We start from the raw sequence: 220455 nt of genomic DNA on the forward strand, positions 1-220455 counted from the left end.
GCGCTCGTCCTGCCTCGGCGCGCAAGCGGCGGGAAGGATCAGGAGCAGAAGGAGGAGCGAGGCGGCACGGTGCATCGTCGTCTCTCGGCTCTCGGGCGCCTGTCAGGTGGCGGCGGGCAGAGCGCCCGCAACCATGGCCCGGAGCGCGGCATGATCGAAGCGCGCGTCCGCCGCAAGGGGAATCCGCGCCGCCGCGGCAAGGAGCGTGGGATGGATCTCCGCCCCCTCGCGCGAGAGCGAGAACAGGCCACGCGCCCACGGCGCCGTCGCCATCACCTCGATGAGGGCGAGCAGCCGGAAGCAGACCGCCATCCCGTAGAGGCTCTCCAGGCCCAACATCCCGTCAACCGCCGCTGCCCAGCAACGCGCGTCCTCATCGGCGATCAGCACCTCGATGACGGCCCCGTCGGCGCGGCGGAACGCGACCGCCCTCGGCTGCCCCCAGGCCTCGGCGGCGGCCGCTTCCCTGGCGGCTTCCCAGGCCTGGATCAGGTCGCGCCCGGACACGCCCGGAAGCCGTTCGGGCGGCAGCGCAACCTCGTAGCGCAGAGTGCCCGCGGCATGGCTCGAGAGTCGGATCGCGTCCTTCATCCCACCCAGCATGGACCGTCCGGGCAGGGAGCGCCACACTGCACGCGCGAGCGAAACCATCGGGGAGCAGGTCATCGGCGAGGCGTGGCGGTTGACCGCGACGGAGGCACGGGCGGCGATGGCGTCGGGGCGCCTCACCCCCGTCGCGCTGATGGAGTCGTGCCTTGCGCGGATCGCCGAGCGCGAGGCGGAGGTGCGCGCCTTCGCCTGGATCGAGCCGGAGCGGGCGCTCGCCGCCGCCCGCCGGGCCGACCCATCGCTGCCGCTCGGCGGGCTGCCGATCGGCGTCAAGGACGTGATCGACACCGAGGACTATCCGACCCAGCACGGCAGCCCGATCTGGGCCGGCAACCGCCCGCGCGGCGATGCCGCCGCCGTTGCCTGGGCGCGCGCGGCCGGCGCGGTGGTCGCCGGGAAGACGGTCACCACCGAGTTCGCAACCCGCTTCCCCGGTCCGACCCGAAACCCCGCCAACCTCGCCCATACGCCCGGCGGCTCGTCCTCCGGCTCCGCGGCGGCGGTGGCGGACGGGATGGTGCCGCTCGCCTTCGGCACGCAGACGGCGGGCTCGATCATCCGCCCCGCCGCCTATTGCGGCATCGTCGGCTACAAGCCGAGCTTCGGCCTGATCAGCCGCATCGGCATGAAGATCATGTCCGACAGCCTCGACACGGTGGGCTGCCTCGCCCGCTCGGTCGCGGACGTGGCGCTGTTCGCGGGAACGCTTTCGGGGCGCGACCTCGGTTCCCCTGATGTCTCCCCGGGCCGCGCGCCGAGGATCGGGCTCTGCCGCTCGCCCGCGTGGCCGGCGGCGCTTCCCGAGACGGTGGCGCTGATGGAGCGGGCGGCGACGGCTCTCGCGCGTGCGGGCGCCTCCGTGCGCGACCAAGAGCTTCCCGCACGCTTCGCCGCTCTTGCCGAGGCGCACCCGGTGGTCATGAATGTCGAGAGCGCCCGCGCGATCGGCTGGGAGCTCACCACCCAGCGCCCTCTCGTCTCGACCGAGCTCCGCGAGCGGCTCGAGCCGGCGCTTGCCCTTCCCGTCGAGGCCTATGACCGCGCGCTCGCCATCATGCGGGACTGCATCGCCGGCTTCCCCGAGGCGACCGAGGGGCTCGACGTGCTCGTGACACCCTCGGCCCCCGGCGAGGCGCCCGAGGGGATCGGCTGGACCGGCGATCCGGTGTTCAACGCTCTCTGGACGGCGCTGCGCGTCCCCTGCGTGACCGTTCCCGCAGGCTTCGGGTCGAAGGGGCTTCCCTTGGGGATCCAGATCGTCGGGAGGATGGGCGAGGATCGTGCCGTGCTCGCCTGGGCGCGCTGGGTGCAGAGCGCGCTTGCCTGAGGCGGCAGGGGTCGGCGCCGTCGCGGGCGGCGAGCAGGTCCTCCCCGGCCGCGAGCAGGGCAAGCCGCCCCGAGAGGCCCAAGCCGCGCGGGGTGATGTGGTCGAGACCAGGGACGAGGTGCAGCACCGCGCGCGGCCCGAGCAGCGCGGCGAGCCGCGCGCTTTCGCTTGGCGGCACGATCGGGTCTGCCGCGCCGTGGACCAGGATCGCGCAGGGCGAGAAGCCGGCGAGACGCTCGGGCGTGAGCGTCAGGCTCTCGAGCGACTCCTGCATCCCGGGCGGCAGGGCCCTGATCTTCTCCGGGATCGCGTCGGGGTCGCGGGTGGTGGCGAGGGCAAGGAGAGCAGAGCCTGAGGGCGTGAGCCGTGCCTCGAGCGCGCGGGCGTCGGCGCCGGCGAGCCGCCGGCGGGCGATCTCGGCGAGGAGGGCACGGTCACCCTGGTCGGGCAGGCTCTCGGCATTGGCGAGGAGAAAGGCCCACACGGCGCCGCGCTGCGGCTCGCCACGACGCCAAGCCGTCTCTCCCGGCAGACGCCAGGCGCCGGCGGCGAGCCAGGTGATCACCGCCTCGGTGCTCTGATAGGCGCCGAGGGTGGCGACGAACGCAAGCCGCGCCCCCGTCTCGCGCTGCGCGGCGGCGAGGAAGGCAGGGCCGGCGGCATAGGAGATGGCCGCGAGCCCGGCAGGCCCAGGCCCGTCCGGCAGGGCGGCGACGGCGGCCGAAACGACCTCGGCGTCGGTGGCGTCGGCGGTGAGCCGGCGCGCGGCCGGAAGGTCGGGCACGAGCACGATGAACCGGGCGCGGGCGAGGCTCTGGGCGAGCAGTACAAGACGCGGGTCGCGCCGCCCGTCCTCCGAGAGGCCGGGCAGAAGCACAAGCCGCGCAAGCGCTGCCTCGCCCGGCAGCCACAGATCGGCGGCTTCGCCCGCGACGGTGACGGTCCGCACCGTCGGCGCGGGCGTGGCCGCCTTGAGCGCGCTCGGCCCCGCTCCTGATTCGATGTCCGACAAGAGCCGCCCCGCCTCGCCGCCGCACGCGGCGAGAGCAAGGCTCAGCGCGAGAAGGAGGCGACGCATTCGAGATGGGCCGACCACAGGAACTGGTCGATCGGCACGGCTCGGTCCAGCCGGAAGCCCGCCTGAGCAAGAAGACGCGCGTCGCGCGCAAGCGCTGCGGGGTTGCAGGAGACATAGACCACACGCCGCACCGGCCCCTCCGCCAGGGCGGCCGCTTGCGCGCGCGCCCCGTCACGCGGCGGGTCGAGCACCACTGCCTCGAGCCCGTCGAGCTCGCGGCCGGCGATCGGTCGCAGGGAGAGATCGCGCCGCTCGACCACGACGCGTCCCGAGAGCGCCGCGGCCTGAGCGGCGGAGCGGAGCGCCGCGGACGCAGCCCTGTCGCCCTCGACGGCGAGAACGCGAAACCGGCGCGCGAGCGGAAAGGTGAGGGTGCCCGAGCCGGCGTAGAGGTCGGCCACGCGCGCTCCCTCGGGAAGATCAGCCAGAGCCGCGAGAACGGCGGAGACGATCGCCCGTTCTCCGTCCTCGGTCGCCTGCAGGAAGCCGCCCGGCGGCAGACGGACGGGCACCCCGGCGAAGCTCACGGTCGGCGTCGCGAGCACGGCGACCGGGTCGGGGTCATGGCCCAGGAGCGACCAGGAGAGACGGGCGAGCCCTGCAACCCGGGCGAACTCGGCGAGCGCTGACCGCGCGGCGGCATCGGCGGCGCCATCGGTCGTAAGCCAAAGGTCCACCCCTTCGGCCGCGAGCGTGAGCCACACCTTGCCCTCGCGCTTCAGGACGCCCAAGCGCGGCAGGAAGGAGCGCAGGGAGGCGGCGATCGCGAGCAGGGCCGGGTGCAGCACGAGGCAGCCCGGGATGTCGACCACTTCGGCCGAGGCACGGCCGTGGAAGCCGACGATCACACGCCCGTCTGCCCGGCGCAGAGAGAGCTCCGCACGCCTGCGCGTGCCTGGCGCGCTGCGGGCGAGCGGGGCGAGGGGTGGGCTCGCGAAGCCCGCCCGCGCGAGAGCGGCCTCGGCGAGGCCGCGCTTCCACGCGGCATAAGCCGCGTCGGCGAGGTGCTGAAGCGTGCAGCCGCCGCAGGCGCCCGCGTGCGGGCAGGGCGGTGCGACGCGGTCAGGCGAGGCGCTCTCGATGGCGAGGAGCCTCGCGGAGAAGCCATCGCCACGCCTGTCGCCGATCCTGACCCGCACCTGCTCTCCCGGCAGCGCTCCGGGGACGTGGCAGGGCCGGCCGCAAGGGAGAGATGCGACCCCGTCCCCTGCCGCGCCGAGCCGCCGGATGGTGACGGTTGCGGCCCGATCGAGGGCGTGCGATAGCGCACCGGATGGTGCCCGAGCGTCTAAAGGCCGCCGTCCCTTGGTGGGCGAAGATCGCGCTGAAGCTCTGCCTTTCACGGCTGCCGCTTGGCTACGGGATCTGGTCGCGCCTCAACGTGTTCCGCCACGGGTCGATGGACGATCCGCGCACCGCTCTCGCGACCTATCGGGGTTACCACGAGGAGGCCACGGCGCACGCCGTCCTTCCCGACGGCTTCGCGGTGCTCGAGCTCGGCCCGGGCGATGCGCTGCTCGCCTCCGTCGCGGCCTGGGGTTTCGGGGCCGGGCGGATCGTGGCCGCCGACGTCGGGCCGTTTGCGACCACGACGCTTGCGATGCTCGAGGGGCTCGATCAGGCGCTTCGGGACGCCGGGCTTCGGCCGCTGCCGCTTGCGGGAGCGGCGACAGCCGAGGAGGTGCTCGCCCGGATCGGCGTGACCTACCAGACGAATGGGCTTGCGGGTCTCGCGTCCCTGCCCGGCGCGTCCTTCGATCTCATCTGGTCGAATGCCGTGCTGGAGCATGTGCGTCTCGCCGATTTCGCCCCGACCATCCGGGAGTGCGCGCGCCTGCTCACGCCCGGCGGGGTGATGGTGCATGGCATCGACTTCCGCGACCATCTCGCCCAGGCGCTCAACAATCTCCGGTTTTCGCCCGAGACCTGGGAGGGGCGTCTTTTCTCCGAGGCCGGATTCTATACGAACCGCCTCGCCCCCTCCGAGGTTCTCGCGCTCTTCCGCGACGCCGGGCTCGAGACGGTGGTGCTGTCGACCGATCGCTGGCCGACGATCCCGACGCCGCGGGAGAAGCTGCATCCGTCGTTCCGCCAGCGGAGCGAGGAGGATCTCACCATGCGCGGCATGAAACTGCTCGCCCGCCAGGCTGGCGTGGGGGCTCAGCGGGCCGCAGCCTGAACCGGCGCGCAGAGCGCGTGGGGCTCGGCCCTCAGGGCCCGCCGAAGGCAGCGATGCCCGTCTGCGCCCGCCCGAGGATCAGCGCGTGGATGTCGTGCGTTCCCTCGTAGGTGTTCACCGTCTCGAGGTTCATGAGGTGGCGGATGACGTGGTACTCGTCGACGATGCCGTTGCCGCCGTGCATGTCGCGGCTCATCCGCGCGATCTCGAGCGCCTTGCCACAGTTGTTCCGCTTCATCAGCGAGATCGCCTCAGGCGCGGCACGCCCCTCGTCGAGCAGCCGCCCGAGCCGGAGCGCACCCTGCAGCCCGAGCGCGATCTCCGTCTGCATGTCGGCGAGCTTCTTCTGGATGAGTTGGGTGGCGGCGAGCGGCCGGCCGAACATCTTCCGCTCGAGCGTGTAGGAGCGGGCGGCGTGCCAGCAGAACTCGGCCGCACCCATCACCCCCCACGCGATACCATACCGGGCATTGTTGAGGCAGGAGAAAGGACCCTTCAGCCCCTTCACATTGGGCAGCATGTTCTCCGCTGGCACGAACACATCCTGCATCATGATCATGCCGGTGACGGAGGCGCGCAGCGAGAACTTGCCCTCGATCTTCGGCGCGGTCAGCCCTGCCATGCCCTTCTCGAGCAGGAAGCCGCGGATCTCCCCCGCATCATCCTTTGCCCAGACGAGGAACAGGTCGGCGATCGGCGCGTTCGAGATCCAGGTCTTGGAGCCGTTGAGCACGAAGCCGCCCTCGACAGCCTTCGCGCGGGTGCGCATGCCAGCCGGGTCGGAGCCGGCGTCCGGTTCGGTCAGCCCGAAGCAGCCGACCCACTCTCCGGTGCGCAGCTTGGGCAGGTAGCGATCCTTCTGCGCCTCGGAGCCGAAGGCCCAGATCGGATACATCACGAGCGAGGACTGAACCGAGAACGCGCTGCGATAGCCGCTGTCGACGCGCTCGATCTCGCGCGCGATCAGACCATAGGCGACGTAGGAGATGCCGGCACAGCCATGGCTGTCGAGCGTGGCGCCGAGGAAGCCGAGCGCGCCAAACTCGTTCATGATCTCGCGGTCGAACCGCTCGTGGCGATTTGCTTCGAGCACGCGGGGGAAGAGCTTCTCCTGGCAGTAGGTGCGCGCCGCGTCGCGGATCATCCGCTCGTCCTCGGTCAGCTGATCCTCGAGGAGGAGCGGGTCGTCCCAGATGAATTTGGCCCAGCCGCGCTTGCGCGTGGCTTGAGCGATCGGCTGCACGACGTTCATGGCGGCGTCTCCCAACTGCGCGTCCCCTGATTAGGCCCGGCACCCAGGAAGGGCAAGGGCTGGGTGGCTTGCCGGAACACGCCTCCAGCCGCTCGTTCGACCGCCTGGCCGCGCGCCCAAGTCGCGCGCAGCGCTTGGGCGGCTGGGGTGGAGGAGCCAGCCCGTCATCCTTTCGAACCCGGCGCTGACGCCGATCGCTGGATCACCGCCTGCGGCGAGGTGGGGACAGGCTTGAGCGGCCCCGCGCCTGCCTCGCGTCGCTTCAGGATCGAGCTACTGGCGCGAACAGCCGGCCAGGGGCCGCCACGCCGACGGCCGGTGCGGAGCGGAGCCGGCGACGGGCGCCATCACATCAGCACGAATGTCCGCCGTCGCGCAGGAGGCGCAGAAGTGGCGAACGGGTGATCGTCCGCGTCGAACGTCACCGTGCCGACCATCGTCAAGTTCACCCCGCCGACCGTCGCGTTCGCGTTGTCAAGCAGTCTCCAAGCATAGGTTGGCGTAATCGAGAGCGCCCCGACATGGGTCGTCTGCATCTCGGCCAAGATGGTGTCCCGCTGCGCTACCGTGATACCGGTGTAAACGGCAAGTTCTGCAATCTTGCCTCGCATGTAGTTACCTGTCGGACTCTCCTCCCATCTTGTGAGCAGGCGAAGGTAAGACAGGTTGCTCGAAGGGAAATTCGAGGTCCCAGACATGTGCGCAACCGATACACCGTTCTGAAAAGAACGTTGCTCTTGAGAGGTTCCTGTCCAGCCGCCGAACCAGAGCGCGAGATGAACCCATGTATCGACGATCGTTGAGCCGCCTTGCCCGGTGGTTGACGTGACGAGCCAGTCGCGCGTCGTTGCGGACTGCTGGCCAATCACGCGCGGCTGGTCGTTAAGTGTCGCGTTGGTCGAAAAGTGCGTATGCCTGCTGAGGACGCTGGTATCTAGGTTGGCGCGCTTCGTCCATACCCCAACAAAGAAAGTCTGATTACACGGAATGTTGAGGCTCGTCGTCTGGAGATAGTTCGCTCCGTTGTTTCCGTTATGGACACTCATCTCACGACTCCTGCAGCTTGGTGTAGTCGACCACCCAGTTCACAAACACGTCACGGGTCGGCGTGAAGTATGGAGCCATGAACGTGTCTACTGCATTGCAGAAGGCCGCGTCATAGTCAGGATGACCCATGCCGCGCGCATATTGGACGGCCGCATGGGCAATGAGCAAGAAGTGGTCTGATGGTGGCATGAAGTATGGTGGATTGGGCCCAATCTGCGTTCGGTTGTAGCTTGGGGGTGCGATGAGAATGAGTGGCAGATTGCTCGATTGCACCACAGTCGATCCAATGGGAGAACCGCCAGGCGTTGAAGCCAGCCGGAACGTGTTGCCGCTCGTCTGCACAGTCCAGTAATCGACGCCAGCCTGAAACGGCGCAGGCGTCGGCTTGGGGTTTGCATAACCGTCGTGCGTCGTGAACTGCACACGCAGGCCGTCAACCAGGGTCTCTAGTCCTTGCAGCATACCATTCACAGTAAACAGCCCGTTGTCTATTGCGAAGCTAAATGCACCCGGATACCAATTGTCCGAGAAGACAATAGTCGGGTCGTCGCTTGGAGATACGCCAATTAGATTTGCACCCAAAAAGTAAAGGCCCTGCGCCAACATTTGCCGAATGAAGCGCGCATCGAGGAATGCGGACTCCTGGATGCCATTCATGCCGCGCGTGTTGACCGGCAGATGATCGCGCAGTGCAAGGTGCGCCATATATGCGGTCATGATCCGCATCCCGACCTGCCACTGCCCGGTCGCATAGGGACGGTGCATTCTGAGCAGGCCACGATTGTAGTGGGCAGGAGATACATAGTTCGCGCTTGTTGTCAGATAGTTCTCCACGTTCCGGATGACGTTGAGCACATAGGGCCGCTCGATGCTTCGGTCATCCGTCAGTATCCACTGGCGCCCGAGGAAGTTCAGGCTCCAAGCGAGCGCCCGATCCTCATTGCGTATGCCACTCGGCAGCGTTCCAAACCGGGTGGGGGGAGGATTGTAGCTTGTGCCTTGATAGTAAATCTGCGCATCATGCACGTATTCATTGAAGTGAAAATGCCAAAGATTGAAGTCAAGCGAGGACAGAGCAGCATCAGCTAAGTAGTGTTCTGCCTCAAGAAAGGCGATTGCTGTGCTGTAGTTCGTCGCGTGTGCGGAATCGTATCCGGAAAACGCGCCGGTCCCGCCGTGCGGGTCTACCCATGTCCACTGCGGATGCGGCGGAAACGGCGAAAACGAGTTGTTCCGTGAGCGCAATACGGTTGCACCGAGACCGGCGTAGCTCTGTGTCCCGCCCGTAATCTGGCGGAACGGTGCAGGGATAATTTTGCCGACGGAACCGCTGCGATGATCACGCAGATGTCCGTAGAACCCAAGGCCGCCTTGTGCGGAAACACGTGCAGCACGCCACGCGCCATCCGGATTGCGCCCAGAACCGCCTGGGCTGTGAGAGATGATTTTCGCCGAATCTTCGTCCCACACACCCCGGCCGAGATAGCCACCCCCAGACATAATGCTTGAGTTGTGCCCGTTGGTGCCAAGCGGGGTGTAGGTGCGAGAAACAGGCGCTCTGATCGGCGAATCACCCTGCGGAGGCGCAGCACCAGCGCGGATCATCTCACGCCAAACGGCATCCGAATACTGCACACGGATCGTCGGCATCGGCGCGCCCGACACATTGACCCAGTGCTTGCGCGCATGCTGCGGATCGTTGTCAGGACGGAGCGATGCCCATCGGCAGTGATAAGCGTGCGCAAGCCCTGTTCGCGAATCGACCACCGTTGATCCATACCGCACTGTTGCGTCGTAATTCTGACGCTCTCTCGGCTGCGACACACCGAATGGGTCATTGACCCACCAGTGTTGCGACATCACCGCCGTCCACTCAATGCCCTGCACATCACCGGAGGCATCAAGCCAGAAGTCGTGGTGGAACTCGCAGATGAGATGCTCTTCTCCGTCGAGCTTCTGCCATACCTTGGTGCGGACGAACTGCGCCGTGCGGTTGACGATCTCGCGGCGCGCCGTATTCGAAACAGCCGTCTTGAGGCTGAAGGTCAGATTGCTGCGCGCACCAGTAGATGAGCCCGTGCGGTTAGTAATCTCGACCGTGAAGTCGTTCGCATGCGCGCTGATCCATGCCCATGGATCGAACGTGCCCTCGGGCTGTGAACCAGGCGCAGCATAGACCTCATAGGTCCGCGATGCACCCGCTGCGAGAGGCGTTGTGTCATGAAGAACGACACCACCATCGGCAGTGGTATGCACGCTGCCATCGGTGTAGCTGTTGCGCCCCACAAGAGCCGCGAACGCAACATCATTGCCACCGGAGACGCGGATGCGAAGGCGATGCGTTGAAAGATAAAAACGCCCCTTCACCCAGGCCATGCCAAAGCGCGCCCGTGGCTCCACAGCCACGGTTCCATTGTTGTGCAGCGTGATGAGGCCGAGAGCGATCTCGCCGCTTGAGGAGCCCTGCCCCGAAGCGGAAAAGCGACCGCGACGCCCCACGCCGGACCGCAAAGTTGAGCGAAACATCAGGTCGTTCCCCTCACCGTCAGGGTCAGAACCGTGGGTGAACCAGTCGCGTTAGTGACGACGACCTGGAGCACACGGCCCGTCGTGCCACTCTTACCCATCGTGTTCGCTCCTGTCGCCGTCGCGCGCGCGCTTGCCGTGCTGACAGCGAGATCGGTCAGCCCCGAGATCGAGGCCGCTCCTGCAGGAGTCAGGTTCGAAGAGCTGGTGTGATTCGCGATCTGCAAGGTCGCTGTCAGGGTGCCCGTATTGCACCGATAGGTGACGCCCGTGATTGTTCCGAGGATCGTGTTGTCCTCAAGGATGACGTAGGTCCCGTTGCCCGAGATCGGGATGTGGTCGGTGAAGGCCACGGCGCGGCCGGAGAGATCGCGGATGTCGGAGACGGGAGCCGATTTTGGCCGCCCGCCTTCCGACGTGTCGGAGAAGACGATCCGATCATCCGGTGCCAGCGGTGCCGCCGGTTCAGAACCGACGTCGTAGGCACCGATAAGTCGCTGCAGCGACACCGCGCCGGACGCATCGGTATGCGCCTCGGTGTCGATGAAGAGAGAACCGCCATCAGGAATAGTGCGGGCCGGATCGACGCCGCTTGCGAGCGTGTAGCCGGAGAAGGAGGGCGTGCGGGCACCTCCGGAGGCCGTGAGCTCGTAACGGACGAAGTAGACGCTGTTGGGGGCAAGCCCCGTAAATGTCGGCGCGGTGATGGTGACGTTGCCGGTCAGCGTCAACTTGATGACCCGGTCTCCCGTCAGACCTGTCGCCTGATAAGTCGAGGCCGCCGAAGCAGTGATGATGCTGGGAGCCGCCGCGCCGCCGCTGCCCACCTCATCGTTGGCCGGTGCCCAGGCGCTGCCGTTCCACTTCAGCACCTGGCCTGCGGTCGCGCCCGACTGCGGGATGTTCGCGAGGGTGAAATTGAGCGCGATCGTCGGGTTGCCGGCGACACCATCGCCGTTGGTGACGGTGATACCGGACCCTGCGGTGATCGTCCGCGCCGCGCCCGTGCCGTTGCCGGTGCGTGCCCAGAGCCCGTTCGTGGTGTTCGCCGCAAGCGCGGTCAGGTCCGGGTCGATCGGCTGCTTCGCATCCAGGCTTGCCTGGAGGTTTGCGATCTCGGAGATGGCGTGCGTGTGCGTGGCGCTGGCAAGCCCCGCGCGCACCTGCCCCACCGTGACCCGACGGGTCGTCCCGCCCTGATTGGCGGCAAGCTGATCCGTATCCGCCGCGCTCGCAGCGGCGGCAAGTTCACTGATCTTCGGCATCTCTGATCACTCCATGGCGGTCGCGGCATCGCCGCGCGCGGCCGGGCCGCGACCGGTTCGCGACGGATCACGCCGCGCTGCCGCAGGGCGCCGACGGGCGGAGATGAGCCCCACGCCGCGCCGGCGGCCCGTGCTCGAGGCGGTCAGACGATCGCAGCGACCGTCACGGCGGTGCCGGTGTTGGCCGTCACATGCAGGATGGCGAAGCTGTCCGACGCGCGCGCGAGCAGCATGTCGCCGCGGCGGAGGAGGTGCGCGCTCTGGTCGAAGTAGCCGGCCGAGAGCATCGCGGCGCGGTCGTCGGAATCGTTCCGGTAGTGCCACAGCGTGAATCCGTTGGCGTAGGCGAGCACGCTGAGCTTCTGGACATCGAAGGGCATGTCGGTCGTTTCCTTGAGCTGGCTTGGGGGAAGGAGAGGCGCCGGAGTGCTGCCTCGGTCCTCGGCGACGCGCGCGACGCCGCGGTTCTCGGCCGGGTCAGGCGTGACCGGGCCGAAGCTGATGGCGACTGCCGCCTGTGGGCGGTGGTCGGCAAGCGCCCATGCGCGGTTGCCGTAGCGGCCCGGGCTCTGGCGTTATGTCTTGACCGCATCGTCCGCGGCGGCGGCCATGCCGGGCCTGACGGCAGACGGAAGGGCATCATTCGAGGCGCAGCGCTTCGCCCGCCTCGGTCAGGATCGGGGCGCCTGACTCGTCGAGGAGGGTGTCCGGCGGCGGCAGTGGCGGCTCGGGTGGCGGGCCGGCGGCGAGTTCGGCGGTCGTCACGCTGCCGCCGGAAACCGACAGGATTCGCAGGATGAGTCCCCGGTCGGGCGCGGAGACGAGCACGAGATCGTCCGGCCTCAGCATCGCGGCGACCGGATCGAAGTGCCCGGGCGCCGCGACAGACGACGCGTCGTCGGACGTGCTCCGGTACTGCCAGAGCGAGAACCCGGCGGCGTAGGCCAACACGCCGAGGTTCCGTGGATCGAACGCCATGCCGCTTGGGTCCTCGCAGAGGCGCGCGCCGCCCACCCCCTCCGGGCGCCGGAGGAGGAGGTGCGGAGCGCTGGGATTGGATGGAGCGGCGGGGCGGCCCAGGACGCACGCCTCCCGCTGACGGCCCGGACGATGCCGTTATTTGGGAATTCCGTCAAGGAAAATATTCAGGCGCCGGTCTGCGGGAGCGCCGCGCGCCTCTCGCGCGCCCGCCCGCCCGTGTTAGGGTCCGCTCCCGGTGCCGACCGACGAGGAGACACGCATGACACGCGCCGCCCCCCGCCGCTCGCTTGCGCTCGCTGCGGGCCTTGCCCTCGGCCTGTTCGCCCTGCCCTCACTCGCCCAGGAGCGCGTCGTCAACGTCTACAACTGGACCGACTACATCGACCCGGCGTTGCTCGAGCGTTTCACCGCCGAGACCGGGATCCGCGTCCGCTACGACACCTTCGACAGCCTCGAGACGCTCGAGGCGAAGCTGTCGGCGGGCCGGTCGGGCTATGACGTGATCGCGCCCACCAACGAGCCGACCTTCTCGCGGCTGATTGCGGCAGGAGCGCTGCAGCCGCTCGACCTCGCGCGGATCCCCTCCGCCGCCGGCCTTGACCCCACGCTGATGGAGCGGCTTCGCAGTTCCGACCCGGGCAACCGCCACGGAGTCATCTATCTCTGGGGAACGATCGGCCTCGGCCTCAATGTCGAGCGGATCCGGGCGCTGTCGCGGACCGTGCCGCTCGACAGCTGGGATCTCCTGTTCAAGCCGGAGCATGCGCGCGCGATTTCCCGCTGCGGCATCACGATCATGGACAGCCAGACCGACGTGATCCCGACCGTTCTGCGCTATCTCGGCCTCAACCAGGACAGCACGAGCAACGACGATCTGCGCCGCGTCGAGCAGACGCTGCTTGGCATCCGCCCCTTCGTTCGAAGCTTCGCCTCGGGCGGCGCGCTCGAGCAACTCGCAACCGGAGAGACCTGCCTCGCGATGACCTATTCGGGCGACGTGATCCAGGCGCAGGCGCGTGCGGCGGAGGCCAATCGCGGTGTGACGGTGGCTTACGTTGCGCCGAAGGAAGGCGCGCAGCTCTGGTTCGACGTGCTCGCCATCCCCCGTGATGCGCCGAACCCGGAGAACGCGCATGCCTTCATCAACTTCGTGCTCAAGCCAGAAAACATCGCCGCGATCACCAACGTCACGCGCTACCCCAACGCCGTACCGGCGTCCAAGCCGCTGATCGAGCCGGCGATCCTCGCCGACCGGAACGTCTATCCCGCCGAGGAGGACTTCGCCCGGTTCTTCACCGTGTCGGCGGTGCCGCAGACGGCGGACCGGGCGCGCAACCGCGTCTGGGCGCGCTTCAAGGCAGGGCGCTGACGCGGCCGGAGGCCACCGGAGGCGATGGTCGGGGCCGGTCCCGAGGCGCGGCCGGCAGCGCCCGAACCGTGGCGTGACCCCGACGCCGAGCCCTATCTCCGGCTGCGGGGCGTGACCCGACGCTTCGGCGAGGTCACCGCCGTCGCCGGAATCGATCTCGACATCTACCGGGGCGAGCTGTTCGCTCTCCTCGGTGGATCGGGGTCGGGCAAGACGACGCTTCTGCGCATGCTCGCGGGTTTCGAACGGCCCGACTCCGGCACGATCACCCTCGACGGCGAGGACCTCCTCGCCATGCCGCCCTACGAGCGGCCGGTGAACATGATGTTCCAGTCCTACGCCTTGTTCCCGCACATGACGGTTGCGGAGAACATCGCCTATGGGCTGAGGCGCGAAGGGCTGCCGAGGGCCGAGATCGCGGCGCGCGTTGCGGAGGCTCTCGAGCTCGTCCAGCTCGTCGGTCTCGAGCGACGGCGGCCCGCGGCGCTCTCGGGCGGCCAGCGACAGCGCGTCGCGCTCGCGCGCTGCCTCGTCAAGCGCCCCAAACTCCTTCTGCTCGATGAGCCGCTCGGCGCGCTCGACAAGTCGCTGCGCGAGGCGACGCAGTTCGAGCTCGTCAATATCCAGGAGCGCACCGGCACGACCTTCATCATGGTCACGCATGACCAGGAGGAGGCGATGACGATGGCGAGCCGGATCGCGGTGATGGCGGAGGGGCGGCTCGCCCAGGTCGGCACGCCGGCGGAGGTCTATGAATACCCCGCAAGCCGCTTCGTCGCTGCCTTCCTTGGCACCGCCAACATCTTCGAAGGGATCGTGAGGCGTGCCGAGGCCCCCGGCGCGCTCGTCGAGAGCACCGCTCTCGACGCCCTGTTCCGGAGCGACGCGGACTCCCCCAAGCCCGTCGGCGGGCGGGTCTTCGTCGCCGTCCGCCCCGAGAAGATGCGGATCGAGAAGGTGGCAGAAGCCGGGGGCAACGGCCCCAATCGCCTCGACGGCACGGTGCGCGACATCGCCTACTATGGCGACTTCGTGATGTACGTGGTGGCCTTGCCCGACGGCTCGGTCGTGCGTGTCAGCCGTCCCACCGAGACGCGGCTGACCGAACTTCCGATCACCTGGAACGATCCGGTGGCCGTGACGTGGCCCGATTTCGCCACCGTCCTGCTCGCGCAGTGAGGGGCGTGCGATGAGCGCGCCTGCCGCTGTCGCCTCCGTCAGGCTCGTGCGGCTTGCCGTGCTCGTGCTGCCCTACGCCTGGCTTTTCCTCTTCTTTCTCCTGCCCTTCCTGATCGTCGCGAAGATCGCGCTGTCCGAACCCGCGCTCGGCATCCCGCCCTATGCGCCGGTCCTGCGCTGGACCGAGGAGAAGGTGCTCACCCTCGTGCTCAACCTCGGCAATTTCGCGCTTCTTGCCGAGGACCGGTTCTATCTCGAGGCCTATCTCCGGTCGCTTCGCGTCGCCGCCGTCTCCGCTCTCCTCTGCCTCCTGATCGGCTATCCGATGGCTTATGCGATCGCGCGCGCGCCGGAGCGCCGGCGGCACCTCTTGCTCGTGCTCGTCATCCTGCCGTTCTGGACGAGCTTCCTCCTCCGTGTGATGGCCTGGATCGGCATCCTGCAGGAGCAGGGCGTTCTGAACGGGCTTCTCCTCTCGCTCGGCCTCGTGCGCGAACCGTTGCGCCTGCTCTACACGGAAGGGGCGGTCTATCTCGGCATCGTCTATTGCTACCTCCCCTTTATGGTTCTCCCGCTCTACGCCTCCCTCGCCAAGCTCGACCCCGTTCTGCTCGAGGCGGCGGCCGATCTCGGCGCCAGGCCCTTCCGCGCCTTCCTCACCGTCACGCTGCCGCTCTCCTTCCCTGGGATCGCCGCAGGCGTCATGCTCGTCTTCATTCCCGCCGTCGGCGAGTTCGTGATCCCTGAACTCCTCGGCGGCCCGTCGGCTCAGCTCGTCGGCCGCGTTCTTTGGGTCGAGTTTTTCCAGAACCGGGACTGGCCGATGGCCTCGGCGCTTGCCGTGGCGCTGTTGCTCCTGCTGGTGATCCCCATCGCCCTGTTCCAGCACCTCGCCGCGCAGCGGGCGCGGCGATGAGCCGGCGCCTTCCCTGGCTCGGCCTCGCGCTCGGCGTGGGCTACGCCTTCCTCTACCTGCCGCTCGCTCTCCTCGTCCTTCTCTCCTTCAACGACAGCCGGCTGGTGACGAGCTGGACCGGGTTCTCCTTCCGCTGGTATCTCGCGCTCTGGAACAACACCGCGCTCATCGACGCTGCCCTTCTCTCCCTGCGGATCGCTGCGGTGAGCGCCACCGGGGCGCTCGTGATCGGCACGCTCGCCGGCTTCGCTCTCGCGCGGCTCGGCGCCTTCCGCGGCCGGGCGCTGTTCGGCGCAATGGTCGCCGCCCCGCTGGTCATGCCGGAGGTGATCACCGGCCTCTCCCTGCTCCTGCTCTTCGTCGCGCTCGCCTCCGCCGTCGGCTGGCCAGGCGAACGCGGCGTGACCACGATCACCATCGCCCACATCACCTTCGCCACCGCCTATGTGGCGGTGGTGGTCCAGGCCCGCCTTGCCGATTTCGACGAGAGCCTCGAGGAGGCGGCGATGGACCTCGGCGCGCGACCCTGGACGGTGTTCGCCACCATCACGCTTCCGCTGATCGCGCCCGCGCTCGCCTCCGGCTGGCTGCTCGCCTTCACCCTCTCGCTCGACGATCTCGTCATCGCGTCCTTCACTTCCGGCCCGGGCGCCACCACCCTGCCGATGGTCGTGTTCTCGGCCATGCGGCTCGGGCTCACGCCCGAACTCTTCGCGCTGGCGACCATCATCATCGCCGTGGTCTCCGCAGCACTCCTGCTCGCCCTGCGCCTTGGCCGGGTTGCAACCAGCCTGACGCGCGTCTAGGAAGTCCGGCGATCGGCGAGGCTTCGGCCTCGGACCTCTCGCGGCCCTGCCGCGGGTGACGCGCGCGGAGACACTGCATGTCGCTGACAGCCGAGCGGCTCGACCGGATCAGCCCCTCGCAGACCATCGCCATCAGCCAGAAGGCGCGCGCGCTTGCCGCGGCCGGGCGGAACATCATCAGCCTCTCTGCCGGCGAGCCCGATTTCGACACGCCAGAGAACATCAAGCGCGCCGCGATCGCCGCCATCGAACGCGGCGAGACGAAGTACACCGATGTGGCCGGAACGCGCGCCCTGCGCGAGGCCGTCTGCCTCAAGTTCCGCCGCGACAACGGGCTCGACTACACCCCCGAGGAGATCATCGTCTCGACGGGCGGCAAGCAGGTGATCTTCAACGCCATGCTCGCCACCCTCAACCCGGGCGACGAGGTGATCATCCCCACCCCCTGCTGGGTGAGCTACCCCGACATCGTCCAGCTCGCGGAAGGCAGGCCGGTGTTCGTTCCCTGCCCGCAGAACAACGGCTTCAAGCTCCGGCCCGAGGACCTCGAGGCGGCGATCACGCCGAGGACGCGCTGGTTCATCCTCAACAACCCCTGCAACCCGACCGGGGCGGCCTATTCCGCCGCCGACCTCAAGCCGCTCACCGAGGTGCTCCTGCGCCACCCGCAGGTGTGGGTGTTCACCGACGACATCTACGAACACCTCGCCTATGACGGGTTCAAGCCGGCGACGATCGTTCAGGTCGAGCCGCGCCTGAAGGACCGCACGCTGACGATGAACGGCTGCTCCAAAGGCTATGCGATGACCGGCTGGCGGATCGGCTTCGCGGGCGGGCCGAAGCCGCTGATCCGGGCGATGGACAAGCTGCAAAGCCAGTCCACCTCCTCGACCTCCTCGATCAGCCAGGCCGCCGCGGTGGAGGCGCTCACCGGTCCGCAGGACAGCATCACGGTGATGGTCGCTGCCTACAAGGCGCGGCGCGATCTCGTGGTCGAGGCGCTGAATGCCTGCCCTGGCATCGTCTGCCGCAAGCCCGAAGGCGCGTTCTACGTCTTCGCCGGCATCCACGGCTGCCTTGGCAAGACCTCGCGCGGCGGCAGCAGGATCGAGACGGACGAGGACTTCGTCACCGCGCTCCTCGAGGAGGAGGGGGTCGCGGCCGTGCACGGGACGGCCTTCATCGCCCCAGGACACATGCGGATCAGCTACGCCACTGACACCGAGAGCCTGCGCGAGGCCTGCGCACGGATACGCCGCTTCTGCGAAGGGCTGCACTAGCCGAATCCGAGGCGGGCTCAAGGGGATATCGCTGGACGAGAGAGGATGGAGACCAACCTGACCGTGGCAGCACGCGCGCCCGCCCTTGCCCGACGCCTCGCGGATGTCGAGGTCGCCGCCTCGGTGGTGATGACTTCGAAGGCACGCGCTCTTGCCGCCGCCGGCCACCGGGTGATCAGCCTCGCGGTCGGCGAGCCCGATTTCGACACTCCGCCGCATGCCATCGAGGCGGCGCATGCGGCCGCTCTTGCGGGCGACACCCACTACCCGCCGCAGGACGGCACGCCCGCGCTGAAGGCTGCGGTGCAGCGGAAGTTCCGGCGCGATAACGGTCTTGAGTACGCGCTTGACGAGATCATGGTCGCCAACGGCGGCAAGCAGATCATCATCAATGCCTTCCTCGCCACCATCGACCCGGGCGACGAGGTGGTGATCCCAGCCCCCTACTGGATCAGCTATGCCGACCAGGCGAAGCTCGCGGGGGCGAGGCCCGTGTTCGTTCCCTGCCCGCAGAACAACGGCTTCAAGCTTCGTCCCGAAGACCTCGAGGCAGCGATCACGCCGCGCACCAAGTGGCTCGTGCTGAACAGCCCGAACAACCCCTCCGGCGCGGCGCTCTCGGCCGACGAGCTGCGCGGCCTCGGCGCCGTGCTCGCGCGGCACCCGCAGGTCTGGGTGCTGTCGGACGACATGTACGAGCACATGGTCTATGGCGACTTCGCCTTCGCCACCCTCGCCCAGGTCTGCCCCGACCTCAGGGACCGGGTGCTGACCGTGAACGGCGCCTCAAAGACCTATGCGATGACCGGCTGGCGCGTCGGGTTCTGCGGCGGGCCGAAGCATCTGATCAAGGCGATGGTCAACATGCAGGGCCAGCTCACCTCCGGCGTCTGCACCGTCGCGCAGGCGGCCGCCGCCGCAGCGCTTGATGGCCCGCAGGACCTTGTGCGCGAGCGCGCGGCGATCTACCGGGAGCGCCGCGACCTCGTGGTCGCGGAGCTGAACAAGGCACGGGGGATCGTCTGCCACCGCCCTGAGGGGGCGTTCTATGTCTATCCGAACATCGCCGGCTGCCTCGGCAAGACCTCCGCCTCGGGGCGCAGGATCGAGACCGACCTCGACTTCGTCCTCGCCCTGCTCGAGGAGCAGCACGTTGCCGCGGTGCACGGCGCCGCCTATGGTATGAGCCCGTATTTCCGAGTGTCCTACGCCACGTCGACGGATGATCTCCGTGAGGCCTGCCGCCGCATTCAAGCCTTCTGCGCCGCCCTTGCCTGACGCTGCATACGAGGGAAGCATACGCCCAGGACGTGACGCCGATGCAGCAGGCTACATCGCCCTGATCGGCGCCTGCTGGGGCGAATATCCGGGCTGCGTTCTCGACGTCGAGAACGAGGCGCCGGAGCTTCGCGCCCTTGCGAGCCACATCGCCGCGCGCGGCGGCGCTCTCTGGACCGCGGAGGTCGCGGGCGCCGTTGTCGGCATGGTCGGCACCGTGCCGCTGAACCACGACGATGCGTGGGAAATCACCCGCATGTACGTGGCCGCTACGCATCGCGGCACCGGGCTCGCGGCCGATCTCCTGCGCACGGCGGAGGGGCATGCGCGGTCGCGAGGCGCGAAGCGGATCGTGCTTTGGACCGACACGCGCTTCGAGGCCGCGCACCGTTTCTACGAGAAGCACTCCTATGTGCGCGCGGGCTCCATCCGCGTGCTCGATGACCGCTCGCGCTCGCTCGAGTTCCGCTACGCCAAGCCGATCTCTGGAACGGTCGTCGAGATCCTCGACCCGGCCGCGGCCGTCTCCGCCGAACGACGCCTCGCCGAGGTCCTGAAGGCCTGTGTCGATGACGGCGCGGTCGTCGGCTTCCTCGCGCCGCTGCCGATCGAGAAGGCGCGCGCCTTCTGGCGCGAGCGCGCCTCCGAGGTCGCCGCCGCGCGGCGCGTCATCCTCGCGGCTTGGGTCGATGGCGAGATCGCGGGCTGCCTGCAGCTCGATCTCGACGTGCCGGAGAACCAGACGCATCGCGCCGAGGTGCGCCAGCTCCTCGTCCACCCCGAGTTCCGTCGGCGCGGCGTCGGGCGGGAGCTGATGGCGCGGATCGACCGCGCGGCGACCGCCCACGGCCGGCGGCTGCTCGTGCTGCGCACCTGGCCGGGCGGGCCTGCGGAGACGATCGTCCGGTCCCTCGGCTGGCAGTTTGTCGGCGTGATCCCCGGTTACGCCATGCGCCCCACCGGCGAGCCGGTGGATGAGGGCTATTGGTGGAAGCGGGTCGAGTAGCCCTCAGCCGAAGAAGCGCCCGAACGCGTCGAGCACTGCCTCCGGCGCCTCCTCGGCGAGGTAGTGGCCGGACGGCACCGGCTCGGCGAGCCTGAGGTCTTCGGCGTAGAGGCGCCAGATCGCCGCGACATCGTACCAGCCGCCGACCTTCCCCTTCGCCCCCCACAGCACCGCCGCCGGAGCGGTGATTCGCCGGCCCGAGGCGCGGCTCTCCCGGTCATGCACGAGGTCGATCGTCGCCGCGGCGCGATAGTCCTCGCAGATCGCGTCGATCGTTCCGGGGAGCATGAGCGCGGCGAGATAGTCGTCGACGGCCTCAGGGGCGAAAAAAATCGGGTGGCATGCCGTGCCCGCCGCTGTGCGAGAGGAGCCAAAACCGCGGGTCCGCGCCGATCATCCGCTCCGGCAGCGGAGCGGGCTGGGCGAGGAAGAACCAGTGGTAGTAGCCCATGGCGAAGTCCATCCCCGCCCGCTCGAAGTGCTCGAGGGTGGGGATGATGTCGAGCAGAGCCATCTTCTCCACCGCCTCCGGGTGGTCGAGGCAGAGGCGATGGGCGACGCGCGCGCCGCGGTCATGCCCGGCGAGGAGGAAGCGGGAATGGCCGAGGTGTTGCATCAGCGCCACGATGTCGGCTGCCATCGCCCGCTTGGAGTGGGCCGAATGGTCCGCCGTGATCGGGGGCTTGGAGGAGAAGCCGTAGCCTCTGAGGTCAGGGCAGATGACGGTGAAATGGCGGGCGAGAGCGGGCGCGACCTTGTGCCACATCCAGTGCGTCTGCGGGTTGCCGTGCAACAGCACGAGCGGCCGCCCCGCCCCGCCGCGACGGACGCGCAAGGTCACGCCGGTCTCGACCGTGATCTCCTCGAGCGTGAAGCCCTCGAACGCCATGCCCCCTCCCGTCAGGCCAGGCGGCGAGTGTGACCGAAGGCCTCGGGCGCGCAACCCCTCCCGGCTCGCTCGCCGGGCGGGCCTGCGCCGCGCCCTCGTTCAGCCGACGGGGTCGCGTACCGCGGCGGCGTGGGGTGTCGGCTCGTCGCCCGGGCCGGCTCCGGCCCCGCCGAACGCCTCCGCGAAGGTCGCCATAAGAGCGGCATCGACCTCCGCCATCGTCGCGGCGACGCCTTCGCGCCTGAGGCTCGTCACGCCGTGCTCGCGCAGTCCGCAGGGCACAATCCCCTCGAAGTGCCCGAGCTCCGGATCGATGTTGATCGCAAACCCGTGCCAGGTGATCCAGCGCGTGACGCGCACGCCGATGGCGGCGATCTTGTTCTCCCCGCCGGTGCGCCTGTCCAGGACCCAGAGACCGACGCGGCCAGGGCGCCGCTCGGCGCCTATCCCGAGCCTCGCGAGCGCGGCGATGAGCCAGGCCTCGAGCCCGTGCACGAAGCCGCGTATGTCCTGCCCCCGCTGGCGGAGGTCGAGCATCACGTAGCCGACGCGCTGGCCGGGGCCGTGATAGGTCCACTGCCCCCCGCGTCCTGAGCGGAAGGTGGGCAGGCCGAGCGGGTTGAAGAGGTCCTCCGCGCGGGCGGAGGTGCCGGCGGTATAGAGGGGCGGGTGTTCGGTGAGCCAGATGCGCTCTCGCGCTTGGCCGCGCGCCATCGCCGCGACATGCGCCTCCATCGCTGCGACGGCTTCTGGGTAGGGAACGAGCGCGTCCGAGATGAGCCACTCCGGCCCGCCCTCGCCGATTGCCGGGTCGCGCGTCATGGGCTATACCCCGCGCCCTGGCTGGCGGCGCGGTCGTGGCGGAACTGGTAGACGCGCAAGCTTGAGGTGCTTGTGGGGGAAACCCCGTGGAAGTTCGAGTCTTCTCGACCGCACCAGCCTGATCCCCGAGAAAGCGCCGCCTCCTCTCATGTGGCCGACCGCGTCGCGTGCGCCAAGGCGGGGCGCGCACGCGAAAGGGGTGGGGGTTCGCCCCACCCCTCGTTGTCAGACGCTCTGGCGGCTGTCAGGCGCGGCGGCGACGCCGTGCGAGCGCAAGGCCCGCGAGGCCGAGGCCGAGGAGGGCGAGCGACGCCGGCTCGGGCACGGGTTGCGCGCCAGGCGCGGCCCAGCGGCTGCGCACGGAGATCGGGTTCTGCCCGCTGCCCCAGAATGCCCCTGCGTCCTCGGCCCAGGAGCCGGGGCCCGTGATCGTGAACGAGAATTCATAGCTTCCGTTCGCCGCCGGGTTGGTCGTGCTGTCGTTGACGAAGGTCCCGGAGATCGTGCCGGTGACGGAGATGGGCATCACGTTCCACTGCTCGTACCAGCCGGTCAGCGCATTGAAGACCGCCGGGGAGGCGAAGGTCGCGGTGAGGTCGAGCGTGAACGAGGTGAAGAACCCGGCCGTGTCGCCCGCAGGCCCGCCCGTCGTCACGGGCGCGTTCCAAAGTCGGGCGGCGTCGCTGTCATCGCCATTTCCGCCGGTGAGCTTGAGCTTGAACACCTGGTTGCCCGGCTGCCAGCCGCCCTCGACAGTGACGTCAGCGTTCCGGGGGAAGGTGTCGAGATACTGGAAGAACCCGTAATTGGTGTTGTTCGGGTTGCCCCAGCCGTTGGTCACGAAGGGCGTGATGTTCGTGAAGTACCACGCTGTGGAGATCTGGGCGTAATCCGGAGCGGTGCTGTTGTACGGCGTTGCCCCGCTGCGCACGGAGACGAGCCCGTCACGCGCGTTGGGACGTGTCTCGCGTGGGCCGTTTGTGGCCGTGCCGATGATGACCTCGGCCGAAGGCGCGACGACCGTGCCGCTGTAGGTGAAGTTGTCGAAGACGACGAACAGAGGCGAGGCGCTGGCTGTTGCGGCGGCGCCGATCATCGTTCCGGCAACCGCGAGGCGAAGAATGGTGTGGGTCACGTGATATCTCCCGTTTGATGAAGTTTCTGTTCACACGAGGCCTGACGCGTGACTCGCGCGCCGCCCCTTCGATTGGCCGTCCAACCTCCGCGGCCACGGCCGCGTGTTGTCATAACCGGAGCGCGCCGGCGCGTCATGATCCATGCGCCAGCGGACACCGAGTCACACCCAAGCAACCGACGTGCCTCGCTTGGGAGCCGCGACGGATCAAGGGCTTGCCCGCGTCTTTCTGGGTTCGCGAGGGCAGGTGTAAAATTTTCCGACAGGAAACTCGCCATCTCGCGTTGTGCCCGCGCGGGTGCTGCCCTGCTCCTGCCGCCGCGCTCTACCTGGGATGACCAAGGCGATGGACCGGCCGTATTCCCCAACCGCGGCGCTAGGTGACGAGCGCTTGCCCTTCCGGAGGCAGAGCCCTCGATAGCCCAGACGCGAACGGGGCGGGGTTTCTCCCGCCCCACGCACCCGACACATTCTCGGGAAGCTTCAGGCCGCGCGGCGGCGCAGGGCGAGACCGAGCCCAGCGAGCCCCAGCCCAAGCAGCGCGAGCGAGGCAGGCTCGGGCACCTGGATCGGCCGGAACACCACGTCAGCCGAGAACACGAGGCCGGACTGAACAACATGCCGGTCGGCGAAGAAGAGGTCGATCCTGTTCTCGCCAGGGGTGAGGCCCGTCACCGTGATGGGCGCGGGCGTCAGCGGCTTCACGCCACCGAGATCGACCACAAGCTGGCCGTTGATGAACACCCAGGCGTCATCGTCGGCGCCGAGCGTGAGCGTGATCGTGCCCCCCGCTCCGGCATCGAACGTGCCGAAGAAGTGGGCCGCCGTGTAGCCGTTCGGGTTGCCGTTGCTCGAGGCGCCGCCAGGGAAGAGGTTGGACGGCACGTTGAACGGGAGTGTCACCAGGTTAGGATAGAAGCTATCCACCGTCACTGTGCCAACGCCTGTGCGCGCCCCCGGCGTCCACCACAGGATCTCGCTCGTGAGAGAATCGACATCGACGATGTTGTTCGACGATGTGGCCAGGAAGGTCAGCGAAAACGGCGACCGGACCGGCAGGCCGTTCGGCCCCAGCGTCGAGAGCACGAGCCCGGGCGTGAAACCGTCGATCGACTTCTCTGTATCCGCGTGGCCCCAGGCGATCGTTTACCAATTGGCGTTCAGTTGGCTGAGCGATGCCTGGGCAGGCAAGGCTGCGACCATGCCTGCTGCGACCACGGCCGCAGTAAGTGTGTTCAGGAAGCGCTTCGTCATCGTCTTATCCTCACTCCAATCACGGGGGCGGTACCCGCTCCAGCCCCGCAGCCGCATCCCGAGCAAAATTCGCGCCCGATGAATGTCGCGTTTATTTTCATGGCCTTGCCAAAGGTTTGCGGAGCCCCGACCGCCCCTCTGTAAAATTCTCCGACACAACCGCCACGGCCGCCGGTTGCGCCCGTGCCCACCGCATGCATCCCTTCGCTTCCAACTGATCCGGGGAGGATGGAACCGATGGACCGGGAGGATTTCCGCAAGGCGGCGCTCGACTACCACCGACTGCCGCGCCCTGGAAAACTCTCCGTCGAGCCGACCAAGCGGCTGGCCACCAACCACGACCTCGCGCTCGCCTACTCGCCCGGTGTGGCCGCCGCCTGCGAGGCGATCGCGGCAGACCCGGCCGCCGCCTTCGACTACACCGGCCGCGGCAACCTCGTCGCCGTCATCTCCAACGGCACCGCCGTGCTTGGCCTCGGCGCCATCGGGCCGCTCGCCGGCAAGCCGGTTATGGAGGGCAAGGCGGTGCTGTTCAAGAAGTTCGCCGGCATTGACGTGTTCGACATCGAGGTCGATGCCACCGAGCCCGAGAAGTTCATCGAGGTCGTGGCCGCGCTCGAGCCGTCCTTCGGCGGGATCAATCTCGAGGACATACGCGCGCCGGACTGTTTCGTGATCGAGTCGGCGCTGCGCGAGCGGATGCGAATCCCGGTCTTCCATGACGACCAGCACGGCACCGCGATCATCGTCGCCGCCGCGATCCGCAACGCGCTGATGCTCCAGGGCAAGAGGCTCGAGGAGGTGCGCCTCGTCACCTCTGGCGCCGGTGCGGCCGCGCTCGCCTGCCTTGACCTGCTGGTCGCCATGGGCTTGCGGGCGGAGAACGTCATCGTCACCGACATCAAGGGCGTGGTGCATGAGGGGCGCACCGAGCTGATGGACCCGTGGAAGGCGAAGTGGGCGCGCGCAACGCCGGCGCGCACCCTCGCCGAAGCGCTCACGGGAGCCGACATCTTCCTCGGTCTCTCCGCCCCGCGGGTGCTCGACCCGGAGTGGCTGCCGGCGATGGCGCCGAACCCGCTGATCCTCGCTCTTGCCAACCCAGAGCCCGAGATCAGGCCCGAGCTCGCCAAGGCGGCGCGTCCGGACGCGATCGTCGCCACGGGCCGGAGCGACTACCCGAACCAGGTCAACAACGTCCTCTGCTTCCCTTTCATCTTCCGCGGCGCGCTCGATGTCGGCGCGACCGCGATCAACGACGCGATGAAGATCGCTGCCGCCGACGCGATCGCCGCTCTGGCGCGCGAGGAGCCGTCGGAGGTCGTGCAGGCGGCCTATGGCGGGCACGCGCCAAGCTTCGGGCCCGAAACGATCATCCCCAAGCCCTTCGACCCGAGGCTCATTCTCCGCATCGCCCCGGCGGTGGCGAAGGCGGCGATGGAGAGCGGGGTCGCCACCCGCCCGATCGCCGATTTCGAGGCCTATCGCGCGCGTCTGGCCGGCTTCTCCTACCGCTCGGGCCAGCTCATGCGCCCGGTCTTCGAGGCCGCACGCTCCCACCCCGTCCGCGTCGCCTATGCCGAGGGCGAGGACGAGCGCGTGCTTCGCGCCGCCCAGATCGCGGTCGACGAGGGAGTCGCGAAGCCGGTGGTGATCGGCCGACGCGCCGTGATCGAGGCACGTATCGCCGCTTTGGGGCTGAGGCTCCGCCCGGGGGAGCAGATCGAGATCCTCGACCCGGGCACCGACGACGCCGTGTTCGGCCCGATGGCCGAGGCCTATCACCGGCTCGTCGAGCGCAAGGGCGTTCCGCCTGAGACCGCGGCGAGCCGGGTGCGCACGCGCTCGACGGTGGCGGCGGCGATGCTGCTTGCTCAAGGCGCGGTCGAGGCGGCGATCGTCGGCGCGACGGGGCAGTGGATGCGGCAGTGGGAACTTGTGCGCGACATCATCCCCCGGCGCCGAGGCGTGACGCGCGCCTATGCGCTGTCGGCCCTGATCCTCCCCACCGGCACGCTTTTCATCGCCGATACGCATGTGACGCCGGAGCCGACGGCCGAGCAGGTGTGCGAGATGACGGGGCTTGCGGCCGAGGCGGTGCGTCGCTTCGGGGTCGAGCCGAAGATCGCGCTCGTGAGCCACTCGAATTTCGGCTCCTCTGGAACGCCCTCGGCGCGGCGCATGCGCGAGGCGCTCGGCCTGATCCGTGCCCGCTTCCCGGGCCTCGAGGTCGAGGGCGAGATGCACGCCGACGCCGCCCTCGTCGAGACGACGCGGTTGCGGCTCTTCCCGCGCTCGGCGCTGAAGGGCAGCGCCAACCTCCTGATCATGCCGAGCCTCGATGCCGCGAACATCTCTTTCGAGCTGCTGAAGGCCGCCGCCGACGGGCTCGCGGTCGGGCCGATCCTGCTCGGCCTCGAGCGGCCGGTGCACGTCGTCTCGCCCTCGATCACGGCGCGTGGGATCCTGAACCTCACCGCTCTTGCGGTGCTCGAGGCGGCGCAGCGCGACGGTGGTTGAGCGGGCGGTTCATGCCGTTTCCACGCCGGTCGTCATCGACTGCGACCCTGGCGTGGACGATTCGCTCGCGCTTCTGATGGCGCTCGCCGCGCCTACGCTGTCGGTGCGGCTCGTCACGGTGGTCGCGGGCAATGCGCCGGTCGCGCTGTGCGCGGCCAATGCACGTCGTGTGCTCGACCTCGCCGGCCGGCATGACATTCCGGTGATCATGGGCGCCGCCGGCCCGCTCGGGGGCGGCGCGGTCCCTGATGCTTTGGTGCACGGGGCGGATGGGCTCGCCGGGCTTGATCTGCCGACCCCCTCGCAGCCGCCGGACGGGTCGGACGCTCCCGCCGCCCTCGCCGCCGCGATGCCGGCAACCGTTCTGGCGCTCGGGCCGCTCACGAACCTCGCGGCGGCGATCGATGCCGGGCTCGAGCCTGAGCGGCTTCTCGTCATGGGCGGTGCGATCGGGCCGGGGAACATGCCCTCGGGGGCCGAGTTCAACGTCGGGGCGGACCCGATCGCCGCGCGCCGCGTCTTCGCCCGCCCGGTCACGCTCGTCCCCCTTGATGTCGCCCGCGCGGCGCTCGCCACACCGGAACGCATCGACGCCATCGCCGCCGCCGGCCGGGTGGGGCAGCGGATCGCGCCGATGCTCGCCGCCTACGCGGAGGCTGATGCGAAGGCCAACGGCCTCGCGGGCGGGATGTGGCCGGATGCGCATGCCGTGGCGGCGCTTCTCGACCCCTCCCTCTACGCCTGGCGCGATGCCGCGATCGAGGTTGACGGGTCCGGCCGTACGCGGTTCGACTGGGAGGGAAGGGGAGCGCGGGTGGCCGTCGCGGTCGATGCGGAGCGGTTCTTCGCCCTGGTCGCGCGGCTCGTCGCCGCGCTTTGAACGTCCGGGCAAACGCCCCACATGAGAGGCGATGAACGACAGGTCGGTTCCTGACAGGGCGAAACGGGCGGATGTGGCCGCCTTCCTGCGCAAGGTGGAATCGCTTCCCGCCGTGCGCGCGGGCAGCGGCCGCCGCGGCCGGCTCCTGTTTGCGATCGACGCCACCGCCTCGCGCCAGCCGACCTGGGACCGCGCCTGTTTCCTCACCGGCCACATGTTCGAGGCGACGCGCGGCTTGGGCGGGCTCTCGATGAGCCTCTGCTACTATCGCGGCTATGGCGAGTTCGCCGCGACCCCGTGGCTCTCCGACACCGACGAGCTGACGCGGCGCATGACGGGGGTCTCCTGCCTCGGCGGGCAGACGCAGATCGCCCGCGTGCTTCGCCATGCCGCCGCCGAGACGCGTAAGGAGCGGATCAACGCCCTCGTCTTCGTGGGCGATGCGGTGGAGGAGGACATCGACAGGCTCGCCCATCTCGCGGGCGAGCTCGGCATGCTCGGCTGCCCCGGCTTCTTCTTCCAGGAGGGCGGGGAGCCGCTGGCCGCACGAACCTTCCGCGAGCTCGCGCGGCTTTCGGGCGGTGCCTATGCACCGTTCGACCTCTCCTCCGCGGACATGCTGCGCGAGCTGCTCACAGCCGTCGCCGTCTATGCGGCGGGCGGGCGCGAGGCTCTGGCGCGGCTGCCCCCCTCGCGCGCGGGCGCGGCCGCCCTGCTCACGCACCAGCTGTCCGGCCGACGATAATGGTCCGCCACCAGAGGGGGTTCGGGTCGGGACGATGACGTGGCTTCTCGGTGGGCTTGCGGTTCTCGCACTCCTTCTGCTCGCTGCCTCCGCCTTCGCCACGGCGCGGATCGAGACGCTGAAGGCCGTGCTCAAATGGGCCGGGCTTGTGGTCGGCTCCGCCGTCGCCCTCTACCTGCTCGCCACGGGCAAGGGCGGGCAGGCGCTGATGCTCGCCGCCGTGCTCGGGCCGCTCGCGATCCGGTTCTGGAACCAGGCCAAGGCGGCGCGGACCTTTTCGCGCGGCGCCCCGGGCCAGGGCGCGGCGAGCGAGGTCACGACCGCCTGGCTCAGGATGCGGCTCGACCATGACACGGGCACGATGAGCGGCACCGTTCTTGCCGGCGAGTTCAAGGGGCGTGAGCTCGCCGAGCTCTCCCTGCCCGACCTGATCGGGCTGTGGCTCTCGCTCCGCGCCGAGGACCCGGAAAGCGTGCCGCTGCTCGAGGCGTGGATGGACCGGCGCTTCGGCGAAGCCTGGCGCGAAGCGGCCGCCGAGGCGGCAGGGGAGGGCGAGGCGCCGCGCCCGGCCGCAGGGCCGATGTCGCGCGCCGATGCGCTTGCCATCCTCGGTCTTCGCGAGGGAGCGACGCCCGAGGAGATCCGCGAGGCGCATCGGCGGCTGATGCGCGCCGCCCACCCCGACCGGGGCGGGTCGGACTGGCTCGCGGCGCGGATCAACGAGGCGCGGGACGTCCTGCTCGGCTGAGCCGGGGGCGTTGCCCTGAGGGGCGGTCGGGCTGTTCGTCCTCGGTTGCGGGGGCCCAGGGCCTGTGGCAATCACCCCCCTATCCTGATCGAGCCGCGCCCCCCGGCCGGCGACCGTCCCCGCCGCTGCGAGAAGGATCGCCCCTCCGATGAAGCCCTTGCGCAAGGCCGTGCTTCCGGTTGCCGGGCTCGGCACGCGGTTCCTGCCGGCGACCAAGGCGATGGCCAAGGAGATGCTCCCGGTCGTCGACAAGCCGCTGATCCAGTACGCGGTGGAAGAGGCGCGGGCAGCCGGAATCGAGCAGTTCTGCTTCGTCACCGGGCGGGGCAAGACCGCGCTTGTCGAACATTTCGACATCGCCTTCGAGCTCGAGGCGACTTTGCGCGAGCGCGGCAAGACGGAGGCGCTCGCCCAGCTCGAGGGTGCCTCCGCCGTGCCCGGCAGCATCGTCTCGGTGCGGCAGCAGGTGCCGCTCGGCTTGGGCCACGCGATCTGGTGTGCGCGCGCCTTCGTCGCCGACGACCCGTTCGCGATCCTCCTGCCCGATGACCTCGTGCTCGCCGACGTCTCCTGGGTCAAGCAGCTCGCCGACGTCTACCGCGAGACGGGGGGAAATGTGGTGGCGGTCGAGGAGGTACCGCGTGAGCACACCAACCGCTACGGGATCCTCAAGGTGGGCCGCGACGACGGACGGGTGGTCGAAGTCACCGGCCTCGTCGAGAAGCCGAAACCAGAGGAGGCGCCGTCGACGCTCTCGATCGTCGGCCGCTACGTGCTCCTGCCCGATGTGATCGGCGAGATCGCCCGCTTCGAGAAGGGGGCGGGCGGCGAGATCCAGCTCACCGACGCGATGGCGCGGCTGATCGGTCGGCAGCCCTTCCACGGTCTGCGCTGCGCGGGCAGGAGGTTCGACTGCGGCGACAAGGCGGGGTTTCTCGAGGCGCAGATCGCCTTCGCTCTCGCGAGGCCCGACCTCGCCGCGAAGGTGCGCGCCTTCCTTCCCCGCTACGCCTGAGGCAAGGCGATGCGGATCGCGATGATCGGCGGCGGATATGTCGGCCTCGTCTCGGGCGCCTGCTTCGCCGAGTTCGGTATCGAGGTGGCCGTGGTCGAGGCGGATCGGGCGAAGCTCGCCGCGCTCCAGGCCGGCCGGATGCCGATCTACGAGCCCGGGCTCGAGTCGCTCGTGGCGAGCAACGTCGCCGCCGGGCGGCTCTCCTTCGGGGACGACATCGATGCCGCCGTGGCCGGAGCCGAGGCGGTGTTCATAGCGGTCGGGACGCCGACGCGCCGCGGCGACGGCCATGCCGACCTCTCATACGTCTTCGCCGCCGCGGAACAGGTGGCGCGCGCGCTCGACCACTATGCCGTGATTGTGACGAAATCCACCGTCCCCGTCGGCACCGGGCGGAAAGTGGCCGAGATCGTGCGCGCAACCCGGCCAGACCTTGATTTCGACATCGCCTCGAACCCGGAATTTCTGCGCGAGGGCAGCGCGATCGGCGATTTCATGCGGCCCGACCGGGTGGTGATCGGCACCGACAGCGAGCGTGCCCGCGAGGTGCTGAGGCGACTCTACCGCCCGCTCTACCTGATCGAGACGCCGATTGTCTTTACCGGGCTCGAGACCGCCGAGCTCATCAAGTACGCGGCCAACGCCTTCCTTGCGATGAAGGTCACCTTCATCAACGAGATGGCCGATCTCGCTGAGGCCGTCGGGGCGGATGTGCATGACATCGCCCGCGGCATCGGCCTCGATGGGCGGATCGGGCGCAAGTTCCTCCACCCCGGCCCGGGCTTTGGCGGCTCCTGCTTCCCGAAGGATACGCTCGCGCTCGTGCGCACCGCCCAGGAGCACCACGCGCCGACACGGCTGATCGAGACCGTGGTGGCGGTGAACGAGGCGCGCAAGGCCTCGATGGCCTCGCGGATCATCTCGGCCTGCGGCGGGTCGGTGCGCGGCAAGCGCATCGCCGTGCTCGGCCTGACCTTCAAGCCCGAGACCGACGACATGCGCGATGCGCCCTCGCTCTCGATCGTGCCTCGCCTCGTGGAGAACGGCGCGATCGTGACCGCCTACGACCCGGAGGGCATGGAGCAGGCGAAGCCCCTTCTGCCCCCGTCCGTCGCTTACGCCGCCGACGCGCTCGCCGCCGCCCGAGGGGCTGACGCGCTCGTCCTGATCACGGAATGGAACGAGTTCCGCGCGATCTCGCCTGAGCGGCTGCGGGCCGCGATGGCGGGCGACGTCGTGGTCGACCTCCGCAATGTCTGGGATCCGGTGGCGATGCGCCGGGCCGGTTTCCGCTACTCCTCGATCGGCAGGCCCTGAAGGGAGCGCTCGCCATGGCCTTCAGCCACCGTTTCGACCCGACAAGCCTTCGCGAATACGACATCCGCGGCATCGTCGGCCGCACGCTCTCGGAGCGTGATGCGTTCGCGATCGGCCGATGCTTTGGAAGCCTCGTCGTCCGACGGGGCGGGTCGGTGGTCGCGGTCGGGCGTGACGGTCGGCTATCTGGCCCCGCGCTCGAGCAGGCTCTGGTGGACGGACTGAAGGCCTGCGGGCTTCGCGTGCTGCGCATGGGGGTGGGCCCGACCCCGATGCTCTACTTCCTCAACGTCGCGCGCGGCTGCGACGGCGCGATCCAGGTGACGGGAAGCCACAACCCCCCCGACCACAACGGCTTCAAGATGGTGCTCGGCGGCAAGCCCTTTTTCGGCGGAGAGATTGAGGAGATCGGCCGGATGGCGGCGTCGGGCGACGTCGTCCCGGAGGCCGCGGGCAGCGAGGAGCCGGTCGACATCGCGCCCGAGTATGTCGAGCGCATTCTGCGCGACTGGGACGGCGGCGACCGGGCGCTCACCGTGGTCTGGGACAACGGCAATGGCGCGGCCGGCGAGGTGCTCGCGCGCCTCGTCGCTGGGCTTCCCGGCCGGCACGAGATCCTCTTCCCCGAGATCGACGGCACCTTCCCCAACCACCACCCTGACCCGACCGTTCCGAAGAACCTCGAGGCGCTGATCGCGCGCGTCACCGCCACAGGCGCCGATCTTGGCATCGCCTTCGACGGGGACGCCGACCGGATCGGTGTGGTCGATGACAAGGGGCACATCCTGTTCGGCGACCAGCTTCTGATCGTGCTCGCCCGCGACGTGCTCTCCCGCAACCCGGGCGCCACCATCATTAGCGATGTCAAGGCCTCGCAGGTTCTGTTCGACGAGATCGCCCGCTCGGGCGGCAGGCCGCTGATGTGGAAGACCGGGCATTCGCTCGTGAAGGCGAAGATGGCGGAGACCGGGGCGCCGCTCGCGGGCGAGATGAGCGGGCATGTATTCTTCGCCGAGCGCTGGTACGGCTTCGACGATGCGCTCTACGCCGCCGTTCGGCTGCTTGGCGTGGTCGCGCGCCTCTCCGAGCCTCTCTCGGCCGTCCGCGCCGCCCTGCCGCAGGTGGTGAACACGCCCGAGCTTCGCCTGCCCTGCGACGACACGCGCAAATTCGACGTCGTGCGCGAGGTGGCGGCGCGCCTCAAGGCGGCCGGGGCACGCGTCTCCGATGTCGATGGCGTTCGGGTGACGACCGAGGATGGCTGGTGGCTGTTGCGCGCCTCCAACACCCAGGCGGTTCTCGTGGCGCGGGCTGAGTCGACCACTGGACCGGCCGGGCTCGAGCGTCTGAAGGCGGCGCTCGCCGACCAGCTCGCCGCCTCGGGGATCAGGCTCGATCTCGAGGCCGCCGCATCCGGCCACTGAGGCCGGCACCCGCGATGCGGGTGTTCCTCTACGGGACCCTGATGGACCCGGCGGTGTTCCAGCGCATCGCCGGAACGGCCGCGCCGCTCGAGGCGGCGCGTCCCGCCCTGCTCGAAGGCTGGCGTCGTGTCACGCTCCGCGCGGCGCCCTTCCCGACGCTCCTGCGTGACCCCTCTGGCCGCGTGGACGGGCTCCTCGCCACGATCCCCCTGGCCCTGCTTCCGCCCCTACACGCTTACGAGGGCCAGCTCTACCGTTTCGTCACCGTGCGGGTTCTCAGCGACGGGGCGATCCTCTCCGCCCGCGCCTGGGTGGCCCATCCAAGCCGGGCCGACCCGCGCCGCCCCTGGCCGCCTGCCTGAGCGACGGGCGCCGAGCGACTTTCCGATCACGATTTCGTGATCTTTCCTTGCATGGCCGATATGCGCCAACCTCATACTTATTTCGTCCAAGAACCGAACGAACGGGGAGGTTTCGAATGCGCATCGCTGCCGTGGCCGCGCTTGCGGCGATCGTCGCCGCAACACCAGGCGACGCCTCAGCGCAGGCGCGTTGGGAACCCTCCCGCCCGGTGCAGTTCCTCGTCCCGGCGGGAACCGGCGGCGGCGCCGACCAGATGGCCCGCGTGATCCAGGGCATCGTCTCCAAGCACAACCTGATGCGCCAGCCGATCGTGGTGGTAAACAAGGGCGGCGGCGCCGGTGCGGAGGCCTTCCTCGAGGCGAAGGGGGCTCGCGGCAACCCGCACCTCTTGATCATCACTCTCTCGAACCTGTTCACCACGCCGATCGCCACGGGTATCCCATTCAACTGGCGCGACCTCACGCCCGTGAAGATGCTCGCGCTCGACGAATTCGTCCTCTGGGTGAATGCAGACGCCCCCTATCGGACGGTTCCCGCCTTCCTCGAGGCGGCGCGCGCCAACCGTCTGCGGTTCGGCGGCACCGGCTCGCGCCAGGAGGACCAGATCATCGTCGCCGCCATCACCAAGGCCACCGGCATCCCCTTCACCTACATTCCTTACCAGGGTGGCGGCGCGGTGGCGGTGGCGCTCGTCGGCGGCCATCTCGAGGCGACGGTGAACAATCCGATCGAGGCGGTCAGCCACTGGCGCGCCGGCAAGGTCAGGCCGCTCTGCGTGTTCGACAGCAGGCGGCTTCCGGTCACCGAGAAGATGACCGAGACCGAAGCCTGGAGCGACATCCCAACCTGCCGCGAGAGCGGGCTCGATGTCGAATACCTGATGATGCGCGCGATCTTCATGCCCCCAGGCGTGACCCAGGCGCAGGTGAACTTCTACATCGACCTTCTCGAGAAGGTGCGGCAGACCGAAGAGTGGAAGGACCTGATGAAGCAGGGCGCCTTCAACCTCACGACGCTCACCGGCCAGCCCTTCGTCGAATGGCTCACCCGCGAGGAGGAGCGTCACCGCACGCTGATGACGGAAGCCGGCTTCGCGGCAGCACGCTGAACGCACGCGCGGATGCTGAGCCGCTTCCGGGGCATAAGCGCCCGCCACGCCGAGCTCGGGCTCGCGGCTCTGTTCGCGGTCGTAGCCGCGCTTGCGATCGCCGACTCGCTTAGGATCGGCGCCGGCTGGGGCGAGGACGGGCCGCGCTCCGGCTATTTCCCGTTCTGGGTCGGCGTCGTGCTACTCGCCGCGTCGCTCGCCCAGCTCGCCTCCGCTCTCGGCGTGCGGCCGCGCGACCTCTTCGCCACGCGCGAGGAGCTCGGCCGCGTGGCCTCGGTTCTCGTTCCCGCAGCGGTACAGGTGGCGCTGATGCCGCTCCTCGGCCTCTACCTCTCCTCCGCCCTGCTTGTGGCCTGGTTCATGGCGCGGATTGGCGGTTTCTCCTGGGGCCTTGCCGCCGCATCCGGGGCGGCGACCGCTCTTGTCGCCTTCGTGGTGTTCGAGATCTGGTTCCTCGTCGCCCTGCCGAAGGGGCCAATCGAAGAGCTGCTCGGCTTCTGATCGCGCGCAGGGCACCGGAGGAGGGAATGGACCAGTTCGGCCTCCTGCTGAACGGCTTCGCCGTCGCTCTCGACCCCAGGAACGTCGCGCTGATGCTGATCGGCATCGTGCTCGGCGTGGTGATCGGCGTTCTGCCGGGCCTTGGCGGCGCGAACGGGGTGGCGATCCTGTTGCCGCTCACCTTCAGCCTCCCGCCGGTGAGCGCGATCATCCTCCTCTCCTGCATCTACTGGGGGGCGCTGTTCGGCGGGGCGATCACCTCCATCCTGTTCAACATCCCGGGCGAGCCCTGGTCGGTCGCGACCACCTTCGACGGCTACCCGATGGCGCAGCAGGGCCGCGCGGCTGAGGCGCTGACGGCAGCCTTCACCTCCTCCTTCGTCGGCGCCTTCTTCGCGATCGTGATGATCACCTTCGTCGCCCCGCTCGTGGCCGGCTTCGCGCTCCGCTTCGGCCCTCCCGAGTTCTTCGCGGTGATGTTCCTCGCCTTCGCCTCCTTCATCGGCATGGGCTCCGGTTCGCCTCTGAAGACCCTGATCGTCACCATGGCCGGGTTCCTGCTCGCCTGCGTCGGGCTCGACAGCGTCACCGGCTCGCTCCGCCTCACCTTCGGCTCGACCGAACTGATGCGCGGCTTCGACTTCCTCGTCGCGGTGATCGGCCTGTTCGGGATCGGCGAGATCCTCACCTCGATTGAGGAGGGGCTCGCGTTCCGCGGCGCTGCGGCGGCGATCGACCTCTCTGTGGTGCGCCGCACCTGGGCGGAACTGCCGCGGCATTGGGCGCTGTCGCTCCGCTCCGCCCTGATCGGCTGCTGGATGGGTGTGACGCCTGCCGGAGCCACCCCTGCCTCCTTCATGAGCTACGGGGTGGCGCGGCGCATGGCGAGGCCCGGCGAGGTGCCGTTCGGCAAGGGCCGGATCGAGGGCGTGATCGCGCCTGAGACGGCGGCGCACGCGGCCGGCACCTCGGCGCTTCTGCCGATGCTCGCGCTTGGCGTGCCAGGCTCCCCAACCGCCGCGGTGCTCTTGGGCGGGCTGATGATGTGGGGCCTACAGCCCGGGCCGATGCTGTTCGTCGAGCAGGCGGATTTCGTCTGGGGCCTGATCGCCTCGATGTATCTCGGCAACCTCGTCGGCCTCCTGCTCGTGCTGTTCGCGGTGCCGTGGTTCGCGGCCATCCTGCGCGTTCCCTTCGCGGTGATCGCCGCCCTGATCCTCGTGATCTGCTCGATCGGCGCCTACACGGTGAACAACGCCTGGTTCGACGTCGTGGTGATGCTCGCCTTCGGCGTGCTCGGCTATGCGATGAAGAAGCTCGACTATCCGCTCGCGCCACTCGTGCTCGCGCTTGTGCTCGGCAACCGCACCGAGCAGGCCTTCCGACAGTCGATGCTGTCCTCGCAAGGCGACCTTGGCGTCTTCTTCTCCAACTGGCTCGTCGGCTCGATCATGACGGCCGGGCTCGTGCTTCTGTTCTGGCCACTGTTCAGCCGCCTGCGCGGGGCGGTGCAGGTGGCGCTCTCGCGTCGCGCGGGCTGAGCGGCACGAGGCGTCTCGGCAGCCAGGCTCGGGCATCCCGGTCGCAGGATCCCGGTGCACGACCGCGCGGGCGAAGCGACGCGTGCGAGGCCGGCGCCGGATCCGCATCGATCGAGGGGTGCAATGTCCGCCTCCGCAGGCCTGGGCGACCATCCTGCTCTCGCAAGGACGTTCTCAGCGGACTAGCCGGGGCAGCGGATGCGCGCGATGCTCGCGCCCGCCACGCCATCAGAGAGGCCGCCGATGCTGCAGACACCGCCCGCGCTTCCCGGCATGCCCGAAGACGAGATCGACACGCCTGCGCTGCTGCTCGACCTCGACGCCTTCGAGCGGAACCTCGACACCATGGCCGCCCTGCTCGCGCCGACCGGAGCGAGGCTCCGGGCCCATGCGAAGACCCACAAATCCGCCACGATCGCCCGGCTTCAGGCCGAGCGCGCCGGCGCGGTGGGGCAATGCGTTCAGAAGGTCGGCGAGGCCGAGGCGCTCATCTGGGGCGGCATCGGCGACGTCATCGTCACCAACGAGGTGGTCGGCCGGGAGAAGCTCGCGCGACTCTTCGGCCTCACGCGTCTTGCGCGCGTCTCCGTCTGCGTTGATGACCCGGTCCAGATCGCCCTGCTCGAGGGGGCGGCGGAAGCAACCGGCGGGCGGATCGAGGCGCTCGTCGAGATCGATGTCGGGATGGAGCGCTGCGGCATCGCGCCCGGGCCCCCTGCGGTCGCGCTCGCCGAGCGGATCGCCGGCTCGCGGCATCTCGTGTTCGGGGGGCTTCAGGCCTATCACGGCCGCGCGCAGCATCTGCGAAGGGCGGAAGAGCGTCAGGCGGCGATTGCAGAGGCAGCCGAGGCGACGCGCCGGACGGTGGAGCAGCTCCGCCAGCGCGGCCTCGTCTGCCGCGTTGTGGGCGGCGCCGGCACGGGAACCTTCGCGCTCGAGGCCGCTTCCGGCATCTGGAACGAGATCCAGGCCGGCTCGTTCTGCTTCATGGACGCCGACTACGCCCGAAACCTCGAGGCGGACGGTTCACCGGTCTCGACCTTCCGCCACGCCCTGTTCGTGCTCGCGACCGTGATCAGCACGCCGCGGCCTGGCCTTGCCGTGCTCGATGTCGGCCACAAGGGGGTCGCGGTCGATTGCGGCCTGCCGCTCGTGTGGCAGATGCCGGATGTGCGCTACGTCGGTGCCTCGGACGAGCATGGCAAACTCGTCTGGGAGGGCGGCGACCGCCGGCTCGCGATCGGGCAGAAGCTCCGCCTCATCCCCGGGCACTGCGACCCGACGGTCGATCGCTACGACTGGTATGTCGGCGTCAGGGGGGGGCGGGTGGAGAGCGTCTTTCCCGTCGATGCCCGCGGCGCGATGCGCTGACGGCAGGCGGGGCCGGCCTGTTCTGCTCCTCAGTCGCGTGGGCGTGGGCTCGACGCCACGCCAGCGGGGGGGATCGCCGTGCAGGCCTGCTTGCGGCGCGCGCGATCGGAACACGCGCGCTGCGCCTCTGCCGCCGTGAGGTTCGTCACCTGGGCGCGGAACAGCGTGCGGCCGGAGCGGGTCCGCACCGGCGTGACGGTGCTCTCGGCGCGCGCGATGCCGATCTGGCGCTCGGCGTTCCGGGCGGCCGAGAGCGCCTGGGCGCGCGTCGAGAAGGCGCCGACCTGCACCGCCCAGTCGGTCACGGGCCCCTGGCGGCCGCGCGTCGCCTGGCGTTCCGCCCTGTGCATCGCAGCACGCTCCGGTTGAGGTGTCGCGGCATTGGCGCGCGAGACCAGGGCGAAGGAGGTGTGGGAGGCGAACCGGGCCGTGCCGCCGAAGGCGTCGTCGAGCAGGCTTGCCACATGCCGGTCGCGCTCCTCCGCCGTCGCTCCGCCGAACACGGCGGCGACCACGCGACGGCCGTCACGCTCAGCCGAGACAAGGACGTTGAAGCCGCTCTCGCGGATGAAGCCGGTCTTGATCCCGTCCGTCCCCTCATAGCCGGTCAAGAGCCGAAGGTTGTGGTTGCGGTGCACTTTGCCGCGGAAGCGGAACTGTTCCGTCGCGAAGTAGCGATAGAAGCCCGGATGGTCGAGGATGATGCGTCGCCCAAGCGTGGCCATGTCCCGTGCGGTGGTGACCTGCTCGCGGTCGGGCAGGCCGGAGGCGTTCCGGAACACGGTCTCCCGCATGCCGATCGAGCGCGCCTTTAGCGTCATCAGCCGCGCGAAGGCCGGCTCCGATCCGGCGAAGTGCTCGGCGATCGCGACCGCGACGTCGTTCGCCGACTTGGTGATGATGGCAAGCAGGGCCTGCTCGAGCGTGATCCGCGTGCCGGGCGGCAGGCCGATCTTCGAGGGCGGGGCGGCGGCGGCGTTGGGCGAGATCACGAGGGTGTCGGACAAGCGGGCGCGGCCCTCCGCCACGGCATCGAACACGAGGAACGCCGTCATCACCTTGGCGAGCGAGGCGGGGCGGCGGGGTTCGTCCGGATCGACGGCCGAGAGCACCCGGCCGGACGCCGCGTCGATCACGATCGAGGCGTAGCGCCCGCTGCCGATCTGCGCGGTGGCCGGCGCGGCGGCTAAGGCGAGGAGGATCGCGGCGAGAACGGACCTGAGGAAGCCGCCGGCGCGCCGCAGGAGGGGGTGATCCATTCGTCCTCGCCCTTTTCGTTCTCGCCCGTCCTTTTCAGCCGGTGCACGCCGGCGCGATGCTCCGACCGTAGGTAGTTCCGCCGTGGCCTGTCCAGACGGAAGAAGCGTAAACGCAGACACTTAGCGGCGATTGTTGCAGGCAGGCCACGCTCCGCGCAGGACTCGGCCGTTGTGCAGTGCAACAAAGCGCTTGACCCGGAGCATCATGCACGCCATTTTCCGATCGTGCTGCAGCGCAGCAAAACGCGCTGCCATATGACCCCGATCGTAGGACCGCGGCGACCCCGCGCGTGAAAAGGAAGAGATAACCATGAGCAGCAGGACGAAAGCCGCCCCCGCGATGGACGCCGGTGTCGAGGCAGTGGACACCCTCGTGAAGCAGGGTGCGGAGATCGCGGAGAAGGGCTTCGAGCAGGCCCATAGCATCCTGAAGCAGAACATGGACGAGGCGCAGAAGCATGCGGCCGTCGCACAGCGCACGCTCGAGGAGGCGATCGCCTTCGGCCGCGGCAATCTCGAGGCGTTCGTGAAGTCCTCGACGATCCTCACCGAGGGCATGCAGGAGCTCGCGCGTGCGACGCTCGCCTTCGGCCAGGCCGCCTTCGCCGACGGGATCGAGAACGCCAAGGCGCTGGCCGCCGTGAAGTCGGTGCGCGAGGCGCTAGACCTCCAGGCTGCGTTCGCCAAGGCCTCGACGGAGAAGATGGTCGCGGAGACGACGAAGCTTACCGAGACCTCTGCGAAGCTCGCCGAGAAGGTGATGGCGCCGATGATCGAGCGCATGAACCAGGCGGTAAAGACCTTCGGCAAGCCGATCGCCGCCTGAGGGGAGCAATTCCGGGCGCGTGCTTCGCCCGGAGGCAGCGCTGCCGAATTTCCCGGCAGACCTTCTGTTGTGGCCCGGGTGGCTTGCCGCCCGGGCCATTCTCATGTCGCCCGCATCCGGTTCGCCCGGAGTTTACGGTGTCTCCACCGTCACGCGCGACGCTCGCCGGCATGGAGGCCGCGGCACACCCTTTCAACGCTCGGCCCCGATCCGATATCATCAGCAAGCTCCGGCAGGGCGCACGCCGCGCCGGATGGGTGGGTGCATCGCGACAGCGGAGTGTTGATACGGCACGCAGCCATGAGCGACACGGAGAGGCGGGGCAACCAGGGTGGCGACGCGCCGGGCACCGGCGTGGTGATCAAGACTCGGCCGAAAACGCGCAAGCCCTCGATGTACAAGGTGCTGATGCTGAACGACGACTACACGCCAATGGAGTTCGTCGTGCACGTTCTCGAGCGCTTCTTCAACAAGAGCCGGGAGGAGGCGACCCGGATCATGCTGCATGTGCACCGGCGCGGGGTCGGGGTGTGCGGCGTGTTCACCTACGAGGTCGCCGAGACCAAGGTGACGCAGGTGATGGACCTGGCGCGCCAGCACCAGCACCCGTTGCAGTGCACAATCGAGAAGGAGTGATCCTTCCCGGTGCGCGAAGGGGCACGATATCTGCATCATGCCCGGCGGGGGCGATCGGCGGAATGGCCGCCGGAGCCTCCAGGGCAGCGGCCCTGATGTGAGGCCGCGAGCGCAAGGAGAGCGTGCGCATGTTGTCCCGGACCCTTGAGCAGACACTCCACCGCGCGCTCAGTCTCGCCTCGGAACGCAAGCACGAATACGCCACACTCGAGCATCTGCTTCTGTCGCTCTTGGACGATCCCGACGCGGCCAACGTGCTGCGCGCCTGTGCGGTGGACAGTGAGCGGCTTCGCCGTGAGGTGACCGAGTTCCTTGACAAGGACCTCGCCGGCCTCGTCACCGACCGCGGCGGGGATCCAAAGCCGACCGCCGGATTCCAGCGCGTCGTGCAGCGCGCCGCCATCCATGTGCAGTCCTCCGGCCGCGACGAGGTCACAGGCGCCAACGTGCTCGTCGCGCTGTTCTCCGAACGAGAAAGCCATGCCGTCTACTTCCTGCAGCAGCAGGACATGACGCGCCTCGATGCCGTGAACTTCATCAGCCACGGCATCGCCAAGGTGCCTGGGCGGAGCGAGAAGCGCCCCGTGCAGGGAACGAACGAGGGCGAAGGAGGCGAGGGGCGCGAGGAGAAGCCGTCGCGCCGCAGCCAGGAGGCGCTCAGCACCTATTGCATCAACCTCAACAAGAAGGCGGCGGCCGGGAAGATCGACCCGCTCATTGGCCGCGAGCAGGAGGTCGAGCGCACCATCCAGATCCTCTGCCGCCGAACGAAGAACAACCCGCTCTATGTGGGCGACCCGGGCGTGGGCAAGACGGCGATCGCCGAGGGGCTCGCGAAGCGGATCATCGAGGGCGACGTGCCCGAGGTGCTCGCGAAATGCACCATCTACGCCCTCGACATGGGCGCCCTGCTCGCCGGCACGCGCTACCGCGGCGATTTCGAGGAGCGGCTGAAGGCGGTGGTGTCGGAGCTCGAGGCGCAGGGCGGCTCGGCCATCCTGTTCATCGACGAGATCCACACCGTTATCGGCGCGGGTGCCACCTCCGGCGGGGCGATGGATGCGTCGAACCTGCTCAAGCCCGCGCTTGCGTCCGGCACGCTGCGCTGCATCGGCTCCACCACCTACAAGGAGTATCGCAACTATTTCGAGAAGGACCGCGCGCTCGTCCGCCGCTTCCAGAAGATCGACGTGGCCGAGCCCTCGCTCGATGACGCGATCAAGATCCTCAAGGGGCTCAAGGCGAACTACGAGAAGCACCACAAGGTCCGCTACACCGACGACGCGATCAAGGCGGCGGTGGAGCTCTCCGCCCGCTACATCCATGACCGCAAGCTCCCCGACAAGGCGATCGACGTGATCGACGAGGTCGGCGCCTCGCGGATGCTCCTGCCCGAGAACAAGCGCCGCAAGACGGTGACGGTGAAGGATGTCGAGGACATCGTCGCCAAGATCGCGCGGATCCCGCCCAAGGCGGTCTCGACCGACGATCGCGAGACGCTGCGCAACCTCGAACGCGACCTCAAGGCGATGGTGTTCGGCCAGGACAAGGCGATCGAGGCGCTCGCCTCGGCCATCAAGCTCGCCCGCGCGGGCCTGCGCGACAGCGACAAGCCGATCGGCAACTACCTGTTCTCCGGCCCCACCGGCGTGGGCAAGACCGAGGTGGCGAAGCAGCTCGCGAAGCTCCTTGGCATCGAGCTGATACGCTTCGACATGTCGGAGTACATGGAGCGGCACTCGGTCAGCCGCCTGATCGGCGCGCCGCCTGGCTATGTCGGCTTCGACCAGGGCGGGCTCTTGACCGATGCGGTCGACCAGCACCCGCACTGCGTCCTCCTCCTCGATGAGATCGAGAAGGCGCATCCGGACCTCTACAACATCCTGTTGCAGGTGATGGACCACGGGAAGCTTACCGACCACAACGGCAAGCAGGTCGACTTCCGAAACGTGATCCTGATCATGACGACGAACGCGGGCGCCTCCGATCTCGCCAGGAACGCGATCGGCTTCGCACGCGAGGGGCGGGAGGGCGAGGACGAGGACGCGATCAAGCGCCTGTTCACCCCAGAGTTCCGCAACCGACTCGACGCGATCATCCCCTTCGCGAACCTCACGCCAGACATCGTCGGCCGTGTCGTCGACAAGTTCATTATGCAGCTCGAGGCCCAGCTCGCCGACCGCAACGTCACGATCGAGCTGACGGACGGAGCGCGCATGTGGCTCGCCGAGAAGGGTTACGACCGGCTCTATGGCGCCCGGCCGCTTGCCCGGGTGATCCAGGAGCATGTGAAGAAGCCGCTTGCCGAGGAGCTCCTCTTCGGCCGCCTGACCAAGGGCGGGGCGGTGCGTGTCGGCGTGGACGAGGAGGGCAAGTCGCTGTCCTTCGCCTTCGTCGAGGCACCGTTGGCTGCGCTGCCGAAGCCGGAGGGCGACGGCGGCGAGGGTGACGAGGAGAGGGCGCCGGAGGCGGTGGAGTAGCGGCGCCGCGCGAGCGCCTGCGCCTCCGCAGCGGCCGAGGTGGCCGCTCCGGAGAACGAGGCCACAGCCCGGGGCGGGGAGGGAAGCGCCGCGGCTCTGACGACTGAGCCTTTCCCCGCCCGGTGCCCTCCTCACGCCGGTCGCGTGCGCGTCCATCCGAGCTTCGCTAACGCCGCCGACGAGCAACGATCGCGGGGCACTGCGGGCGGGCAGGCGGCAAGCGGCCCGGGCTCGACTCCAGAGGCGACTCATCCTGCGCGCTTTCGGGCCCGCATCCGTTCCGTCTAGCGTCCCTGACACGTGTCAATTCCGCTCTGGCGCCGAGCTTCGGTTGCGCTACTCTGTGTTCACGACATGGAAGAAACCTGAATGAACAGGGGGATTTGCATGGCCTCGGCCGAGCCTCTTCGCGTCGTTGCTCAACGTCTCGGCTCCCTGCCCCCGCCCTGCGCCCATTGCGACGCCCGCGAACGGAACTTCTGCGCCGCCCTCGACCCGGCGGAGCTTGCCGAGCTCGCCAAGGTGATGACGGAGGCAACGCTTCCGCCTGGTGGCGTTCTGTTCCACGAAGGCGCTCCGGCAGACTACGTGATGAACGTCACCGATGGTGCGGTGAAGCTGTTCAAGCTGCTCGGCGACGGACGGCGGCAGATCCTCGGTTTCCGGTTCGCAGGCGACTTCATCGGCCTTTCCGCCGGCGCCGACTATTCCTACTCCGCCGAATCGCTCACGGAGGCGAAGCTCTGCCGGTTTCCGCGCCGCAAGCTCGATGCGGTCCGCGAACGTTTTCCCCAGCTCGACCGACGGCTTCTCTCGCTCTCGATCGACGAGCTGACGGCCGCTCAGGAGCAGCTTCTGCTGCTCGGGCGCAAGACCGCCGAGGAGCGACTCGTGTCGTTCCTCATCCTGCTCTCGCAGGGGCAGGTCCGCCGCGGCCAGACGGCCGACCCGGTCGTGCTCCCGATGACACGTTCCGACATCGCCGACTATTTGGGCCTGACCATCGAGACGGTCAGCCGCACCTTCTCGGCCTTGAAGAAGAAAGGGCTGATCGAACTCCAGGACACGACCCACATCCATCTGGTCGACCGCGACCGGCTTGAGGAGATGGCGTCCGGCCTCGCCTGAGATGGTGCCTTCCTGACCCATCGCCGGGATGCGACCGTGACGGTGACACGGGGTGCGACAAGGCCGCCGTCTCGCGTTGCGACCCGGAGCTTGTCCTGAGGCGGTAAACGGGTCGTGCGATGCGGCTCTGCCCCGCGTAGAGGCGCCGAGTGACGCCGCGCTTGGCGTGGCGGTTTCGCGTCATCGGGGTCTCGGCACGGTGCCTCGGTCGTTCAGGTGCCGCCTGCTCAAGCGCTGTGGCCCCCGGACACCTGCCGTCCCGAAGCCCCCGTGGGCGAGCATGATGACGGGGTTGCTTTTGCACCGTTCCCTCAGCGCGTCGTTGTTCGAGCGGTTGACCTTCCGCGGAGGGGCTGAGGCGGAGTGATGGGCAGGCGAGGGGGGTTGCCACGGCGGTGGAGCGTGACGCTGCCTGAGCACGTTCGAGCGTGCGGGCGCCAGCGCAGGCTGGAGCCCGGCCGCTCAGCCGAGCGCGTGCTCGTTGATGCAGGCCACGCGCCTGGCCGGGCCATGTGGCGCGAGAGGTGGCACTGTCTCGGCGCAATCCGCTCGGGCGTGCAGGCAACGCTTGCGGAAGACGCAGCCCGAGGGCGGATCGGACGGGCTCGGCGGCTCGCCCGACAGCAGGATGCGCCTGGTTCGCCGTGCAGGATCGAGCCGGGGTGTGGCCGAGAGCAGGGCGCGCGTGTACGGGTGCGCAGGGGCCTCGAACACCGCCCGCACCGGTCCCTCCTCCATCACCCGGCCGAGATACATCACCACCACGCGGTCGCAGAGGTGCCGCACCACGTGCAGGTCGTGGCTGATCAGCAGCAAGGTCAGCCCGAGCCGTGCCCGCAGCTCGTCGAGCAGTGTGAGGATCTGCGCCTGGATCGAGACGTCGAGCGCGCTCACCGGCTCGTCGGCGACCAGGAAGGCGGGTTGGACCGCAAGCGCGCGGGCGATGCCGATGCGCTGTCGCTGCCCGCCGGAGAACTCGTGCGGGAAACGCCGCGCATGGGCCGGTTCGAGCCCGACCTGGCGCAGCAGCGCATCGACCCGCGCGGCGCGCTCGGCAGCGGGAACGAGGCCGTGGATCGCAAGCCCGTCGGCGATCTGCGCGCCCACCCGCCGCCGCGGGTCGAGGCTGCCGAACGGGTCCTGGAACACGATCTGCAGGTGCCGGCGCAGCCGGCGCCACTCCGCGCGCGAGACGCCGGCGATCGGGCGCCCCTCGAACAGGATCCGCCCCTCGCTCGGCGGCGTCAGCCCGAGCAGCAGCCGCCCCAGCGTGCTCTTGCCGGAACCGGATTCGCCGACGACGCCCACCGCCGCGCCGCGCGGGATCGCGAGATCGACGCCGCGCACGGCGTGCACCGGCCGGCCGCGGCGGAACAGGCCACCGCCCCGGAAGGTCTTGGAGACCCCGACGGCCTCGATCAGTGGCCCGCTGGTCATGCCGACGCGGTCTCGCCCCGCATGACATCGAGGCGCACGCAGCGCACGTGCCGACCCTCCTGCGGCGCGAGCGGTGCAACCCCCGCCGCGCAGGCAGGAGCGGCATGCGGACAGCGCGGCGCGAAGCGGCAGCCGGGCGGCAGGGCATGCGGCGGCGGCACCGTGCCGGGAATGGCCTCGGGCTTTGCCTCACCCTCTGGCACAGCGGCGAGCAGCGCGCGCGTGTAGGGATGGAGGGGCCGCGCGAACACCGACGCCGTGTCGCCCTGCTCGACCACCTGGCCGGCATACATCACGACCACACGGTCGGCGATCTCGGCCACGAGGCCGAGATTGTGGGTAATGAAGACGACCGCCATGCCGGTCTCGCGCCGGAGATCGGCGAGCAGGTCCAGGATCTGCGCCTGCACCGTCACGTCGAGCGCCGTGGTGGGTTCGTCGGCGATCAACAGGCGCGGCTTGTTGGCGATCGCGATCGCGATCATCACGCGCTGGCGCATTCCGCCTGACATCTCGTGCGGGAAGGCCCGGCTCCGCCGCTCCGGGTCGGCGATGCCGACGCGTCGGAACAGTGCCACCGCCTCGCGGCGCGCCGCCGCCGCGGTGATCGGCCGATGCGCCAGGATCGCCTCCGCCACCTGGTCGCCGGTGCGGTGAACCGGGTTGAGGCTGCTCATCGGGTCCTGGAACACCATCGCGATGGCGTTGCCGCGCAACTGCCTGAGCGCCGTCTCGTGAAGACGCAGAAGGTCAACGCCGTCGAACCAGGCCGCACCGGCGGCGACGCGCGCGGCCGGCGGCAGGAGCCCCATCACGGCGGCCGCCGTCAGCGACTTGCCCGATCCCGACTCGCCGACGATCGCCACCGTCTCACCAGGGCCCACGGCCAGGGAGACGTCCTCGACCGGCCGGATCACCCCGGCCGGCGTATCGATCTCGACCGTCAGCCCCTCCACCTTCAGAACGGCGTCAGAGCGCGGAGGCGGCAGGAGGCCGGGCAGCACGCGGTCGATCGCGCGCAGCCGGACGGCCGCGGCGGTTCGGGGGTCAACCCAGTCCCGAAGCGCGTCGCACAGAAGGTTCATCGCAAGGATGGTGACGGTCAGCGCCGCGCAGGGCCAGAGCAGCAGGAGCGGGGCCTGCGCCATCGTCGCGCGCGCCCCGCGGATCATGAGCCCCCAGGAGGGTTCGGGCGGGACCACGCCGAGGCCGAGAAAGGAGAGCCCGCTCTCCAGCACCACCGCTGCCGCGACCGCGAGCGACAGCTGCACCAGGATCGGCCCGGCGACGTTCGGCAGCACCGTGACGAGGAGGATGCGCAAAGGACCCGCGCCGAGCGCGCGAACCGCCTCGACGTAGTCGTGGCTGCGTGCCGACAGGACCTCGGCGTAGGTCACCCGCACAAAGCCCGGCAGGAACAGGATCGACAGCACCAGGATCAGCGTGGCCGTCCCAGGCCCGAGCAGCGTGACGACGAGAAGCGCGAGCAGGATCGGCGGGAAGCAGAGCACGATGTCCATACTGCGCAGCGCGAGGAGCTCACCGAGACCGCGGAACCAGCCGCCCAGCAGCCCGAGCAGCGTGCCGAGCGCGCAGGCGATGCCGGCCGAGGCGAAGGCGACTGTGAGCGAGGCGCGCGCGCCCCAGATCAGGCGCGAGAGTACGTCGCGGCCGAACTCGTCGCGCCCGAGCGGGCTGCCCGGGCCGGGGCCGGAAAGGCGTCGGGCGACGTCCTGTCGCACCGGGTCGGGAAGGTCCAGGAGCGGCGCGGCAAGCGCGATCAGCACGATCGCCGCGACCAGCGCCCCCGGAACCGCAAGCCGCCTCACGCGTGCCGGATCCTCGGGTCGAGCGCGGCGTAGACCAGGTCCATCACCAGGTTGAGCGCGACGAACAGCACCGAGATGGTCAGCACGATGCCGATCACCATCGGGTAGTCGCGCGCCTCCACCGCCTTGAGCAGCGGCGTCGACAGGCCGGGCCAGTTGAACACGTATTCGACCAGCACCGTGCCGCCGAGCAGCGTGCCCATGTGCAGCGCGAGCACGGTCAGCACGGGGATGATGGCGTTGCGCACGACGTGGTGGACCAGGATGCGCGCGGGCGACAGCCCCTTGGCGCGCGCGGTACGCACGAAGTCGCGCGAGAGCGAATCGAGCACCGCCGCGCGCGTCATGCGGAACACCACCGCGACGAGGCCCTTGGCGATCGCGAGCGCAGGCATGGTCAGGAGCGTCAGGTGCTGCCACGGGTCCCGCGCCAGCGGCACGTAGCCGCCAGCGGGCATCCAGCGCAGCCACTGCGCGAACACCAGCACCAGCAGCGTGCCGACGACGAAGATCGGCACCGCGAGCAGAAGCGCGGCCGTGGCGCTGGTCGCGCGGTCGAACACCGTGCCGCGCCTCAGCGCCGCCTCCGTGCCGACGGGAATGCCGATCATGACCGCGAGAACGGCACCGGCCGCGATCAGCTCGAGCGTGCGCGGCAGGCGCAGCAACACCTCGTCCATGACCGGATGGTCGTCGATCATCGAGGTGCCGAGATCGCCGCGTGCGAGCCGGCCGAGGAAGTCGCCGTACTGCACGAGGAATGGGCGGTCGAGGCCGAGCCGCTCGCGCAGCTCGGCCACAGCCGCCGGATCGGGCGCCACCCCGCCTGAGCTGAGCAGGAGCTCGGCGGGATCGCCCGGAACCAGATGGATCACCGTGAACACCACGGTCGCGACGGTCCAGATCAGCACAAGGCTGACCACGACGCGCCGGGCCGCCCACAGTAGCATCGGCTGATCAGCCGATCGACGCCTCCTCGAGCGTGATGCCGGAGTAGAAGTTCAGCGCGCCGCCGAGCGCCTTGAACCCCTTCACCTCGGGCGTCATCGCGTAGCCCTGGCTGCGCCAGGCGAGGCCGACGATCGGCGCCTCGGCGAGCGCGATCCTCTGCAGCTCGGCGTAGATCGCGCGCCGCTTGCCTCCGTCGAACTCGGCACGACCCGCTGCGAGGAGCTCCTCGATTCGGGGCACGCGCAGCCCGAAACTGCGGACGAACGAGGGGGCGAGCGAGCCGTCGATCAGCGTGCTCAGCCCGTCCGGGTCGTTGTTCTCGGTCGTCGTGCCCATCACAGCGATGTCGTACTGGCCGCGGTTGCCGAGGGTGACGCGCGTCGCCCAGTCGGGCAGGCGGAGTTCGGCCTGGATCCCCACCGCGGCGAGGTTCTGCTGCACCACTTCGGCGGTGTCCTTGTGCATTCCGTATTGCGCCGTCGCGAGGATGCTGGTGGTGAACCCGTTGGGCACCCCCGCCTCGGCGAGCAGGGCGCGTGCGCGCGCGGGGTCATAGCGCCAGCCCGAAGCGAGCTCCGGGTCGTGGAAGGCGCTGCCCGGCATCAAGGGCAGCCCCTCGAGCGGCGAGCCGCGGCCGAAGAACGCTGCCTTGACGATCTCCTCGCGCTTGATCGCATGCGCGATCGCGCGGCGGATGCGCGCATCGCCGAGATGGGGCCGCGTCGCGTTGAACACGAGGTACATGAACGGGCCGTCGGTCGCGTCCAGCCTGAGCTTCGGATCGGCCTCGATCGAGGCCATGGCCTGCCAGGGCACGTACTCGATCAGGTCGACGTCGCCTGCCTGCAGGGCGGCCACGCGCAGGTTTTCGTCGGCATAGGCGACCATTCGGATGCCGCGCAGCCTCGGAAGGCCGGGTTTGTAGTAACGGTCGAACGCTTCGAGATCGAGCGAGACGCCGCGCTCCTGCCCCTTCAGCACGAAGGGGCCGGCACCGACCGGCAGGCTGCCTGCGCCGGTCGGCGAGCGCGGCGAGACCATCATCATGTGGTAGCTCGCGAACCAGAGCGGCAGCGTGACCATCGGCTCCGCCGTGACGATCCGCACGGTGCGCGCGTCGGGCGTCTCGATCCGTGCGATCCGCTGCGCCTGGGCCCGATGATAGGCGGTCGAGCGTTCCGATGCCATCTGCTCAAGGTTCCAGCGGATGTCCTCGGCGGTGACGCGGTCGCCGTTCTGGAACAGCGCGTTCTCGCGGAGCCGGAACGTCCAGCTGGTCGGGCTGTCGTTGCTCCAGGCCTCGGCGAGCTCGCCGCGCAACGAACCGTCCGGTGCGAAGGAGACGAGGCCGCGATGGATCAGAAGCTTCACGGTCGCCGCCGCTGTGCCGGTGTTCACCCAGGGCTGGATGCTCGGCGGAAAGGAGGAGAGGCCGAAACGCAGCACGCCGGTCTGGCGCTGCGCCCGCGCCGGCCATGCCCGCAAGAACGGCAGCGCCGCGCCGGCGGCAAGGAGTGAACGACGGGTCGGTGTCATGGTCGTCTCCCTTGGTGGTGTTCACGGGCCGGGCCGGCCGGGAGGCTAGCCGGCGCCGTAAATCGCCCGCGCCTCGGCCGCGCTGAGGCGGCCCTCGCGGATGTCGCGCTCGACCGCCGCCCGGTCGCGTCCCGCCGGCGGCCCGTAGCCGCCGCCTCCCGGGGTGATGATCTCCACCCATTGGCCCGGGCGCAATGTCCCGTTGCCGAAATGGAAGGGCTCGACGCCGGGGCCGAACACGAAGCGGCCCTTGCCACCCGGAAGGCCGCCCCGGAGGCCCCAGGGCGCCGAGCGTAGCCGCGCGCCGTCGAGCCGGAGCCGGCACTCTGCCTCGGCGCGATAGACGCGGCGCAGCCCCATCCCGCCGCGATGGGTGCCGGGCCCGCCCGAGCCCTCGACCAGCTCGTAGCGCAACACGGTCAGCGGATACTCGGTCTCCAGCGCCTCGACCGGCAGGTTGGACGTGTTGGTCGTGTGCACGTGCACGCCGTCGAGCCCGTCCTTGGTCGCGCGCGCGCCGAAGCCGCCGCCGATCGTCTCGAGATAGACCCAGGGCTCGCCCGTCCCGGGCTGGCGGCCGACGAAGCTCGCGACGAAGCAGGCACCGTTGTGCGCGGCCGTGACGCGCTCGGGCACGGCCTGGGCGAGCGCGCCGTGGATCAGGTCGACCACGCGCTGGCAGGTCGAGAGCCGAGCGTTCACCGCCGCCGGGTGGACGCAGTTCACAACGCTGCCTTCACGGGCGGTGACGATCAGCGGGCGGGCGAGGCCGGCATTCGGGAGGATGGTCGGATCGACCACCGTCTTGACGGCGTAATAGACGGTCGCGAGCAGGGCGGTGTAGGTCATGTTGATCCCGGCGCGCACCTGGTCCGGCCCGTCGAAATGCAGGCGCATCGTGTCGCCGTTGACTTCGAGCTCGATCGAGAGCGCGAGCTCCCCCTCGATTTCGGGGCTGTCGTGCACGTCCTCGAAGCGCCAGACGCCGTCGGGGATCGCGGCGATGCCGGCGCGCATCTTGCGTTCGGCGTAGTCGAGCAGCGCGGCGCCGGCCGCGAGAACCGTCTCGGTTCCGTACTTAGCGCACAGCGCCTGCATCCGGGCGACGCCGAGCCGGTTCGCCGCCATCTGCGCACGCAGGTCGGAGAGGCGCTCGCGCGGCACCTGGCAGTTCAGCAGGATCAGCTCCTGGATGTCCTCCTGCAGCCGGCCTTCACGGTAGAGCCGGATCGGCGGGATTCGAAGCCCTTCTTGATAGATGTGGGCGTGGCCGCGATCGGCGAAGTCGGCGTGATGCGCGAGATTGACGGCCCAGGCGACGAGGCGGCCAGCGACGAAGATCGGCTCGGCGAGCACGATGTCGGGCAGGTGCGTGCCGCCGCCCTCGTACGCGTCGTTGCCGACGAAGACGTCGCCGGGGCGGATCTGCTCGAGCGGGTGGCGCTTGAGGATTCGCTCGATCACGCCGATGAAGCTGCCCAGGTGGATCGGGATGTGCTCGGCCTGGCAGAGCGTGCGGCCCTCGATGTCGAACAGGGCGGTCGAGCAGTCGCGCCGCTCCTTGATGTTGGTCGAGTAGGAGGCGCGCACGAGGGTCTCGCCCATCTCCTCGACGATCGAGGAGAGTGCCGAGCCGATCACCTCGACCGTGATCGGATCGACCTTCGGACGGCCGATGTCGAGCGTCACGTTCATGCCGTGGCCTCCAGGATCAAGTTTTCGTAGCCGTCCACGCGCGCCGCCATGCCGGGCAGAACGAGCGTGGTCGAGTCCATCTGCTCGACGATCGCGGGGCCCGCGATCCGGTTGCCCGGGACCAGGCGGTCGCGGGCATAGACCGGGACCGAGACGAAGCCGCCCGCCTCCGGCAGCCAGACGTCGCGCACGCCCTCGCGTGCGGCGCCCGCATCCTCTGGCCCGGGCGGTCGCGCAGTGAACGAGGCCTTGCGCACCAGCCCCGTGGCCTCGATGCGGAAGGTGACGAGCTGCACCGGCTCGCCCTCGGCGACGAAGCCGTAGACCCGGCGGTGCTCGGCGGCGAACCCGTTCGCGAGGAAAGCGAGCGTCGAGGAATCGAAGGGCCCGTCCGGCAGCGCGACGGGCAGCTCGTAGTTCTGCCCGGCGTAGCGCATGTCGATGCTGCGCGCCACTCGGCGTGCCTCGGCGGGGATGCCTTCGAGGTCGAACCACGCGGCGGCCTGCGCGGCAAGCGTCTCGAACGCCTCGCGCATCGGCGCGAGCGCCTCCTTGTTGAGCGGGGTCAGCCGCGTGGCAGCGAAATCGGCGCGCAGATCGGTCAAGAGCAGCCCGATCGCGCACAGGATTCCCGGGTTGCGCGGCACCAGAACGCGACGGATCTCGAGCTCGCGTGCAAGCCGCGCCGCGTGCAACGGGCCCGCGCCGCCGAACGCCATCAGCGTGTAGTCGCGCGGATCGTGGCCGCGCTGCACGCTGATCACGCGGATCGCCTTCGCCATGTTGGCGGTGACGACCGAGAGGATGCCCTGCGCGGTCTCCATCGTCTCCATGCCAAGCCGCCTCGCCAGCCGCTCGATCGCGGCGATCGCGCGGTCGCGCCGGATCGGCATCCGCCCGCCGAGCAGATGCGTCGGATGCAGCGTGCCGAGCACCACATTCGCGTCCGTCACAGTCGGCGCGTCGTTGCCGCGATCGTAACAGACCGGCCCCGGATCGGCGCCGGCGCTGCGCGGGCCGACCTTCAGCAGGCCGCCGCTGTCCACATGGGCGATCGAGCCGCCGCCCGCGCCCACCGTGTGGATGTCGAGCGTCGGCGCCTTGATCGGATAGCCGTGGACGATGCTCTCGCTCGCGAGCCTCGGCTCGCCGCTCTTAAGCAGCGCGACATCGGTGCTGGTGCCGCCCATGTCGAAGGTGATCAGGTCGGGGAACCCCGCCATCCGCCCGATCGCCTGGGCGCCGACCACGCCGGTGGAGGGGCCCGAGAGCACCATGCGGACCGGCAGGTTCGCCGCCGCCTCGAGCCCCATCACGCCGCCGTTCGACTGCGTCAGGTGCGGCCTCGCCGTCATGCCGAGCGCGGCCAGACGGTCGGCGAGCCGGCGGATGTATCCCTGCATCACCGGGCCGAGATACGCGTTCACCACGGCCGTCGAGAGGCGCTCGAACTCGCGGAACTCGGGCGCGACCTCGTGGCTTACCGAGAGGAACGCCTCGGGGAATTCCTCGGCGAGGATGCGCCGCGCGGCCCGTTCGTGCTCGGGGCGGACGAAGGCGTAGAGGAAGCAGACCGCGACCGACGCGACACCGGCCCGCTTCAGCGCGCGCGCGGCCTCGCGCACCGCGATCTCGTCGAGCCGCGTCTCGACCGTGCCGTCGTGGCGCACCCGCTCAGGCACTTCGAGCCTGAGGTCGCGCGCGACCAGCACCGGCGGCTTGTCCACCTGCAGGTCGTAGAGATCGGGACGCTTCTGCCGGCCGATCTCGAGCAGGTCGCGGAAGCCCGCGGTGGTGACGAGCCCGGTCGGCACGCCGCGATGTTGGATCAGCGCATTGGTCGCGACCGTCGTGCCGTGCCCGAAATAGACGACGTCGCCCGGGACGCCGCCGACCCGGCGCATCCCCTCCTCCACGCCTTGGGCGATCGCGCGCGACGGATCATCCGGCGTTGAGGCGACCTTCCAGACCTCGATGCGGCCGCTCGTCTCGTCGAAGAGGCAGACATCCGTGAACGTGCCCCCGGAGTCGACGCCGACACGCCACGTCATGCCCAAGCTTCCCTTTGGTCGGTCGAGCATATCATGACGTATGCTAGCAAGGCCCCGGGGCGCGGCAAGACAGCGGGGCAAGACAGCGGGAGCGGAACGGCGTGATCGACGTAACGACACTTCATGCGCCCTGGGCGCTCCTGCCCGATGGCTGGGCGCGGGATGTTGCGGTCACGATCGCAGCGGACGGGACGATCGCCTCGGTCGAGACGGGCGTGCGCCCCGGCGGCGCCACGCCGCTTGCCGGGCCCGTGCTGCCCGGCATGACCAACCTCCACAGCCATGCGTTCCAATACGCTATGGCAGGGCTTGCGGAGAGCCGCAGCCCTTCGGGCGAGGACCACTTCTGGTCCTGGCGCGAGACCATGTACCGGTTCCTCGCCCGGCTCACGCCCGACGACGTCGAGGCGATCGCAGCACAGCTCTATGTCGCCTTGCTGAAGGGCGGCTTCACGAGCCTGGTCGAGTTTCACTATCTGCAGGCGGATCCCGCAGGCAGGCCCTATGCTGACCCGGCGGAGATGAGCTGGCGCGTCCTCGCCGCAGCGCGGCGGGCCGGGATCGCACGCACCCTCCTGCCGAGCCTCTATCGCCACGGCGGCTTCGGCCGGCCGCCCGGCGAGGGCCAGCGCCGTTTCCTGCTGCCGGCCGAGACCGTGCTCGATATCATTGCCGCGCTGCGCCGCGAGGCTCGATCCGATCCGCTGCTCCGGGTCGGCGCGGCGCCGCACAGCCTGCGCGCGGTGACGGTCGAGGAGCTCGGCGACTTCGCTGCGGCGGTCCGGCACGGTGATGCCGCCGCGCCGCTGCACATCCACGCCGCCGAGCAGCCGCGCGAGGTCGAGGAGTGCCTCGCCGCGACGGGGCAACGCCCGGTCGAGCGGATGCTTGCGACTCTCCCCCTCGATCGGTGCTGGTGCGTCGTTCACGCCACGCACATGGACGCAGCGGAGACGGCGGCGCTCGCCGCGACCGGCGCGCTGGCCGGGCTCTGTCCGACCACGGAGGGCAACCTCGGCGACGGGATCTTCCCCTTCCTCGCCTGGCGCGCTGCGGGCGGCGCCTTCGGCATCGGCACCGACAGCCACGTCGGCACCGATGCGGCGGGCGAGCTGCGCCTGCTCGAGTACGCGCAGCGGCTCACGCATCTGAGGCGCGCGGTCGGCGCGAGCGAGGCGGAGCCCTCCACCGGCACCGCCCTGTGGCAGCATGCGGCGGCGGCGGGCGCTCAAGCGGCGGCCCAGCCGGCCGGCGCGATCGCGCCGGGCTGGCGCGCCGATCTCGTCGTTCTCGACGGCGCCGATCCGCTGCTCGCAGGGCGCGGGGGCGGAGCGATCGCCGACACGCTCGTCTTCGGGCCCGCGCCCCGTCTCATTCGCGACGTCCATGTCGGCGGGAGGGCTGTGATCACGGCCGGCCGACATGCCGAAGAGGACGCGATCGCCGCACGCTTCGCCGCGACCATGCGGCGACTCTTGGGCTGAGGCTCAGCGCAGCGCCGTCTCGGCCGTGAGTGGCGGCGCGAGGTTCAACGAGCCTTCGAGCGCGTAGCCGAGTGCGAGGCGGCTGCTCCGAACCCAGACCTGGCGCAGGTCGTAGAGCGGCAGGGAGCACGCGGCCTCCATCACCTTCCGCTGCGCCTCCGCCCAGAGCGCCGCCTGCCTCGCGGGATCGGGCTCGCTGCGCGCCGCATCGATCTCCGCATCGGCCACGCTGCAATGGGCGAAGTTGAGCGCCATGGTCGGTGTGCCCGGAGCGGAGCGCGAGTGGTAGAACTGCGTCAGGTAGGTATCGGCGACCGGAAAGCGCGCCGCACCGTAGAACGTCACCTGCGAGAGGTCCTGGCGGATTCGGGCGTGGTAGGTGGCATGTTCGACCACGTCCATCTCGAGCGTGATCCCGGCGCGACGCAGCTGGGCCTGGATCACCTCCATGATCGGCAGCTGGGTGCTGACCGAAGAGACGACCGCCTTCAAGGTCACGCCCTGCGGATGCCCAGCTTCGGCAAGCAAGGCGCGCGCCCGGGCAACGTCATGGGGGTAGCGCGGAACATCGGTGGTGGCGCCGAGATAGCCGGGCGGCACCGGCGATGGCCAGAGCTGCGCCACGTCCGCCCCGACGAAGCGGACGATGGCCGGCACATCGATCGCATGGATCACCGCGCGCCGCACGCGCACGTCATCAAGCGGGGCGCTCTTGGTGTTCAGGAGCAGGGTGCGGAACTCGCCCGGGCCGAACACCTCGACCACGGTGTTCGGCAGCTGTTTAATCCTCTCTACCCAGCGCTGTTCACGCCGCCCGATGAAGAGATCGAGTTCCCCAGCGGTATAGGCGAGCTCCCTCGTCTGGTCGGAGGGGATGAAGCGCACCTGCACCGCGGCAAGCTTCGGCGTGCCGCGGAAATGTTGCTGGTGCGCGGTGAGCCTCAGCCCGCCCGGCTCGACCGACTCGAACTGGAACGGCCCCGTGCCGACCGGGCGACGCGCGAAATCGCCCTCCTCAGCCGCGCGCCGCGAGACGATCATGCCGCCGTGATAGTTGGCGAGCAGACCGAGCGCGCTCGGCACCGGCTGGCGGAACACCACGCGTACCGTGCGCGGATCGACGACCTCGACAGCGCTGAGATCACGATAATCGCCGGCGAAGGCCGAGCTCTCGGACGATGCGGCGCGGCGCAGCGAGAAGGCAACATCCTCGGCCGTCAGCGTGCCCATGCCGTGGTGGAACTGGACGCCCTCGCGCAGCGTGAACGTCCAGACGAGACCATCGCCGCTTCGCTCCCATCGCTCGGCGAGGTCGGGTTCTAGCCTGGCGGGATCGGCAGAGCCGGGCGGGAAACGCACGAGCCCATCGAACATCCAGCTCACCGGCCCTTTGTCGTGCGTGGCGGTGGCGCGATGCGGGTCGAGCGTCCCCGATTGCTGGCCGATCTGTCCTACCCTCAGTGTCTGTGCCGCTGCCGGGATGGCGGCGAGCAGAACGACGAGAACGAGCCGCAGCATGGGCTTTCCCCCCTCCGTCTCAGTCATGCGGAGAGACCTTGCCTTGCAGCGTAAGCCGCTTTGCCGGATACTTCAAACCATGGCGGATCGGTTCGATGTTGCGGTGATCGGCGGCGGCATGGTGGGCTCGGCCATCGCGGTGGGCTGCGCGAGGCTCGGTGCGCGCACCGTGCTCGTCGACGAAGGCGATGTCGCGCTGCGTGCCGCCCGCGGCAATTTCGGCCTGATCTGGAGCCAGGGCAAGGGCGACGGCATGCCGGCCTACGCCGCCTGGACGCGCGAGAGCCTCCGCCACTGGGACGCCTTCGCGGACGCGATGAGCCGTGCCGCCGGAACCGAGATCGGCTATCGCCGCAGCGGCGGCTTGATCTTCGCTGTTGGCGAGCAGGAGTGGGCGCAGCGCCGGGAGGACGTGCGGCGCCTGCACAACCAGGCCGGCGGGCCGTCCACGCCCGTGCGCCTGCTCGATCGGCACGAGCTCGAGGAGCTGCTTCCGTCCACACCGCTCGGCAGCAGTGTCGTCGGCGCCTCCTTCGCGCCCGAGGACGGGCACGTCAATCCGCTTCTGTTGCTGCGCGGCATGCATGCGGGTCTGCGGGCAGCGGGAGGAGAGCACCGCCCCGGAGCGCCGGTCGAGTCGGTGCGCCCCGGGTTCACGATCCATCGCGGCAACGAGACGATCGCGAGCGACCGGGTCGTGATCGCCGCAGGGCTTGGCACACCCCGTCTTGCCGCGATGCTTGGGATGCGCATCGCCGTCCATCCGGTGCGTGGCCAGAACATGGTCACCGAGCGCCTGCCGCCGCTCCTGCCGCTGCCAGCAAGCGCGATCCGCCAGACCGCCGAAGGTGTGGTGCAGATCGGCGTCAGCTACGAGGAGAACCACTGGGAGACGGCGACGACGGTGACCGAGCTCGCGCGGATGGCCGCTCGTGCCGTTGCGGTCCTGCCGCCGCTCGCCCACGCGCGGATGGTCCGCGCCTGGGGCGCCTTGCGGCCGATGACGCCGGATCGCTACCCGATCTACGCGCAGTCGCGCCTGTACCCCGGCGCCTATGTCGCGGTCTGCCACTCGGGCGTGACGCTTGCCGCCGCGCATGCGGGCCCGCTTGCCGCGGGCATCCTCGCTGGGCGTCTGCCGGATCTCGTCGCGGAGCTCGGACCAGACCGGTTCCATGCTGACGCGGCCTGACCCTGGTTCACTCACCCTTCTGTTCGAGGGGCGACCCATTCCCGCGCGCGAAGGAGAGAGTGTCGCATCCGCGCTGATCGCCGCCGGCATCCTCGCCTTCCGCACCACGCCGGTGTCCGGCGCCCCGCGCGGACCCTTCTGCATGATGGGGGCCTGCTTCGACTGCCTCGCCGTGGTCGACGGTGTGGGCAGCGTGCAGACCTGTCTCGTCCAGGTGCGAGACGGCATGCGAATCGAGCGCCAGCAGGGCGCGCGGGATATCGCCTCCGAGACAACGGGATGAGAGTGGATCTCGCGATCATCGGCGCGGGCCCTGCCGGCATCGCCGCCGCCACCGAGGCGCGCGCGCACGGGTTCTCCGTGCTGGTGCTCGACGAGAACCCCGGTCCCGGAGGCCGCGTCTGGCAGGCGATCGAAACCCGCCCGCTGCATGGCGATGACGACCGTGTAGCACTGGAAACGGTTCGCGCGTTTCGCGCCTCCGGCGCCGAGGCGCGATTCGGTGCCACCGTCTGGTGCGTCGAGCCGGAAGGCCGAGTGTATTGGAGCGAGGGGGGGCGCGCGCGGTCGGCTGACGCGGCATGGGTGCTGATCGCCACGGGCACGACCGAGAGGCCGCTGCCGATTCCGGGATGGACCTTGCCGGGCGTGCTCACGGTCGGTGCGGCGCAGATCGCCCTCAAGACGGCCGGGCTCGTGCCGTCCGGGGATGTCTGGCTTGCCGGGCAGGGACCGCTGCTTCTGCTCTATGCCGCGCAAGCACTCGCCGCCGGCGGGCGGATTGCCGGCGTCCTTGACCTTACCGACGGCGGTTCCCTCCGCCGCGCTCTGCCGCATCTGCCGCGCGCGCTGCGTGCCCCGTCGTATCTCGCGCGGGGCGTCGCTTGGCGGCTCGCGCTGCGCCGCGCCGGGGTGCCGTGGATCCGGGCATCGCAGCTTCGTGCCGAGGGCGAGGGGCGGCTCGAGCGAATTCGCTTCCTCGCCGACGGTACGGTCCAGGTGAGACCGGCCTCGCTCTTGCTTCTGCACGACGGCGTGATCCCCTCGGTGCAGATCACGCGCGCGCTCGGCTGCGCGCATGTGTGGGACGAGGTGCAGCACTGCTGGAAGCCGCTGACCGACATCTGGGGCCGAACGAGCCTCGAGAGGATTTCCGTCGCCGGCGACGGGGCCGGGATCGGCGGCGCCAGGGTGGCGGAGCTCTCCGGCCGAATCGCCGCCCTCGACATCGCCGCCGCGCTCGGACGGCTGAGCACGGCGGCGCGCGACCGGGCGGCGGCACCGCTGCTCGCGGCCAGGGAACGGCATCTTGCCGTACGGCCGTTCCTCGATGCCTTGTTCTCCCCCCTCCCGATCGACCCGGCGGACGAGACGATCCTCTGCCGCTGCGAAGAGGTCACGGCCGGACGGGTGCGCGAAGCCGTCTCGCTTGGCTGCCTCGGCGCGAACCAGGTCAAGGCCTTCACGCGCGCCGGCATGGGTGCGTGTCAGGGACGGATGTGCGGGCCTGTGGTCGCGGCGGTGATCGCTGCGGCGCGTGGCGTTGCCCCGCGCGATATCGAGCCCTATCGGTTGCGGTTCCCGACCAAGCCGCTCACCTTGGGCGAACTCGCCGCGCTGCATGCGCAGCCGACGGCGGTCGAGCCGCAGAGCTCATGACGCGATCCCAATGCTGGAACGCGCGATCGTCATCGGGGGCGGGCTGCACGGATTGTCGACAGCGCTGCATCTCGCGCGCAGCGGCTGGTCGGTGACGGTGCTCGAGCGCCGCCATGTGGGGCGGCATTCCTCGGGCATCAATGCAGGCGGCGTGCGTCGGCTCGGGCGCGACGTGCGCGAGATCGCCTTGGCTCAGGTGGCGCATGAGATGTGGCGGAACCTTCGGGCGCTGGTGGGCGACGATGGCGGCTTCCGCCCCTCGGGCCAGGTGAAGGTGGCCGAGAACGAAACGGAGCTCACCGCCCTCGAGCACCGCGCAACCGAGTTGCGAGCCCTCGGCTGGACGCATGAGGAGGTGGTCGACCGCGCCGAGACACGGCGGCTTCTGCCGGCGATCGCGCCGCATGTGGTCGGCGCCCTGGTCGTGCGCGACGACGGGGCGGCCGACCCGATGCGGACGGTGATGGCCTTCCGGCACGCTGCCCTCGCTTCCGGTGTGGCGATCGAGGAGGGGGCGAGTGTGCTCGCGCTCGAACGCACGGCAGGCGGGAACCTGCGCGTCGTCGCAGACCGCGGGTCGTGGGAGGCGACGAGGGTTGCCAACTGCGCCGGCGCTTGGGCGCCCGCGATCGCACGCTCGGTGGGGGAGACGATCCGCTGCGGCGTCAAGGCCTCCATGATGATCGTCACCGAGCGCCTGCCGCGCTTCGTCGAGCCGACGGTCAGCACCGTTGCCCGCCCGCTCTCTTTCAAACAAACGGCTGCCGGAACGGTCCTGATCGGTGGCGGCCACCAGGGCCGCGCCGACCCCGCGACGGAGACCGCGGTGGTGGACGTCCGCAACCTCGCCCGGGCGGCAGGAATCGCCACTGAGCTGTTTCCGCTCATGCGCGGCGTCCGAATCCTGCGCAGCTGGTGCGGCATCGAGGCGCGCACGCCTGACGATCTCCCGGTGATCGGCGAGAGCACGACCTGCCCCGGGCTCGTGCACTCCTTCGGCTATTCCGGGCATGGCTTCCAGCTCGCGCCGGCGGCCGGCGCCGCCGTCGCCGAGATCATGATGCGCGGGAGGACGAACCTTCCCGTCGCCCCCTTCGCTCCGGCGCGGCTGATCGAGAGGAGTGCGGCATGACGGTGCTCTCGGTCGAAGGGCTGCGCACCGAGTTCCGAATCGGCGGCGTTTGGTACCCAGCGGTGAAGGACGTCTCGTTCGCCTTGGCGCGCAACGAGACGCTCGCGCTCGTCGGGGAGTCGGGCTGCGGCAAGTCGATGACGGCGCTCTCGATCATGGGGCTGGTGCCGGCGCCGGCAGGTCGGATCGCCGCCGGAAGGATCGTGCTGGAGGGGCGCGAGATCACGGGCCTGCCGGAAGCGGAGCTGGAGAGGATCCGCGGCGATCGCGTCGCGATGATCTTCCAGGAGCCGATGACCAGCCTCAATCCGGTGATGACGGTGGGCGACCAGGTGGCGGAGCCGCTCATTCGCCATCGCGGCCTCTCGCGCAGGGAGGCGCTCAAGCAGGCGCTCGCGCTGCTTGAGGAGGTGAAGATCCCCTCGGCGGCGGCGCGTCTCTCCGAGTATCCACACCAGTTCTCCGGCGGGATGCGCCAGCGCGTGATGATCGCCATGGCGCTCGCCTGCGAGCCGGCCGTGCTGCTTGCCGACGAGCCCACCACCGCGCTCGACGTGACGATCCAGGCGCAGGTGCTTGGCTTGCTTGCCGATTTGCGCGCGCGCCACGGCACGGCCGTGCTGTTCATCACCCACAATCTCGGCGTGGTGGCGCAGATCGCCGACCGGGTCGCGGTGATGTACGCGGGCGAGATCGTCGAGGAGGGGCCGGTGGAGGCGATCTTCGCCGCACCCGGGCATCCCTATACGCGGGCGCTATTCGCCACCATTCCGCGCATGGACCGTGTCGGCCAGGACCTCGCCGCGATCCCCGGCCGCGTGCCCGCCCTCGATTCGATGCCGCAAGGCTGCCGCTTCGCTCCACGCTGCCCGCTCAGGCGCGACGGCTGCGAGCGCGACCAGGCGCTCGTGGCGGTGGACGAGGGGCATCGCGTGCGCTGCCATGTCACGACGGGAGCGTTGGCGGATGCTTGACGCAGAAGGCCGGGTGGTGATGGTGTCCGGCGCGGCGCGCGGGATCGGCCGGGCGGTCGTGCTCCAGCTGCTCGCGAGCGGCTTCAGCGTCTCTGCAGGCGTGCGCGACCGGCACGACCTCCCTCCCTCCAACCGGCTGTTCACGCACCGTTACGATGCCGAGGATCCGGCCTCCGCCGACGCCTGGGCCGACGCCACGGCGGATCGGTTCGGCCGTATCGACGCCGTGGTCGCCGCCGCCGGGATCAATCCCATGGCACGCCTGCTCGATCGCGATGACACCGCGCTCGACGCGCTCTGGGCCGTCAACGTCAAGGGGCCGAAGCACCTCGTTCGTGCCGCCTGGCCGCATCTTGTGGCCTCGGGCAGCGGCCGTGTCGCGATCCTCGCCTCGCTCTCCGGCAAGCGGGTGGCGAACGAGAACATGGGCTACGCGGCGAGCAAATTCGCCGCCGTGGCGCTCGCGCATGCGATCCGCCGCGAGGGCTGGGAGCACGGCATTCGCGCCACCGCGATCTGCCCTGGCTTCGTCGCGACCGACATGACGGCGCATGTCACGAGCCATCCGCGCGAGCAGATGACCCAACCTGAGGATCTCGCCGTGCTCATCGAGACCGTGCTTCGCCTTCCGGCGCACGCCGTGGCCGCGGAACTCCTGGTGAACTGCCGGCTGGAGCCGACGCTGTGAGGCTCGTGCGTCTTGCCGACACCGATCGGCCGCGTCTTGCCTTCACGCTCGACGGCGCGCCCGCCGAGGCGCTTGCGGGCGACACGCTTCTGACCGCCATCCTGACGAATGCCGGCCACGTGCGCGCGAGCGAGTTCGGCGACGGCACTCGCGCCGGGTTCTGTTGGATGGGCGTGTGCCAGGACTGTCTCGTCTGGGTGGACGGGCTTGGGCGCGTGCGCGCCTGCACGACGCCGCTTGTGCCCGGCATCGCGGTGCGGCGCACATGACGGGCCCGACGGTCGTGGTGGTCGGTGCCGGGCCTGCGGGGACGCGCGCGGTCGAGGTGCTCGTGCGTGCCGGGCTTCGCCCCGTCTGGATTGACGAGGCGCCGGCCAACGGGGGCCGCATCTACCAGCGGCCCGTCGCCGGGACGACGCGCAGCTCGCGCGATCTCTACGGCACCGAGGCGGCGAAGGCGGAGTCGATCCATGCCGGGGGCGAGCGGCTGTATGCGGCGTGCGACTGGCGCCCCGGAACGCTCGCGTGGAACATCCGTCCGGGCATGCTCGATACGTTCCACGCCGGGCGGCACGAGGCGGTCGCCTTCGACCGAGCGATCCTCTGCACCGGCGCGATGGAGCGGATCGTTCCGGTGCCGGGCTGGACGCTTCCTGGCGTGTTCACGCTGGGGGCGGCACAGATCGCCCTGAAGGCGCAAGGGGTGGCGATCGGCAGCCGTGTCGCCTTCATCGGCACAGGGCCATTGCTCTGGCTTACGGCCGCCCAGTACCTGAAGGCGGGTGCCACGGTCGCGCTGGTGCTGGACACCACGCCGTTGCGCACCAAGGCGCGCGCGGCCGCGGGCCTCTTCGCCGATCCCGTCACGTTTGCAAAGGGCCTCGCACTTGTGGCGCGGCTGCGTCTCGCCGGCGTGCGCGTGCTGGAGGGCGGAGTGCCCGTGGCGTTCGAGGGGACGGACGCGGTCGAGGCCGTGCGCGTTCGCGACCGGAGGGGGCGGGAGCAGCGCATCGCCTGCGACGCGGTCGGCCTCGGCTTCGGGCTGAAGCCGGAGAGCCAGCTCGCCGATCTCGCCGGCGTGCCGTTCCGCTTCGACGCGATCGAGCGCAACTGGATTCCGGAACGCGATTCGGCGGGCCGGACGCCCGTCCAGGGTGTCTATCTCGCCGGCGACGGCGCGGGGATTGGCGGGGCGGACGCGGCCGAGCTTGCCGGCGCGCGTGCGGCCTGGGCAGTCCTCGAGGACGCGGGGGTTGCCTCGGACGCCGCCGAGATCGCGCGGCTTGACCGCGCGCTCGCCCGCCTCCCGCACGTCCGCGCCGCGCTCGAACGCGCCTTTCCCTACCCGTCCGCGCTCGCTGCGCGCGTTCCCGACGCGACGATCGTCTGCCGGTGCGAGGCGATCACGGCAGGCGAGCTGCGCGCGGCGGCGCGCGCACGCCACGTCACGGGTGGCGCGGCGGAGGTCAACCGCGCCAAGGCGTTCACCCGCATCGGCATGGGACGCTGCCAGGGGCGAGTGTGCGGGCCGCCGGCCGCCGAGATCCTTGCCGATGCGCTCGGCTGCGACATCGCCGCCGTCGGCCGGCTGCGCGGCCAGCCGCCGGTCAAGCCGATCCCGATCCTCGCAGAGGCCGCGGAATGAGCGCCGCCTACGACGTGCTGATCCTTGGCGGCGGCGGTGCCGGCTGTTCGGCCGCGCTGCATCTCGCGCGGCGCGGCGCGCGCGTCGCGCTGTTCGAGCGCGGGCTCGTCGGCAGCCAGGCCTCGGGCGTGAACTATGGCGGCGTGCGACAGAACGGGCGGCACCCGGCGGAGCTGCCGATCGCCCGGCGCGCGCGCGAGATCTGGGCGCGCCTGCCCGAGCTGATCGGCACGGATTCCGAGTTCGAGGTGACCGGGCATCTGAAGCTCGCGCGCAGCGCCGAGGAGGAGGCCGAACTCGCCGCCTACATGGAGGTGGCGCGCGCGCATGACTTCCCGCTGGAACTGATCGGTGCCAACCGGCTGCGCGAGCGCTGGCCGTGGCTCGGCCAGCGCGTGGTCGCGGGCGCCTTCGCACCCGAGGACGGCGCGGCCAACCCGCGCCTGCTCGCTCCGGCCTTCGCGCAGGCTGCGCGCGCGGCAGGCGCCGAGATCAACGAGCGGACGCCGGTCGACGAGATCGCGCACGACGGCGCAGCTTTCGTCGTGACGCATGGCGGCCGCAGCTGGCGCGCTCCCGTCGCGCTCAACTGCATGGGCTACTGGGGCGGGGCGATCGCCGCACGCTTCGGCGAGCCGGTGCCGGTCGCGCCACTCGCGCCGAACATGCTGGTGAGCGAGCCGATCCCTTACTTCATCGAGCCGAACATGGGCGTGGTGGGCGGCGACATCTATCTGCGGCAGATACGCCGCGGCAACGTGATCTTCGGCGGCGGCCGCGGCGCGTGCGATCCCGACACGCCATGGGCGCGACCGCTGCCTGAGGCCACGCTCGCCGCCATGGCACGGGCGGTCGAACTCGTCCCTCGCCTCGCCGGCATCCACGTGATCCGCAGCTGGACCGGCATCGACGGCGAAATGCCGGACGGGCTGCCGGTGATCGGGCCGAGCCGCACCACGCCCGGGCTGATCCACGCCTTCGGCTTCTCAGGCCACGGCTTCATGCTCGGCCCCGGGATCGGCGCAATCCTCGCCGACCTCGTGCTCGACGGGCGCACCGACGTGCCGCTCGAGCCCTTCCGCATCGACCGTTTCGCCCTTGGCAGCGCCAGCTGATGCCGACATGATCGCGGACTGACGAGAACGATGGGGAGTGGAACGATGAGACTTCGTGCGGCACGGCTTGCGGGCGCAGCTGTGCTCGGCATCGCGGCGTTCGGCGCAACCGCGTCAGCGCAGCCGCGAACGACGCTCACTGTCGGCATGGCCGCCCAGGATGTCGGCCGGCTTGACCCGCATTTCGCGGTCTCGACGATCGACCGTGTGGCGGTCGCCTGGATGTTCAACGGCCTCGTGCGGTTCAAACCCGGCAGCATCAACCCGGCCGAGATCGAGCCTGACCTCGCCGAGCGCTGGGAGGCGAGCGCGGACGGCCGAACCTGGACCTTCTTCCTGCGTCGCGGCGTGCAGTTCCATGGCGGGTTCGGCGAGGTCACGGCCGAAGACGTGGCCTTCAGCCTGCGTAAGGCGGCGCAGCCCTCGACGTCAGCCTTCTCCGGCGATTTCCGTGCCTTCGAAGCGGTCGAGGTGGTCGACCCGTACACGGTGCGGATACGCCTGCGCGAGAACGTTCCGAGCCTGCTCGGGCTCGTGACCAACTATGCCGGCGGCTACATCGTCTCCAAGCGCGCGGTGGAGCAGAAGGGCGACGCCTTCGTGCGCGCGCCGGTCGGCTCCGGCCCCTTCGCCTTCGCCTCGGTGACGCCGAACCAGTCGCTCGAACTTGCGGCGCACGAGGGCTATTTCCGGGGCGCGCCGCAGATCAAGCGGATCTCGTACCGGTTCATTCCGTCCGACGCCTCGCGCGACCTCGCTTTCCAGAACCGCGAGCTCGACATCAACTACGGCCGCGCCCAGACGGCCTGGATCGAGCGCACGCAGCGTTTGCCGAACGTCATCGTCGACGTCTTCGAACCGGCGGAACTCGCCATCCTCAACATCAACACGCGCCAACCGCCGTTCGACGACATCCGCGTGCGCCGCGCGATCGCGCACGCGATCGACCGCTCAGAGCTCGTGCGCTGGCGCGGCGAGGCGGTCGCGCGCGAGGGGCAGTCGCTCGTGCCCCGCGGCTATCTCGGCTTCACCGCCGACGTCCCGCTTCCCGGCTTCGACCAGGCGCGGGCGCGGGCGCTGCTTGCCGAAGCCGGGCATCCGAACGGGTTCACGGTGCGCGTGATCCACACCCAGTTGCCGGAAATGCTGAGCGCGATGCAGGTGGTGCAGCAGCAGCTGCGCCGCGTCGGCATCACGCTCGACCTGCAGGTGGTCGAGCACGCGACGTTCCACCAGCAGATCCGCCAGGATCTGAGCCCGCTCGTCTACTATGCCGCGGCGCGCTTTCCGGTCGCCGACATCTATCTCACGCAGTTCTACCACGGCCGGTCGATCGTCAAGACGCCGACCGCCGTCACCAACTTCAGCCACTGCTCGATGGCCGACGCGGAGATCGACGCCGCGCGCATCGAGACCGATCCGCAGAAGCAGCTCGCCCTCTGGGCCGCCGCGCAGCGCAAGCTGGTCGAGGCGGTGTGCGGCGTGCCGCTGTTCGAGACCATGCTGGTGTTCGCGCGCCACGAGAGCGTCGATTACGGCTACGAGCTCAAGGGCTCGATGTCGCTCGGGCCGCTGATCACGGAGGCGACGCGATTCCGGTGAGCAAGGGCCGGCCGGCCGGGTCCGGCGGATGATCGGGTTCGTAGTGCGGCGGCTGGTCGCCGCAGTGCCGACCTTGATCGCCGTGCTGACGCTGGTGTTCGTGATCGTCCGCATCGTGCCGGGCGATCCGGCGCTCGTGATCCTCGGCGATCAGGCGACGCCGGAGGCGATCGCGGCCCTGCGCGCGCGTCTCGGCCTCGATCGTCCGCTGCACGAGCAATACCTCGACTTCCTGCTCGCGTCGCTGACCGGCGACTTCGGCACCTCGCTCGTCACCGGCCGGCCGATCCTCAGCGAGGTCGCGGGTGTGCTGCCGCACACGCTCGATCTCACCGCCGCGGCGATGCTGATCGGCGTGGTGATCGGCGTGCCGGTCGGGATCTGGGCGGCGTTGCACCGCAACCGCGCGATCGACGTCGCGGCGCGCATCCTCTCGCTGCTCGGCCTATCCTTTCCGGTGTTCGTCTCGGGGATCTTCCTGCTGCTTCTGTTCGCGCTCCACTGGAGGCTGTTCCCGGTGATCGGCAATGCCAATCTGTCCGATCCCGCCGACAGGCTGCATAAGCTCGTGCTGCCCGCGATCACGCTTGGACTCGTGATGGCAGCCTACATCACACGGGTGACGCGGAGCGCGATGCTGCAGGTGCTGTCGGAGGACTTCATCCGCACCGCGCGCGCCAAGGGCGTGCCTTGGCGTGCCGTGGTGTGGAAGCATGGCTTGCGCAACGCCCTCATTCCGGTGGTCACCGTGGTGGGGCTCTATGTCGGAATCCTGATCGGCAATTCGGTGCTGACCGAGATCGTCTTCAACCGTCCCGGCCTCGGCAAGATTATCGTCGGTGCCCTGAACCAGCGCGACTACTCCATGCTTCAGGGCCTGATGGTGATCTACTGCTTCCTGATCGTGGTCGTGAACCTGATCACCGACCTCACCTACGGGCTGATCGATCCGCGGGTGAAGCACGCATGACGACGAGGGCTGCTGCACCCGCCTTCATGCCTGTTGCGCCGCTGCGTCGCGCGGTCGCGCGGTTCCTCGCGAACCCGACCACAGGTATCGGCATCATCCTCTGCGTGCTGATCGCACTCTCGGCGATCCTCGCCCCGTGGCTTTCGCCGCACGATCCGATCGAGCAGGATGTGATCGCCCAGTTGAGCCCGCCGAGTGCCAGGCATCCGCTCGGAACGGACTATTTCGGTCGCGACGTGCTCTCGCGCATCCTCTGGGGCGGGCGGATCAGCTTGATCGTCTCGCTAACCGCAATCGCCGCGGCGATCGTGATCGGCGGCGCGATCGGCATGATCTCGGGATATGTCGGCGGCCGCTTCGACACCTTCGTCATGCAGGTGATGGACGTGCTCTTGTCCTTCCCGAGCCTCATCCTCGGCCTGGTCGTGGTGGCGCTGCTCGGGCCGGATCTCGTCAATCTGGTGGTCGCGATCGGGCTGACCGCGATTGCGCCCTTCGCGCGGATCGCCCGCGCGCCAGTTCTGGCGCTGAAGCAGCGCGCCTTCGTCGAGGCCGGCCGTGCGCTCGGCTACAGCCACGCGCGCATCCTGTTCGTGCACATCCTGCCAAACATCCTCTCGGAGGTGCTGGTGATGGGCAGCCTCTGGATGGCGACCGCGGTGCGCACCGAGGCGTCGCTCTCGTTCATCGGCCTCGGGGTGAAGCCGCCGACGCCGACCTGGGGCGGGATGATGCGCGACGGGTTCGAGAACATCCTCGACGCGCCGTGGCTCGCGATCTTCCCAGGAATCGCGATCCTGCTCCTGGTGCTCGGGCTGAACATGGTGGGGGATGGGCTTCGCGACGCCACCGATCCGAAGCTCCGCGCCGAATGACGCCGCTGCTCGAGGTCGACGGGCTCGTGAAGCATTTCACGGTGACCAAGGGCTTTCCCCGCCCTGTCACGACGACGGTGCGCGCGGTCGATGGCGTGTCGTTCAGCGTCCGCCGTGGCGAGGCCTACGGCCTCGTCGGCGAATCGGGCTGCGGCAAGTCCACGGTCGCGCGCGCGGTTCTGCGCCTGATCGAGCCGGATGCCGGGACGGTGCGGTTCGACGGCGCGGATGTTCGCGCCGCGCGCGGCGAGGCGCTCGCACGACTGAGGCAGCGCATGCAGATCATCTTCCAGGACCCCTACTCGTCGCTCAATCCGCGCCAGACGATCGGCCAGGCGCTGACCGAGCCGATGCGCGTGCACAGGCTCGCCTCGGGGCGCGCCGCGCGCGACCGTGCTGCCGCTCTGCTCGATGAGGTCGGCATGCCGCCCTCCGCGCTCGATCGCTACCCGCACGAGTTCTCGGGCGGCCAGCGCCAGCGCATCGGGATTGCGCGCGCGCTCACCGTCGAGCCCGAGCTCCTGATCGCCGACGAGCCGGTCTCGGCGCTCGACGTCTCGGTTCAGGCGCAGGTGCTGTTGCTGCTGCGCGACCTGCAGAAGCGGCGCAATCTCGCGTTCGTCTTCGTCAGCCACGATCTCGGCGTCGTGCGGTGGTTCTGCGACCGTGTTGCGGTGATGTATCTCGGCCGCATCGTCGAGGAAGGGGAGGTCAGTGCGGTCTTCACCGAGCCGCTTCACCCTTATGCGCGGATGCTGCGCGATGCCTCGCCTGTGCCCGACCCGGTCGGGCGTGGCGCCTTGCCTCGGATCGTCGGCGAGATCCCTTCGGCGGCCAACCCGCCTTCGGGGTGCCATTTCCACCCGCGCTGTCCGCATGTGCAGGATGCCTGCCGCGCCGCGTATCCGTCGTGGCGGCGTCGCGGCGAGCGCGGGGCCGCCTGCGTGCTGGTGTGATGGCAGAGGGCGGAGGCCGGGCCGCTCAACCGGCTGAGGCGAAGCCTCGGCTGAGGGGGGCGCCACGTCGTCCGGTCGTCGCGTGTCACCGCGACGAACGTCCTGTGCCCGAGGCAGACACGGGTGGAGGATCGTGACGGGCTGCTACCCTGGTTGACAGTCCGTCGTGCCGCACCGCCTGCGCCGCGGGCTGACCCGACCAGCCGTACGTCTCGCCACTTGGCACCGGGTATGGCGGTCCGAACCCTAGCGGATGAAGACCTGGACCTCGGTCGCGGCGATGTCGCGGCGGGTGGAAGCAGACAGGCTCAGCCGCTCCGATGGCAGGCCCATCTCGACGAGCGTCCGCGCCACGCCTTCCGCTTGGCGCCGCGCCTCCGACGCTGCCCTCGCCTGATCGGCCGGCTCGCCACGCGCCGGCGCGATGCCGACGAGTTCGAAGCTGATGCCGGGGTTGCGATCGAGCGCCGCCGCGACGGCCTCGTAGAGCGGCTGGCGATAGGCGACATCGGGCCGGTCGAACCGGATCGTCACGAGCGGCCGTCGCGTCGCCGCAACCGGCGCAGGCGGCGGCCGAAGCGCGGGGGAGGTGGCGATCCGCTGCGACAGCGGCGCGCCGAACATCCGCCCCGAGTTGATGGCGAGCGCGAGCGAGCCGAGCGACCGCCGTTCGGAGGCGAGCGCCGAGGACTGCCGGCTGATGTCGTCGGTGATGTCGCCGAGCAGGCGATCGATCACCACGAGCGTTCGGTTGGTGTCGTCCTCGAGCAGCCCGAGGTTGCGATGGTCCTGATCGACGCCGCCCGAGAGACGATAGGCGTTGCGGATCGAGCTCTGCAGGAAATTGGCCTGCGACGCATTCGCCGCGACGCGCGGCGACAGCGCCGAGAGCCGCGCGAGGTTCTGGTCAAGCTGGCCGAGCAAGGCCTGCGCCTCGTTCCACTGCGCGATCAGTTCCGGGTTCCCCGGGGTGGTGCCGACCTGGAGCCGGGCGGTCACGGTGCCGACGATCGCCTGGTAGCGCGCCGTCTGATCCACCATCGCCGCGCGGAGGAGCCGGGCCTCCTCGGCATTATCGATCACCGACGCCTTGAGGCCCGAGAGCTCGCCCGCGAGAAGCTGCACGCGGGCATCGACCACGGTTCCGGTGGGCACAAGCCGCGGCGCGCCCGGGGTGAGAGATGACGCATCCGCAGGCAGCGGCGCGGGCTGAAGCTGCGGCGACACGGCCGGCTGGCAGCCGGCGATCGCGAGCGCGGCAAGGGCCGGGAGAAGACGGGAGCGAGCGGAGCGTCGCGCAGGCATCGTCAGGGTCAGGTCCCCCTCGGCGGCGATGGGTCTGTCATGGCGATCAGGCGGCGGGCGTGCAACCAACGCGGTTCTCTAGCACCCTGCGCGCGCAAGGGTCGAGGGGGGAGGGGAGCGGATTGAAGCCGTTCCGGGGGCGGGGCCGACGAGGGCGCGACCGCTCGGGAGGAGGACGCACACGCGGGCGATCCGAGGTGGCGGACGCCCCCGCTCGGCGCTTCGGCTCGGGCGTTGTTCCGCCCGGCCCGCGGCCACACGGCGGCGGGTGCGCGCGCACGGGATTTTCTCCGCGGCCCTGCCGTGCTCGACTGGAGGATGAAACTGAGGAGGGGTGGATGACACGTCGCATCACCGTTGGCGCCGCGCAGCTCGGCGCGATCCAAAAGTCGGACAGCCGCAAGGTCGCGGTCGAGCGCATGCTGGCGCTGATGGCCGAAGGCCACCGTCGGGGGGTGGAGCTGATAGTCTTCCCCGAGCTCGCGCTCACCACCTTCTTCCCGCGACATTACGCCGAGCGGATCGAGGAGATGGACCACTGGTTCGAAACGGCGATGCCGTCGAACGAGACCGCGCCGCTGTTCGAGGCGGCGCGCCGCTACCGGATGGGCTTCCACCTCGGCTATGCCGAGCTCACGACGGAGGCGGACGAGACGGGAACGGTTCGGCCGCGCCGGTTCAACACCGCCATCCTCGTCAATCCCGACGGGCGGATCATCCTCAAATACCGGAAGGTGCACCTGCCGGGACATGCCGAGTTCGACCCGAACCGCCGCGTGCAGCACCTCGAGAAGCGCTATTTCGAGGTCGGCAATCTCGGCTTTCCCGTGGTCCGCTCGCCCATGGGGCGGGTGGAGGGCGGCATCAACATGGGTCTCCTGATCTGCAACGACCGGCGTTGGCCGGAGGCCTGGCGCGTGCTCGGGCTGCAATCGGTCGAGCTCGTGATGCTCGGCTACAACACCCCCTCCATCAACCAGGACGCCAAGGGCTGGGAGGCGCACCACCTCCGTGTGTTCCACTCGCACCTTTCCGTCCAGGCCGGCTGCTACCAGAACGCCACCTGGGGCGTGGCGGTGGCGAAAGCCGGGGTCGAGGACGGGGCGGAACTCTTCGGCCACTCGATCATCGTCAACCCGCAAGGGGAGATCGTGGCGATGGCCGACAGCTGGGAGGACCAGCTCGTCACCTATGACTGCGACCTCGAGATGTGCCGCCTCGGGCGGACGACCATCTTCAACTTCGCCGCCCATCGCCGTCCCGAGCACTATCAGCGGATCGTGTCGCAGGTCGGGGCGGTCGAGCCGCCGATGGTCTAGCCGCGCTCAGGCGACCGGCGACGCGCATCGCGCATCCGGGCCGGCCGGGCCTGTGCGGTGGGGGGCGGCCGGATGGCCGAGATCGAAGGGCCTCTCGGCAGGGCTTGCGCCAGCCGAGCGGGGCGCGGGCGGATCACCGACCGGCGAAGGCGCGGTCGAGCTCCTCGCGCTCTGGGCAGCCCGTAGGGCAGAGGCGCGCGAGCGCCGCGCGCTTCTCCTCCGCTTCGGCGCGCCGCCCCTCCTCGAGCAGCATTACCCCGTAATAGGCGAGCGCCCAGCGGTTCTCCGGGTCGAGCCGGAGCGCGAAGCGGTAATGCGCCGCCGCCTCGTCGCGTCGCCCGGCGTTGCGCAGCGCGAAGGCGAGATAGACGTGCAGGTCGGGCACCAACGGGTCGCGCTTCACCGCTTCGATCAGGAACGGGATGGAGAGCTCGAACCGTTGTTGCCGCACCAGCGCCTCGCCGGTGACCCGATCCTGGTCGATCCCGGGGCCTTCGGCCGGGGGCGGGGCGACCGCGGCGGCCGGCGCGGCCGCGAGCGCGAGGAGGAGGAGGGAGGGCGCCCTCATTCAGCCGCTCGCTCGATCGCTGCGCCTCGCCCAGGCAGGACACGGGCAAGCGCCGCCGCGGCCGCTGCCTGGGCGGGCTCGACCACGGGAAGGCCGACCGCCTGCTCGACCGCCTCCGCATGGTGCGCCATGCCCGCACAGCCGAGCACGATCGCCCCCGCCCCAGCGGCGGCGATCTCTCGCCCCGCCGCCACCATGCGGTCGCGCACCGCTACCGGGTCGAGCAGCGCCTCGAGGCTGACATCGAGCGGGATCTCGAGGACGAGCTGGCGCTCGGCCCCCATCTGGCGCAGGGCGAGCGCGTGCCGTGACACGGAGGGGCGCGCGAGCGCGATCACGCCGAACGAGCCGGCGAGCGCAAGCGCCTGGGCGACTGCCGAAGAAAACATGCCGAAGACAGGCCGCGTCGTTGCCTCCCGTGCCGCCGGAAGGGCGGGGTCTGAGGCGCAGGCGATCACGAAGGCGTCGGTCCTCGCCTCCTCGCGGGCGATGCAGGCGAGGATGGGGCCGGATGCGGCGAACCAGTCTGACCAGGAGCGGATCGCCGGCGGCCCCTCGGCGAGCGAAACGACCTCGAGCGCAGGCAGGCCGGGGGCGCGGAACGGCGCGAGCGCAGCGGCGATGCCGTTACCGCAGGCCGCGTTGCGATTCGGGTTGATGAAGAGGATTCGCCCGCCCATGCCGCCACTCTGCGCGAGGCCCCGGCCCTCCGCCAAGCGGAGCGCGAGGCCCTTGCACCATCGTCACCGAAGCATCACCATGGTGCATCGCAACACGACGGAAGCGCCAGAGTGATGACCCACCGGCAGCCGGGGATGCCCGAGGCCCCCGCCGCCCTGTTGCCTCGGCCGCCGCTCTGGACGGCCCTGGCTCGTGGCGCCCTCTGCCGCTGCCCCTCCTGCGGGGCCGGGCCGCTGTTCGCCGGCTTTCTCGCTCTCCGCCCACGCTGTGCGGCCTGCGGCATTCCGCTCGGCAGGATCAGGGCGGATGATGCGCCGCCCTATTTCACGATCTTCCTCGTCGGCCACATCGTGGTGCCGCTGATGCTTCTGGTCGAGCGCGCGAGCGCGCCGCCCTTGTGGCTGATGGCCGCGATCTTCCTGCCGCTGACGCTCGTCCTGTGCCTTCTCTGTCTCCGCCCGGTGAAGGGGGCGACGGTCGGGGTGATGCTCGCCTTCGGCATGACAGGGAGCGAGCAGGGGCCGGATCTGCCCGAACGCCCCGGCTGAGCCCATGCCGCAGAGCACCCGCATCGGCCAGGTGGTTCTGGAGGGCGAGGCGCTGACGCGGCTGAACGACGAACTCGAGGCCGACCGTGCGGCGGCGGTGGCCGACATCCTGCACGAGAACCGTTTCGTTCCCGCAGGGGCCCCGGACGGCCCCTACACGCTGCATCTCGGCCTGGTCGAGGGGCGGCTCGCCTTCGACATACGCCGCGCCGACGGCACGCCGATCACCGCCGTGGTGCTCGCGATGGGCCCGTTTCGCCGGCTGATCAAGGACTATCTGATGATGGTGCACGCCCATGCCGAGGCCGTGTCTGAAGGCCGTGAGGCGCGCATCCAGGCGATCGACATGGGCAGGCGAGGGGTGCACAACGAGGCGGCGGAACTGCTGCGCAAGCGGCTCGAAGGCAAGATCGAGGTGGATTTCGACACCGCGCGCCGGCTGTTCACGCTGATCTGCGTCCTGCACCAGAGGATCACCCACTGATGCGGCTCGGCGGCGAGACGACACGGAGCATACGCCCGCGCAGCGACGGAAGCGGCTTCGCCGTGCTCGATCAGACGCGCCTGCCCTGGGAGGTCGTGTGGACCGAGATCAAAACGGCCGCCGCGGCGGCGGAGGCGATCAGGACCATGCAGGTGCGCGGCGCGCCGCTGATCGGCGCCGTGGCCGCCTTTGGCTTCGCGCTTGCCATCGCCGCCGACCCCTCCGATCAAGGGCTCGACGCCGCTGCGACGATGCTCGCCGTGACACGGCCGACCGCCGTCAACCTCGCCTGGGCGCTTGCCCGCGTTCGCCGCGCCGTCTCGCCCCTGCCGCACGAGCGCCGCGCCGCGCGCGCCTGGGCGGAGGCGGTCGCGATCGCGGAGGAGGACGCGGCGATGTGCGAGGCGATCGGCCGCCACGGCCTGCCGCTGATCGCCGAGATCGCAAAGCGCAAGGGCGGGCGCGTGAACCTGCTCACCCACTGCAACGCGGGCTGGCTTGCGACGGTGGATTGGGGCACCGCGACGGCGCCGATCTACGCCGCGCACGATGCCGGGATCGACCTCCATGTCTGGGTGGACGAGACCCGCCCGCGCAATCAGGGCGCGGCGTTGACCGCCTTCGAGCTCGGCGCCCACGGCGTGCCGCACACCGTGGTGGCCGACAACGCGGGCGGGCACCTGATGCGGCGCGGGCTTGTCGATCTCGTCCTTGTCGGCACCGACCGGGTGGCGCGAAACGGCGATGTCGCCAACAAGATCGGCACCTATCTCAAGGCGCTCGCCGCCGCCGACAACGGCGTTCCGTTCTGGGTGGCCCTGCCCTCCTCGACGATCGACTGGTCCCTTCCTTCGGGTGACGACGTGCCGATCGAGGAACGATCCGCCGGCGAGGTGACGCACGTCACGGGCCTCGGGGAGGACGGCGCACTGCAGCGCATCCGCGTGGTCGCGCCCGGAAGCGGCGCGGCCAACCCGGCCTTCGACGTCACGCCGGCTCGGCTCGTCACGGGGCTGATCACCGAGCGCGGCCGCTGTGCCGCCTCCGAAGCCGGGCTGAGGAGCCTCTACCCGGAGGCCGCCTGAGGCCTTCCCCGCGCCGAGAGGTAGTTGACGGTGAGGATCGGCACGACGATCGCGGCGCCAAGGAGTGTGGGGGTGAGCCCGGGCGAGATCATCAGGAGGCTCGCGGCGAGCAGAGGGGCGCGTGCGAGCCACCCCATCGGCGCGAAGGCGTAGCCGGTGAGCGCGACGCCAAGCGCACAGACGCCGAGCGCGCAGGAGAGGGTGACGAGCAGAAAGTCGCCCACCGTGAAGCCGGGTGCGACGATCAGCATCGCCGGCGAGTAGGCGAACACGAACGGCACGAGCGCCTTCGCCGAGCCGAGCCGGAATGCGGTGAGCCCGGTTCGGAACGGGTTCGCGCCGGCGATTCCGGCAGCGGCATAGGCAGCGACGCACACGGGCGGCGTCAGATCGGCGAGCAGGCCATAGTAGAAGATGAAGAGATGCGCCGCGATCGGGGGCACGCCGAGCTGCTCCACCGCTGGCGCGGCGATCGCGGCGAGCACGATGTAGAGCGCCGTGGTCGGGATCCCCGCCCCCATCGCGATGCAGGTGAGGGCGACGAAGAGAAGCGTGAGAAACAGCGTGATCCCGTTGAGGCTTGCGAGCTCGACGGGCAGGAGGGCGAAGAACGGGTGGATCGTTGCGGCTAGGGTCCCCGCGGCCTGTGTGACCATGAAGGAGAGGCGGAAGGCCGCACCGGTGAGCGTGATCACGCCGACGACGATGCCCACGGCCGCGGCCGCGACGCCGACCGCGAGCGCGTATTTCGCTCCCGTCTCGAATGCGTCCCACAGCTCCCGAAGCGTCATCCGGTTCATCGGGTTGATCAGCCCGATGACGATGCAGGCGGTGATGCCGTTGAAGGCGGCGAGATAGGGCGTGTAGCCGCGGATGATGGTGCCGACGAGGATGATGAGCGGGAGCACCGTCGGCCAGCCGCGCCGGAGGGTCGGCCACAGTCTCGGCAGATCGCTCTCCTCCATGCCGCGTATGCCGCTGCGCTTGGCTTCGAGGTGCACCTGCACGAGCACGCCGAGATAGTGCATCGCCGCCGGAACGATCGCGGCGAGGATGATCGTCGTGTAGGGCACGCCGAGGAACTCGGTCATGATGAACGCCGCCGCGCCCATGATCGGCGGCGTGATCTGCCCGCCCGCCGAGGCCGCCGCCTCGACCGCTCCGGCGAAGCTTCCCCGGTAGCCGATCTTCATCATCGCCGGGATGGTCAGGCTTCCCGTCGTCACCGTATTGGCGATCGAGGAGCCCGAGATGCTGCCGAACAGGGCCGAGGACAGGACCGACACCTTCGCCGGCCCCCCGGGATATCGTCCGGCCGCAACGGTCGCGAGATCGATGAAGAACTGGCCCAGGCCCATCTTGGTCGCGATCACGCCGAACAGCACGAAGTGGAACACGAAGGTCGCGACCACCTTCAGCGGGATGCCGAAGATCCCCTCCTGCGTCATGTAGAGCTGGCTGATGAAGTTGCCGAAGCTCGCGCCGGGGTGGGCGAGCACGCCGGGCACCAGGTAGCCGAACAGACCGTAGAGGATGAACACAAGCACGATGATCGGCAGGACGATGCCCATCGACCGGCGCGTCGCCTCGAGGATGAGCAGGATGAGGATGGTGCCCGTCACGAGATCGGTCGTGTTCGGCACGCCGATCCGGAAGGTGAGCTGGTCGAAGTCGAGCGGGAGATAGGCGACCACCGCGACCGAGGCGGCGGCGAACAGCCAGTCAGTGAGCGGGATGCCGCCGAGGCGGGGGATGAGGCCTTGGCGATCGCTGCGCCCGGCGCCGAATAGGAGGAAGATCAGCGCGAGCACGGTGCCGAGATAGATGGCGTTGTGCCAGTGCTCCGGCGGCACGCCAAACCCGGCCGTCCAGTACTGGTAGAGCGAGAGCGAGACGAGGACGACCGAGACGGCGCGGCCGGCCCAGCCGTGCAGCGTGCGGAAGTTCAGTTCCTGGTCGTACTGACGCTCGAGCGCCTCGGCCTTCGTGTGGTCGAGCGTCGTGCTCACGGACTCTGTCTCAACGACAGGACGGCGGCGGATGACGGCGAACCGCCACCCGCCTGCCCGCCGCGCTGGCGCTGGCTCAGCGCAGCATACCCGCCTCGCGGTAGAACCGCTCGGCGCCTGGGTGGAACGGCACCTCGCCGCGGCCGAGCAGGGCGGTCTCGGCGACGATGTCGCGCGCCCGCACGTGGCCGCGCTGCAGGAGGCTCTTCGTCGTCTCGCTCCAGAGGCTCTTCGTGATCTCGTAGACGAGGGTCTCAGGCACCTGCGCGCCAACGAGCCACACCGCGCCGACCGAGAGGGTTGGGACGTCCTCCGTCACTCCCTCGTAGGTTCCCTTTGCGATCACGCCTCGGCTGTAGAACGGAGCGCGCTGGCTGACCGCCTGGATGACCGTGTCGGAGAACGGCAGGAGCCGGCAGCCCGCCCGCGAGCAGAACTCGGTGAAGGCGGCCGCAGGCGCGGCGACGACCTGAAGAACCGCATCGACGCCACGGTCCTGCATACGCTCGACGCCCTGGGCGGCGGAGAGGAACTCCGGGGTGTAGGCGCCGCGCAGGCCCGCCGCCTCGAGCACGAGCTCCGACCCGATCCGCGCACCAGACGCCTGCAGGCCCACGACGACACGCCTGCCGCGCAGGTCCTCAAGCCGCTGGATCGGGCTGTCGCGGCGGACCACGGCATGCAGTTGCTCGCCGAAGAGGTGCGCGATGAAGCGAAGACGGTCGAGCTTCGGGCGGCCCTCGAACAGACCCGTTCCCGTATACGCCCAGTGCGCGACGTCGGATTGCGAGAAGCCGCTTTCCGCCGCGCCGGACTGGATCAGGTTTACGTTCTGAACCGAGCCCTGCGTCGCCTGCGCGACCGCGACAAGCCCAGGCACGCCGGCGGTGCCGCCGGCCTCGCGGCAGGGCGCTCCCGGCGGGCAGGAGATCGCGTTCGCGATCATGCCGCCGACGGGATAGTAAGTGCCGCCCGCTGCCCCGGTGCCGATCCGGAAAAACTGCGGCGCCTGGGCAGAGGCCGGAGCGGCAAGGCCAAACCCTGCCGCCGCTGCGGCACCAAGCACAAGACGGCGCGGCATGCCACGCGTGAAGCTCGTCATCGGTTTTGCTTCCCCTCTTCGGCGACGATGCAGCACGCTATCGCCCCCGCGCGTCGCGATCAACGTGGCGAGGCGATTGCCGGCCGGCGCGAGCTGAGCGATGCTGAGCGCATCGGAGGTCAACCAGGGGGTCGATCCGAATGGCAACCATGCGCCTTACGCTCGCTTTCGCTGCCGCTGCGGTGCTCGCTACCGCGACGCCCGGTGCCGCTGAGGCGCCGCTCCGCTGCGCCGTCGATGGCACCTTCGCCCCCCACGCGATGCCGAAGCTCGGCGGCGGGGTCGAGGGCTTCAACGTCGATCTGTTCACCGAGGTGGCCCGTCGCATGGGCCGGCAGATCATCATCGAGAGCGCGAGCTTCGCGGGCCTGATCCCGGCGATGAACGCCGGCCGCTACGACTTCCTCTGCGCGCCGACCACGGCCACGCCTGAGCGGGCGCAGAACATGCTCTTCACCGAAGGCTACCTCTATACCGCCTATCAGTTCGGCATTCGCCGCGGCTCGGCGCCGCTCAAGAGCCTCGAGGACCTGCGCGGCAAGACGATCAGCGTCAACAAGGGCAGCATCTACGACACCTGGGCGCAGGCGAACGCCGCCCGCTACGGCTTCACGGTGCAGGCCTATGACACCAATACCGATGCCGTCCAGGCCGTGGTTTCGGGGCGCGCCTACGCCAACCTCGCCGGTACGACGGTGATCAAGTTCGCCGCTACACGCTCGCCGCAATTCGTCCCCGATCTGCTCCTCAAGGAGACGCGGGCGCACTGGGCGGCTCCCTTCCCGCTGCAGTCGGTTGCTCTGCGCAACGAGGTCGATCGCGTGCTCGAGTGCATGAAGAAGGATGGGACGATCGCGCGCCTGTCGGAGAAGTGGTTCGGCGTGAAGCCCGAGGCGGACGATGCCGAGAACATCGTCTTCCCCGGTTCCGGCGTTCCCGGCCTGCCGGGTTACGACCCCACGCCTCACACCGCCCCCTGCTGAGAGGGATGGCGGCCGAAGGAGGCAAGGCGGCGCCGATCCTCGAGGCGCGCGGGATCCACAAGCATTTCGGCGCCCTTCATGTGCTGAAGGGCGTGGATCTCGTGGTGGCGGAGCGCGAGCTCGTCTTCGTGATCGGCCCCTCGGGAAGCGGCAAATCGACGCTGTTGCGCTGCTGCAACCGGCTCGAGACGCCGTCTGCCGGGACGGTCGTCGTCGACGGCATCGACCTCTTGGATCGCCGCACCGACATCAACGCGGCGCGGCGTCGCATCGGCATGGTGTTCCAGCAGTTCAACCTCTACCCGCACATGACGGCGAAGGGGAACGTCATGCTCGCGCTCCGCAAGGTCGCGGGCAAGACGCGGGCGGAGGCGGAGGAGATCGCGCTCGAGGCGCTCGCCCGGGTCGGGCTTGCCGACAAGGCCGACGCCTATCCGCTCGAGCTGTCGGGCGGGCAGCAGCAACGGGTCGCGATCGCGCGCGCGATCGCTCTCGAGCCGCGGGTGATGCTGTTCGATGAGCCGACCTCGGCGCTCGACCCCGAGCTCGTGGGCAGCGTGCTTTCGGTGATGCGCTCGCTCCGCGAGGGGGGGATGACGATGGTCGTGGTGAGCCACGAGATGGGCTTCGCCCGTGCCGCGGCCGACCGGGTCGTGTTCATGGATCATGGCGTCGTTGTCGAGGAGGGGACGCCCGAGCAGATCTTTGGCGCGCCGCGCGAGGAGCGCACCCGCGCCTTCCTCCGCCAGCTCGACCATCACTGAGCGCACCCGGGCCACCCTGCGAACGATGAGCGCCTGGGAACGTTTCGTCTTCACCTTTTTCAACCGCGAGGTGATGGCGGCGTATCTGCCGAAGATCGTCGAGGGGTTCATCCTCACGGTCGAGCTCGCCCTGCTGATCGTCATCTCGGGGCTTGTGCTCGGCTTCCTGCTCGCGGTCGTGCGGAGCTTCGGCATCCGCCCGTTGAACTGGTTGATCGTGTTCTTCGTCGATCTGTTCCGGGCGCTGCCGCCGCTTGTGATCATCGTTCTGATCTATTTCGGCCTGCCGAGCTTCGGGCCGGCGCCGTCCGGCTTCGTTTCGACCTGGCTCAGCCTCACGTTGGTGCTCGCCGCCTTCGCCGAGGAGATCCTCTGGGGGGGAATCCTGGCGGTGCCGAAAGGACAGTGGGAGGCGGCGCGGTCGACCGGCTTGGGCTTCTCAGCAACGCTCACCCATGTCGTCCTGCCGCAGGCGCTCCGGCTCTCGATCCCGCCGCTGACGAACCGGACGATCGCGATCACGAAGGGGACGGCGCTCGGCTCCGTGGTGGCGGTCGCGGAGGTCCTCTCCGTCGCCTCCGGAGCGGTGGCCTTCTCCTCCAACCCTTCCCCGCTCACCCTCGGCGCGATCGCCTATCTCGTCCTGTTCCTTCCCGTGGTGGTGTTCGGGCGCTGGGTCGAGACCCGGTTCGCCTGGAAGCGCTAACGTCGATGCAGGAGTTTCTCGCGACCTTTTTCAACATCGAGGTCATGCGGGCGGCCGCGCCGATCCTGCTGCAGGGCCTTCGGATGACGGTGCTGCTCGTGCTCGTCGCCGTCCCCTTGGGCTTCGCGGGCGGGGTGGTGATCGCTCTCCTCTCGGTGATCCGCCACCCGCTCGTGCGCTGGCCGCTCGTGGCTTGGGTTGATTTCTTCCGCGCCTTTCCGCCGCTCGTGCTGCTCGTGTTCATCTATGCCGGCCTGCCCTTCGCCGGCATCGAGATCGGCGCTTTCACCTCCGTCGCGATCGGCTTCTTCCTCAACACCTCGTCCTACTACGGCGAGATCCTGCGCGCCGGCATCGAAAGCATCCCGCGCGGGCAGATGGAGGCAGCGCGTTCGACGGGGCTTTCCGCCGTGCAGGCGATGATCTGGGTGATCCTTCCGCAGGGGTTTCGGAACGTTTTGCCCGACCTCGTGTCGAACACGCTCGAGGTGGTGAAGCTCACCTCGATCGCCTCGGTCGTCGCGCTGCCCGAACTGCTGTTCCAGGCCCGCCAGGCGCAGAGCGTCACCTACAACCCCTCGCCGATCGTCGCGGCGGCACTCCTCTACTTCCTTTTGCTCTGGCCGGTGGTGCGGCTTCTGAGCCGCCTCGAGCACAAGGCGATCGCCCGGCACTGAAGGGCGGCGAGGCAAGCGTGGCGCGCGCCGCCACGGCTCGCGGAAGCCTGCTGCAGGGCGGGAGGCGCGCTGGTGCCGTCGGCCTAGCAGCCCGCAGCTCAAGCCACGCGCTCGTCCGCGGAGGAGACGCGCCGAGGCGTCAGCGCCGATCGGCCGCGGCGGCGTGCAGAGCGGCGAGCTCCTCGGCGGCAGCCGCGGCAACGCGCGCCTGGATGGCGCGGTAGCGGGCGAGCACCGCCTCGCCTTCCGGCGTCAGAACCGCACCGCCACCCGAAAGCCCGCCCTTGGTGGCCGAAACGAGCGGAGCGCGGAACATCCTGTTCAGCGTCTCAACCAGCGACCAGGCGCGCTTGTAGCTCATCCCGAGCCGTCGTCCGGCGGCGGCGATCGAGCCCGTCTCGGCGATTCCCTGCAGAAGATCGGCCTTGCCCGGGCCGAAGGAGACGCCGGGCACGAGATCGACTCGCACATGCAGGGCGGGGAGCGCTCCCTTGCCGCGCCGCTTCATCCTCACCTCATGTCTGTCTCCAGGGCAGGCCGGCGGCGATCCACCCTGCCCGGGTGCGGCGATGGCCGGCCTCGTCGAGCGGGCCCTCGAATCCGTCGATGATGTTCACCACGCGGGGATAGCCTGCGGCCATCGCGGCCCGGGCAGCGGCGAGGCTGCGCGCTCCCGACCGGCACAGGAAATAGAGCTCGTTCGCGGGCGTCAGCCCCGCCGCGGCGAGCTCCTCGACGAACCGCCCGTTCACCGTCATTGACGGGAAGATCTGCCAAGCGATCCGGTGCACCTTCTTGCCGATGGCGGAGAGGTCGGGCAGCCCGACATAGCTCCATTCCGCATCGGTGCGCACGTCGACGAGCGCTGCGGACGGATCGCTGCGCAAGGCCTCCCAGGTCTCGGTGACCGTGGCGTGCGGGATGTCGCTCATCTCTGCCTCGTGCGCGGCGGTGGGTTGCATCATCGCCGGCGAAGGGCTTGTGTAGCGCTCGCGGTTCATCCGGAAAAGCACGGAGACGGGGCGTGGCAAGAGGGTGGGGTGGCATCGCCGAAGGGCTTGTCGGGGCGATCGGCGGTACGCCGCTGATCAAGCTCAGACGTGCCTCCGAGGCGACGGGATGCACCATTCTCGGCAAGGCGGAATTCATGAACCCGGGCGGTTCGGTGAAGGACCGCGCCGCACTCGCCATCATCCTCGACGCCGAGGCGAAGGGGACGCTGCGTCCTGGCGGAACGATCGTCGAGGGCACCGCTGGCAACACAGGGATCGGGCTCACGCTCGTGGGCAATGCGCGCGGCTACCGAAGCGTGATCGTGATGCCCGAGACGCAGAGCCGGGAGAAGATCGAGTTCCTGCGCATGATCGGCGCCGAGCTCCGGCTCGTTCCGGCCGCGCCCTACAAGGACCCCGGAAATTATGTCCACGTCTCCCGCCGGCTTGCGGAGGAACTCGCGCGCACCGAGCCGAACGGGGCGATCTGGGCGAACCAGTTCGACAATCTCGCCAACCGCGAGGGCCATCGTGCGACCACCGGAGTTGAGATCTGGGAGCAGACGGACGGCCGCGTCGATGCCTTCACCTGCGCCTGCGGCACGGGCGGCACGCTCGCCGGTGTCGCGATGGCGCTGAAGGAGCGCAAGCCCACCGTGCGGATCACGCTCGCCGACCCGATGGGCAGCGCCCTCTATGCGTGGAAGATGCGCGGCGAGCTCACGCTCGAGGGGGCCTCGATCACCGAGGGCATCGGCCAGAGCCGGGTTCCTGGCAATCTCGAGGGCGCGCCGATCGACGATGCGATCCAGGTGACGGACGAGGAGGCGCTCGAGCAGGTGTTCGATCTCACCATCCACGAGGGTCTGTCGGTGGGCGGCAGCGCAGGGCTGAACGTCGCCGCCGCGATCCGCGTCGCGCGCTCGCTGGGCCCCGGCCATACCGTGGTGACGATCCTCTGCGACGGCGGTGCGCGCTACCAGAGCAAGCTGTTCAATCCCGAGTTCCTGCGCAGCAAGGGCCTTCCCGTGCCGCCCTGGATGGCCTGAGAGAGAGGGGAGAGAAGGCGGGAACCGTCATGGCAACGGATCGTTTCGAACGCCGTGTGGCGGTCGTCACCGGCGGGGCACGCGGCATCGGGCTTGCGGTGGCCGAACGCCTCGCGGCCGAGGGGGCACGCGTGGCTCTGTGGGATCTCGACGAGGCGGAGGCGGCGAAGGTCGCGGCGCGTCTGTCCGGACTCGCGCTCCGGGTCGAGGTCGCCGACGAGGCGTCGGTCGCGGCGGCTGTAGCGGCGACGGAGGCCGCCCTCGGGCCGATCGACATCCTCATCAACAATGCCGGGATCACCGGCCCGAACGGCCCGGTCGAGACCTATCCGTTCGATGCCTGGCGGCGCGTGATCGAGGTCGACCTGACCGGCGTGTTCCTCTGCTGCCGCGCCGTCGTGCCGGGGATGCGCGCGCGCAACCGCGGGCGGATCGTCAACGTCGCTTCCATCGCCGGCAAGGAGGGGAACCCCAATGCCTCGGCCTATTCCGCGGCGAAGGCTGGCGTGATCGCGCTCACCAAATCGCTGGGTAAGGAGCTCGCGGACACGGAGGTTCGCGTCAACTGCGTCACGCCCGCGGCGGTGAAGACCGACATCTTCGCGCAGATGACCGAGGAGCACATTGCCTGGATGCTCTCGAAGATCCCGCTCGGCCGCTTCGGGCGTGTGGAGGAAATCGCGGCGATGATCTGCTGGCTTGCTTCCGACGAGGCGTCGTTCTCCACTGGCGCGGTGTTCGACGTCTCGGGCGGGCGGGCGACGTACTGATCTCGCTCGCTTGCGCCAGAGGGGTCAGCACGCCGCATGAAGAGCGTCGCCGAACGCCTCGCGGCGTGGGCGGAAGGCGAGGAGGCACGCTTCCTCGGTCGCCTCGAGGACGAGGAGCCGTGCAACGGCTGGATCGCCGAATATTGGCGGATCGTCGGTGATGCCGCCGGGCGCCTGCACTACCGGCATGTGGATGGCCGGACGGTCGACGAGAACGGTGACCGCTGGGCTTGGTCGGCCGCTTTCGTCTCGGCGGGGGTGTGGGTCGCGACCGGCGGCGCGCCCTGGTTCGCCTACTGCGAGTGGCACAGCACCTATGTGCGCGATGCGATCCAACGCGCAAGCGAGGGGGAACCGCAGCCCTACCGCGCGTTCCCCATCGGCACGTTGCCGCTCCGGCGCGGGGACATTGTCGTTCAGTGGCGCGCAGGGATCGGCGACGGGGCACGGGATGCGCCGATCGGCTGGGAGGCGGCGCAACGCATCGCGCCTTTCACGAGCCACGGCGACATCGTCGTCTCGGCCGGCGCCGACAGGGCCGAGCTCATCGGCGGCAATCTCGCCGACACGGTGAAGCGTCGAACCTTGGTGCTCGACGGTGCCGGGCGCCTTGTCGACACAGGGCAGGAGCGCGGGCACTGGTTCGCCCTGATACGTTTCGCCGACGATCACATCTGACCGTTGCCGCAACGGCCTCTCTCGAGACGGTTGCCGCAAGCGGATGGGGAATGTGGCGGGCGCCAACCGCGACCGCCTCACGGAGGCCGCCGACACACCCAGCTTGCGCGGCACAGTCCGAAACGTGCCGCAAGGGAAGAGCGGATGGCGGACCCGGCGCGACTCGAACGCACGACCTCTGCCTTCGGAGGGCAGCGCTCTATCCAACTGAGCTACGGGTCCGTCCCTCCCTTGGTAGCGGAACCGGCCGCGTCTGGCAAACAGCGCGACGGCACCGGCCCGCTCAATCGTCGCGGTGGGTGCGCTCCATCCGCTCGTGGCGCTCCTGGGCCTCGATCGAGAGGGTCGCGATCGGTCTCGCTTCGAGTCGCCGGAGGCTGATCGGCTCGCCCGTCTCCTCGCAGTAGCCGTAGGTTCCGTTCTCGATCCGCTCCAGCGCCTGGTCGATCTTCGCGATCAGTTTGCGCGCCCGGTCACGGGTGCGGAGTTCGAGGGCCCGGTCGGTCTCGAGCGAGGCACGATCGGTCAGGTCGGGTTCCTGCATCCCGCCAGCCTGGAGGCTTGCGAGGGTCTCGTCGGCCTCCTTCAGAAGCTCGGCCCGCCACGCGAGCAGTTTGCGACGGAAATACTCGAGCTGCAGCGGGTTCATGAACTCTTCGGCCTCGGAGGGCCGATAGTCAGGCGGCAGCGTCACGATCATCTCACGTCCCCTGCGTCAGGGCCTCAGGCCCCTTGGCCCAACGCCCCGTTTCGCCACCCGGGGTCGAAGGGCGCGCGGACTATACTTGCGCTGCTTGGTGTCGCCAAGCCGCCAAATGCGGCGCCAAACCATTGAGACAGAACGGTTTCACCGCGGCCTTCCGCGGTGCAGCAGGGGCGTGCCGTCAGCCTCCGTTCGCCACCCCACCCGCGGCCGCGAGCTCGAGGCGTGCGAGCTCCACGCGCGCTCGGAGCGTGATCGCGCCGACGATCTCGGCGAGCCGCCCGTCAACCGCAACCGCCGGCTGGTCGGCGAGCGCGGCGAGCTCCCGAAGCCGTGCGGCAGAAAGCCGCCCGCCCAGGATGCCGCGCTGGAGTTCGGCGAGCTCCTCGAGCATCCGATCGGCGCGGGCGCGCGCCTCGCGATCGCGCTCGGCGGCGAGCATCGTCTCCTGAAGCGCGATCAGCGACGCGGCGATCGAGACCCCCTCGGCCGCGCCGGCGTCTCTCGCCTCGGACGCGGCCCCGGCGGCGCCGTTGCCCGGCAGGCGGAAACGCCCCTGCGCGGCCCCTGGCCTCGTCGCGCGGCCAGGGGTCGTGATCGGCCCATAGCCCGTGATCTTCATCGGCATGCTCCTCCGCAGCGGCCACCGGCCTTGCGCTGCGCGGCACTCTGCCGATCGGCAGCTTCGTCCGCAATCGGCAGGTTTTGCCGGGCCGTGCCGTGCCAGGCTGCGCCGGAGGCCGCGGTTTTCCTCGCGCCCGCCTTGGCACGGCGATTGCGGTCCACCCACCGAGACCACCGCGCGAACCGCATGTGAGCCAGATGCTGCGCCTTGCCGTGATGCTCGTCGCGATCGCCCTCTCCGCCGCGCCGGCCGACGCGCAGGTGCGCATCAAGGACATCGCCGATGTCGAAGGCGTGCGCGAGAACCAGCTCGTCGGCTACGGCCTCGTCGTCGGCCTCAACGGCACGGGCGACCGGCTGGCCGCCGCCCCGTTCACCCGCCAGAGCCTGATCGGCATGCTCGAGCGCCTCGGCGTCAACGTGCGCGACCAGGAGACACGCCTCGACACGAAGAACGTCGCCGCGGTGATGGTCACCGCAACCCTTCCCGGCTTCGCCCGAACCGGGACGCGGATCGACGTCCATGTCGCGGCGATGGGGGATGCGACCAACCTCACCGGCGGCACCCTGTTGGTGACACCCCTGCTTGGCGCCGACGGCGAGGTCTACGCGGTCGCCCAGGGCCAGATCGCGACCGGAGCGATCGCCGCGCGCGGCGCCGCCCAGAGCATCACCCGAGGCGTGCCGACCGCGGGGCGGATCGTCTCGGGCGCGACGATCGAACGCGAGGTGCCGTTCGCCTTCGGCAGGACCTCCTCGCTCCGGCTCAGCCTGCGCAACCCCGACTTCACCACCGCCCGCCGCGTCGCCGAGGCGATCAACCGCTTCGCTCGCGAGCCTGTCGCGGCGGCGATCGATCCGGCGACCGTCACGGTCAACATCAGCGCCGGGCGTGCGGCGCAGGACCCGGTGGGCTTCATCACCGAGATCGAGCAGCTCCGGATCACGCCCGACCAGACCGCCCGCGTGATCATCGACGAGGCGAACGGAATCATCGTGATGGGCGCGAATGTGCGGGTGAGCACGGTGGCGATCGCCCAGGGCAACCTGACGATCCGGATCACCGAAACGCCGCAGGTGAGCCAGCCCAACCCCTTCGGCCAGGGCGAGACGGTGGTCGTGCCGCGCACCGAGATCGAGGTGCAGGAGAACCAGAACCGGCGGCTCGGCATCGTTCCGGCGAACGTGACGCTAGAGGACCTCGTGCGCAGCCTCAACGCGCTCGGCGTCGGCCCGCGCGACATGATCCAGATCCTGCAGGCGATCAAGGCGGCCGGAGCGCTGCAGGCCGAGTTGGAGATCATGTAAGATGGAGCCTCGCGCCACCACGGCTGCCGATCTCGCCCTGCGGCCTGTGCCCGAGCTCCGCCGCGCGGGCAGCGACGTCGCGAGCCTGCGCAAGGCGGCGCAGGATTTCGAGGCGATGGCGCTCGGCGCCCTGTTCCAGCCGATGTTCGAGGGCATCGCCAAGGGCCGCGGCTTCGGCGGCGGCGGCAGGGGCGAAGCGGCGTGGGCGCCGCTTCTCGTCAACGAATATGCGCGGATCGCGGCGGCCAATGGCGGCCTCGGCATCGGCGAGGCGGTGTTCCGCCAGCTGCTCGCCGCCCAGGAGCGCGCCGGAGCCGGCACGAATGCGGCGACCGGCGCGGGAGGATGAACGGCAAGAGGGGAGGGAGACGACCATGTTCCAGGCCCTGATCGCCGCTGGGGTGCGGCTGTCCGACCTGCTCGTGGCGGAAAACCGCGCTCTCGCGGAGTTCGATCTCGCCACCGCGGCGATGCTCGCGCCCGAGAAGCGACGCGCGGTCGAAGCCTTCGCCGCGGCCGAGGCGGCGGTGCGCAAGGCAGGGGGCCGCGCCGAGGGGAGCGAGCGGGAGGCGCTCGCCGGGCTTTCGGCACGGCTTGCCGATCTCGCGGCGGCGAACCGGCGCATGCTCGAACGTGCGCTCGCCGCCCAGGACGCGGTCGTGCGCACGCTCGCCGCCGCCGCCGTGCCGAAACCGGCCCTGTACGGACCTGTCGCCCCCGCCGGGGGCCATGCCGTGCCGCCCGCGCCGGTGGGGTTCGCCGCCAACGCCTGAGCGGAGCGGCGCTGCGGGGCGCGGTCGTTCCGTCTCCGTCGCCCCGATTGCCAGGCCACAGCTGCCGGCGCATGGTCGGGGGTCCCGATGCGACCCCGACCGACAGAGCGGGCGCCGGCCGGCGCCACCCGATCAAGCCTCCTGGTCGTCGGGACCCTCACCGCCGCGAGCGGCCTCGCAACCTGGGCGATCAAGGGAGGCGAGGGTGTGGCGGAGGCGCTCGCCGTCGCGTGGGGCCTGCTCCTCACCCTTCTTCCGGTGCTCGGCGCTGCCCTTCTGCTCGCTGGCTTCGTCCAGGCGGGCGTGGCGAAGGAGACGATCGCGCGCTGGCTTGGTGCAGAGAGCGGGCTGCGGGGCCTTCTCATCGCCACCCTTGCCGGCGCGGCAACGCCAGGCGGGCCGATGGCCGCCTTCCCCCTCGTGTTTGCGCTCGCCGCCGGAGGGGCGGACCGCGGTGCCCTGATCGCCTACGTCACCGCCTGGTCGCTCAACGGGCTGCAGCGCATCCTCGTCTGGGAAATCCCGATCCTCGGGCCCGAGTTCGCCGCCCTCCGCTTCGTCGCCTCCCTGCCTCTGCCGATCCTCGCGGGCCTGATGGCGCGCCGGCTGCCGGGCTCGATCGCGTGAGCGCTGCGGGGATCGTCATCTGGCTTGCCGCTGCCGTTGCCGCTGTTCTCCTGTGGCGGCGCGATCGGAAGGCGGCGTTGGCGGGCGGGCGGTTCGCGTTCGCAACGCTGAAGGGCGTTCTGCCGCTGATGCTCCTCGCCCTGCCGATGGCGGGCTTCCTCGCCGTGCTCGTGCCCGAGCGCTTCGCGGCCCTTCTCCTGGGCCCAGAGACGGGGCTTCGGGGGCATCTCGTTGCGACCGTTGTCGGCGCCTTCATCCCTGGCGGCCCGTTCGTCTCCTTCCCGATCGTGCTCGCGCTCTGGTCGAGCGGGGCGGGGCCGGCGCAGATGGTGACGCTGATCTCGGCCTGGTCGGTGCTCGCGATCAACCGCGTGATCGTGTGGGAGGCACCGCTGATGGGCTGGCGCTTCGTCGCTCTTCGCCTCGCCACCGGCTTCTGGCTGCCGCTCGCCTCCGGCCTCGCGGCCGAGGCGCTCCTTGCTCTCCTTCCGCCCGGAACCATCGGGGGGTAGAAGCCGCGCATGGAACGGGGTCGAGAGGAGGCAGGCGCCGAGGCGATGTGGCGTGCCCTGCGCGCGCGGCGCTGCGGCGGCGACGCCCCTCTGCCCGAGCCGTCCGGCGAGGCGGCCGCCACGCTTGCCGCTTTGCTCGGGCCGCTCACCGGCCCGCCGGTCGCGCCTGACGGTGTGTGGGTGACAGCCCATCTCGCGCAGAGCCTCGACGGGCGGATCGCCACACGCTCTGGCGTCTCGCAGTGGATCAGCGACCGCGAGGACATCCTCCACACCCACCGGCTGCGTGCCCTGCACCAGGCGATCGTTGTCGGTGCCGCCACCGTCGCGGCCGATGATCCGCTTCTGACCACGCGCCTTGTTTCCGGCGAGAGCCCGGTGCGTGTCGTGCTCGATCGCGACCGTCGCCTTGATAAGGGACGGCGCGTGTTCTCCGGTGGCCCGCCCACCCTTCTCGTCTGCGCGGCCGACATGCCTGGACCCGATCGGCACGGCGAGGCGGAAGTGATGCGCCTGCCGCGCGACCCCTCGGGAGGGCTCGATCTCGCCATGCTTCTGCGGCGGCTACGCCTGCGCGGCATCACGCATGTGTTCGTCGAGGGAGGCGGCGTCACCGTGGGCCGCTTCCTCGCCGCCGGGCTGATCGACCGGTTGCACATCGCCGTCGCACCGCTTCTGCTCGGGTCGGGGCTGCCCGCCCTTGTGCTTCCAGAAGCGGCGCGGCCAGAGGAGGGATTGCGCGCGCCGGCGCTGACCTATCGTCTCGGCGCCGATACGCTGTTCGATCTCGCGATCGGCCGCGCGCGGCCAGCCTGCGCGCCATGAGGCAGGCGCGTGCCTTCTGGGTGGTGGCGCCCGGGCGCGGCGAGATACGCGCCGAGACGCTGCGCGCCCCGGCACCCGGCGAGGCTCTGGTCGAGACGCTCGCAAGCGGCATCTCGCGCGGCACGGAAAGCCTCGTCTTCTCCGGGCGGGTTCCTGCGAGCCAGCATGCGGCGATGCGCTGCCCGCTTCAGGAGGGCGCGTTCACCTTCCCCGTGAAATACGGCTACAGCGCCGTCGGCATCGTCAGGGACGGGCCCGAGGCCCTGATCGGGCGGCGTGTGTTCTGCCTCGCGCCGCACCAGACGCGGTTCCTCGCGCCCGCCGCCATGCTCGCCCCGGTGCCTGAGGCCGTGCCGACGCGCCGCGCCGTGCTCGCGGCCAACATGGAGACGGCGCTCAACATCTCCTGGGATGCCGCCGCCCTGCCGGGAGAGCGCGTGCTCGTGGTCGGGGCGGGCGTGGTCGGCCTGCTTGCCGCGCATCTGCTCGCGCGAATCCCCGGCGTGTCCCTCACGGTGATCGACCGCGATGGCGGCAAGCGGAAGGTTGCGGAGGCGCTCGGCCTTGCCTTCGCCACGCCGGAGGAGTCGCCCGGCGAGGCGGATCTCGTTGTGCATGCCTCCGGCACGCCGGAGGGGCTGCGCTTCGCTCTCGCCCACGCTGCCGTCGAGGCGCGGATCGTCGAAGCCTCCTGGTTCGGTGACCGAGAGGTGGCGCTTCCGCTCGGCGAGGCCTTCCACAGCCGCCGCCTGCGCCTCGTCTCCTCGCAGGTCGGCGAGGTCGGGGGAGCGATGCGCGGGCGAAGGAGCCGTGCCGAGCGCCTCGCCCTCGCCCTCTCCCTGCTCGACGATCCGCGTCTTGATTGCCTCCTCGACGGCCCTTCAGCCTTCGACGATCTTCCCGCCACCATGGCTCGGCTTGCCGCGAGCCCTGGCGTTCTCTGCCATGTCGTGCTCCACCACCCCGATGCGTGAGGACCTCTCGTGTTCAGCCTGACCGTCTGCGACCACGTGATGATCGCCCATTCCTTCAAGGGCGAGGTGTTCGGCCCGGCGCAGAAGCTTCATGGCGCGACCTACGCCGTCGAGGCCGAGTTCCGCGTGCCCTCGCTCGACGAGCACGGTCTCGTGGTCGACATCGGGCTCGCGCGCGCCGAACTGCGCCGCGCGCTCGACAGTTTCGACTACGAGAATCTCGACGTTCTGCCGCAATTCGCGGGGCGGAACACCACCACCGAGTTCATGGCCGCGCATGTGCATGGGCTTCTCGCCGCCGCGCTGCGCGAGGGCAGGCTCGGCGAAAGCGGCAAGCGGATCACGGGGCTGAAGGTGGTGCTGCGCGAGAGCCCCGTCGCCTGGGCCGCTTTCGAAGGGCCTGTGGGCTAGGGGGATGCGGCTCGCCCTGGTCGTTCCCGCACCGTTCAGCACGGTCAGCGGCGGCTATGCCTACGACCGGCGAATCGTCGCAGGCCTCGTCGCGCGCGGCCATGCGGTGCGTGTGGTCGAGTTGCCCGGGCGTTTCCCGCTCCCTGACGCTGCCGCAGAGGCGGCCGCCTGGCAGGCGCTTGCAGAGCGTCCGGAGGGCGAGCTCCTGCTGATCGACGGCCTTGCCCTTCCGGCCTTCGCGCGGTTCGCCGATGCGGTCGCATCAGCCGGGGCGGCTGGGCTGATCCACCATCCCACACCGCTCGAGACCGGCCTGCCCGAGGCCGAGGCGGCACTCCTGCGCGAGAAGGAGTCGGCGCTCCTTCCCGTCCTGTCGCGGCTGATCGCGACGAGCCGAACCACCGCGCGAGAGCTCGTCTGCCTCGGCGTGCCCGAGGCGCGTATTGCCGTCGTCGAGCCGGGAACGGACGAGGCGCCGCGTGCGGAAGGCAGCCGTGCTGCAGGCTGCGCCATCCTCTCGGTCGGCGCCTGTGTGCCGCGCAAGGGCCATGACCTTCTTCTGCGTGCTCTCGGGCGGCTCTCCGACCTCTCCTGGACGCTGACGATCGTCGGCTCTCTCGAGCGCGACCCAGTCCATGCGCGCTCTTTGGCGGCTCTTGCCGAGGAGCTCGGCATCGCCGGCCGCGTCACCTTCGCCGGCGAAGTGGACAATGCCGCCCTCGCCGCCCTCTGGTCGGGCACCGATCTCTTCGCCCTCGCCACCTGGTACGAGGGCTACGGCATGGCGGTGGCGGAAGCGCTGAAGCGCGGCATCCCGGTTGCCCTCACGGCAGGGGGTGCGGTGGCCGAGCTCGCTCCCCCCGAGGCCTCGGTGATCGTTCCGCCAGGCGACTGGGCCGCGCTCTCGCGCGCGATGCGCCGGCTCGTGTTCGATGGCGAGCTGCGTCGCCGCATGGCCGAGCACGCCTATGCCGCCGGCCGCAGGCTGCCGAGCTGGGAAGACCAGGCCGATGCCTTTGCCGCTGCGCTCGCTGAGACTCCGGCATGAGCGAGGGGTTCAGCGCCGAGTGGCTCGCCCGTCGCGAGCCTTTCGATGCGGTTGCCCGCTCCGCCGCCCTCGCCGCGCGCCTCGCCGACGCCCTGCCACAGCGGCCGCGTCTGCTCGAGCTCGGGGCGGGGGCAGGCTCCCTGTTCCGCTGGCTGGCCCCGAGGATCGGCCGCGCTCAGGTCTGGACCATGCTCGATGCAGACGGCGATCTGCTCGAGCACGGCTTCGCGCGCACCGCTGCCTGGGCGGAGACGCGTGGCTGGACCGTCACCACACCATCCGGCGCGCTGATCGTTCACGCCCCGGGCGGCGCATGGCGGATCGAGGCGCGGGTTGCCGATTTCGGCGCCGGGCCTGAGGCTCTCCCGCTCGCGGGCCATGATGCCGTGGTCTGCTCGGCCTTGATGGATCTCGTCTCGGCGTCCTGGGCGGCACGCTTCGTCGCGCGTCTCTCCGTTCCCTTTCTCGCCTGCCTGACCGTCGATGGCCGCGACCGGTGGCGTCCGCCCGCTCTCGGCGACAGGCTCGTGGCGAGGAGCTTCGCGCGGCACATGCGACGCGACAAGGGGTTCGGGCCGGCGATGGGGCAGGCCGCGCCTCAGATCCTCGTGCGGCTTCTGAGGGCACGCGGCTTCGAGGTCGCCACCGCGTCGAGCGACTGGCTCATTCCGAGGATCGCCCGCCATCTTCTCACCGACATGGTTGAGGGGCATGCCGCGGCGGCCGCCGAAGCCCTGCCGCGCGCCGCGGCACGGATCGCGACGTGGCGGGAGGCGAGGCTCTCCGCCATCGCCCGTGGAAGGCTCTCGCTCGTCATCGGCCATCGCGACCTGCTCGCGCTTCCGACAGAGGACTGACACCATGCCGATCCTGCTCGGCTCCGTCGCCGACGACGTCACTGGGGCGACCGACCTTGCCAACACGCTGGTGCGCGGCGGGATGCGTACCGTCCAGATGATCGGCGTGCCCGCTCCAGGCACTGCCGCGCCTGATGCGGATGCGGTCGTCGTCGCGCTCAAGTCGCGCACCGCACCGGTCGGGGAGGCGGTGGCGCAGAGCCTCGCCGCTCTCGCCTGGCTTCGCTCGTGCGGCGCTGCCCAGGTCCTCTTCAAGGTGTGCTCGACCTTCGACAGCACCGATGCCGGCAATATCGGGCCGGTGGCCGATGCCCTGCTCGCCGCGCTCGGCGCCCCCTTCGCGCCCGTCTGCCCCGCGTTTCCGGCGAACGGCCGCACGGTCTATCAGGGCCATCTCTTCGTCGGCAGCGCTCTTCTAAACGAGAGCGGCATGGAGAAGCACCCGCTGACGCCGATGACGGACGCAAATCTTGTGCGCGTTCTCGGGCGTCAGAGCACGGGCACGGTCGGCCTTGTCCCTTACGCGACCGTCGCGCAGGGCCCGGACGCGATCCGGCGTGCGTGCCTTGCGCTGCCCGAGCGCGGCCACCGCTACGCGATCGTCGATGCTCTGTCGGACGCTCATCTCGAGTCGCTCGGCGCCGCGTCGTCCGACCTGCCGCTGCTTGTCGGCGGTTCGGGGATCGCGATCGGGCTCCCCGAGAACTTCCGCCGCTCCGGCCGCCTCGCCGCATCGCAGAGCGCTGATCGCCTCGACGTGCCGGAGGGACACACGGCGGTGATCGCCGGCTCCTGTTCGCGCGCGACCCTTGGGCAGATCGGCCTCGCGCGCGACCACGTGCCGACGCTCGAGCTCGACCCGCTCGCCGAACCTGACGCCCTGGCGCTCGCGGCACGCGCTCTCGCCTGGGCGGAGGGCAGGCTTGGGGCGCGGCCGATCGTCATCGCCGCCTCCGCCACGCCCGATCGTGTCGCCCTGCTTCAAGAGCGTCTTGGCCGCGAGGCTGCCGGCGCTCTCGTCGAAACCGCTCTCTCCGAGATCGCCGCGGGCCTCGTCGCGCGCGGGGTGCGTCGTCTCATCGTGGCGGGTGGCGAAACCTCGGGCGCGGTGGTGCAGCGCCTTGGCATCACGCGGCTCAGGATCGGCCCTGAGATTGACCCGGGCGTTCCCTGGACGCGCGCCGAAGGCGGGGACGTGCCGCTGCTTCTGGCGCTGAAGAGCGGCAACTTCGGCGCCCGGGACTTCTTCCTCAAGGCGTTCGAGATGCTGGAGCAGGTGTCATGACGGCGGAGGAGGCGGCGGCGCGGGAGGAGATCGTCGCGCTCGCGGCATCACTGTTCGCGCGCGGGTTCTCCGTTGGCAGCGCGGGCAACATCTCGGTGCGCCTCGCTGACGGCTACCTGATCACGCCAACGAACTCCTGCCTCGGTCGTCTCGACCCGGAGCGCCTCTCGAAGCTTGATGCCGACTTCGTGCCTGTGGGCGGCGACAGGCCATCGAAGGAGGTGTTCATGCACCGCGCCTTCTATCGTGCGCGCGCCGATGCCGGAGCGGTGGTGCATCTGCATTCGACCTGGGCCACCGCCGTCTCCTGCCTTGCCGATGTCGATCCCGCGAACCCGATCCCGCCGCTCACGCCCTATTTCGTGATGCGCATCGGCAGAACGATGCCGCTCGTTCCGTATTTCCGGCCAGGCGACCCGGCGATGGAGCCGGCGATCGCGCAAGCGGCACAAACCGCCCGCGCGGTTCTGCTCGCGAACCACGGCCCTGTCGTGTCGGGTGCCACGCTCAAGGATGCGGTCTACGCGGCGGAGGAGCTCGAGGAGGCGGCAAAGCTCTTCCTGCTTCTCCCCCGCGAGCGGGCGCGCCTGCTTACCGCGCAGCAGGTGGACGACCTTCTGGCCACGTTCGGCTGAGGCGTCGGCCTCGCACACGAGACGCGAAACGCGCCGGCAGGGACGCTGCCGGCGCGTTCTTCGGTGGCGTCTCCGGCCCTGCTCCGGGCCGGAGAGCCCTCAGGTGGTCGGTGTCTCGGGCGCGGGCGCCTCTGGGGCAGGCTCCGCGACCTTGCGCGGGCGACGGGCCGCGGGCTTCTCCGCTGCCGTCGTCTTCCTCGCCGCGGGCTTCTTCGCCGCCGCGGCGCGCTTCGGAGCAGCTTTCTTGGCGGCCGGCTTCTTCGCTGCCGCGGTGCGCTTCGGCGCCGCCTTCTTCGCTGCCGCGGCGCGCTTCGGCGCGGCTTTCTTCGCCGCCGGCTTCTTCGCCGCCGTGGCGCGCTTCGGTGCGGCTTTCTTCGCCGCCGGCTTCTTCGCCGCCGCCGTCCGCCTCGGTGCCGCCTTCTTCGTAGCAGCCCGCATCGCCATCGGCTGTGCGCGGCCTTCGCCGGCATCTGACTCCTCTGCCGCACGGATGGCCTCGACCGCCGCCGGCACGACCTTGGTGATGGTCACGTGCATGAACTCCTTTCCGCTGAGGTCCTGAAGCGCCATGCCATTTCCCGCTGCACGGGTTCGCCGCGGCGGCGCCAGCGGGCCGCCTGGGCAGCGGGAAACCGGAACCGCCTCGCGCGTGGCTTGCCGCCCGCGATGCACGAGAGCATCACGGCCGGGAAACGAACTCCCGCCTCTGGCCTTTCCGGGGGTGTCGTCGCCGCGGTGGCGGCTTCGACAAGCATGCGGTCCATGGACCGTCCTTCCCTGCGCGGAGCACCATGATGCAGCGATCGCGCCTGCGAATCGGAATGCATCTGCTTCCGCAACATCACGCTATGCGTGTGGTGCGGAGGCGTGTCAACAAAAACGACATCGCGGCGACGAGATTCGTGCACGATCGCGCGTCCGGTGCGCGTCGTGCGGCGATGATGGTCGCCTCGTGGCGGAACGGCAGCGCGACGCGCGCTTCGTCGAGCGCCTCGCGCCCGCAGCCTCGCGCAGGCCACGGGCGATGCGGCGCGCGTCGACGGCGTCAGGCCGGGAACACGAAGGACGACCGTCGCAGCTTGCCTCTCAGTGCGGCGCGCAAGGTGACGTCGCAGAGGCGGCTCGGACCGGCTCGCCGGCGACAGAACCGCGACCGCGCCGCGCGCCTCACCCGCGGGCGCGGAGCGGCACCACCTTGCGCTCCGCCGCGCCGACATAGTGCGACAACGGGCGGATCAGCCGATTGTCCTGCATCTGCTCGAGCACGTGCGCTGACCAGCCGGTGATTCGGCTTGCGACGAAGAGCGGGGTGAAGAAATCGATCTCGAACCCCATCATGTAGTAGGTGGGGCCGGCCGGGAAATCGAGGTTGGGGTGGATCCCCTTCCGCGCGAGCATCTCCTCGGCGAGGATCCGGCTGATCTCGAGCCATTTCTCGCCGCCGCGAAGCCGCGCCACCTCGTCGCGGTATTTCGCCATCGTCGGCACGCGGCTGTCGCCGGAGCGGTAGACGCGATGGCCGAAGCCCATCACGAGCGCGCGATGCTCGAGCTTGTCGTCGATCCAGCCGCGCGCCCGCGCGGGCGTGCCCACCTGCTTCAGCATATGCATCACCGCCTCGTTGGCGCCGCCGTGCAGCGGCCCCTTCAGCGCGGCGATCGCTGCCGTCACCGCGGCGTGGATGTCGGCCTGGGTGCTCGTCACCGTCCGGGCGGTGAAGGTCGAGGCGTTGAAGCTGTGCTCGGCGTAGAGCGTCATCGAGGCGTCGAACGCCTTGACGATGGCCGGTTCCGGCACCTTGCCGAAGAACATGTGGAAGATGTTCTCGGCGAAGCCGAGCTCGGGCTTGGGGCGGATCGGGCGCAAGCCCTTGCGGAGACGCGCGATCGCGGCGATCGCGGTCGGGATCTTCGCATAGAGGCGAAGCGCCTTGCGCCGTGTGGCCTCCACCGAGGTGTCGCGCCCTTCCGGGTCCTCCATCCCCATGAACGACACCGCCGTACGGATGGCGTCCATCGGGTGGGCCTTGCGGGGGAACTCCTCGAGCACGCGGATGAGCGCGCGCGAGATGCCGCGCTCGGCGGCCTCCGCCTTCCGGAACGCGTTGAGCTGCCTCCGCGTCGGCAGCTCGCCTTCGAGCAGGAGGTAGGCGACTTCCTCGAACCGGCACTGGTCGGCCAGATCCTGAACCGGATAGCCGCGATAGGTCAGGGAGTTCGTCTCAGGCATCACCTTGGAGACGGCGGTTACGTCGGCCACCACGCCGACGAGGCCCTTGTGCACTCCTTGGGTCGCCACGTCGTTCATCGGTTCGTCCTCCCTTCGCCCCGCTCAGCGCGTCCCCTTCGCCGTCCGGCGCAACGCCGTCTTCGCGGCGCGGCCTTTCCTGCGCTCGAGCGTGCGGGTCTTCTGCGCCGCTGCGCGCAGCTGCCGCTTGGCGCGCGTCTCGGGCTTCGCCACCGGCGGAGCATCGAAGATCCCCTTGCCTGGCGCGAGCGTCAGCCCTTTCGGCGGCACGGCGATGTTGAGAACTGCAAGCCCCCCGGCCGGAATGGCGGCGAGGTCCTGAACATCGGCAAGGAAGCGGTTCGCCTCGCGCGTGGTGATGATGCCGTCCGTCAGTGTCCGGAACTTGCGGATGTAGTCGGGCCGCGTGAATGGGCGGGCACCGAGGCTGTGGGCGTTCGCGACCGCGAGCTCGTCGACGAGACGTGTGCCGTCCTTGAACAGGATCTCGACGCGCGCTCCGAAGGCCTTCTCCTTTGGATCATCGGAGTGGTAGCGGCGCGTCCACTCCGGATCCTCCCTCGTCTCGATCTTGTGCCAGAGCGCGACCGTGGAGGGGCGCCGCGCACGCCTCGGGGTGTAGGAGTCGATGTGGTGCCAGCGCCCGTCCTCGAGGGCGACGGCGAAGATGTACATGATCGAGTGGTCGAGCGTCTCGCGCGAGGCGTTCGGGTCCATCTTCTGCGGGTCGTTCGCCCCGGTGCCGATCACGTAGTGGGTGTGGTGCGAGGTGTGGATGATCACCTTCTCGATCGCGGAGAAGTCCTCGATCTTCTCGCGCATGCGGAAGGCGAGGTCGATCAGCGCCTGGCTCTGGTATTCGGCGCTGTGCTCCTTGGTATAGCTCTCGAGGATCGCGCGCTTCGGCTCTCCCGGCTCGGGCAGGGGCACGAGATACTCGTGCGAGCGGTCCTCGCGGCCGGCGAGCATCCAGGCGATCACGCTGTCCTCGCCTTCGTAGATCGGGTTCGGCGCGCCCTCGCCGCGCATCGCGCGATCCACCGCCTCGACCGCGAGCTTGCCCGCATGCGCCGGCGCGAAGGCCTTCCAGGAGGAGATCTCGCCCTTGCGGCTCTGGCGCGTGGTGAAGCTCACATGCACCGCCTGCTGCACGGCCTGGAAGATCACCTCCTGCCTGAGCCCGAGCAGTGCCCCGATTCCGGCCGCAGCGGCCGGGCAGAGATGGGCGATGTGGTCGATCTTATGCCGGTGCAGGCAGATCCCCTTCACGAGGTCGATGTGGATCTCGTAGGCGGTGGCAAGCCCACGGATGAGGTCACGGCCCGATCGGCCCATCGTCTGCGCCACCGCGAGGACGGGGGGGATGTTGTCTGCCGGGTGGGAATAATCCGCCGCGAGGAACGTGTCGTGGAAGTCTAGCTCCCGCACCGCGGTGCCGTTCGCCCAGGCCGCCCATTCGGGGCTGACCGTCGTCGCGGCAGGCATGCCGAACACGGTCGCCCCGCCCTTGCGCGGATGGGCGAGCGCCATCATCCGCGCCGATACCACGGGGCGGCGGTTGATCGCGGCGATGGCGACGGCGGCGTTGTCGATGATCCGGTTGATGATCATCTCCGCCACGTCCTTCGGCACCGGGGCACGGTCGGTCGCGACGCCGGCGATCTTCCACGCGAGCTGCTCCTCGCGCGGCAGAAGGTCCTTCGACGGATGGACGCGGACGGAATGGAGCTTCATCGGTGCCGTCTCTCCTCCTCGGGCGCACGCGGCGGGCGGATCCGCCCTTGATCGCCACGCTGTTGCGTTCTTGACTGGCGCGCCTTCCTAGACCCGAGCCGCGCAGAGGCGCAAGCGAACGACCTACAGCGAGGAGACCGAGCAGCGATGTCCGCACCGCACGATGCCACCTTCGACCGGATCGTTCGTGGCGATGTCGTCACGTCCGACACCGTGCTCGCCGACGGGTTCATCGCTATCCGGGAAGGCCGGATCGCCGCGATCGGACAGGGCGAGCCGCCCGCCGCGCGGGCGGTGTCGGATCATCGCGGCAAGCTCGTCTTCCCGGGCCTGGTCGACGGCCACATGCACACCTCCTCCGCGATGGGCTGGGCGGGGATCGAGCATGCGACCCGCACGGCCGCTGCGGGGGGCGTCACCACGGTCTGCGACATGCCCTACGACATCCCCCATCCGGTCACGGATGCCGCGATCTTCCGCGAGAAGGTCGCGGTGGTGAATGCGACCGCGCATGTCGATGTCGCGCTCTACGGCACCATCACCAAGCAGGGCGGCACAGGCGCGATCCTCGGCCTTGCCGAGGCCGGCGCCTCCGCCTTCAAGCTCTCGACTTACGAGTATGACGCGGTCCGCTTCCCGCGAATTGATCATATCGAGATGGAGAAGGCCTTCGCCTTCATCGCCGAGACGGGTCTGATGGTCGCCGTCCACAACGAGGACCAGGAGCTCGTCGAGCGGCTGACCGAAGGCGCGCTCGCCGCCGGCAGGACCGACCCGATCATGCACTGCCGCACCCGGCCGCCGCTCGCTGAGAACCTCGCCAATGTGACGATCTTCGAGCTCGGGCTCGCCACCGGCGCGCATGTGCACATCGCCCACTCCTCTCTCGCCTCGGGCTTCGACCTCGCCGCGATCTATCGCGACCGCGGCATGAAGGCCTCCGGCGAGGCGTGCATCCAGTATCTCTGCATGACGGAGGAGGACCTCGTCCGCCTCGGCGGCAAGGGAAAGTGCAACCCTCCCTTCCGCACCGCCGAGGAGGTCGAGCGCGTGTGGGACCGTTTGCTCAAAGGCACCGTCGCCTATGTCTCGACCGACCATGCGCCCTGGCCGATCGAGCGCAAGCGCCACACCGATATCTTCAAGTGCAGCGCCGGTCTGACGGGGCTTCAGAGTTTCGCGCCGCTGATGTTCACGCTTCTCGATGAGCGTCGGCTGCCAATCACCCTGATGGCGAAATACTGTGCCGAGGAGCCGGCGCGCTACCACGGCCTCCTGCCGAAGAAGGGGAGGATCGCCATCGGCGCCGATGCCGATCTCTGCGTGATCGAACGCGGGGTGTTCACTTTCGACGAGACGATGATCGTCGACCGGCCGGAGTGCCGCTGGAGCCCCTATCACGGCCGGGAGATGCGCGGCCGTGTCGCCGCCGCCTATCTCCGCGGCGAGATGATCTGGGACGGGCACCGGGTGCTGAACGCTCCGGGTGCGGGCCGGTTCGTGCCGCGCCAGAGGAGCTAGGGTGGATGGCACGAATCGTCCGCGTCGCCGCCTGCCAGATGGGGCCGGTGCAGCGCGCCGACCCCCGCGAGGCCACGCTCGCGCGTCTGATCGCACTGCTCGAGAAGGCCGCAGCTGAGGGGGCCCGGCTTGCCGTCTTCCCGGAACTCGCGTTGACGACCTTCTTCCCACGCTGGCCGATCGAGGACGAGGCGGAGCTCCTCTCCTATTTCGAGCCGGAGATGCCGAACCCGAATGTGCAGCCGCTGTTCGACCGGGCGAGGGCGCTCGGTGTCGGGTTCTATCTTGGCTACGCCGAGCTCGACCGGGGGGCCTTCGACGATGGCCCAGGTGGTGACGGCGCCGTGCGCCGCCGCGGCTACAACAGCGCCGTTCTCGTCGCCCCGGACGGAACGATCTTGGGCAAGTATCGGAAGGTTCATCTTCCCGGGTCGGAACGGGTCAGGCCCGGGCAGAGATGGCAGCAGCTCGAGAAGCGCTACTTCGCCTATGGCGATCTCGGCTTCCCCGCCTTCCGCACCGAAGCCCCGATCGGGCCGGGGATCATGGGCATGCTCATTTGCAACGACCGGCGCTGGCCGGAGGCCTGGCGCTGCCTAGGGCTGCAGGGCGCGGAGATGGTGCTCGTCGGCTACAACTCGGCCGCCTACGACCCGAATGGCGGCGAGGGCGAGAGTGCGGCGCTGCGCACCTTCCACTCGACGCTCGTTGCCCAAGCCAATGCCTACATGAATGCAACCTGGGCGGTCGCCGTTGCCAAGGCAGGGGAGGAGGACGGCGCGGGGCTGATCGGCGGCTCCTGCATCGTCGACCCGAACGGTCAGGTCGTCGCCCAAGCCACGACGCTCGGCGACGAGGTGCTGGTCGCCGACTGCGATCTCGACGCCACACGGCAGGGCAAGACGAAGATGTTCGACTTCGCCGCCCATCGACGCCCGCAGCACTACCGGCGGATCGTCGACCAGGTCGGGGTCGTGCCGCCGTCCTGAGCGTGGGCGGGGCGACCGCGATCAGCGCACGATGACGTTTCGGAACTGCCACGGATCCTCGAGATCGACGTCCTCGGGGAAGAGGCCGGGGCGGCCGGTCAGCGGCGTCCAGCTCGTATAGGCGCCGACCACCGGGCCAAGATAGGGCAGCTGCACCTCGAGGCAGCGACGCCAGTCGATCTCGTCGGCGTCGACCACACCGCTGCGCGGGTTCTCGATCGTCCACACCATACCCGCGAGCACGGCCGAGGTGACCTGAAGCCCGGTCGCGTTCTGGTAGGGGGCGAGCCGCCGCGCCTCGGCGATCGAGAGCTGGCTGCCGAACCAGTAGGCGTTCCGCGCATGGCCGTAGAGCAGAACGCCGAGCTCGTCGATTCCCTCGACGATCTCGTCGTTCATCAGCCGGGTGCGTGGCTGGCGCTCGAAGGCACGCCCTTGGAACTCGTGCAGCGAGAGCACCGTATCGTCGCAGGGGTGATAGGCGTAGTGGCAGGTGGGCCGGTAGACGACCTTGCCCCCCTCGCGCAGCGTCAGGTAGTCGGCGATCGAGATGCTCTCGTTGTGGGTGATCAGCCAGCCGATCTGCGGCCCTGCCGTCGGCACCCAGGTGCGCACGCGCGTCGCGCAGCCCGGGCGCGTCAGGTAAATGGCGGCGTCGCAGCCGAACTCGTGCCGGCGCCCCTCCGGCGGCAGCGCCTTCTCGTGCGTGCCGAACCCAAGCTCGGCGGGCTGCATGCCCTCGGAGAGAAACCCCTCGATCGACCAGGTGTTGACGAATTCACCCTGCTCCTTGGGCCGGTCGGAGCGCTGGGTGTCGCGCTCGGCGATGTGGATCCCCTTGACGCCGAGATCGCGGGCGAGCCGCGCCCAGCCCTCTTGCGTCGTCGGCGCCGTCGTGTCCTTCCCGAGCGCCTCGGCGAGGTTGACGAGCGCCTGCTTGACGAAGTGGCTCACCATGCCTGGGTTGGCGCCGTGCGCGATCAGAGCGGTTGGGTCGTCGTGGCCCGGGCGGCGCAGCGCGCGGGCGCTCTCGCGCAGAGCGTAGTTCGAACGCTGGCTCATGCTGAGCGACGGGTCGGTGTAGCCGCCCGGCCAGGGCTCGATGCAGGTATCGAGATAGAGAGCGTTCCACTGCCGGCAGAGCTCGATGAGCGCGACCGAGGACACCTCGACTGAGAGGTTCACCAGGAACCCGCCCCTGCCGAGCAGAGGCTCGAGCTCGCTGCGGAGGTTCTCGCGGGTGAGCGCGAGCTTGCGGAAGCGTATGCCTTCCTTCTCGGCGATCCAGCGGCCGCTGTCATCGGGGTCGATCACCACCATGCGCTCGCGCGGAGCGTCGATGTGGCGGAGGATCAGCGGCAGCGTGCCGCGGCCGATTGAACCGAAGCCGACCATGACGATCGGCCCGGGGAAACGGGCATGGGTTTTCCACTCGGCCATGGGGTCCTCGAGGACGGCGGGTTCAAGAGAAACGAGGAGGGGGAGGCTTGGCGCCGTGCCGCGCCATCGCCTCGAGCGGAGGTCAGGCGGCCTCGTCCTCCGCCTCCGCTGCGGTCGGGCGGGCGACGCGGCGCGGCGCGCGCATGAAGTCGGGGATGAAGTCGCCGAAGCCGAGGACGCGGTCGCCGTGTTCGGCCGGCTCACGCTGGGTCGGCGCGGTGCGCTTGGGCGCCTCGGCGGTGCGCTTCGGCGCCGCGGCCGGCTTCGGCTCGGCGCGCGTCTTTGCTGCGGTCGCTCCTCGGCCGCGACCGCGGCTGCGTGGTCGAGGCGTCTCGCCCATCACGTCGAGCGAGACCGGATCGAGCCCCTCGACCTGGATCCGAGGGATGGGCTTGCCGATCAGCTTCTCAATCGCGGCGAGCGCCTCGTCGTCCTCGACCGTCGCGAGCGTGAAGGCACGGCCGGGAAGGCCGGCGCGGCCGGTCCGGCCGATGCGGTGGACATAGTCCTCGGCATGGCGCGGCACGTCGAAGTTGAACACATGCGACAGCCCGCCGATGTCGATCCCGCGCGCGGCGACATCCGAGCAGACGAGGACGGTGATCTCGCCCGCCTTGAAGCGCTCGAGGGTCTCGGTGCGCTTGGGCTGGGTCATGTCGCCGTGCAGCTGGCCGGCGTTGAAGCCGTGGCGCAGCAGGCTGCGGCAGAGGATGTCGACATCGCGTTTGCGGTTGCAGAAGACGAGGGCGTTCTTCACCTGTTCCGACCGAAGCAGCCGCCGCAGCGCCTCGCGCTTGTCGTGCTCGCGCACGAGCGCGAGGTGCTGTGCGACGGTGGAGGCCACCGTCGCGGGCGGGGCGACGGTGATCACCTTCGGGTTCATCAGGAAGGAATCGGCAAGACGCCGTATCTCCGGCGGCATGGTGGCGGAGAAGAACAGCGTCTGGCGCATCCGCGGCAGCAGTGACACGATCCGCTCGACATCCGGGATGAACCCCATGTCGAGCATCCGATCTGCCTCGTCGATCACCAGCATGCGCACGTCCGAGAGGAGGAGGCCGCCGCGCTCGAACAGGTCGATCAACCGGCCCGGTGTCGCGATCAGCACATCGACGCCGCGGTTGAGCCGCGCGATCTGGTCTCCCATGCTCTCGCCGCCGATGAGCAGTGCGTAGTCGAAGCGGAGGTACTTGGCGTACTTCGCGAAGTTCTCGCCGACCTGGGCGGCAAGCTCGCGCGTCGGCTCGAGGATCAGAGCCCGCGGCATCCGCGCCCGCGCCCTGCCCGAGCGCATGATGTCGAGCATCGGCAGCGTGAAGGAGGCGGTCTTGCCGGTGCCGGTCTGGGCGCAGCCGAGCACGTCGCGCCCCATCAGGACGACCGGGATCGCCTGTTCCTGGATCGGGGTGGGGTGGAGGTAGCCGGCATCGGCGACCGCGCGCAGCACCTCCTCGGAGAGCCCGAGATCGGCGAAGGTCGTGCGGGGCTTGACTGCCGCAGGCGCGGCCGCGGGGTCATCGGCAGCGGTCACGGCCAGCTGCGTGAGCGGTTGTGTGCCGGGCGCGACTTGCGCGTCGTCGGCGCCGGAGGCGCCGTCAGAGGGAAGGCTTTCGGTCACGGAACGTCCAACTTGCCGCGGAGGGCGCGGAATGCGCGGCCCGCGAGGTTGGCGGCAGTTATCGGAACACGTGCGGCAAAGTCAAGGAAACCCGCGCGCTGCCGCTCTTGCGCCCGAGCGCGCGGAGCGGCAGCCTCGCGTGCATGCCAGCGCCGCTTCTCCTCTTGCCTGGGCTCCTCTGCGACCAGGCGTTGTGGGACCACCAGCTCCGGCATCTCGCCGATCTCGGCCCGATGAGCGTGGCCGACCTGACGCGTGACGACACGCTCGGCGCGATGGCGGAGCGGGTTCTTGAGGCGGCGCCGCCGCGCTTCGACCTCGCCGGGCTGTCGATGGGCGGGTATGTCGCTTTCGAGATCCTACGCCGCGCGCCGGAGCGCGTCGGCCGGCTCTGCCTGATCGACACCTCCGCCCGCCCCGACACGGAGGAGCAGGCGGCGCGGCGCCGCGGGCTGATGGAGCTTGCCGGCCGCGGCCAGTTCAAGGGCGTGACGCCGCGCCTTCTGCCGCTACTCGTGCACCCTGACCGGCTTGCCGATGCGCCGCTGACGGGCACGGTGATGGCGATGGCGGACCGGGTCGGCGCGGAGGCGTTCCTGCGGCAGCAGCGGGCGATCCTCGGCCGGCCGGACAGCCGCCCGGGGCTTGGCGCGATCGGGGCGCCGACGCTCGTGATCGTCGGCCGCGAGGATTCGCTCACCCCGCCTGAGGTCGCGGCGGAGATCACCGCCGCCATCCCGAAGGCACGCCTTGCCGTGATCGAGGACTGCGGTCATCTCGCCCCCCTTGAGCGCCCGCAGGCGGTCACTGCGCTGATGCGGCTCTGGCGCGAGGGCGCGCTGCCGAGCTGAGGAGGCCACAACGACCCCGGCGTGATTGCCGATCGTCTCCTATCTTGGGGCCGGAACGAGAACGACTGGCGTCTTGCCTCGCCCTTCGGCAGGCTGGTCGCTCGCGCGCGCTCGAGAACGCTGACGACAGGGCGTGACGGATCGTGCCGGCCGAACCTTTAGCACCTCATTAATTCGAGCCTTTCCATGAAGTATTTTTCAGTCTCATACTTTCTACCCCATCGATTGCGTGGGTGGCTGGCGGTTCAGCCGTTCTCGCCGCATTGATCTGGGGCAAGGACCTCTGGGCGAGGCTGACCAGCACGCCCCCTCCCAAGGAGGCCCGCGACAAAGCCAGGCCCAACTTGGACAGTCGTGCGGAACATATGAGGAACTCTTTGGCCTGACTTAGTGATCGGGCAGAGGGCGTCTCTGGTCGGCCGAAAGTTTTAGTGAAAACATTTTGCGTAGACGATCAGGAATAGCTTGCGAATCAGCTCTTCCCGCGCGCACAACAGGGCATGTTCGTCGTCGAAAAGGCAGCCCGCGGCCGTCGCTACCTGTACCTCGTCGAAACCGTCCGAGAACCAGGCGGACGCGTCCGCCAGCGCATCCTCCAGCCACTTGGGCGCAAGGACATTCTCAAACATTGAACCGGACCCGGTTCCTTGGACACTCGGTTGGGTTACGCGGCCATGGGCATGGCCGCAAGCTCGTGTTGGCGGCGTCGTGCGTGTGGGCTGAGGTTGCCGTTTTTCTCGATCAGCCATTGGGCGTTGTAGCGGGCGATGAAGGCTCGGACGGCGTCGCGGAGGTCTTCGAGGGTCTCGAAGACGCGGCCGTGGACGACCTGCTCCTTGAGTGTGCGGAAGAACCGCTCGACGACGCCGTTGGTCTGGGGCTCGCCTACGAAGGCGAAGCTCGGGGTCATGCCCCAGGCTCGTGTCTGGTTCTGGAAGTCCTCGGCCATGAAGCAGCTGCCGTGATCATGGCGCAGCTGGACGCCGCGGGCGGCGTCGCGGCCGAGATGGCCGAACTGCTGGCGCACGGCCATGCCCATGGCCTGCAGCGCCTCGCGGCGCGTGCCGCGCTTGCTGACGTGCCAGCCGAGCGCCTCCGCGTTCCAGTGTTCCACCGTGGCGAAGAGCCAGACCTTGCTGTTGCGCACCGTGGCGACCTGCGTGCCGTCGATGGCCCACATCACGTTCGGCGCGTCGGTGATGATCTTCCGGTCATGGTCGTCGGCGGGGCGTGGGCGGGCGCGGTGTGGCGACAGGAGGGCGTTCTCGCGCATCAGCCGCAGCACCCGCTTGCGCGCGATGCGCAAGCCCATCCCGGACGCGCAGCCGCGCCCAGACCTTGCGATGGCCCTCGCCCGACCAGGGCGAGCGGGCGAGGTCGGCCCGGATCGCCGCCCGCAGGGCGGTGTCCGGAACCGCGGGCTTCGGCCCGCGGCGGCCGGTCGGCCGCGCGGGGGCCAAGCCCTGCGCCGCCTGCCGGGCCAGGTAGAACGATGATCGCGGCACGCCCCAGACCGCGCACACCCGCGCCACGCCGTAGGCGCGGCCGGTGGCAGGAGAGACCGACCCGGCCATCACCGCCACCGCTTCCGGGCCAAAGGGCCGGGGGACTGGCCCATCTTCGCGCGCAGGAGGTCGACCTCCATGCTGAGCTCGCCGATCCGACGCAGCGCGGCGGCCAGCTCGGGGCCCTCGCCGTCGGCCTCGCGCTCCTTGAGCGCCCCTTCCAGCGCGGCCTCGGCTCGCTCGCGCCAGCGCTCGAGCTTGAACACCGGCACGCCGATCTCGCGCGACACAAGCTCCACCGGCTCGCCCGCGATCAGGCGCAGCACCACCGCGCGCTTGCGCGCCACGCTCCAGCGCTGCCCCGGAGCGAGCGGCCCCGCCGCCGGCGCGCCGCTCAGCCCCATCACCCCGCTCCGGGGTCTCTCGTCTCGGCATCTCGGAAGCAGCCATCCTCGGGCGTCCTTCGACAAATGGATGTCCAAGGAAAAAAGGGCCAGCTCACCACTTCACGCCGACCTCGGCCTCCTGGATCAACGCCGTCGAGGGCTTGTTCGCCACGCTGACAAAGCGTCGCCTGAACCGCGGCGTCTTCCGCTCCGTCATCGAGCTGAACCAGGCCATCCGCGCCTATCTCAATGCCCACAACGCCGACCCGAAGCCCTTCCGCCGGACCGCGCCCGCCAACACCATCATCGGCACGCACCAGCGCGGGAAACCTTCGCTGGAATCACTCCAATAGCCTGCGGCGGTGAAGTAGTTTGCGCACTCGGCTGGTTGGAAGAGGTCGAGGATGCGCCCGATGTCGTCCCAGAGGCCGCCGATGGTTCGCTCGGCAGCCTTTCGCTGCAGGGCGTTGAGCTTGGCGAAGGCGTTCTCGATGGGGTTGAAGTCGGGGCTGTAGGGCGGAAGGTAGCGCAGTTGGGCGCCCGCTGCCTCGATCATCTGGCGCACGCGCGGCCCCTTGTGGCTGGACAGGTTGTCCATGACGACGATGTCGCCAGGCCGCAGTTCCGGGATCAGCACCTTGGCCACATAGGTTTCGAAGGCGTCGCGGTTGATCGGCCCATCGAGCACCCAGGGGGCGATGAAGCCGCGCATGGTCAGTGCGCGGACGAAGGTGGTCGTCTTCCAATGACCATGCGGGACACCGACCCGAAGCCGCTCGCCGCGCCGGCAACGCCCGTGGCGGCGGGCCATGTTGGTCGAGGCCCATGTCTCGTCGATGAAGACCAGCCGGTCTGGATCGAGATCGAGCTGACCTTCGAACCACGCTTCGCGCCGGATCAGGACGTCGGGACGGTCCTGCTCGGTGGCGTGCGCGGTCTTCTTTACGCGTGATGGCGTGGCGCGCGAAGAAGCGCTGGATCGTGCCGAAGCCGAAGACGAGGCCCTGCTCCGCCAGGCTCGCGCGGACTTCCTCGATCGTGGCGTCCCTGCCTGGGCCGAGCGCGGCCATCACCGCATCGTGGCGCGCCTCGATCTGGCCCGAACGCCGGTCGCCACCAAGCCGCCCGGGGCGCGGATCGCCCTGTTCACGCTCCCGCTTGCGCCAGCGGCTGACGCTCGCCGCGCTCACTCCAAAACGTTCGGCGGCCTCGCGATGCGTCGCGCCTGCCGCCACAGCCCCCAGAACCCGAACCCGAAGATCGACCGACAGCGCTCTCGGCATCCCCTGCCGGCTTCATCCGGCAGACAGTCTGACTCACTCTTAGCGCCTGATCTGGGAATCCCTCCCGACTCAATCACGTCGGGTTCCGCTCTAGTGTCTGCGGATGTCTGCGGATCACTCACACCCGCATCAACGCTCGCACGTGCGCAGCCGCTGACTCGGCAAGCGCCGCGAGGTCGTACCCTCCTTCCAGGAGGCTCACCACGCGCCCCTCGCAGACCCTGTCGGCAAGCTCCACCAGCGCCCGGCTGAGCCAGGAAAAATCCGCCGTCGAGACGTTGAGCGAGGCGAGCGGATCGCGCCGATGCGCATCGAAGCCGGCCGAGATGATCAGAAGCTCCGGCCTGAACGCCTCGACGGCGGGGATGATCACGTCGCCCCAGGCCGCGCGGAACTCCGGACCCCCCGAGAACGGCTCGAGCGCGACATTCAGCACGTTGTTCGCGACCCCCCTCTCGTGCGGATGCCCGGTTCCGGGAAAGAGCGGCATCTCGTGGCTCGAAGCGAAGAAGAAATCCGGGTCGCGTTCGAGGATCGCCTGCGTCCCGTTGCCGTGATGCACGTCGAAATCCACCACCGCGACGCGCCGCGCTCCCCATTTCGCGCGTGCGCGGTGGGCGGCGAGGGCCGCGTTCGCGAACAGGCAGAAGCCCATCGGCCGTGCCGCCTCGGCGTGGTGGCCCGGCGGGCGCACGGCGCAGAAGGCGTTGCGCGCCCATCCCTCCATCACCGCATCGACCGCTGCGATCGCCGCTCCCGCAGAACGCAGGGCCGCGGCGCGGCTGCCGTGGCTCATCACGGTGTCGCCGTCGAGCATGATCCGCTGGTCCGGCTCTGGCCTGATCGAGAGGATGCCGTCAACATAGGCGCGCGGATGGGCAAGAGCGAGCACGTCTGGCTCTGCCTCCGGAGCATCCTCGCGCAACAGCGCCGCGAACTCCTCCGCCTCGAGGGCCTGCAGCACCGCCCTGATCCGGTCCGCCCGTTCGGGGTGGCCTGGGCCGGTGTCGTGGCCGAGGCAGGCGGGATGGGAGAACAGGACCGTGCTCACCGGTTCACGGCTCCGCCTTCCCGGGCGGGTCCGCCTTGCGCTGGATGACGAAGGTGAAGGTCTCCCTGTCCTGGCTCATCGCCACGAGAGCGTGGCCGGTCTGCTCGCAATAGGCATGGAAGTCCTTCACCGAGGCAGGGTCGGTCGCGAGCACGCGAAGCCGGGCGCCGGGAGCCAGTGACCGCAGCACCTTGTTGGCGCGCAAGACGGGAAGCGGGCAGGAAAGGCCCTTGAGGTCGAGGACGGTCTCGCTCATGGAGCGGAAGCTTGCTGCGCGCGCCTCGATTGAGCAAGCGCCCGGCTTCGGACACGATCCGCCCATGCGGATCGGCATCGACCTCGGCGGCACCAAGATCGAGATCATCGTGCTCGACGACACGGGCGGCGAACGCTTTCGCTGGCGCACCCGGACGCCAGGCGACTATGACGGTGTGGTGCGGGCGATCGCTGGCCTCGTCGCCGCCGCCGAGGCGGAGACGGGGGAGGGGGCGACCGTCGGCATCGGCATGCCGGGCTGCCTCTCGCCCGCAACGGGGCTCGTGAAAGGCTCGAACACCACCTTCCTCAACGGCAGGCCGCTCGACCGCGACATCGAGGCAGCGCTCGGCCGACCGGTGCGGATGGCGAACGATGCCAACTGCTTCGCTCTCTCCGAGGCGACCGATGGTGCAGGGGCGGGCAGGCGCGTGGTGTTCGGCGTGATCCTCGGCACCGGCTGCGGCGGCGGCGTGGTGGTCGATGGGCGGATCGTCGAGGGGCCGCATGGCATCGCCGGGGAATGGGGGCACACGCCTCTGCCCTGGCAGGCGCGGCACGAGAACCCCGGGCCACGCTGCTGGTGCGGGCGTATGGGCTGCCTCGAGCTCTGGATCTCGGGGACGGGCCTCGCGCGGGACTGCGATGGCCCGGGCGCGCGCGACGCCACACAGATCCCCGCCCGCGCTGCCGCGGGCGACCCGGTCGCCCGCGCCGCTCTTGCGCGGCATGTTGACCGTCTCGCGCGCGGGCTTGCGGGCGTGATCAACGTGCTCGACCCCGATGCGATCGTGCTCGGCGGCGGGCTCTCGAACCTCGAACATCTCTATGTCGAGGTGCCGCGGCGCCTCTCGCCCTACGTGTTCTCGGACGTTGTCAACACGCCCATCCTGAAGGCGAAGCACGGCGACAGTTCCGGCGTGCGCGGCGCCGCCTGGCTCTGGCCGCCGGGCCGGCGCGGCTGAGCAGCCGATGCCCGCCTTCTGCCGCGACTGCGAAAGGGTGGCGGAGGAGATGGCGACCGTCTGCGCCGCGTGCGGGTCGGCCCGGATCATCTCGCACCCGGAACTCTTTTCGCTCGCGATCGCGCATGTCGATTGCGACGCGTTCTACGCCTCGGTGGAGAAGCGTGACCGGCCGGAGCTTGCGGAGAGGCCGGTGATCGTCGGCGGCGGGCGCCGCGGCGTGGTCACCGCCGCCTGCTATGTCGCGCGCAGCTTCGGCGTGCGCAGCGCGATGCCGATGTTCAAGGCACTTCGCCTTTGCCCCGAGGCGGTGGTGATCCGCCCCGACATGGCGAAATACGCCGCTTCCGGCCGGATGGTGCGGGCGCTGATAGAGCGGCTTACCCCGCTCGTGCAGCCGCTTTCGATCGACGAGGCAGTGCTCGACCTCTCCGGAACGGAGGCCCTGCACCGCGCCCCTCCGGCGGTGGTGCTCGCGCGGCTTGCGCGGGAGGTGGAACGGACTGTTGGCGTCACGGTCTCGATCGGGCTAGCTCCGAACCGCATGCTCGCGAAGATGGCCGTAGAGCGGGGCAAGCCGCGCGGCTTCGCCGTGATCGGGCGCGGCGATGCCGCCTCCGTGCTCGCGCCGATGCCGGTCTCGGCGCTGCCCGGCATCGGGCCGAAGGCGGCAGCACGGCTCGCCGCTCGGGGCTTCACCACCCTCGGTGCTCTCGCCGCACTGTCCCCGGCGGAGGCGCTCTCGCGTCTGGGCGAGGACGGTCCGGCGCTTGCGGCGATGGCGCGCGGGGAGGACGGGCGGCCGGTCGAGCCGTCGCGCGCGTCGAAGTCGGTCAGCGCCGAGACCACCTTCGACGCCGATCTCTCCGCGCTGGCCGATCTCGAGCGGGCGCTCTGGCCGCTTGCCGAGCGGCTCTCGGTGCGGCTCAAGGCAAAGGCGCTCGCCGCCGCCGGCGTGACCCTCAAGCTCAAGACCGCCTCGTTCCAGACGCGCACGCGGCATGCGCGCCTCCCCGAGCCGACCCAGCTCGCTGAGACGCTGTTCTCCGCCGCGCGTGCGCTGCTCGCCCGGGAGGCCACCGGGGCGTCGTTCCGGCTGATCGGCATTGGAGCCGACCCGCTTGCCGATGCGGCGGAAGCGGACCGCGGCGACCTCGCAGACCCCGATGCGCCGAAGCGCCGAGCGGTGGAGCAGGCGATCGACCGGCTTCGCGACCGGTTCGGCCCGGGCGTGATCGGCAAAGGGAGGGGCCTCAGCATCCCCCCGGAATGATCTCAAGCTTCTCGAGCCGCCCCGCGACGACGAAGTCGCCGAAATCCATCTTGAGTTCGTCGGCGATGCCGTTTTCCCAGTAGCGCAGGCCGACCTCGTAGTCAGGGCTGCCGGTGGTGTTGGTCGGCTCGAAGAAGGCGATGCGGAACCGCCAGGACGGCAAGGCAGCGAGTGCCTCGAAGCGGGAGCGGTCGCCCGCAACGCTCCCGATGATGGCGGTGTTGCTGTCATTGGCGCCGTCCGCGGAGGTGCCGTCGAACAGCGGCGCTTCGAGGGTCCTCTGCCCTGCCCTGGCCGCGGCGAGGATCCTGAGCGTGTGGATCATCGGGAACAGCGTGCCGGGGGGAAGCGTGAGCTCCTGCTCCGACGGCTCGCGGTAGCGCACCATCCCCCCGGCGCCGCCGGCGTCGAGCCGCGCCTCGCCGACGATGGTCTGCGCCAGCGTGCCATCCACTGTCTGGCGGAGGCGGAACCGCATCGTGCGCCCGTCCTTCGCTTCCCAGGTCACGTAGTCCGACTGGCGTTCCGTCGTCGTGCCGTCCCGGGTCGTGACCGAGAGCGTGAACCGTTGCTGGGACGTCCAGGCCTCGCACTGGTCGACGAGCTCGTAGAGCATGGCGCCGGACGCGCTCTCCACACTTGCGCTCGGACGCGCGCTCTCGAGCGAGAGCCTGTAGGCGGCCCGGTGCGAGGCGAGCTCCGCGGCCGCGGCGGGCGCGCACAGAAGGCTGGCGGCGAAAAGGGCAGCGAGAGAGGGGCTGCGCATCGAGACCTCACGGTGGCGTCGCTCCAGCATAGAAGGACCGCCCTCGGCACGACAGGGGAGAGGCAGGCAAGGCCTGCCGGCCGCCAGCGACCGGCAGCGGCAGAGTCTGCCGCCGTCCCAGTCTCCTTACATACAGTCGCACCGTCGTTGTTCTGGCACGGCGGTTGCCTCCTCGCTCTCCAGGCCGCGCCTGCGGCCCTGCGAGAGGAGACTTCGATGCCGTTCGATGCGTCCGTGACCGACAGCCTCCACGAGCCGCTTCCGGCCGCCCTGCACGGCCTTCTTGCCGAAGTGTCGCGGTCGATCCCGGATATCGTTCAGCGCCAAGCTATCCTGGCCCGTGCGGAGGAGCTGACCAGGGCCGCCGACCGGACGATCCGAGCCCAGGCGGCGCGGATCCGTGCTCTCGAACACCTCGCCGAGACCGACCCGCTGACCGGGCTTCTCAACCGCCGCGGGTTCGCAAGCCGCCTCGCCGAGCGGCTGTCCGAGGCGCGCCGCCACAACGAGCCGGGCGTGGTGCTGTTCGTCGACATGGACGGCCTCAAGAAGATCAACGACCGCCTTGGCCACGCTGCCGGCGACGCCGCGATCCGCATGGTCGCCGAGGGGCTGCGGGCGGCGGTGCGCGCCCATGATGCGATCGGCCGGATCGGCGGCGACGAGTTCGCCGTGGTCATGAGCCGTGTGGGGCATGAGCGTGGGCTTGCCCTCGCCGCCCGGATCGGCAGCTCGATCGGCCGTCTCACCCTCGTCCATGACGGCGAGGCGGTGCCGCTTTCGGTCTCGATCGGGCTTGCGCCGTTCCTAGGGGCCGAGACGCCCGAGGAGCTGCTCGACCGTGCAGACGGCGCGATGTATCACAACAAGCGCGCAGCGGTTTCCTGACGCGTCCGCTCAGCCCCGCTTGGCCTCGGCGACCGTAGGCGTCGGAAGATCGAGCCGAATGTGCAGCTCCTTAAGCCGCTCGGGCGGTACGGGAGCCGGGGCGCCAAGCATCAGATCCTCGGCCTTCTGGTTCATCGGGAACAGCGTCACCTCGCGGATGTTCGGCTCGTCGGCGAGCAGCATCACAATCCGGTCGATCCCGGGCGCCGAGCCGCCATGCGGCGGCGCCCCGTAGCGGAAGGCGTTCAGCATGCCGCCGAAGCGCGCCTCGACCTCAGACGCCGGGTAGCCCGCGATCTCGAAGGCCCGGAGCATGATGTCGGGACGGTGGTTTCGGATTGCGCCTGACGAGAGTTCGACGCCGTTGCAGACGATGTCGTACTGGAACGCCTTGATCTCGAGCGGGTCCATCGTGTTCAGCGCCTCGAGCCCTCCCTGAGGCATCGAGAACGGGTTGTGGCTGAACTCTAGCGCGCCGGTCTCCTCGTTCCGCTCGTACATCGGGAAATCGGTGATCCAGCAGAAGCGGAATGCGTTCCGCTCGAGGAGATCGAGTTCGGCGCCGAGGCGTGTGCGCACGAGGCCGGCGAACTTCGCCGCCGCCGCCGGTTTGTCGCAGGCGAAGAACACAGCGTCGCCGTCGCCGAGGTCGAAGGCGGCGCGGATCCGCTCCGACCGCTCCGGCTCGAGGTTCTTTGCGATCGGGCCCTTCGCCTCGCCGCCCTCGAAGATGATGTAGCCGAGCCCGCCTGCCCCCTGCTCCCGCGCCCACTCGTTCAGCTTGTCGAAGAAGCTGCGCGGCCGCCCGCCCGCGCCCGGGGCGGGGATCGCCCGTACCACCGAGCCGCCAGCGATCGCGCGCGCGAACAGCCCGAACCCGCCGCCTGCGAAGATGTCGGTAACGTCCTTGATCCGCAGCGGGTTGCGCAGGTCGGGCTTGTCGGAGCCGAACTCGAGCATCGCCTGGTCGAACGGGATGCGCGGGAAGGGCGGCGGCGTCACTGCCCGGCCGTTGCCGAACTCCTCGAACACGCCCGCGAGCACCGGTTCGATGGTCGCGAACACGTCCTCCTGGGTGACGAAACTCATCTCGAAGTCGAGCTGGTAGAACTCGCCCGGGGAACGGTCCGCCCGGGAGGCCTCGTCACGGAAGCAGGGCGCGATCTGGAAATAACGGTCGAAGCCCGCGACCATCACGAGCTGCTTGAACTGCTGCGGTGCCTGCGGCAGGGCGTAGAACTTCCCCGGGTGTAGCCGTGCCGGCACAAGGAAGTCCCGTGCGCCTTCGGGCGAGGAGGCGGTGAGGATCGGCGTCTGGAACTCGGTGAAGCCCGCCTCGATCATCCGCCGCCGTATCGAGGCGATCACTTGGGCGCGCAGCATGATGTTCCGGTGCAGCCGCTCGCGCCGGAGATCGATGAAACGGTAGGTGAGGCGAAGGTCCTCCGGATATTCGGCGTCGCCCGCCACCTGCATCGGCAGGACCTCAGCGGGAGACTGCACCACGAGCTCACGCACCCGCACCTCGACCCTGCCGGTCGGCAGCTTCTGGTTCACCGTGTCATGGCTGCGCAGAACCACCTCGCCGGTGACGGTGATGACGCTCTCGGGGCGCAGCCGCTCGGCTTCGGCGAGATGGGGGTTGCCCTGGTCGAGCACGAGCTGGGTGATGCCGTAGTGGTCACGGAGGTCGATGAACAGCAGGCCGCCATGGTCACGCTTGCGATGGACCCAGCCGGAGAGCCGAACGGTCGCGCCGGCGTCGGCCTCGCGGAGCTCACCGCAGGTATGGGTGCGATAGGGGTGCATCGTCGCTCGGGCGCTCCGGGTCTGGGGGGGTGGCGCGGAAGGAACCGGCAGGGGGCAGGACTGTCAAGCAGGGGCGGCGAGGGGCTCACCCGGCGTGGTGCGCGGCCGCACCGCCGTGTACAAGGCCGAGGATGCATCGCCCGCCCGAGCCAGGATTCCCCCCTCCCGTCCTGATCGAGACCACGGAGGCGCTCGCAGCCTTCTGCGACGCCGTGGCGGGGACGGACTTCGTCACCGTGGATACCGAGTTCATGCGCGAACGCACCTATTGGCCGGAGCTCTGCGCGGTTCAGGTCGCCGGGCCTCACTCGGTGGCGGTCATCGACGCGCAAGCCCCCGGCCTCGACCTCGCGCCGCTCTACGCACTGTTCGACGACCCCCGGACGACCAAGGTTTTCCACGCCGCGCGGCAGGACATCGAAATCTTCGTGTTGCGCACCGGGCGCGTGCCGCAGCCGCTGTTCGACACCCAGATCGCCGCCATGGTCGCCGGGTTCGGCGACCAGGTTGGCTATGACGCGCTGGTCGGCGCGCTCACCGGGGCCTCGATCGACAAGGCGTTCCGGTTCAGCGACTGGTCAGCGCGGCCACTGACGCCGCAGCAGCTTGCCTACGCCGCGGCGGACGTGACGCATCTCCGCCGCGTCTATGAGAAGCTCCGCGCCAGGCTCGAGCGCGAGGGGCGGCTCGCCTGGGTGGCGGAGGAGATGGCGGCGCTCGCCGACCCGGCCACCTATCGGATCGACCCGGACGAGGCCTGGCTTCGGCTGAAGCCTCGTTCCGGGAACCGGCGCTTCCTCGCTATGCTGCGTGCTGCCGCCGCGTGGCGTGAGCGGGAGGCGCAGCGTCTCAACATCCCCCGGCAGCGGGTGGTGAAGGACGAGACCCTGCTTGAGGTCGCGGCCCAAGCGCCGCGGGACAGGGCGGGCCTGATGCGCGCCCGGGGCTTTCCCCGCGCTCTGGCCGAGGGCCGGTCGGGGGCGGCGCTGCTTGCCGCCCTGGCCGAGGCGCAGTCTCTTCCCGAGGCGGCGCTTCCCGACGCGCAGGCGCGCGGCAACAGCGGGGCGCGGGCCAGCCCGGCGTTGGTGGCGCTCTTGAAGGTTCTGCTCCAGGCCAAGTGCGACGAGCACGACGTGGCGCAGAAGCTGATCGCCTCGGCTGACGACCTCGAGCGGCTCGCGGCCGAGGACGAGCCCGACATTCCGGCGTTACACGGCTGGCGCCGCGCGGTGTTCGGCGAGGCGGCGCTCGCGCTCAAGGCCGGCCGCGTCGCCCTCGCCGCCGAGGGCAGGCGGATCAAGCTCGTGCCGCTCGGCGGCTGAAGGACGGCGGGGCCCGTCTCAGCGTGCGGGCGGGGTGCCAACGCCTGCGGGAGCGATGGCGTTCACGACCCGGAGCGCCTGGGTGATGGCGAGGTCGAAGAAGCGGAACACGACCTCGACCGAATAGCCTGCGAGGAAGGAGAGGGCGGCGATCGAGAGGCTGATCTCGCCGACTGGTGCGTCGACCTTCGTCCCCTCCGGCTGGAAGAACAGGCCGATGCAGCCACCAGGCAGGAAGGCCATGAAGATCCGGAGCAGGGCGTGACGCCAGTCGCGCGGGTGAAGCTCGCTCGACATGATCTTCTGGTTCAGCCGCCGCACGGCATAGACGGCCCCGCCGAGCACCCCGAAGATCACGGGCAGGTAGTAGATGCCGAGGGCGCTGAGCAGCGCCCAACCGACCTGCTCGGAGGTGTAGCTTGTGTGCTGGCGTATGTCGCGCACCGAGAGGCCGGGCAGCCAGCTGATCCAGGTCCAGCTCTCGATCCGAACGAGTTCGGCCTTTTCGCCCGGGGTGGCGCTCGGCCTCTCCTCGCTCGTCACGCCCGTGGTCGCGTCGATCCAGGTCGCGAGCTCCGATTTGGCGACGTCGTGGCGGAACGCCGCGTCCTGACGCCGCGCGCAGAGAAGCCAGTGGTCTGGCCCCTCGAAGCCGCGCAACAGCCGCTCCGGTTCTCCCGACAGTCCCGGAAGCAGCGACATGCGCTCACACAGCGGCGGCAGGATCGCCATCCAGACCCCCGGGCGGGGGGTGAAGCCTTCGAGCGCTGCCCGGTCGGCTGCCGCGATCTCCTGGTCGATCGCCGCGAGAGCGGCTGCCGTGACCCGCACCTGGTCGAGAACGGTCTTTCCGGGCATCGCGTGCACAGAGACCGCGACCGCGAGCAGCACCGAGAGCACGCCGGCGAGAACGAGCGCGCCGATCGCGACACGGCTCGTCCTTGCCTGACGGCGCATCTCGGCGAACTCCGGGCGCTGCTGCAGCAGGTCGAGCTCGGGCACGCCGCGGGTGTAGAAGCCGGTGAAGGCGATCGTGTAGGCATCGGGCGGCGCGGCCACGGCATTGAGCGTGTCGCGCGCGCCGAACAGGAAGGCGACGGCGGCGGCGTCCCGCGCCACGGCTTCCGGCCCAAGCCGCTCGATCTCGGCGAGCCGGCGCAGAAACTCCTCCTTGGTCGGCGTCTCAGCCGGCGGCTTGGCGGCGAAGGTGGGGTCGGTGAAGGCCCGCTGCAGCATCGCATCGTTCCGGCTCGAGACGAAGGTCCGGGGCAGGGCGATGTCGGCCAAGCCACGCTCGATCTGGACGAGCCGCAGCGCGTCCGACGGCCGTGCGCGTTCGGCCGAACCGGCTGGCGAGGCGATCGACCCCTGTCCGTCGGGCATTGGCTTCCCCGCTTCGGCTGAGCGGCATCCGTGCCGCCAGCGCATGTGCCACGTTCCGTCGTGCGGGACGCGAGCGTACGGCCGGGCGCCCTCGGAGCGGGCGCCCACCTGATTACCCTACACCTATTCGTGCCCGTTGCGAATCCACCACGTTTCAGGCCCTGTCAGGATGGCCGCCCCGTTCCGCCGGTCGCGACGTGGCATGCGCTGCTCCGCCGCTCACCGCCGCTCCTGCCTGACGACGAGGACGCCCGAGGCGATCAGCGCATCAATCTCCGCCGGCGTCATGCCGATTTCGGCGAGCACCTCGCGCCCGTCCGCGCCGATCGTCGGCGAGTCGCGCCTCAGCCCAAGCCGCTCGCCGTCCATCGCGAGCGGCAGGGCGGGAAGCCGTGTCGGCGTCCCGTCCGGCAGGGTGACGGGCAGAAGCCCTCCTGAGGCATTGAGGTGGGGATCGTCGAACAGCTCGTCGGGCCTGAGGATCGGGGCGAATGGCAGGCCGCAGGACTCGCAGGCGGCGGCGAGCGCGTCCCGCGTCATCGCCCCGAACCGCGCTTCGAGCGCGGGAATGAGACGGTCGCGGGCGCGCACCCGGTCGTTGTTCGTGCGGAATGCCGGATCTGCGAACAGATCGTCGAGGCCGAAGGCGCGACAGGCGGCTTCCCATTGCGTATCCGTCACGATCCCGATGAAGATCTGCTGCCCGTCCGCGGTCTTGAAGATGTCGTACACGCCCCAGGCCGGGGTGCGGACGGACATCGGGTTGAGCGGCTTGCGCGTCATCGCGTGCATGGCCATATGCTGGCCCATCAGAAACACCGTGTTCTCGTAGAGCGAGGACACGATATGCTTGCCGCGGCCCGTCCTCTCCCGCTCGATCACCGCCGCGAGCGCGCCGATCGCCCCGAACATCCCACCCATCACGTCGTTGAGCGAGGCGCCGGCGCGCAGCGGCTGGCCCGGCGGGCCGGTCATGTAGGCGAGCCCACCCATCATCTGCACCACTTCGTCGAGAGCGGTCCGGCCCGAATAGGGCCCATCCTGAAAGCCCTTGTGCGAGACATAGATCAGGCGCGGGTTGCGTGCCGACAGAGCCGCATAGCCGAAACCCATCCGGTCCATCGCTCCGGGGCGGAAGTTCTCGACGAAGACATCCGCATGATCGATGAGGCGGTAGAGCGCGTCTCGGCCGCGCGGGTCCTTGAGGTCGATCGCGAGGCTCCGCTTGTTGCGATTGTACATCGCGAAGAAACCCATGCCCGACCCGAGCAGGCGGCGCGTGTTGTCGCCGTCCGGCGCCGGCTCGACCTTCACCACATCGGCGCCGAGATCTGCAAGAACGAGGCCGCAGGTCGGGCCCATCACCATGTGGGTGAGTTCGACGACGCGCAGGTCCTTAAGCGGGGCGGTCATGATCGGGTTCTCCGCGCTGCTCCGCGTTTTGCCGAGGTCTGAAGCACGCCGTTCCCGGACGGATCGGCGGTGATCGCGCGCGAGGGCCCGGCCGGGGCCTTGCGGGCTCGGCCGCGGGAACGCTGTGGTGGGGCGCGCAAGGGATCGGGTGGTCGCATGCGGTTCCTCGTGCGCACGGCCATATTACGGCGCCTCAGCTAGCGGCGCAGGCCAAGTCGGGCAAGCGCCGCACGGGTTGCGGGAGCGGCGGTTGGGTCGGCCTCGAGCTGGGCGAGAAGGGAGGCGAGATCCGAAACCTGATCGACATCGTCCCAGGCCGGGGCGAGCGCGATCGGGATGCCGGCGCGCGACGCAGCGGCGGTCGTGTCGGCAAGCACGGTCGGACTTCCCCAGGGGATGTTCTCGAACAAGACGGACGCCGGCGCCGACAGCACGACGGTCCAGTATCCCCCGTCGCCGCTCGGGCCGAACACGGCGGAGCCCGGGTCGGCCGAAGCCAGCGCGAGCGCCCGCGCGATGTGCGCCTCCGGCAGGGCGGGCGTGTCGGCGCCGAGCAGCATCACGGGAGCGTGGCCGCGCGCGAACAGGGCTGCGAAGGTGGTGACGATGCGCGCGCCGAGATCGCCCCCGCCCTGCGGCAGCGCGGGGAGTCCTGTGAGAGCGGCGAGGTCGTCACAGGCAGAATCGGGTGTCGCGACAACGAACGCCTCGCCGCCAGCGCTCTGCGCGGCGCGTCGTGCCAGAGCCGCGCTGTCGATCAGAAAGGCGCGTGCGAGCAGCGCCGCACCTGCCTCGCCCAGTGTCGGAACCAGACGCGTCTTGGCCCGCCCGGGTTCCGGCGCCTTCGCCATGACCGCGACCGCAGGCCCCGCCATCGGCGGTTCAGCCGAGCGGCGCGAGCGTTGGCGCGGCGCACGCCTGTTCGATCACCCGTGCGGCGGCGAGAGCGAGATCGTCGCGGTAGAGCGCGGCGGCAACCTGCACGCCGCGCGGCCGCCCTGCGGCGTCAAGCCCGACCGGCACGGCGACCGCGGGCTGGCGCGAGAGGTTGAAGGTGAAGGTCCAGGGCGCCCAGCGCTGCCAGAGGTCCTCCTCGGGTGCGATGAGAGTCGCGTCCGCCGGGAGCGCCGGCTCCGGAACGGCAGGACAGAGCACCAGATCGTAACGACGATGGAACGCCGCCATCGCATGCGCAGTCTCGATCACCGCCGCCTGGACGGCGAGGAAGCTCTCGGCATCCATCGGCTCCGTGCGTTGCGCCATCGCGACGAGCGGAGGGTCAAGCAGGGCGCGTTTCTCTTCTGGAAAGGAGTCGACCAGACGCTTCAGCGCCTGGCCCCATACGGCGGTGAACAGGGCGCGCGTGTCGGGCAGCGACGGATCGGCCTCCGTCACGATCGCGCCGGCGTCCTCGAGCGCGCGGGCGGCACGCTCGACGGCAGCGAGCGCTCCTTCGTCCGCAGGCGGGTGGAACCCGAGGCGCCGCACCACCGCGACCTGGAGCCCCGCCACACCGTTCTGCCACCGATCCAGCCAGCCTGGCACCGGGTCGGGAAGGCAGAACGGGTCGCGCCAGTCGAAGCGGCTCATGACGGCAAGCATCAGGGCCGCGTCCTCGACCGTGCGCGTCATCGGGCCGGCCACCGCGACCTGGGCGAAGGCGCCGAGCGGCCATTGCGGCACCCTGCCGAAGCTCGGCTTGACCCCGACGATGCCGCACCACGAGGCCGGGATCCGGATCGAGCCGCCGGCATCCGTGCCGATATGCAACGGACCATAGCCTGCCGCTGCCGCCGCACCGGCTCCCGACGAGGAGCCTCCCGGTGTTAGGCGCGTGTTCCACGGGTTGCGCGTAATCCCGTGCAGCGGGCAATCGCCTGGGGATTTCCAGCCGAATTCGGTGGTCGTCGTCTTGCCGAGGATGACGACGCCTGCCGCCTTGAGGCCGACGACCGCCGGGCTGTCGTCCGCCACCGGCTGGGGATCGGTCGCGCGGCTGCCGCGTCGGGTCGGGTGGCCCGCGAGGTTCAGGAGGTCCTTCACCGTGGCGGGAACGCCGTCGAGCGGGGAGAGCGGCCTGCCTGCCCACCAGCGACGTTCGCTCTCCGCCGCCGCCCCCATCGCGCCCTCCGCGTCGACCACGGCCATCGCATTCAGCACCGGCTCGAGCCGGGCGATCCGGTCAAGGCAGGCGCGCGTGACCTCGCGTGGCGAGAGCGTTCCGCGCGCGTAGCGGGAGGCAAGGTCGGCGGCGCTGAGCGTTGCGGCGTCGCTCATGACGCCTCCACGGAGGAAGGATCGCGGGCGCGGGCGACGCCGATCATGCTGTCACGGCTCACGAGCAGGGCGAGGCGCTGGTCGCTCCAGCCCTCCGTGCCGGCGGGGCGCTCGGGGATCACGAGATAGCGGTTCTCGGCGGTGCTGTCATGCACCCTGACCTCGACCTCGTCCGGCAGCCTGAGGCCAAACTCGGCGAGGACGGCGCGGGGTTCGCGCACGGCGCGGGCGCGATAGGCGCGGCTCTTGTACCAGGCAGGCGGCCGGCCGAGCACGCTGCGCGGGTAGCACGAGCAGAGCATGCAGACGACGAGATGGTGCAGCCGCTCGGTGTTGAAGAGGGCTGCAAGCCGCGTTCCCGTGACCGGGATGCCGAGACCCTCCGCGGCGGCGTTTCCGTCACGCGCGAGCAGGGCTGCGAAGGCGGGGTCGGTCCAGGCGCGGGCGACGATCCGCGCGCCGAGATGCTCGCCGCGCCCGTCCATCCGCTCGATCTCGGCCGTGATCTCCTCGCGCGCGATGATCCCGTGCGCGACCAGCCGCTCGCGCACCGCGATCGCGCGCAGCCGGAGCGGCGAGAGCACAGTCTCGGCCGCGTCATGATCGGGCTGGTGCACGTGATCGTGGTCGTTGTCGTTGTCGTGATCCTGGTCATGAGGGTGCTCGGGAACGAGATGCGCTCCCGCCGCTACCAGACGTTCGGTCTCCTCGGCGATTTCCGCCTCGGTCAGCACCCCCTTCTCCACGAGCAGCGCCGAGAAGGCGGCGATCCAGCGCTCGTAGTAGGGCAGGCTCCAGTAGGTCGCGTCGTCGAGCTGTTCCTGAATGCGGCGCGTCTCGTCGGTGGTGAAGAAGCCGCGCTTGGCGTCGGCGAGAAGCATGCGGATCGCATCCGCCTCCTTCTCCCAGTGCGCGTAGTCGTGTTCGTCGCGCTCGATCGCGCCGCCGGCGAGACCGCCAATGTCGTGCGGGCCGCTGCGTTCGGGGAGGGGCTGCATCCTTCGGGGCTCCTTCGGCTCGGTCTCGACAGCGGCGCGGTGGGGCGGCAGTGTGCACGGGAACAATGTCGGGAAGGTCGGCGATGAAGGCAATCGGTCGGCGCGCGGTGCTTGCGATCATGGCAGGCGTCCTCGGTTCTGGAGCGGCCAGTGCCCAGGCCTGGCCGGAGCGTGACCTCAGGCTCGTGGTTCCCTTCCCGCCCGGAGGAACGACAGACGTGGTCGCGCGTCTGCTCGCCGAGGCGCTTCGGGCCGAGCTCGGCCGGGCGGTGGTGGTGGAGAACCAGCCGGGGGCTGGGGCGACGCTTGCGGCCGGCCGATTTGCGGCGCAGCCGGCGGACGGGCACAGCCTGTTCCTGAGCCAGATCGCCTCGCACGGCATCGGGCCGGCGCTTTATCGCAACCTTCCCTATGACGCCCGGGCGGATTTCCGCGCAGTCGCGCTGGTCGTGACCGTGCCGAACGTCTGGGTGGCGAACCCTCGCCGGCTCGCAGGCCGGGACGTCCGCGCCCTGCTGCGCGACGCGCGCGCGGCGGACGCCATCACCTTCGCTTCCGCCGGCAACGGCACGAGCACGCATCTGACGGGCGAGCTGATCAACCTGCTTGCGGGAACGCGCATGGTGCACGTTCCCTATCGCGGCGCTGGCCCCGGGATGACGGCCGTGATCAGCGGCGAGGTCGATACCTTCATCGACAACCTGCCCACCGCCCTGCCGCAGATCCGTGCCGGCACCGTCACCGCTCTCGCCGTGACGGCAGCGGAGCGCGTGCCGGAGCTGCCCGATGTGCCGACCCTTGCCGAGCTCGGGCCCGAATTCGGCCTCCAGGGCGTCGAGGCGGAAGCGTGGTTCGGCCTCTCGACGCACAAGGGAACGCCGGATTCGGTGGTGGCGGCGATGAACCGCGCGGTGAACGCTGCGCTCGCTCGCCCGGAGCTGCGCGCGGCGCTCGCCGAGCGCGGCACCGTCCCGCGCGGCGGCACGGCGGAGGCCTACGCCGCCCTGATCGATCGCGAGCTTGCGCGCTGGGCGCGCGTCGTCGCCGAGGCCAAGGTGACGGTGAACTGAACGACGGAGCGGGCCGATGACGGACAAGATCGCGCGGTGGCAGGGAACCATTCCGGAGGCAGACCTCGCCGCCTACCGCAAGGGCTCGTTCGGAAGGCGGATCGGGCTCGGTGACCGGCCGGCCCTGCTCAACGTCGACACGACCTATATGTTCGTCGATCCGGCCTACGACATGTGCGGCGGCCCGATGCCCGAGCTGATCGCCGCGGTGACGCGCATGACCGAGCTGTTCCGCCGGCTCGGCCTGCCGATCTACTACTCGCGGCGGGACGACCGCAGCCACCCCACCTATCGCGGCATCTGGAACCTCAAGCTCGGCAACGCCACCGAGTTCCAGTATGTCGCCGACCCGAGGGCCGACCAGTGGCCGGAGGCCTATGCCCCGCGCCGCGAGGACCGAATCATCCTCAAGAACAAGCCTTCTGCCTTCTTCGCGACACCGCTCGAGAGCTTCCTCCGCTATGACGGGGTGGACAGCCTCGTCGTGATCGGTGTGTCGACCTCGGGCTGCGTGCGAGCGGCGGTGACGGATGCGTTCTCGCACAATTTCCGCGTCACCGTGGTCGAGGAGGCGGTAGGGGACCGCAGCCCGTCCGCGCATGTCGCGAACCTGTTCGACATGGACATGAAGTTCGCCGATGTCGAGAAGCTCGAGACGGTCGCCGCTGAGCTCGAGGCGCGGTTCGGCCGCCGCGCCGCTGCAGAGTGAGGTGATGAGCGACGCGCCCGAGGCGGAGCAGCCGCTGAAGCCCTGGCAGTGGCCGGAGCAGAGGTGGCGCGAGATCGTGTCGCGCGCGCGGGCCGGGCGCTCGCTCAAGCCGAGAAGCTGGCCAGGCGGAGCGCGCTGCGCTGTCGCACTCTCTTTCGACGCCGATCACGAGACGATCCCGCTCCGCGACGCTGACGAGAGCCCGATGCGGATCAGCCAGGGTCAGTATGGCGCGCGCGCGGCGATGCCGCGGATCCGGCGCCTGCTCGATCGCCACGGGGTGCGCGCGACGTTCTTCTACCCGGCCGTCTCGGCTCTGCTTCACCCGGACGAGGTGCGCGCGCTCGCCGACGAGGGACACGAGATCGGGATCCATTCCTGGATCCATGAGGCGAACACCACCCTGCCGCCCGAAGCCGAGCGGGAGCTCACCTTACGCGCGGCCGACACGCTTGAGCGGGTGAGCGGCCAGCGCCCCGTCGGCCTGCGCACGGCGAGCTGGGACTTCTCGCCGCATACGCTCGACATCATCCGCGGGCTCGGCCTCGTCTACGACAGCTCGCTGATGGCGGACGACGACCCCTACGAGCTGACCGACCGGGGAGAGCCAACGGGCATCGTCGAGCTGCCGCCGGAGTGGATCCGCGACGATGCCGTCTATTTCAACATGCTCCGCTTCTCGGCGCTTCGGCCCTACACACCGCCTTCGGCGGTGGAGGAGATCTTCACCGCAGAGTTCGAGGGCGCGTATGAGGAGGGCGGGCTGTTCCTGCTCACGATGCACCCGCACGTGATCGGCCATCGCTCGCGCCTGCCGCTGCTCGAGCGGCTGATTGCCCGCATGAAGGGCAGGCCGGGCGTGTGGTTCGGCACGCACGCCGAGGTCGCACGCTGGTGCGCCGAGCAGGCTACGCCGCCGCTCAAGCGCTAGAATAGATCGCATCCGGCTGGAGATAGCCGTGCGCGTGAAGATGCTCGCAGTACACGGCGAGCGCGGTGTCCACTGATTTGGCAACCGCTCTGGCGCCCGAGGGCCGATGACTGCTGCGCCGCTGCCGCGGCATCGCTCGGCTACGCCTGCGCGACCGCACCGCTCCAGGGGGTCATCACGTCGCTCACTCCGGTCACGGAGCCGTCGGCCTCGCGCACGATCAGGTTCGGGCAGGCGAAATTCACCGGCAGCACCGTGTGCTCGACCAGATCGGTCGTGAACCGTTCCGCAAGTGCGGCGAGGATCGCGGGCGCAAGCCGCCTGTCGGCCGTGACGGTATCGGGGCCGGAGACGTCGATCCTCGGGTGGTGTGCGGCCGCCACCGGGTCCATCCCGTACTCGAGCAGAAACAGGAGCACCTGCAGCACCGAGGCGAGGATCCTGCGCCCGCCGGAGGCGCCGGCGGCGATGATCGGCCGGCCATTCTCGGCCACGATCACCGGGCTCATGTTGCACAGCGGCCGCTTCGATGGGCCGATGCTGTTCGGCCGCCCGGGCCTCGGGTCGAACCAGAACACGCCGTTGTTCATCAGAATCCCCGTGCCCGGTAGCACCACCCGGCTTCCCATCGAGGACAGAAGCGTGGTCGTGACCGAGACCATCGTGCCTTCGGAGTCCACGGCGGTGAGGTGCGTGGTGCAGGCCTCGGCCGCGCGCGGGTTGGCGTCGGACACATCGCCGAGCCCGGCGAGACGCTCGGCATAGGCCGCCTGCATCGCCGCCGCGAAGGCGGTGAAGAAGGCGGCATCGGGTTCGGCGCCGAAGGCATGGCCCGCGAGCTCGTCGAGCACGCGCTGCATGGTCGGCGCCGCCGTCAGCCCGCCGGCGCCCTGGATCACGCGTCCCCGCCAGGGATGAGGGCTCGCGGCCGTGGTGCGGGCGGTGCAGCGGGCGAGATCGGCCGCCGATAGCACGCCTCCCATCGCCGCGACATCCGCCACGATCGAGGCGGCAATGTCGCCGCGATAGAAATCCACCACCCCGGTCTCGGCGAGGCGCGCGAGCGTCTCGGGCAGCCGGCCGAGGATGAGGCGCTTCGCTGGCCCGACATAGGGCGGTGTCGGGGGCAGGCCGTCGGGCAGGAAGATCCGCGCGCTCTCCGGGTAGCGCCGCAGGTCGGCCGCCGAGGAGGCGATCTTCAGAGCGCCAAACCAGTCGGCCGGGAGGCCTGCCTTCGCGAGTGCCACGGCCGGAGCGAGCACGTCCTTCCACGGCAGCCGCCCGCCCATCGCATGCAGCGCAGCATAGCCCGCCGGCGCCGAGGGGATGACGAAGGAGAGCGGGCCGTGCACGTTCCTCTCCTCGACCACGTTCGGCCAGGCGAACAGATGCTCCGACACGCCCTCGCCGAGCGGGAACAGCTCGGGCCTCAGGCCTGCCGGGGAGACCGGCCCGAAATCGACCACGGTCGCTTCGCGTTCCCCGGCCCTATGCACGACCGCGAAGCCGATGCCGCCGAGGCCGCTGTTCCAGGGCTCGAGCGCAGAGAGGGCGAAGGCTGTGGCGGCGGCGGCATCGAGCGCGGTTCCGCCCGCCTCGAGCATCGCCACACCTGCCTCCGCTGCCGCCTTGACCTGCGACACCACCATGCCCTTCCGGCCGAAGGTTGCAGGCTTGGCCACCACCCAATTCTGCGTCTGATGCGCGATCGCCATCCAGTCGGTCCTCCGCTCGCACCTGCGCGGGCAGTGTGCGCCGGCACGATCACGGCGTGAAGCGGCAGCCTTCGTCACTGCGGGAGAGGGAGAGTCGCGATCGGCACGCATTTGCGCTTGAGACGTGCGGCGCGCCGCACGGCTTCAGAAAGGCGTCGCCGCCCCCTCACTCCGCCGAGGAAGGAGGAAGCCGACATTGACCGGTCAGGCCTCCGGGAAAGCGACGATCGAGGCTGTCAGCTTCACGCCACCCGGCGCGAGGGAGAGCGGCGGAAATCGTCAACCGGTTTCGGTCTGCCGGTCAGCGTGTCCGGCCACTCCGCCTCGCCGTGGTTGGTTGCGCGCCCCGGTCGGAGGCGAGCGGGTTCGGAAAACGTCAGATCGACACCTCCGCGCGCCCGCGCTCCGCAGTGCCGTTGACGACGGATGTGCCCCGCCGCCTTTCGGGCCTCGACGTCTGCGACCTTCCTGCGCAGGGCGTTGACGTCGCGCCCGTCATCACCGGCCGTCTCCTTTCGCTCCGTCTCGACGCACCGTCGCGGCCGCGCAAGCGCTCTCGAGGGATGCAGGGACTTCCCGGCAGAAGGTGCCGGCAGGCAGGGAAGGGGCCAGCGACACGGCAGGATCTGCCGCGTCATTAACCTTTGCTTCACTGACCGTGGCCTACGGTCTCCCCGTCACGGACGTGGACGGAGAGCCGGCCACCATGACTCGTCTCGGTGTGTTGGTTGTTGGTGCGATCTTTGGACTTCTCTCTGCATCCGTGTCCGTCCCTGTCTATGCCGCCTCGAGCATCCAGGCGACGATCGCCGCGTCCTATGCCGCCGTCCATGTCGGGGGCAACGGCTCTCCCCGCACGATCGGGTCCGCCGTTGCCTTCGACGAGACGCATGTGCTGACCAACGCGCACGTGCTCCGCTCCGGCGGCGTGGCGGTGACCGAGGCGGTGCTCGTGCGGAAGGATGGGACGCGGGCGAAGGCGCGCGTGCTGGCCCGGAGCGACCGCATGGACCTTGCCGTTCTCGTCGCCCCGCGCGGTTTCCTCGCGCCGGCGCAGCGTGTCAGCGCCGGCATTCGCGAAGGCCAGCCCGTCTGGGCGGCGGGGAGTTCCGCGTCCGGCCCGGTCTCGGCGAGCGGCTGGATCTCCCGCACGGCGATGAACGTTCCCGCGTTCGGGCCAGGCCTCGTGGCACGGATGGATGCAGCCCTCGGCTTCTCCGGCGGGCCGGTGCTCGACGAGGCGGGGAGGGTGGTGGGCATCACCACGGCGCTGCGCGATGTCGGCCCCGCCGGGCTGGCGGACGGTGTTCGGCCGGATCAGCCGCGGCCGCGCCGCGAGGTGTTCCTGATCTCGATCGTCGCCGCCGAAGCCGAGGCGCGCCGGCTCATCACGGCTGCGCGCTGAGGCGCTCCCGCCAAGCGTCGAAAAGAACGGAAGCCCCTTCCTCCGCCGTCTCGACCCAGGTGATCAGGCCGAGGTCCTCGGGGTCGATCATCCCGTCCTCCACGAGCGTCTCGAACCGGATCAGCCTTGACCACCAGGCTCGGCCGAACATCAGGAGCGGGATCGGCTTGATCTTGCCCGTCTGCAGAAGGGTCAGCGTCTCGAACAGCTCATCGAGCGTGCCGAAGCCCCCTGGGAAGAAGGCGACCGCTCGGGCGCGCATCAGGAACTGCATCTTTCGGATGCCGAAGTAATGGAACTGGAAGGAGAGGGAGGGGGTAACCCATTGGTTCGGCGCCTGTTCCCGCGGCAGCACGATCGAGAGGCCTATGCTCCTGCCGCCCGCTTCCGACGCGCCACGATTTCCTGCCTCCATGATGCCGGGCCCGCCACCGGTGATGATCGCGACCTCTCCGAAGCCGAGACGCGGGCTTTCCTCCGTCACGGCGCGGGCGAAACGCCGTGCCTCCTCGTACCATGGGCTTCCTGGGGGCGCGCGCGAGGAACCGAACACTGCGACCGTCGCAGCGATCCCCGCCTCGTCCTGCAGGAGCTCGGGCTTGGCGATCTCGAGCGCGAGACGCACCGCCCGCATCTCGTCGCGGCGGAGGAACTCGGGGTCGTCGAAGGCGAGGCGGAAGGAGGGGCTCGTCGTCTGCGGCGAGGGTGTCGCGGCCGCCGCCTGGGCCGCCGCTTCGGCCGCGCTTCCGAACGGCTCCGCCGCGTGCATCGCGCCCGTCATGTGAACCGCACCGTGACCGAGGCAAGCCCGCCGAAGGCGATCTCGACCAAGGCAGGCCCGGCGAGCCAGGCAGGCAGGGTGACCGAGCCGCAGAGGATGATCTGGCCTTCCCGCAGCCCGCCGAACGCTGCCGCCGCGGGCGATGCCGCGAGCCAACGCACCACCTCGAGCGGATCACCGAGCAGCGCCTCGCCGCGACCTTCGCCGAACAGGGTTCCGTCGATCATCATCCTCCCTGCGAGGTCGCGCAGCGCGCCGGCTTCGAGGGCACCGGGATCGATCCGCGTCTCGGGCCCGAGCGCCGCTGCCGCGTGGAAGAACTGGTCGGCGATCAGGGTCGGTGCGCCGACCGCCGTCATGTCGACATAGCGGTTCTCGACGATCTCGATCGCGGGCATCACCGCTCCGATTGCGACCGCTGCCTGGGCGCGCGTCGGCGGATGGCCGGTGAAGGGAAGGTCGGCCGAGAGCCGCACGGCGATCTCGCACTCCACCCCGGGCGCGACCCACTCGGCCCACGGGGAGGTGAATCCCGTCGGCTTGAGGGTGGCGGCCGACATGAAGCCGGCGGCGGGAGAAGAGACGCCGAGATAGGCCTGCATGGCCGGGTTGGTGGCGCCGACCTTGAAGCCGGCGGGAGGAGTTGCGCCGAGCGTCTTGGCGAGGGCCCGCTGCAGGGCATAGGCCTCTGCCTCGCTCGCCGGCGCGAGCGGGCCGAGGGGGCCGAGCGTACGCCTCTCCTGCCTGGCCGCGCGCAGCACGGCGGCTCCCGCATTCCAGTCCGTCATCGCTCAGGCTCCCCCCGTTCCAGACGCTCGGCCATGAGGGCGTAGAGCGCGACCGCAGCGGCGACCGAGACGTTCAAGCTCTCCACCGCGTCTGTCTGCGGCAGACGCACGAGCTCGTCGCACGCTTCGCGCGTGAGCCGTCGCATCCCCTCGTCCTCCGCCCCGAGCACGAGGGCGAGACGCCGGTCGCCGAGCTTCGCTCCGGCAAGAGTCGTTGGGGCGTCGCGATCAAGACCGACCACCCAGAGCCCCGCCTGCTTCAGGGTCCCGATCGCCCGGGCGATGTTGACGACGCGGATCAGCGGCACGCGCTCGAGCGCGCCGGCGGCGGCACGTGCCATCGCTCCTGTCTCGCCCGGCGCGTGCCTGTCCTGAACGACCACTGCCGACGCGCCGAAGGCAGCCGCCGAGCGGAGGATGGCGCCGACATTACGCGGATCGGTCACCTGGTCGAGCACGAGCACGGGGCCGTCCGAGGCGGCGAGCGCCTCCTCGAGGGAGGGGGGCTCGAGCGGGTCGGCGGCGAGCGCGAGGCCCTGGTGGATGGCGCCGGGTGGGAGCAACGCCGCGATCGCGGCCGGATCGGCCCGTTCAGGCTGGAGCGGCAAGGGCCCGCCCACCGCGCGCGCGACCGCGGCCTCCCCCTCGGGGGTGGCAAGCAGGCGTCGCAGGCGCCGCCTTGGGTTGCGAAGCGCCGCGGCGACCGCATGCAGCCCATGAAGCCAGACGGCGCCCGACGGAGCCCCCTCGACGCCGCGCGCGCGCGAAGCGCCGCCGTGCCGCCCTGTCCGCCTGCCATTCTGCCGCATTCGCCGAGCATGGGCCGATCCGGGCTGCCGCGGAAGTCCGTCGCCGCCAGGTCCAACTGCGCGTTGACAGGAGCCGCGATTTGCCTCATTCCGCGCCCCGCCGCGGCCTGAGCGCGGGGACCGTGGAGGGGTGCCCGAGTGGCTAAAGGGGACGGACTGTAAATCCGTTGGCGCACGCCTACGTTGGTTCAAATCCAACCCCCTCCACCATCCCTGCCGCCGCCGGTGTCCGATGGTGCAACGGCTGGACGGTTCGCTACGGCAACGGTACGGTCACGCTGACGGCGCGCGGGTGTAGCTCAATGGCAGAGCCCCAGCCTTCCAAGCTGGTTGTGCGGGTTCGATTCCCGTCACCCGCTCCAGCCCGTTCGCGGGCCTGACCGCCCCCTCCCACCTCACCCTCCGAACAACAACCCAGAGCGCGACGAGGACAACCCATGGCGAAGGCGAAGTTTGAGCGGACGAAGCCGCACTGCAACATTGGGACGATTGGTCATGTGGATCATGGGAAGACGTCGTTGACTGCGGCGATTACGAAGGTTTTGGCGAAGAGTGGTGGAGCGACGTATATGGCGTATGATCAGATTGACAAGGCGCCTGAGGAGCGTGCGCGTGGGATTACGATTTCGACGGCGCATGTGGAGTATGAGACTGCGAAGCGGCACTATGCGCATGTGGATTGTCCTGGTCATGCTGACTATGTGAAGAACATGATTACTGGTGCTGCGCAGATGGACGGGGCGATCCTTGTTGTGTCTGCGGCGGATGGTCCGATGCCTCAGACGCGTGAGCATATTCTGTTGGCGCGTCAGGTTGGGGTTCCTGCGCTTGTGGTGTTCATGAACAAGGTGGACATGGTGGACGATCCGGAGCTTCTGGATCTTGTGGAGCTTGAGGTTCGGGAGCTTTTGAAGAGCTATCAGTTCCCTGGGGACGACATTCCTGTGATCCGTGGGTCTGCTCTGTGCGCGCTTGAGGACCGCAACCCCGAGATTGGGGAGCAGGCGATCCTGAAGCTGATGGATGCGGTGGACACGTATATTCCGCAGCCTGAGCGTGCGAAGGACCGTCCGTTCCTGATGCCGATCGAGGACGTGTTCTCGATCTCCGGCCGCGGCACGGTGGTGACGGGGCGTGTCGAGCGGGGCGTCATCAAGGTCGGGGACGAGGTGGAGATCGTCGGGCTTCGTCCGACGGTGAAGACGACGGTGACGGGTGTGGAGATGTTCCGCAAGCTGCTCGACAGCGGCGAGGCGGGGGACAACATCGGGGCGCTGCTGCGCGGCACCAAGCGCGAGGAGGTGGAGCGCGGCCAGGTTCTGGCGGCGCCTGGGTCGATCACGCCGCACACCAAGTTCCTGGCCGAGGCCTACATCCTGACCAAGGAGGAGGGGGGTCGGCACACGCCGTTCTTCTCCAACTACCGGCCGCAGTTCTACTTCCGCACCACCGACGTCACCGGCGTCGTCACCCTGCCCGAGGGCACCGAGATGGTGATGCCCGGCGACAATGTCCGGATGGAGGTGTCGCTGATCGCCCCGATCGCCATGGACGAAGGCCTCCGCTTCGCCATCCGCGAAGGCGGAAGAACCGTCGGCGCAGGCGTCGTCACCAAAATCCTCCAGTAAGAGGGGGGCGATCGGGTCGGGCAGGCCGGGAGGAGGGGCATCGTTCCACTTCGGAGGGTGGTCCTCTCGTTCCGGCCATCCCTCCCGATCCGTGCGCCAGAGGGTGCTCGGCTCGCGACGCCTTGCCCGTCTGTCCTTGCAGCGCCTGCCTGGACGGGTCCGCGGGGCGAGGGCGCACGCCGGCTCGGGCGCTCTCAGAGCCGCGGCTCCCCGTCGGCCGCCCTTGCCCGAGGGCGCCAGGGTGCAGCGGGGTGCCGACACGCGCGAGGGGGCGCCCGCACCCTTGTCGTGCGCCGACGGATCGGGCAGGAAAGCGGCGTGTGGTGCCGGTGCCGCCGCTTGCGTTTGCCCCCGGGCGATCGCATCTGGCGTGCGGGGGCCGGAGGGGTGTAGCTCAATTGGCTAGAGCGCCGGTCTCCAAAACCGGAGGTTGGGGGTTCGAGACCCTCCACCCCTGCCACGCGCTCCTTCCGCGCCGGCGCGCGGCTGACATCACGCCGGGGAAGGGAGCCTTCGGCAGGCACCGCATTCTTGGGAGAAGGGCACGATGGCTCGACCAGATCCGGCACTGTTCGTGCGCCAGGTACGGCAGGAGGTGGCGAAGGTCACCTGGCCGTCGCGCAAGGAGACGCTGATCACCACCGGGCTCGTCGTCCTGCTGTCGATCCTCGCCGCCACCTTCTTCTTCATCGTCGACCAGATCATCGGCTTCGGCGTCCGCGCCATCTTCGGTTTCGGTGCCTGAGACGCGAGGCCAGGAGGAACCGCCCATGAGCACCCGCACGGATCCTGGTCTGCCGCCCGTCCGTCCGGTGGCGCCCCCGTCCGCCGCCGGCCGCAAGCGTTGGTACGTCATCCACGTCTACTCCGGCTTCGAGAAGAAGGTCGCGCAGGACATCCGCAAGCAGGCCGAACAGAAGGGGCTTGCCGACAAGTTCGACGAGATCCTCGTGCCGATGGAGGAGGTGGTCGAGCTTCGCCGCGGACAGAAGGTCGCGGGCGAACGGAAGTTCTTCCCGGGCTATGTTCTGGTGCGGATGGAGATGACCGACGACACCTGGCATCTCGTGAAGAACACGCCGAAGGTGACGAACTTCCTCGGCGGCAAGGGGCGGCCGAGCCCGATCAGCGACGCCGAGGCAGAGCGGATCGTCAAGGCGGTCCAGGAAGGGGTGGAGAAGCCCCGACCCTCGGTGGTGTTCGAGGTCGGCGAGCAGGTCCGCGTCGCCGACGGCCCCTTTACGAGCTTCAACGGCGTCGTCGAGGAAGTCGACGAGGAGAAGGGGCGGGTCAAGGTGTCGGTCTCCATCTTCGGCCGCGCCACCCCGGTCGAGCTCGAGTACGGTCAGGTCGAGAAGGTCTGACGGCCAGATCGGGCCGGGAAGGGGCAAGGGGGGCTCGGAGATGGCGCACGCGTCTGCCGTGCGGCTGCCGACACGGCGGCGCCTGATGCGCGGGCTTGCCGCCGCGGGCGTGTCGCTATTCGCCGGGGCATCGAAGGCGTTCGGGCTCGAGCCTGCCTACCGGCTCGCCGTCGTCCCGTATCGCGTGCCGCTCGAGAGCTGGCAGGGGCCGCCCTTGCGGATCGCCGTTCTCGCCGACCTGCATGTCGGCGAGCCGTTCATGCCCCCCCAACGGGTCGCCGATATCGTCGCCCGAACCAATGCGCTGGCGCCTGATCTCGTCGTGCTGCCCGGCGACTTCGCGCCCGGGCTGAGAAGCCTCCGCCCTGCGACCTGCCGGCACGAGGCCTGGGCGGCGGAGCTTGCCCGGCTTGAGGCGCCGCTCGGAGCCCATGCTGTCCTCGGCAACCACGATTGGTGGGAGGCCGGAGGTCCGGGGCCGATCCGGGCCGCTCTGCGCTCGGCCGGTGTGCGGGTCTATGAGAACGAGGCAGAGCCCCTGGTTCATCGCGGCCAGCGCTTCTGGCTCGCCGGCACGGACAGCGCGATGGCGCGGCCGCTCGGACGCGGCCGGTACGCCGGGGCTGACGACCTTCCCCGTGCGCTCGCGCGTGTGACCGACGAGTCGCCGGTGATCCTGATGGCGCACGAGCCTGACCTGTTCCGGCGCGTGCCAGGCCGCGTCGGCCTGACGATCTCCGGCCACACCCATGGCGGGCAGGTACGACTGCCCGGCCTCGGCGGGCCGGTTGCGCACGCGCCGCAGGCAGGACGCTACGTGCACGGACATATCCGCGATCGCGGCCGGCATCTCGTCGTCTCGGGCGGGCTCGGCTTCTCGGTTCTGCCTGTCCGGCTCGGCGTGCCGCCTGAAATCACCCTGATCGAGGTGACGTCCGCCTGAGGGGGGTCCCCAGGGCTGGACGGGCCTGTGGTCGGGCGGGTTCCGCCGCATGCCAGGGGTGCGGGCCGGTCGTCCCGTCCCCGAGTTGGCGTTTTCGCGCTGGACAGATGGTCTCGCGCGCTCTATACGCCGCCTCCTCGCAAACATGACGGGACGCGGGAGGGTGCGCGCGGGCGCCCCGCTTGGACCGCGGCCCCCTGGACCCAGGGGCTGGCACCTTATGGCGAAAAAGATCGTCGGCTACATCAAGCTGCAGATTCCGGCGGGCAAGGCGAACCCGTCGCCTCCGGTCGGGCCGGCGCTCGGCCAGCGCGGCCTCAACATCATGCAGTTCTGCAAGGAGTTCAACGCGGCGACGCAGGGCCTTGAGCCCGGCACGCCCACCCCGGTCGTGATCACGGCCTATGCGGATCGGTCCTTCACCTTTGTCACGAAGACACCCCCGAACACCTACTTCCTGCTGAAGGCCGCCAAGATCGAGAAGGGCAGCCAGACCGCCGGCAAGGGGCCGAGGGTCGGCCGCGTGACGCGGTCGCAACTGCGCGAGATCGCGAAGATCAAGATGAAGGATATGAACTGCTACGACGAGGAGGCGGCGATCCGGATGCTTGCAGGATCCGCTCGGTCGATGGGCCTCGAGGTCGTGGAGGGCTAAGCGATGGCGAGCGCGAAGGGAAGGGCGGCGGCCCAGGGCCGCGTCGCTCGCGGCAAGCGGCTTCGGGCCCTCTACCAGGGGTTTGATCGGTCGAAGGCCTATCCGCTCGCCGAGGCCGTTAGGATCGCCAAGGCCAACGCCACGGCCAAGTTCGACGAGACGATCGAGATCTCGATGAATCTCGGGATCGACCCGCGCCACGCCGACCAGACGGTGCGCGGCATGCTCAGCCTGCCGAACGGCACCGGCAAGACCCTGCGTGTGGCGGTGTTCGCGAAGGGTGCGAAGGCCGAGGAGGCGAAGGCGGCCGGGGCGGATATCGTCGGCGCCGAGGACCTCGCCGAGATGGTGCAGTCGGGCAAGGTCGATTTCGACCGCTGCATCGCCACCCCCGACATGATGGCGCTTGTCGGCCGGCTCGGTAAGGTGCTCGGCCCGCGCGGCCTGATGCCGAACCCGAAGCTCGGGACGGTGACGATGGACGTGAAGGGTGCGGTTGCCGCGGCGAAGGCCGGCCAGGTCGAGTTCCGTGCCGAGAAGGCCGGGATCGTCCACGCCGGGATCGGCAAGGCATCGTTCCCGGAGGAGAAGATCCTCGAGAATGCGCGCGCCTTCATCGAGGCAATCCAGCGCGCGAAGCCGGCGGGGGCGAAGGGCACGTACGTGAAGAAGGTGTCATTGTCCTCGACGATGGGTCCCGGCGTGAAGGTGGATGTCGCGTCGCTGACGAGCTGAGGAGAGGTTTCGCCGGAGCCCTTTGGGCCGAGGCGTGAGGATTGCCGCATCCGCCTCAGGGCGGGTTCGGCAAGGACGGAGGGTTGGCAGGTTTCGCCTCCCTCCACACCTGTCCGAGACCGCATGTGCCGCGCTCCTCGTGAAAGGGCCGGCTTGAAGGGGGAAGCCCCGCAGGCGGTAGACAGGGGAACGGGTCCGGGCACTCGGCGCCGGTCTGCCGGCCGGAGGCGGGTGTGTTTTCCGGTTCCTGGTCTTCTGCGTCTGGACAGGCGAACCGGGCCGCGGGTCCGGTTGGGCCGAGGCGGGTCGCCAGTCCAGCCGGGGTCGTGGTCGGTGGGAACGCGGCCGGTCCGGCGTGCCATCGGGGCATGTGCGGGCGGTCGCAGCGATGGAGACGGGACGTGGACCGACTCGAGAAGAGGGAAGCTGTCGCCTCTCTCGCCTCGGTGTTCGCCGAGACGTCGATCGTCGTCGTCACGCGCAACGCGGGCCTGACGGTGGCGGAGGTGTCGGAGCTGCGCCGACGGATGAGAGAGGCGGGGGTGACCTACAAGGTGGCCAAGAACCGCCTTGCCCGTCTCGCCCTCAAGGGCACCCGGTTCGACGGCATCTCGCCGCTGCTTCAGGGCCCGACCGCCCTCGTCTGGGCGAAGGACCCCGTGGCCGCGGCGAAGACCACCGTCGAGTTCGCCAAGACCAACGAGAAGCTGGAGATCGTGGGCGGCGCTCTGGGCGCGCAGACGTTGAACGCCGAGGGCATCAAGGCGCTTGCCGAGCTGCCCTCGATCGAGGCGCTGCGGGCCAAGCTGCTCGGCCTTCTGGTCAGCCCGGCAACTCGCCTGGCGGGCGTGCTGCAGGCTCCTGCGGGGCAGGTGGCGCGGGTGCTTCAGGCCTACGCGAAGAAGGGCGAGGCAGCCTGAGGGGATGACCCGTGCCGTCCGGCGAGCCTCGCCGGGCGGAGGCAGAGACAGGAACCGATGGCTTTCCGGAACGCTCCGGACGGCCGAGATGAAGAGGACGAAACGCGATGGCTGATCTTGCGAAGCTCGTCGACGAGCTCTCCAACCTGACCGTGCTCGAGGCTGCCGAGCTTGCGAAGATGCTCGAGGAGAAGTGGGGTGTGTCGGCGGCCGCACCGGTGGCCGTGGCAGCGGTCGCTGGCGCGCCCGCGGCGGCGGCCGCTGCGGCGGCTCCGGCGGCGGAGGCCCAGACCGAGTTCACCGTGATCCTGGCCAAGGCGGGCGACAAGAAGATCAACGTGATCAAGGAGGTCCGCACGGTGACGGGGCTTGGGCTGAAGGAGGCGAAGGATCTCGTCGAGGGCGCGCCGAAGGAGCTGAAGTCGGGCGTCAGCAAGGAGGAGGCCGAGAAGATCAAGAAGCTCCTCGAGGAGGCCGGAGCGACAGTCGAGATCAAGTGATTTCGGCGCGCTCCCTCCAGGAAGCGGCTTCGGCCGCGACAGGCGACCGGGCGGGGACGACCCTTCTCCGCCCGGCCGACCGTATTTGCGCAACCGGCCGCGCCGAGCCTGGCCGGGCAGGGTCGCCATCTCTCAGCTGATGCGGGGGGTCTCGATGCAGGGCTCGTTCACTGGCCGCAAGCGTATCCGCAAGAGCTTCGGGCGGATTCCCGAGGTCGCGCCGATGCCGAACCTGATCGAGGTGCAGCGCGCCTCCTACGAAGCCTTCCTGCAGATGCACACCTCACCGGACGCCCGCACTCATACCGGGCTGCAGGAGGTGTTCAAGAGCGTTTTCCCGATTGACGATTTTGCCGGTCGCGGCCGCCTCGAGTTCGTCCAGTACGAGCTCGAGGAGCCGAAATACGACGTCGAGGAGTGCATGCAGCGCGGCCTGACCTACGCCGCGCCGCTCAAGGTGCGCCTGCGGCTGATCGTGTGGGACGTCGATGAGGACACCGGCGCCCGCTCGATCCGCGACATCAAGGAGCAGGATGTCTACATGGGCGACATGCCGCTCATGACGGACAACGGCACCTTCATCATCAACGGCACCGAGCGCGTGATCGTCTCGCAGATGCATCGTTCGCCCGGCGTGTTCTTCGACCACGACAAGGGCAAGACGCACTCCTCGGGCAAATACCTGTTCGCCGCGCGCGTCATTCCCTATCGCGGCTCCTGGCTCGATTTCGAGTTCGACGCAAAGGACCTGATTTACGTGCGCATTGACCGGCGCCGGAAGCTGCCGGTGACGACCCTTCTCTACGCCCTCGACAGCGCGGCGACCGAGGCGCTGCGGGCCGAGCGCGAGGCCCGCGGCGAGACGCTCGAGCCGGGCGAGGTTCGGGGCATGGACGCCGAGGAGATCCTCTCGGCCATCTACGGTCGTGTCGTGTTCACGCGGGGGCAGAAGGGCTGGTCGCGCCCCTTCGATCCGGAAGCCTTCCGGGGCATCAAGCTCGCCGAGGCGCTGATCGATGCGGCGACCGGGCAGGAGGTGGCGTCGGCCGGGACCAAGCTCACGCCGCGCGCGCTGAAGAAGATCGCCGAAGGCGGCACGACCGAGGTTCTGGTCGGCCGCGCCGACATCGTTGGCCGTTTCGCCGCCGAGGACATGGTGAACCTCGAGACCGGCGAGATCTACCTCGAGGCCGGCGAGGAGATCACCGAGCCGAAGCTGCTCGCGCTCGAGGAGGCGGGGGTGGAGACGCTCCCGACCCTCGCGATCGACCAGAACACGGGGCCGTGGCTTCGCAACACGCTCGCGATCGACCGCAACCAGAACCGCGACGAGGCGCTGCTCGACATCTACCGTGTGATGCGCCCAGGCGAGCCGCCGACGCTCGAGACGGCCGAGGCGCTGTTCCGCGGCCTGTTCTTCGACCCCGAGCGCTACGACCTCTCGGCGGTCGGCCGCGTGAAGATGAACATGCGCCTCGGTTTCTCGAACGAAGAGGTGCCGGATACGGTGCGCACGCTGCGCAAGGCCGACATCCTCGCCGTGCTCAAGACGCTGCACGAGCTGAAGGACGGCCGGGGCCAGATCGACGACATCGACAATCTCGGCAACCGTCGCGTCCGCTCGGTCGGCGAGCTGATGGAGAACCAGTACCGCGTCGGCCTGTTGCGGATGGAGCGTGCGATCCGCGAGCGGATGAGCTCGGTCGACATCGACACGGTGATGCCGCACGACCTGATCAACGCCAAGCCGGCGGCGGCGGCGGTGCGCGAGTTCTTCGGTTCCTCGCAGCTCAGCCAGTTCATGGACCAGACGAACCCGCTCTCCGAGGTCACCCACAAGCGCCGCCTCTCCGCCCTCGGCCCGGGCGGGCTGACGCGCGAGCGTGCTGGTTTCGAGGTGCGCGACGTGCATCCGACGCACTATGGCCGGATCTGCCCGATCGAGACGCCGGAAGGGCCGAACATCGGGCTGATCAACTCGCTCGCGACCTACGCCCAAGTCAACAAATACGGCTTCATCGAGACGCCCTACCGGATGGTGAAGAACGGCAAGGTGGTGGGCGAGCCGCGCTACCTCTCGGCGATGGAGGAGGAGCGGCTGGTGATCGCGCAGGCGAACGCCACCGTCGCCGAGGATGGCACGCTTCTCGACGAGCTCGTGTCGGTGCGCAAGAACGGGGACTATGCGCTCGTTCCGGCGGACCAGGTGACGGCAATCGACGTCTCGCCGAAGCAGCTCGTCTCCGTCGCCGCGGCGCTGATCCCGTTCCTCGAGAACGATGACGCCAACCGCGCGTTGATGGGCTCGAACATGCAGCGTCAGGCGGTGCCCCTGATCCAGGCCGAGGCGCCGCTCGTCGGCACAGGGATGGAGGCCCCCGTCGCACGCGACAGCGGAGCGGCGATCATCGCCCGGCGTGCCGGCGTGGTCGACCAGATCGACGGGGCGCGGATCGTCGTCCGCGCGACGCGGGAGGACGGCTCGACCGAAGGCGTCGACATCTACCGGCTGCGCAAGTTCCAGCGCTCCAACCAGAACACCTGCATCAACCAGCGGCCGCTCGTGAAGGTGGGCGATGTTGTGCGCACGGGAGACATCATCGCCGATGGGCCGTCGACGCAGCTCGGCGAACTGGCGCTGGGGCGGAACGTTCTGGTCGCGTTCATGCCCTGGAACGGCTACAACTTCGAGGACTCGATCCTGATCTCCGAGCGCATCGTGCGCGACGACGTGTTCACCTCGATCCACATCGAGGAATTCGAGGTGATGGCGCGCGACACCAAGCTCGGGCAGGAGGAGATCACCCGCGACATCCCGAACGTCGGTGAGGAGGCGCTGAAGAACCTCGACGAGGCGGGCATCGTCTATATCGGCGCGGAGGTGAAGCCGGGCGACATCTTGGTCGGCAAGGTAACGCCGAAGGGCAAGAGCCCGATGACGCCCGAGGAGAAGCTTCTGCGCGCGATCTTCGGCGAGAAGGCCTCGGACGTGCGCGACACCTCGCTGAGGCTGCCGCCCGGTGTCTCCGGCACGGTGGTCGATGTGCGCGTCTTCTCGCGCCGCGGCGTAGACAAGGACGAGCGCGCGCTCGCGATCGAGCGGGCGGAGATCGAGCGTCTCGCGAAGGACCGTGACGACGAGAAGGCGATCCAGGAACGGTCATTCCTCGGCCGGGTACGCGAGCGGCTCATCGGGAAGAAGGCGGCCCCGGGCAACAAGGGCATCAAGGCGGGGACGGAGATCACCGAAGCGGTGCTCGCCGAAATCCCGCGCGGGGCATGGCGCAACATCACGGTGGCCGACGATGCTACCATGGCCGAGATCGAGCAGCTGAAGCGCGAGTTCGACGAGGCTGTACGCCGGCTCGAGGCGCGGTTCGTCTCGAAGGTCGAGAAGTTGCAGCGGGGCGACGAGCTTCCCCCGGGCGTGATGAAGATGGTCAAGGTGTTCGTCGCGGTGAAGCGCAAGCTCCAGCCCGGCGACAAGATGGCCGGCCGCCACGGCAACAAGGGCGTGGTCAGCCGCGTCGTCCCGGTCGAGGACATGCCGTTCCTCGAGACCGGCGAGGCCGTCGACATCGTGCTCAACCCGCTCGGCGTGCCCTCGCGCATGAATGTCGGCCAGATTCTCGAGACGCATCTCGGCTGGGCCTGTGCGGGGCTCGGCCGGCAGATCGGCGAGCTGCTCGACGCCGCTCGGAGCTCGGGCGCGCTCGCGCCGGTTCGGGAGAAGCTCCGGGACATCTACGGCGAGACCATCTACCGCGAGATGATCGAGGGGATGAGCGATGCCGAGCTCGTCGAGCTTGCCGAGAACCTCCGTCCGGGCGTCCCGATCGCAACGCCTGTGTTCGACGGGGCGCGGATGGACGACATCGAGGCGATGCTCGAGAAGGCGGGGCTGGATCGTTCCGGCCAAGTGACGCTGATCGACGGCCGCACGGGCGAGCCGTTCGAGCGGAAGGTGACGGTAGGCTACATCTATATGCTCAAGCTGCACCACCTCGTCGATGACAAGATCCACGCACGCTCGATCGGGCCCTACAGCCTCGTGACGCAGCAGCCGCTCGGCGGCAAGGCGCAGTTCGGCGGCCAGCGCTTCGGCGAGATGGAGGTCTGGGCGCTCGAGGCGTACGGGGCCGCCTACACGCTCCAGGAGATGCTGACGGTGAAGTCGGACGACGTCTCGGGCCGCACCAAGGTCTACGAGGCGATCGTGCGCGACCAGGACACGTTCGAGGCGGGCATCCCCGAAAGCTTCAACGTGCTTGTGAAGGAGCTCAAGTCGCTCGGGCTCAATGTCGAGCTCGAGAACCGCGGCGGATGAGCGGCGCGGCAAGGTAACGGCGATCCCTTCGGAAGCGGCGCGGCCTCCCCGCGGTGCCGTGCCCTTTCGGCCAAGGCGAGGACGACGATGAACGAGCTGATGAAGATCCTGGGCGCGCAGCCCGGCACGCTCACCTTCGACCAGATCCGGATCTCGATCGCGAGCCCCGAGCAGATCCGCTCGTGGTCCTACGGCGAGATCAAGAAGCCGGAGACGATCAACTACCGCACGTTCAAGCCCGAACGCGACGGGCTGTTCTGCGCCCGCATCTTCGGACCGATCAAAGACTACGAGTGCCTTTGCGGCAAGTACAAGCGGATGAAGTTCCGCGGAATCATCTGCGAGAAGTGCGGTGTGGAGGTCACGCTCGCCAAGGTGCGCCGCGAGCGAATGGGGCACATCGAGCTCGCCTCGCCGGTGGCGCACATCTGGTTCCTCAAGTCGTTGCCCTCGCGCATCGGCTTGATGATCGACATGACGCTGAAGGACATCGAGAAGATCCTCTATTTCGAGAGCTACGTCGTGCTCGAGCCGGGGCTGACCGACCTCAAGCTCTACCAGCTGATCTCCGAGGAGCAGTATCAGGCGAAGGTGGACGAGTTCGGCGAGGATGCGTTCTCGGTCGGCATCGGTGCGGAGGCGCTGAAGCAGATCCTCGCCGGTCTCGACCTCAACGCCGAGAAGACGAAGCTCCGGCTCGAGCTCAAGGAGACGACGTCGGAGGCCAAGCGGAAGAAGCTCGTCAAGCGGCTGAAGCTGATCGAGGCCTTTCTCGAGAGCGGCACGCGGCCCGAGTGGATGATCCTCGACGTCGTGCCGGTGATCCCGCCCGAGCTGAGGCCGCTCGTGCCGCTCGATGGCGGCCGATTCGCGACCTCCGACCTCAACGACCTCTACCGGCGCGTGATCAACCGCAACAACCGGCTGAAGCGCCTGATTGAGCTGCGCGCGCCCGACATCATCGTGCGCAATGAGAAGCGGATGTTGCAGGAGGCGGTCGATGCCCTGTTCGACAACGGCCGCCGCGGCCGGCCGATCACGGGGGCGAACAAGCGGCCGCTGAAGTCGCTCTCCGACATGCTCAAGGGCAAGCAGGGGCGGTTCCGCCAGAACCTGCTTGGCAAGCGGGTCGACTACTCCGGCCGGTCGGTGATCGTGGTGGGGCCGGAGCTCAAGCTGCACCAGTGCGGCCTGCCGAAGAAGATGGCGCTTGAGCTGTTCAAGCCGTTCATCTACTCGAAGCTCGAGAAGTACAACCTCGCCGCCACCATCAAGGCGGCCAAGCGCATGGTGGAGAAGGAGCGTCCCGAGGTGTGGGACATCCTCGAGGAGGTGATCCGCGAGCACCCGGTGCTGCTCAACCGCGCGCCGACGCTGCACCGCCTGGGCATCCAGGCTTTCGAGCCGGTGCTGATTGAGGGCAAGGCGATCCAGCTCCACCCGCTCGTCTGCACCGCCTTCAACGCGGATTTCGACGGCGACCAGATGGCCGTGCACGTGCCGCTCTCGCTCGAGGCGCAGCTCGAGGCGCGCGTGCTGATGATGAGCACGAACAACATCCTCTCCCCGGCCAACGGCAAGCCGATCATCGTGCCGAGCCAGGACATCGTGCTCGGTCTCTACTACCTCTCGCTCGAGACGCCCGAGTTCAAGGCGGTCGCCGACGACCAGGCCCCCGCCTTCACCGGCATGGGCGAGATCGAGCAGGCGCTCGAGGCGAAGGCGATCACGCTGCACTCGAAGATCCGTGCCCGCCGCGAGGCAGTGGATCGCGACGGCAAGACAGTGACGATGCGCGTGGTGACAACGCCCGGGCGGATGATGATCGGCGCATTGCTGCCGAAGCACCCGAACCTGCCCTATGACCTTGTCAACCGGCAGCTGACGAAGCGGACGATCTCGGACGTGATCGACGCCGTCTATCGCCACTGCGGGCAGAAGGAGACGGTGATCTTCGCCGACCGGCTGATGGGCCTTGGGTTCCGGCACGCCGCCCGCGCCGGCATCAGCTTCGGCAAGGACGACCTGATCATCCCGGCCGAGAAGCAGGCGCTGATCGCCAAGACCGCCGCCGAGGTGAAGGAATTCGAAAGCCAGTACCAGGAAGGGCTGATCACCTGGGGCGAGCGCTACAACAAGGTGGTCGATGCCTGGACGCGCTGCGCCGAGGAGGTCGCCGAGGCGATGATGAAGGAGATCCGCCGGCAGGAGGTGGGCCGGCCGATCAACAGCGTCTGGATGATGAGCCATTCCGGCGCGCGCGGCAGCCCCGCACAGATGCGCCAGCTCGCCGGCATGCGCGGGCTGATGGCCAAGCCCTCGGGCGAGATCATCGAGACGCCGATCCTGTCGAACTTCAAGGAGGGGCTCACCGTGCTCGAGTACTTCAACTCGACGCACGGGGCGCGCAAGGGCCTCGCCGACACGGCGCTCAAGACCGCCAACTCGGGCTATCTCACGCGCCGCCTCGTCGACGTCGCGCAGGACTGCATCGTCGTCGAGGAGGATTGCGGCACCGAGAAGGGGATCACGGTGCGCCCGGTGCTCGACGGTGGGGAGGTCGTCTCGTCTCTGTCGGAGCGGATCCTCGGGCGGACCGCGGCCCGGGACGTGCAGGACCCGATCACCGGCGCGGTGATCGTTCCGCGCAACGCCCTGATCGGCGAGGCGGAGGCGGATGCCATCGAGCAGGCCGGTGTGGACAGCGTCTACATCCGCTCGGTGCTTACCTGCGAGACGCGGGTCGGCATCTGCGCGAAGTGCTACGGCCGCGACCTCGCGCGCGGCACGCCGGTGAATGTCGGCGAGGCGGTCGGCGTGATCGCCGCGCAGTCGATCGGCGAGCCGGGAACGCAGCTCACGATGCGCACCTTCCACATCGGCGGCGCCGCCCAGCGCGGCGCCGAGCAGAGCCAGGTCGAGGCAGCGACGGACGGTATCGTTGCGGTAAAGAATCGAAACGTCGTGCTGAACTCTCAAGGCACGCCCATTGTGATGAGCCGCAACTGCGAGCTTCTCCTGCTCGACGACCAGCGTCGGGAACGCGCCCGCTACCGTGTGCCCTACGGTGCGCGGCTGCTCGCCGACGAGGGGGCGCAGGTCGCGCGCGGCCAGAAGCTCGCCGAGTGGGACCCCTACACGCTGCCCGTGATCACCGAGCGCTCAGGCATCGTCGACTATGTCGATCTGATCGAGGGCGTGACGGTGGTCGAGCGTGTCGACGAGGCAACCGGTCTCTCGAGCAAGGTGGTGGTCGACTGGAAGCAGCAAGCGAAGGGGGCGGATCTGCGCCCGCGCATCGTGCTTCGCGACGAGAAGGGCGAGCTCGTCAAGCTGCCGAACGGCACGGAGGCGCGCTACTTCCTCTCGGTCGATTCGGTCCTCTCGGTCGACAATGGCGCGCGGGTGAATGCGGGCGACGTGCTCGCGCGCATCCCGCGCGAGAGCTCGAAGACGCGTGACATCACCGGCGGCTTGCCGCGCGTTGCGGAGCTGTTCGAGGCGCGCCGGCCGAAGGACCATGCGATCATCAGCGAGATCGACGGCCGGGTGGAGTTCGGCAAGGACTACAAGGCGAAGCGGCGGATCGTCGTGAAGAACGACGAGACCGGCGAGGAGCGCGAGTATCTCATCCCGAAGGGCAAGCACGTCTCCGTGCAGGAAGGGGACTATGTGCGGATCGGTGACCCGCTGGTCGACGGCCCCCGCGTGCCGCACGACATCCTCAAGGTGCTCGGGGTCGAGGCGCTCGCGGATTATCTCGTCAACGAAATCCAGGATGTCTATCGCCTGCAGGGCGTGAAGATCAACGACAAGCACATCGAGGTGATCGTTCGCCAGATGCTGCAGAAGGTCGAGATCCAGGACCCCGGCGACACCACGTTCCTGGTGGGGGAACAGGTGGATCGCGTCGACTTCGAGGCTGAGAACGAGAAGCGGCTGGCGGAGGGCGAGCGTCCCGCGACCGCCTTCCCCGTCCTGCAGGGGATCACCAAGGCATCGCTGCAGACGCACAGCTTCATCTCGGCCGCGTCCTTCCAGGAGACCACGCGGGTGCTCACTGAGGCGGCGGTGGCGGGCAAGGTGGATCCCCTCGCCGGGCTGAAGGAAAACGTGATCGTCGGGCGGCTGATCCCGGCGGGCACGGGCAACGTGATGATGCGTCTCAAGGCGCTTGCGGCGCAGAAGGACCGTGGCAGGGTGCAGGGTGGTGCGCCGCAACTGCCGGATGCCGGCGCGGTCGCGGCCGAATAGGCGCCGCCGCTCCGGGCCGGGCGGCGTATGCCATGCACGGCAGACGGTGCAGCCATTCCGGCCCGCATACCCTGGCCGTTAGGGCGTGGGGCGATGCTTGACAGGGAGATGACCCCTTCGTAGGTTCCGCGCCCTCGATCCGGCCCGCGGGCGCGGTGCGGGCGAGATGGTTTGGACATGATTCGGCTCCGGTGCCGCCCCCCTCGTCCGAGCGGGTGGCTGAGGTCGGAGACGGGTTGAGCCAGCGGGCGGCGGCCGGCAGGTCGTTGCCCGCTTCGGTGTGTGGTGTGGGATCGTAAGCCGCTGCCGGGGAGGCGGGCGGCGAGCCGAGAGGGTGTGTATGCCGACGATCAGCCAGCTGATCCGCAAGGAGCGCCAGGACAAGCGCAAGCGGAACAAGGTGCCGGCGCTTCAGGGCTGCCCGCAGAAGCGCGGCGTGTGCACGCGCGTCTACACGACCACGCCCAAGAAGCCGAATTCGGCGCTGCGCAAAGTGGCGAAGGTTCGGCTGACGAATGGCTACGAGGTCGTGTCGTACATCCCCGGAGAGGGGCACAACCTGCAGGAACACTCGGTGGTGATGATCCGCGGCGGCCGGGTCAAAGACCTTCCCGGCGTGCGCTACCACATCCTGCGTGGCGTGCTCGACACGCAAGGGATCGCAAAGCGTCGCCAGCGCCGCTCGCTCTACGGCGCCAAGCGGCCGAAGTGACCGGGAGGAGGTGAGCCATGTCCCGCCGCCACCGCGCCGAGAAGCGCGAAATCCTGCCCGATCCGAAGTATGGCGACGTCGTGCTCTCGAAGTTCATGAACGCGCTGATGTACGACGGCAAGAAGTCGGTCGCGGAGGCAATCGTGTATGGCGCGCTTGATGTGGTGAAGCGCCGGATCCCGAACGCCGATCCGCTGCGCGTGTTCCACGAGGCGATCGAGAACGTGAAGCCGGCAGTGGAGGTGCGGTCCCGCCGCGTCGGTGGCGCGACCTACCAGGTGCCAGTCGAAGTGCGCGCCGAACGTCGCCAGACGCTGGCGATACGCTGGCTGATCGAGGCCTCGCGCAAGCGTAGCGAGCACACGATGCGTGACCGGCTCTCGAACGAGCTGCTCGATGCGGCGAACAATCGCGGCGCCGCCGTGAAGAAGCGCGAGGACACCCATCGGATGGCCGAGGCCAACCGGGCCTTCTCGCACTACCGCTGGTGAGCGCACTCACCTTCTGACCACGCAACCCGGAACACGACCTGGCCCTGACCAGACGCCCTACGGAGAACGACCATGGCGAAGGCGAAGTTTGAGCGGACGAAGCCGCACTGCAACATTGGGACGATTGGTCATGTGGATCATGGGAAGACGTCGTTGACTGCGGCGATTACGAAGGTTTTGGCGAAGAGTGGTGGAGCGACGTATATGGCGTATGATCAGATTGACAAGGCGCCTGAGGAGCGTGCGCGTGGGATTACGATTTCGACGGCGCATGTGGAGTATGAGACTGCGAAGCGGCACTATGCGCATGTGGATTGTCCTGGTCATGCTGACTATGTGAAGAACATGATTACTGGTGCTGCGCAGATGGACGGGGCGATCCTTGTTGTGTCTGCGGCGGATGGTCCGATGCCTCAGACGCGTGAGCATATTCTGTTGGCGCGTCAGGTTGGGGTTCCTGCGCTTGTGGTGTTCATGAACAAGGTGGACATGGTGGACGATCCGGAGCTTCTGGATCTTGTGGAGCTTGAGGTTCGGGAGCTTTTGAAGAGCTATCAGTTCCCTGGGGACGACATTCCTGTGATCCGTGGGTCTGCTCTGTGCGCGCTTGAGGACCGCAACCCCGAGATTGGGGAGCAGGCGATCCTGAAGCTGATGGATGCGGTGGACACGTATATTCCGCAGCCTGAGCGTGCGAAGGACCGTCCGTTCCTGATGCCGATCGAGGACGTGTTCTCGATCTCCGGCCGCGGCACGGTGGTGACGGGGCGTGTCGAGCGGGGCGTCATCAAGGTCGGGGACGAGGTGGAGATCGTCGGGCTTCGTCCGACGGTGAAGACGACGGTGACGGGTGTGGAGATGTTCCGCAAGCTGCTCGACAGCGGCGAGGCGGGGGACAATATCGGGGCGCTGCTGCGCGGCACCAAGCGCGAGGAGGTGGAGCGCGGCCAGGTTCTGGCGGCGCCTGGGTCGATCACGCCGCACACCAAGTTCCTGGCCGAGGCCTACATCCTGACCAAGGAGGAGGGGGGTCGGCACACGCCGTTCTTCTCCAACTACCGGCCGCAGTTCTACTTCCGCACCACCGACGTCACCGGCGTCGTCACCCTGCCCGAGGGCACCGAGATGGTGATGCCCGGCGACAATGTCCGGATGGAGGTGTCGCTGATCGCCCCGATCGCCATGGACGAAGGCCTCCGCTTCGCCATCCGCGAAGGCGGAAGAACCGTCGGCGCAGGCGTCGTCACCAAAATCCTCCAGTAAGAGGGGGCAGGCTGGGCGCAAGGGAACGTCGCAAGCGCCTGCGGCACAACGAGAGAGCGGCCGCCGGTGCGAGCGAGAGAGGGTGACGATGGACAGCCAGAACATCCGCATCCGTCTGAAGGCGTATGATCACCGCGTGCTCGACAACAGCACGCGGGAGATCGTCAACACGGCGAAACGGACGGGGGCGCAGGTGCGGGGGCCGATCCCGCTGCCGACGCGGATCGAGCGTTTCACCGTGAACCGCTCGCCGCACGTGGACAAGAAGTCGCGCGAGCAGTTCGAGATCCGCACCCATCGTCGGCTTCTCGACATCGTCGATCCGACCCCGCAGACGGTCGACGCGCTGATGAAGCTCGACCTTGCCGCCGGCGTCGATGTCGAGATCAAGCTCTGAGGTCGGGGTGATGCGCACAGGCGTGATCGCACGCAAGCTGGGCATGACCCGGCTGTTCGGAGAGGACGGGACGCATGTCCCCGTCACCGTGCTCCAGCTCGACGAGGTTCAGGTGGTCGCCCACCGCACGGCGGAGAAGGACGGCTACACGGCCGTGCAGCTCGGCATCGGGCGGCGCAAGCCGAAGAACGTCTCGAAGGCGGAGCGGGGGCATTTCGCGAAGGCAAAGGTTGAACCGAAGGCGAAGCTCGTGGAGTTCCGCGTCTCTGCCGACGCTCTGCCCCCGATCGGGGCGGTTCTGAGCGCCGAGCATTTCGTGCTGGGGCAGAAGGTGGATGTCACCGGCACCACCAAGGGCAAGGGGTTCGCCGGCGCGATGAAGCGGTGGAACTTCCGCGGCCTCGAAGCCTCGCATGGCGTGTCGATCAGCCATCGCAGCCACGGCTCGACCGGCAACCGGCAGGACCCCGGCAAGGTGTTCAAGAACAAGAAGATGGCCGGGCATCTCGGCGTCGAGCGGGTCACCACGCAGAACCTCGAGGTGGCGGCCGTCGACGCAGCGCGCAACCTCCTGCTGGTGAAGGGGGCGGTGCCTGGCGCGAAAGGCTCTTATGTGCTCGTGCGCGATGCCGTGAAGGTGCCGCGGCCGGAGGCTGCACCTCTGCCTGCCGCGGTGAAGGCGGGGAGCTGAGATGAGCGCAACGATGAGGCAGGACGTGATCACGCTCGCCAACGAGAAGGTCGGCGAGATCGAGCTTCCCGACGCGCTGTTCGGTGCCGTGCCGCGAGCCGACATCATGGCGCGAGTGGTGCACTGGCAGCTCGCCAAGCGCCGAGCCGGAACCCACAAGGTCAAGGGGATGGGTGAGGTCTCCGGCACGACCAAGAAGCCCTACCGCCAGAAGGGCACCGGCCGGGCGCGCCAGGGGTCGCTGCGCAGCCCTCAGTTCCGCGGTGGCGGCGTGGTGCACGGGCCGGTCGTGCGCGACCATGGCTACGAATTGCCGAAGAAGGTGCGGCGGCTCGGCCTGATCTCCGCTCTCTCGCAGAAGCGTGCCGAGGGCAAGCTTGTCGTGCTCGACGCTGCGACCAGCGAAGACGGCAAGACGGCGGCGCTTCGGCGGAAGGTCGAGGCCCTTGGCTGGCGGTCGGCGCTCGTGATCGACGGTGCGGCCGTGGACGAGCGCTTCCTGCGCGCCGCGCGGAACATCCCCGGCCTTGACGTTCTGCCGACGATCGGCGCGAACGTGTACGACATCCTCCGGCATGACGTGCTTGCGGTGACGACGGCCGGGATCGAGACGCTGAAGAAGCGCCTCCGCGTCGAGGAGAAGGCGGCATGAGCGCGCGGTCGAAGCAGCGGGCGGCGGGTCGGCTTCCGCCAATCCCGCGGGAACGAATGTACGAGATCATCCAGAGCCCGGTGATTACCGAGAAGGCGACCGCGATGTCGGGCGCCAACATCGTGGTGTTCCGCGTGCCGCTTGCCGCCACCAAGCCAGAGATCCGGCAGGCGGTCGAGGGGCTGTTCGGGGTCAAGGTCGCGGGCGTGCAGACGCTGATCGCCAAGGGCAAGACGAAGCGGTTCCGGGGGCGGGTCGGCCGGCGGCCGGACGTGAAGAAGGCGATGGTCCGCCTCGCGCCGGGCTTCTCGATCGACCTGACGACCGGGCTCAGCTGAGCGGGGAGCGGGAAGATGGCGCTCAAGACCTTCAAGCCGGTGACGCCGAGCCTGCGCGGCACGGTGCTGGTCGACCGTTCGGAGTTGTGGAAGGGCAAGCCCATCAAGGCGCTCACCGAGGGCAAGGTGAGCACCGGCGGGCGCAATCATCACGGCCACATCACGGTGCGGTTCCGTGGCGGCGGGCACAAGCGTCGCTACCGCCTGGTCGACTTCAAGCGTCGCAAGTTCGACGTTCCCGCAACCGTCGAGCGGCTCGAGTACGACCCGAACCGCAGCGGCTGGATCGCGCTGATCAAGTACGCCGACGGGGAGCTCTCCTATATCCTCGCGCCGCAGCGGCTTCGCGCGGGCGACACGGTGGTGTCCGGCCAGAAGGTCGACATCAAGCCGGGCAATGCGATGCCGATGGCGGCGATCCCGGTCGGCACGATCATCCACAACATCGAGATGAAGCCCGGCGCGGGCGGCAAGCTCGCGCGCGCGGCCGGCACCTACGCTCAGCTCGTCGGCAAGGACGCCGGCTATGCGCAGATCAAGCTCTCCTCCGGGGAGCTTCGCGTGGTCCGGGCTGAGTGCATGGCGACGGTCGGTGCGGTGTCGAATCCGGACAACAGCAATATCCAGATCGGCAAGGCTGGCCGGAAGCGCTGGCTCGGGCGGCGGCCGCACAATCGCGGCGTGGCGATGAACCCGATCGACCATCCGCATGGCGGCGGCGAGGGCCGGACCTCGGGCGGCCGCCATCCTGTCACCCCTTGGGGCAAGCCGACCAAGGGGGCGAAGACACGGCACAACAAGCGGACCGACCGGCTGATCATCCGCCGGCGCAACGCGACGAAGGGCTGAGGCGATGGCTCGCAGCGTCTGGAAAGGGCCGTTCGTGGACGGCTACCTGCTCACCAAGGCCGAGGCCGCTCGAAGCTCGGGGCGGAACGAGATCATCAAGACGTGGTCGCGCCGTTCGACCATCCTGCCCCAGTTCGTCGGGCTGACTTTCGGCGTCTACAACGGCCACAAGTTCATCCCGGTGCAGGTGACCGAGAACATGGTCGGCCACAAGCTCGGCGAGTTCGCGCCGACGCGGACCTTCACCTCGCACGCGGCCGACAAGAAGGCGAAGCGGGGCTGAGATGGGCAAGCAGTCGATGCCGCGCCGGCTGTCCGAGACCGAGGCGCAAGCGGTTGCGCGCAACATCCGCGTCAGCCCGCGCAAGCTGAACCTTGTGGCCGAGATGATCCGCGGCCTGCCGGCGGCGGAGGCACGCGCCGCACTCACCTTCTCGAAGCGTCGGATTGCGAAGCTGGTGCGCAAGGTGCTCGACAGCGCGATCGCCAACGCCGAGAACAACCACAGCCTCGATGTCGACCGCCTCGTCGTGCGCGAGGCCACGGTGGGCCGGAGCGTGGTGATGAAGCGGTTCCACGCCCGCGCACGCGGCCGTGCGGCGCGCGTCGAGAAGTGGTTCAGCCACCTCACCATTATCGTCCGCGAGCGTCCCCAGGGCGGTGACGCGCGCGCTGAGCAGGGGGCCCGCTGAGATGGGGCAGAAGGTCAATCCCGTCGGGATGCGGCTTGGCATCAACCGCACCTGGGACAGCCGCTGGTTCGCCGACAAGAGCTACGCCGCGCTGCTGCATGAGGACCTGAAGCTGCGCAAGGTTCTGCGCGAGAAGCTGGCGCAAGCCGGCGTGGCGCGCGTGGTTATCGAGCGGCCGGCCAAGAAGGCGCGCGTGACGATCTATGCCGCCCGGCCGGGCGTGATCATCGGCAAGAAGGGGCAGGACATTGAGAAGCTCCGGGCAGATCTCGCGAAGCTCACGGGGTCAGAGGTGCACCTCAACATCGTTGAGATCCGCAAGCCCGAGATCGAGGCCGTTCTCGTAGCCGAGAACATCGCCCAGCAGCTCGAGCGCCGCGTGAGCTTCCGCCGCGCGATGAAGCGCGCGGTGCAGTCGGCGATGCGGCTCGGCGCCCAGGGAATCCGGATCAACTGCTCCGGCCGGCTGGGCGGGGCGGAGATCGCGCGCGTCGAGTGGTATCGCGAGGGGCGGGTGCCGCTGCACACCTTGCGCGCCGACATCGATTTCGGCCAGGCGACGGCGAAGACGACCTACGGCACCTGCGGCGTCAAGGTCTGGGTGTTCAAGGGCGAGATCATGGCCCACGACCCGATGGCCGTGGACAAGCGCGCGGCCGAGCAGGCGCCGCAGCGCTGATCAGGTGAAGGGACGGGGGCTGCCGGCAACGGCGCCCCGGAGCGGGAACGATGCTTCAGCCGAAGAAGACGAAGTGGCGCAAGGCCCACAAGGGGCGGATCCGGGGCGAGGCGAAGGGCGGCACCAAGCTGAACTTCGGCAGCTACGGACTGAAGGCGCTCGAGCCTGAGCGGGTGACGGCGCGGCAGATCGAGGCCGCGCGCCGCGCGCTCACGCGCCAGATGAAGCGCCAGGGGCGCGTCTGGATCCGGATCTTCCCGGATGTTCCGGTGTCGAAGAAGCCTGCCGAGGTGCGGATGGGCTCGGGCAAGGGCAGCCCGGAGTTCTGGATCTGCCGGGTGAAGCCGGGGCGGATCATGTTCGAGCTCGACGGGGTGTCGGGCGAGGTGGCGCGCCAGGCACTCGCGCTTGCCGCCGCCAAGCTGCCGATCCGCACCAAGGTCGTCTCGCGGATCGGTCTCGAGGGCTGAGCCATGACCAAGATCGCGGAACTGCGGGCGAAATCGGCTGACGAATTGCGGGAGATGCTGCTCGCGTTGCGCAAGGAGCAGTTCAACCTGCGCTTCCAGCGGGCGACCGGGCAGCTCGAGGCAACGGGACGGATCCGTGCGGTGCGTCGTGACATCGCGCGGATCAAAATGCTGCTCGGTGCGGAGAAGCGCGCCGGCGGCCGGGCCGCGGCCGGTGCGGGCGGTTGAGGGAGCGAGGGCGATGCCGAAGCGGGTTCTGACCGGCCGCGTGGTGAGCGACAAAATGGACAAGACCGTGACGGTGCTTGTCGAGCGTCGCGTGATGCACCCGATCTACAAGAAGTTCATTCGCCGCTCGAAGAGGTACGCCGCGCATGACGAGGCGAACCTCTGCAAGGAGGGGGACATCGTGCGCATCGAGGAGTGCCGGCCGATCTCGAAGCGTAAGACGTGGCAGGTGATCTCTCGGAACGGCGAGGCAGTTGCGCGCGCGGTGGGCGCGGCCGCGACGCCGTCGCGCGCCGGGGCGTGAGGAGCAGGCGATGATCCAGGTCGAGACCAATCTCGAGGTCGCGGACAATTCGGGTGCGCGCCGCGTCCAGTGCATCAAGGTGCTCGGCGGCTCGAAGCGGCGCACGGCGTCGGTCGGTGATGTGATCGTCGTCTCCGTCAAGGAGGCGATCCCCCGTGGCAAGGTGAAGAAGGGGGATGTGCATCACGCAGTGATCGTCCGCACCGCCTTCCCCGTCCGCCGCGGCGACGGCTCGGCGATCCGCTTCGACCGCAACGCGGCGGTGCTGATCAACAAGCAGCAGGAGCCGATCGGCACCCGGATCTTCGGGCCGGTGGTGCGCGAGCTGCGCGCGAAGAAGTTCATGAAGATCATCAGCCTCGCACCGGAGGTGCTCTGAGCCATGGCCGCCAAGATCAAAAAGGGCGACCGGGTGGAGGTGATCGCTGGCGCTGACAAGGGCAAGCGCGGCGAGGTTCTGCGCGTGATCCCGAAGGAGAACCGGGCGATCGTGCAGGGGGTCGCGATGGTCAAGCGGCACCAGAAGCCGAAGGGCGTGGGGAGCCCGGGCGGCATCATCGAGAAGGAGGCGCCGGTCCACCTCTCGAACCTGATGCTGATCGACCCGAAGTCGGACAAGCCGACGCGCGTCGGGTTCAAGATTCTCGAGGATGGCCGCAAGGTCCGCGTCGCCCGCGTCTCGGGGGAGGTGATCGATGGCTGAGACGACGACGGCGAAGCCGCGCCTGCAGCGGCACTACGAGACCGTGGTGCGCGAGGCATTGATGCGCGAGTTCGGCTACAAGAACCCCTTCGCCGTGCCGAAGCTCGAGAAGATCGTGATCAACATGGGGGTCGGCGAGGCGGCGGGCGACCAGAAGAAGCTCGACGCGGCGATGGCCGACCTTGCCCTCATCGCCGGCCAGAAGCCGGTCAAGACGCGCGCGAAGAAGGCGATCGCGGGCTTCAAGATCCGCGCCGGCATGCCGATCGGGGCGAAGGTCACGCTCCGTCGGGCGCGGATGTATGAGTTCCTCGACCGGCTGGTGACGATCGCGCTGCCGCGCGTGCGCGACTTCCGGGGCATCTCCGGCAAGGGCTTTGACGGGCGCGGCAACTTCGCGATGGGGCTGAAGGAACAGATCGTGTTCCCGGAGATCAACTACGACAAGGTCGACAAGGTGCGGGGCATGGACATCGTGATCTGCACCACGGCGAAGACCGACAGGGAGGCGAAGGCGCTGCTCAAGGCCTTTGACCTTCCGTTCACGAACTGAGCACGGAAAACCGCCGGCCGTCGTGCTGGCAGGTTCTGGAGGAATGCGGGATGGCGAAGACGTCGTCGATCGAGAGGAACCGCAAGCGCGAGCGCATGGCGAGGCGCGACGCGGCGAAGCGGGCGGCGCTGAGGGCCTTGGTGAAGCGGAAGGACGCCTCGCCTGAGGAGCGTTTCGCGGCGATGCTGAAGCTCGCGGCAATGCCGCGCAATGGCGCGGCGGTGCGCGTGCGCCTGCGCTGCGAGTTGACCGGCCGTGCCCGCGGCAACTACCGCAAGTTCAAGCTCTGCCGCGTGGCCTTGCGCGAGCTCGCCTCGGCCGGGCAGATCCCCGGCATGATCAAGGCGAGCTGGTAGGGCGGGGAGAGGAGCGAGGACGATGGCGATCTCCGATCCGCTGGGTGACATGATCACCCGTATCCGAAATGCCCAGCGGGCACGCCGGGCAACGACGCGCGCGCCTGCCTCGAAATTGCACGCGAATGTCTGCGAGGTGCTGAAGCGCGAGGGGTTCATTCGCCACTGGAAGATCGTCGAGATCCGCCCGGGCGTGCGCGAGCTCGAGATCGAGCTCAAGTATTCGGAAGGTGAGCCGGTGATTAAGGAGATCACCCGAGTGTCGACACCAGGGCGCCGCGTTTACTCGAAGATCAAAGAGCTGCCTCGGGTCTACAACGGGCTCGGCATCTCCATCCTGTCCACCCCGCGCGGGGTGATGAGCGACGCCGAGGCCCGCGCCGCCAATGTCGGCGGCGAGGTCCTCTGCCGCGTGTTCTGAGCGCGCCGGAGGAGGGTCGAACCATGTCGCGCGTCGGCAAGTATCCCGTTCCGCTTCCTGCAGGTGTCTCCGTCGCCGTTGCCGACGGGGTGCTCACGGCCAAGGGCAAGCTCGGCGAGCTCACGCTGCCGCTTTCGGAGGAGGTCACCGCCGCTGTCGAGGGCAACCAGGTGGTGCTCCGCCCGCGCAGCAGCGAGCGGCGCGCCCGCATGCTGTGGGGCACCACGCGCAGCCTGGTCGCGGGAATGGTCAAGGGCGTGTCCGAGGGCTACGCGAAGTCGCTCGAGATCAACGGCACGGGGTTCCGCGCCGCGGTTCAGGGCAAGGAGCTTGTGCTGAACCTCGGCTTCAGCCACGAGATCCGCTACCCCGTTCCGGCTGGGATCAGGGTCACCTGCGAGAAGCCGACCTCGATCAGGATCGAGGGTATCGACAAGCAGCGGGTCGGGCAGGTGGCGGCCGAGATCCGCGCCTTCCGCCGCCCCGAGCCCTACAAGGGCAAGGGTATCAAGTACGAGACGGAAACGATCCTCCGGAAGGAGGGGAAGAAGAAGTAGCCATGGCGACGAAGCGCGATCTCAGGGAGCGGCGGAAGGCGCGACTGCGCTTCCAGCTCCGCCAGAAGGGCGGCGGGCGGCCGCGGCTTTCGGTGTTCCGCTCCTCGAAGCACATCTACGCCCAGGTGATTGACGACAGTGTGGGGCGCACGGTGGCTGCTGCGTCCTCGCGCGACCCGGCGCTGAGGGAGGTGCTGAAGACCGGCGCCGACAAGGTGGCGGCGGCGGCGGTCGGCAAGCTCGTCGCCGAGCGGGCGATCGCCGCCGGGGTCTCGGCGGTGGTGTTCGACCGGGGCGCTTATCTCTACCACGGCCGCGTCAAGGCGTTGGCCGACGCCGCCCGCGAGGGCGGGCTGGACTTCTGAGCACGCGGCGCGAAGGGGCCAAAAGCCATGGCACGTGAACCGAGGGAAGGCGGCCGGGGGCGCGAGCGCGGCGACCGCGAGGGCGAGGAGCTCGTCGACAAGCTGGTTGCGATCAACCGCGTGGCGAAGGTGGTGAAGGGCGGCCGGCGCTTCGCCTTCGCCGCGCTCGTCGTGGTCGGCGACCGCAAGGGCCGGGTCGGGCTCGGCGCCGGCAAGGCGCGCGAGGTTCCGGAGGCGATCCGCAAGGCGACCGACCAGGCGAAGCGGAACATGATCCGCGTGCCGATGCGCGAGGGGCGCACGCTGCATCACGATGTGGTCGGGCGCTTCGGGGCGGGCCGGGTCCTGCTCCGTTCGGCCCCGGCCGGCACCGGGATCATCGCCGGCGGCCCGATGCGCGCGGTGTTCGAGACCATGGGCATCGGCGACGTCGTGGCAAAGAGCCTCGGCACGAACAACGCCCACAACGTCGTGAAGGCGACCTTCGCCGGCCTGAAGGCGCTCAACTCGCCGCGCAGCGTCGCGGCACGGCGCGGCAAGAAGGTGAGCGAGCTTCTCGGGCGGCGCGACGCGCCGGTCGAAGGCGCAGTGCGGGAGACGGCAGATGCCTGACGGGACGAAGCGCATCCGCATCACGCAGGTTAAGTCCGGGATCAACCGGCTTGAGGACCAGAAGCGGACGCTGGTCGGGCTCGGTCTGGCGCGGCTGCATCGGACGCGAGAGCTCGAGGACACGCCGGCGGTGCGCGGCATGATCCGCAAGGTCCGGCATCTCGTGAAGGTTGAGGAGGTCGCGGGCTGAGGCTTGCGGCGAGCGGCCGCCGCGCTGTCGGGCCGGGGGCAGGAGAGAGGCGATGAAGCTCAACGAACTGCGCGACAATGAGGGCGCGCGGCCGAAGTTCCGCCGGGTTGGTCGCGGCATCGGCAGCGGCAAGGGCAAGACCGCCGGGCGCGGCGTGAAGGGCCAGAAGGCGCGCACCGGCGTGGCGCTGAACGGCTTCGAGGGCGGACAGCTGCCGATCTACCGCCGGCTGCCGAAGCGCGGGTTCAAACCGCTCGACCGTCGCGAATACTCCCCGCTGAACCTCGGGCGGCTCGACGCCGCGATCGAAGCGGGCCGGCTCGACCCGAGCAAGCCGATCGACGAGGCGGCCTTGCGTGCGGCGGGCCTCGTGCGCAAAGGCCGGGTCGCGGGGGTTCGCCTGCTCGCGACCGGAGCCATCACCCGGCCCGTGCGGCTCGTGGTCTCCGGCGCCTCGGCCGCGGCGATTGCAGCGGTCGAGCAGGCGGGTGGTTCGGTGACGCTGCCCGCCGCCGCGGCAGAGGGCTGAGGGCGGGCGGCGGGGCGCGGTGCCGATTCGCCGGCGTGCGGCCGGCTTGATCGTTCCGGCCCTGGGAAGGCAGGGTCGCGCTCTGCCTCTGATGTGCCCCTGAGCGGAAGGACAGCATGGCCTCGGCCGCCGAACAGCTTGTAGCGAACCTGAATTTCGGGGTCTTCGCCAAGGCGACGGAGCTCAAGAAGCGGCTCTGGTTCACCCTTGGCGCGCTCATCGTCTATCGGATCGGCACCTACATCCCCGTGCCGGGGATCGACGCCGCGGTGATGGCCGAACTCGTGCGCAGCCACGGCAGCGGCATCCTCGGCATGTTCGACATGTTCACCGGCGGCGCGCTCGGGCGGATGACGGTGTTCGCGCTCAACATCATGCCGTACATCTCTGCGAGCATTATCATGCAGTTGATGTCGGCCGCCTCGCCCACGCTCGAGGCGCTGAAGAAGGAGGGCGAGCAGGGGCGCAAGAAGCTGAACCAGTACACGCGCTACCTGACGGTGGTAATCGCCACCTTCCAAGCCTATGGCATCGCGGTTGGGCTCGAGAGCATCCGCGGCTCCGTCGGGCCGGCGGTTGCGGAGCCTGGGTTCTTCTTCCGCTTCTCCTGCGTGGTGACGCTGGTCGGCGGCACGATGTTCCTGATGTGGCTCGGCGAGCAGGTCACGGCGCGCGGTGTCGGCAACGGCATCTCGCTGATCATCTTCGCCGGGATCGTCGCCAACCTGCCTTCCGCGCTCGCAGGCACGCTCGAGCTCGGGCGCACCGGAGCGATCAGCACCTTCGTGATCCTGTTCCTGCTCGTGATGGCGGTGGCGGTGATCGCCGCGGTCGTGTTCATCGAGCGCGCGCAGCGTCGGATCGTCGTGCAGTATCCGAAGCGCCAGGTGGGCAACCGGATGTTCGGCGGCGACTCCACCCACCTGCCGTTGAAGATCAACACCGCGGGCGTGATCCCGCCGATCTTCGCCTCGTCGCTCCTGCTCCTGCCGGTGACGATCGCCGGCTTCTCGGGTGACGGCGGGCCCGAGTGGCTGCAGACGATCACGGCCGCTCTCGGCCATGGCCAGCCGCTCTACATGATACTCTACGCGGCGATGATCGTATTTTTCGCCTATTTCTATACGGCGGTCGTCTTCAACCCGGTCGAGACCGCGGACAATCTCAAGAAGTATGGCGGCTTCATTCCCGGCATCCGCCCCGGCCAGAACACGGCGGAATACTTCGATTACGTCCTGACGCGTCTGACCACTGTCGGCGCGATCTATCTGGTGGCGGTGTGCCTGCTGCCGGAGTTCCTGATCGCGCGCTACGGCGTGCCGTTCTACTTCGGCGGGACCTCGCTCCTGATCATCGTGACAGTGACGATGGATACGGTGGCCCAGGTGCAGAGCCACTTGCTTGCCCATCAGTACGAGGGCCTGATCAGGAAGGCGAAGCTGAGGGGGGGCAGACGGTGAACCTGATCCTGCTCGGCCCGCCAGGCGCGGGGAAGGGCACCCAGGCCAAGCGGCTGCAGGAACGGCACGGTCTCGCCCAGATCTCGACCGGCGACATGCTTCGCGCCGAGGTCGCCTCCGGCAGCCCGATCGGCAAGGAGGCGAAGGCGATCATGGAAGCGGGGCAGCTCGTCCCCGATGCGCTGATCACCGCGATGCTTGCGAACCGGCTTCAGGCGCCGGATTGCGCGAGAGGGTTCATCCTCGACGGTTTCCCGCGCACCGCGCCCCAGGCCGAAGCGCTCGACGCGATGCTCGACCATCTTGGCCTCGCCCTCGATGCAGTGATCGAACTCAAGGTGGACGATGCCGCTCTCGTCGAGCGAATCGCGGGACGGTTCAGCTGCAAGAGCTGCGGCGCCGCCTATCACGACCGGTTCAAACGTCCGAAGGTTGAGGGGGTGTGCGATTTTTGCGGCGGCACCGAGTTCGTGCGGCGAGCGGACGACAAGCGCGAGACGGTCGCCGCCCGGCTCGAGGCCTATCACCGGCAGACGGCGCCGCTCCTTCCGTATTACGCGGCCAGAGGGACGCTTCATACGGTCGATGGGATGGCGGAGATGGACGAGGTCACGCGTGCGATCGAGGCGGCGTTGCAGCGTGTGGCCTGACGCCGGGAAAAGCCTCGCCAGGAGCGCAGGGATGCGCGGGCGGTGGTTGACAGGGAGAGGACCGAGGCTATAGTCCCGCGCGTCCGGTGGCCCCCGCGGGGGAGGCCGCCATTCGCGCTTGCGTGTCCGGCAGCGCCGCGCCACCCGCCCGGGTTGGCACGGCCGGGCCGGGATGGATCGGCGGCTTGCTGGCATGGCGGGCCCGCCTCTGTGTTGTCGTTCTGGCCCTCGTGGCTGCTTGGCAGGGAGTGACCCGTCGTGGCGCGTATCGCCGGTGTGAACATCCCCACGAACAAGCGCGTCGTGATCTCGCTGCGCTACATCTACGGCATCGGGCCGAAGAAGGCCGAGGAGATCTGCCAGGCGCTCGCGATCCCCGAGGACCGCCGCGTGAACCAGCTCACGGATGAGGAGATCCTGCGCATCCGCGAGCTGATCGACCGGAACTACAAGGTGGAGGGTGATCTTCGCCGGGAAGTGGCGATGAACATCAAGCGCCTGATGGACCTCGGCTGCTACCGCGGCCTGCGGCACCGCAAGGGACTGCCGGTGCGCGGCCAGCGCACCCACACCAACGCGCGCACGCGCAAGGGCAAGGCGGTGCCGATCGCAGGCAAGAAGAAAGTCACGAAATAACCTCCCCCGGCCGCCGACCCGCCCGCTCGATCTGAAGGACCGACCTGACCATGGCCAAGCCAGCCGCTCGACCGAAGAAGAAGGAGCGCAAGAACATCACCTCAGGCGTGGCGCACGTGAACGCGTCATTCAACAACACGATGATCACGATCACCGACGCCCAGGGCAATGCGATCTCGTGGTCCTCTGCGGGCTTGATGGGGTTCAAGGGCAGCCGCAAATCCACGCCCTATGCCGCGCAGATGGCCGCCGAGGATGCGGGCCGGAAGGCGCGGGAGCATGGCATGGAGGTTCTCGAGGTCGAGGTGAGCGGGCCTGGCGCGGGCCGCGAGAGCGCCCTGCGGGCGCTGCAGTCGGTCGGCTTCACCATTACCGCGATCAAGGATGTCACACCCATTCCGCACAATGGCTGCAGGCCGCGGAAGCGACGCCGCGTCTGACGGGACGCACGGCCGGCCGTGCTGAAGGCGGCCGGAGCCCCGGCGTGCGGGTCCGCGCCGGGGCGGAGCCGGGTCAGGCGCTCAGGCGCCGCCTGGGAATGGACCCCTGGAAGGCAGGGCGAAGGGCCATACCGTGATCCAGAAGAACTGGCAATCCCTGATCCGTCCGTCGAAGCTCGACATCGAGAGCGGAAACGACCCCACCCGTATTGCCACCATCGTGGCGGAGCCGCTCGAGCGCGGCTTCGGCATGACGCTCGGCAACGCACTGCGCCGAACCCTCCTGTCGTCGCTGCAGGGGGCGGCTGTCACCGCCGTGCAGATCGATGGCGTTCTGCACGAATTCTCGTCGATCCCGGGCGTGCGCGAGGACGTGACCGACATCGTCCTCAACATCAAGCAGCTCGCGCTCAGGATGCACGGCGACGGGCCGCGCCGGATGTCGCTCACCGCAACCGGGCCCGGCGAGGTGACGGCCGGGCAGATCTCGGCCGGGCACGACATCGAGATCATGAACCCAGACCTCGTGCTTTGCACGCTCGATGACGGCGTCAAGCTCGGCATGGAGTTCACCGTGCAGTCGGGCAAGGGCTACGTGCCGGCGGCTGAGAACCGGCCCGAGGATGCGCCGATCGGGCTCATCCCGGTCGATGCGATCTACTCGCCGGTGCGCCGCGTCGCTTACCGGGTGGAGCCCACCCGCGTCGGGCAGGTGACGAACTACGACCGGCTTCTGCTCACCGTCGAAACGAACGGAACGGTGAGCCCGGAGGACGCGGTCGCGCTCGCCGCCCGGATCCTGCAGGACCAGCTCCAGCTCTTCATCAACTTCGAGGAGCCGCGCCAGGTCAGCGCCGAGACGCAGCGCGACGACCTGCCGTTCAACCGTAACCTCCTGCGCAAGGTCGACGAGCTCGAACTCTCGGTCCGCTCGGCCAACTGCCTGAAGAACGACAACATCGTCTATATCGGAGACCTCGTGCAGAAGACCGAGCAGGAGATGCTCCGCACGCCGAACTTCGGGCGGAAGTCGCTGAACGAGATCAAGGAGGTGCTCGCCTCGATGGGCCTCAGCCTCGGGATGACCATTCCCGGCTGGCCTCCCGAGAACATCGAGGAGCTCGCGAAGAAGCTCGAGGAACCGTACTGAGACCGTTCGGAGAGGGTATCGTTCCATGCGCCACCGTCTGGGCAACCGAAAGCTCGGCGTCACGAGCTCCCATCGCGCCGCCATGTTCCGCAACCTCGCCGTGGCGCTGTTCAAGCACGAGCAGATCACCACCACACTGCCGAAGGCCAAGGCGCTCCGCCCGGTCGCCGAGAAGCTGATCACGCTGGGCAAGCGTGGGGGCCTGCATGCGCGGCGGCAGGCCTATGCGCAGCTTCGGGACGACGTGATCGTCAACAAGCTGTTCGGCACGCTGGCGGAGCGCTACAGGGCACGGCCCGGGGGCTATTGCCGCGTGCTCAAGGCCGGGTTCCGCTACGGCGACATGGCACCGATGGCGGTGATCGAGCTCGTGGAGCGTGATCGTGACGCCAAAGGGCGCGACAGCGGCCCGAAGCCGGAGACGAAGCCCGAGGAGGAGGGGGCGGAGTCGCAAGCCTGAGCGCGGGCGCGGGCCGGAAATACAGGGGCGGCCGGCGGGCCGCCCCTCGCGTTTCCGGGGTCCATTCCCATCTCCCCGTCATGCACGGGATGGTGCTCCCCGAACCGGCCACCGCGCGGGACAGGCTTCGCCAGGCCCTGACGGTCCTCGCCGCCCTTGCCCAGGCTGTGCTGCCATCCCTGCCTGCGCTCACCGGCTGGGGCGTGCCGATCGGCTCCCGGGCCAATGCCGAGGGGCCGCCGCTGATCAGCCCAGCGGGCTACGCCTTCTCGATCTGGGGGCCGATCTTCGCCTGGTGCCTTGCCTACGCTGTGTGGCAGGCGCTACCTGCCCAAGGCTCCGATCCGCTCGCCCGCCGCGCCGGCTGGTGGTTCGCCGCCGCCATGGCCGGCTGCGCGCTCTGGGCGGCCGTGTTCCAGGCGGGAGGGCCGGTGTGGCTCACCGCTGTCATCCTCGCCCTGATCGCCGCATCGGCGATCGGCGCCCTCGCGCGCGCCTCCGCCCTGCCGCTTCCGCTCCGGCGCGACGGGCTGTGGCTGTTCGCCGCTCCGCTCGGGCTGCTCGCCGGATGGGTCACGATCGCCGCTTTCGTCAACCTCGCCTCGGCCTTGAGCGTCGCCGGCCTCCAGTCGCTGCGCGACCCTGCGAGCCCGCTTCCGCCCGCGCTCGTCGCTGTGGCGACGGCGGCGGCGCTCGCGGTGATCGCGCGCACGCGGCCGTTCCCGACCTACGCGCTCGCGGTCGTCTGGGCGCTTGTTGCCGTGCTCGTGCGCAACGGCATCAGCCCGACGGGACTCACCGCCGCCGTTGCGGCGCTTCTCGTTGCGGCGCTCGCCGTCCGCTCCTGGCGGGCCGGCTAGTTCGCCTGGATTCCCGCCTCGCGCACGAGGCGTGCCATCGTCTCGCGCCCCTCGCGCAGGAAACGGCCGAAGCTCTCGGGATCGGAGCCGACGGGAACCGCGCCGAGCTGGGCGAGCCGCTCGCGCACGGCGGGCTCGGCGAGAACCTGTGCGATCGCCGCGTGCATCCGCGCCGCAAGCGCTGCGGGCGTTCCGGCCGGGGCGACGAGCCCGACCCACTCGCTCATGTCGAAACCCGGGAAGCCGCTCTCGTGGAGCGTGGGCACGTCCGGCCAATTCGCGAGCCGCTCGAGCACCGTCACGGCGAGCATGCGCGCGCGGCCCGACTGCACGATCGGCCCCGCCGAGAGGGCGGTGATCAGCACCCCGTCCACATTGCCGGCGGCGAGATCACGCGCCGCGTCCGCCCCGCCGCGATAGGGAACGTGGGTGAGCCTGATCCCGGCGCGCTGCTGGAACAGTTCGAGGGCGAGATGGCCGGCCGTGGCGTTGCCCTGCGTGCCGAAGCTGAGTTCGCCCGGCCGCGCCTTCGCCGCGGCGATGAGCTCGGCCAGCGTGTGCGCGGGGAAGGCCTCTTTCACCGCGATCGCCTGCGGGAAGGTCGCGACCTGCGAGACCGGAACGAAGGCGGCGTAGTCGAAGGGGAGGTTGCGCAGAAGCGAGGGGTTGACGATGTGCGAGGAGGCGTCGAACAGCCACGTGTAGCCGTCGCCCGCGGCCTGGGCGACGGCGGCGGCCCCGATCGAGCCGCCCGCGCCGGTGCGGTTCTCGATCACGATCGTCTGGCCGAGGAGCTCCGAGACGCGCGGGAAGATGGTGCGCGCGGCGCTGTCGGCCGCGCCGCCGGCCGCGAAGGGGACGACGACCCGGATCGACCGCACGGGCCAGGCTTGCGCGGAGGCGCGCCCGGCGAGCGGCAGGGCGAGGGCGGCACCGAGCGCGCCGCGTCGGCTGAGCGTCATGCGTGTTCTCCCGAGCGTGATCGTCATTAAACGGTGATGTTGGCCTCGGCGACAACCGCCTTCATCGTTTCGCGCAGATTGGAGAGGAATGCCGCGAACTCGGCGCGCGAGGAGCCGACGGCGAGCGCGCCGAGGCTTTCGAGCCTCGCCCGGACGGCCGGTTGCGCGAGCGCCCCGACGGCGGCCGCATGGATCCGGTCGAGCACGTCTTCTGGCGTTCCGGATGGGGCGTAGAGGCCGTTCCATTCGTTCAGTTCGAACCCGGGGAACCCGCTCTCGGCGATGGTCGGAACGTCCGGCAACTGGGCGAGCCGCTGTTTCGTCGTCACCCCGAGGGCACGGATTCGCCCGGCTTGGGCGAGCGCGAGCGAGGAGGACACGGTGCCCATGTGCATGTCGATGTTGCCGGCAACGAGATCTTGCATCGCGGGGCCGCCGCCGCGATAGGGCACGTGCACGAGCGAGATGCCGGCGGCTTGGGCAAAGCGGGCGGCGGCGAGGTGTGACGAGGTGGCATTTCCCGACGAGCCGTAGGTGAGCTCACCCGGCCGGGCTTTCGCGAGCGCAATGAACTCGGCGATCGTGCGTGCCGGAAGCTCTGTCTTCACGAGCATGATCTGCGGCAGGACGGTGAGCTGGGAGATCGGCGCGAAGGCGGTGTGGTAGTCGAACGGCAGGGTCCGCATCACGAAAGGGTTCACCACGTGCGCGCCGGCATCGAGCAGCAGCGTGTGGCCGTCATGCGGCGCGCGGGCGACCTCGGCGGCGCCGATCGTGCCGCCGGCGCCGCCGCGGTTCTCAACCACCACCGGCTGGCCGAGGGCCGCGCCCATCGGCTCCGCGATCAACCGCGCCGTGGTGTCGGCGCCGCCGCCGGGTGGGTAGGGAACCACGAGCCGGATCGGCCTGGACGGCCAGGCTTGCGCCGCTGCGGCGCGCGCAAGGAATGGTGCAGCAAAGAGGCCCGCGGAAAGCGCGCGGCGTGTCGGCTCGGCCATGGCGTCCCCCCCATCCGCATCCGGCATTCTTCCGCCGGCGGTTCCGATGAGCAGTAGCACCATGCTGTTCGATGCGCATCTGCACATCTTCGACCCGGCCTTCCCGCTTCCCGGCAACCAGGGCTCCATTCCCGAGCCCTTCACGGTGGAGGACTATCGCCGGCGCACGGCGTCGCTCGGGGTGGTCGGCGGGGCGGTGGTGGCCGCCTCGACTCAGGGGGAGGACCCGCAGCCGCTGCTCGCCGCGGCGCGCGCTCTCGGCGAGGGGTTCGTGGTGATCGCTGCGGCGCACCCGGGACAGGACGACGCCACCTTCGCAGCGCTCGCTGCTTCAGGAGTGAGGGGCCTGAGGTTCACCCTCCATCGTGGCGCGGCCTTCGATGTGCCCGCCATGCCGCCCATGCCCGGGCGGCGGCCGCGCATGGCCTTCATGCCGAGCTCTACGCGGATGCGGCAACGCTCGCCCCGCACGTGGACGATCTTGCCTCTCTTCCCGCCGGCCTTGTCCTCGACCATCTCGGCCTCACCGGGGCGGGGCTACCGGTGACCCTCGCGCTCGCCAAGGCCGGGGTGAAGGTGAAGGCGACAGGGTTCGGGCGCGTCACGCTCGACGTGGCCGAGGCGCTTGCGGCGATCGCCGACGCGGCTCCCTATGCGTTGATGGCCGGCACCGACCTTCCCTCGACGCGCGCGGCGCGTCCCTTCGAGGATGGCGATCTCGCCCTGATCCGGCGCGTGCTTGGGCCCGACCCTGCCGAAGCCGCTCTCCACCGCACGGCAGCAAGCTTCTACCGTATCTGACGCTTCGGCCGCGCAGGCGCTACACTGCCGCCCATGGCGCGTGAGCACAGCGGGGCAGACCTGTTCGGCGAGGTGGCGCACGCCCCGCCACCGGCAGCGACGGACGGGCGGCGCCCGCTTGCCGACCGGCTTCGGCCGCGCACGCTCGCCGAGGTGGTGGGGCAGGACCACCTGGTTGGCCCCGAGGGCGCGATCACGCGCATGCTAGCGCAAGGGAGCCTCTCCTCGATCATCCTCTGGGGGCCTCCAGGCGTGGGCAAGACGACGATCGCTCGCCTGCTCGCCAAGGCCTCCGGCCTCGCCTTCGTCTCTCTCTCGGCGGTGTTCTCCGGGGTGGCGGAGCTTCGCCGTGCCTTCGAGGAGGCGCGCCGGCGCCGTGCCTCAGGGGAAGGAACGCTGCTCTTCGTCGACGAGATCCACCGCTTCAACCGCGCCCAGCAGGACGGGTTCCTGCCCTATGTGGAGGACGGAACGGTCGTTCTCGTGGGCGCGACCACGGAGAACCCCTCGTTCGAGCTCAACGCCGCCCTGCTCTCGCGCTGCCGCGTTCTGGTCCTGCGCCGGCTCGATGCCGCGGCGCTTGAGACGCTGCTTGCCCGCGCCGAGGGGTTCGCGGGGCGGACGCTCCCCGTGACGGAGGAGGCGCGCGCGGCGCTCGCGGCGATGGCCGATGGCGACGGCCGCTACCTCCTGAACCTCGCCGAACAGCTCCTCACCCTGCCTGAAGGAATAGCCCCGCTCGACCCGGCAGGGCTCGCGCGCGTGCTCGAGCGCCGCGCCGCTCTCTACGACAAGGACCGGGAGGAGCACTACAACCTCATCTCCGCGCTGCACAAGTCGATGCGGGGGTCTGACCCGGATGCGGCGCTCTATTGGCTTGCGCGCCTGCTCGCCGGCGGCGAGGACCCGCTCTACATCATCCGCCGTGTGACACGCTTCGCCTCCGAGGATGTGGGTCTTGCCGACCCGACCGCCCTGCTCACCGCGATCGCGGCCTGGGACACCTACGAGCGGCTCGGCAGCCCCGAAGGCGAGCTCGCGATCGCCCAAGCCGTGGTGCATCTCGCCACCGCACCGAAATCGAACGCCCTCTACAAGGCGCTCGGTGCGGCGATGCGCGCGGCGCGCGACACGGGCAGCCTGATGCCGCCCAGGCACATCCTGAATGCGCCGACGAAACTGATGGGCGAGCTCGGCTACGGCCAGGGCTACGCCTATGACCATGACACCGAGGAGGGCTTTTCCGGGCAGGACTACTTCCCCGAGGGAATGGCCCGGCAGCGCTTCTATTCCCCGACCGACCGCGGCCGCGAGGCGGCGATCGCCGAACGGCTTCGGGACTGGGAGAGGCTGAGGCGGGAGCGGCGCGGGTGAGCCCCCTCTCGCCTCTTGTCCTCGCCTCGGTCGCGGCCGGAGGGGCGGCGGGCTCGGTCGCCCGATATCTCGTCTCGGTCGGCGCCGTCGGGCTCGGCTTTTCGTCCTTCTGGGGCACGCTTGCGGTCAACGTCCTCGGCAGCTTCGCGATCGGGCTGTTGGCGGAACTGTTCGTTCGCGAGACGGCTCCCCCTGCCCTCCGGCCGCTCCTCATCACCGGCTTCCTCGGCGGCTTCACCACCTTCTCCGCCTTCTCGCTCGAGGTGGTGGGGCTGGGGCGCGAGGGCGCGGGCCCCGCGCTCGCCTACGTCGCCGCCTCCGTGCTGTTCTCCGTTGCCGCCTGCTTGGGCGGCGTGACGCTCGTGCGGTGGTGGCCGTGAGCGGCGTGACCATGCGGACCGTCGGCGAGGACGAGGGGGACATCCGGCTCGACCGCTGGTTCCGTCGTCACTTCCCGAACCTCGCCCATGGCGCGCTCGAGAAGCTCCTGCGCACCGGTCAGATCCGCGTGGACGGCAGGCGGGCGGAGGCGGGAACACGGCTCGCCGCGGGGCAGGTGGTGCGCATCCCGCCGCTCGGCGAGCGCGCCGCAATGCCGAAGCCCGCGCCCGAGGCGCGGCTCGATCCTCACCTCGTGAAGGACCTCCACGCGCGCGTGCTGTGGCGCGACGACAGCGTGATCGCGATCGACAAGCCCTTCGGCCTGCCGGTCCAGGGTGGGCCCGGCATCACGCGGAGCCTCGATTCCCTGCTCGACGCGTATCGGTTCGGTTCCGACGAGCGGCCGCGCCTCGTCCACCGGCTCGACCGCGACACGACCGGCGTGCTCCTGCTCGCCCGCACGCCCCGGGCCGCGAGCCGGCTTGCCGCCGCCTTCCGCTCGCGCGATGCGGTCAAGACCTACTGGGCGGTGGTGGTCGGCCGCCCGCATCCGCTTGAGGGGCGGATCGACGCCGCACTCGCGAAGCGTTCGGGGGCGCGCGGAGAGCGCGTCACGGTGGCGGAGGAGGGAGACGAGGACGCCGCGCGCGCCGTCACCGACTACCGCACGGTGGAGTTCGCCGGGAAGACGGCTTCCTGGCTCGAGCTCACCCCGCTGACGGGGAGGACGCACCAGCTCCGCGTCCACTGCGCCGCGATCGGCTGCCCGATCCTAGGCGACGCGAAATATGCTGGCGCGGCGGCACTGCTCGAGGGGTTTCCGGAGCGGCTTCACCTGCATGCGCGCAGGATCGTGATCCCGCATCCCGAGGGGGGTGTGCTCTCGGTCGAGGCGAAGCTGCCGACGCACATCGAGGAGACCTTCGCCGCGCTCGGCTTCACCGCTCCGAAGCCGAAGCGGCCGTCGCGCGGCCGCCCCGGGTGACCATGCTGGCCGCGGCGGGCTAGTCTCCGCGCCAGGGAGGAGGGAGAGCATGCGCCTTCGCACCGTGCTCATCGCGGCCGGCGTCGTGGTCGCGCTGCCGATCGCCGGCATCGCCATCTTCGCCGCCACCTTCGATGCCGATGCCTACAAGCCGCGTATCGCCGCCGCCGTGAAGGAGGCGACGGGGCGGGAGCTTGCGCTCAAGGGGCCGATCGGCCTCAAGCTCGGCCTTTCTCCCGGCCTCCGGGTCGAGGACGTCGCCTTCGCCAACGCGCCGTGGGGCTCGCGGCCGGAGATGGCCCGACTGCGCGCGCTCGAGGTCGAGGTGTCGATCCTGCCGCTGCTGTCGGGAACCCTCCAGGTCAACCGCGTCGTTCTCGTCTCGCCCGACATCCTTCTCGAGACCGATGCGGACGGCCGCGGCAACTGGGAGGTCGCCGCGCCGACGCGGCAGGGCGCGCCGGCCCCGGCAGGGCCCGCGCCGACCGCGCCGTCGGCTGAGCCTTCTCCTTCGGCGCAGCGCGAGCTGTTCGTCGGTGAGGTTACCGTCACCGACGGCACGATCGCCTTCCGTGACGGCCGGACGCGGCAGACGACGACGCTCTCCCTGCCGCGCTTCGCCGCCCGCGCCGAGAGTCGCACGAGCCCTCTCTCGCTCGACCTCGAGGCGTCGCTGAACGGCAACGCGTTCAGCCTCAAGGGGATGGTCGGCCCGCTCGCGCGGCTCCTCGGCACACGCGGCACAGGGCCGTGGCCGATCGATCTCACGCTCGGTGCCGAAGGGGCGCGGGCCACCGTCAAGGGCAGCGTTGCCGAGCCGCTGACCGGCAAGGGCTTCGACCTTGCGGTCGAGGCGTCGGTGCCCGACCTCTCGCGCCTTTCGCCCTTTCTGCCGAACGTCTCGCTTCCCCCGGCGCGCGACCTCTCCCTCTCCGTCCAGGCGGCGGACCGTGGCGGGCCGATCCCCGAGCTCCGCGCGCTCGCCGTCCGCGCAGGAGCGAGCGATCTCGAGGCGATCGTTCCGGGCCTGCGGCTCGCGAGGCTCGAGGTTTCGGCGCCTGATGTGCGCAGCCCCGTCCGGCTCGCCCTCGCCGCGACGATGCGGGGCGCTCCGGTGAGCGCAGAGGGCACGCTCGGGCCGCTTGGCGCTTTCCTGCCCGGTGCCGGCCCTGCCCCCTGGCCGGTCGATCTTCGCCTCGGCGCCGCCGGAGCCGAGGCGACGGCCAAGGGAACGATCGCCCGCCCACGCGCGGCGCAGGGGATCGACCTCGCGCTGGCCGCCACCATCCCCGACCTCGCCGCTCTCTCGCCGCTCGCGGGCGGCGCCTCCCTGCCGGCGATCAAGGGGGTCACCTTCTCGGCCCGCGCGTCCGATCTCAGGACCGGCTCCGGAGCGGCGCTTCGCGACATCGCGCTCAAGCTCGGCGAGAGCGACCTCGAGGGCTCGGCGGAGGTCGCCCTCGGCGCGCGGCCGAAGCTCACCGCGGACCTCAGGAGCCGGAAGATCGACGCCGACGCGCTTCTCGCGGCGATGGACGGCGCTGGCAGCGGGCAACCCGAGCCCGCCCGCAGCGGCGCGGCCTCGCCAACTCCTGTGCCGGCGCAGCGGGCGGGAAGGGAGGCACGGCTGATCCCGGACACGCCCCTGCCTCTGGCTGGGCTCAAGGCGGCGGATGCCTCGATCAGGCTCGCTCTGGCCGAGCTCGTCTTCGGCGGGGCGAGCTACCGGGAGGCGCAGGCGACGGTGGCGCTCGAGGCCGGCAGGCTGAAGGTCGATCCGTTCCGCGTCACCGCTCCCGGTGCGCCGGTCTCGGGCAGCCTCTCGGTGGATGGGTCGACCGACCAGCCCCCGGTCGCGCTCGTCCTTCGCGCACCGGCGATCGACCTGCGCCAGCTCATCGCTGCCTTTGGCGGGGGCTACCGAGTCAACGGGACGCTCGAGCTCGATCTCGACCTGCGGGGGCGAGGTGCCTCGCCGGCGGCGATGGCCTCGGGGCTTGCGGGCCATGTCGGCCTCGCCGGGGCCAATCTCGACATCGACAACCGCTTGATCGACCTCGTGGCCGGCGAAGTGTGGCGGGCACTCGTGCCAGGCGCGCCGCGCGACGGGGTGAGCAATGTCCGATGTCTCGCCGTCCGCTTCGACAGCCAGGGCGGAACGGCTGACGCCCGGGCCTTCCTGTTCGACACCTCCCTCGCGCGCGTGGCGGGAACCGGCCAGGTCCTGCTCGGGCCCGAGCAGCTTCGCCTCCGGCTCGTGCCAACCCTGAAGCTCGCGGGCGGCATGAGCGTGCCCGTGACCCTGGGCGGCACCTTCCTCGCGCCCTCGGTTCGGGTGGATGCGGCCGGCGCCGCTGGCTCGGTCGTCGGCGCTCTCGCGGGCGGCGCTGCAGCGGGTGCCATGCAGACCCCGCTCGGCGGCATCGCCGGGGCGCTTGTGGGGCGTCAGGCGGGGAGTGGTGCGGCGGCCGCGCCGGCCGATGACTGCGCGACCCAGCTCGCGATCGCCCGCGGCGGGCGGCAGGGTCCGGTTCCGGCTCCGGAGACGGCGGCCGCGCCCGCCCCGGCTCCGCCTCCCGCCCAGGCGCCCGCGCAACCGCAGCGTCCCGCCAACCCGCTGCAGCAAATCCTGCCGCGGCTCGGTCGCTGAGGGCACGCATGCGGCGCTTCTGGACGAAGGCCGAGGCTGGTCCGGTCGAGCCCGGCGGCTTCGGCGTCCTGCTCGACGGCAAGCCGATGCGCCTTCCCTCCGGCCGCATGCTCGCCGTCGGGGCGCTCGCGCTCGCCGAGGCCCTCGCCGCCGAGTGGCAGGCCGCCGGCGGCGAGCGGGGGAGAGAATTTTCGCTCGAGTCCCTGCCGCTCACGCGGCTTGTCGGCACCGCGCTCGACCGGATCGCGCCCGATCCTCAGCAGGCTGTCGCCGCCGTCGCCCGCTACGGTGAGACGGATCTCCTCTGCTACCGCGCCGATTCCCCTCCCGCTCTCGCCGCGCGCCAGCAGGCGGCGTGGCAGCCGCTGCTTGATTGGGCGGCGTTCGCTCTCGACGCGCCGCTTCGCGTCACTGCCGGAGTCGTCGCGGTCGAGCAGGAGAGGCGGTCGCTCGAGGCGCTTGCCCGCGCCGTCGCCGCGCATGATCCGATCGAGCTCGCGGCGCTTGGGGAGATTGTGCAGTCGACCGGCTCGCTCGTTCTCGGGCTTGCGGTCTCGCACGGGCGGATCGGCGCGCACGAGGCGCATGATCTCGCCACCCTCGACGAACGGTTCCAGGCCGAGGAGTGGGGAGAGGACGCAGAGGCCGAGGCGCGGCTCGCGCGAATCCGCGCCGACATCGAGGCGGCGGCGAGGCTGATATCCTTCGCCCGCGCTGGGGCGGCATGATCGCGGCGCGGCGCTTCGTCGTCTCGGGTCGGGTCCAGGGCGTGGGCTTCCGCGCGTTCGTCGTGCGGGAGGCGTGCGCGCTCGGTCTAGCCGGCTGGGTGCGCAATCTTGCCGACGGACGTGTCGAGGCCCTGGCGGAGGGAGATCCGGCAGCGCTCGCGAAGCTCGCCGAAGCGCTCGGCCGCGGGCCGCTGCTCGCCCGGGTCGATCGTGTCGAGGGGAGCGAGGTCCCGGTCAAGGGCCTGTCGGGCTTCCGGCAGGTGGCGGACGGATGATCACGCTTCTGCGCGTGGTGTTCGGCAGCTTCTGCCTTATGGTGGCGGCGGTGTGCATCGGTGTGGCCCTGCGCCAGTACCGGCGGGAGATCACCTGGCGTCGCGTCGTTGCAGTGGTGCAGCGGCCGCCGGGCGGCCGAGAGACGGAGCTTGCCTACACCGATGCCGAGGGGGTGGAGCGCGTGGCGCGGCATTGGGGCATCTCGAGCACGACCCCGACGGGTGCGCGCGTCACGCTTCTCCACCACCCGCGCGCTCCGGACCGCGTGGCGGTTCCCTTCGGCCCCGGCGTTCTTGCCGTGCTGGCCCTTCTTGGCCTCCTCGTCGGCCTCCTCGGGCTTATCCTGCTCGCGAACGCCCTCTGCTGTTGAGCGCCCGCCCGTCGCATCACGGCGTGAGCGTGGCGCATATGCCTGCGGCGAGGCCTTCGCGGGCCCGCCCCTCGCGCGCGGCGATCAGGCGTGCCCCGCGCCCCTCGCTCGAACCAGTTTGAGCACCGCGCGCACGATCGCCCCGGCCCAGACGAGCACAGTCAGCGTGCCGAGCACCACCGAGAGCGGGCGGTCGAAGAACGCGAGAAGGTCGCCTTGCGCCTTGATCATGCTGGTCATGAAGGTCTGCTCGAGAAGCTCTCCGAGCACCAGGCCGAGGATCGCCGGCGCCACCGGAATGCCGTTCTCCTCCATGATCCAGCCGACGACGCCGGCGGCGAGCATGATGACGATGCCGTAGGCCGAGGAGGTGATGGCGAAGCTTCCGACGATGCAGAAGAGGAGGATGATCGGAAGCAGCACGCGCCGCGGCACGCGCAGGATCCACGTCGCCCCGCGAATGGCGACAAGCCCGAGCGGAACCATCAATAGGTTCGCCACAATGAAGGCCAGGAACACGGCATAGATCAGCTGCGGGTTCTGCACGAACACCGTAGGACCCGGGTTCATCCCCTTCATGTAGAGCACGCCGATCACGATCGCGGTGATCGAATCGCCCGGGATTCCGAACACGAGCGCCGGGATCCAGGCGCCCCCGAGCGCGGCATTGTTCGCCGAGGTGGCATCGATCACGCCCTCGACATGGCCGGTGCCGAACTTCTCCGGTTCGCGGGAGAAGCGTTTCGACACCGCATAAGACACCCAGGCCGCGATGTCCGCACCGGCTCCGGGCAGGGCGCCGATCAGCGTGCCGATGGCGTTGCCGCGGAGCATGTTCGGCCAGTAGCGCGCCATGATCGGGCCGAGCCCGCGCAGCACGTTGCCGATACGCCTCTGCGGCGCGCTCGCCGGCCCCTCCGGCGCGGCCATGCCGCGCAGCACCTCGCTCACCGCGAACAGGCCGATCATCGCCGGGATGAACGACACCCCCTGCATCATCTCGGTCACGCCGAAGGTGAAGCGCGGGAAGCCCGCGATCGCATCGAAGCCGACCGTGGAGACGAGCAGGCCGAAGAGGAGCGACACCATCGCCTTGAGCGGCGTCAGCGAGGCGATGAACACGCCGCAGGTGAGGCCGAGGCAGGCGAGCCAGAAATACTCGAAGCTCGAGAAGCCGAGCGCGAGATCGGCGAGCGCCGGTGCGGCGAGCATCAGCACCAGCGTGCCGAAGAGCCCGCCGAGAGCGGAGTAGACGACGTTGACGCCGAGCGCGAGCTCTGCCTCGCCCTTGCGCGTCATCGCGAAGGCCTCATCGGTGTAGGCGGCGGACGCCGGCGTGCCCGGCATGCGGAGCAGCGTGGAGGGGATGTCGCCAGCGAAGATCGCCATCGCCGTGGCGGTGACGATCGCGGCAAGCGCCGGCACAGGCGGCATGAAGAACGTCACCGGAACGAGCAGGGCGGTCGCCATCGTCGCGGTGAGGCCGGGGATCGCGCCGACGAGGATTCCGAAGACGGCGCTGCCCAAGATCACGCCGAGAACGTTGAGGTCGGCGATCAGGCAGAAGGCGGCCGAGACGGCGCCCATCAGGCGAAGACGACGAGCAGGCCCCGCGGCAGCGGAATGCGCATGAGGCTCGCGAAGGTGTATTCGACGATCAGCGTGGTTGCGGCGGAGACGAGGAGTGCCGTGAGCACTCTCGTGCGCAGGTAGAGCATCAGCACCGCAAGCAGGACGAAGGCCGTCACGACGAAGCCGAGCGTGTCGGCGGCGAGGATGTAGAACACGATCCCCACGAGGGCGAGCGCAATCGCGCCTGCGGAACGGGCGCTCCGCGCCCAGGGCGCGAGGCGCACGATGGGAGGGCGCGGCCGGGCAAGGAGGCCGCGCAGGATCATCAGCAGCCCGGCGAGGCCGAGCCCTGCGGCGACCAGGCGGGGAAACAGGTCGGGGCCGTAGGGCTGGCCAGGGATACGCGGGAAGGCAGCGGTGGCGGAGAAGACCGCCGCCATCAGCGCGAGCAGGAGCGCCCCGAGCACCGCCTCGTTCACCCGCACGGGGGGGCTCCCCGTGCGGGTGTTGCGGGTGACATCACGCGCGGGCGAGGCCGACGGCCTTCATCACCTCGCCCATCTTTCGGTCGTCCTCCGCCATGAAGGCGGCGAAGCCTGTCGGGTCGAGCCAGGTCATGCCGAAGCCGCGGCTGTTCATGAAGGACTTGAACTCCTCGCTGTTCCAGATCTTCTGCAGAAGCGACACGTAGCGGGCGACCACATTCGGAGGCAGATTGCGCGGGCCCGCGACACCGCGCCAAGCGGCGAGCGTGTAGTCGATCCCGAGCTCCTCCTTCAGCGTCGGCACGTTCGGGAATTGCGGGTTCCGCTGCGGCGCCATAACCGCGAGGCTGCGCGCGCGGCCGGCGTCAATCATCGCGCGCGCCTCCGGGACGGAGCAGGTGACGATGTCGATGCCTCCGGCGGCGAGGTCCTGCATCGCTGGCGCCGCACCGTTCGAGGGCACCCAGCGGACATGGTCAGGCGCAAGCCCCATCCGGGTGAGCCAGCCGGCAAGGGCGAGGTGCCAGATCCCGCCCTGGCCGGTTCCGGAGGCCGTCATGCGGCCCGCCGGAGCCGCCTTGATCGCCTCGGCGAGCGCTCTGAGCGTCTGCCAGGGGCTGTCGGCCTTGACCTGCACGCCCGGCGGGTCGGTGTTCATCAGAGCGAGCGGCGTGTAGCTCGAGCCCTTGAGCTCGGTGAGACCCTGCCAGTGCATCATGCCGATCTCGACCGTGATCATCCCGATCGTGTAGCCGTCGGGCGGGGCGGACGCGATCGCGGCGTGGCCGACGACGCCGGATCCGCCCGTGCGGTTCACCACGTTCACCGGCTGGCCGAGCTCCTTCTCGAGGGCTGCGCCGACGAACCGCGCCGTCGCGTCGGTGCCGCCGCCCGCGCCCCAGGGAACGATCAGCGTGATCGGCCGGTTCGGCGTCCACTGCGCTTGGGCCGAGGCCTCGCGGATGAGCGCAGGCGCGGCAAGCAGGGTGCTGCCGGCGAGCAGGGTGCGGCGACGGAGCATGGGTTTCCCTCCCTAGGATCAGGCGTTGCCCCCGGGTCACGGCCCGGGCGTTGCTGCGGAGTGTCGCCGGAACCGCCGCCCAGCGAAAGAGGGTTGTCGGCAGGCAAGCGACAGGGCTCATGGGACCGGAACGGCGGGCCGGCCGCCCGCTGCGCCAGGCCCTCACGCCATGGCATTCTCCGCGTGGCCGGACGCGTCTCCCGGCCGCATCGTCGACCGCGCAAGGCGATGTCGATCGCGTTGGTTCCGGCGTCAGATCGCGTAGGTGAGCGGCACGTCGGGTTCCGGGGCGAGGCCTGCGGCCTCCGCCCTGCGTGCGAGCGCCTCCACCGTCACGCCGTCAAGCACCGCGAGCGCGCGGGCGCGCGCCTCCTGCCAGAGAGGAGCGACCACCTCGGCGAGCATCGGTGCGGGCCAAGGCGAGGACGCTGCACTTGCGGCGTCCGCGTCCGCCACCGCACGGACGATCTCGCCCGCGGTGATCTCGCCCCGCGCTCGGGCGAGCCGGTAGCCGCCGCGCCGGCCCCGCGTGGAGGCGAGGAGTCCGGCGCGGCTCAGGGCCTGCAGGATGGGCTCGAGTCCGCGCGGGTTCTGGCCGATCCGCTCGGCGATCGCCGCGCCGCCCACCGGGCCGGAGGCGCCGTGCAGCGCCACGTCGACCACCGCGGCGACGGCAAGCGCCTCACGTCCTGTGACGTCCAGCATGGTCCGCGCCGGCTTTTCGCATGGAGTGAACGATGCTCCGGCGTCGTGGTAGTCGAAAGATATGGATGTGTCACCACCGCGACAGCGAATCAACGACAGCATCCTTGACCTGATCGGCCGCACCCCGCTCGTCCGCGCGCCACACCTTGCCGCCGCGGAAGGGCTTGCGGCCGATCTCGTCCTGAAGCTCGAGTTCCTCAACCCGCTCGGCTCGGTCAAGGACAGGATCGGGCTTGCGATGGTGCGCGCGGCGGAAGCAGCAGGCACGATCCGCCCCGGGCAGGGGACGCTCGTTGAGCCGACCTCAGGCAATACCGGGATCGCGCTCGCCTTCGTCGCTGCGGCGCGCGGCTATCGTCTCGTCGTCACCATGCCCGAGGGCGCTTCGGAGGGGCGGCGGCGCATGCTGCGCCTGCTCGGGGCGGAGGTCGTCGAGACGCCGGCGCGCGAGGGCATGGCGGGGGCGATCGCGCGCGCCGAGGCGATCGTCGCCGCCACCCCAGGCGCGGTGATGCCGAGGCAGTTCGACAACCCGGCGAACCCCGCGATCCACGAGGCGACGACGGCGGAGGAGATCTGGGCCGACACGGGCGGGGAGGTGGATGCGATCGTCGGTGGACTCGGCACGGGCGGAACGCTCACCGGGGTGGCCCGCGCGCTCAAGCCGCGCCGGCCGGGCCTCAGGATCATCGGCGTGGAGCCGGACGAGAGCGCCGTCCTCTCGGGCGAGCGGCCGTCGCCGCACGGGATTCAGGGGATCGGTGCCGGGTTCGTGCCTGCGGTGCTCGACCGAAGCCTGATCGACCGGGTGGAGCGTGTGGCCGAGGCGGAGGCGATCGCGACCGCCCGGCGCGTGGCGCGGACGGACGGGATCCCGGTCGGGATCAGTTCTGGGGCGGCGCTCGCGGCTGCCTTGCGGGTGGCCCGCGACCCGGCGATGGCGGGCAAGCGCGTGGTGGTGATCTGCGCGAGCTTCGCCGAGCGCTATCTCTCGACGGCGCTGTTCGCTGCCCTCGACTAACCGATGCCCGTGGTCGGCTGGTGCTGTCCGGCCCGCGCACCGCAATCGCCGGAGACGCCTCAGCGTTCCCCGGTTTCAGGCGCTGTACGGGCCTGCCGAAAACCACCGCTCGGCTGGAGCGCCCGCCGCGGCGCCGCGCCTCGCTCGGATGGTGGGCGCGGTAGGGATTGAACCTACGACCCCCGCCGTGTGAAGGCGATGCTCTCCCGCTGAGCTACGCGCCCATCCATAAGCGCGCAGTTACGGTCGCGCCGCCACAGCTGTCAAGCCGCGGGCAGACCGCGCCGTCGCGGCAAAAGCCAAGCCGAGGACAGCGAGGGCGGCGCCGAACAACGGGAGGCTTCCGGGCTCCGACACGGGAATGCCGACGGACCACGCCTCGACCTCGATCGCGAGCGTCCAGTTGAACGTGACGCTTTCCCCAACACCCGGAGACGCAAACCGCCAACTGGTCGGGATGCTTGGATTGGGGGTGGAGAGGAGGACCTCGATCAGGGAGTCGTCGGGGGTATAGATCCCGCAGGCGCGTCCGCTGTTTCCGGCGGGCATGGAGTAGATCGCTTCGTCGGAGTTTGGACCGGATGGGAGCGTGCAGCTGCGGAGCTCGATGATCTCGCTGAAACCGAGGAGATATTGTCTCGTGTCCTCGGTCACTGACATCGACGTTCTTGTCCTTGTGCCAAATCGCGCGGTGTCACTCACGAAACCCATCGGCACTTCCGAGAAGTGATGAAATTGGTTCAGAAGAGAGCGCCACTCTTGTGGTATGGAGTAGGGAAGGAAGACAGATCGCCAGAAGCTCAAGTAGAGGCCGGTCAGCTCGTTCAAACTGTGGTTGGTGACGGTGAAGCTCAGGTCCATTTCGTGGCGAAGCCGGGCAAAATGAGACTCGTTTCCCCAGGGCGGATCCACCATCGCCAGCGCCCCGATCCGGCCGGATCCGCTGTAAGGCCCCGGCCAGACACTGGACTGGTAGGCGACGCGCCCGCGGGTCGAGTGCTCGGCCTGGAGCCTGGTTGTCGTGGCGGCGGCTACAGATAGAGCTCCTGACCTGAGCACGTCTTCCACCCTCTCGGTCCAGGTCTCCCCGAGCCGCAGTGCGTACACGCCCAGGCTGACAAAGTTCTCCGGCACCAGGGCAATCGCCCCAGCAGAGGCCGTGCGCGGCGCCGTGATGGCGGCCGTGGCCAAAAGGGCGGTTGCAAAAAAGCAAGTAATCCTTCGCATGCGCAGTCTCACACCCCCCCCTTCAGAGATGGTGCATCTGTTGAATGGGTGGATGGTCTCACGTCCAAGGGAAAACATCAACATGACAGAAACGATCTCAAATAAAGAGTTGTTCCATATCGATCGCAATTCCCGTCTAACGCGAAGGCGGGTTATTCCTTTTCCATGAGGTTGCTGCTCGGATAAAATATGTCTGTTTTGTCGATGGTCGTCTTGGACAAGACATCTTCTGGTTGTCACCCCTGCACATTCTGCGCGTCAGTCGCGGTATCACGGCCCGAAGGGCAGGCCGCCTCGTGGACAGGACGTCCGGCGCGCGGTTCGATCGCGCTCGGGCCGCGTTCACCTTCGTGGGTGCGCCAACTCCGCTTGTCTGGTCGCCGCTGCGCCTTCTGGTGGCCCGTTCGTCCGAGCGGGCACGCGCCGCGCCGGGCTCTGTCGCGGGGTTCACGTTACCCACGCTCACATGCGACGATCACGAAAGCTCGCCGACACGCCAGCCGGACGCTCGCCGATGAAAGATCCGCCGATGAAAGATCCAAAGCCCACCCTGCGCGGCCTCGCGCTCTGGCGGACCCTCACGCTCTATGAGCGGTTCGAGCAGGTGGTTGTGTTCGTCCTGACGTTCCTGATCGCCGTGATCGTCGTCGCGGCGCTCTGGAGCCTGTTCAAGCTCGTGCTCACCACGCTCGTGCTCGTCGATCTGCTCGACCCGACGGAGCCGGCGGTGTTCCAGGCGGTGTTCGGCGCGATCTTCACGGTCGTCATCGCGCTCGAGTTCAAGCGCTCCCTGCTCGTGGTGGTGGACCGGCGTTTCGGGATCGTGCAGGTGCGCGTCGTCGTGATGATCGCCATGCTCGCGGTGGTGCGGAAGTTCATCGTCCTCGACCTTGGCGCGACCGATCCGGCGAAGGTGTTCGCGCTCGGCGCGGCCATGCTCGCGCTCGGCATCGTCTACTGGCTGGTGCGCGACCAGGATCGCCGGGAGGCCGAAGTGGCCGATGAGAGGGCGTCGTGACCTTGCCCGAGAATGCGGCCCTTCTCGCGCCGGGTCGGTGAGAGCACGGCAGCGAGTCACCCGCTGATCCGAGTGGGCGGGACCCGTCCGCCGCTCTTGTTGCGGCGGCGGCAGGAGGGCAACCGCGCACCCCGCAAGTCCTCCGGCGGCCGATCCGCCAAGGGCTTGTGCGCGGGTGTCCGGCCCGCATATGCAGGGTCATGCGTGCGGCGCTGTTCTGCCTGTTCGGCGTGATCCAAACCGCAACGGCTGCCGGCGCGGCGGCCGCCGGCGGTCCCGCGGTCCAGGCGAGCTACGCGGCCTACTGGTCCGGTTTCTCGATCGCCACGATGGATGCCTCGCTCGAGCTCGGCGCAGAGGCCTACCGGGTTGAGGCGACCATGCGGACTGCCGGGCTGCTTGCGATGTTCGTGCGCGGCGAGCAGGTCACCCTGGCCGAGGGCCGGATCGAGCCAGCCAAGACGCCGCTCGCGTTGCGGCCGCAGCGGTTCCTGATGGAGGGGCGCTGGCGCGACCGGCTGCGGCGCGTCGCCTTGGCCTGGGCCGGAGAGCGGCCGGAGGTCCTGGCACTGCTTCCCGCCAACCAGGAGGAGCGCGAGCCTGTGCCGCCCGAGCTTCAGCACGGCACGGTCGACACGCTCACCGCCCTTGCCGCGCTCGTTCGTCTCGTCGCGCTCGAGAACCGCTGCGATGGGGCCGCTCAGGTGTTCGACGGGCGGCGGCGAAGCGACTTCACGGCCGTGACCGAGGGGATGGAGACGCTCGAGGCGCATCGCTGGAGCGGGTTCGCCGGCCCTGCGCTGCGCTGCCGGTTCGAGGGGCGGCAGATCGCCGGGTTCTGGAAGGAGCAGGACCGGGCCGAGGCGGCGAAGCCCCGCGGTGGCACAGCGTGGTTCGCAAGCCCGGGCCCAGGGCTGCCGGTGATCCCGGTCCGGATCGAGGCGGACAGCGCGTGGGGCACCGTCTCCGTCCACATGACGCGCGCTGGGCCCGGCGTCCTCGACCTGCCCGCCCAGAGGACCGAGCGGCCCTGACGGCGCGCACGTCCACACGCCCGGCTGCGGGCCAGCTCCCTGCCGGGGCGTTTGCCCCGCGACGCTGACCATCCGGGTGAGCTCGGATCCTACCGGATGCGGCGCACACCTGAGCGGGAGCGGACCACCCGAGCGTGAGTGGGCCTTGCCCAAGCCAAGGTGTCGGCGGACGCGATAGGTTGCCGCTGCACGGTGCATACGCTCCCGCAAGGCCAGCGCCACGTTCCACGGTGCGCCGAAAGCCGCCGAAGCACCCACAGGCTCACCGCGTCCGGTCCGCTCGCGAAGAGACAGCATGCTGACGGAGCGACAGCAGATAGAAATCGAGTATCATCGAGCCCATTCCCAGAGAATTTCCGAGAAAGGGCTAGGGTTCGACCGGAGCATCCTCGACCCGGCCAAGACAAGACCATGGAAAGCTTGGTGGTATGTCTGGGAGAGGTTGCGGAAGCTCGACCTCAAGGGAAGGCGTGTGTTGGTCGTTGGATGCGGCGATGGCGGCGACGCTCTCGTCTTCGCAGCCTTCGGGGCCGACGTCTCGGCCTTCGAGCTGAGCCCGGACATGCTCGATCTGGCCCGGAGGCGCGCGGCCCATGCCGGGTTGTCGATCGAGTTCCGCGAGTGTCCGGCCGAGGCGCTGAGCTACGACCGCGGCGAGTTCGATCTGATCTTCGCCCGCGACATCCTCCATCACGTCGACATTCCGAGAGCCATGACGGAACTCGCGCGCGTGGCAGGTCCGGGCTGCATGTTCGTGCTGAGCGAGATCTCCTCGCATCGCTGGACCTATGCGATCCGTGACGCGGAGCTAGTCCGACGATACATCTATCCACGTATCGCTCGGGTGATCTACGGCAACGAAAAACCTTACATCACGGCGGACGAACGAAAGCTCTCCGAGAAGGATGTGGAGCTCATCAAGAGCTATTTGCGCGAGATCGACGACGAACAATATTTCCTTTTCGTCGTGACGAGACTGTTTTCGGAGAAGAGCGACACGCTGAACAAGGCCGACCGACTTTTCCTCCGCCTGCTCGGGAGGCGCGGGGCGCTCCTCGGTGGTCGGGTCGTCCTCAGCGGCCGTTTCGCTTGACGGCAGCGGGCGGCGGATGTCCGGCCCCACCGAGGCGTCCTCAGCTGCTGTCGTCATCTTGACCGATTCGGCAGCGCCCGCGTCGCGAAGCTAGGGGCACCCGGGACAGCCGCGACGACCCCGCGCAGTACGGGCGCCACCCCGGATGCCTTCTCGGCGCGGCCCCCTTCGCACCGCAAGCCGACGGTCGACCCGAGCGGACCGATCGTCGCCCGGGTCATCGATCATGCGCGACGGGAACGGAACGGGCGGTGCCCACCGCGGGACGTGTCGCGGCAAGGGGGGCAGGGGCGAGCGTCAGCACGGCGGCGACGGGGATGAGCCAGGCAAGCCGAGCCTGGTATCGGTGATGCGGTTTCGAGAGCGCGCCTGTCGCGAACGCGTTCGCCGCTGCCGCTCCCAGAACCAGCACCACGAGCGCCAGGGCGCGCGCGTCGCCACGCCGGAACGACCGCCAGGCGCCCGCGAGCGCAAGCGGGGCGGCGACCGCGAGCACCAACGGGTAGAGCGGCAGGATGGGTGAGACGGCATCGAGAAGCAGGCGCCGCGCCTGCAGCGACGCCTCCTGGCGCGCGACCTCGCGGGCCGGAAAGAACTCCCTGATCCGGCTCGCCGCGGCGTTGTCGATGTCCTCCCAGGGCTGGCCGATCACGTCCGACGCGCCCGCTGTCACGAGCTGCGTGGCCGTGTTGAGCGCCATGGCGCGGGCGACCGCCCAGGGTTCGCGCGCGACCGTCTCGCGGACGATCTCGCGCGCCTCCGGCGAGAGCAGCGCCCCGCCCAGGAAACGCGGGGTGCCTGCCGGGTCGCGGTTCATCGGGCTGTCGGGCGCCCAGAGGAAGACGTCGCTGTCGATCGGCAGGCGGTCGGCGAAGGCGCAGAGATACCAGCCGCGTTCGGGGCAGACGGCCTGGATGGTCCGCGCGGCCGGCCCGTCGGCCTGAAGCCGCGCGAGCAGGAAGGTCGCCCCGTGCGGCGAGAGCGAGAGCACGCCATGGCCCGCGAGGTTGGTGCCGAGCAGGAGCAGGGTCGCGGCGGCGAGGGGCGCGGCCATCCGCAATGCCGGCCCGAGCCGGCGCGTCAGCACCACCGCCAGCGCCACCATCGCGGCCGCGACCGGGAGATGGGAGAGATGCGCGGCGATGCCGACGCTCGCCACGACGCCTGCCCAGATCGTCTCGCCGCGCGAGAGCCGCCCCTTGCCGAAACCGAGCAGGAAGAGCGCGAGCACGACGGCGGCAGTGAACAAATCGGGCATCAGGAGCGCGATGGTGAACGGCGCCGAGGTGAGGAGGGCCACGGCCGCGCAGAGACCAAGGTGGGCGACCGGCCGCGCCCCCCAGATCACACGGCCGGTGAGCCAGAGGAGGTGCGAGACCATCAACGCCTGGGCGGCGACCGGGCCCCAGAGCGTCAGGCGCCAGTGGAACAGGTGGAGGAAAGGCCCGTAGACCCACGGCTTGTCCCAGATCATCAGCGGCACGAGGGTCTGCGCGAGGAACGCCCCCGTATCGCTGAACAGGATCGGGTAGCCGTTGAGGAGGGCAGGCCAGACGAGCACAGGCGCCGCGAGCAGGATCGCCGCGGCGTTGGCGATGCGGCCGCCCGTCACCGGGCCGACCAGCGCGCGGCGGCGTCGTCGTCGGCGGCGCGTGCCTCGACCCAGCGGCTTTCGCCGGTCGCGAACTCCTCCCGCTTCCAGAACGGGGCCTTGGTCTTCAGCCAGTCGATCAGGAAGGCGCAGGCCTCGAGCGCCGCGGCACGGTGGGCGGAGGCGGCGAGCACGAGCACGATCGGCTCGCCCGGAACAAGCGGCCCGACGCGATGGATCACCGTGCAGCCGGTGAGCGGCCACCGACGCGCGGCTTCGGCCACGATCGCGCCGATCGCCCGCTCCGTCATGCCGGGGTAGTGCTCGAGAACCATCCGCGCGAGCCCGTCATCGGCACGGGTGACGCCGACGAAGCTCGCGATGCCGCCGACATCGGTTCGCCCGCGCGTGAGCGCCTCCGTCTCGGCGGCGATGTCGAACGGCCCCTCCTGGACACGGATGGTCGGGGTCATTGCCACTTCCCAAGCACCTCTTCGCCCTCAGATGCCGCCTGAGCGCGCGCGGCTCAAGGGCTGGCTCACGCGGCGCTGATCAGGACGCCGAGGCGAAGAGCGCCGCGACCGCCCCGGGCAGGGCATCGAACCGCTCGATCACCGCTGCCGCTCCGAGAGCCCGATGGTCCGCCTCGCCATAGCCGAAGGCGGCGTAGATCGCGCGGACGCCGGCGCCGCGGGCGGCGACGAGATCGTTGGCATGGTCGCCCACCATCACCGCATCCGCAGGGGCGATGCCGAGACGCTCGAGCGTGCCGAGAATGTGGCCCGGGTCGGGCTTGCGCACGGGGAAACTGTCGCCACCAGCGACCGTCGCGAAGCGGGTCTCGAGGCCGAGCCGGCGGAGGATTGTGCGGGTCGGCGCCTCGGGCTTATTGGTGACGATCGCGAGCATGAACCCCGCGTCGGCAAGCGCCTCGAGCGCCTCCTCCACGCCCGGGAAGGGGCGTGTCTCATCCAGCGACTGCGCCTCGTAGTCGGGGATGAACGCTTCGAGTTCGGCCGCGAGTTCCGTCTCCGTGAGGGGGCGCCCCGCCGCGGCGAAGCCTCGGGTGAGGAGAACGCGGGCCCCGTCGCCGATCATCTGCTTGACCGACGCGAGCGGCTGCGGGGCAAGACCGTTGGCGGCGAGACGCCGATTGAGGGCGGCGGCGAGATCAGGCGCGCTGTCGATCAGCGTGCCGTCGAGGTCGAGGCAGACGGCGCGCCTCGGGCGCGGCTGCGGCATGGTTACCCTTCCTCCACTGTGAGGTGCGACACACTGCGTGACCGCATGGCCTTTTGACACGGGTCGGGCGGGAAGGGCAGAACCGCGCCCAAGGCAAGGGAACTGAAGGCAAGGCAAAGGCAGCCGTGTCCACCTCGATCGCCGTGATCCTTGCGGCCGGCCTCGGCACGCGGCTTAAGAGCGCCGTGCCCAAGCCGTTGCATCGGCTCGGCGGCGTGCCGATGGTGCGGCTGCTGCTCGAGGCCTGCGAGGCGGCAGGCTTCGGGCGGATCGTCGTGGTGGCGGGGCCTGAGCCTGCCTTCGACCCGATGCGCGCGCTGGTCGCCCCCCACACGGTCGTGGTTCAGGCGGAGCGCCTCGGCACCGCCCATGCCGCCTTGATGGCGGAAGAGGCGCTCTCGGAGACGAGCGGCGAGGCGATCATCCTCTATGCCGACGTGCCGCTCGTCTCGGCCGCCACGCTCGCGGGCATGGTGGCGACGCGACTCTCGGCCGGGGCTCGGCTCGCCTTGCTCGGCTTCAGGCCGGCCGACCCTGCCCAGTACGGGCGGATCGTGCTCGAGCCGGACGGGACGGTGGCGCGCATCGTCGAGTGGCGTGACGCGACCGACGAGGAACGGGCGATCGGCCTGTGCAACGCGGGGCTCTTCTGCGCCCCGGCTGCCGACCTGCTCCGCTGGCTCAAGGCGGTCGGAAACGACAATGCCAAGGGCGAGTATTACCTCACCGACATCGTCGCGCTCGCCCGTGCCGAAGGTGTGCGGGTGGCGTTGGTTGAGGCGCCGGCGGAGGAGGTCTTGGGCATCAACTCCCGCGCCGAGCTCGCCGCTGCCGAAGCCGCGCTGCAGCGTCGCCTGCGGGCGCGGGCGATGGCCGACGGCGTGACGCTGATCGCGCCCGAGACGGTGTTCCTCGCCGCCGACACCGCTCTTGCCCCGGACGTGACGGTGCATCCGCATGTCGTGTTCGGCCCGGGCGTCCGCGTCGGCGCCGGGGCGGTGATTCAGAGCTTCTCCCATCTCGAGTCCTGTACGGTCGAGGCGGGGGCGACGGTCGGTCCCTTCGCCCGGCTTCGCCCCGGTGCGTCGGTGGGGGAGGGGGCACATGTCGGGAACTTCGTGGAGCTCAAGGCTGCGCGCCTCGGCCCCGGAGCGAAGGCCAACCACCTCGCCTATCTCGGCGATGCCGAGATAGGCGCGGGCGCGAATGTCGGGGCGGGGACGATCACCTGCAACTATGACGGCTTTGGCAAGTACCGCACCGTGATTGGCCCCGGCGCCTTCATCGGCTCGAACACGTCGCTGGTGGCGCCGGTGAGGGTTGGCGCAGGCGCGATCATCGCCGCCGGCAGCACCATCACCGAGGATGTCGGGGCCGACTCGGTTGCCTTCGGTCGGGCGCGCCAGGTGGAGAAACCGGGTGCGGCACCGCGGTTCCGCGAAGCGGCGAAGGCGCGGAAAGCGCGCGCCAAGGAGGGCTAGGGGATGTGCGGCATCGTCGGCATCGTCGGGCGCGGCCTCGCGGCCCCGCTTCTGCTCGATGCGCTCAGGCGTCTCGAGTATCGCGGCTATGACAGCGCCGGAATCGCAACCTTGGTCAATGGTGGCATCGAACGTCGTCGCGCCGAGGGCAAGATCGCGCGGCTCGCCGCCCTGATCGACCAGAACCCGCTTACCGGCACCACCGGCATCGGCCACACCCGCTGGGCGACGCATGGACGGCCGTCGGAGGTGAATGCCCACCCGATCGCGACCGAGCGCGTGGCGGTGGTGCACAACGGCATCATCGAGAACCACGCGGAGCTGAAGGCCGAACTCACCGCGGCTGGTGCAGTGTTCGAGAGCGAGACCGACACCGAGACGGTGGCGCGGCTTCTCGATCGCTCTCTCGCCTCAGGCGCGAGCCCTGAGGAGGCGATGGCCGCAACGCTCAAGCGCATCCACGGCGCCTTCGCGCTTGCGGTCCTGGTGGCCGGCCGCCACGACATGATCATGGCCGCGCGCCGCGGCTCGCCGCTCGCTCTCGGCTACGGCGAGGGCGAGATGTTCGTCGGCTCCGATGCGCTCGCGCTTGCGCCGCTGACCGAACGGATCGCCTATCTCGAGGAGGGCGACTGGGCGGTGGTGACGGGTGCGGGCGCGCGGATCTTCGACTCCGAGAACCGCCCGGTCGAGCGCGCGATCCGACGCACCGCTGTCTCGGGCGCGATGGTCGGCAAGGGCAACTACCGCCACTTCATGGAGAAGGAGATCCATGAACAGCCCGCCGTGATCGGCGACACGCTCAAGAGCTATATCGACCCCGCGACCCGCACCGTCACCCTGCCCGACCTCGGTGTCGATCTCGGCCGGATCCCGCGCGTCTCGATCGTCGCCTGCGGCACCTCACTCTACGCTGGCCAGGTCGCGCGCGACTGGTTCGAGCAGGTGGCGCGTCTGCCGGCGGTTGCGGAGATCGCCTCCGAGTTCCGCTACCGCGAACCGGTGCTCGACCCGGGCGCGATGGCGCTCTTCATCAGCCAGTCAGGCGAGACGATCGACACGCTCGCGGCACTGCGCTGGGCGAAGACGCAGAACCAGCGGATCGTCTCCGTGATCAACGCCCGCGAGAGCGCGATGGAACGCGAGAGCGACGGCGTTCTGCACACGCTTGCGGGCCCGGAGATCGGCGTCGCGTCCACCAAGGCGTTCACGACCCAGCTCGCGGTGCTCGCCTGCCTCGTGATCGGCACCGGTCGGGCGCGCGGCACCCTCTCGCCGGCGCGGGAAGCGGAGCTGACCTCGGCCCTGATCGAGGTTCCCGCCCGTGCCGCCGAGGTTCTGGAGATGGACGCGGCGCTTCGCGCCATGGCGGAGGAGGTCGCCGAGGCGCGCGACGTGCTCTATCTCGGCCGCGGCACGGCCTGGACCATCGCCATGGAAGGCGCGCTGAAGCTCAAGGAGATCAGCTACATCCACGCCGAGGGCTACCCGGCAGGCGAGATGAAGCACGGCCCGATCGCGCTGATCGACGAACAGGTCCCGGTGGTCGTGATCGCCCCTGCCGGCCCTCTGTTCGAGAAGACGGCCTCCAACGTCCAGGAGGTGCATGCGCGCGGAGGGCGGGTGATCCTGATGTCGGACAAGGCCGGCTGCGAGCGCCTTGCCCCGCTTTGCGCCCACACCCTCGCCCTGCCGTCGGTCCACCCATTTGTCGCGCCGATCCTCTACGCCATCCCGGCGCAGCTGCTCGCCTACCATGTGGCCGTGCTCAAGGGCACGGACGTCGACCAGCCGCGCAACCTTGCCAAAAGCGTCACGGTGGAGTGAACCCGGGCCGGGCCCGACGCGCCCGGGCCGCCGCTCTCGGGAGGGCTGGAGAGACGGGACGTTTCGTGCCACTGTCCCAGCGGATGGTGTCACCGTGACGTGATGTTCCGCCGTTCCCTTCTCGGCTCGGCAATCGCCGGAGCTGCCCTCCTGGTTGGCCGGGCCGGCGCGGCCGCTGAGTGGCGCGTGCTGCCTGACCGGGTGGCGACCGCCCGGGAGGGCAGGGCTCTGCCCTACAACGTCTTCCTGCCGACGGGATACGACCCTGCGAAGGGGCCCTATCCGCTGCTCGTCCTGTTGCACGGCGCCAACGCCGACGAGCAGTTCTGGGCCGGGCAGATCCGTCTCTGGCGCGCGATCGAGGCGGGACAGCGCGCGGGGCGGCTGCCGAAGCTGATCGCGGTGATGCCAGGGAGCCGAAACTCCTGGTGGCTCGACCGTCCTGGCCAGCCGGCCGAGAGCGCGGTCGTCGAGGATCTCCTTGCTGACGTCGCGGCCAAATATCCGGTGATGGAGGAGCGCGACGGCCGCGCGATCGCGGGCTATTCGGCCGGAGCCTATGGCGCGCTCAGGATTGCGTTGCGGCATCCGCACCTCTTCGGCGCCGCTGCACTCTGGGCGCCTGCGATCTACGCCGACCTGCCGCCGCCTGTGTCCGCGGCGCGCCGCGCCCCCGCTTTCGCCGGTCCGGACGGCAGCTTCGATCCGGCCGCATGGAAGGCGGAGGCCTGGCCGAGCCTGCTGCCCGCCTATCTCGCTCAGCCGCTGCGCGTTCCGATCTTCATCGCCGCGGGCGACGATGACCGGCTCGACACCGCCTTCGAGGGCGCTTTCCTCGCCAAGACCCTCGCCCCGCACCAGGAGGACCTGATCGAGTTCCGCGTCGTGGACGGTGGCCACACGATGCGCGTGTGGGAGGAGACCGTCGACGAGGCGCTCGCGTTCTTGTTCGCCCATCTCGCCCGGCTGCAGCTCGCCAAAGCCCATGACTGACTGGCGGCACGGCAGAAGGCGGGCGCTCTCCGGTGGGGCGGCAGGTGCTGTCCGGAACCTTCCCTACGGAGCGGAGCGGAACAGGAAGCCCCCCGCGATCCCGAACAGCACGAGCGAGATCATCGCCACCGCGCCGAGGGCGATGCCATAGCCGAGCACGTGCCGCCCGAAGCGGCGTGTTAGCAGGCTCGCGGGCAGGAGAGCGAGGAGGAAGGAGAGGATCGCGGCCCAGCTCCGCAGCCGCTCCGGCAGCTCGGCCCCGACCCAGTCACGGAAGGCGGACGGCGAGGACGCTGCCGCTGACAGCGCGAACACTGCGACCGGAGCGAGCGCGAGGCCGATCACGGCAACGGGGCCGGCGAGAAGGGTGAGCAGCCGGGTCGCGGCCGCCGTGCGCGCAGCGCGGTGCAGCGCGATCCCTCCGGCGACGACGCCCCACACGAGCCCGAGCAGCGCCGACCAGGCGGCAAGGTCGCGTCCCGAGGGGGGTGCGCCGGCGAGGACGCGGACGGAGAGGATGACGGTGAGCGCGACCGCTGCCGCGAGATCGACCCCCAGAGCGAGATCAAAGCGACGCAGATCGGACGCCGCCCGGTCATCCCAGCGGGGGAGGGCGCCCGGGCGCCGTTGGGCCGCCGCTGCGGTCGTCGCCGACTTCCCCTCGAATTCCGTCGTCACCATGGCTCGCGACCATCCGCACACCGTGTCAATGCCCCCTCGATATGGGAATCACGCTGCGCGAGGCGAAGGGGGCTTGCCTTGACCTGCGTTCGACCGCCGCGGCCGCCTTGTGTATGGTCGGCCCGGAGCCAGGACTTTGGGAGAGAGATGCCATGCTGAACCCTGCCGCGCCGCTGCCGCTCAAGGACCCCTCCCTGTTCCGCCAGGCCTGCCTCGTCGGGGGGCGGTGGATCGAGGCGGAGAGCGGCAGGACCATGCCCGTGCGAAACCCGGCAACCGGGGAGGTGATCGGCTCCGTACCGGCGTTCGGCCGCGCCGAGACACGCGCCGCCATCGAGGCCGCTTCTGCCGCCTATCCGGCTTGGCGGGCGATGCTCGCCAAGGAACGCAGCGCGATCCTGCGCAGGCTCTACGAACTGATGCTCGCCAACGCCGACGACCTCGCCCTGATTATGACCAGCGAGCAGGGCAAGCCGCTCGCCGAGGCGAAGGGCGAGGTGGCCTATGCCGCCTCCTTCGTCGAGTGGTTCGCCGAAGAGGGCAAGCGCGCCTATGGCGACATGATCCCGCAGAACCAGAAAGGGCGGCGGATTCTCGTGATGAAGGAGCCGGTCGGCGTGTTCGCGGCGATCACGCCCTGGAACTTCCCCGCTGCCATGATCACGCGCAAGGTCGCGCCCGGGCTCGCGGTCGGCTGCACCGGCGTCGTCCGCCCCGCCTCGCAGACCCCCTTCACCGCTCTCGCGATCGGCGTGCTCGCCGAGCGCGCCGGCCTGCCCCCGGGTGTGATGAACATCATCACCGGCCCCTCGGCCGAGACGGGAGCAGAGCTCACGGAGAACCCGATGGTGCGGAAGCTCTCCTTCACCGGCTCGACGGAGGTGGGGAAGGTGCTTCTCGAGCAGTGCGCACGCACGGTGAAGCGCGTGTCGATGGAGCTCGGCGGCAACGCGCCCTTCATCGTGTTCGACGATGCCGATCTCGACGCGGCGGTGGCCGGGGCGATGGCGTCGAAGTTCCGCAACACCGGCCAGACTTGCGTCTGCGCCAACCGGATCCTGGTCCAGGACGGCATCTTCGAGGCCTTCGCGACGAAGCTCGCCGAGGCTGCCGCGGCGATGAAGGTGGGGCCGGGCGTGGAGCCAGGGGTGACGCAGGGGCCGCTGATCAACGCCGATGCGGTGGCCAAGGTCGAGGAGCATATCGGTGACGCGCTCGCGCGCGGCGCGCGCGTGGTCACCGGCGGCAAGCGGCACCCCCGCGGCGGCAACTTCTTCGAGCCGACGGTGCTTGCCGACGTTCCGCGCGAGGCGAAGATCTTCTCGGAGGAGACGTTCGGGCCGGTGGCACCTCTGTTCCGATTCCGCACCGAAGAGGAGGCGATCCGGCTCGCCAACGACACGCCCTTCGGGCTCGCGGCCTACTTCTACACCCGCGATGTCGGCCGGATGTTCCGCGTGGCGGAGGCGCTCGAATATGGCATCGTCGGCGTCAACGAGGGCATCATCTCGACCGAGGTCGCCCCCTTCGGCGGCTTCAAGGAGAGCGGGCTCGGCCGCGAGGGCTCCAAATACGGTCTCGATGAGTATCTCGAGGTGAAATACGTCGCTGTCGGCGGCATCGGCACCTGACCGTTCCGATGGAGGTCGATCTTTTCGTTATCGGCGGCGGCTCGGCCGGCGTGCGCTGTGCGCGTGTCGCCGCCGGGCACGGGGCCACGGTCGCGATCGCCGAGCGACGCTTCTGGGGCGGCACCTGCGTGAACGTGGGCTGCGTGCCGAAGAAGCTGATGGTCCAGGCTGCCGAGTACGGCGCCTGGGCCGAGGACGCGCGCGGCTTCGGCTGGGAGATCGAGGTGCGCGGCCATGACTGGGGCAGGCTCCAGGCGGCGGTGCGGGCGGAGACGGCGCGGCTGTCGGCCATCTACCGCCGCCTTCTCGAGGGGGCTGGCGCACGCCTGTTCGATGCCGAAGCAACACTCGTCGATGCCCATACCGTAGCGGTCGGAGGCGAGCGGGTCAGGGCACGGCACATCGTCATCGCGACCGGCGGCGAGCCGGTTCTGCCCGACTTCCCGGGCGCGGAACACTGCCTTGTGAGCGACTCCCTGTTCGCGATGCCCCGCCGCCCGCGCCGCGCCGTCGTGTTGGGTGGCGGCTACATCGCCTGCGAGTTCGCCTCGCTGCTCGCCGGCCTCGGTGTGGCGACCACGCTGCTCTATCGCGGCCGGCTGATCCTGCGCGGTTTCGACGACGACCTCCGCGAGGCGCTCGCCGCCGAACTTCGCGCGGGCGGTGTCGCGCTCCGGCTCGAGACCTCGATCGCGCGTGTGGATCGCGCGGGCGAGGCGTTCCTCGTCCACTGCACCGATGGCGAGGTGATCGAGGCGGACGCAGTGTTCGCGACGATCGGCCGCAGGCCGGCAACGGCCGGCCTCGGCCTCGACCGTGCCGGGGTGGCGACGCGCCCGGACGGGGCGGTGATCGTCGATGCCTCGGGCCGGGCCTCGGTGCCGCACATCTTCGCCCTCGGCGACGTGACCGACCAGGTCAACCTCACGCCGGTTGCGACCGGCCAGGGCCACGCGCTGGCTGATACGCTGTTCGGCGGCACCCCGCGCACCATCAGCCTCGATAACGTTCCCACCGCTGTGTTCACCGCCCCGCCCATCGCGACCGTGGGGCTGACGGAGGCGGAGGCGGCCAAGCGCGGCGAGATCGACGTCTACCTCAGCCGCTTCCGGCCGCTTCGGCACGCGCTCACCGGCCGCGACCGGCAGACCCTGATGAAGCTCGTGGTCGACCGCGCCACGCAGCGCGTGCTTGGCATCCACATGCTCGGCGAGGATGCGCCGGAGATCCTCCAGGGCTTCGCCGTGGCCGTGGTGATGGGGGCGACCAAGGCGGATCTCGACCGCACGATCGGCATCCACCCCTCTGCGGCGGAGGAGTTCGTGACGATGCGCACGAAGCGCCCTGAGCGTGTGGCGGAGGCCGCGGCGTAACCGCCCGCCCTGCGCCGCGCGGAGTGGCGCGAGGCACGCGTTTGTGCATAACTCCGCGCAGCAACGCAACGAGACGCCAGAGGAACCGCCACATGACCGCTCCCTGGAGCCCAGCGTCCTGGAGGAGCAAGCCGGCGAGGCAGCTTCCGTCCTATCCGGATCCGGCTGCGCTTGCCGCCGTCGAGGAGCGGGTGCGGCGCTTCCCGCCGCTCGTCTTCGCCGGCGAGGCACGCCGGCTCAAGGCGGCGCTCGCCGCCGCGGCCGAGGGGCGCGCCTTCGTCCTACAGGGCGGCGACTGCGCCGAGGCCTTCTCCGACATGTCGGCCAACACGATCCGCGACACCTTCCGCGTGCTCCTGCAGATGGCCGTGGTGCTGACTTACGGCGGCGCGGTGCCGGTGGTGAAGATGGGCCGGATGGCCGGGCAATTCGCCAAGCCGCGATCCTCCGACACCGAAACGATCGACGGGGTGACGCTTCCCTCCTACCGCGGCGACATCATCAACGGCCCCGAGTTCACTCCGGAAGCCCGCACGCCCGACCCTAGACGGATGGAGCAGGGCTACTTCCACTCTGCCTCGACGCTCAACCTGCTGCGTGCCTTCGCCCAGGGCGGCTACGCCGACCTGCACGAGGTGCACCGGTGGAACCTAAGCTTCGTGGCCCAGAGCCCCGCCGCCGCACGCTACCAGGACCTCGCCTCGCGCATCGACGAGACGCTCGCCTTCATGGCCGCCTGCGGCATGACGAGCGAAACGACGCCGCAGATCCGCGAGACCGACTTCTACATCAGCCATGAGGCCCTGCTCCTCCCTTACGAGGAGGCCCTGACACGGATCGACTCCACCTCGGGCGACTGGTACGCGTGCTCGGCGCATCTGCTCTGGATCGGCGATCGCACGCGCCAGGTCGACGGCGCGCATGTCGAGTTCCTGCGCGGGGTGAAGAACCCGATCGGGCTCAAATGCGGCCCCTCTCTCGAAGCGGATGAGCTCCTCCGCCTCTGCGATGTGCTCAACCCGCAGAACGAGCCCGGGCGGCTGACGCTCATCGCGCGGATGGGCGCCGATACGCTCGAGGCGAAGCTTCCTCCCCTGGTTCGCGCGATCAAGCGCGAGGGGCGAAAGGTCGTGTGGCTGACCGACCCGATGCACGGCAACACAGTCAAGGCGGCGAACGGCTACAAGACGCGCAGCTTCGACGCGATCCTCTCCGAGGTGCGGCAGTTCTTCGACGTGCACGAGGCTGAAGGAACCTGGGCCGGCGGCGTGCACGTGGAGATGACCGGGCAGGACGTGACGGAGTGCCTCGGCGGAGCGCGCACCGTCACTGAGGCGTCGCTCGCCTCGCGCTACCACACCTTCTGCGATCCGCGCCTCAATGCCGAGCAGAGCCTCGAGCTCGCCTTCCTGGTCGCCGCCGAGCTGAAGGAGCGGCGCGCTCCGGCCGATCGCCAGCGCGTCGCCGCGCAGTAGGCGGCACGGCCGCGCCGGGGTGCGGCGCCATGGATGCCACGCCCACGCCGGACCTCGCGGCCTGGACGGACTCGTATTTCAGCCGCACGCGCAGGATCGTCGAGCGCTTCGGCGACACGCGCGTCACCTACGCTGTGTTCCTCCGCCGCCCCGTTCTGATGGCGGCGCGCCTTGCCATCGAGTGGCTTCGCTCTGTGCGCGGCGAGTCGGTGGTGATCGAGCCGATGTACGAGGAGGGGGCGGAGGTCGGCGCGGGCGAGCCGCTCCTCTATCTCACGGGAAGCTTCGCCGCTCTCGCCGAGACAGAGACGCTGCTTCTGCAGCGGCTCGGGCCGCCCTGCGTTGCGGCATGGAACGCGCGCGAGATGTGCCTCGCCCTGCCGGATGTTGCCTTTCTCGCGATGGACGCGCGTCACTGCGCCGGAACCGAAATGGCCGAGCTGATGGCCTACGCCGCCTCGGTCGGCTCGCGGGCGGCTCAGGCGAAAGGGGCGAAGGGCTTCATCGGCAACGCCACCACCGCGACGGCCCATTATTTCGGGCGCGATACTGGGCTCGGCACGATGCCGCATGCGCTGATCGGCTATGCCGGCTCGACGCTGCGCGCGGCCGAGATGTTCGTCGAGACCTTCCCTGGCGAACCGCTCACCGTTCTCGTCGATTATTTCGGAGCGGAGATCACGGACGCGCTCGCCGTCTGCCGCCGGTTCCCGTCGATGGTGGCGGAAGGCAAGCTCGCCTTCCGGCTCGACACGCATGGCGGGCGGTTCCTCGAGACGCTCGACCCGGCCGCCTCCTACGCGGTGCTCGAGCGGCATGCGCCCGAGGCGATACGCCGCTACCGCTCGGAGGAGGAGCTGCGCTGGCTCGTCGGCACCGGCGTGTCTGCGGCCGCGGTGTGGCGGTTCCGCGAGGCGCTCGACGAGGCGGGGTTCAGCAGTGCCAAGATCGTCGGCTCCTCCGGCTTCTCGGTGGCGAAGTGCCGCATCATGGCAGAGGCACGGGCGCCGCTCGACGTCGTCGGCACTGGCTCCTTCCTGCCCGAGGCGTGGAGCGAGACTTACGCGACCGCCGACATCGTCGCCTATGACGGCATCCCCCGCGTGAAGGTCGGGCGGGAGTTCCTGCTTCGCCGGCCGGGCGCGTGAGCGGTGCAGGGCGGGAAGGCCGCGCGCGAGCAGCGCCTCGGCTTCGCCTGCGCCTTTCTCGTGCTGTTCATCTGGTCTGGCTTCATCCTGGCAAGCCGCGGCGGCGCGACCGGGGTGCTCACGCCGTGGGATCTCGCCGCTCTCCGACATGTCGTCTCGTTCGCGGTGCTCGCGCCCTTCGCAGGCGGCGGGGTGCTCGGTCGCCTCTCCTCGCGCCGGGCGGTGGCGCTCGCCGGCTTCGCTGGGCTCGGCTTCCCGCTCTGCGCCTATGCCGGGTTTGCGCTCGCGCCCGCGGCGCACGGGGCGGTTCTGCTTCCCGGGGCTCTCCCCTTCGCCACCGCGCTGGTCGCGAGGCTCTGGCTCGGCGAGCGTGTGGGGAGGGAGAGGGCGCTGTCTCTTGCCATCGTGTTAGCTGGCATCGCGCTGATCGCAGGCGCCGACTTCTTCGCCGCGTCTGGAGCCTGGCGCGGCGATTTCCTCTTCCTCGCCGGCACCACCTCCTGGGCTGTGTTCACCCTGCTCGTTCGGCACTTGGGGGTCACCGCGCTTGAGGCGACCGTCGCCGTTGGCACCGTCTCTGCCCCGCTTTATCTGCCCGTCTGGGCGCTTGCCCTGCCCTCGCGGCTCGATGATGCGGCCTGGGGCGAAATCGCGTTCCAGGGGGCTTACCAGGGCGGGCTTGCAATGGTGGTCGCCTCGCTGCTCTACACGCGCGCTCTCGTCGCGCTCGGGCCCACGCGGCTTGCCTTCTTCACCTCCGTGGTTCTTGCGCTTGCGGCCGTCGCCGCCTGGCCGATCCTCGGCGAGCCGCTCGGGCCTCTCGCCTCCGTCGGCGTCGTCCTGGTCACGGCGGGGATGCTGTTCGGGGTCCTGCGTGGTTCGGGCCGCACCCCGGCGCGTTGACGCTGCCCAAGGCCGAACCTAGCTTCCGCCCATGCCAGAGACGCTTCGCATCGCGCTAGCGCAGATCAACCCGCACGAAGGCGAGGTGGAGAAGAACGCCGCGCGCATCCGCGCCGCGCGCGCCGAGGCGGCGGCGAAAGGGGCCGATCTCGTCGTCACGCCCGAGCTCTCGATCGCCGGCTACCCGCCCGAGGACCTGATCCTCAAGCCCGCCTTTCTCGATGCGTGCGACGCGCGGATCGCGGCGCTCGCTGCCGAGACCGCCGATGGCGGCCCGGGCCTGATCGTCGGCGGGCCGTGGCGGAGCGAGGGCAGGCTCTACAACGCCGCGTTTCTGCTCGAAGGGGGGCGGATCGTGACCGCGCGCGCCAAGCACGAGCTTCCGAACTACGGGGTGTTCGACGACAAACGTCATTTCGCACCCGGTCCAGCCCCTGGGCCCATGGTGTTTCGTGGCTTCCGCATCGGGCTGATGATCTGCGAGGACTGGTGGTTTCCCGCCGTGTGCGAGACTCTCGCGGAAAGCGGGGCGGAGATGCTGCTCTCGATCAACGGCAGCCCGTTCGAGGCGGGCAAGCAGCACGTGCGCGAGGCGCTCGCCGTCGCCCGGGTGGTCGAGACCGGGCTTCCCTTCGTGTTCCTCAACCAGGTGTGCGGCCAGGACGAGCTCGTGTTCGAGGGGGCGAGCTTCATTCTGAACGCCGACCGTTCGCCTGCAGTCCGCCTGCCGTCCTTCACCGAGGCCATTGCCGTGACGGAATGGACGCGCGACGGAGCCCGGCTCGTCTGCGCACCACAGCCGCTGCCGCCCGAGGAGAGCCGCGAACAGAGCATCTACCGGGCGATGATGCTCGGGCTTGCCGACTACGTGAACAAGAACGGCTTCCCCGGGGTGGTGCTCGGCCTCTCGGGCGGCATCGACAGCGCGCTCAGCGCTGCCGTCGCGGTCGATGCGCTCGGGCCCGGTCGTGTCCGGGCAGTGATGCTGCCCTCTCCCTACACGAGCCGCCACAGCCTCGAGGACGCGGCCGAGACGGCGAGGCTGCTCGGAATCCGCTACGATGTCGTGCCGATCACCGGGGCGATGGCGGCCTTCCACGAGGCGCTCGCCCCGCTGTTCGGCAACCGCGCCCCCGACATCGCGGAGGAGAACATCCAGTCGCGCTCGCGCGGGCTGATTCTGATGGCCCTGTCGAACAAGTTCGGCGACATGCTGCTGACCACGGGAAACAAGTCGGAGATGTCGGTCGGCTACGCCACGCTGTACGGCGACATGTGCGGCGGCTTCTCCGTGCTCAAGGACGTCTACAAGACCACCGTCTTCGCGCTCGCCCGCTGGCGCAACGCGCACCGCCCGCCTGACGGCCGGGGGCCGGAGGGGCCGGTGATGCCGGAACGCGTGATCACCAAACCGCCGTCCGCCGAGCTGAAGCCGAACCAGACGGACCAGGACACCCTCCCGCCTTACGACGTGCTCGATTCGATTCTGGAAGGGCTGGTCGAGGACGAGGAGAGTGTCGAGGCACTGGTCGCGCGCGGGCATGACCGTGCAACCGTGCTGCGCGTCTGGCGCATGCTCGACCGTGCCGAGTACAAGCGCCGCCAGGCGCCTCCGGGCGTGAAGATCACCCGCCGCGCCTTCGGGCGTGACCGCCGCTACCCCATCACCAACGGCTTCACCGGGCTTATCGCATGATCGCAGGGCTGTTTGCGCCGGAGGGGGGCTGGGTGGTGCGGATCCGCGACCTCTCCGCGGAGGATCCTGCGTCGCCGGAAGCCGTCGAGGAGGTGGCCGGCTTCGCTACCCTGATGCATGCCAACGCCTTCGCGCGACGCTACGTGCGCGACAGCGTCGAGCGCTGCCGCGTGCCCGGCGCGACGGCTGAGGAGGTCGCGGCGCACTGGCACGCCTTCGGCGAGGATGCCGAGGTGGCGGATGCCGGCGTGTTGGGCTGGACCAGCGCGACCGAGCTCGCCCATTTCGCGGCGAACCCTCTCCCCGCCGGCGACGAGGAGCGTGACTGGCGCAGCCTCGACCCGCGCCGCGACGAGGATGGCGAGGACGACGAGGACGAGGCGGGGGCATGACGCCCCGCGTCCGCTTCGCTCCCTCGCCGACCGGCTACCTTCACGTCGGCAATGCGCGCGTGGCGCTTGCAAACGCCCTCTTCGCATCGAAGCACAGCGGAACGTTCCTGCTTCGCCTCGACGACACCGACCGCGCCCGCTGCCGGCCGGAGTACGAGGCGGCGATCCTCGAGGACCTCCGCTGGCTCGGCATCTCTTGGCAGGAAGGCCCATTGCACCAGCGCGGCCGGCTCGAGCGTTACGCCGAGGCCGCGGAACGGCTGAAGGCCTCGGGCCGTCTGTATCCGTGCTGGGAAACGGAGGAGGAGCTCGCCTTCAAGCGGCGCGAGCGCCTCAGGCGCGGCCTCGCGCCGATCTACGATCGCGCGGCCCTGGCCTTGACGGAGGAGCAACGCGCCCGCGCCATGGCCTCGGGCCGACGGCCGCACTGGCGCTTCCGCCTCTCCCACGGTGTTTCGGCCTGGGACGACCTCGTGCTGGGTCGCCGCGTCGTGAAACTCGCTGCCCTCTCCGACCCGGTTCTCGTGCGCGAGGACGGCACGCCGCTCTACACCTTCGCCTCGGTGGTAGATGACCTCGAGCTCGGCATCACCCATGTGATCCGCGGCGAGGACCACGTGACCAATACGGGCGTGCAACGGGACATCCTCGCCGCGCTTGGCGGCGACCCCGAAGCGATTCGCTTCGCGCACCTGCCGCTTCTCGTCGGCGCCGATGGCGAGCCTCTGTCGAAGCGGCTCGGCTCTCTCTCGCTGCGCGCGCTCCGGGGAGATGGGATCGAAGCCGCGGCCCTTGCGGCCTATCTCGTACGGCTCGGCACCGCAGCCGACATCGCCCCGGCCGGTTGGGAGGAGCTCGTCGCCGGCTTCGACCTCGCCGCCTTCAGCCGAAGCCCCGCGCGCTTTGACCCCGTCCAGCTGCTTGCGCTGAACCGCCGCGTTCTGCAGGCGCTTCCCTTCGAGGCGGTGCGTGACCGCCTTCCCGAAGGCGCGACCGAACACTTCTGGAACGCCGTGCGCGGCAATCTCGACCTGCTTTCCGAGGCACGCCAGTGGTGGGAGGTGGTTGCGGGAAACATCATGCCGCCGCCGTTCGAGGCGGAGGAGGATCGTGCTTTCCTCGCCGCCGCCGCCGCCGCGCTGCCCCAAGGCGCCTGGGACGAGGAGACCGTCGCCGCCTGGACGAGGGCTTTGACCGCTGCCACCGGCCGCAGGGGCAGGGCGCTGTTCCGGCCGCTTCGCCTCGCGCTGACGGGCGAGGAGCACGGGCCGGAGCTCAAGGACCTGCTTCCCCTGATGGGGCGCGATCGTGCACTCTTGCGCTTGAGCCTGGCCGCCGGAGACAAAGCGTGATCGCCCGCATCTGTCGCCACATTCGACCGTGACGCGCGCGTGACCCATTCGGGGGCTTGGCGCCCCGCCGGACGGACCGATGACCGACCTTCTCCTCTACAACTCCGCTACGCGGCGGAAGGAACGCTTCCAGCCGATCGACCCGAGCCACGTTCGCCTCTACGTGTGCGGCCCGACGGTCTATGACCGGGCGCATCTTGGCAACGCCCGGCCGGTGGTCGTGTTCGACGTGCTCGTTCGGCTTTTGCGGCGGCTCTATCCGCGCGTCACCTACGTGCGCAACATCACCGATGTCGATGACAAGATCATCGCCGCGGCGCGCGAACGGGGCGAGCCGATCGAGGCAGTGACGGAGCGAACGACGCGCTGGTTCCACGAAGACATGGCCGCCCTTGGCGCCCTGCCGCCGGATGTTGAGCCGCGCGCGACAGCGACGATCGCCGAGATGGTGGCGCTGATCGAGCGGCTGATCGCCAACGGCAACGCCTATGTGGCGGAGGGGCATGTTCTGTTCCACGTCCCCTCCTTCCCTGGCTACGGTGCGCTTTCGAACCGGTCGCCCGAGGAGATGGAGGCGGGTGCCCGCGTCGAGGTCGCTCCCTACAAGCGATCGCCGGCGGACTTCGTGCTGTGGAAACCCTCCTCCGACGACCAGCCCGGCTGGCCGAGCCCCTGGGGCCGCGGCCGCCCCGGCTGGCACATCGAATGCTCGGCGATGAGCTTCAAACATATCGGCGCGGACTTCGACATCCACGGCGGCGGGCTCGACCTGATCTTTCCCCACCATGAGAACGAGCGTGCGCAGTCGCTCTGCGCCTTTCCCGGCTCGGGCTTCGCGCGCTATTGGCTGCACAACGGCATGCTCCTCGTGGGTGGGGAGAAGATGTCGAAGTCGCTGGGCAATTTCCTCACGGTTCAGGACATCATCGCCGAGGGGCCGTGGGCGGGCGAGGCGTTCCGGCTCGTTCTCCTCAAGACTCATTACCGCATGCCGCTCGATTATTCCCGCGAGCGTCTGCTCGAGGCCAAGAGCGAGCTCGATGACTTCTACACGCCGCTGTTCGCCGCCGCCGGCATGACCGACCGCGAGGGAGAAACCGTCGAGGCGCTCACGGAATGGGCGCTCGCGCCGCTGCTTGATGATCTCAACACGCCGCTTGCGCTCGCGCGGCTGCACGACCTCAGGACGCTTGCCAATGTCGACCTCTCGGGCGGGTCGGCGACCGCAGTGCTCGCGCGGATCACGCCGCGGCTCGACCCTGGCCCGGGCGAGGCGGTGACGGCCCTGCGCCGGGCGGCGGGCGTGCTCGGCCTTCTCGGCACCGACCCGAAAGCATGGCGCCAGGGTGGAGCGGCGGATGCGGCGCGGATCGAGGCGGCGATCGCCGCACGGCTCGCCGCTAAGCGCGCACGCGATTTCGCCGAAGCCGATCGGATCCGCGCCGAGCTTCTCGCGGAAGGGATCGTGCTCGAGGACACCAAGGACGGAACAACCTGGAGGCGCGCCTCGTGAGCCGCCGGATCCACATCTATGACTGCACACTGCGCGACGGGCAGCAGATGCAGGGGGTCGACTGGAGCGTGGCCGACAAGCAGGCGATCGCCCGCGCTCTCGACGCCTTCGGGGTCGATACGATCGAGGGCGGCTGGCCCGGCGCCAACCCGACTGATGATGCCTTCTTCGCGAGCCCGCCGCCGCTCAAGCGCGCCCGGCTCGCTGCCTTCGGCATGACGCGCCGCGCCGGCCGAAGTGCTGCGAACGACCCTGGCCTCGCCGCTCTGTTCGGCGCCAAGACACCGATCATCACCCTCGTCGGCAAGACTTGGGACTATCACGCCGAAGTCGCGCTCGGCGTCAGCCTCGAGGAGAACCTCGCGATGATCGCCGATAGCGTGGCCGAGGCCGTGCGTCGTGCCGAAACCGTGATGTTCGACGCCGAGCACTTCTTCGACGGGTTCAAGCGCAACCGCGACTACGCGCTGAAGGCCATCATGGCGGCGCATGCGTCGGGCGCGCGCTGGATCGTGCTCTGCGACACCAACGGCGGCACGCTGCCCGATGAGGTCGAGGCGATCGTGGCGGAGGTCACGCGCCACATCCCCGGCGACCAGCTTGGCTTCCACGGCCACAACGACACCGAGAACGGGGTCGCCAACACGCTCGCGGCCGTGCGCGCTGGCGTGCGTCAGGTGCAGGGAACGATCAACGGTATTGGCGAGCGCTGCGGCAACGCCAACCTGATCTCTATCATCCCCACCCTCATGCTCAAGATGGGCTATGAGACCGGCGTCACGGAGGAGGGGCTGCGGGGGCTGACGCGGCTCTCCCGCCTGCTCGACGAACGGCTCAACCGCGCGCCTGCGCGCGGCGCGGCTTACGTCGGCGAAAGCGCCTTCGCCCACAAGGGGGGGCTTCATGTCAGCGCTGTGGAGCGAGACCCCGCGACCTATGAGCACGTCGCGCCCGAGCGTGTCGGCAATCGCCGGCACATCGTGGTGTCCGACCAGGCGGGGCGGTCGAACATCCTCGCGCGCCTGCGCGATGTCGGCATCGACATCGACCCGGAGGATCGGCGCGTGCGTCGCATCCTCGACGAGGTGAAGGCGCGCGAGTTCCAGGGCTATGCTTATGACGGGGCCGAGGCCTCGTTCGAGCTGCTCGCGCGGCGGATGCTCGGAACCGTTCCGGAGTATTTCCATCTCGAATCGTTCCGGACGCTGGTCGAGCGGCGCGGCGAGGGGGAGGAGGCGCTCTCGGAGGCGACGCTGAAGATCGTGGTCCGCGGCGAACGGGTTCTGACCGTCGCCGAGGGCAACGGCCCGGTGAACGCGCTCGATGCCGCCCTTCGAAAGGCGCTGCTGCCGCACTACCCGGAGGTCGAGCGGCTTAAGCTCGTCGACTACAAAGTGCGCATCCTCGCGCCGGACAGGGCGACGGCAGCGGTCACGCGCGTGATGATCGAGAGCGAGGACGCGGCCGGCAACCGCTGGTCCACGGTCGGGGTGTCGGGGAACGTCATCGAGGCCTCGTTCGGGGCGCTCGCCGATGCGGTCACCTACTTCCTGATGCGCGAGGGCGCGACGGCAGGGTGAGTCTCGCGGGTGCTTCCGGGGAGGAGGTGTCGATCCTCCCCCCTGGACGCATCCTCCCCGGGAGCATAGCGTGGCGGTGATGGGTCACGGGATACGCCACGCCGCTCATGCCGATGTCGCGCGCCGCCTTCGCCGTGCGGAGGGCCATCTCCGCGGCGTCATCGGCATGCTGGAGGCGGGGCGGCCCTGTGTGGAGCTCGCCCAGCAGCTCGCCGCGATCGAGGCGGCGGTGGCGAAGGCGAAGCGTGAACTCATCCAGACGCATATCGACCAGTGCCTCGACCGCGCGGTCGCGGAGGGGCGTGCCGAGGAGGCGCTCGGCGAGATGCGCCTGATCGCAAGATACCTCTGAGGGAAACCAGTCGCGATATCGATTCGAACCCTTCTCGTCGCCGCACTCATGGTGATGGCGCTGCCGGGCGCAGCCTTGCCTGACAGCGCGCCTCGTCTCGAGCTCGCCCAGATGCAGCACCATGGTCATGGCGCTCACGGCCAGGGCGCGCCTGCCCGGACAAGCGAGGCGCCGAGCACGCGTGCGTTCCGCGAGGCCAACGACAGGATGCACCGCGACATGAACATCCGCTACACGGGGAACGCAGACCGCGACTTCGTGGCCGGCATGATCCCGCACCATCAGGGGGCGATCGACATGGCGCGCAGCGTGCTCCAGCACGGCATGGACCCGGAGGTGCACAAGCTCGCCGAGGAGATCACCAAGGCGCAGGAAGCCGAGATCGAGCAGATGCGGGCGATCCTCCGGCGCCTGGGCGGATGATCCCCCGACGCGCGATGTTCGGCGCACCGCTCTTGATCGCCGGACCGGCGCGGGCGCATTCCGAGTTGCGCTCCTCCGAGCCGGCGAACGGGGCGCGCCTTACTTCGCCGCCGGAGATGCTCACGCTCCGGTTCAACGAGGGCGTGTGGCTGACCGCCGTGACGCTGCACGACGAGGCGGGCAGATCGGTCCGGCTGCCGCTTTCCCGCGACATCACCCCGCGTCCCATCGAGCAGCTCGCGGCACCGGCGCTGGGCACCGGCGCTTGGCGCCTCGAGTGGCGCGCCATCTCGGCCGACGGCCACCCGGTGCGCGGCACGATCCGCTTCACCATCGCGCCGATGCCATGATCATCGAACTCCTGACACCTGATGCCTCGGCCTGGGACGCGGCAACCGTTCTGGTGCGCGCCTCCTACTACGCCGCGAGCCTCGGCGCCGGCGGCGTGGCACTGTTCCACGCCGGGTTTGCGCATCGCTTGTTCGAGGAGGATGCGCGTGCGGTCCGTCGCCTCGCTGCCGGGCTCCGATCGCGGCGATCCTCCTCTCGCTCGTGGCGCTCGTCGTCCATGCCGGAGTGCTCTCGGGCGGGGGGGATCTCCTTGCCGCCCGGCTCTGGGAGGCGATTCTCGCCTCGCGGATCGGCGATGCGTTCTGGATCCGGCTCGCCGGCCTCGCCGCGATCGCGCTGCTTGCCACATCTTTCCCGATCGCCCCCCCTCTCGCGGTCGCAGGCGCCTTCGCCGTCTGCGCATCGTACGCGGCGATGGGCCACTCGATGCTCTACCGGCCACGGCAGGAGATCGCCGCCCTTCTCGTTCTCCATCTCGCGTGCGTGTCGTTCTGGGTCGGCTCGCTCTTGCCGCTCACGCGGCTCGCCCGCGGGCGTGATCTCGAGGCGCCGGCGATCCTCGCGTCCTGGTCCCGGCTCGCGCGGCCGATCGTCCTCGTGCTCGTCGCCTCCGGCATCACGCTCGCTGTGCTGATGGTGCGGCGGCTCGATCTGCTCTACGCGACCGCCTATGGCTGGGGGCTGACGGTCAAGATCCTGCTCGTCGCCGTGATGCTCGCACTCGCGGCGCGCCATGCCTTCGTTCTGGTTCCTGCCGCCGCGCGCGGCGAGCGTGGCGCGGGCGAACGCCTTGCGGCTCGATCCGACTCGAGGCGGGGGTTGGCGCTCCTTGTGTTCTGGGCGGCGGCCGAGATGGTCCCGATCCACCCGCTCGATGCCGGGCACCGTATTCCGAGCTGAGCTTGCCCGGGGCTGAGCCCCGCCCTATCACCCGCGCATGACCGGGCGGGCGAGAGGGGCCGAGATCGGGCCGGTGGGGGAGAACACCCCCGTCGTCATCCTGGTGCGCCCGCAGCTTGCCGAGAACATCGGCGCCGCAGCGCGGGCAATGGCCAATGGCGGGCTGTTCCATCTCCGGCTGGTCGCGCCGCGCGACGGCTGGCCGCAGGAGAAGGCCTGGCGCACGGCTTCCGGAGCGGACCGCATCCTCGAAGCGGCGACGGTGCACGCGACGCTCGCCGATGCGGTGGCCGATCTCCACCGCGTGTTCGCTACCTGCCCGCGGCCGCGTCATGTCATCATCGAAACGATGACGGCGCGCGGAGCGGCCGCCTCCCTTCGCGACGTCGCTGCACGTGGCCTCCGTTCAGGCATCCTGTTCGGTCCCGAGCGCGCAGGCCTGCTCGCCGACGAGCTCGCGCATGCCGACACGCTCGTGCAGGTGCCGCTCAATCCGGCCTTCAACTCGATGAATCTCGCCCAGGCCGTGATGGTGATGGCCTACGAGTGGTGGACGGCAGCGGACTCGACCCCTCCCGCGCGGCTCGTGACGAACGAAACGCGTGTCGCCACCAAGGGCGAACTCGAGAACTTCTTCCGTCATCTCACGGCGGAGCTCGATGCCTGCGGCTTCCTGCGCAACCCGCAGAAGCGGCCGGGGATGTTGCGCAACATCCGCGCCTTCTTCCAGCGTGGCGAGGTGACAGAGCAGGAGCTCCGCACGCTGCACGGCATCGTCACCGAGCTTGCGCGCGGGCGACGCGTGCTCGGCCGGATCGAGCCGGACATGCTGATGGACGACGAGCCGGCCTAAGGCGCGTCCTGATAGAACGCGGGCACTGCACCCGTCCGCTCGAGGCCCGGGAAAGCGACGGATGGCGGCAGCCGGGTTGCCTTCAGCAATCCGGACATCGTCAACCGCCTCCCGCACTGGCCGGCTTCGGGCGCACGCCCCGCGCCCTGAGCATGGCCGCGCGGGCGAAAAATCCGGCCGCGCCTGTGGTGGCCAGTCTCCCGCAGCGGAAGAGATCCCGTCCACGCCACGTGGGGGTGGTGCTCTTCGGCCGCAGGCCATAGTCTCCGCAACGTTGGACCGATCCGGGAGAACATCGCATGTCCGTCCGCCGCTCCCTCTTCGCCATCGCCGTGTTCGGCTCTGCCAGGCTTGCTCCCGGACTCACGCCCGCGGCGGCGCAGGCTCCGTTCCGCCTCGGCCATGTCCTCTCCGAGAGCCATTCCTGGCACGTCAACGCCACTGGCTTCGCGCAGGAGGTCGAGCAACGCACGTCCGGGCGCGTGAAGATCCAGGTCTTCCCCGGTGGCCAGCTCGGCGCCGAGACTCGGGTGATCGAGGGGCTGCAGCTCGGTTCGGTGTAGATGGGCCTGATCGGTGCCGGATCCTTCCAGACGATCGAGCCGAGGATGGGGATCGTCGAGCTGCCCTACACGTGGCCCTCTCGGCTGCATGCCTACCGTGCCTATGATGGCGAGCTCGGCGCGGCGCTCGCTCGCCTGATGGAAGCGAAGAACATCGTCATCCTCGCGTGGTGGGAGACGGGGCTTCGGCACGTCACGACGCGTGACCGTGTGGTGCGCACGCCGGCCGACCTGCGCGGCCTCAAGATCCGCGTCACACCGGACCGGATGCGCCTCGAGACCTTCAAGGCTTTCGGAGCGGAGCCTGCACCGCTCGCCTTCGGCGAGCTCTATTCGGCGCTCCAGCAGGGGGTGTTCGACGCGCAGGAGAACCCGCTGTCGATCATTTGGTCCGCGTCGTTCTACGAGGTGCAGAAGCATCTCTCCCTCACCGGCCATGTCTATGGCCCCGCCGCGCTCGCGATCTCGCGCAGCGCCTTCCAGCGCCTCTCTCTCGATGACCAGGCGGTCCTTCGTTCCGCGGCCGTGACCTGGGGCGGGCGGCAGCGTCTTGACAGCATCCGTGCGGACGAGGCGGCGATCGAGCAGCTCAAGGCGAAGGGGATGACCGTGACGGAGGTCGACCGTGCCCCCTTCATCGCCGCCGTGCGGCCGGTGTGGGAGGAGTTCGGCCGGCTCTATGGGCCGGAGCTGATGGGCCTGCTCGAGAGCTATCGCAACCGCTGAGATGGAGGCGCTGGCCCGCCGCGTGGGCGGGCTCGCGATCGCAGCCAGCGCTGTGCTGACGGCCGCGTTCACCGCGGCGGTCGTCTGGACCGTGATCGCGCGCTACGGCTTCGGGCGAACACCGGTCTGGGCGGAGGAGCTTCCGCGGCTTCTGCTCGTCTGGTCGGCGTTCCTCGCTGCCGGGGGAGCGGAGGCGCGGGGCGGCCATCTTTCGGCCGGGCTGATGCCGCTTCTGGTGCGGCACTCGGGTGCTGCACGCGTTGCGGCAGCGGCGGGTGACCTTGCCGTCCTCGGCTTCGCGGCGCTCGCACTCTGGGCAACCATCGAATGCGTCGCGATCGCCGGAGGCGGCACGACCACGGCGCTCGGCTTCCCGGTCGCGTCGTTCTTCTGGGCGGCCGGGGCCGGGATGGCGCTGATCGGTTTCGGAGCGGCTGCCCGGCTGCTTTCCCGCGCACGCTGATGCCGGGCGGCGCGCTCGCGACCCTGTTCGGCACCTTCGCCGTCGCGCTGCTGCTCGATGTGCCGGTCGCCTCGGCGCTCGGCATCGCCGCGCTGGCGGCGATCCTGCATCATGACATCACCCCGCTGCCCGTGGTGGCGCAGCAGATGGTGTCGGGGCTCGACAGCTTTCCGCTGCTCGCGATTCCGCTGTTCGTGCTCGCCGGCGGGCTGATGGGCGCGGCGGGGCTGACGGGGCGGATCGTCGCGCTCGCGCTTTCCCTCGTCGGGCAGCGTCGCGGGGCACTCGCGGCGGTCGCGGTCGTCGCCTGCATGCTGTTCGGCGCGCTCTCGGGGTCTGGCGTGGCCGACACGGTGGCGATCGGCTCGCTCGTTTTGCCGGCGATGCGGCGAGCGGGTTATCCGCCGGGGTTCTCTGCTGGCCTGCTCGGATGCGCGGGCTCGCTCGGCACCGTCATTCCGCCGTCGATCGTGATGATCGTCTATGGCGTGGCGACCGGAACCTCGATCGGCAAGCTGTTCACGGCAGGGCTCGTTCCGGGCGTACTCTCCGGTTTTGCTCTCGCCGCCGTCTCGATCCGGCGGGCACGCCGCGAGGGCTGGGGCGGCGCGGGCGAGACCGCAGGTCTCGTGCCAGGCGAGGGGCGATGGATCGGCGTTCTGGCGCTCGGAGCGCCGGCGATCATCGTCGGCGGCATCCGCGGCGGCGTCTTCACCGCAACGGAGGCGGGCGCGGTCGCCTGTCTCTATGCGCTCGCGGTCGGCCTCGGCGTCACGCGTGCTCTGACGCCGGCGCTTCTGTGGGAGGAGCTTCGCCGCGCCGCCGAGACCTCGGGTGTGATCCTCTACGTGATCGCCACCGCCTCGCTGTTCGGCTGGGTGCTCGGGGCGATGGGCGCACCGCAACAACTCACGGCGTGGCTTCTGCGGCTGACCAGCGATCCGACCGTGGTGATCCTGCTCGCGATGGCGCTGCTCCTTCTGCTCGGCACCTTCATGGAGACGATCGCCGTCATCCTCCTGCTTGCACCGGTGCTGTCCTCGGCTCTGCCGCGCTACGGCATCGACCCTGTGCATTTCGGGCTGTTGCTCACGCTCAACCTCGCCATCGGGGCGAACACGCCGCCTTTGGGGATCGACCTCATGGCTGCCTGTCGCGTCGCCGGCATCCCGATGCGGGAGAGCTTCCGGCACCTGCCGGCGCTGCTCGGGGCGATGGGCGCGGTTCTCGTCGCGCTCGCCTTTGCGCCCGATGTCGTGCTTTGGCTTCCGCGCGCGCTCGGCTGATCAGGTTTCGGGCAGACGCCGGGCGAGGCGCCGCGCGAGCAGAAGCCCGATCAGCCCGCCGAGCGGCGCCCCGGGCAGAATGAGCAGCCAGCCGATATGGGCCCCCTGCACCACGAGCCCGAGCCCGATGCCGAGCGCCATCCCGCCGGTGACCGAGCCGATGACGCCGGCAGTGAGGCCGAGCACGAGGATCTCGCCGCGCGTGATCATGGGCGGTGATTAGGCGCGGGCCCCCGGTTTGACAACCTCCGGGTGCCCTCCTATAGCCCTTCGCACTCCCGGGAATGTGGACGGGCCTGATGGCCCGCGCCCGCCATGAGCCATTTGCTCGCCGGACTACCGGGACAGCGGGCGCCGCACGGGGCGGCGCCGGAACTACCACGGAAGGGCCGCGCATGACCAAGCGCACCGAAAGCAAGTACAAGATCAACCGTCGCCTCGGGATGAACCTGTGGGGGCGCCCGAAGTCGCCGCTGAACAAGCGCGACTACGGCCCGGGCCAGCACGGCCAGCGCCGCAAGAAGCCGACCGATTTCGGCATCCAGCTGATGGCGAAGCAGCGGCTCAAGGGCTACTACGGCAATATCGGCGAGCGCCAGTTCCGCCGCTATTACCAGGAAGCGGTTCGCCGGAAGGGCGACACCTCCGAGAACCTGATCGAACTTCTCGAGCGCCGGCTCGATACGGTGTGCTACCGCATGAAGTTCGCGATCACGCCCTTCGCCGCGCGCCAGCTCGTCAACCACGGGCATGTCCTCGTCAACGGCAAGCGCGTCACCATCCCTTCCTATCTCGTGAAGGATGGCGACGTGATCGAGCTTCGCGAGAAGTCGAAGCAGCTCGCCGTGGTGCTCGATGCGGCGCAGAGCACAGAGCGCGACGTGCCCGAGTATCTCGAGGTCGATCACCGGGCGATGCGGGGCCGCTACCTCCGCGCGCCCAAGCTCGCCGATGTGCCCTATCCGGTGCAGATGGAGCCGAACCAGGTGATCGAGTTCTACTCGCGCTGAGCGAGCGACAGTCCATGGTGGCTTCGCGCGCCGGACGGGCCATCTCGTCCGGCGCGCAGCGTTTCAGCCTGGGCCGATGAGCGAGGCGCGGCTTCTCGAGGCGGCACGCGAGATCGCGCGGATCGTCGCCGACGTTGCCCCTTCCGCCGTGTCGGTTCGGCTCTGGAACGGCGAGCGCCTTCCCCTCGGGCGGGAGGCGGACGGGGCTGTTGCCGTGGCCGTGAACTCCCCCGTCGCGCTCGCGCGTCTGTTGCGGCGCCCGCGCCTGCGCACGGTCGTCGAGCTGATCGCCGCCGGCGATCTCGACATCGAGGGCGGCACGCTCCTCGACCTCGCCGCGCGGCGTGGCTCGGCCCGGACCAAGGGGCTGTGGAGGCGGCTTCCGAAGCGTCGCCTGCTCGCCGCAGCCTGGCCGTTCCTGATGCTGCGCGGAGCGGCGGCGCCGAGCCATGCCTATGCCGGAGCGACGGCCGAGCGCGCCGGGCGGGGCCGCGACGATGGCGCGCTCGTCCGCTTCCACTACGACCTTTCCAACGCCTTCTACGCGCTCTTTCTCGATCCCCTGATGCAATATTCCTGCGCCTATTTCCCGCAGTGGGAGGCGGGGCTCGAAGAGGCGCAGGAGGCCAAGCTCGAGATGATCTGCCGCAAGCTCCGCCTCTCTCCCGGGGAGCGTCTTCTCGACATCGGCTGCGGCTGGGGCGGGCTCGTCTGCCATGCCGCGGCGAGGCACGGCGTGCTCGCGCACGGCGTGACGCTGTCGGAGAAGCAGGTCGAGGGAGCGAAAGCCCGCATCGCCGCGATGGGCCTCGAGGACCGGGTGACCGTGGAGCTCAAGGACTGGCGCGCGCTCCTCCCCGACCATGCCGGCCGGTTCGACAAGATCGCCTCGGTCGGGATGTTCGAGCATGTCGGGCTCGCAAACGCGCCGGCCTATTTCGCCGGCGTGCGGGAACTCCTCCGCCCGCGGGGGATCTATCTCCACCACGCGATCACCCGGCCAGCGAAGAAGGACGAGCGGACGTTCCGGCGCAAGAACCCCGAATACCGGGCGATCATCGACTACGTGTTTCCGGGCGGCGAACTCGACCATATCGGCAACACGGTCGCCTCGCTGGAGCGGGCGGGCTTCGAGGTTCACGACGTGGAGGGCTGGCGTGAGCACTATGCGCGCACGACGCGGCTCTGGACCGAGCGGCTCGCCGCACGGCGCGCTGAGGCCGAGGCCGAGGTCGGAGCGGCCCGAGTGAGGCTGTGGCTCCTCTATCTCGCCGGTGTCAGCCTCGCCTTCGAGCGCGACACCGCGCTGATCTTCCAGACGGTTGCAACAAAGAGGTCGCGCGGCCCGTCGGGCCTGCCGCCGACGCGGGCGGATCTCTACCACTGAGGTCGGGAGGTGCGGGGCTCCGGCGCCTCAGGGCCAGTTCGCCCCGAACTGGGGGACGGCTCGAGAGAGTGATGGCGCGCGACTTACGCCGCCGCCGCCGGCTTGAACTCCACGCCCTTCTCGGTGAAGAGCTTCGCGAGCTCGCCCGACTGGAACATCTCAGTAACGATGTCGCAGCCGCCGACGAACTCGCCCTTGACGTAGAGCTGCGGAATGGTCGGCCAGTTGGTGAACTGCTTGATGCCCTCGCGCAGGCCAGGATCCTCGAGCACGTTCACGCTTTTGAACTTCACCCCCATGTGCATCAGGATCTGCACCACGCGGGCGGAGAAGCCGCACTGCGGGAACATCGCCGTTCCCTTCATGTAGAGCACCACCGGGTTCTCGGTGATGTCGGCCTGGATTCGCTCGAACACGGGGTTGGACATCGCGTTTCGTCCTTCGCGTGGGCGCTTTGATCAGTCTTGCGGCGGGGAGGTCTGAAGCGCAAGGGCGTGCAGTGCCCCGCCCATGCGCCCCTGGAGCGCGGCGTACACCATCTGATGCTGCTGCACGCGGGTCTTGCCCTTGAAAGCAGCCGAGACGACTGTCGCGGCATAATGGTCGCCATCGCCGCGCAGATCCTCGATCGTCACCTTCGCATCGGGCAGGGCGGCGCGGATCAGAGCCTCGATCTCGGCAGCTGACATCGCCATGGAGGCGCATACTCCTCTCAAGCCTGCCCGGCCATGAAGGCCGGGAGCCACGCGGCATTGGCCGCGCGCAGTGCGTCGATCGATATGGAGAACGCTCCCGGCAAGGTCAATTCCTCGCCGCCGCTTCGGCCGAGCAGACGTGCGGGCACGCCCGAGGCGGCGGCGCGGGCGAGCATGGAGCCGGCATCGTCGACCGCGAGCAGGTAGCGCGCCTGGTCCTCGCCGAACCAGAAGGCGTGGGCAGGGATGCCGTCGGGCCCGGGGGCGAGCGTCGCTCCCACGCGTCCCGCCATCGCCATCTCGGCCACGGCGACGAGCAGGCCGCCATCCGAGACGTCATGGCAGGCGGCCACTCGGCCCGCGAGGATCTCGGCGCGGACGAAATCGCCATTGCGGCGCTCGGCGACCAGATCGACGCTCGGGGGGGCGCCGTCCTCGCGGCCGGCAATTTCGCGCAGCCACAGCGACTGGCCGAGCTGCCCCACCGTCTCCCCGATTAGCACGAGATCGAGCCCTGGCGAGAGGGCTAACCCCACTGCCTGGGCCGCATCCTCGAGCACGCCGACGCCGCCGACAGCCGGGGTTGGCAGGATCGCTCGGCCGTCCGTTTCGTTGTAGAGCGACACGTTGCCGGAGACCACGGGGAAGTCGAGCGCCCGGCAGGCCGCCGCCATGCCGCGCACCGCGGCGGCAAACTGGCCCATGATCCGCGGCCGCTCCGGGTTGCCGAAGTTCATGTTGTCGGTGATGGCAAGCGGCCTCGCGCCTACGGCGGTGAGGTTCCGCCAAGCCTCCGCCACCGCCTGCGCCCCGCCCTGCTCAGGGTCGGCCTGGCAGTAGCGTGGGGTGCAGTCCGTGGTCAGCGCGAGCGCCCGGCGCAGGCCCTCGAGCTTGACCACGGCCGCATCGGCAGAACCGGGGCGCTTCACCGTCTGCCCGCCCACGGTGCTGTCATACTGGTCCCAGATCCAGGCGCGCGAGGCGAGGTCGGGGCAGGCGATGAGCGTCTCGAGGGCAGGTCCGATCCCCGCCGGGTCGGGCACCGAGGCGGGGTCGAGCGGCCGCTGTTTCGGCGTCTCCTCGGTCGGGCGCCGGTAGAGCGGCGCCTGGTTGGAGAGGGGGGCGAGAGGGATGATCGCCTCCGTCCGCCCCCGGTGCCGCACCTCGATCATTCCGGTGTCGGTGAGATGTCCGACCACCGCGAAGTCGAGCTCCCATTTTTCGAAGATCGCGCGCGCGGTCTCCTCGGCGCCGGGGCGGAGGATCATCAGCATCCGCTCCTGGCTCTCGGAGAGCATCATCTCGTAGGCGCTCATGCCCGTCTCGCGCTGGGGCACCCGGTCGAGCTCGAGCACGATGCCGACACCGCCCTTGCCCGCCATCTCGACCGAGGAGGAAGTGAGGCCTGCCGCCCCCATGTCCTGGATCGCGACGATCGCGTCGGTGGCCATCAGCTCGAGGCAGGCCTCGATCAGGAGCTTCTCGGTGAACGGATCGCCCACCTGGACGGTGGGGCGCTTCTCGTCTCCGTCGTCGGCGGCGAACTCGGCTGAGGCCATGGTCGCGCCATGGATCCCGTCCCGGCCGGTCTTCGAGCCGACATAGACCACCGGGTTCCCCACGCCCGCGGCGGCGGAGAGGAAGATCCGGTCAGCCGGAGCGATGCCGACGGTCATGGCGTTGACGAGCGGGTTGCCGTCATAGGCCGGGTGGAAATTCACCTCGCCGCCGACGGTTGGAACGCCCACGCAATTGCCGTAGCCGCCGATGCCGCGCACCACGCCGTCGACGAGCCGCCGCGTGCGCGGGTTCGCCGGCGAGCCGAAGCGGAGCGCATTCAAGTTGGCGATCGGCCGCGCGCCCATGGTGAACACGTCGCGCAGGATTCCGCCCACGCCCGTCGCCGCACCCTGATAGGGCTCGATGAACGAGGGGTGGTTGTGGCTCTCCATCTTGAAGACGGCGGCAAGCCCATCGCCGATCGCGACCACGCCGGCGTTCTCGCCCGGGCCGTGGATCACCCACGGCGCCCTCGTGGGCAGCTCGCGCAGCCAGATTCGGGAGGATTTGTAGGAGCAGTGCTCCGACCACATCACCGAGAAGATGCCGAGCTCGGTCAGGCTCGGCTCGCGCCCGAGGATCGCAAGCACCCGCTCGAACTCGTCGGGCTTCAGCCCGAACTCGACGGCGAGCTGTGCGGCGCGCTCGCGCGGCAGGGTCTCGTGCGGGCGGGTCGCGTGGTGCGGCTTGGCGAGGGTCTCGGTCGTCACTCTGGTCTCCGTCCTGCCGCGTGATCGGCCATGGTTGCGCTGCGTCGTCAAGCTCGAACGTGCGGAGGGCGCGCCACGCGAGGGCGTGAGGTAAAGTGCGGCGCCCGACCTGCGTTCCGGCCGGTCTGCGTCGTTGCCCTGTCGCTGTTGGCACGCCCACCAGCCGCGACCGGGTCCGGCGTCTAGGCCGCTCTCGCTCTCCTCCACACCGAGGCAAGCGCGACGACGGAGAGAACCGCACCGATCAGGTCCGTCAGCGGATCGGGTGCGATCAGGGCAAGCCCGGCAAGGAGAAGCAGCACCCTCTGAGCGGAGGATAGAGCGCGGCCGAGCCAGCCCTCGAACCCGGCGGCAAGCGCGACGACGCCGGCAAGCGTGACGAGCAAGGCCGAGGCGATGCCGAGCAATTCGCCAAGGAGCAGAAGGCCAGGGCGGAACACGAAACAGAACGGCAGGGCGAAGGCGACAATGGCGAGCCGGCAGGCGATCAGCCCGATCCGGATCGGGTCAGCCTGAGCGATCGAGGCGGCGGCGAAGGCAGCCACAGCCACGGGCGGCGTGATCGCGCTCATCGACGCGTAGTAGACGACAAAGAGGTGGGCGGCGAGCACCGGCACGCCGAGAGCGATCATCGCGGGCGCGGCGAGCGCGGCCGCGAGCACGTAGGCCGCGGGCGTCGGCATGCCCATGCCGAGCAGAAGCGTGACGCCGGCGGTGATCAGCATCACGAACAGGATCTGGTCGGGCGCGAAACCGAAGAGCAGCGAGGAGAACTTGCCGGAGAGATCGGTGATCGTGAGCGTGCCGACGACGAGCCCGGCAACACCGCAGGCGATGCCGACCGGCGCCGCACGGCGCGCCCCGTCCGACGCCGCCGCGAGCAGGCGAAGCGCGACCTCGAGCGGGTTGCGGAGCATCAGCGGCGCGAGCACGGCGGCGATCACGACGGCGAGCGCACCGCCGTAGACCGGACGATCGGCCGACAGCACGAGCCACACCATCGCCGCGATCGGAACGAGGAACCACCCGCCGCGGCGCATCACCTCCGCCACGCGCGGCCCCGCTCCCTCGAAGGCGCCGAGCCGGTCGAGCACCGCGCGGGCATGCACCTGATAGAACACGGCGACGTAGTAGAGCGCCGCGGTGGCGATTGCCGAGACGGCGATGTCGGCATAGGCGATTCCGGTGAAGTCGCTCATCAGGAATGCCGCCGATCCCATCACGGGAGGCAGGATCGCCCCGCCCGCGGACGCCGCGGCCTCGACGCCGCCCGCATAGGCGGGCGCGCAACCGAGGCGCTTCATCATCGGGATCGTCAGGCTGCCCGTGGTCACGACATCCGCTGTCGGTGAGCCGGAGATCGTTCCATACATCGCCGAGGAGACGACCGCGACCTTGGCCGGCCCCCCCGCCTGGCGGCCGACGAGGGCGCCGGCGAGATCGTGGAAGAAGTCGCCTCCGCCGAGCCTGTCGAGTACCGCGCCGAACAGAACGAAGACGAACACGAGGAAGGCGGCGACCGAGAGCGCGGGGCCGATCAGCCCGTTCGTGGTGAACACGAGATGGTCGAGGATCTCGGTGAGGCTGAGCGGCCGGTGCGAGAACGATCCGGGAAGGTGATGACCCCAGACAGCATAGGCGAGAAAGGAAGCGACCAGCAGGCAGAGGGTGAGGCCGATCGTCCGTCGCGTCGCTTCGAGCACGAGCAGGCAGAGCAGGATCGCCGCCGCCATGTCGGCCTCGGTCAGCGGGCTGACCATCGGCCAGCGCAGCGCATGCCGCGGCGCCATCCAGACGAAGTAGCCGCTCGCGGCGAGCGACAGAGCCGCAAGGGCGTTCGCGGTCCATGATCGGTTGGTCGGCCGGAGCGCGTTGCCGGTGACGGTGAGGAAGCCGAGCGCGAGCACCGCGCCGAGGAAGGCGAACAGCGTGGCGTAGCGGTCGCTCTCGACGCCGAGGGCGAGCGCCAGCATCCATCCCGAAAGCCCCATGCCGAGGCACGCGGCGATCGCCGCCTCCGCGGGCGGCAGCTCCCTCCGCCGCCCGGGGCCGAGCCGGGCGGCGAGGCTCAGGAGAGCAGCCCCGCGGCCCGGTAGGCCGCGGCCGCCGCCGGGTGCAGCGCCACGCCGCCCGTATCCGGCAGCGCCTTCGGCTCGAGCCGCGCCATGGTCGCGTGGCTGCGCTTGATCGCGTCGAAATTGGCGATCATCGCCTTCACGATCGCCTCGACCATCGCGTCAGGCGTTTCCGCACTGGTGATCAGGATCACGTGCGCGCGGAACGTCTCGATCGGGTCGGGCTGGAACGGGTAGCTGTTCGCCGGGATGGTGATCGGGGTCGAACCGAGACGCGCGTTGACCTTGGCGATGACGTCGGATCCGGCCTTGAGGAAACGAACGCGAAGCTCGCGCGTGGCGTTGATCACCTGGCCCGAGGGGAAGTCGACCACGTTGGTGATGATGTCCACCTGGTTGTTCTTGAGCATCTCGAGTGCATCGTTCCACGCGACGTAGTGCACCCTGCCGCCCCAGCGCTCGATCTGCGGCAGAGGCGCTCCGGCAGCAGCGAAGGCCTCCTCGGTCGCGAGCGCCATCAGCGTGCCGCGGAGATTGGCGGTGACGCGCACGGGAGCGCGCCTCTGGGCGATCTCCTCGAGCGAGGACACGGGAGCGCCCTCTCGCACCAGCGCCTGCCAGGCCGCCTCGCTGTCGATCAGGCTGACCGCGCGCACGTTCGGCATCGCCCGCTCGAACGGTGGCTCCCCCTTGATCGCCCGCAGCGCGATCTGCGCATGCGCGAGCCCGAGCTGGACCCGCCCCTGCGCCACGAGCAGCACATTCGCGGCATCGCGCCCGGGCTCGTAGCTGAAGGCCGAGCCGGGCACGGCGCGGCGTATGCTCTCGCCGATCGCATTGCCGATCGCGCTCCACGCTCCGCCAACGGAGCCGCCGGCGAGCGTGATCCGCATCGTCTCCTGGGCGGCGAGCCTGGGCGCGCCCAAGGGGACGGACGCAGCGGCGGCCATGCCGAGAAGAACACCTCGTCGCATCACCATCATGAACGGTCTCCCATCGGTTGGGCCTACGCCGCGCGCGGCGCGAGCCGTTTTGCCACCGCCTCCAGGGCGGCGGGAACGTCCGGCAGGACCGACCACGCCCCCTCGACCTCGGGCCGAAGCACGCCGCGCGCGCGTAAGCCCTCCATCATCCGCACGAAGTCCCGCCAGAAACCGTCGACGTCGATGAACAGCGTCGGCTTGCGGCTAAGTCCGATATCGTACCAGGTGATCATCTCGAGCGCCTCGTCGAGCGTTCCGACACCTCCGGGCAGGACGAGGAACAGGTCGGAGAGGTCTGCCATCCTCTGTTAGCGTTCCGCCAGCGTCTCGACGAGATGGAGTTCGGCGATGTCGCTCGCCATGCGCTCTCGCCCGACGAGGTGTCGCGGCATCACGCCGATGACGCGCCCGCCGGCCGCCACCGCGCCTCTTGCCGCCGCTCCCATCAGCCCGCGCGACGACCCGCCATAGACGAGGGTGTGTCCGAGCCGGGCGAGGCCCGCCCCGGTCGCCTCCGCCGCTTCAAGGAGACGCTGCGGCAGGGAATCATTCGCCGAAGCAAACAGGCCGACCGCCCCCACGCCTCAGCCCCCTGCCTCGATGGTCGCATCGAGGCCGATGTCCACTGGAGGCGCCCCCTGGGTGAGCCGCCCGACGCTGATGAAATCCACGCCCGTCTCGGCGATCGCACGGATCGTCTCGAGCGTCACGCCACCGGAGGCCTCAAGCGGCACCCGCCCCGCCACCAGCGTCACGGCCTCGCGCAGCATCGGCGGCGTCATGTTGTCGAGCAGGATCACGTCCGCCCCCGCCGCGACCGCTTCGGCGACCTGGTCGAGCCGGTCGCATTCGACCTCGATCTTCGTCAGAAGCGGCGCGGCGGCGCGGGCGCGCGCCACCGCCGCCGTGATCGAGCCGCAGACGGAGATGTGATTGTCCTTGATCATGATGCCGCCGGCGAGATCGAGCCTGTGATTGCGCGCCCCGCCGACGGTGGTGGCGTGCTTCGATGGCGCGCAGGCCGGGTGTGGTTTTGCGCGTGTCCACGAGCACTGCCTTGGTGCCGGCGATCCGCTCGACATGGCGGCGCGTGTGTGTCGCGATCGCCGACATGTGGGCAAGCAGGTTGAGGGCGGTGCGCTCGGCCGTCAGCAGGGCCCTGGCCGGGCCGGTGACGGTCGCGAGCGCCGTTCCCGACGCTGCGGTCGCCCCCTCCGCGATCGGTGCGTCGAAGCTGCATGTCGGCGCGCGGGAACGAAACACCGCCTCGGCCACGCCGAGGCCGCAGACGACGATCGGGTCACGAGTGCGCAAGACGAAGGTCGCACGCGCCCCGGCCGGGATCACCGTCTCGCTGGTGAGGTCGATCGCCCCGATGTCTTCGGCGAGTGCCGCCTCGACGATCCGGTGGACAGCCCCCCACTCGAGCACCGACGGCACCCCCGATTGTTCGTATGCGTATGAGAAGTGTGAGCCTCCCACGCCCGGGCCGTCAACGCCGCCCGAGGCGACGTGGCATCAGCGCGATGCCGTTGCCCAACGCAACGAGCAGGGCGCCGGCGATCGCGCTCATCGACCAGCGCCAGTCCTCGACCAACGATGACTGGATCAGGGAGAGCACCGGAACGACGACGAGCACATAAGCGGCCCTG

The 220455-nt window shown here is 69.7% G+C and carries 220 protein-coding genes, 6 tRNA genes and 4 pseudogenes (2 of these 230 cut by a window edge); 154 read left to right on the top strand and 76 right to left on the bottom strand.

What is annotated here, in order from left to right:
* Positions 1-75, bottom strand: the beginning of a protein-coding gene (locus KO353_RS11425; protein WP_218284835.1) for a hypothetical protein. Its footprint begins 285 nt before the window's first position; 75 of the gene's 360 nt are visible here — the first part of the coding sequence; it begins with the start codon at positions 73-75; its stop codon lies off the left edge, out of view.
* A 27-nt stretch (positions 76-102) separates the two neighbouring features.
* Positions 103-591, bottom strand: a complete 489-nt coding sequence (locus KO353_RS11430) for a hypothetical protein (protein WP_235691817.1) — start codon at positions 589-591, stop codon at positions 103-105.
* A gap of 91 nt (positions 592-682) precedes the next feature.
* Here KO353_RS11430 and KO353_RS11435 point away from each other — a divergent pair, with 91 nt between their 5' ends.
* Positions 683-1936, top strand: coding sequence for an amidase (locus KO353_RS11435; protein ID WP_235691818.1), 1254 nt, complete (start codon positions 683-685; stop codon positions 1934-1936).
* Positions 1937-2989: 1053 nt separating this feature from the next.
* On the opposite strand, the gene KO353_RS11440 is transcribed toward KO353_RS11435, so the two are convergent.
* A complete protein-coding gene (locus KO353_RS11440; RefSeq protein WP_218287368.1) occupies positions 2990-4243 on the bottom strand; it encodes a class I SAM-dependent RNA methyltransferase in 1254 nt (417 codons plus the stop codon).
* A 44-nt stretch (positions 4244-4287) separates the two neighbouring features.
* Here KO353_RS11440 and KO353_RS11445 point away from each other — a divergent pair, with 44 nt between their 5' ends.
* On the top strand, positions 4288-5193 hold the full coding sequence (locus KO353_RS11445; protein WP_218284836.1) for a class I SAM-dependent methyltransferase: 906 nt from the start codon (positions 4288-4290) through the stop codon (positions 5191-5193).
* A 31-nt stretch (positions 5194-5224) separates the two neighbouring features.
* On the opposite strand, the gene KO353_RS11450 is transcribed toward KO353_RS11445, so the two are convergent.
* The 6 genes from KO353_RS11450 to KO353_RS11475 all read right to left on the bottom strand — a co-directional run bounded on the left by KO353_RS11450 (position 5225) and on the right by KO353_RS11475 (position 12261).
* Positions 5225-6445: an acyl-CoA dehydrogenase gene (locus KO353_RS11450; RefSeq protein WP_218284837.1), complete on the bottom strand. Its 1221-nt coding sequence runs from the start codon at positions 6443-6445 to the stop codon at positions 5225-5227.
* 347 nt (positions 6446-6792) lie between these two features.
* Positions 6793-7491: a hypothetical protein gene (locus KO353_RS11455; RefSeq protein WP_218284838.1), complete on the bottom strand. Its 699-nt coding sequence runs from the start codon at positions 7489-7491 to the stop codon at positions 6793-6795.
* Between the two features lies 1 nt (position 7492).
* Positions 7493-9868 (bottom strand): hypothetical protein, encoded by a 2376-nt coding sequence (locus KO353_RS11460; RefSeq protein WP_218284839.1) that lies wholly within the window; start codon positions 9866-9868, stop codon positions 7493-7495.
* A 149-nt stretch (positions 9869-10017) separates the two neighbouring features.
* Complete coding sequence (locus KO353_RS11465) at positions 10018-11283, bottom strand: autotransporter outer membrane beta-barrel domain-containing protein (protein ID WP_218284840.1); 1266 nt, start codon at positions 11281-11283, stop codon at positions 10018-10020.
* 143 nt (positions 11284-11426) lie between these two features.
* Positions 11427-11663 carry a hypothetical protein gene (locus KO353_RS11470; RefSeq protein ID WP_218284841.1) on the bottom strand — a complete coding sequence of 79 codons (237 nt, stop codon included), beginning with the start codon at positions 11661-11663 and terminating at the stop codon, positions 11427-11429.
* A gap of 259 nt (positions 11664-11922) precedes the next feature.
* Entirely contained in the window at positions 11923-12261 is a 339-nt protein-coding gene (locus KO353_RS11475) for a hypothetical protein (RefSeq protein ID WP_218284842.1), read from the bottom strand.
* Positions 12262-12523: 262 nt separating this feature from the next.
* Here KO353_RS11475 and KO353_RS11480 point away from each other — a divergent pair, with 262 nt between their 5' ends.
* From KO353_RS11480 to KO353_RS11510, 7 genes are all read left to right on the top strand, one after another.
* Positions 12524-13633: a polyamine ABC transporter substrate-binding protein gene (locus KO353_RS11480; RefSeq protein WP_218284843.1), complete on the top strand. Its 1110-nt coding sequence runs from the start codon at positions 12524-12526 to the stop codon at positions 13631-13633.
* 24 nt (positions 13634-13657) lie between these two features.
* The gene (locus KO353_RS11485) at positions 13658-14812 is read left to right on the top strand and encodes an ABC transporter ATP-binding protein (RefSeq protein ID WP_218284844.1); all 1155 of its coding nucleotides are present in this window, start codon (positions 13658-13660) and stop codon (positions 14810-14812) included.
* 10 nt (positions 14813-14822) lie between these two features.
* A complete protein-coding gene (locus KO353_RS11490) occupies positions 14823-15728 on the top strand; it encodes an ABC transporter permease subunit (protein WP_218284845.1) in 906 nt (301 codons plus the stop codon).
* Positions 15725-16534, top strand: a complete 810-nt coding sequence (locus KO353_RS11495; protein ID WP_218284846.1) for an ABC transporter permease subunit — start codon at positions 15725-15727, stop codon at positions 16532-16534. The genes KO353_RS11490 and KO353_RS11495 overlap by 4 nt, the downstream gene beginning before the upstream one ends.
* Positions 16535-16611: 77 nt before the next feature.
* Positions 16612-17814, top strand: coding sequence for a pyridoxal phosphate-dependent aminotransferase (locus KO353_RS11500; protein WP_218284847.1), 1203 nt, complete (start codon positions 16612-16614; stop codon positions 17812-17814).
* A gap of 45 nt (positions 17815-17859) precedes the next feature.
* Positions 17860-19092, top strand: coding sequence for a pyridoxal phosphate-dependent aminotransferase (locus KO353_RS11505; RefSeq protein ID WP_218284848.1), 1233 nt, complete (start codon positions 17860-17862; stop codon positions 19090-19092).
* Positions 19085-20098 carry a GNAT family N-acetyltransferase gene (locus tag KO353_RS11510; protein ID WP_235691821.1) on the top strand — a complete coding sequence of 338 codons (1014 nt, stop codon included), beginning with the start codon at positions 19085-19087 and terminating at the stop codon, positions 20096-20098. The genes KO353_RS11505 and KO353_RS11510 overlap by 8 nt, the downstream gene beginning before the upstream one ends.
* Positions 20099-20101: 3 nt before the next feature.
* Here the strand turns inward: KO353_RS11510 and KO353_RS16500 are convergent, their stop codons facing one another.
* From KO353_RS16500 to lipB, 3 genes are all read right to left on the bottom strand, one after another.
* Positions 20102-20386: an alpha/beta fold hydrolase gene (locus tag KO353_RS16500; RefSeq protein WP_235691823.1), complete on the bottom strand. Its 285-nt coding sequence runs from the start codon at positions 20384-20386 to the stop codon at positions 20102-20104.
* Positions 20387-20414: 28 nt separating this feature from the next.
* Positions 20415-20987: an alpha/beta fold hydrolase gene (locus tag KO353_RS16505; protein WP_235691825.1), complete on the bottom strand. Its 573-nt coding sequence runs from the start codon at positions 20985-20987 to the stop codon at positions 20415-20417.
* Positions 20988-21086: 99 nt separating this feature from the next.
* Positions 21087-21809 carry a lipoyl(octanoyl) transferase LipB gene (gene lipB / locus KO353_RS11520; protein WP_218284850.1) on the bottom strand — a complete coding sequence of 241 codons (723 nt, stop codon included), beginning with the start codon at positions 21807-21809 and terminating at the stop codon, positions 21087-21089.
* Between the two features lie 29 nt (positions 21810-21838).
* On the opposite strand from lipB, the gene KO353_RS11525 reads away from it, so the two are divergent.
* Positions 21839-21925: transfer RNA gene (locus KO353_RS11525), tRNA-Leu, on the top strand.
* Positions 21926-22053: 128 nt separating this feature from the next.
* Here KO353_RS11525 and KO353_RS11530 read toward each other — a convergent pair.
* Together KO353_RS11530 and KO353_RS16510 are read right to left on the bottom strand one after the other, a co-directional pair.
* A complete protein-coding gene (locus KO353_RS11530; protein WP_235691826.1) occupies positions 22054-22944 on the bottom strand; it encodes a PEP-CTERM sorting domain-containing protein in 891 nt (296 codons plus the stop codon).
* Positions 22945-23427: 483 nt separating this feature from the next.
* Complete coding sequence (locus KO353_RS16510; protein WP_235691827.1) at positions 23428-24030, bottom strand: PEP-CTERM sorting domain-containing protein; 603 nt, start codon at positions 24028-24030, stop codon at positions 23428-23430.
* A gap of 405 nt (positions 24031-24435) precedes the next feature.
* On the opposite strand from KO353_RS16510, the gene KO353_RS11540 reads away from it, so the two are divergent.
* The 12 genes from KO353_RS11540 to KO353_RS11595 all read left to right on the top strand — a co-directional run bounded on the left by KO353_RS11540 (position 24436) and on the right by KO353_RS11595 (position 37731).
* On the top strand, positions 24436-26718 hold the full coding sequence (locus KO353_RS11540; protein WP_218284851.1) for an NADP-dependent malic enzyme: 2283 nt from the start codon (positions 24436-24438) through the stop codon (positions 26716-26718).
* Positions 26711-27598, top strand: a complete 888-nt coding sequence (locus KO353_RS11545; RefSeq protein ID WP_218284852.1) for a nucleoside hydrolase — start codon at positions 26711-26713, stop codon at positions 27596-27598. The genes KO353_RS11540 and KO353_RS11545 overlap by 8 nt, the downstream gene beginning before the upstream one ends.
* Positions 27599-27629: 31 nt before the next feature.
* A complete protein-coding gene (locus KO353_RS11550; protein WP_218284853.1) occupies positions 27630-28343 on the top strand; it encodes a vWA domain-containing protein in 714 nt (237 codons plus the stop codon).
* Positions 28344-28377: 34 nt separating this feature from the next.
* On the top strand, positions 28378-29091 hold the full coding sequence (locus KO353_RS11555) for a J domain-containing protein (RefSeq protein ID WP_218284854.1): 714 nt from the start codon (positions 28378-28380) through the stop codon (positions 29089-29091).
* Positions 29092-29239: 148 nt separating this feature from the next.
* Positions 29240-30106, top strand: coding sequence for a UTP--glucose-1-phosphate uridylyltransferase GalU (gene galU, locus KO353_RS11560; RefSeq protein WP_218284855.1), 867 nt, complete (start codon positions 29240-29242; stop codon positions 30104-30106).
* A 9-nt stretch (positions 30107-30115) separates the two neighbouring features.
* Positions 30116-31423 carry a UDP-glucose dehydrogenase family protein gene (locus KO353_RS11565; protein WP_218284856.1) on the top strand — a complete coding sequence of 436 codons (1308 nt, stop codon included), beginning with the start codon at positions 30116-30118 and terminating at the stop codon, positions 31421-31423.
* Between the two features lie 14 nt (positions 31424-31437).
* Positions 31438-32847: a phosphoglucomutase/phosphomannomutase PgmG gene (pgmG, locus tag KO353_RS11570; protein WP_218284857.1), complete on the top strand. Its 1410-nt coding sequence runs from the start codon at positions 31438-31440 to the stop codon at positions 32845-32847.
* A gap of 14 nt (positions 32848-32861) precedes the next feature.
* Entirely contained in the window at positions 32862-33209 is a 348-nt protein-coding gene (locus KO353_RS11575) for a gamma-glutamylcyclotransferase family protein (RefSeq protein ID WP_218284858.1), read from the top strand.
* A gap of 116 nt (positions 33210-33325) precedes the next feature.
* Complete coding sequence (locus KO353_RS11580) at positions 33326-34318, top strand: Bug family tripartite tricarboxylate transporter substrate binding protein (RefSeq protein WP_218284859.1); 993 nt, start codon at positions 33326-33328, stop codon at positions 34316-34318.
* A gap of 12 nt (positions 34319-34330) precedes the next feature.
* Positions 34331-34819 (top strand): tripartite tricarboxylate transporter TctB family protein, encoded by a 489-nt coding sequence (locus KO353_RS11585; protein WP_218284860.1) that lies wholly within the window; start codon positions 34331-34333, stop codon positions 34817-34819.
* A 26-nt stretch (positions 34820-34845) separates the two neighbouring features.
* Positions 34846-36360 (top strand): tripartite tricarboxylate transporter permease, encoded by a 1515-nt coding sequence (locus KO353_RS11590; RefSeq protein WP_218284861.1) that lies wholly within the window; start codon positions 34846-34848, stop codon positions 36358-36360.
* 243 nt (positions 36361-36603) lie between these two features.
* Entirely contained in the window at positions 36604-37731 is a 1128-nt protein-coding gene (locus tag KO353_RS11595) for a DSD1 family PLP-dependent enzyme (protein ID WP_218284862.1), read from the top strand.
* Between the two features lie 29 nt (positions 37732-37760).
* Here the strand turns inward: KO353_RS11595 and KO353_RS11600 are convergent, their stop codons facing one another.
* Entirely contained in the window at positions 37761-38990 is a 1230-nt protein-coding gene (locus KO353_RS11600) for a D-alanyl-D-alanine carboxypeptidase (protein WP_218284863.1), read from the bottom strand.
* Between the two features lie 310 nt (positions 38991-39300).
* Here KO353_RS11600 and KO353_RS11605 point away from each other — a divergent pair, with 310 nt between their 5' ends.
* From KO353_RS11605 to KO353_RS11620, 4 genes are all read left to right on the top strand, one after another.
* Positions 39301-39816 (top strand): phasin family protein, encoded by a 516-nt coding sequence (locus KO353_RS11605; RefSeq protein WP_218284864.1) that lies wholly within the window; start codon positions 39301-39303, stop codon positions 39814-39816.
* 300 nt (positions 39817-40116) lie between these two features.
* Complete coding sequence (gene clpS, locus KO353_RS11610) at positions 40117-40452, top strand: ATP-dependent Clp protease adapter ClpS (protein ID WP_218284865.1); 336 nt, start codon at positions 40117-40119, stop codon at positions 40450-40452.
* Between the two features lie 128 nt (positions 40453-40580).
* On the top strand, positions 40581-42932 hold the full coding sequence (gene clpA, locus KO353_RS11615; RefSeq protein ID WP_218284866.1) for an ATP-dependent Clp protease ATP-binding subunit ClpA: 2352 nt from the start codon (positions 40581-40583) through the stop codon (positions 42930-42932).
* A 369-nt stretch (positions 42933-43301) separates the two neighbouring features.
* On the top strand, positions 43302-44060 hold the full coding sequence (locus KO353_RS11620; RefSeq protein ID WP_235691828.1) for a helix-turn-helix domain-containing protein: 759 nt from the start codon (positions 43302-43304) through the stop codon (positions 44058-44060).
* 462 nt (positions 44061-44522) lie between these two features.
* Here the strand turns inward: KO353_RS11620 and KO353_RS11625 are convergent, their stop codons facing one another.
* The 6 genes from KO353_RS11625 to KO353_RS11650 are packed head-to-tail and all read right to left on the bottom strand — an operon-like array spanning position 44523 to position 53589.
* A complete protein-coding gene (locus KO353_RS11625; RefSeq protein WP_218284867.1) occupies positions 44523-45497 on the bottom strand; it encodes an ABC transporter ATP-binding protein in 975 nt (324 codons plus the stop codon).
* A complete protein-coding gene (locus tag KO353_RS11630; RefSeq protein ID WP_218284868.1) occupies positions 45494-47326 on the bottom strand; it encodes a dipeptide/oligopeptide/nickel ABC transporter permease/ATP-binding protein in 1833 nt (610 codons plus the stop codon). Before KO353_RS11630 ends, KO353_RS11625 begins: the two co-directional genes overlap by 4 nt.
* On the bottom strand, positions 47323-48276 hold the full coding sequence (locus tag KO353_RS11635; protein WP_218284869.1) for an ABC transporter permease: 954 nt from the start codon (positions 48274-48276) through the stop codon (positions 47323-47325). The genes KO353_RS11630 and KO353_RS11635 overlap by 4 nt, the downstream gene beginning before the upstream one ends.
* A gap of 7 nt (positions 48277-48283) precedes the next feature.
* Positions 48284-49813 carry an ABC transporter substrate-binding protein gene (locus KO353_RS11640; protein WP_218284870.1) on the bottom strand — a complete coding sequence of 510 codons (1530 nt, stop codon included), beginning with the start codon at positions 49811-49813 and terminating at the stop codon, positions 48284-48286.
* A 45-nt stretch (positions 49814-49858) separates the two neighbouring features.
* Positions 49859-51508, bottom strand: a complete 1650-nt coding sequence (locus KO353_RS11645; protein ID WP_218284871.1) for a hydantoinase B/oxoprolinase family protein — start codon at positions 51506-51508, stop codon at positions 49859-49861.
* A complete protein-coding gene (locus tag KO353_RS11650; RefSeq protein ID WP_235691829.1) occupies positions 51505-53589 on the bottom strand; it encodes a hydantoinase/oxoprolinase family protein in 2085 nt (694 codons plus the stop codon). Before KO353_RS11650 ends, KO353_RS11645 begins: the two co-directional genes overlap by 4 nt.
* Before the next feature lie 71 nt (positions 53590-53660).
* Here KO353_RS11650 and KO353_RS11655 point away from each other — a divergent pair, with 71 nt between their 5' ends.
* Positions 53661-55043 (top strand): formimidoylglutamate deiminase, encoded by a 1383-nt coding sequence (locus tag KO353_RS11655; RefSeq protein ID WP_235691830.1) that lies wholly within the window; start codon positions 53661-53663, stop codon positions 55041-55043.
* A 3-nt stretch (positions 55044-55046) separates the two neighbouring features.
* Here KO353_RS11655 and KO353_RS11660 read toward each other — a convergent pair whose 3' ends face one another.
* Positions 55047-56588, bottom strand: coding sequence for an ABC transporter substrate-binding protein (locus KO353_RS11660; RefSeq protein WP_235691832.1), 1542 nt, complete (start codon positions 56586-56588; stop codon positions 55047-55049).
* 52 nt (positions 56589-56640) lie between these two features.
* Between KO353_RS11660 and KO353_RS11665 the strand changes: the two genes are divergently transcribed.
* Genes KO353_RS11665 through KO353_RS11725 form a run of 13 tightly spaced genes read left to right on the top strand, consistent with a single transcriptional unit; the run spans position 56641 to position 69369 of the window.
* Complete coding sequence (locus KO353_RS11665) at positions 56641-57753, top strand: NAD(P)/FAD-dependent oxidoreductase (protein WP_218284872.1); 1113 nt, start codon at positions 56641-56643, stop codon at positions 57751-57753.
* The gene (locus KO353_RS11670) at positions 57737-58036 is read left to right on the top strand and encodes a (2Fe-2S)-binding protein (RefSeq protein WP_218284873.1); all 300 of its coding nucleotides are present in this window, start codon (positions 57737-57739) and stop codon (positions 58034-58036) included. Before KO353_RS11665 ends, KO353_RS11670 begins: the two co-directional genes overlap by 17 nt.
* Positions 58033-59412, top strand: a complete 1380-nt coding sequence (locus KO353_RS11675; RefSeq protein ID WP_218284874.1) for a (2Fe-2S)-binding protein — start codon at positions 58033-58035, stop codon at positions 59410-59412. Before KO353_RS11670 ends, KO353_RS11675 begins: the two co-directional genes overlap by 4 nt.
* Positions 59413-59422: 10 nt before the next feature.
* Entirely contained in the window at positions 59423-60544 is a 1122-nt protein-coding gene (locus KO353_RS11680) for an NAD(P)/FAD-dependent oxidoreductase (protein ID WP_218284875.1), read from the top strand.
* Positions 60541-61518: an ABC transporter ATP-binding protein gene (locus KO353_RS11685; RefSeq protein WP_218284876.1), complete on the top strand. Its 978-nt coding sequence runs from the start codon at positions 60541-60543 to the stop codon at positions 61516-61518. The genes KO353_RS11680 and KO353_RS11685 overlap by 4 nt, the downstream gene beginning before the upstream one ends.
* A complete protein-coding gene (locus KO353_RS11690) occupies positions 61511-62206 on the top strand; it encodes an SDR family NAD(P)-dependent oxidoreductase (RefSeq protein WP_218284877.1) in 696 nt (231 codons plus the stop codon). The genes KO353_RS11685 and KO353_RS11690 overlap by 8 nt, the downstream gene beginning before the upstream one ends.
* Positions 62203-62475, top strand: a complete 273-nt coding sequence (locus KO353_RS11695) for a (2Fe-2S)-binding protein (protein WP_218284878.1) — start codon at positions 62203-62205, stop codon at positions 62473-62475. The genes KO353_RS11690 and KO353_RS11695 overlap by 4 nt, the downstream gene beginning before the upstream one ends.
* Complete coding sequence (locus KO353_RS11700) at positions 62472-63851, top strand: FAD/NAD(P)-dependent oxidoreductase (RefSeq protein ID WP_218284879.1); 1380 nt, start codon at positions 62472-62474, stop codon at positions 63849-63851. Before KO353_RS11695 ends, KO353_RS11700 begins: the two co-directional genes overlap by 4 nt.
* Positions 63848-64966, top strand: a complete 1119-nt coding sequence (locus KO353_RS11705) for an NAD(P)/FAD-dependent oxidoreductase (protein ID WP_218284880.1) — start codon at positions 63848-63850, stop codon at positions 64964-64966. Before KO353_RS11700 ends, KO353_RS11705 begins: the two co-directional genes overlap by 4 nt.
* 45 nt (positions 64967-65011) lie before the next feature.
* The gene (locus KO353_RS11710; protein ID WP_218284881.1) at positions 65012-66568 is read left to right on the top strand and encodes an ABC transporter substrate-binding protein; all 1557 of its coding nucleotides are present in this window, start codon (positions 65012-65014) and stop codon (positions 66566-66568) included.
* Positions 66569-66596: 28 nt separating this feature from the next.
* Entirely contained in the window at positions 66597-67538 is a 942-nt protein-coding gene (locus tag KO353_RS11715) for an ABC transporter permease (protein ID WP_218284882.1), read from the top strand.
* Positions 67535-68413 (top strand): ABC transporter permease, encoded by an 879-nt coding sequence (locus KO353_RS11720; RefSeq protein WP_235691834.1) that lies wholly within the window; start codon positions 67535-67537, stop codon positions 68411-68413. The genes KO353_RS11715 and KO353_RS11720 overlap by 4 nt, the downstream gene beginning before the upstream one ends.
* Positions 68410-69369, top strand: a complete 960-nt coding sequence (locus KO353_RS11725) for an ABC transporter ATP-binding protein (RefSeq protein ID WP_218284883.1) — start codon at positions 68410-68412, stop codon at positions 69367-69369. Before KO353_RS11720 ends, KO353_RS11725 begins: the two co-directional genes overlap by 4 nt.
* Positions 69370-69615: 246 nt before the next feature.
* Here KO353_RS11725 and KO353_RS11730 read toward each other — a convergent pair whose 3' ends face one another.
* Positions 69616-70674 (bottom strand): hypothetical protein, encoded by a 1059-nt coding sequence (locus KO353_RS11730; RefSeq protein ID WP_218284884.1) that lies wholly within the window; start codon positions 70672-70674, stop codon positions 69616-69618.
* A gap of 338 nt (positions 70675-71012) precedes the next feature.
* Here KO353_RS11730 and KO353_RS11735 point away from each other — a divergent pair, with 338 nt between their 5' ends.
* Complete coding sequence (locus KO353_RS11735) at positions 71013-71993, top strand: N-carbamoyl-D-amino-acid hydrolase (RefSeq protein ID WP_218284885.1); 981 nt, start codon at positions 71013-71015, stop codon at positions 71991-71993.
* 133 nt (positions 71994-72126) lie between these two features.
* Here the strand turns inward: KO353_RS11735 and KO353_RS11740 are convergent, their stop codons facing one another.
* Together KO353_RS11740 and KO353_RS11745 are read right to left on the bottom strand one after the other, a co-directional pair.
* Entirely contained in the window at positions 72127-72561 is a 435-nt protein-coding gene (locus tag KO353_RS11740; RefSeq protein ID WP_218284886.1) for a tetratricopeptide repeat protein, read from the bottom strand.
* Positions 72558-73241, bottom strand: coding sequence for an aspartate/glutamate racemase family protein (locus tag KO353_RS11745; RefSeq protein ID WP_218284887.1), 684 nt, complete (start codon positions 73239-73241; stop codon positions 72558-72560). The genes KO353_RS11740 and KO353_RS11745 overlap by 4 nt, the downstream gene beginning before the upstream one ends.
* Positions 73242-73376: 135 nt before the next feature.
* Here KO353_RS11745 and KO353_RS11750 point away from each other — a divergent pair, with 135 nt between their 5' ends.
* Genes KO353_RS11750 through mtnA form a run of 3 tightly spaced genes read left to right on the top strand, consistent with a single transcriptional unit; the run spans position 73377 to position 75359 of the window.
* Entirely contained in the window at positions 73377-73790 is a 414-nt protein-coding gene (locus KO353_RS11750) for a DUF983 domain-containing protein (protein ID WP_235691836.1), read from the top strand.
* Between the two features lie 4 nt (positions 73791-73794).
* On the top strand, positions 73795-74274 hold the full coding sequence (locus KO353_RS11755) for a UPF0262 family protein (RefSeq protein ID WP_218284889.1): 480 nt from the start codon (positions 73795-73797) through the stop codon (positions 74272-74274).
* A complete protein-coding gene (gene mtnA, locus KO353_RS11760) occupies positions 74274-75359 on the top strand; it encodes an S-methyl-5-thioribose-1-phosphate isomerase (protein ID WP_218284890.1) in 1086 nt (361 codons plus the stop codon). The genes KO353_RS11755 and mtnA overlap by 1 nt, the downstream gene beginning before the upstream one ends.
* On the opposite strand, the gene KO353_RS11765 is transcribed toward mtnA, so the two are convergent.
* Together KO353_RS11765 and KO353_RS11770 are read right to left on the bottom strand one after the other, a co-directional pair.
* Complete coding sequence (locus KO353_RS11765) at positions 75341-77368, bottom strand: TRAP transporter permease (protein WP_235691838.1); 2028 nt, start codon at positions 77366-77368, stop codon at positions 75341-75343. The two genes, mtnA and KO353_RS11765, sit on opposite strands and share 19 nt — an antisense overlap.
* Positions 77369-77444: 76 nt before the next feature.
* Positions 77445-78470 (bottom strand): TAXI family TRAP transporter solute-binding subunit, encoded by a 1026-nt coding sequence (locus KO353_RS11770; protein WP_218284891.1) that lies wholly within the window; start codon positions 78468-78470, stop codon positions 77445-77447.
* Between the two features lie 149 nt (positions 78471-78619).
* Between KO353_RS11770 and KO353_RS11775 the strand changes: the two genes are divergently transcribed.
* Genes KO353_RS11775 through KO353_RS11790 form a run of 4 tightly spaced genes read left to right on the top strand, consistent with a single transcriptional unit; the run spans position 78620 to position 81600 of the window.
* Complete coding sequence (locus tag KO353_RS11775) at positions 78620-79453, top strand: transporter substrate-binding domain-containing protein (protein ID WP_218284892.1); 834 nt, start codon at positions 78620-78622, stop codon at positions 79451-79453.
* Positions 79454-79458: 5 nt separating this feature from the next.
* Positions 79459-80217: an amino acid ABC transporter ATP-binding protein gene (locus KO353_RS11780; RefSeq protein ID WP_218284893.1), complete on the top strand. Its 759-nt coding sequence runs from the start codon at positions 79459-79461 to the stop codon at positions 80215-80217.
* A 25-nt stretch (positions 80218-80242) separates the two neighbouring features.
* On the top strand, positions 80243-80923 hold the full coding sequence (locus KO353_RS11785) for an amino acid ABC transporter permease (RefSeq protein WP_218284894.1): 681 nt from the start codon (positions 80243-80245) through the stop codon (positions 80921-80923).
* A gap of 5 nt (positions 80924-80928) precedes the next feature.
* Positions 80929-81600 carry an amino acid ABC transporter permease gene (locus KO353_RS11790; protein WP_218284895.1) on the top strand — a complete coding sequence of 224 codons (672 nt, stop codon included), beginning with the start codon at positions 80929-80931 and terminating at the stop codon, positions 81598-81600.
* Positions 81601-81739: 139 nt separating this feature from the next.
* On the opposite strand, the gene KO353_RS11795 is transcribed toward KO353_RS11790, so the two are convergent.
* On the bottom strand, positions 81740-82108 hold the full coding sequence (locus KO353_RS11795; protein WP_218284903.1) for a winged helix-turn-helix domain-containing protein: 369 nt from the start codon (positions 82106-82108) through the stop codon (positions 81740-81742).
* A gap of 7 nt (positions 82109-82115) precedes the next feature.
* Entirely contained in the window at positions 82116-82532 is a 417-nt protein-coding gene (locus tag KO353_RS11800) for a rhodanese-like domain-containing protein (protein ID WP_218284904.1), read from the bottom strand.
* A 92-nt stretch (positions 82533-82624) separates the two neighbouring features.
* Here KO353_RS11800 and KO353_RS11805 point away from each other — a divergent pair, with 92 nt between their 5' ends.
* From KO353_RS11805 to KO353_RS11815, 3 genes are read left to right on the top strand one after another with little or no spacing between them, the layout of a single operon-like run.
* Positions 82625-83641: a cysteine synthase A gene (locus KO353_RS11805; protein WP_218284905.1), complete on the top strand. Its 1017-nt coding sequence runs from the start codon at positions 82625-82627 to the stop codon at positions 83639-83641.
* Between the two features lie 29 nt (positions 83642-83670).
* Positions 83671-84411 (top strand): SDR family NAD(P)-dependent oxidoreductase, encoded by a 741-nt coding sequence (locus tag KO353_RS11810; RefSeq protein ID WP_218284906.1) that lies wholly within the window; start codon positions 83671-83673, stop codon positions 84409-84411.
* A gap of 36 nt (positions 84412-84447) precedes the next feature.
* The gene (locus tag KO353_RS11815) at positions 84448-85089 is read left to right on the top strand and encodes a DUF2272 domain-containing protein (protein WP_218284907.1); all 642 of its coding nucleotides are present in this window, start codon (positions 84448-84450) and stop codon (positions 85087-85089) included.
* A gap of 145 nt (positions 85090-85234) precedes the next feature.
* Here the strand turns inward: KO353_RS11815 and KO353_RS11820 are convergent.
* The 3 genes from KO353_RS11820 to KO353_RS11830 form a co-directional block, all read right to left on the bottom strand.
* Positions 85235-85311 (bottom strand) — tRNA-Arg (locus KO353_RS11820).
* A gap of 61 nt (positions 85312-85372) precedes the next feature.
* Positions 85373-85786, bottom strand: a complete 414-nt coding sequence (dksA, locus tag KO353_RS11825) for an RNA polymerase-binding protein DksA (RefSeq protein ID WP_235692117.1) — start codon at positions 85784-85786, stop codon at positions 85373-85375.
* 187 nt (positions 85787-85973) lie between these two features.
* Positions 85974-86414: a flagellar assembly protein FliX gene (locus KO353_RS11830; protein ID WP_218284909.1), complete on the bottom strand. Its 441-nt coding sequence runs from the start codon at positions 86412-86414 to the stop codon at positions 85974-85976.
* A gap of 200 nt (positions 86415-86614) precedes the next feature.
* Here KO353_RS11830 and KO353_RS11835 point away from each other — a divergent pair, with 200 nt between their 5' ends.
* The 12 genes from KO353_RS11835 (at position 86615) to otnC (ending at position 95671) form a co-directional block, all read left to right on the top strand.
* Positions 86615-87724, top strand: a complete 1110-nt coding sequence (locus tag KO353_RS11835) for a flagellar basal body P-ring protein FlgI (RefSeq protein ID WP_218284910.1) — start codon at positions 86615-86617, stop codon at positions 87722-87724.
* Position 87725: 1 nt separating this feature from the next.
* On the top strand, positions 87726-88073 hold the full coding sequence (locus tag KO353_RS11840; RefSeq protein WP_218284911.1) for a rod-binding protein: 348 nt from the start codon (positions 87726-87728) through the stop codon (positions 88071-88073).
* Positions 88074-88098: 25 nt separating this feature from the next.
* Positions 88099-88497, top strand: a complete 399-nt coding sequence (locus KO353_RS11845; RefSeq protein WP_218284912.1) for a hypothetical protein — start codon at positions 88099-88101, stop codon at positions 88495-88497.
* A gap of 87 nt (positions 88498-88584) precedes the next feature.
* A complete protein-coding gene (locus tag KO353_RS11850; protein WP_218284913.1) occupies positions 88585-89124 on the top strand; it encodes a permease in 540 nt (179 codons plus the stop codon).
* A complete protein-coding gene (locus tag KO353_RS11855) occupies positions 89121-89636 on the top strand; it encodes a hypothetical protein (RefSeq protein WP_218284914.1) in 516 nt (171 codons plus the stop codon). Before KO353_RS11850 ends, KO353_RS11855 begins: the two co-directional genes overlap by 4 nt.
* Before the next feature lie 9 nt (positions 89637-89645).
* Positions 89646-90461 (top strand): RibD family protein, encoded by an 816-nt coding sequence (locus KO353_RS11860; protein ID WP_235691839.1) that lies wholly within the window; start codon positions 89646-89648, stop codon positions 90459-90461.
* On the top strand, positions 90458-91435 hold the full coding sequence (locus KO353_RS11865; RefSeq protein WP_218284915.1) for a zinc-dependent alcohol dehydrogenase: 978 nt from the start codon (positions 90458-90460) through the stop codon (positions 91433-91435). Before KO353_RS11860 ends, KO353_RS11865 begins: the two co-directional genes overlap by 4 nt.
* 9 nt (positions 91436-91444) lie before the next feature.
* Positions 91445-91846 carry a 6-pyruvoyl trahydropterin synthase family protein gene (locus KO353_RS11870; protein WP_218284917.1) on the top strand — a complete coding sequence of 134 codons (402 nt, stop codon included), beginning with the start codon at positions 91445-91447 and terminating at the stop codon, positions 91844-91846.
* 4 nt (positions 91847-91850) lie between these two features.
* Positions 91851-92894, top strand: coding sequence for a glycosyltransferase family 4 protein (locus KO353_RS11875; protein WP_218284919.1), 1044 nt, complete (start codon positions 91851-91853; stop codon positions 92892-92894).
* Complete coding sequence (locus tag KO353_RS11880) at positions 92891-93751, top strand: class I SAM-dependent methyltransferase (protein WP_218284920.1); 861 nt, start codon at positions 92891-92893, stop codon at positions 93749-93751. Before KO353_RS11875 ends, KO353_RS11880 begins: the two co-directional genes overlap by 4 nt.
* 4 nt (positions 93752-93755) lie before the next feature.
* Positions 93756-95036: a 3-oxo-tetronate kinase gene (gene otnK / locus KO353_RS11885; protein WP_218284922.1), complete on the top strand. Its 1281-nt coding sequence runs from the start codon at positions 93756-93758 to the stop codon at positions 95034-95036.
* Entirely contained in the window at positions 95033-95671 is a 639-nt protein-coding gene (otnC, locus tag KO353_RS11890; protein ID WP_218284923.1) for a 3-oxo-tetronate 4-phosphate decarboxylase, read from the top strand. Before otnK ends, otnC begins: the two co-directional genes overlap by 4 nt.
* Positions 95672-95770: 99 nt before the next feature.
* Here otnC and KO353_RS11895 read toward each other — a convergent pair whose 3' ends face one another.
* From KO353_RS11895 to KO353_RS11905, 3 genes are all read right to left on the bottom strand, one after another.
* Positions 95771-96241: a hypothetical protein gene (locus KO353_RS11895; RefSeq protein ID WP_218284924.1), complete on the bottom strand. Its 471-nt coding sequence runs from the start codon at positions 96239-96241 to the stop codon at positions 95771-95773.
* 597 nt (positions 96242-96838) lie between these two features.
* Positions 96839-97978 carry a bifunctional 2-methylcitrate synthase/citrate synthase gene (locus tag KO353_RS11900; protein WP_218284925.1) on the bottom strand — a complete coding sequence of 380 codons (1140 nt, stop codon included), beginning with the start codon at positions 97976-97978 and terminating at the stop codon, positions 96839-96841.
* A gap of 24 nt (positions 97979-98002) precedes the next feature.
* On the bottom strand, positions 98003-99652 hold the full coding sequence (locus tag KO353_RS11905; protein WP_218284926.1) for an MmgE/PrpD family protein: 1650 nt from the start codon (positions 99650-99652) through the stop codon (positions 98003-98005).
* Between the two features lie 147 nt (positions 99653-99799).
* Between KO353_RS11905 and KO353_RS11910 the strand changes: the two genes are divergently transcribed.
* Positions 99800-101173 (top strand): dihydroorotase, encoded by a 1374-nt coding sequence (locus KO353_RS11910; RefSeq protein WP_218284927.1) that lies wholly within the window; start codon positions 99800-99802, stop codon positions 101171-101173.
* Positions 101174-101178: 5 nt separating this feature from the next.
* Positions 101179-102162, top strand: a complete 984-nt coding sequence (locus KO353_RS11915; protein ID WP_218284928.1) for an N-carbamoyl-D-amino-acid hydrolase — start codon at positions 101179-101181, stop codon at positions 102160-102162.
* 21 nt (positions 102163-102183) lie between these two features.
* On the opposite strand, the gene KO353_RS11920 is transcribed toward KO353_RS11915, so the two are convergent.
* Both KO353_RS11920 and KO353_RS11925 read right to left on the bottom strand, forming a co-directional pair.
* The gene (locus KO353_RS11920; protein WP_218284929.1) at positions 102184-103602 is read right to left on the bottom strand and encodes a homospermidine synthase; all 1419 of its coding nucleotides are present in this window, start codon (positions 103600-103602) and stop codon (positions 102184-102186) included.
* A gap of 82 nt (positions 103603-103684) precedes the next feature.
* On the bottom strand, positions 103685-105133 hold the full coding sequence (locus KO353_RS11925) for a DEAD/DEAH box helicase (protein ID WP_218284930.1): 1449 nt from the start codon (positions 105131-105133) through the stop codon (positions 103685-103687).
* Between the two features lie 230 nt (positions 105134-105363).
* Between KO353_RS11925 and KO353_RS11930 the strand changes: the two genes are divergently transcribed.
* Positions 105364-106071: an alpha/beta fold hydrolase gene (locus KO353_RS11930; RefSeq protein WP_218284931.1), complete on the top strand. Its 708-nt coding sequence runs from the start codon at positions 105364-105366 to the stop codon at positions 106069-106071.
* 428 nt (positions 106072-106499) lie between these two features.
* Here KO353_RS11930 and KO353_RS11935 read toward each other — a convergent pair whose 3' ends face one another.
* The 7 genes and pseudogenes from KO353_RS11935 to KO353_RS11960 form a co-directional block, all read right to left on the bottom strand.
* Complete coding sequence (locus KO353_RS11935; RefSeq protein ID WP_218284932.1) at positions 106500-106700, bottom strand: hypothetical protein; 201 nt, start codon at positions 106698-106700, stop codon at positions 106500-106502.
* A gap of 35 nt (positions 106701-106735) precedes the next feature.
* On the bottom strand, positions 106736-107383 hold the full coding sequence (locus tag KO353_RS11940) for a DDE-type integrase/transposase/recombinase (RefSeq protein WP_218284933.1): 648 nt from the start codon (positions 107381-107383) through the stop codon (positions 106736-106738).
* A gap of 261 nt (positions 107384-107644) precedes the next feature.
* Positions 107645-107980 carry a transposase gene (locus KO353_RS11945; RefSeq protein WP_218284934.1) on the bottom strand — a complete coding sequence of 112 codons (336 nt, stop codon included), beginning with the start codon at positions 107978-107980 and terminating at the stop codon, positions 107645-107647.
* Between the two features lie 94 nt (positions 107981-108074).
* A complete protein-coding gene (locus KO353_RS17085) occupies positions 108075-108197 on the bottom strand; it encodes a hypothetical protein (RefSeq protein ID WP_407928194.1) in 123 nt (40 codons plus the stop codon).
* 114 nt (positions 108198-108311) lie between these two features.
* Positions 108312-109245 (bottom strand): annotated as a pseudogene (locus tag KO353_RS11950) (IS630 family transposase); the annotation flags it as partial.
* Between the two features lie 118 nt (positions 109246-109363).
* Complete coding sequence (locus tag KO353_RS11955) at positions 109364-110296, bottom strand: histone deacetylase family protein (protein WP_218284935.1); 933 nt, start codon at positions 110294-110296, stop codon at positions 109364-109366.
* A 4-nt stretch (positions 110297-110300) separates the two neighbouring features.
* Positions 110301-110552 (bottom strand): sulfurtransferase TusA family protein, encoded by a 252-nt coding sequence (locus tag KO353_RS11960; protein WP_218284937.1) that lies wholly within the window; start codon positions 110550-110552, stop codon positions 110301-110303.
* 64 nt (positions 110553-110616) lie between these two features.
* On the opposite strand from KO353_RS11960, the gene KO353_RS11965 reads away from it, so the two are divergent.
* Together KO353_RS11965 and KO353_RS11970 are read left to right on the top strand one after the other, a co-directional pair.
* The gene (locus KO353_RS11965; RefSeq protein WP_218287377.1) at positions 110617-111516 is read left to right on the top strand and encodes an ROK family protein; all 900 of its coding nucleotides are present in this window, start codon (positions 110617-110619) and stop codon (positions 111514-111516) included.
* 7 nt (positions 111517-111523) lie between these two features.
* Positions 111524-112789: a DNA polymerase IV gene (locus KO353_RS11970; protein ID WP_218284938.1), complete on the top strand. Its 1266-nt coding sequence runs from the start codon at positions 111524-111526 to the stop codon at positions 112787-112789.
* Here the strand turns inward: KO353_RS11970 and KO353_RS11975 are convergent.
* Positions 112770-113555 (bottom strand): cell envelope integrity EipB family protein, encoded by a 786-nt coding sequence (locus KO353_RS11975; RefSeq protein ID WP_218284940.1) that lies wholly within the window; start codon positions 113553-113555, stop codon positions 112770-112772. The genes KO353_RS11970 and KO353_RS11975 overlap by 20 nt on opposite strands.
* A 216-nt stretch (positions 113556-113771) precedes the next feature.
* Here KO353_RS11975 and KO353_RS11980 point away from each other — a divergent pair, with 216 nt between their 5' ends.
* On the top strand, positions 113772-114443 hold the full coding sequence (locus KO353_RS11980; protein ID WP_218284941.1) for a GGDEF domain-containing protein: 672 nt from the start codon (positions 113772-113774) through the stop codon (positions 114441-114443).
* A 9-nt stretch (positions 114444-114452) separates the two neighbouring features.
* Here the strand turns inward: KO353_RS11980 and aspS are convergent, their stop codons facing one another.
* The gene (gene aspS / locus KO353_RS11985; protein ID WP_218284943.1) at positions 114453-116252 is read right to left on the bottom strand and encodes an aspartate--tRNA ligase; all 1800 of its coding nucleotides are present in this window, start codon (positions 116250-116252) and stop codon (positions 114453-114455) included.
* Between the two features lie 131 nt (positions 116253-116383).
* Here aspS and rnd point away from each other — a divergent pair, with 131 nt between their 5' ends.
* Positions 116384-117574 (top strand): ribonuclease D, encoded by a 1191-nt coding sequence (gene rnd / locus KO353_RS11990; RefSeq protein ID WP_218284945.1) that lies wholly within the window; start codon positions 116384-116386, stop codon positions 117572-117574.
* A gap of 18 nt (positions 117575-117592) precedes the next feature.
* Here the strand turns inward: rnd and KO353_RS11995 are convergent, their stop codons facing one another.
* The 5 genes from KO353_RS11995 to KO353_RS12015 all read right to left on the bottom strand — a co-directional run bounded on the left by KO353_RS11995 (position 117593) and on the right by KO353_RS12015 (position 123645).
* Positions 117593-118957: a hypothetical protein gene (locus KO353_RS11995; RefSeq protein WP_218284946.1), complete on the bottom strand. Its 1365-nt coding sequence runs from the start codon at positions 118955-118957 to the stop codon at positions 117593-117595.
* A 219-nt stretch (positions 118958-119176) separates the two neighbouring features.
* A complete protein-coding gene (locus KO353_RS12000) occupies positions 119177-120370 on the bottom strand; it encodes a CaiB/BaiF CoA transferase family protein (RefSeq protein ID WP_218284948.1) in 1194 nt (397 codons plus the stop codon).
* Between the two features lie 197 nt (positions 120371-120567).
* On the bottom strand, positions 120568-121245 hold the full coding sequence (locus KO353_RS12005) for a TIGR04282 family arsenosugar biosynthesis glycosyltransferase (RefSeq protein ID WP_218284950.1): 678 nt from the start codon (positions 121243-121245) through the stop codon (positions 120568-120570).
* 7 nt (positions 121246-121252) lie between these two features.
* Positions 121253-122647, bottom strand: a complete 1395-nt coding sequence (locus tag KO353_RS12010) for an amidase (protein WP_218284952.1) — start codon at positions 122645-122647, stop codon at positions 121253-121255.
* Positions 122644-123645, bottom strand: a complete 1002-nt coding sequence (locus KO353_RS12015; protein ID WP_235691841.1) for a nitrile hydratase subunit alpha — start codon at positions 123643-123645, stop codon at positions 122644-122646. Before KO353_RS12015 ends, KO353_RS12010 begins: the two co-directional genes overlap by 4 nt.
* Positions 123646-123728: 83 nt before the next feature.
* On the opposite strand from KO353_RS12015, the gene KO353_RS12020 reads away from it, so the two are divergent.
* The 3 genes from KO353_RS12020 to KO353_RS12030 are packed head-to-tail and all read left to right on the top strand — an operon-like array spanning position 123729 to position 126355.
* Positions 123729-124715, top strand: coding sequence for a Bug family tripartite tricarboxylate transporter substrate binding protein (locus tag KO353_RS12020; protein ID WP_218284953.1), 987 nt, complete (start codon positions 123729-123731; stop codon positions 124713-124715).
* A gap of 16 nt (positions 124716-124731) precedes the next feature.
* On the top strand, positions 124732-125424 hold the full coding sequence (locus KO353_RS12025) for an isochorismatase family protein (protein WP_218284955.1): 693 nt from the start codon (positions 124732-124734) through the stop codon (positions 125422-125424).
* Between the two features lie 4 nt (positions 125425-125428).
* The gene (locus KO353_RS12030; protein WP_218284957.1) at positions 125429-126355 is read left to right on the top strand and encodes a polysaccharide deacetylase family protein; all 927 of its coding nucleotides are present in this window, start codon (positions 125429-125431) and stop codon (positions 126353-126355) included.
* A 140-nt stretch (positions 126356-126495) separates the two neighbouring features.
* On the opposite strand, the gene KO353_RS12035 is transcribed toward KO353_RS12030, so the two are convergent.
* The gene (locus KO353_RS12035) at positions 126496-128070 is read right to left on the bottom strand and encodes a gamma-glutamyltransferase (protein WP_218284959.1); all 1575 of its coding nucleotides are present in this window, start codon (positions 128068-128070) and stop codon (positions 126496-126498) included.
* A gap of 763 nt (positions 128071-128833) precedes the next feature.
* On the opposite strand from KO353_RS12035, the gene KO353_RS12040 reads away from it, so the two are divergent.
* A complete protein-coding gene (locus KO353_RS12040) occupies positions 128834-129475 on the top strand; it encodes a S1 family peptidase (protein ID WP_218284960.1) in 642 nt (213 codons plus the stop codon).
* Here KO353_RS12040 and KO353_RS12045 read toward each other — a convergent pair.
* Genes KO353_RS12045 through rlmB form a run of 3 tightly spaced genes read right to left on the bottom strand, consistent with a single transcriptional unit; the run spans position 129459 to position 131853 of the window.
* Positions 129459-130244: an LOG family protein gene (locus KO353_RS12045; protein WP_218284961.1), complete on the bottom strand. Its 786-nt coding sequence runs from the start codon at positions 130242-130244 to the stop codon at positions 129459-129461. The two genes, KO353_RS12040 and KO353_RS12045, sit on opposite strands and share 17 nt — an antisense overlap.
* Positions 130245-130252: 8 nt before the next feature.
* Positions 130253-131044 carry a 2-keto-4-pentenoate hydratase gene (locus KO353_RS12050; RefSeq protein ID WP_218284962.1) on the bottom strand — a complete coding sequence of 264 codons (792 nt, stop codon included), beginning with the start codon at positions 131042-131044 and terminating at the stop codon, positions 130253-130255.
* The gene (gene rlmB / locus KO353_RS12055) at positions 131041-131853 is read right to left on the bottom strand and encodes a 23S rRNA (guanosine(2251)-2'-O)-methyltransferase RlmB (protein ID WP_218284963.1); all 813 of its coding nucleotides are present in this window, start codon (positions 131851-131853) and stop codon (positions 131041-131043) included. Before rlmB ends, KO353_RS12050 begins: the two co-directional genes overlap by 4 nt.
* 124 nt (positions 131854-131977) lie before the next feature.
* On the opposite strand from rlmB, the gene KO353_RS12060 reads away from it, so the two are divergent.
* From KO353_RS12060 to KO353_RS12275, 44 genes are all read left to right on the top strand, one after another.
* A tRNA-Tyr gene (locus tag KO353_RS12060) sits at positions 131978-132063 on the top strand.
* 78 nt (positions 132064-132141) lie between these two features.
* Positions 132142-132215 (top strand) — tRNA-Gly (locus KO353_RS12065).
* A gap of 75 nt (positions 132216-132290) precedes the next feature.
* Entirely contained in the window at positions 132291-133481 is a 1191-nt protein-coding gene (tuf, locus tag KO353_RS12070) for an elongation factor Tu (protein WP_218284964.1), read from the top strand.
* 383 nt (positions 133482-133864) lie between these two features.
* A tRNA-Trp gene (locus KO353_RS12075) sits at positions 133865-133941 on the top strand.
* Positions 133942-134028: 87 nt separating this feature from the next.
* On the top strand, positions 134029-134226 hold the full coding sequence (secE, locus tag KO353_RS12080) for a preprotein translocase subunit SecE (protein ID WP_218284965.1): 198 nt from the start codon (positions 134029-134031) through the stop codon (positions 134224-134226).
* A 25-nt stretch (positions 134227-134251) separates the two neighbouring features.
* The gene (gene nusG, locus KO353_RS12085) at positions 134252-134845 is read left to right on the top strand and encodes a transcription termination/antitermination protein NusG (protein WP_235691842.1); all 594 of its coding nucleotides are present in this window, start codon (positions 134252-134254) and stop codon (positions 134843-134845) included.
* 40 nt (positions 134846-134885) lie between these two features.
* Positions 134886-135788: a metallophosphoesterase gene (locus KO353_RS12090; protein ID WP_218284966.1), complete on the top strand. Its 903-nt coding sequence runs from the start codon at positions 134886-134888 to the stop codon at positions 135786-135788.
* Between the two features lie 220 nt (positions 135789-136008).
* Complete coding sequence (gene rplK / locus KO353_RS12095) at positions 136009-136443, top strand: 50S ribosomal protein L11 (RefSeq protein ID WP_218284967.1); 435 nt, start codon at positions 136009-136011, stop codon at positions 136441-136443.
* Between the two features lie 3 nt (positions 136444-136446).
* Positions 136447-137178 (top strand): 50S ribosomal protein L1, encoded by a 732-nt coding sequence (gene rplA, locus KO353_RS12100; RefSeq protein WP_218284968.1) that lies wholly within the window; start codon positions 136447-136449, stop codon positions 137176-137178.
* A gap of 401 nt (positions 137179-137579) precedes the next feature.
* Positions 137580-138098, top strand: coding sequence for a 50S ribosomal protein L10 (gene rplJ / locus KO353_RS12105; RefSeq protein WP_218284969.1), 519 nt, complete (start codon positions 137580-137582; stop codon positions 138096-138098).
* 107 nt (positions 138099-138205) lie between these two features.
* Entirely contained in the window at positions 138206-138598 is a 393-nt protein-coding gene (rplL, locus tag KO353_RS12110; protein ID WP_218284970.1) for a 50S ribosomal protein L7/L12, read from the top strand.
* Between the two features lie 154 nt (positions 138599-138752).
* Positions 138753-142925 carry a DNA-directed RNA polymerase subunit beta gene (gene rpoB / locus KO353_RS12115; RefSeq protein WP_235691843.1) on the top strand — a complete coding sequence of 1391 codons (4173 nt, stop codon included), beginning with the start codon at positions 138753-138755 and terminating at the stop codon, positions 142923-142925.
* Positions 142926-143012: 87 nt separating this feature from the next.
* Complete coding sequence (rpoC, locus tag KO353_RS12120) at positions 143013-147179, top strand: DNA-directed RNA polymerase subunit beta' (RefSeq protein WP_218284972.1); 4167 nt, start codon at positions 143013-143015, stop codon at positions 147177-147179.
* Between the two features lie 340 nt (positions 147180-147519).
* Entirely contained in the window at positions 147520-147891 is a 372-nt protein-coding gene (rpsL, locus tag KO353_RS12125) for a 30S ribosomal protein S12 (RefSeq protein ID WP_218284973.1), read from the top strand.
* Positions 147892-147908: 17 nt separating this feature from the next.
* Entirely contained in the window at positions 147909-148382 is a 474-nt protein-coding gene (rpsG, locus tag KO353_RS12130) for a 30S ribosomal protein S7 (protein WP_218284974.1), read from the top strand.
* A 72-nt stretch (positions 148383-148454) separates the two neighbouring features.
* Entirely contained in the window at positions 148455-149645 is a 1191-nt protein-coding gene (tuf, locus tag KO353_RS12135; RefSeq protein WP_218284964.1) for an elongation factor Tu, read from the top strand.
* A gap of 88 nt (positions 149646-149733) precedes the next feature.
* Positions 149734-150042 carry a 30S ribosomal protein S10 gene (gene rpsJ / locus KO353_RS12140; protein WP_218284975.1) on the top strand — a complete coding sequence of 103 codons (309 nt, stop codon included), beginning with the start codon at positions 149734-149736 and terminating at the stop codon, positions 150040-150042.
* Positions 150043-150052: 10 nt separating this feature from the next.
* Positions 150053-150733: a 50S ribosomal protein L3 gene (gene rplC / locus KO353_RS12145; RefSeq protein ID WP_218284977.1), complete on the top strand. Its 681-nt coding sequence runs from the start codon at positions 150053-150055 to the stop codon at positions 150731-150733.
* A gap of 13 nt (positions 150734-150746) precedes the next feature.
* A complete protein-coding gene (gene rplD / locus KO353_RS12150; RefSeq protein ID WP_218284978.1) occupies positions 150747-151385 on the top strand; it encodes a 50S ribosomal protein L4 in 639 nt (212 codons plus the stop codon).
* Positions 151382-151723, top strand: a complete 342-nt coding sequence (locus KO353_RS12155) for a 50S ribosomal protein L23 (protein WP_218284980.1) — start codon at positions 151382-151384, stop codon at positions 151721-151723. Before rplD ends, KO353_RS12155 begins: the two co-directional genes overlap by 4 nt.
* A gap of 15 nt (positions 151724-151738) precedes the next feature.
* On the top strand, positions 151739-152572 hold the full coding sequence (gene rplB / locus KO353_RS12160) for a 50S ribosomal protein L2 (RefSeq protein WP_218284981.1): 834 nt from the start codon (positions 151739-151741) through the stop codon (positions 152570-152572).
* Positions 152573-152576: 4 nt separating this feature from the next.
* Positions 152577-152855, top strand: coding sequence for a 30S ribosomal protein S19 (rpsS, locus tag KO353_RS12165; RefSeq protein ID WP_218284983.1), 279 nt, complete (start codon positions 152577-152579; stop codon positions 152853-152855).
* 1 nt (position 152856) lies between these two features.
* Positions 152857-153264, top strand: a complete 408-nt coding sequence (rplV, locus tag KO353_RS12170; protein WP_218284984.1) for a 50S ribosomal protein L22 — start codon at positions 152857-152859, stop codon at positions 153262-153264.
* Position 153265: 1 nt separating this feature from the next.
* The gene (gene rpsC / locus KO353_RS12175; protein WP_218284985.1) at positions 153266-153943 is read left to right on the top strand and encodes a 30S ribosomal protein S3; all 678 of its coding nucleotides are present in this window, start codon (positions 153266-153268) and stop codon (positions 153941-153943) included.
* Positions 153944-153993: 50 nt separating this feature from the next.
* The gene (gene rplP, locus KO353_RS12180; RefSeq protein WP_218284986.1) at positions 153994-154413 is read left to right on the top strand and encodes a 50S ribosomal protein L16; all 420 of its coding nucleotides are present in this window, start codon (positions 153994-153996) and stop codon (positions 154411-154413) included.
* 3 nt (positions 154414-154416) lie between these two features.
* On the top strand, positions 154417-154641 hold the full coding sequence (gene rpmC, locus KO353_RS12185; protein WP_218284987.1) for a 50S ribosomal protein L29: 225 nt from the start codon (positions 154417-154419) through the stop codon (positions 154639-154641).
* A gap of 13 nt (positions 154642-154654) precedes the next feature.
* Positions 154655-154945, top strand: a complete 291-nt coding sequence (rpsQ, locus tag KO353_RS12190; RefSeq protein ID WP_218284988.1) for a 30S ribosomal protein S17 — start codon at positions 154655-154657, stop codon at positions 154943-154945.
* 10 nt (positions 154946-154955) lie between these two features.
* Positions 154956-155324 carry a 50S ribosomal protein L14 gene (rplN, locus tag KO353_RS12195; RefSeq protein WP_218284989.1) on the top strand — a complete coding sequence of 123 codons (369 nt, stop codon included), beginning with the start codon at positions 154956-154958 and terminating at the stop codon, positions 155322-155324.
* 3 nt (positions 155325-155327) lie between these two features.
* Complete coding sequence (rplX, locus tag KO353_RS12200; protein ID WP_218284990.1) at positions 155328-155648, top strand: 50S ribosomal protein L24; 321 nt, start codon at positions 155328-155330, stop codon at positions 155646-155648.
* Entirely contained in the window at positions 155641-156201 is a 561-nt protein-coding gene (gene rplE / locus KO353_RS12205) for a 50S ribosomal protein L5 (protein WP_218284991.1), read from the top strand. The genes rplX and rplE overlap by 8 nt, the downstream gene beginning before the upstream one ends.
* 50 nt (positions 156202-156251) lie before the next feature.
* Positions 156252-156557, top strand: coding sequence for a 30S ribosomal protein S14 (rpsN, locus tag KO353_RS12210; protein ID WP_218284992.1), 306 nt, complete (start codon positions 156252-156254; stop codon positions 156555-156557).
* Positions 156558-156579: 22 nt separating this feature from the next.
* On the top strand, positions 156580-156978 hold the full coding sequence (gene rpsH, locus KO353_RS12215; RefSeq protein WP_218284994.1) for a 30S ribosomal protein S8: 399 nt from the start codon (positions 156580-156582) through the stop codon (positions 156976-156978).
* Positions 156979-157001: 23 nt separating this feature from the next.
* A complete protein-coding gene (rplF, locus tag KO353_RS12220; RefSeq protein ID WP_218284995.1) occupies positions 157002-157535 on the top strand; it encodes a 50S ribosomal protein L6 in 534 nt (177 codons plus the stop codon).
* 2 nt (positions 157536-157537) lie between these two features.
* Positions 157538-157900 (top strand): 50S ribosomal protein L18, encoded by a 363-nt coding sequence (gene rplR, locus KO353_RS12225; RefSeq protein ID WP_218284996.1) that lies wholly within the window; start codon positions 157538-157540, stop codon positions 157898-157900.
* A 27-nt stretch (positions 157901-157927) separates the two neighbouring features.
* On the top strand, positions 157928-158512 hold the full coding sequence (gene rpsE / locus KO353_RS12230; RefSeq protein WP_218284997.1) for a 30S ribosomal protein S5: 585 nt from the start codon (positions 157928-157930) through the stop codon (positions 158510-158512).
* Entirely contained in the window at positions 158505-158702 is a 198-nt protein-coding gene (gene rpmD / locus KO353_RS12235) for a 50S ribosomal protein L30 (RefSeq protein WP_218284998.1), read from the top strand. The genes rpsE and rpmD overlap by 8 nt, the downstream gene beginning before the upstream one ends.
* 52 nt (positions 158703-158754) lie before the next feature.
* Entirely contained in the window at positions 158755-159231 is a 477-nt protein-coding gene (rplO, locus tag KO353_RS12240) for a 50S ribosomal protein L15 (RefSeq protein ID WP_218284999.1), read from the top strand.
* 116 nt (positions 159232-159347) lie between these two features.
* Positions 159348-160691: a preprotein translocase subunit SecY gene (gene secY, locus KO353_RS12245; RefSeq protein ID WP_218285000.1), complete on the top strand. Its 1344-nt coding sequence runs from the start codon at positions 159348-159350 to the stop codon at positions 160689-160691.
* A complete protein-coding gene (locus tag KO353_RS12250) occupies positions 160688-161341 on the top strand; it encodes an adenylate kinase (protein ID WP_218285001.1) in 654 nt (217 codons plus the stop codon). Before secY ends, KO353_RS12250 begins: the two co-directional genes overlap by 4 nt.
* Positions 161342-161599: 258 nt before the next feature.
* Positions 161600-161977, top strand: coding sequence for a 30S ribosomal protein S13 (rpsM, locus tag KO353_RS12255; RefSeq protein ID WP_218285002.1), 378 nt, complete (start codon positions 161600-161602; stop codon positions 161975-161977).
* Between the two features lie 50 nt (positions 161978-162027).
* Entirely contained in the window at positions 162028-162417 is a 390-nt protein-coding gene (gene rpsK / locus KO353_RS12260; protein ID WP_218285004.1) for a 30S ribosomal protein S11, read from the top strand.
* A gap of 133 nt (positions 162418-162550) precedes the next feature.
* Positions 162551-163567 (top strand): DNA-directed RNA polymerase subunit alpha, encoded by a 1017-nt coding sequence (locus tag KO353_RS12265; protein ID WP_218285005.1) that lies wholly within the window; start codon positions 162551-162553, stop codon positions 163565-163567.
* Positions 163568-163592: 25 nt separating this feature from the next.
* Entirely contained in the window at positions 163593-164027 is a 435-nt protein-coding gene (gene rplQ / locus KO353_RS12270) for a 50S ribosomal protein L17 (RefSeq protein ID WP_218285007.1), read from the top strand.
* Positions 164028-164116: 89 nt separating this feature from the next.
* On the top strand, positions 164117-164887 hold the full coding sequence (locus tag KO353_RS12275) for a hypothetical protein (RefSeq protein ID WP_218285009.1): 771 nt from the start codon (positions 164117-164119) through the stop codon (positions 164885-164887).
* On the opposite strand, the gene KO353_RS12280 is transcribed toward KO353_RS12275, so the two are convergent.
* Together KO353_RS12280 and KO353_RS12285 are read right to left on the bottom strand one after the other, a co-directional pair.
* Positions 164884-165876, bottom strand: a complete 993-nt coding sequence (locus KO353_RS12280; protein ID WP_218285010.1) for a Bug family tripartite tricarboxylate transporter substrate binding protein — start codon at positions 165874-165876, stop codon at positions 164884-164886. The genes KO353_RS12275 and KO353_RS12280 overlap by 4 nt on opposite strands.
* On the bottom strand, positions 165876-166847 hold the full coding sequence (locus KO353_RS12285) for a Bug family tripartite tricarboxylate transporter substrate binding protein (protein ID WP_218285011.1): 972 nt from the start codon (positions 166845-166847) through the stop codon (positions 165876-165878). Before KO353_RS12285 ends, KO353_RS12280 begins: the two co-directional genes overlap by 1 nt.
* A 46-nt stretch (positions 166848-166893) precedes the next feature.
* Here KO353_RS12285 and KO353_RS16520 point away from each other — a divergent pair, with 46 nt between their 5' ends.
* Genes KO353_RS16520 through KO353_RS12325 form a run of 9 tightly spaced genes read left to right on the top strand, consistent with a single transcriptional unit; the run spans position 166894 to position 174412 of the window.
* Positions 166894-167394 (top strand): amidohydrolase family protein, encoded by a 501-nt coding sequence (locus KO353_RS16520; RefSeq protein ID WP_235691844.1) that lies wholly within the window; start codon positions 166894-166896, stop codon positions 167392-167394.
* Complete coding sequence (locus tag KO353_RS16525) at positions 167391-167648, top strand: hypothetical protein (protein ID WP_235691845.1); 258 nt, start codon at positions 167391-167393, stop codon at positions 167646-167648. The genes KO353_RS16520 and KO353_RS16525 overlap by 4 nt, the downstream gene beginning before the upstream one ends.
* 33 nt (positions 167649-167681) lie before the next feature.
* Entirely contained in the window at positions 167682-169022 is a 1341-nt protein-coding gene (locus KO353_RS12295; RefSeq protein WP_218285012.1) for a replication-associated recombination protein A, read from the top strand.
* Positions 169019-169402 carry a fluoride efflux transporter FluC gene (locus KO353_RS12300; RefSeq protein ID WP_218285013.1) on the top strand — a complete coding sequence of 128 codons (384 nt, stop codon included), beginning with the start codon at positions 169019-169021 and terminating at the stop codon, positions 169400-169402. Before KO353_RS12295 ends, KO353_RS12300 begins: the two co-directional genes overlap by 4 nt.
* A gap of 11 nt (positions 169403-169413) precedes the next feature.
* Positions 169414-170388, top strand: a complete 975-nt coding sequence (locus KO353_RS12305; protein WP_218287380.1) for an RluA family pseudouridine synthase — start codon at positions 169414-169416, stop codon at positions 170386-170388.
* A gap of 49 nt (positions 170389-170437) precedes the next feature.
* A complete protein-coding gene (locus KO353_RS12310) occupies positions 170438-173038 on the top strand; it encodes an AsmA family protein (RefSeq protein ID WP_218285014.1) in 2601 nt (866 codons plus the stop codon).
* 8 nt (positions 173039-173046) lie between these two features.
* On the top strand, positions 173047-173766 hold the full coding sequence (locus KO353_RS12315) for an ATP12 family chaperone protein (RefSeq protein WP_218285015.1): 720 nt from the start codon (positions 173047-173049) through the stop codon (positions 173764-173766).
* Positions 173763-174041 carry an acylphosphatase gene (locus KO353_RS12320; protein ID WP_328774473.1) on the top strand — a complete coding sequence of 93 codons (279 nt, stop codon included), beginning with the start codon at positions 173763-173765 and terminating at the stop codon, positions 174039-174041. The genes KO353_RS12315 and KO353_RS12320 overlap by 4 nt, the downstream gene beginning before the upstream one ends.
* Complete coding sequence (locus tag KO353_RS12325) at positions 174038-174412, top strand: DUF3592 domain-containing protein (protein ID WP_218285017.1); 375 nt, start codon at positions 174038-174040, stop codon at positions 174410-174412. The genes KO353_RS12320 and KO353_RS12325 overlap by 4 nt, the downstream gene beginning before the upstream one ends.
* 84 nt (positions 174413-174496) lie before the next feature.
* Here KO353_RS12325 and KO353_RS12330 read toward each other — a convergent pair whose 3' ends face one another.
* The 4 genes from KO353_RS12330 to KO353_RS12345 all read right to left on the bottom strand — a co-directional run bounded on the left by KO353_RS12330 (position 174497) and on the right by KO353_RS12345 (position 178195).
* Complete coding sequence (locus KO353_RS12330; RefSeq protein ID WP_218285018.1) at positions 174497-175999, bottom strand: tripartite tricarboxylate transporter permease; 1503 nt, start codon at positions 175997-175999, stop codon at positions 174497-174499.
* Positions 175999-176469 carry a tripartite tricarboxylate transporter TctB family protein gene (locus tag KO353_RS12335; RefSeq protein WP_218285019.1) on the bottom strand — a complete coding sequence of 157 codons (471 nt, stop codon included), beginning with the start codon at positions 176467-176469 and terminating at the stop codon, positions 175999-176001. Before KO353_RS12335 ends, KO353_RS12330 begins: the two co-directional genes overlap by 1 nt.
* A gap of 34 nt (positions 176470-176503) precedes the next feature.
* Positions 176504-177490: a tripartite tricarboxylate transporter substrate binding protein gene (locus KO353_RS12340; RefSeq protein ID WP_218285020.1), complete on the bottom strand. Its 987-nt coding sequence runs from the start codon at positions 177488-177490 to the stop codon at positions 176504-176506.
* Positions 177491-177742: 252 nt separating this feature from the next.
* Positions 177743-178195, bottom strand: a complete 453-nt coding sequence (locus KO353_RS12345) for an RrF2 family transcriptional regulator (RefSeq protein WP_218285021.1) — start codon at positions 178193-178195, stop codon at positions 177743-177745.
* Positions 178196-178256: 61 nt separating this feature from the next.
* Between KO353_RS12345 and cysK the strand changes: the two genes are divergently transcribed.
* Entirely contained in the window at positions 178257-179216 is a 960-nt protein-coding gene (gene cysK / locus KO353_RS12350; RefSeq protein ID WP_218285022.1) for a cysteine synthase A, read from the top strand.
* A 149-nt stretch (positions 179217-179365) separates the two neighbouring features.
* On the opposite strand, the gene KO353_RS12355 is transcribed toward cysK, so the two are convergent.
* Positions 179366-179440, bottom strand: a tRNA-Val gene (locus tag KO353_RS12355).
* 16 nt (positions 179441-179456) lie between these two features.
* Positions 179457-180443, bottom strand: a complete 987-nt coding sequence (locus tag KO353_RS12360; protein WP_218285023.1) for a hypothetical protein — start codon at positions 180441-180443, stop codon at positions 179457-179459.
* Between the two features lie 529 nt (positions 180444-180972).
* On the opposite strand from KO353_RS12360, the gene KO353_RS12365 reads away from it, so the two are divergent.
* The 3 genes from KO353_RS12365 (at position 180973) to KO353_RS12375 (ending at position 183588) form a co-directional block, all read left to right on the top strand.
* Complete coding sequence (locus tag KO353_RS12365; protein WP_218285024.1) at positions 180973-181461, top strand: phosphate-starvation-inducible PsiE family protein; 489 nt, start codon at positions 180973-180975, stop codon at positions 181459-181461.
* A gap of 200 nt (positions 181462-181661) precedes the next feature.
* Positions 181662-182495, top strand: coding sequence for a DUF3108 domain-containing protein (locus KO353_RS12370; protein WP_218285025.1), 834 nt, complete (start codon positions 181662-181664; stop codon positions 182493-182495).
* Positions 182496-182790: 295 nt separating this feature from the next.
* Positions 182791-183588 carry a class I SAM-dependent methyltransferase gene (locus KO353_RS12375; protein WP_218285026.1) on the top strand — a complete coding sequence of 266 codons (798 nt, stop codon included), beginning with the start codon at positions 182791-182793 and terminating at the stop codon, positions 183586-183588.
* 217 nt (positions 183589-183805) lie between these two features.
* Here KO353_RS12375 and KO353_RS12380 read toward each other — a convergent pair whose 3' ends face one another.
* The 3 genes from KO353_RS12380 to gph all read right to left on the bottom strand — a co-directional run bounded on the left by KO353_RS12380 (position 183806) and on the right by gph (position 186421).
* Positions 183806-185200: a hypothetical protein gene (locus tag KO353_RS12380; protein ID WP_218285027.1), complete on the bottom strand. Its 1395-nt coding sequence runs from the start codon at positions 185198-185200 to the stop codon at positions 183806-183808.
* The gene (locus tag KO353_RS12385; protein ID WP_218285028.1) at positions 185197-185652 is read right to left on the bottom strand and encodes a molybdenum cofactor biosynthesis protein MoaE; all 456 of its coding nucleotides are present in this window, start codon (positions 185650-185652) and stop codon (positions 185197-185199) included. The genes KO353_RS12380 and KO353_RS12385 overlap by 4 nt, the downstream gene beginning before the upstream one ends.
* A gap of 79 nt (positions 185653-185731) precedes the next feature.
* A complete protein-coding gene (gene gph, locus KO353_RS12390; protein WP_218285029.1) occupies positions 185732-186421 on the bottom strand; it encodes a phosphoglycolate phosphatase in 690 nt (229 codons plus the stop codon).
* A gap of 125 nt (positions 186422-186546) precedes the next feature.
* On the opposite strand from gph, the gene glmU reads away from it, so the two are divergent.
* The 3 genes from glmU (at position 186547) to KO353_RS12405 (ending at position 190722) form a co-directional block, all read left to right on the top strand.
* On the top strand, positions 186547-187902 hold the full coding sequence (glmU, locus tag KO353_RS12395) for a bifunctional UDP-N-acetylglucosamine diphosphorylase/glucosamine-1-phosphate N-acetyltransferase GlmU (protein ID WP_218285030.1): 1356 nt from the start codon (positions 186547-186549) through the stop codon (positions 187900-187902).
* Between the two features lie 3 nt (positions 187903-187905).
* Entirely contained in the window at positions 187906-189729 is a 1824-nt protein-coding gene (gene glmS / locus KO353_RS12400) for a glutamine--fructose-6-phosphate transaminase (isomerizing) (protein WP_218285031.1), read from the top strand.
* Between the two features lie 102 nt (positions 189730-189831).
* Positions 189832-190722 (top strand): alpha/beta hydrolase, encoded by an 891-nt coding sequence (locus KO353_RS12405; RefSeq protein WP_218285032.1) that lies wholly within the window; start codon positions 189832-189834, stop codon positions 190720-190722.
* Positions 190723-190785: 63 nt separating this feature from the next.
* On the opposite strand, the gene KO353_RS12410 is transcribed toward KO353_RS12405, so the two are convergent.
* Positions 190786-191403 (bottom strand): hypothetical protein, encoded by a 618-nt coding sequence (locus KO353_RS12410; protein WP_218285034.1) that lies wholly within the window; start codon positions 191401-191403, stop codon positions 190786-190788.
* A 152-nt stretch (positions 191404-191555) separates the two neighbouring features.
* Between KO353_RS12410 and KO353_RS12415 the strand changes: the two genes are divergently transcribed.
* From KO353_RS12415 to KO353_RS12505, 18 genes and pseudogenes are all read left to right on the top strand, one after another.
* Positions 191556-193034 (top strand): NAD-dependent succinate-semialdehyde dehydrogenase, encoded by a 1479-nt coding sequence (locus KO353_RS12415; RefSeq protein WP_218285036.1) that lies wholly within the window; start codon positions 191556-191558, stop codon positions 193032-193034.
* Positions 193035-193042: 8 nt separating this feature from the next.
* A complete protein-coding gene (gene gorA / locus KO353_RS12420) occupies positions 193043-194407 on the top strand; it encodes a glutathione-disulfide reductase (RefSeq protein ID WP_218285037.1) in 1365 nt (454 codons plus the stop codon).
* Between the two features lie 92 nt (positions 194408-194499).
* Positions 194500-195882: a class II 3-deoxy-7-phosphoheptulonate synthase gene (locus KO353_RS12425; protein WP_218285039.1), complete on the top strand. Its 1383-nt coding sequence runs from the start codon at positions 194500-194502 to the stop codon at positions 195880-195882.
* 29 nt (positions 195883-195911) lie between these two features.
* Positions 195912-197030, top strand: a complete 1119-nt coding sequence (locus tag KO353_RS12430; protein WP_218285040.1) for a beta/alpha barrel domain-containing protein — start codon at positions 195912-195914, stop codon at positions 197028-197030.
* Between the two features lie 3 nt (positions 197031-197033).
* Positions 197034-197933 (top strand): DMT family transporter, encoded by a 900-nt coding sequence (locus tag KO353_RS12435; RefSeq protein ID WP_218285041.1) that lies wholly within the window; start codon positions 197034-197036, stop codon positions 197931-197933.
* Between the two features lie 31 nt (positions 197934-197964).
* A complete protein-coding gene (locus tag KO353_RS12440; protein ID WP_218285042.1) occupies positions 197965-199629 on the top strand; it encodes an NAD+ synthase in 1665 nt (554 codons plus the stop codon).
* Positions 199626-200021 carry a hypothetical protein gene (locus KO353_RS12445; RefSeq protein ID WP_218285043.1) on the top strand — a complete coding sequence of 132 codons (396 nt, stop codon included), beginning with the start codon at positions 199626-199628 and terminating at the stop codon, positions 200019-200021. The genes KO353_RS12440 and KO353_RS12445 overlap by 4 nt, the downstream gene beginning before the upstream one ends.
* Positions 200018-201373, top strand: coding sequence for a glutamate--tRNA ligase (gene gltX / locus KO353_RS12450; protein WP_218285044.1), 1356 nt, complete (start codon positions 200018-200020; stop codon positions 201371-201373). The genes KO353_RS12445 and gltX overlap by 4 nt, the downstream gene beginning before the upstream one ends.
* Positions 201374-201452: 79 nt before the next feature.
* Entirely contained in the window at positions 201453-202886 is a 1434-nt protein-coding gene (cysS, locus tag KO353_RS12455) for a cysteine--tRNA ligase (protein WP_218285045.1), read from the top strand.
* On the top strand, positions 202883-204466 hold the full coding sequence (gene cimA, locus KO353_RS12460) for a citramalate synthase (protein WP_268906187.1): 1584 nt from the start codon (positions 202883-202885) through the stop codon (positions 204464-204466). Before cysS ends, cimA begins: the two co-directional genes overlap by 4 nt.
* Positions 204467-204545: 79 nt before the next feature.
* Positions 204546-204818, top strand: a complete 273-nt coding sequence (locus tag KO353_RS12465; protein WP_328774530.1) for a metal-sensing transcriptional repressor — start codon at positions 204546-204548, stop codon at positions 204816-204818.
* Between the two features lie 111 nt (positions 204819-204929).
* Complete coding sequence (gene copM, locus KO353_RS12470) at positions 204930-205241, top strand: CopM family metallochaperone (RefSeq protein WP_235692121.1); 312 nt, start codon at positions 204930-204932, stop codon at positions 205239-205241.
* Complete coding sequence (locus KO353_RS12475) at positions 205238-205591, top strand: copper resistance CopC family protein (protein WP_218285049.1); 354 nt, start codon at positions 205238-205240, stop codon at positions 205589-205591. Before copM ends, KO353_RS12475 begins: the two co-directional genes overlap by 4 nt.
* Positions 205592-205793: 202 nt before the next feature.
* Entirely contained in the window at positions 205794-206492 is a 699-nt protein-coding gene (locus KO353_RS12480; RefSeq protein WP_218285050.1) for a copper resistance D family protein, read from the top strand.
* A gap of 37 nt (positions 206493-206529) precedes the next feature.
* A complete protein-coding gene (locus KO353_RS12485) occupies positions 206530-207345 on the top strand; it encodes an RNA methyltransferase (protein ID WP_218285051.1) in 816 nt (271 codons plus the stop codon).
* Between the two features lie 299 nt (positions 207346-207644).
* Positions 207645-208634 (top strand): annotated as a pseudogene (locus tag KO353_RS12495) (TRAP transporter substrate-binding protein).
* Position 208635: 1 nt separating this feature from the next.
* Positions 208636-209097 carry a TRAP transporter small permease gene (locus tag KO353_RS12500; protein ID WP_218285054.1) on the top strand — a complete coding sequence of 154 codons (462 nt, stop codon included), beginning with the start codon at positions 208636-208638 and terminating at the stop codon, positions 209095-209097.
* Positions 209097-210383, top strand: coding sequence for a TRAP transporter large permease (locus tag KO353_RS12505; protein ID WP_218285055.1), 1287 nt, complete (start codon positions 209097-209099; stop codon positions 210381-210383). The genes KO353_RS12500 and KO353_RS12505 overlap by 1 nt, the downstream gene beginning before the upstream one ends.
* Here the strand turns inward: KO353_RS12505 and KO353_RS12510 are convergent, their stop codons facing one another.
* On the bottom strand, positions 210384-210593 hold the full coding sequence (locus tag KO353_RS12510; RefSeq protein WP_218285057.1) for a hypothetical protein: 210 nt from the start codon (positions 210591-210593) through the stop codon (positions 210384-210386).
* A 185-nt stretch (positions 210594-210778) separates the two neighbouring features.
* On the opposite strand from KO353_RS12510, the gene rpsD reads away from it, so the two are divergent.
* On the top strand, positions 210779-211393 hold the full coding sequence (gene rpsD, locus KO353_RS12515) for a 30S ribosomal protein S4 (protein WP_218285058.1): 615 nt from the start codon (positions 210779-210781) through the stop codon (positions 211391-211393).
* 76 nt (positions 211394-211469) lie between these two features.
* Complete coding sequence (locus KO353_RS12520) at positions 211470-212780, top strand: class I SAM-dependent methyltransferase (RefSeq protein ID WP_218285059.1); 1311 nt, start codon at positions 211470-211472, stop codon at positions 212778-212780.
* An 83-nt stretch (positions 212781-212863) separates the two neighbouring features.
* Here the strand turns inward: KO353_RS12520 and grxD are convergent, their stop codons facing one another.
* The 8 genes and pseudogenes from grxD to KO353_RS12565 form a co-directional block, all read right to left on the bottom strand.
* Positions 212864-213208, bottom strand: coding sequence for a Grx4 family monothiol glutaredoxin (grxD, locus tag KO353_RS12525; protein ID WP_218285060.1), 345 nt, complete (start codon positions 213206-213208; stop codon positions 212864-212866).
* 30 nt (positions 213209-213238) lie between these two features.
* On the bottom strand, positions 213239-213475 hold the full coding sequence (locus tag KO353_RS12530) for a BolA family protein (RefSeq protein WP_218285061.1): 237 nt from the start codon (positions 213473-213475) through the stop codon (positions 213239-213241).
* A 17-nt stretch (positions 213476-213492) separates the two neighbouring features.
* Entirely contained in the window at positions 213493-215691 is a 2199-nt protein-coding gene (gene purL / locus KO353_RS12535; protein ID WP_218287383.1) for a phosphoribosylformylglycinamidine synthase subunit PurL, read from the bottom strand.
* A gap of 236 nt (positions 215692-215927) precedes the next feature.
* Entirely contained in the window at positions 215928-217718 is a 1791-nt protein-coding gene (locus KO353_RS12540; RefSeq protein WP_218285063.1) for a TRAP transporter permease, read from the bottom strand.
* Between the two features lie 95 nt (positions 217719-217813).
* Positions 217814-218800, bottom strand: a complete 987-nt coding sequence (locus KO353_RS12545) for a TAXI family TRAP transporter solute-binding subunit (protein ID WP_218285064.1) — start codon at positions 218798-218800, stop codon at positions 217814-217816.
* A gap of 26 nt (positions 218801-218826) precedes the next feature.
* Positions 218827-219384: pseudogene (locus KO353_RS16530) on the bottom strand (LOG family protein).
* A gap of 3 nt (positions 219385-219387) precedes the next feature.
* Positions 219388-220285 (bottom strand): annotated as a pseudogene (gene nadC / locus KO353_RS17090) (carboxylating nicotinate-nucleotide diphosphorylase).
* Positions 220286-220295: 10 nt separating this feature from the next.
* Positions 220296-220455, bottom strand: the final stretch of a protein-coding gene (locus KO353_RS12565) for a DMT family transporter (protein ID WP_218285069.1). Its footprint extends 719 nt past the window's final position; the window shows 160 of its 879 coding nt (coding positions 720-879); the start codon falls outside the window, past its right edge; it ends in the stop codon at positions 220296-220298.

It is taken from the genome of Elioraea tepida (genome assembly GCF_019203965.1).
Lineage (GTDB): Bacteria > Pseudomonadota > Alphaproteobacteria > Acetobacterales > Acetobacteraceae > Elioraea_A > Elioraea_A tepida.

What these genes read in the sequence shown, in the direction of transcription:
- KO353_RS11650 (WP_235691829.1), bottom strand. Translation starts at nt 53,589, where the DNA reads ATGCTCGACCGACCAAAGGGAAGCTTGGGCATGACGTGGCGTGTCGGC.
- KO353_RS12035 (WP_218284959.1), bottom strand. Translation starts at nt 128,070, where the DNA reads ATGGCGATCGCGCATCAGACGCAGAATTGGGTGGTGGCCAAGCCTGCA.
- KO353_RS11660 (WP_235691832.1), bottom strand. Translation starts at nt 56,588, where the DNA reads ATGACTGAGACGGAGGGGGGAAAGCCCATGCTGCGGCTCGTTCTCGTC.
- KO353_RS11995 (WP_218284946.1), bottom strand. Translation starts at nt 118,957, where the DNA reads ATGCCCGACGGACAGGGGTCGATCGCCTCGCCAGCCGGTTCGGCCGAA.
- KO353_RS11750 (WP_235691836.1), top strand. Translation starts at nt 73,377, where the DNA reads ATGCCCGAGGCCCCCGCCGCCCTGTTGCCTCGGCCGCCGCTCTGGACG.
- KO353_RS11860 (WP_235691839.1), top strand. Translation starts at nt 89,646, where the DNA reads ATGGAACGGGGTCGAGAGGAGGCAGGCGCCGAGGCGATGTGGCGTGCC.
- KO353_RS11905 (WP_218284926.1), bottom strand. Translation starts at nt 99,652, where the DNA reads ATGAAGCTCCATTCCGTCCGCGTCCATCCGTCGAAGGACCTTCTGCCG.
- KO353_RS12310 (WP_218285014.1), top strand. Translation starts at nt 170,438, where the DNA reads ATGCGCCTTCGCACCGTGCTCATCGCGGCCGGCGTCGTGGTCGCGCTG.
- KO353_RS12045 (WP_218284961.1), bottom strand. Translation starts at nt 130,244, where the DNA reads ATGCACGCGGCGGAGCCGTTCGGAAGCGCGGCCGAAGCGGCGGCCCAG.
- rplC (WP_218284977.1), top strand. Translation starts at nt 150,053, where the DNA reads ATGCGCACAGGCGTGATCGCACGCAAGCTGGGCATGACCCGGCTGTTC.
- KO353_RS12465 (WP_328774530.1), top strand. Translation starts at nt 204,546, where the DNA reads ATGGGTCACGGGATACGCCACGCCGCTCATGCCGATGTCGCGCGCCGC.
- KO353_RS11730 (WP_218284884.1), bottom strand. Translation starts at nt 70,674, where the DNA reads ATGCCTGCGCGACGCTCCGCTCGCTCCCGTCTTCTCCCGGCCCTTGCC.
- mtnA (WP_218284890.1), top strand. Translation starts at nt 74,274, where the DNA reads ATGCGGCTCGGCGGCGAGACGACACGGAGCATACGCCCGCGCAGCGAC.
- KO353_RS11640 (WP_218284870.1), bottom strand. Translation starts at nt 49,813, where the DNA reads ATGACACCGACCCGTCGTTCACTCCTTGCCGCCGGCGCGGCGCTGCCG.
- KO353_RS12410 (WP_218285034.1), bottom strand. Translation starts at nt 191,403, where the DNA reads ATGGTGACGACGGAATTCGAGGGGAAGTCGGCGACGACCGCAGCGGCG.
- KO353_RS11845 (WP_218284912.1), top strand. Translation starts at nt 88,099, where the DNA reads ATGTTCCAGGCCCTGATCGCCGCTGGGGTGCGGCTGTCCGACCTGCTC.
- secE (WP_218284965.1), top strand. Translation starts at nt 134,029, where the DNA reads ATGGCTCGACCAGATCCGGCACTGTTCGTGCGCCAGGTACGGCAGGAG.
- KO353_RS12500 (WP_218285054.1), top strand. Translation starts at nt 208,636, where the DNA reads ATGGAGGCGCTGGCCCGCCGCGTGGGCGGGCTCGCGATCGCAGCCAGC.
- aspS (WP_218284943.1), bottom strand. Translation starts at nt 116,252, where the DNA reads ATGCACCCCTATCGCACCCATACCTGCGGTGAGCTCCGCGAGGCCGAC.
- gph (WP_218285029.1), bottom strand. Translation starts at nt 186,421, where the DNA reads ATGCCGCAGCCGCGCCCGAGGCGCGCCGTCTGCCTCGACCTCGACGGC.
- KO353_RS11430 (WP_235691817.1), bottom strand. Translation starts at nt 591, where the DNA reads ATGAAGGACGCGATCCGACTCTCGAGCCATGCCGCGGGCACTCTGCGC.
- rpoC (WP_218284972.1), top strand. Translation starts at nt 143,013, where the DNA reads ATGAACGAGCTGATGAAGATCCTGGGCGCGCAGCCCGGCACGCTCACC.
- KO353_RS11505 (WP_218284848.1), top strand. Translation starts at nt 17,860, where the DNA reads ATGGAGACCAACCTGACCGTGGCAGCACGCGCGCCCGCCCTTGCCCGA.
- KO353_RS11550 (WP_218284853.1), top strand. Translation starts at nt 27,630, where the DNA reads ATGAACGACAGGTCGGTTCCTGACAGGGCGAAACGGGCGGATGTGGCC.
- gltX (WP_218285044.1), top strand. Translation starts at nt 200,018, where the DNA reads ATGACGCCCCGCGTCCGCTTCGCTCCCTCGCCGACCGGCTACCTTCAC.
- rpmD (WP_218284998.1), top strand. Translation starts at nt 158,505, where the DNA reads ATGCCTGACGGGACGAAGCGCATCCGCATCACGCAGGTTAAGTCCGGG.
- KO353_RS11815 (WP_218284907.1), top strand. Translation starts at nt 84,448, where the DNA reads ATGAAGAGCGTCGCCGAACGCCTCGCGGCGTGGGCGGAAGGCGAGGAG.
- KO353_RS12295 (WP_218285012.1), top strand. Translation starts at nt 167,682, where the DNA reads ATGGCGCGTGAGCACAGCGGGGCAGACCTGTTCGGCGAGGTGGCGCAC.
- KO353_RS11910 (WP_218284927.1), top strand. Translation starts at nt 99,800, where the DNA reads ATGTCCGCACCGCACGATGCCACCTTCGACCGGATCGTTCGTGGCGAT.
- rplN (WP_218284989.1), top strand. Translation starts at nt 154,956, where the DNA reads ATGATCCAGGTCGAGACCAATCTCGAGGTCGCGGACAATTCGGGTGCG.
- pgmG (WP_218284857.1), top strand. Translation starts at nt 31,438, where the DNA reads ATGGCCTTCAGCCACCGTTTCGACCCGACAAGCCTTCGCGAATACGAC.
- KO353_RS12520 (WP_218285059.1), top strand. Translation starts at nt 211,470, where the DNA reads ATGAGCGAGGCGCGGCTTCTCGAGGCGGCACGCGAGATCGCGCGGATC.
- KO353_RS11745 (WP_218284887.1), bottom strand. Translation starts at nt 73,241, where the DNA reads ATGGGCGGGCGAATCCTCTTCATCAACCCGAATCGCAACGCGGCCTGC.
- KO353_RS11635 (WP_218284869.1), bottom strand. Translation starts at nt 48,276, where the DNA reads ATGCTACTGTGGGCGGCCCGGCGCGTCGTGGTCAGCCTTGTGCTGATC.
- KO353_RS11725 (WP_218284883.1), top strand. Translation starts at nt 68,410, where the DNA reads ATGACGCCGCTGCTCGAGGTCGACGGGCTCGTGAAGCATTTCACGGTG.
- KO353_RS11895 (WP_218284924.1), bottom strand. Translation starts at nt 96,241, where the DNA reads ATGGCGCTTCAGGACCTCAGCGGAAAGGAGTTCATGCACGTGACCATC.
- KO353_RS11800 (WP_218284904.1), bottom strand. Translation starts at nt 82,532, where the DNA reads ATGAGCGACATCCCGCACGCCACGGTCACCGAGACCTGGGAGGCCTTG.
- KO353_RS12015 (WP_235691841.1), bottom strand. Translation starts at nt 123,645, where the DNA reads ATGCAGCCCCTCCCCGAACGCAGCGGCCCGCACGACATTGGCGGTCTC.
- rpsQ (WP_218284988.1), top strand. Translation starts at nt 154,655, where the DNA reads ATGCCGAAGCGGGTTCTGACCGGCCGCGTGGTGAGCGACAAAATGGAC.
- KO353_RS11965 (WP_218287377.1), top strand. Translation starts at nt 110,617, where the DNA reads ATGCGGATCGGCATCGACCTCGGCGGCACCAAGATCGAGATCATCGTG.
- KO353_RS12370 (WP_218285025.1), top strand. Translation starts at nt 181,662, where the DNA reads ATGCGTGCGGCGCTGTTCTGCCTGTTCGGCGTGATCCAAACCGCAACG.
- KO353_RS12425 (WP_218285039.1), top strand. Translation starts at nt 194,500, where the DNA reads ATGACCGCTCCCTGGAGCCCAGCGTCCTGGAGGAGCAAGCCGGCGAGG.
- KO353_RS11455 (WP_218284838.1), bottom strand. Translation starts at nt 7,491, where the DNA reads ATGAGTGTCCATAACGGAAACAACGGAGCGAACTATCTCCAGACGACG.
- KO353_RS12430 (WP_218285040.1), top strand. Translation starts at nt 195,912, where the DNA reads ATGGATGCCACGCCCACGCCGGACCTCGCGGCCTGGACGGACTCGTAT.
- rplD (WP_218284978.1), top strand. Translation starts at nt 150,747, where the DNA reads ATGAGGCAGGACGTGATCACGCTCGCCAACGAGAAGGTCGGCGAGATC.
- KO353_RS11625 (WP_218284867.1), bottom strand. Translation starts at nt 45,497, where the DNA reads ATGACCAGCGGGCCACTGATCGAGGCCGTCGGGGTCTCCAAGACCTTC.
- KO353_RS11605 (WP_218284864.1), top strand. Translation starts at nt 39,301, where the DNA reads ATGAGCAGCAGGACGAAAGCCGCCCCCGCGATGGACGCCGGTGTCGAG.
- KO353_RS11445 (WP_218284836.1), top strand. Translation starts at nt 4,288, where the DNA reads ATGGTGCCCGAGCGTCTAAAGGCCGCCGTCCCTTGGTGGGCGAAGATC.
- KO353_RS12285 (WP_218285011.1), bottom strand. Translation starts at nt 166,847, where the DNA reads ATGGCCGAGCCGACACGCCGCGCGCTTTCCGCGGGCCTCTTTGCTGCA.
- KO353_RS11715 (WP_218284882.1), top strand. Translation starts at nt 66,597, where the DNA reads ATGATCGGGTTCGTAGTGCGGCGGCTGGTCGCCGCAGTGCCGACCTTG.
- KO353_RS12305 (WP_218287380.1), top strand. Translation starts at nt 169,414, where the DNA reads ATGCGGACCGTCGGCGAGGACGAGGGGGACATCCGGCTCGACCGCTGG.
- KO353_RS11875 (WP_218284919.1), top strand. Translation starts at nt 91,851, where the DNA reads ATGCGGCTCGCCCTGGTCGTTCCCGCACCGTTCAGCACGGTCAGCGGC.
- KO353_RS16500 (WP_235691823.1), bottom strand. Translation starts at nt 20,386, where the DNA reads ATGCTCCCCGGAACGATCGACGCGATCTGCGAGGACTATCGCGCCGCG.
- secY (WP_218285000.1), top strand. Translation starts at nt 159,348, where the DNA reads ATGGCCTCGGCCGCCGAACAGCTTGTAGCGAACCTGAATTTCGGGGTC.
- KO353_RS11470 (WP_218284841.1), bottom strand. Translation starts at nt 11,663, where the DNA reads ATGCCCTTCGATGTCCAGAAGCTCAGCGTGCTCGCCTACGCCAACGGA.
- KO353_RS12000 (WP_218284948.1), bottom strand. Translation starts at nt 120,370, where the DNA reads ATGACCGCCCCGCTTAAGGACCTGCGCGTCGTCGAACTCACCCACATG.
- clpA (WP_218284866.1), top strand. Translation starts at nt 40,581, where the DNA reads ATGTTGTCCCGGACCCTTGAGCAGACACTCCACCGCGCGCTCAGTCTC.
- KO353_RS11685 (WP_218284876.1), top strand. Translation starts at nt 60,541, where the DNA reads ATGACGGTGCTCTCGGTCGAAGGGCTGCGCACCGAGTTCCGAATCGGC.
- KO353_RS12020 (WP_218284953.1), top strand. Translation starts at nt 123,729, where the DNA reads ATGAAGGCAATCGGTCGGCGCGCGGTGCTTGCGATCATGGCAGGCGTC.
- KO353_RS11465 (WP_218284840.1), bottom strand. Translation starts at nt 11,283, where the DNA reads ATGCCGAAGATCAGTGAACTTGCCGCCGCTGCGAGCGCGGCGGATACG.
- KO353_RS12090 (WP_218284966.1), top strand. Translation starts at nt 134,886, where the DNA reads ATGGCGCACGCGTCTGCCGTGCGGCTGCCGACACGGCGGCGCCTGATG.
- KO353_RS11540 (WP_218284851.1), top strand. Translation starts at nt 24,436, where the DNA reads ATGGACCGGGAGGATTTCCGCAAGGCGGCGCTCGACTACCACCGACTG.
- KO353_RS11930 (WP_218284931.1), top strand. Translation starts at nt 105,364, where the DNA reads ATGCCAGCGCCGCTTCTCCTCTTGCCTGGGCTCCTCTGCGACCAGGCG.
- KO353_RS12275 (WP_218285009.1), top strand. Translation starts at nt 164,117, where the DNA reads ATGGTGCTCCCCGAACCGGCCACCGCGCGGGACAGGCTTCGCCAGGCC.
- KO353_RS12340 (WP_218285020.1), bottom strand. Translation starts at nt 177,490, where the DNA reads ATGCTCCGTCGCCGCACCCTGCTCGCCGGCAGCACCCTGCTTGCCGCG.
- KO353_RS12365 (WP_218285024.1), top strand. Translation starts at nt 180,973, where the DNA reads ATGAAAGATCCAAAGCCCACCCTGCGCGGCCTCGCGCTCTGGCGGACC.
- KO353_RS11915 (WP_218284928.1), top strand. Translation starts at nt 101,179, where the DNA reads ATGGCACGAATCGTCCGCGTCGCCGCCTGCCAGATGGGGCCGGTGCAG.
- KO353_RS11565 (WP_218284856.1), top strand. Translation starts at nt 30,116, where the DNA reads ATGCGGATCGCGATGATCGGCGGCGGATATGTCGGCCTCGTCTCGGGC.
- rplA (WP_218284968.1), top strand. Translation starts at nt 136,447, where the DNA reads ATGGCGAGCGCGAAGGGAAGGGCGGCGGCCCAGGGCCGCGTCGCTCGC.
- KO353_RS12440 (WP_218285042.1), top strand. Translation starts at nt 197,965, where the DNA reads ATGCCAGAGACGCTTCGCATCGCGCTAGCGCAGATCAACCCGCACGAA.
- rpsN (WP_218284992.1), top strand. Translation starts at nt 156,252, where the DNA reads ATGGCGAAGACGTCGTCGATCGAGAGGAACCGCAAGCGCGAGCGCATG.
- rplV (WP_218284984.1), top strand. Translation starts at nt 152,857, where the DNA reads ATGGGCAAGCAGTCGATGCCGCGCCGGCTGTCCGAGACCGAGGCGCAA.
- KO353_RS11795 (WP_218284903.1), bottom strand. Translation starts at nt 82,108, where the DNA reads ATGAAGCGGCGCGGCAAGGGAGCGCTCCCCGCCCTGCATGTGCGAGTC.
- KO353_RS11935 (WP_218284932.1), bottom strand. Translation starts at nt 106,700, where the DNA reads ATGTTTGAGAATGTCCTTGCGCCCAAGTGGCTGGAGGATGCGCTGGCG.
- KO353_RS11580 (WP_218284859.1), top strand. Translation starts at nt 33,326, where the DNA reads ATGCGCATCGCTGCCGTGGCCGCGCTTGCGGCGATCGTCGCCGCAACA.
- KO353_RS12445 (WP_218285043.1), top strand. Translation starts at nt 199,626, where the DNA reads ATGATCGCAGGGCTGTTTGCGCCGGAGGGGGGCTGGGTGGTGCGGATC.
- KO353_RS12510 (WP_218285057.1), bottom strand. Translation starts at nt 210,593, where the DNA reads ATGATCACGCGCGGCGAGATCCTCGTGCTCGGCCTCACTGCCGGCGTC.
- KO353_RS11480 (WP_218284843.1), top strand. Translation starts at nt 12,524, where the DNA reads ATGACACGCGCCGCCCCCCGCCGCTCGCTTGCGCTCGCTGCGGGCCTT.
- KO353_RS12545 (WP_218285064.1), bottom strand. Translation starts at nt 218,800, where the DNA reads ATGGTGATGCGACGAGGTGTTCTTCTCGGCATGGCCGCCGCTGCGTCC.
- KO353_RS11865 (WP_218284915.1), top strand. Translation starts at nt 90,458, where the DNA reads ATGAGGCAGGCGCGTGCCTTCTGGGTGGTGGCGCCCGGGCGCGGCGAG.
- KO353_RS12345 (WP_218285021.1), bottom strand. Translation starts at nt 178,195, where the DNA reads ATGCTGGACGTCACAGGACGTGAGGCGCTTGCCGTCGCCGCGGTGGTC.
- rpsS (WP_218284983.1), top strand. Translation starts at nt 152,577, where the DNA reads ATGGCTCGCAGCGTCTGGAAAGGGCCGTTCGTGGACGGCTACCTGCTC.
- KO353_RS11600 (WP_218284863.1), bottom strand. Translation starts at nt 38,990, where the DNA reads ATGGATCACCCCCTCCTGCGGCGCGCCGGCGGCTTCCTCAGGTCCGTT.
- KO353_RS17085 (WP_407928194.1), bottom strand. Translation starts at nt 108,197, where the DNA reads ATGGCCTGGTTCAGCTCGATGACGGAGCGGAAGACGCCGCGGTTCAGG.
- KO353_RS11880 (WP_218284920.1), top strand. Translation starts at nt 92,891, where the DNA reads ATGAGCGAGGGGTTCAGCGCCGAGTGGCTCGCCCGTCGCGAGCCTTTC.
- KO353_RS12485 (WP_218285051.1), top strand. Translation starts at nt 206,530, where the DNA reads ATGACCGGGCGGGCGAGAGGGGCCGAGATCGGGCCGGTGGGGGAGAAC.
- KO353_RS11500 (WP_218284847.1), top strand. Translation starts at nt 16,612, where the DNA reads ATGTCGCTGACAGCCGAGCGGCTCGACCGGATCAGCCCCTCGCAGACC.
- rlmB (WP_218284963.1), bottom strand. Translation starts at nt 131,853, where the DNA reads ATGCGGCAGAATGGCAGGCGGACAGGGCGGCACGGCGGCGCTTCGCGC.
- rpsD (WP_218285058.1), top strand. Translation starts at nt 210,779, where the DNA reads ATGACCAAGCGCACCGAAAGCAAGTACAAGATCAACCGTCGCCTCGGG.
- KO353_RS12050 (WP_218284962.1), bottom strand. Translation starts at nt 131,044, where the DNA reads ATGACGGACTGGAATGCGGGAGCCGCCGTGCTGCGCGCGGCCAGGCAG.
- KO353_RS11495 (WP_218284846.1), top strand. Translation starts at nt 15,725, where the DNA reads ATGAGCCGGCGCCTTCCCTGGCTCGGCCTCGCGCTCGGCGTGGGCTAC.
- KO353_RS11675 (WP_218284874.1), top strand. Translation starts at nt 58,033, where the DNA reads ATGAGAGTGGATCTCGCGATCATCGGCGCGGGCCCTGCCGGCATCGCC.
- glmS (WP_218285031.1), top strand. Translation starts at nt 187,906, where the DNA reads ATGTGCGGCATCGTCGGCATCGTCGGGCGCGGCCTCGCGGCCCCGCTT.
- tuf (WP_218284964.1), top strand. Translation starts at nt 148,455, where the DNA reads ATGGCGAAGGCGAAGTTTGAGCGGACGAAGCCGCACTGCAACATTGGG.
- KO353_RS12530 (WP_218285061.1), bottom strand. Translation starts at nt 213,475, where the DNA reads ATGGCGATGTCAGCTGCCGAGATCGAGGCTCTGATCCGCGCCGCCCTG.
- KO353_RS11810 (WP_218284906.1), top strand. Translation starts at nt 83,671, where the DNA reads ATGGCAACGGATCGTTTCGAACGCCGTGTGGCGGTCGTCACCGGCGGG.
- rpsG (WP_218284974.1), top strand. Translation starts at nt 147,909, where the DNA reads ATGTCCCGCCGCCACCGCGCCGAGAAGCGCGAAATCCTGCCCGATCCG.
- KO353_RS11670 (WP_218284873.1), top strand. Translation starts at nt 57,737, where the DNA reads ATGCTGACGCGGCCTGACCCTGGTTCACTCACCCTTCTGTTCGAGGGG.
- lipB (WP_218284850.1), bottom strand. Translation starts at nt 21,809, where the DNA reads ATGACGCGCGACCCGGCAATCGGCGAGGGCGGGCCGGAGTGGCTCATC.
- KO353_RS11575 (WP_218284858.1), top strand. Translation starts at nt 32,862, where the DNA reads ATGCGGGTGTTCCTCTACGGGACCCTGATGGACCCGGCGGTGTTCCAG.
- KO353_RS11980 (WP_218284941.1), top strand. Translation starts at nt 113,772, where the DNA reads ATGCCGTTCGATGCGTCCGTGACCGACAGCCTCCACGAGCCGCTTCCG.
- KO353_RS12505 (WP_218285055.1), top strand. Translation starts at nt 209,097, where the DNA reads ATGCCGGGCGGCGCGCTCGCGACCCTGTTCGGCACCTTCGCCGTCGCG.
- rpsJ (WP_218284975.1), top strand. Translation starts at nt 149,734, where the DNA reads ATGGACAGCCAGAACATCCGCATCCGTCTGAAGGCGTATGATCACCGC.
- KO353_RS11485 (WP_218284844.1), top strand. Translation starts at nt 13,658, where the DNA reads ATGGTCGGGGCCGGTCCCGAGGCGCGGCCGGCAGCGCCCGAACCGTGG.
- rplR (WP_218284996.1), top strand. Translation starts at nt 157,538, where the DNA reads ATGGCGACGAAGCGCGATCTCAGGGAGCGGCGGAAGGCGCGACTGCGC.
- KO353_RS11665 (WP_218284872.1), top strand. Translation starts at nt 56,641, where the DNA reads ATGGCGGATCGGTTCGATGTTGCGGTGATCGGCGGCGGCATGGTGGGC.
- KO353_RS12320 (WP_328774473.1), top strand. Translation starts at nt 173,763, where the DNA reads ATGATCGCGGCGCGGCGCTTCGTCGTCTCGGGTCGGGTCCAGGGCGTG.
- KO353_RS11770 (WP_218284891.1), bottom strand. Translation starts at nt 78,470, where the DNA reads ATGACGAGCTTCACGCGTGGCATGCCGCGCCGTCTTGTGCTTGGTGCC.
- KO353_RS12475 (WP_218285049.1), top strand. Translation starts at nt 205,238, where the DNA reads ATGATCCCCCGACGCGCGATGTTCGGCGCACCGCTCTTGATCGCCGGA.
- rplO (WP_218284999.1), top strand. Translation starts at nt 158,755, where the DNA reads ATGAAGCTCAACGAACTGCGCGACAATGAGGGCGCGCGGCCGAAGTTC.
- KO353_RS11785 (WP_218284894.1), top strand. Translation starts at nt 80,243, where the DNA reads ATGAGCGCCTGGGAACGTTTCGTCTTCACCTTTTTCAACCGCGAGGTG.
- KO353_RS11595 (WP_218284862.1), top strand. Translation starts at nt 36,604, where the DNA reads ATGCTGCAGACACCGCCCGCGCTTCCCGGCATGCCCGAAGACGAGATC.
- KO353_RS11780 (WP_218284893.1), top strand. Translation starts at nt 79,459, where the DNA reads ATGGCGGCCGAAGGAGGCAAGGCGGCGCCGATCCTCGAGGCGCGCGGG.
- KO353_RS11975 (WP_218284940.1), bottom strand. Translation starts at nt 113,555, where the DNA reads ATGCGCAGCCCCTCTCTCGCTGCCCTTTTCGCCGCCAGCCTTCTGTGC.
- KO353_RS12030 (WP_218284957.1), top strand. Translation starts at nt 125,429, where the DNA reads ATGAGCGACGCGCCCGAGGCGGAGCAGCCGCTGAAGCCCTGGCAGTGG.
- KO353_RS16520 (WP_235691844.1), top strand. Translation starts at nt 166,894, where the DNA reads ATGAGCAGTAGCACCATGCTGTTCGATGCGCATCTGCACATCTTCGAC.
- rplX (WP_218284990.1), top strand. Translation starts at nt 155,328, where the DNA reads ATGGCCGCCAAGATCAAAAAGGGCGACCGGGTGGAGGTGATCGCTGGC.
- KO353_RS11490 (WP_218284845.1), top strand. Translation starts at nt 14,823, where the DNA reads ATGAGCGCGCCTGCCGCTGTCGCCTCCGTCAGGCTCGTGCGGCTTGCC.
- KO353_RS16505 (WP_235691825.1), bottom strand. Translation starts at nt 20,987, where the DNA reads ATGGCGTTCGAGGGCTTCACGCTCGAGGAGATCACGGTCGAGACCGGC.
- KO353_RS11900 (WP_218284925.1), bottom strand. Translation starts at nt 97,978, where the DNA reads ATGAACGACGTGGCGACCCAAGGAGTGCACAAGGGCCTCGTCGGCGTG.
- KO353_RS11705 (WP_218284880.1), top strand. Translation starts at nt 63,848, where the DNA reads ATGAGCGCCGCCTACGACGTGCTGATCCTTGGCGGCGGCGGTGCCGGC.
- KO353_RS12010 (WP_218284952.1), bottom strand. Translation starts at nt 122,647, where the DNA reads ATGAGCGACGCCGCAACGCTCAGCGCCGCCGACCTTGCCTCCCGCTAC.
- KO353_RS11690 (WP_218284877.1), top strand. Translation starts at nt 61,511, where the DNA reads ATGCTTGACGCAGAAGGCCGGGTGGTGATGGTGTCCGGCGCGGCGCGC.
- tuf (WP_218284964.1), top strand. Translation starts at nt 132,291, where the DNA reads ATGGCGAAGGCGAAGTTTGAGCGGACGAAGCCGCACTGCAACATTGGG.
- KO353_RS12315 (WP_218285015.1), top strand. Translation starts at nt 173,047, where the DNA reads ATGCGGCGCTTCTGGACGAAGGCCGAGGCTGGTCCGGTCGAGCCCGGC.
- rpsH (WP_218284994.1), top strand. Translation starts at nt 156,580, where the DNA reads ATGGCGATCTCCGATCCGCTGGGTGACATGATCACCCGTATCCGAAAT.
- KO353_RS12155 (WP_218284980.1), top strand. Translation starts at nt 151,382, where the DNA reads ATGAGCGCGCGGTCGAAGCAGCGGGCGGCGGGTCGGCTTCCGCCAATC.
- KO353_RS12330 (WP_218285018.1), bottom strand. Translation starts at nt 175,999, where the DNA reads ATGGGCGCCGTCTCGGCCGCCTTCTGCCTGATCGCCGACCTCAACGTT.
- rpsC (WP_218284985.1), top strand. Translation starts at nt 153,266, where the DNA reads ATGGGGCAGAAGGTCAATCCCGTCGGGATGCGGCTTGGCATCAACCGC.
- rpsK (WP_218285004.1), top strand. Translation starts at nt 162,028, where the DNA reads ATGGCCAAGCCAGCCGCTCGACCGAAGAAGAAGGAGCGCAAGAACATC.
- KO353_RS12540 (WP_218285063.1), bottom strand. Translation starts at nt 217,718, where the DNA reads ATGCTGGCGCTCGCCCTCGGCGTCGAGAGCGACCGCTACGCCACGCTG.
- KO353_RS11850 (WP_218284913.1), top strand. Translation starts at nt 88,585, where the DNA reads ATGCGACCCCGACCGACAGAGCGGGCGCCGGCCGGCGCCACCCGATCA.
- KO353_RS12005 (WP_218284950.1), bottom strand. Translation starts at nt 121,245, where the DNA reads ATGGCGGGGCCTGCGGTCGCGGTCATGGCGAAGGCGCCGGAACCCGGG.
- copM (WP_235692121.1), top strand. Translation starts at nt 204,930, where the DNA reads ATGCAGCACCATGGTCATGGCGCTCACGGCCAGGGCGCGCCTGCCCGG.
- rpsL (WP_218284973.1), top strand. Translation starts at nt 147,520, where the DNA reads ATGCCGACGATCAGCCAGCTGATCCGCAAGGAGCGCCAGGACAAGCGC.
- KO353_RS12360 (WP_218285023.1), bottom strand. Translation starts at nt 180,443, where the DNA reads ATGCGAAGGATTACTTGCTTTTTTGCAACCGCCCTTTTGGCCACGGCC.
- KO353_RS11840 (WP_218284911.1), top strand. Translation starts at nt 87,726, where the DNA reads ATGGAGCCTCGCGCCACCACGGCTGCCGATCTCGCCCTGCGGCCTGTG.
- KO353_RS11920 (WP_218284929.1), bottom strand. Translation starts at nt 103,602, where the DNA reads ATGGCCGAGTGGAAAACCCATGCCCGTTTCCCCGGGCCGATCGTCATG.
- KO353_RS11735 (WP_218284885.1), top strand. Translation starts at nt 71,013, where the DNA reads ATGACACGTCGCATCACCGTTGGCGCCGCGCAGCTCGGCGCGATCCAA.
- KO353_RS12415 (WP_218285036.1), top strand. Translation starts at nt 191,556, where the DNA reads ATGCTGAACCCTGCCGCGCCGCTGCCGCTCAAGGACCCCTCCCTGTTC.
- KO353_RS11590 (WP_218284861.1), top strand. Translation starts at nt 34,846, where the DNA reads ATGGACCAGTTCGGCCTCCTGCTGAACGGCTTCGCCGTCGCTCTCGAC.
- KO353_RS11940 (WP_218284933.1), bottom strand. Translation starts at nt 107,383, where the DNA reads ATGGGCTTGCGCATCGCGCGCAAGCGGGTGCTGCGGCTGATGCGCGAG.
- KO353_RS11960 (WP_218284937.1), bottom strand. Translation starts at nt 110,552, where the DNA reads ATGAGCGAGACCGTCCTCGACCTCAAGGGCCTTTCCTGCCCGCTTCCC.
- KO353_RS11710 (WP_218284881.1), top strand. Translation starts at nt 65,012, where the DNA reads ATGAGACTTCGTGCGGCACGGCTTGCGGGCGCAGCTGTGCTCGGCATC.
- KO353_RS11740 (WP_218284886.1), bottom strand. Translation starts at nt 72,561, where the DNA reads ATGAGGGCGCCCTCCCTCCTCCTCCTCGCGCTCGCGGCCGCGCCGGCC.
- rnd (WP_218284945.1), top strand. Translation starts at nt 116,384, where the DNA reads ATGCATCGCCCGCCCGAGCCAGGATTCCCCCCTCCCGTCCTGATCGAG.
- cysS (WP_218285045.1), top strand. Translation starts at nt 201,453, where the DNA reads ATGACCGACCTTCTCCTCTACAACTCCGCTACGCGGCGGAAGGAACGC.
- rplP (WP_218284986.1), top strand. Translation starts at nt 153,994, where the DNA reads ATGCTTCAGCCGAAGAAGACGAAGTGGCGCAAGGCCCACAAGGGGCGG.
- KO353_RS11450 (WP_218284837.1), bottom strand. Translation starts at nt 6,445, where the DNA reads ATGAACGTCGTGCAGCCGATCGCTCAAGCCACGCGCAAGCGCGGCTGG.
- KO353_RS12280 (WP_218285010.1), bottom strand. Translation starts at nt 165,876, where the DNA reads ATGACGATCACGCTCGGGAGAACACGCATGACGCTCAGCCGACGCGGC.
- KO353_RS11830 (WP_218284909.1), bottom strand. Translation starts at nt 86,414, where the DNA reads ATGAAGATCACGGGCTATGGGCCGATCACGACCCCTGGCCGCGCGACG.
- KO353_RS11555 (WP_218284854.1), top strand. Translation starts at nt 28,378, where the DNA reads ATGACGTGGCTTCTCGGTGGGCTTGCGGTTCTCGCACTCCTTCTGCTC.
- KO353_RS11700 (WP_218284879.1), top strand. Translation starts at nt 62,472, where the DNA reads ATGACGGGCCCGACGGTCGTGGTGGTCGGTGCCGGGCCTGCGGGGACG.
- KO353_RS11775 (WP_218284892.1), top strand. Translation starts at nt 78,620, where the DNA reads ATGCGCCTTACGCTCGCTTTCGCTGCCGCTGCGGTGCTCGCTACCGCG.
- rpoB (WP_235691843.1), top strand. Translation starts at nt 138,753, where the DNA reads ATGCAGGGCTCGTTCACTGGCCGCAAGCGTATCCGCAAGAGCTTCGGG.
- KO353_RS12385 (WP_218285028.1), bottom strand. Translation starts at nt 185,652, where the DNA reads ATGACCCCGACCATCCGTGTCCAGGAGGGGCCGTTCGACATCGCCGCC.
- cysK (WP_218285022.1), top strand. Translation starts at nt 178,257, where the DNA reads ATGGATGTGTCACCACCGCGACAGCGAATCAACGACAGCATCCTTGAC.
- rpsE (WP_218284997.1), top strand. Translation starts at nt 157,928, where the DNA reads ATGGCACGTGAACCGAGGGAAGGCGGCCGGGGGCGCGAGCGCGGCGAC.
- KO353_RS11970 (WP_218284938.1), top strand. Translation starts at nt 111,524, where the DNA reads ATGCCCGCCTTCTGCCGCGACTGCGAAAGGGTGGCGGAGGAGATGGCG.
- KO353_RS12025 (WP_218284955.1), top strand. Translation starts at nt 124,732, where the DNA reads ATGACGGACAAGATCGCGCGGTGGCAGGGAACCATTCCGGAGGCAGAC.
- KO353_RS11620 (WP_235691828.1), top strand. Translation starts at nt 43,302, where the DNA reads ATGAACAGGGGGATTTGCATGGCCTCGGCCGAGCCTCTTCGCGTCGTT.
- KO353_RS11835 (WP_218284910.1), top strand. Translation starts at nt 86,615, where the DNA reads ATGCTGCGCCTTGCCGTGATGCTCGTCGCGATCGCCCTCTCCGCCGCG.
- KO353_RS11475 (WP_218284842.1), bottom strand. Translation starts at nt 12,261, where the DNA reads ATGGCGTTCGATCCACGGAACCTCGGCGTGTTGGCCTACGCCGCCGGG.
- rplL (WP_218284970.1), top strand. Translation starts at nt 138,206, where the DNA reads ATGGCTGATCTTGCGAAGCTCGTCGACGAGCTCTCCAACCTGACCGTG.
- KO353_RS11645 (WP_218284871.1), bottom strand. Translation starts at nt 51,508, where the DNA reads ATGAACGTGACGCTCGACATCGGCCGTCCGAAGGTCGATCCGATCACG.
- otnK (WP_218284922.1), top strand. Translation starts at nt 93,756, where the DNA reads ATGCCGATCCTGCTCGGCTCCGTCGCCGACGACGTCACTGGGGCGACC.
- KO353_RS11460 (WP_218284839.1), bottom strand. Translation starts at nt 9,868, where the DNA reads ATGGCCTGGGTGAAGGGGCGTTTTTATCTTTCAACGCATCGCCTTCGC.
- KO353_RS11585 (WP_218284860.1), top strand. Translation starts at nt 34,331, where the DNA reads ATGCTGAGCCGCTTCCGGGGCATAAGCGCCCGCCACGCCGAGCTCGGG.
- galU (WP_218284855.1), top strand. Translation starts at nt 29,240, where the DNA reads ATGAAGCCCTTGCGCAAGGCCGTGCTTCCGGTTGCCGGGCTCGGCACG.
- KO353_RS11945 (WP_218284934.1), bottom strand. Translation starts at nt 107,980, where the DNA reads ATGGGGCTGAGCGGCGCGCCGGCGGCGGGGCCGCTCGCTCCGGGGCAG.
- rplK (WP_218284967.1), top strand. Translation starts at nt 136,009, where the DNA reads ATGGCGAAAAAGATCGTCGGCTACATCAAGCTGCAGATTCCGGCGGGC.
- KO353_RS11755 (WP_218284889.1), top strand. Translation starts at nt 73,795, where the DNA reads ATGCCGCAGAGCACCCGCATCGGCCAGGTGGTTCTGGAGGGCGAGGCG.
- rplE (WP_218284991.1), top strand. Translation starts at nt 155,641, where the DNA reads ATGGCTGAGACGACGACGGCGAAGCCGCGCCTGCAGCGGCACTACGAG.
- KO353_RS11680 (WP_218284875.1), top strand. Translation starts at nt 59,423, where the DNA reads ATGCTGGAACGCGCGATCGTCATCGGGGGCGGGCTGCACGGATTGTCG.
- grxD (WP_218285060.1), bottom strand. Translation starts at nt 213,208, where the DNA reads ATGTCCAACCCCGTGTTCGAGCGAATCCAGGCCGACATCACCGAGAAC.
- gorA (WP_218285037.1), top strand. Translation starts at nt 193,043, where the DNA reads ATGGAGGTCGATCTTTTCGTTATCGGCGGCGGCTCGGCCGGCGTGCGC.
- rplQ (WP_218285007.1), top strand. Translation starts at nt 163,593, where the DNA reads ATGCGCCACCGTCTGGGCAACCGAAAGCTCGGCGTCACGAGCTCCCAT.
- KO353_RS11720 (WP_235691834.1), top strand. Translation starts at nt 67,535, where the DNA reads ATGACGACGAGGGCTGCTGCACCCGCCTTCATGCCTGTTGCGCCGCTG.
- KO353_RS12325 (WP_218285017.1), top strand. Translation starts at nt 174,038, where the DNA reads ATGATCACGCTTCTGCGCGTGGTGTTCGGCAGCTTCTGCCTTATGGTG.
- rplB (WP_218284981.1), top strand. Translation starts at nt 151,739, where the DNA reads ATGGCGCTCAAGACCTTCAAGCCGGTGACGCCGAGCCTGCGCGGCACG.
- otnC (WP_218284923.1), top strand. Translation starts at nt 95,033, where the DNA reads ATGACGGCGGAGGAGGCGGCGGCGCGGGAGGAGATCGTCGCGCTCGCG.
- nusG (WP_235691842.1), top strand. Translation starts at nt 134,252, where the DNA reads ATGAGCACCCGCACGGATCCTGGTCTGCCGCCCGTCCGTCCGGTGGCG.
- clpS (WP_218284865.1), top strand. Translation starts at nt 40,117, where the DNA reads ATGAGCGACACGGAGAGGCGGGGCAACCAGGGTGGCGACGCGCCGGGC.
- KO353_RS12375 (WP_218285026.1), top strand. Translation starts at nt 182,791, where the DNA reads ATGCTGACGGAGCGACAGCAGATAGAAATCGAGTATCATCGAGCCCAT.
- KO353_RS12405 (WP_218285032.1), top strand. Translation starts at nt 189,832, where the DNA reads ATGTTCCGCCGTTCCCTTCTCGGCTCGGCAATCGCCGGAGCTGCCCTC.
- rplF (WP_218284995.1), top strand. Translation starts at nt 157,002, where the DNA reads ATGTCGCGCGTCGGCAAGTATCCCGTTCCGCTTCCTGCAGGTGTCTCC.
- rpmC (WP_218284987.1), top strand. Translation starts at nt 154,417, where the DNA reads ATGACCAAGATCGCGGAACTGCGGGCGAAATCGGCTGACGAATTGCGG.
- KO353_RS11790 (WP_218284895.1), top strand. Translation starts at nt 80,929, where the DNA reads ATGCAGGAGTTTCTCGCGACCTTTTTCAACATCGAGGTCATGCGGGCG.